We start from the raw sequence: 224,543 nt of genomic DNA on the forward strand, positions 1-224,543 counted from the left end.
CCCGCCTGCCCGACGTCGAGGGCGACAACCCCAAACGCCAGAAGTTCAAGCGCTGCCCGATCCATTGGCCGACAGGCGGGTTCTTCCACATCCGCTGCCCTCTCGTGGTTTGCGTGCAAACCACGAGAGGGGACATCGCTGAGATGCAGACCGCTGAAGGCAAGCTCTCGCTCTTCGTCGGCATCGACCGGACTGCCAAGTTCGCCGTCGCGCAACGCGTTGCAACGGCTGACAGACGCACCGTCTGGGAGTTCGTGCAACACATGCTCGAAGTCGTGCCCTATCAGGTTCATACCATTCTCCCCGATCGAGCCATTGGAAGCGCCACGGGTTCAAGCCCAATGGCGAGGGGCATCCCGTTCGCCGAGCAACCCCGGAACCGCAATACGATCTACTCCCGGCCAATGCGCTTCGACATGATCTGCGAGGCCAACGGGATTGAACACAGGCTGACGAAACCCAACCACCCATGGACGAACGGCCAAGTCGAGCGAATGCTTCTCGGTGTTTGACGGCAAACAGCTGTCAGCCAACCGAACCGCACGATCAAGGACGCGACGATCAAGCGCTTCCACTACGACAGCCACGACCAGTTGCGAATACATCTCGCCGACTTCCTGGCAGCCTACAACTTCGCCCGACAGCACAAGACGCTGAACGGCCTCAGGCCCTACGCATACATCTGCAAAATCTGGACATCAGAGCCAGATCGATTCATCCTAAACCCGATCCACCGGATGCCGGGACTGAACACTTAGGTATTCATTTGTGCGCTGCCTGCTCTGGGGTTTGCAGATCAGGCCCGCCGCAGGACCTGCACATGTGGCACAACGGGAGGGGCTTCGGTGGGCAGACGCGCGACCGATACCAGCGAAAGCTGACCCGCGCAGCCTTGGCTGAGGATCGACGTGCCAATATCCGATGTCACCGCATTCGGGTTGCCGTTCATGCAGGTGCGCCGCGACCCTGCAAGATCAATCGGCGCATACCAAGCCCCCGTCGCAAGCTGCACCACGCCTTGCCGGATCGCATCCGATACCTGCGCCGAAGCCAAAACCGCACCGCGTTCGTTCCAGATGTTCCAGATGCGGATCATATTGCCATCAGCAATCCCCAAGCGTGCCGCATCTTAGGGATTCATACGCGCAACCTCGCGGCAATGGCGCTTGCCGCCCATGCTGGCCGCGCCAAAATCAAGCTGTCCGCCGTCGCTGCGGGCGCAAGCGGGCCATCGGCACGCGGTCCCCGATGGTGCTGCCGTTGATGCCGAACCAGCGCTGGTCGCTCGACTTCGTGTCCGACCAACTCACCCCCTCTAGGCAGATTGCTGCACAATCGCCTGTCGGGCAATGGATGGCCACCGCTTCCGGATCATGACCGTGGCCGATGACTGCACGCGGGAATGCTTGGCCCTGATCGCCGACACCTCACGTCGGGGGCACGGGTGGCGCGTGAACTGGCCACGCTATTCGACGCCCGCGGCAAACCCACGACGGTGCTCAGCGATCGACGAAGATCAGAAAACGATCCGGGGGATCGTTTTCCTGAGGGGGGGGCCAGTTCACCTCGAACGCGATCCTGACTTTCGCCGATGACCGCAAGATCGACCGGCACTGCATCGCGCCCAGCCAGCCGACCCAGAACGCCATTATCGAGAGCTTCAACGGACGCCAGCGCGACGAGTTGTTGAACGAGACACTGTTCCCGTCCCTACACTATGCCCGGATCACGCTCGCTGCCTGACGCACGGATTACACCACCGAACGACCCCATTCCCGACTCGGCTGGCAGACGCCTGCCGCCTTCGCCCAGACCTTCACATCGCAACGGGGCCCGACGCAGCGCAACTCGCAAAGCTTCGCGCCAGCCCCCGTCGCTCAACCCGCCCAAAAGGGCAAAACGCAAACCCGGGGTTTCGCTCGCGCTGGATAAAAGTTGGGGGCAACGTCACGGTCGTCTCAACGTCGGGAGATGGCCGGGAATGCGGTGGCGCGTGGCGGGGTCAGCATAGCCTTGGCCTGCCGGGCGTTCAGTCTCGGCGAGACTTGCTATCGCTACAGCCCGAACCATTGCCGAGCAATGGGGCATCGGTGGCATCACACCCGCCCAGAAACTGAAAATGGCTGCGTAAGTTCTACGAATGCACCCCGTTAAAAATGGGGGGATTACCCAGTCACAGATTCACGTCGATTTCGTCTGCGCTGCGGGTAAAAATGGACGAGCCGCAGGGAGGACAGAAAAATCGCCCGGCATAGTCGTGTGTTTCGTAGAAGATTGGAACGCCCGGAGATGCACGGCGAAGGCAAGGCCCGCAGACCGCCTCGCCCGATAAACGTGATTTTTCCGCCTCATTTACAGCCTTTCCGAGCACAGGGACAGGATCGGCCCCGGTGACGTGCAGTTCGGCATTGCTTGCACCCTGCTTGCGTGCCATCCACGGCACATTCCCACGCAGCCGCGTCAGCTGGCCGAACGGACCGCCCATGGTTACCATTAAGCAAATCGCAAACGCCGTTGGGGTGTCCTCGGCAACCGTTTCCCGCGTGCTGAATTTTGACAGCACGCTGTCGGTCAGCCCGCAGACCCGCAAGGCCATTGTCGAGACGGCAGAGGCGCTGAACTACGCCACCCCGCGCAATCGCAAACCCGTGGAGCACAAGCTTGATCGGAAAATCGCGCTTGTGCATTTTCTGCGTCCGGAACAAGAACTGATCGACCCCTATTATGTGGCGATCCGCTTGGGCATCGAAAGCCGCTGCAATGATCTGAAGTTTGAAACCGTGCAGGTCTATCACACCGATTCCGTGCCCGACCCGACTTTGCTGAAAGCCGCCGCCGGGGTCATCGTCGTCGGGTTGCACAGTCAGGCCGAAATTGACTGGGTGCTGCGGCACAATTCCACAGTGGTTTTTGCCGATTTTTCGCCTGAGAGCGACGCTTATGACAGCATCCGCAGCGATCTTGATCTGGCAATGCGCAAGCTGTTGCAGGCGCTGGAGGATCAGGGCTATCGCAGGATGGCGTTTGTCGGCTGGGAAACCGCCAGCACCCGCAGCGCCACAGGCGTCGCGGACCGCAGGCTTCCGGCCTATGTGGAATGGATGCGCGCGCGCGGGCGCTATGAACCCGAGTTGTGCCAGATTGGCGATAACACCGAGCAAAGCGGCTATGATCTGACGCGACAACTGCTTGAAACCGGGCAGCGACCGGATGCGTTGATCACCGGTAACGACAATATGGCGGTTGGTGCTTACCGCGCCATTCATGAATTCAACCTGAAAATCCCCGCCGATATTGCGGTGGCCAGCTTTAACGACATTCCGGTCGCGCAATTTCTGAACCCTCCGTTGACCACCGTGCGCCTACCTGCCGAAGAGATTGGTCAAACTGCGGTGGAAATGCTGGTTGAACGGCTAGCCGGGCGCAGCACGCCGAAATGTGCGTTGCTGGCGTCGCGTCTGATCCTGCGCTCTAGCACACGGCAAAAGCCGCGATCAGTGCCTAAGTAAAATTTTACTAAAATAATTTGCGCGATGTTTCTGAACGCGCTACGCTTCATCCCACGAGACCAGAAAATGAGTCTCGATCATGGGAGGAAAACATGAATAAGATGCTCGCACGTGTGCGAAATACGGCTATTTTTGCCTCAGGCATCAGCTTGTTGGCCTTGAGTTCGGCCATGGCTACCGAGATTACGGTTTGGAGCTGGGATCCGAACTTTAACGGTGCCACGATGAAAGAGGCGGCTGCGCGCTACGCCGTCACCCACCCCGATGTGACGGTGAACCTCGTCGATTTCGCCAAGGCCGACCTTGAGCAGAAGCTGCAGGCGCAGCTGGCATCCGGCACAACCGACGGTCTGCCCGACATTGTTCTGGTGGAAGACTACGGCGCCCAGAAATACCTTTTGTCCTTTCCCGGCGCGTTCGAGCCTTTGAACGGTAAGATCGACTACAGCGGCTTCGCCCCCTACAAGGTTCAACTGGCCACTGTAGACGACAAAACATATTCGCTGCCTTTTGATTCTGGCGTGACGGGCCTGTTCTACCGCACCGACATTCTGGCCGAGGCAGGCTTTACGGCGGCCGATCTGCAAGACATCACCTGGGACCAGTTCATCGACATCGCCGAGGTCGTGAAAGAAAAGACCGGCCACCCGATGCTCGGCATCGACCTAAACGATGCCGGTGCGGTGCGTGTCCTGCTGCAATCGGCGGGCAAGTGGTACTTCACCCCGGATGGCCAGCCCGACATCGCAGGAAGTGCGACTTTCAAGGCGGCGCTTGAAACCTATGCCAAGCTGTTGCAGGCCAAAGAGATTTACAAACCCGTCTCTGGCTGGACCGAGTACACGGGCGGCTTTACCAGCGGTGAGGTGGCTTCGGTCTTTACTGGCGTCTGGATGACGGCCACGATCAAGGCGGCTGACATGTCGGGCAAATGGGGCGTGGCACCCTTGCCGAAATTGGCAGGCGTTGAAGGGGCTACCCATGCGTCGAACCTTGGCGGCTCCAGCTGGTATGTGCTGTCCTCGTCGGCGGAGAAAGATCAGGCCGTCGATTTGCTTGCCGAAGTTTGGGGCAAGGATGTCGATTTTTACCAGAAAATTCTGGTCGATCAGGGCGCTGTAGGTTCACTTCTGGCCGCGCGCGAGGGCGAGGCTTATAAGGCGACCGATGCCTATTTCGGCGGGCAGGCGGTGTGGCAAAGCTTCTCTGACTGGTTGGCCCAAATCCCACCGGTGAACTACGGTATCTTCACCAACGAGGCAGATGCAGCGGTAGCCGCCCAGCTTCCGACACTGGCCAACGGTGGCTCGGTGGATGATGCGATTGCCGCGATCGACGCGCAAGTGCGCGCGCAGATCCAGTAATCCAAACCCTGACCGGGGCCCGACTGCCCCGGTCTCCAACTTGCAGGTCCAAAGCTGCGCTGCTCTGATCGGCGGCGGTGCAGGCAGGCTGTAGGGCTCACGTCTGGCAGTCAGGGTGCGTGCTGGTGGCAAACGTCCGGGGGGGAAGATGGCAAAATCACGTATTGGCAGGGCTGAACAGCTGAATGGCTGGCTGTTTATTGCACCGGCACTGGTGCTGCTCGGCATCTTCATGATCTATCCGATCCTGTGGTCGCTGTGGATGAGCTTTCAGACCGGTCGCGGTATGAACTACAGCTTTGGCGGCTTTGCCAATATCATCCGGCTTACCGAAGACCCGGTCTTCATCCGGGCGCTGACCAATACCGGCATCTTTCTTGTGGTGCAGGTGCCGATCATGATCGTGCTGGCGCTGTTGTTCGCGGCGGCGTTGAACAACCCCAACCTGCGCTTTCGCGGCTTTTTCCGAACCGCGATCTTTCTGCCCTGCGTGACCTCACTGGTGGCCTATTCGATCCTATTCAAGTCGATGTTCGCCAGCGATGGGGTGATCAACGATCTTGCCATGGTGCTGAGGCTGATGGATGCGCCGATTTCCTGGCTGGGCGATCCGTTCTGGGCGCGGGTGGTGATCATTCTGGCGATCACCTGGCGTTGGACCGGCTACAACATGATCTTCTATCTTGCCGCCATGCAGAATATCGACAAGTCGATCTACGAGGCGGCCCGGATCGACGGGGTTCCGGCTTGGGCGCGGTTCGTCTACATCACCCTTCCGATGCTGAAGCCGGTGATCTTGTTCACCACGGTGATTTCCACCATCGGCACGCTGCAGCTGTTTGACGAGGTCAACAACATCACGCTGGGCGGGCCATCGGATTCGACGCTGACCCTGTCGCTCTATATCTACAACCTGACCTTCAAATTCATGCCCAGCTTTGGCTATGCCGCGACGGTGTCCTACGTGATCGTGCTGTTGGTGGCGGTGCTGTCCTACTTGCAATTTCTTGTCGCAAGGGACCGCAAAGCATGAGCCGCCTTGCCGCAAACCTTCGCGCCGCACTGGTCTATGGCCTGTTGTCACTGGCAGCTTTTCTGTCGATCTTTCCGTTCTTCTGGATGCTGGTCGGCACCACAAACACGGCGGCTGACATCATCAAGGGCAAGGTCAGTTTCGGCGGCGCGCTGTCTCAAAACATCAGCAATCTGTTTGCCCAAGTGGATATGCTGCAGGTGTTCTGGAACTCGGCTTTTCTGGCGGTGGTGGGCACGATCCTGACCTTGGCCGTCTCGTCTTTGGCGGGCTATGCCTTTGAAATGTTTCAGTCCAAAACACGCGAACGGCTGTTTTCGGTTCTGCTGCTGATCCTGTCGATTCCGTTTGCGGCGATCATGGTGCCGTTGTTCGTGATGATGGCAAAACTGAAGCTGATCAACACCTTCACCGCCATTCTGCTGCCCATCATCGCCTCTGTCTTCATCATCTTCTACTTCCGTCAGGCGACAAAAGCCTTCCCACGGGAGTTGCGCGATGCGGCAAAGATCGACGGACTGAAAGAGTGGCAGATCTTTATCTACATCTATCTGCCGGTGATGCGGTCGACCTATGCCGCTGCCATCATCATTGTGTTCCTCGCGAACTGGAACAACTATCTTTGGCCGCTGATCGTCTTGCAAACCAATGAAAACAAGACGTTGACGCTGGTTATCTCATCGCTGGCCTCGTCCTATTACCCCGATTACGGCGTGGTCATGGTGGCGACGGTTTTGGCGACCCTGCCCACTGTCATCGTTTTCTTCCTGCTTCAGCGGCGCTTTGTCGAAGGGCTGACAGGATCTATCAAATAAGGTTTCTATCCATGCGCGTCGGCACTGACTTCAACGACAACTGGCTTTTCGAGGGACGCGACATCGTGCGCCTGCCGCACAACGCGGTGGATCTGCCGTTTTCGTATTTTGACGAAACCGCCTATCAGCGCGGCTTCACCTATCAAAAGACCTTCACCGCTGATCCGGCATGGCAGGGGAAAGAGGTTTCGGTGCGGTTTGACGCCGCGATGGCCAATGCGACCGTGCTGCTGAACGGGGTCGAACTGATCACCCATGCCGATGGCTATACCCCGTTCGAGGCGCGGTTGACGGGTCTGCTTTCGCCGGGCGAAAATACCTTGACTGTGCGGATCGATGGCAGCGAAAACCCCGAGATACCTCCCTTTGGCGGTGTGATCGACTACCTCACTTATGCAGGGCTTTACCGCGAGGCTTGGCTGATCGTGAAAGCCCCGCTGTCGATCGGATTGCACAAGATTGAGACGCCGGATGTGTTGGCAGACGAGAAAACCGTAACGGTGGATGTGGACTTGGACAACCCGCAGGTATTGTCGGTGTCCGGCACTCTGACCGCCATCCTGCGGAATACTGCGGGCACAGCCTTGGCAACCGCAAGTGCAACTGTGAACGGCGCGCGTGTCCGGATGGAGATACGCGGGCTGACGGGCATAGACCTGTGGGATCTGCAAAACCCGGTGCTGTATCATCTGGACCTAGAGCTTGATACGCCGCAGGGCAGGGACGCCACCTCCAGCCGTTTCGGTTTCCGTGAGGTTAATTTCACCCCAGAAGGCTTTGCGCTGAACGGCAAGCCGCTGAAATTGCGCGGGTTGAACCGGCATCAGTCGTTTCCTTACGTCGGCTATGCGCTGGGGCGTGCGGCGCAGGAGAAGGATGCCGATATCCTGAAATTCGATCTGCGGCTGAATACGGTGCGCACCTCGCACTATCCGCAATCCACCTATTTTCTGGACCGCTGCGATGAGATCGGCCTGTTGGTGTTTGAGGAAATTCCAGGTTGGCAGCATATCGGTGGCGAAAAGTGGAAGGCGGAATCGGTGGAAAACGTCCGCCGCATGATCCGCCGCGATTGGAACCATCCGTCGATCTTCATCTGGGGCGTGCGCATCAATGAATCCCAGGATGACCATGATTTCTATACTGAAACCAACCGGGCGGCCGTGGCGCTTGACCAGACACGCCCCACCGGCGGCGTGCGCTATATCACCGACAGCGAGTTGTTGGAAACCGTCTACACCATGAACGACTTCATCCTCGGCAACGAGGAGCAAGGAGGTAACCGACCGCGCACGCCGCTGCGTCCGCAACAGGAAGTCACCGGGCTGGACCGGGTGGTGCCATATATGATCACCGAATTTGGCGGCCATATGTATCCGACCAAAAGCCATGATCAGGAACAGCGGCAGGCCGAACATGTATTGCGGCACCTAGAGGTTCTGAACGCGATGTACGGCGATCCACAGATTGCCGGAGCGATTGGCTGGTGCGCGTTTGACTATAACACCCACAAAGATTTCGGATCGGGCGACCGGATTTGCCACCACGGCGTGATGGACATGTTTCGTGAACCAAAATTTGCCGCCTCGGTCTATGCCAGTCAGGGCGACCCGGCAGAGGGTGTGGTGATGACTCCGGTCACCTTCTGGGCGCGGGGCGAGCGCAATATTGGTGGGGTGCTGCCGCTGATTATCCTGACCAACTGCGACGAGGTGGAATTGCGCTATGGCAACAATGCGCCGAAACGGGTGAAGCCCGCGCGCGACAGGTTTCCACACCTGCCCTATGCCCCGGTGATCGTGGATTCCACCAACTTTACCAAGGAAGAACTTGGTCTGTGGGGGATGAAATGGCAGGCGGTGACGATCACCGGCCTGATCGACGGCAAACCCGCAACTGAGACCCGCTTTGTCTGTGATGCGTTGCCGACACAGTTAGAAGTGGTAGCGGATCAAACCGTGATCGGGCGGCATGACGCGGTGCGGGTGATGATCCGCGTGCTGGATCAGGCTGGCCACAAGCTGCCGTTCTTCCCAGAACCGGTGACGATTGAAGTCACCGGCAATGGCCGCCGCCTTGGCCCGGCCACTGTGCCGCTGCGGGCGGGCTCCACCGGAGTTTGGGTGCAGGCCACGAGTGCGGGGCCGATTGAAGTGAAGGTTCACTGTGATCGTCTGGGTGTGGGCATAACACATCTTTCGGCCGAATAGGGGATATCGGATGAGCGGGTTGAAACTACGCGGGGTTCGGAAATCTTATGGCGCGGTCGAAGTGATCAAAGGCGTCGATCTGGATATCGCTCCGGGCGAATTCGTGGTGTTTGTCGGACCGTCAGGCTGTGGCAAATCCACGCTGCTGCGCATGATCGCGGGGCTGGAGGAGATCACAGCGGGGGACCTGTTCATCGGCGACACCCGGATGAACGAGGTCGATCCCTCGCGCCGGGGCATCGCCATGGTGTTCCAAAGCTATGCCCTCTACCCGCATATGACGGTGCGCGAAAACATGGGTTTTGCCCTGCGCTTTGCCAAGAAGCCGAAGGATGAAATCGCGCGGCTGGTGGACGAGGCCGCGCGGATTTTAGAACTGGAACCGCTGCTGGATCGCCGCCCGAAGGATCTGTCGGGTGGTCAGCGGCAGCGCGTGGCCATCGGCCGCGCCATCGTGCGTCACCCTGATGTGTTCCTGTTCGACGAACCACTGTCCAATCTCGACGCTGAACTGCGGGTGCATATGCGCATTGAGGTGGCGCGGCTGCACAAGGAACTCGCCACCACCATCATCTATGTCACCCATGATCAGGTCGAGGCGATGACCTTGGCGGACAAGATCGTGGTGATGCGCGCGGGCGTGGTAGAGCAGACAGGATCGCCGCTTGCTCTTTACGATGATCCCGACAACCTGTTTGTCGCGGGTTTTATCGGCAGCCCAAAGATGAACTTTCTGGCGGGCATCGTCACCGGCGACACTGTGCGCCTGCCGGAATTCGGCGACCAGATCATCCCTCTGGGCCGTCTTGCCAAACCGCCCGCACAGGGCGCCGACGTGACGGTCGGCATCCGACCCGAAAGCTTTAAGCGTGGCGGTGAGGCGGTGTTGGACCTGACCATCGAGATTGTTGAACATCTGGGCAATGAAAGCTTTGCCTATGCGCGACAGGCCGGTGGTCAATTGCTGACGCTGGCGAGTGACGACGGGCGGGCGTTGCAACCGGGCCAACGCATCGCGGCGCGGTTTGATGCGGGGCAGGTCATGCTGTTTGATAAGGCAGGCAAGCGGATGCGCTAGCCAAATCTGGCAATCAGGGCGAGACGCGCCCTTCGATATCGACACACTAAAGAGAGGGTTTTCGGATGAAAACGACAGGCTGGGGTATTATCGGCCCGGGCGCGATCGCGCAGAATTTTGCAGATGGTTTGGCCGAGGCGCCCTCGGGCCGCCTTGTGGCCATCGCCAGCCGCGATGAGGCGCGGCGCGCGGCCTTTGGGTCGCGCAACGGTGTGGATCCGGCGCATCGCCACGCGACTTATGCCGATCTGGTGGCCGATCCCGCCGTCGATGCGGTCTATATCTCCACCCCGCATCCGTTCCATGCCGAACATGCCTTGCTGGCCTTGCGGGCCGGCAAGCCTGTGCTGGTGGAAAAACCGGCGGGGCTGACGGCGGCGCAGGTTTCGGCGGTGACCGAGCTTGCGGCGCAATCCGGCCTCTTGTTCGCTGAAGCCTATATGTATCGCTGTCACCCGCAGATCGCGCGTCTGCTGGAAATCCTGCAAAGTGGCGAAATCGGCACGCTTCGCCACATTCGGACCCAGTTCGGCTTTGCCGCCGGGTTCAACCCGACCTCGCGGCTCTATGACCGCGCCCTTGGTGGTGGTGGCATCATGGATGTGGGCGGCTATCCGGTTTCACTGGCGCGGCTGGTGGCAGGGGCGGCGGTGGGCAAGGCTTTTGCCGATCCAATTGGCGTGAAAGGCAGCGGTCTCATCGGCCAAAGCGGTGTCGATGAGGTGGCTTATGGTCTGCTGAGCTTTGAAGGCGGTTTCACGGCAGAGGTGGCCTGCGCCATCGCCCGCCGGATGGACAATCGTGCGGTGATCGAAGGCGACAAGGGCCGGATTGAACTCGCCGACCCTTGGGTTCCGGGCCGCAATGCGGGGCCATCAGATACCACAATCACCGTGACGGTCGGCTCCCAGATGCGGATTGAGGAATTGCGCCACACGCAACATCTGTTCGCCTTTGAAGCAGAGATGATCAGTCGCGCCGTGGCCGAAGGTGCGAGCGCGGCACCCTTCCCAGCGCTGTCCCCCGCCGACAGCCTCGGCAATGCCGTGGTGCTGGATCGCTGGCGGGCCGAACTTGGCTATGTCAATCTGGCCGAAGACCCGAAGACCAACCGCGCCTTGCCACCGGTGCTGCCGCAGGGGCTGCCGCAAGTGCCGAAAGCCATCATCGAGGGTGTCGCTCTGCCGGTCAGCCGTCTGGTGATCGGATGTGACAACAAGGGCGATATCGGTGCAGGATCGGTGGTTTGGGATGCGTGGTTAGAGGCGGGGGGCAACGCCTTTGATACCGGATTTGTCTATGGCGGCGGTGCGCATGAAGTGGTGCTCGGCCAATGGATTGCCAATCGCGGTGTGGCCAAGGATGTGGTGGTGATCGTGAAGGGCGCGCATTCGCCCTATTGCACACCGCGCAGCATCGGCGCGCAGCTTGAGATTTCGCTGACCCGGCTGGGGCTTGACCATGCCCCGATCTACATTATGCACCGCGACAATCCGGCCGTTCCGGTGGGGGAGTTTGTCGCGGCGCTGAACGCGCTGCACGTTGCGGGTAAAATTGGCATCTTCGGCGGCTCGAACTGGTCGGTGGCGCGTCTGACCGAAGCGAATGCCTATGCGGCAGCGCACGGTTTGCAACCGATGCGGGTGTTGAACAACAACCTGTCACTGGCGGTGATGGAACGTCCGGTTTGGGCCGGTTGCATCAGCTCAAACAATGCCGAAACGCTGGACTATCTGCGGCAAACCGGCACGACGCATCTCAGTTGGTCGTCGCAGGCGCGGGGCTATTTCTTGCCTGAGCCGCTGCGGGCCCGATTGCCCGCCGACATTGGCCCCGAAGAATGTTTCGGCAGCCCCGCCAACGCCGAGCGCCGGCGTCGGTCTGAAGCCTTGGCGGCAAAATACGGCGTCAGCGCGCATAACATCGCAACGGCCTGGGTGCTGGCGCAGGATTTCCCGTCTTTTGCCTTGGTCGGCCCGCGCAGCCCGCTGGAAATCGCCACGACACTGCCCGCCTTTGGTCTGGAACTTGGCGCAGATGCGGTGGGCTGGCTAAATCTGGAAAGTGACGTCGCGCCGCTTTGAGTGCACGCCGATCGGTTTTGTCCGGTATATATGATCTTGGCGGGAGGGGCGCACGTCCAACCTGCCAAGATTTGACCCGGCCCTGGCAGCGTTCACCCTCAGGGTCTGCCACATCGAGGATTGGTGGCGCAGCATGCTGCTGTGAATCCGGTGCCAGCTGGATCAACTCGTGGCACTTACCTGTCTCGGAAGCACCCGGGCGGGGTATGAGGCTATACAGCTCACCGCTGATTAGAGCTTTTTGTCCAGCATCAGCGTGATTTCGCGACCCTCGCCTCGGATACAACCGACCGAGGCATCACAGGTTGCCGCGTAGTCTTTATCGAGCAGATTGCTCACACCAAAGGCGGCCGAATAGCCGTCTTTTCATAGCGGAGCACCACGTCGGCCAACAGATAGCTGTCAACCGAGCGGGTGTTCGCGGTATCGCCCCAAGATTGACCGACATGGCGCAGACCACCGCCAAGGCTCAGGCCCTCAGCGCGTCCGATAAAGGCGTAATCTGTCCAGACCGAGGCCCGATTGTACGGCGCCAGCGGCGTGCCGTTGCCAGCATCGCCATCGTTCGACTTGGTGATTTTGGGGTCGAGATGAGTATAGCCTGCCATCAGAGAAAGCAGTTCGGTCAGCCAAAACCAGAGGCCATGCCGATCAAAATTTGGCTAGTTAAGTATCTAATTCCCTAATATTTGGTAAACGACACCCCCATAAACCATTGATTTCATTAAATCGCAATTTTGGCCACGCGTGGGCACACCCTTATCCCAGCCAAGCATAAAAAAACCGCGCCGATCCTCTGGCGCGGTCAGGTGTCCCGGATAGGGCATCGGGGAGGGGTCAGGCCGTCTCGGCCAGCACGCAGCCAAATTTGGCACGCGGATAATCATAAGCGCCGATTTTTGAGGTCGCATAGCCGCCGCCCACCAGCCCTTCCGCCAGCTTCACCGCAGCACTCACCCCATCAATCACCGGCACCCCGGTGCGGCGTTGCAACCGCTCGCAAAGGTCCGACATGCCAGCACAGCCCAGCACGACAGCCTCGGCTCCGTCGACATCCCGCGCGGCTTCAATCTCGCGCACAAGTCGCGCCTCGGCGGTGATCGGATCGGATTCCAGCGCCAGAACCGGCATATCCACCGCCCGCACATTCCGGCAGCGATGCCCCGCCCCGTAGGCCTCGACCAGATCTTCGATGATCGGCACCGAGCGCGGCAGCGTCGTGACAATCGAGAACCGCGTCGCAATCGTGGTCGCCACCTGCACCGCCGCCTGACAGATCCCGATCACCGGCCCCTTCGCAATCTCGCGCGCCGCAGCAAGCCCCGGATCATCGAAACACGCGATCACATAGGCATCCACCCCCCGCGCCTCACCGTCACGGATCAGGTCCAGCATGGCAGGCACCGACAGCGCCTCATCGGCATGCCCTTCAATGCTGGCGGGGGTGCCTTTGGGGTTCACCGCCTCTATCTCGGTGCCGGGAAACGCACAGCGCCGGGCGCTTTCCCCGATTTGTTTGGTCATCGAGGCGGTGGAATTCGGGTTGATCACCAAGATCTTCATGGCTCAGGCTCTTACCTTCAGACGGTCTTGCACCGAGGCAAGGCCGGGAGATGGCATCACAAATTGCCGATCCGAGGTGATGTAATTGTCGCCATGCAATCGCGCGATCGGCTGGTAGCGGTCGGGGTCAACGTAACGGCCCTCGGCATCCAGACAGTCGCGCCGTACATGCATGTGTAGCACCTCGCCCAGCACGATCACCCGGCGGTCATAGTCGATCAACCGCTCCACCCGACATTCCATCGCGCAGGGACTTTCCTTCACCCGCCGCGCGGCCACCTGATCGCAGGGCGCCGAAGTCAACCCGGCCAGCGAAATCTCATCAATATCTGCAGCCACAGCAAGCCCACAGACCAACATGGCATCGGCAATCGCCATATCCACCATGTTGACTACGAATTCACCGCTGCGACGAATATTGCGTACGGTGTCTTTTTCCTGCCCATCGGCTTTGGTCTGAATGCCAAGGATAACAATCGCCGGATCATGCGAGAACACGTTGAAAAAGCTCATCGGCGCCGCGTTATCTTGCCCCGTCTCGGACAGGGTTGAGACAAGCGCAATCGGTCGGGGACCCACAAAATTGGTCAGCAGGCGATAGCGATCCTGTGCCGTGATCTGGGTGAAATCAAAATCCATCGGCGTTCCTGTCGGTAAGGCCTATCGGCGTTTAGGGGGGGGCGGACCCGGTGAGAATCCATCGGTATTATTTTCGGTTGCCGTTATCAACAATATTGTATACATTTTTGTAGTCAACATCAACCTGCCGTACAGATTGACTTTTTGAGGCAAGCAGCAAGAATACGCGTTGAACCAAGGAGCCTACATGTATCACAGCAAGGAAACCGTGATCGGCCCGACCGCCGAGATTTGCGAGCGTATCTGGCTGTCGATTGCAGAAAAGCGGCTTAGGCCCGGCGCGCGACTGAAAGAAGAGCAGTTGGCCGAGATTTTTGATGTCAGTCGGGCGCGGGTGCGACAGGCGCTTGCGGTGTTGGAAAGCGACGGTCTGGTGACCATCGTACCGAACCGGGGTGCCTTCGTCGCTGAGCCGGGAGTGGACGAGGCTCGCGACGTGTTTCATGTGCGCAAACAGATCGAAGCCCGCGTCATGGAGCGACTGGTTGACCGCATCACTGATGACCAAGTCCCGCAGCTGGAAGCGCATCTGGCGCAAGAGCGTGAAGCCGATCAACGTGGTGATACCTCGGCCACGATCCGGCTTTCGGGCGGGTTTCACCTGTTGCTGGCTGAACTCGCCGGGTCTAGCTTTTTATTTGGCATCCTGCGCGATCTGATTTCGCGCAGTTCGTTGATCACGGCAATCTATCGTTCGCAGCATTTGCACAACTGCGGCCCAGATGAACACGCCGCTTTGATTGAACGGATCCGTTCTCGCGACAAAACGGGCGCCACGCGGATCATGCTGGACCACCTTCAGCACGTTGAGGACGAGTTGGATCTGACCGAAGAAATACCGACCAGCCGCGATCTGAGGCATGCACTGGTCTGAGCAAAGCGTTTCTTTCGCGTAAGGCAAAGCTGCCGGTCCAAGCTGGTGGCTCCAACTGCTATCTAATGCCCAAAGCGGTAAGCGAGGTCGTCAGGATAGCCCCGCCGATCATTGCACGAAAAATGGCCAGCCTTTGCCTTTCGTCCGCGCCGTAACTCTTATCTCCGAGATCAAAATCTTCTGCGCAGCATGGCAAAGCGCTTTGTCTGGGTTGAGGAAATCAGCCCGCAGCATCCGGACAAACGCGATATCCTGCTGACACTCTGAGCGCGAGGCTCATTCACTTTCACTGCCAGAAGAGGGCGGTAGCCGCGAGTGAGATGGCCGAGAGGAAGATGATCGGGCATCGATCATATCGGCTGGCGACCCGGCGCCAGTCCTTCAGCCTACCGACCATGATCTCGATGCGGTTGCGGCGTTTGTAGCGGATCTTCGTCTTGCGGCTTTTCCGGCCGGGGATGCAGATCCGTATCCTATTGTTTCTTAGAGGTTTCCGATACCAATCTGCGTCATAGCCGCGGTTTGCCACAAACCATTCTGCCGATGGCATGCCGCGCAGCAGGGCCGCCGCTCCGATATGGTCGCTGACCTCGGCTGCTGTCTGAAGAACTTCAGCGGCCGCCTCTCTGGCATCGGCGATGGCATGGAGCTTGGTGTTCATGACACCTTTTGTGCGCCCGATGGCCCTTCCGCGCCCCGCTTTTTGACCTGTTCAGCCCCTTCGGTTGGGCCAGAGACTATCTCAAACTGGATTAAATCCTGGGAGCAGCGTCTGTGCCCGGTCGCTTGACAGGCCGGGCACAGAGACGCTTAAACATGCTTCGAGAGCCCGTTCATGTGGATATTCAGTCGGGCATAGAACAGCCGATCGCCGATGATGTGCAGATGGTTGGCGCCGGGGATGATTTCTGCCGCATTGGCGCGCGGCGACAGGCGACGCCAATCCACCAGATTTAGGCCTCGGCTTAGGCTGTCGCCCGCGCTGAACGAGGCAACCGGTACATTCAACGGCGCAAGGATGTGGCGGCGAAATACCAGCGCATTGTCGATCAGCACCCAGAACGTGTGCTCGCGACTTGCCACTTCGAGCTCGTCGGTTGGCAGCGGATCAGCCTCATTGCCGATAAAGCGCGGGAATCGCGCGTAGCATTCCGCAGCCATCGCGCCGATCAAGCGATGCCATTCGCTGCGCATCTGGCTGTATGACAGCCAATCGTCCAGCTCTGCCTGAAGACGGGCGCGCTCGCCGGGGGCAAAGCGCGGCACTGCACTTGGGGCGAAATCGCGGCCCAGATCGCAGACATCCACCTGCACGATCGGACGGATATCGACATCGTTTGCCAACTGCCGCGCGGCTTCCCATGCCAGCAGCCCGCCCCAAGACCACCCCAGCAAAGCACAAGCGCGGCCGCGCGAATATGGTCGACATATTCGGCGACCATATCCCGTACCGATACATTCATCGCTTTGGTTTCATTCAACGAATGGCACAAAAATCCGGTGGCGGGTTGATCCGCCCTCAAATATTCGGTCAGGCGCAGATATTCACGGGTCGATACCAACAGGCCGCGGAAGCAATACAGCCGCGACTTACTGCCACCAGCGCGCAAAGTGGTCGGGCTGTGTCCGGTGGCATTGCCGGCGCTGATCCTTGCGGCCAGTTCGCGCACGGTTGGGGCGTCGAACAAATCCGCCACAGTTAGCGCCACTTGCGGCCACAGCGTGCGTAGCCGCGCCAGAACCTTCGGCGCCGTCAAAGATCGCCCGCCCGTCGCGAAGAAATCATCGGTGACGCCAATCAGATCATGGCCGACCTCGGCGCGCCAGACCGCCAAAATCTCTGTTTCCGCCCGGCCCCCTGCGGATTCACCTTTCGCACGGCGCTGCACCCGGCCCGGCAAAGGCAGGGCGGCGCGGTCCAGCTTGGCGTTGGGGTTGGTCGGCATGCGGTCCGGCACCACCACCGCCGCGGGCTGCATATGCTTGGGCAGTTTTGATGCCAGCGAAGCCAACAGATCCTCGCCTGCCACTCTGGACGGTGCCACGACATAGCCGACCAACCGCTTGTCGCAATCTTCGTCGCGCAGCAGCACCAAAGCCTCACGGACGCCGGGTTCGGCCAGCAAAGCCGCCTCAATCTCGCCGGGTTCAATGCGGTAGCCGTTCAGTTTCACCTGAAGATCGCCCCGACCGCGGAATTCGATGGTGCCGTCCTCGCGCCAACGACCCAGATCGCCGGAACGATACAGCCGCGCGCCCGCAGGCCCACCCAGACGCGGACCGAACGGATCGGGGATAAAGCGATCTGCAGTGGTGCCGGGGCGGCCAACATAGCCGCGCGCCACACCTGATCCGCCGAGGACGGGTTGAAGCGCATCGCCGAGCTTTACAAGATTGAGGCAGAGATCAGGGGCTTGATCCCAGAGAACCGCCTCGCCATCCGCCAAGACCAGTCAGCGCCGAAGATCGTCGATTTTGAGACTTGGCTCACCCACCACCGCGCCCGCGTATCTGCCAAATCCCCCTTGGGCGAGGCGCTGAAATACATCGCAAAATATTGGGCTGGCCCTTGCAGGTTCTTGGTTGATGGCCGGATTGAGATGGACAGCAATGCTGTCGAGCGAACAATCCGGCCCATCACCCTGAACCAAAAGAACGCCCTCTTCGCCGGGCACGATGCCGGTGCCGAGAACTGGGCCACCATCGCGCCCTTGGTCGAGACCTGCAAACTCTGCCTGCAAACCGTGAGGGGGGCCCCTTCGCACCGTCAGCGACGGGACATGGTGCTCCTCGCCCATATACGCGATCAGCACCGGCTGAGCTTGGGCAGCTGCGGCAGACCTCGTATGACCGCGGAGCTGAACGAGCTGGGCTTTCGTGTCGGCCAGCGCCGCGTCGGGCGACTTATGCGCCAGAACGGCATCCAGGTCATCCGCAGCCGAACGTTCAAGCGCACCACCGACAGCGACAACGCCTTCAACATCGCGCCGAATTTTTTGCGACAAGACTTTGCGACGAGCGGACTCAACCAGAAATGGGCGGGGGACATCACTTAAATATGGACCCGTGAAGGCTGGGTCTATCTGGCGGTTATCCTGAACCTGTTTTCGCGCCGAGTGGTCGGCGGGGCTATCAGCAACCGTATGAAGCAGGACCTCGCTCTGGGCGCACTGAACAGGGCGATCGCGATCCGCAGACCGCCGCCAGGCTGCATTCACCACAGGGACCGCGGCTCGCAATACTGTGCCCACGACCACCAGAAGCTTCTGCGCAAGCACGCGCTGACGCCCTCGATGAGCGGGAAAGGCAATTGCTATGACAATTCTGCCGTCGAAAGCTTCTTCAAGTCGCTGAAGGCCGAACTGGTCTGGCGCCCCAACTGGCAAACCCGTCGCAAAGTCGAAGTCGCCATCTTCGAATACATCAACGGCTTCGACAACCCGCGCCGAAAACACTCTGCCCTGGGCTGGAAATCACCCGTGGCCTTCGAACAGGTCTTCGCCCATGAGATCAGACCAACCGATATCGTCCTGTTCCGGGAGGCGCTGCATTGGGTGAAATATTTTGAATTGTCATTGCCTGCTGACGGATCAGTGCCATTTTTGTCCTTTGATGATGACTGCTTCTATCGACAGTGGGCGCTGGATATCGGACAGGATGATGGCGCGATGATGGAAACGGTTTTCGAATGCTCCAGCGCTGCGGGAATTATGGCAGCCGTGAACGCAGGCCTTGGTGTTGCGCTGTTGAGCGATCGTTATCTACGCCCAGATATGGAGGTGGTCAGGGATCGCTTGCCCGTCCTCCTATGCTTGCCTATGTCATCCGCCGGGCGCGCAAATCAAGAAATCCGGCGCTGGATAGCCTGATCCGGGAGATTAGCGAAGAAATAAGCCGGAATGGCAGCCTGTCGCTGGTGGCCTGACAGATACCGCTGTTGTCAGAGGACAGCTACGGCCTCAAAGCGGCGTTGCTCAGATCGGCAGCGCAAGGGCAATTTCCTGCCCTTGGCGTTTGTTAATTCAGAGCCCCATAGGATTACGCCGACAGACGGCGCTCGCCTACCAGCGGCACGGCCAACGCGGCCATGGTTTCCGCGACGCGGTGGCAGGCGACGCGGCTGCCGTCACTATAGGCCTGCATCTCGGGGCGTTCCGCCGCACAGCGCGCGTCGGCTTGCGGACAGCGGGGGTGGAAGGTGCAGCCTGAGGGCGGTTTCATCGGGCTTGGTACCTCGCCCGATTGCACCTCACGGTCGCGCTTGGGATCGGTGACGTTGGGAATGGTTTCCAAGAGAAGCTGCGTGTAGGGGTGCTTAGGGTTGGCAAACAGCACTTCGGTGGCCGCCTGTTCGACGATGCGGCCCAGATACATCACCGCGATCTGGTCGGACATGTGGCGCACCACGCTCATGTCATGGCTGATGAACAGATAGGTCAGCCCCATTTCATCCTGCAAGCGCCGCATCAGGTTGAGGATTTGCGCTTGCACCGAGACATCGAGGGCCGAGGTCGGCTCGTCACAAACTAGAAACTCGGGCTCGGTCGCAAGGGCGCGGGCGATGGAGATGCGTTGGCGCTGACCGCCAGAAAACTCATGCGGGAATTTGCGGCCATCGCGGGGGGCAAGGCCGACGGTGGTCAGCAGTTCACCGACACGTTCGGTGATTTCCGCGTCGGTCTCGCGCAGCTTCAACTCGCGCAAAGGTTCGGCGATGATGTCGAACACCCGCCAGCGCGGGTTGAGGCTGGCATAGGGGTCTTGGAAAATCATCTGCGCCGCCAAGGGCTTGCCGTTCTTGCCATTGGCAAACTGCATCTGGCCATTGGTCGGGGTGTAAAGCCCCGTGACCAGTCGTGCGACGGTGGATTTGCCGCAGCCGCTTTCGCCGACAAGGCTGAGGCAGCCACCTGAGGGGACGCTAAAGCTGATGTCATCGACGGCGCGTAGGTAGGCTTTGGGTTTGCGTTCGATCACGCGGTTCAGCCACGGGGCCGAGACGTTGAAGAGGCGCGACAGATGCGTGACGGTCAGGGCGGGGATTGTCATGCGGCGCTCTCCTGTGCGGGTTGGTTCAGAAAACAAGCACTTTGGCCGGAGCCGCTGGGGTGCAGATGTGGGCGCTCGGTGCGGCAGCGCGGCATCACCTGCGGGCAGCGCGGGTTGAAGGCGCAGCCTTGGGGGATCGCGTCCAGACGCGGCATCGCGCCGTCGATCTGTTGCAGGCGCGGCACCCGTGCGCCGAGCGTCGGGATCGAGCCCATCAGGCCGCGTGTGTAGGGATGGCTGGGGCGGGCGATCACATCGGCGACGGGGCCGATTTCAACCAAGCGCCCGGCATACATCACGGCGACGCGGTCGGCGGTTTCGGCGATCACGCCCATGTCATGCGTCACCAGCATCACCGCCGTGCCGTTGTCTTTGCACAGGCGGCGCAGCAACGAGGTGATTTGGGCTTGGATCGACACGTCCAGCGCGGTGGTTGGTTCGTCAGCAATGATCAGTTTCGGGCGGGCGGCGAGGGCGAGGGCGATCACCACGCGCTGCCGCATCCCGCCGGAGAACTGGTGCGGGAAGTGGTCGACGCGGGTTTCGGGGCCGGGGATGCCGACCTCGGCCAGCAGGTCGATGGCGCGTTGGCGGGCTTCCGTGCGGTTCAGCGGCAGGTGCAGGCGGATGGTTTCGATCAGTTGTTTGCCGACCGAGAACAGCGGGTTCAGTGAAGTGAGCGGGTCTTGGAAGATCGCGCCGATCTCACGGCCGCGCACCTTTTCCATGTCGTGATCCGACAGCGTGTCGATGCGGCGGCCATTCAGCCAGACCTCACCGCCCGCGACATGGCCGGGGGGCTCCAGCAGGCCCAACACGGCCAATCCGGTCATGGATTTACCCGCGCCGGATTCGCCGACCACGCCAAGGATTTCACCGGGTTGGATGGTGAGGCTGATATCGGCAAGGGCTGTGACGGTGCCGTGGCGGCCAGGAAATTCCACCCGCAGGGCGCGGACATCAAGCATGGGGGTTTGGGTCATGGCTGTGCTTCCTGTCGGATCGGGTAGCTTGGCGGGAACAATTCAGAGACTGGACGGTGCTGCCAGCTGCGCTCGGGGTATTTTGCCAGCAGGCCGTCGAATTGCGCTTGGGCGCGGGTTTGGGCGGTGGCCATGTCGATGCCTGCGACGCGGCCTTCGCACATTGACAGGCGACCGTCGACAAAGGTGGCTTGGGTGACTTTGCCAGAGCCGCCTGCGATCAGCGTGGCGATCGGATCAATCGCCGGGGTCATTATGGCATCATCCAGTCGGAACACCGCAATATCGGCGCGGGCATTGGGTTTCAGGCAGCCAATATCGGTGCGGCCCAAGGCGCGGGCACCGCCCAACGTGGCGGCATCCCAGAAATCGGCGCTTTGCTGGTGCGGAGCAGTGGGGTCAGCGATGCGGGCGGTCATCAGGCCGGTGAGCAGGTTCAACAGCATGTCGGCGGGGGCGGTATCGGTGCCCATCGCGATGTTGATGCCGCGCCCGCGAAGGCCGCCGAAGGAGCGCAGGATGGAGCCGCTGCGTGCCGAAACCAGCGGGCAATGCACGACGCTGATGCCGTTTTCTGCGTAGTGGGCGAGGTCGGTTTCGGTTGCATTGGTGGCATGGGGGGCGAGGATACGGTCGTTGAGCAGGCCTTCGCGCGCCAACCAATCGGGGGCGGTGGTGCCGTGCAGGGCTTGGACGGTCTGCACCTCCATCGCGCCTTGCGCCATGTGCAGGCGGACGCGGCAATCCAGATCGCGGGCGGCGTCCATGGTGCGTTTCAGCAGGGACGCGGTGCAGGTCTCCACCCGGTCGGGCGCGAGCATGCCGTTGATCAGGCCGTTGAAGCGGCCCTGCTGGGCGGTGATGAAGGCGATGGCGTCGTCTAGGCCCGCCATGCCACGGGCCTCGTCGAACAGCGGGACGATCTGGCCGGGGGCGTCCAGCATCATGCCGCCGGCGCGATAGGCGGGGGAGAGGTAGACGCGCAGGCCCAACTCGCCTGCGGCCTCGGCGGCGGCGGTGAATTCGGCGGTGGTTTCTGCCCACTCGCGGTAGAATAGGGATGCGATTGGGGCGGCGGTGGTGATGCCGTTCAGCAGGAGCTGCGCGAAGGCGTAGCGTTTCTGGAAGGCTAGTTCCTCGGGGCTGTACATCTCATAGGGGCCGCGCTCGATGTAGCTGCGGGGCCAGACCCGGCCTTTGGCCCAGCCGGGGTTGTGGTCGATGGCGAGGATGGTGGTGTCGAGGTCCGAGAGCGCATCTAGGTCGATCAGGCCCGGCGAGACCAGCGCGCGACCAAGGGGGATGCGGCGGGCGGTTTCGCCTTCAAAGCGTTGGCCGACGTGCAGGATGCGGCCCGCTTCAAACACCACCTCGCCGTTGGGGATCAGGCAGTGGCCGCCGCCCGCGTGGCCCAGCACCCAATCGGCGGAGAGGGCGGTGCGGCCTGTTGGGTGGAGCCCGAGGGTCAGATCGCTAAGTGTCGTCATGGCATGGTGATCCCCGGCAGGGTCAGCGCGCCGTTGCGTGCCACCACGCGACCGCCCTTGACCACCAGCGGGCGGGTGGATTCTTCGACGGCGGCATGGGCGAGGGTTTCGCCTGCGACCAAGGTGAGATCGGCCAGCGCGCCGACCACGAGGCCGAGGGCTTCCACGCCCATCGCATCGGCCCCGCCGCGTGAGGCGGTATCGAGCAGCAGTTCCAACTCATCGTCGCGGCGCATGCGGTTTTTCATGCCGACGATGCGGGCGCGGTGCAGCATGTCAGGCTGGCCCCACGGCCCCCAAGTGTCACGGATACCGTCGCAACCCATGCCGACCTTGATGCCAAGCGCGCGCATGTCTTGCAGCGATGGCACTTCGGCAGAGGGGTGACCGGTGGTGAAGATGCGGATATCCTCACGCGCCACCTGCTCCATCAGCGGGTCAACGCGGTGCGGGTCGGGCATCCCCAGACAGAAGCAATGCGACACGCCGACCTTGCCCTGCATGCCATGCGCGCGGGTGCGGGTGATGATTTCTTCCAGCGTGAAAGCGCCGAGTTCGCCGTATTCGTGCAAGTGAATGTCGATGGGTTTGCCGTGCTTTTCGGCCAGCCGGAAAATAGCATCCAGCGAGGCTTTCGGGTCGCGGTCCATCGACGACGGATCAAGCCCGCCGACCACATCGGCCCCCATCGCCAAGGCTTCATCGAGCAAGTCATAGACACCGGGGCGGATCATCAGGCCGGATTGTGGGAAGGCGACGATTTGGATATCCACAGCACCCTGCAACGCTTCGCGGGTGCGCAGTTTGCCTTCCAGCAGGGTCAGCTTGTGGTCATGGTCGACATCGACATGGCTGCGGATATGGCCCGTGCCATTGGCGATCAGTTGCAGGGCGTGGCGCATCGACTGGCGATGCACGTCGAGGCCCAGCGGGATACGCTCGTTGCGCTCATTGTCGATCAGGTCTTGTAAATCGCCGCCCTTGCGCCCCGCATACCAGCCCATGCCCCAAGTGGTTTTGTCGAGATGGGTGTGGGCATCGACCAGCGCCGGGATGGCAATCGCGCCGTTACCATCTTCAACCGTGACACCATCGGCGACAAGGTTCGGCCCAACAGCTGCAATGCGGCCGTCGCGGATCAACATATCGGTCGCAGTCCCGGCCATCGGGCGAATATTGCGGATCAGAAGATCAGTCATCACTTACCTCAGTTTCGGGTTCAGAGCATCGCGCAGCCAGTCACCCAGCAGGTTGACCGACACGACAAGCAGGCAAAGTTGCAGCACGGGGAACAGCACGATCCACCACATGCCAGAGAACAGGAATTGGTTGCCAAGCCGGATCAGCGTGCCAAGGCTGGGCTGGCTGGGCGGCATACCGATGCCAAGGAAAGACAGCGTGGCTTCGGTCAGGATCGCCATGCCAAAGTTCAGCGTGGCGGCCACCAGAATGGGCGTCAGCGTGTTGGGCAGGATGTGGCTGAACATGATGCGGCGGGCGGGCACTTTCAGCAGTTGCGCCGCCTGCACATATTCCTTGCGCCGCTCCACCGCCGTTTGCGCGCGTACGGTGCGGGCATATTGCACCCATCCGCTAAGCACGATGGCAAGCACCAACACCCCCGCCGCACCCACATCGCGTAACGCCGGTGGCAGCAGTTCGCGCACGATGGCGCTGACAAGAATGGCGATCAGGATGGTGGGGATCGACAACAGGATGTCGCCCACCCGCATCAGCGCGTTTTCGACAAAGCCGCCGTAATAGCCCGCCGCCAAGCCCGAACCGATACCGATCAACAGCGCGAAAACCACCGAGGCGATGCCGATCAGGATAGAAATGCGCGAGCCATAAAGGATGGCAGACAGGATATCGCGGCCTTGGGTGTCGGTGCCGAGAAGGTAGGGCCATTGACCGCCCTCCAGCCAGATCGGCGGGATTTCGGCGTTCCACAGCTCCAGTTGCGCTGGGTCAAACGGGTTCTGCGGCGCATAAAGCGGGGCGGTGAAGGCGCTAATGATTAGCACCGCCAGCAGCACTGCGGCGAACACCGCGCTGCGTTGCCGGGTGAACGAGTACCACAAATCACTTTGGCGGGTGCGGGCAAACAGGCTGGGAGAGCTCGGGTTTACGGTCATGGATCAGGCCTTTGCATTGCGCAGGCGCGGGTCGATCAGCGCATAGGTGATATCCACCAGCGTGTTCAGCGCGACAAAGATGAAAGAGACGATGCAGAGATAGGCGGCCATCACCGGGATATCGACGAAGGTGACGGCTTGGATGAACAGCAGCCCCATTCCCGGCCATTGAAAAACGGTTTCGGTGATCAGCGCGAAGGCGATCAAAGATCCGATGTTCATTGCAGTCATAGTGACGACCGGCATCAGGCAGTTGCGCAGGGCGTGGCTGTAGTGCACCCGCCATGCAGGCACCCCACGGGCGCGGGCAAATTTGATGAAATCAGAGCGCAGTACTTCCAGCATTTCGGCGCGCACCAGACGCATCACGAGGGTGATCTGGTAGAACGACAAGGCGATGGAGGGCAGGATCAGGGCGGCGCGGCCCGAAGCGGTCAAGAGCCCCGTGGTCCACCAGCCGATGCTGACCACATCGCCACGGCCGAAGGCGGGCAGGATGTTGAACATCACCGAGAACACCAAGATCAGCATGATGCCGATGACAAAGCTGGGCAGCGACACGCCGATGATCGACAGAAACTGCAGCCCCTCGGAATACCATTTGCCGCGATGGATCGCGGTGATCACCCCCAGCGGCACACCGACCACCAGTGAGATGATCGTGGCCATCAGCACCAGTTCGATGGTGGCGGGGAAACGCTCGGCGATCAGGCTCATCACCTCTTGCTGGTTGCGGTAGGAGATGCCGAAATCGCCCTGCACCGCATTGGCGACGAAGTGCAGATATTGCATCGGCATGGATTGGTTGAGGCCGAGGCGCTCGCGCAACTCATCGCGCTCGGCTTGCGTTGTCTGTTCGTTGACCATCAGCTGCACCGGATCGCCGACAAAGCGGAAGATCATGAAGGCCATCAGGGCCACGACAAGCATGACAAAAGCCGCGTTCGCCAGCCGTTTTATCAGGAAAACAATCATAGGACTGGCTCCGTAAGGGGTGGGGCCCGGCGCATGATACGCCGGGCCAGCGATTTCGCTTATTCGGTCATCCGGGTCAGCCAGTGGCGACCTTTGTTGTCCGAAAGTTGCACCACGCTTTCCACCTTGTCCGAGGTCGCCCAAGCCATCGGCTGCTGGTGGAACGGCAGCATGATCGACTCGTCTTTCACGATCTTCAGCGCCTGCGATTCCAAGGCCAGCCGCTTGGTGCGGTCCAACTCGGTCGAGGCTGCGATGATCAGCTTATCGAGTTCAGGATAGGACCAGCCGCCCCAGTTGAACACCCCGGCCTTGTCGCTTTTGGTTTGGAAAACTTGCAACAGGATCGAATAGGCATCCAGCATTGGCTCGTTCGCCCAGCCAAAGCTGAACATATCGGCTTCACCGTTGGTCTGCTTGATCTGCTGCACGGCATTGGGGCCAATGCTGAGCGTCGGCTTCAGGCCAACGCGGGTCAGCATCGACACCATGGCGTTGCAGATTTCTTCCTCGTTCAGCCAGACATCGTTGGCGCAGACGATTTCAAACGCAAAGCCTTCGGCACCAAGTTCCTTGATCATCGCGGCGGCTTTGTCGGGATCGTAGGCGGTCGGCACGTCCAAGGCGGCATCATAGCCGGGGATCGCCGGGGCGACGACGGTGCCGGTCACACGGGATTTGCCGCGCATCACCTTGTCGCGGATCAGGTTGAGGTCGATGGCTAGCGCCACAGCCTCGCGCATTTCCTTGTGCTGGAAGAAGTTCGGCTGGCCGTTGGCCAGTTTGTCGTGGAAGTTAAAGCCAAACATGATGGTACGCAGCTCGTTGGCTTCCATCACCTTGACGCTCGGGGTGGCTTCAAGGCGCGGCAGATCCTGCACCGGGGCCTTTTCGGTGAAGTCAATCTCACCCGACAGCAAAGCTGCGACGCGGGTTGCGTCCGAGGCGATCGGGGTGAATTCGATGCGTTTCAGGTTGTGCTTCGGGGTGTCCCACCAGTTGTCGTTGACCACCAGCACGGTCTTGCTGTCGGGCACCCGGCTTTCGACGCTGAACGGGCCGGTGCCATTGGCGTGGAAGGTCGGATAGCCTTCGACCTTTTTCGCCACATCGGTCGGCAGTTCGGCGTTGTGATCCTTCAGCCAACCGGCGTCGAACATGTGGATGTTGGTCAGATCGTTCAGCAGCAACGGATAGGTGCCGACCAGTTCGATATCGACGGTGTAATCATCGACCTTGGTGGCGGATTTATAGGCGGGCAGGTTGCCCTTCAGCGGGCTGTCGGGGTGGCTGACGCGGGCGAGCGAGGACACCACATCATCGGCGGTGAAATCAGCGCCATCGTGGAATTTCACGCCGTGCCGCAGCTTGAAGCGCCAGATGTTGTTCGGCAGCACTTCCCATTCGGTCGCCAATGCTGGTTCGATCTGAAGATCGGCATTGTAGCGCACCAAGCCTTCATAGACGTGGTTCAGAAAGCTGATGGTGAAGGTGGAGCCGTAGGAATACGGGTCCAGCGAGTTGATGTCGCGGGCAGCGCCCCAACGCAGTGTCTGCGCCGATCCGGCGGTGGCAAAGCAGGCGATGGCGACGCCGGCCAGCAGGGTGGATTTGAAAAACATGGTCTGTCCCTGTTGAGGGCCCGTCTCGTCTCGGTCTTTCGCCGGGATTCGCGGGCAGATGATGAACGCTGCGGCGGGTGCAATCGTCCTGCTCGTACTGTCAGAATTGCGGACCATTTTGTCAATAATTTTGTCGACAATATTTTCGACATAGGAATTTTTGCCTAACTCCTTGGCAATTTGTACAAATATTGGGATAGATCAGAACGAGGCTACCCCAGATCATGCTCTGCTCTGCTCGGATGCTGTTTCGGATGCTGTTATCGAAAGATTCGACCAGATGGTCAGTTTGCGGCTTCATACGCAAGATAGCTCTGCGTTGGGCGATCACATTCATGCGGATGCGGTCCCGAGGTGCGATGTTGATTCTGGTTGAGATGGTTATCGGCGATGTTCTGGGAGCAGCCTATGGGCTACGGTGACAGGTGAGACAGTGAGCCCCGCAGTTGGCCAATGCTCAGCGGTGTCAGTGCTTACATGGATGTTGGCCAAACTGAGTTTCGGATCATCACTATTGATCAGACAGAAGAACCAACGACACTGGACCCAGACGTGTCAAAAGCAACGCGTATGAACCCAACAATCAGGAGGATCACATGATATTTTCTCTTTCCCGCCGTGCCAGTTTGGGCTGCGGCCTTGCCTTGGCCGCCAGCTTTCTGGTGGGCGCTATGGAGCCCGCGCGGGCGGATGCGCTGGACGATATCACCAAAGCAGGCGTCATCAAGGTCGGTATCTTCGAAGATTTCCCGCCCTTCGCCTCGCTCAATGCCAGCATGAAAATTGAGGGCTATGACACAGAAGTTGCTGACAAGCTTGCGGCAGCGCTGGGCGTCAAGGTCGAGTTGGTCGGTATCACCGGTCAGAACCGGATTCCGTTTCTGACCGAAGGCAAAGTCGATCTGCTGCTGAGCATCGGCTACAGTGACGAACGGGCGCAGGTGGTGGACTATACGGATGCCTACGCCCCCTATTATATCGCCGTCATGGGTCCGAAAGATGTCGATGTCAAAGACGCGGCTGGCCTTTCGGGCAAAACCATCGCGGTGAACCGCGGCACTCTGGAAGACACCGAAGTGACCAAGGTTGCCCCGGCAGATGCCGACATCCAGCGCTACAGCGACTATAGCGGCGTGATCTCGGCGTTCCTTTCGGGTCAAGCGCAGTTGATGGTGGTTGGCAATGATGTGGGCGCCACAATCCTTGCGCAGAACCCGGCGATTGAACCGGTTGAGAAGTTCCTGCTGCTGACCTCGCCGTCACAAATGGCGGTGAAGAAGGGCGAGACACGGTTGAATGCGGCGTTGAATACGGCGCTGGTGGCGATGAAAGCCGATGGCGAATTGAACGACTTGGCCGTGAAATGGCTAAAGCAACCGCTGGTCGAAGGTTTCTAAGTCAGCCATGGGTTACGAATTCGATTTTAGTGCGATTTCGGAAAACATCGGCCTGCTCCTGCATGGGGCGGGCCTGACTATTGGTTTGACGGCGATTGCGGCAACCGTTGGCATGGCGCTGAGCATCGGCGGGGCGGCTGCGGCCTTGTGGGGGCCTGGCTGGTTGCGCAGGATTGTCGGGGTCTATGTCGAACTGATCCGCAACACGCCGTTCATCGTGCAGCTTTTCTTTATCTTTTTCGGGTTGCCCAGCCTTGGCGTGAAGCTGACAGCCTTCGAGGCGGCAGCACTGGCGATGACCATCAACCTGACGGCTTATGGCATCGAGATTGTCAGGGCGGGGATTGAGGCGGTGCCACCGGGGCAGCGCGAAGCGGGCTTTGCGCTGGGCATCGCGCCGATCTCGACGTTTATCTATATCGTTCTGCCGCAAGCGATTGCCGTGGTTTATCCGGCTTTGGTCAGTCAGATTGTGATTACCATGTTGGAATCGGCGGTTGTTTCACAGGTCGCTGTCACCGATCTGACCCATGCGGCCGATCTGATCCAATCGCGCACCTATCGCGCGTTTGAGACCTACTTTGCGGTGACCCTGATCTATCTGGGCATGGCACTGCTGATGCGCTGGTTGTTCAACCGCGCCGGACGACAGCTTTTTGCGGGGAAACGCTGATGGTTACGCTGTCACTTGCCGATATTATCCCTTTCCTGCTGCTGGCCGCGCGCTGGACGCTGTTGCTGTCGGCCATCGCCTTTGTCGGAGGCGCTACCGGGGCGACGCTGCTGTTGCTCTGGCGTTATGGCGCGCCGAAGGTTGGGGGCGTTGCGACCTCGCTTTACATTCAGCTTTTTCAGGGCACGCCGTTGTTGCTGCAACTGTTTCTGGTGTTTTTTGGGCTGCCGCTGCTAGGGGTTGAAGTCTCACCTCTGGCTGCAGCGGGGATTGCGCTGACCTGCTATGCCAGCGCGTTTTTGGCCGAGATCTGGCGCGGCTGTGTCGATGCCATTCCGCGCGGGCAATGGGACGCCAGTGCCAGTCTGGGGATGAATTTCCTGACGCAGATGCGCTATGTGATCCTGCCGCAATCGCTGAAAATTGCGGTGCCGCCGACGGTCGGCTTTCTGGTGCAACTGTTGAAAAGCACCGCTTTGGCCTCAATCGTGGGCTTTAACGAATTGACGCGATCCGGCCAGATCGTTGCCAACGCGACGTTCCAGCCCTTCCTGATTTATGGTCTGGTGGCGCTGATCTATTTTGCCATGTGCTACCCGCTGACCGTCGGTTCCCGCGTTCTGGAACGACGGATGCGGATTTCCCGCTAATACTGGAGAGAAAAATGGCAGAGCTGCCAGACCCTTCCGCGCCGATGATCGAGATGCGCAACGTCAACAAATGGTATGGCGAGTTTCAGGTTCTTAAGGACATTTCCCTGACCGTGGCCAAGGGCGAGCGTGTGGTGATCTGCGGTCCTTCGGGGTCGGGGAAATCGACCGCGATCCGATGCATCAACCGGTTGGAGCAACATCAATCCGGGCAGATTTTCGTCGAAGGCGTTGAGCTTACCGACCAGATTAAGAACATCGAGCATGTGCGGCGTGAGGTTGGCATGGTGTTCCAGCAGTTCAACCTGTTTCCGCATCTTTCGGTGCTGGACAATCTGACCCTCGCCCCGCGCCGGGTGCGGCATCAATCGCGCAAAGAAACCGAAGCGCTGGCGATGGAATATCTCGCTCGGGTGCGGATTGCCGAACAGGCACACAAGTTTCCCAGCCAGCTTTCCGGCGGTCAGCAGCAACGCGTGGCGATCGCGCGCGCGCTTTGCATGGAGCCGCATATCTTGCTGTTTGATGAGCCGACATCGGCGCTGGACCCAGAAATGATCAAAGAAGTGTTGGATGTCATGGTGGAGCTGGCCGAAAGCCACATGACGATGATCTGCGTCACCCACGAGATGGGTTTTGCCAAGACGGTCGCCGACAAGGTGATCTTCATGGATCACGGTCAAATCGTCGAAGTTGCCCCGCCGGATGAATTTTTCTCACAGCCCAAGAATGAGCGAACAAAACTGTTTCTCAGTCAGGTTCTGAAGCACTGACCCAAGCCCGCTATCCGACGGCTCTCGGCCGTCCGACCATCCGCTTGGCGGCATGTTTTTGGGCTGGCTGTTGGCCATGCGCCAAACGAAGCTCTTTCAGAAACACCGACAGGACCGGTTTCTTTTCCTCAGTCTTGCGCGTTACCAGATAGACGGGATTCTGGTAGCCTAGGGTCGGTTCCAGAATTGGACGCATCTGATCCAGCGCCACCCAGTGCTGGGCGACATGCACCGGCAGGAAGCCAATATAGACGCCCGACAGGATGAACGCCGCGACGCTTTCCATCAAGTCAGCCACCGCCGTTGATGCCAGTTTGATCCCGGGTGGCAGCTTTTCTGGCGCAGCATAGGCACGGCGCACGAATTGCTGATCCTTCAGATCGGCTATCCCGATCTCATGATCTGGGGCAAACAGAGGATGGCCGTGGCCACAGTACAGCGCCTGCCGCTCTTCAAAGATATCTTCATACTCCAAATAGGGTGAATGTTGGCCGCAGGCCCCCAATCCCATATCGCAACTGCCCTCCAGCACCATACGCTCGATTTCAGAGGGCGAAGTGACACGAATGCTGCACTGAACCTCGGGGGCCTTGTGATGGAAGGCCGCGATGGCCTGATGCAGGCAACAGACGGGGTTGGTGATCAGGCTATCCAGCATTCCGATTGCAAGATTACCGGTCAGGCAGTTCCGCGCGGCGCCCGCGTCAGAGCGGAACTCGTCAAGCGCCATGAATAGGCGCTGGCTGGCCTGATAGATAAGCTGGCCGCGCTCGGTCAAACGGAAACCGGAGCGCCCCCGTTCACAAAGTCTGACGCCCAGCCGCTGCTCTAGCGAGGTCATGTGGGTACTGATCGTCGACTGGCTGATGTTCAGATCAATTTGCGCCGCCGAAAACCCGCCAGCTTCCACAACCTTGGCAAAGACCTTGAGAAGCCGAATATCGCCTTCGGTGAGATTGCTCAGCATTCAAGCCCCTTTCGGAGAAGCCATGGTCTGGATGCGCGGTTTGTGCTGTGCGTCAATGCCAGCGAAGCCGATCCGAGCCGCAGCGAAAACCGGACGCCCGTTACATTGATGTGCCGAAAACTACGCTTTGGCAATTCGATATTGTTCAGTCCTTTGGTGTTTGCAACCATCTTCGCAGACGGCCGTGCGGGTCAACCGATGCGGGCAATGTCGCAAACGTCCATGGGGAGACTGACATGACTTCGTTTACCAGACGGCAAGCACTGCAGACCGCCGCCGCCACTTTTGCGGCAAGTTCGATCGGCTTCATGAGCCGCGCCGCGAGTACCGCCGAGCTTACCGTCGTCGAATGGGGCGGTGGTGTGGTCGATGCGATGAAGCAGATCGCGGCCAAGCAAGATGCGGTGGCGATCAACTGGGTGCTGCATCAGGGTGGGTCCGGCGCGATCCTGCCCAAGATCAAGGCAACCTGGCCGACTGCCGAGTTTGATTATGTTGCGGGCTGGGAAGGCTCGTTCAACGGTATGCTCAAAGAAGACTGGCTGGTGCCGGTGACTGTGGAAATGGTGCCGAACTTGGCTGATATTCCTGAGAAGATCATCGTGAAAAATGCCAAGGGCGAATGGATGGCGGTGCCGCGTGCTGTGGGCGGTATCTATTTCGCCTATCGCTCGGACATATGCCCGATCGAGATCAAGAGCATCGACGATCTGTTCGACCCAAGCCTGAAGGGCAAGATCTGCTGGCCCGGCCCGACCCAGAGCATGATGCTGCAACTGGTGGCGCTGGCTCTGCACGCGGGCGGCGACGAGAACAATCTGGAGCCGGGTTGGGAACTGATGAAAAAACTGGCAGCCTCCGGCAACATTGGTCGGATCGCTGTGACGGACACCGATTTCACCACGTCGCTGACCAGCGGCGAAACCGTCGCAGGGTTCTATTCGGAACCGCAGCTGACCTCGGTGGCCGAGGCTTTCCCGGTGGCCCGCCTGACCAAAACCGAAGGTATGCCGGTGTTCCTGTATCAAAGCGGCTTTGCGGTGTTCCAGAACCGGCCCAACCTTGATGCCACGCTGGCCTTCATCAATTTCGCGATCAGCCCCGAGATGAGCGAACTTTATGCTCAGGTTGCCGGCGAGGCGCCGTTGAATGTGAAAGCCAAGACGCCTGACAACCTCAAGCATCTGTCGTTCACGCCCGAGGAATTCGACAAATTCGTCTATGTGCCGGATTTCAACGTCGTGCTGACGCAGCAAGACGCTTGGGCCAAGCGCTGGGAAGATGAAATCGCGCCGCTGCTCTAAGCGAACAGGCGTAGATCACTGATAAAGGGCAGGGGGACACAGAAGCATGTTTAACAATCGTTTACCAAACCCCCTGTTCCTGCCTGCTGCGACCATCTTTCTGATGCTTTTCACCTTACCGATGGCGGGTTTGTTCGTTGAAAGCCTGCGTACCTACGTTCCGGGCAGCATCGGTTCGGCTGCCGATGCACCGCTTACGCTTGCCAACTACGGCGAACTGGTCAAGACTTCCTTCGCCCGGTTCTTCTTTCAGACCCTGCGCATCAGCCTGTTCGCATCGCTGGCGGGGGTCTTCTTTTCCCTGCCGCTCGCCTATTGGATGGCCAGAAAGCTGCCTGCGGACTGGCGGGTGATTGCCGTCGGCTTTTTCGTGACCCTGATGTTTCTCAGCGTGTTGGTGCGAACCTACGCGCTGGAACTGACGTTCGGCGCGACCGGGCCGCTTGGGCCCGTCTTACAGTCGCTGGGGATTTCAACCAACAGCCGGGGGTACATCGAGATTCTCGTCGGGGTGGGCCTGCTGCATTACATCATCCCGATGTCGGTGCTGACCCTGCTTGGAACCTATCAGAACATCGACCCAAGGCTGACCGACGCCGCACAGGTGCTGGGTGCCCCGGCTTGGCAAGCGCATCTGTCGGTGACGCTACCGCTATGTATACGCGGTATTCTCGCGGCCTTCCTGTTCGGGTTCACCTTTTCGATCAGCGCTTTCGTCATCCCGATGATCTTGGGCAAGGGGCGCGTGCTGTTCATTTCCAACCTGGTCTACACCCGATTCAGCGAGATCGCCAACTACCCGAGTGGCGCGGCGATATCGGTCGTGCTGTTCGTGCTGGCGATGCTGATCGTTTATGCAATGACCCATATGGTCAACAAATGGTGGCAACAATGACTGGTCGCCGTGCTGATGACTTGATCCGGTTTACCTGCAAGGCGATGAATTGTCTGATCATTCTGTTCTTGTTGACGCCCATCGCTGTCACCACCTTGATGGCCTTTGACGCGCGGGATTACCTTGGCCCGTTGCCGCCCCCGGCTTTGTCGCTGCGGTGGTTCAGCGCCTTTTTCTCGGACAGCTACTTCCTGAATGGCTTGATCACCAGCGTCAAGCTGGCCTGCCTTTCGGTCACCATCTCGCTTTTCGCCGGGGTCGCCACCGCCTATGCCGTTGATCGGGCGCGTTTTCGCGGCAAGGAGGCATTGGTGTCGTTTTTCCTGTCGCCGCTTGTGGTGCCGCCAGTGGTGACTGGTTTTGCGTTGCTGCTGTTCTTGTCGAAGATCGGGGTGATTGACGGCTTCGCCCGGCTGTTGTGTGGCCATATCATCATCACGGTGCCCTATACGATCCGCGCCACGCTGGCCTCGATATCCGGCATCGACAAATCCTATACCGAGGCTGCGCTGATCCTCGGGGCCAACGAACGACATGCGTTTTGGGACATCACCCTCCCACTTGCCCGCACCGGGATTGTCAGTGGGGCGATCTTTGCCTTTGCGGTCTCGATGGATGATGTCGCCGTCTCGATCATGCTGACCGATGCCAAAACCTATACGCTGCCGATTGCTCTGATCAGCAGTATGCGGGCCAATTTCAACCTGTCGATCGCGGCGGCGTCGGTGATGCTGATGGCGATGACGATCCTCCTGATTGTTCTCCTTGAGAAACTTGTCGGCCTGAACCGTGCCATCGGTCAGGGCACTTTTCGTTGAAAGCACAGATCATGCAAACCTCAAATGAGGCCGTTCTCACATTCGACAATGTCGCCAAATCCTTCGGGGGCGTCCATGCCGTCGCTGGCCTTAGCTTCTCAGCCGTTGCGGGCGAAACTCTGGCAATTTTGGGACCAAGCGGTTGCGGCAAGACCACCACGCTGCGCCTGATTGCGGGCTTCGAGGAACCCGATATCGGGACCATTGCAATCGGCCGCGAGTCGATGATCGGCAAGCGCCCCTATGAGCGCAACGTTGGGCTGTTGTTCCAGCACTACGCGCTGTTTCCGCATATGAGCGTTCGAGAAAACGTCGCTTACGGTTTGAAGTACCGAAAATGGCCCAAGGCTGAAATTTCAAGCCGGGTGGATGAAATGCTGCGCCTTGTGCAGCTTGAGGATTTTGGAGGCCGCCGCCCGCAGCAGTTGAGTGGTGGCCAGCAGCAGCGCGTCGCTCTGGCCCGCGTGCTGGCCACGAAACCCAAACTGGTTCTGCTTGACGAGCCGCTGTCAGCCTTGGACGCAAAATTGCGCGAAGAGCTTGGGGCCGAGCTGAAGCGTATTCTGACCGAGGTGGGCTCTACCACCATCGTTGTGACCCATGATCAGGATGAAGCGATGAGCCTCGCAGATCGGATCATCGTGATGAATCGGGGCGGTATTGATCAGCAAGGCTCGCCCAGCGAGATTTATTCACGTCCGGCGACCCGCTTTGTTGCGACCTTTATCGGCCGCAGCAACTGGATTGGCGGCACGCTCAAGCTGAACCACAGCGGCGGTTTCGCCAATGTTGTCATGGAGTCTGGGACCGTGCTTACCACCGGCAACCCCGGCCTTGGCGACGAAGTGGCCGTTAAGGTCGGAATCCGGCCAGAGCGCATCGCCATTGTTGGCACGCAGGAAGATGACCGGATGTCAGGCGCCAATCAGTTTCCGGCAATGGTGGTTAATGCGATCAGCATGGGTGCCGAAAATCACTACCACGTTATTTGCAGCGCAGGGACGCTGATGGTGGTGGAGCCGGGTGGCCGCGGCATGTCGTTTTCTCGGGGTGACCGGGTCAAGATCGGTTTCCGGGCCGAGGATTGTGTGCTGTTCCCGAGCAGGGACGCGGCCTGACCCAACAACTTCAACAGAGCGCGGCACATCGACAAACCCAAGCGGGCTGCGCGGCGGGCCGATCCGGTGCGGACTCGGCTGCGGGTAAATAGAGGGCGGATTATGGCGACATGCGGCGAATATCTGGTCAAATTGCTGGAAGCTTACGGAGTCGAGCTGATCTTCGGCATCCCCGGCGTGCATACGGTTGAGCTGTATCGCGGACTGCCCGCCACCCGTATCCGCCATATCACCCCGCGCCACGAGCAGGGGGCCGGGTTCATGGCAGACGGCTATGCGCGGGTGTCCGGCAAGCCCGGTGTGTGCTTCATCATCACCGGTCCGGGGATGACCAACATCACCACGGCGATGGGCCAAGCCTATGCCGATTCCGTGCCGATGCTGGTGATTTCCAGCGTCAATGATCGGCGGCATCTGGGCATGGCGCAGGGGCGCTTGCATGAATTGCCGTCGCAAAGCGGTCTGGTGGCCGGAGTGGCCGCCTTCAGCCATACCGTGCTGGACCCGGTCCAACTGCCCGAGGTTCTGGCGCGCGCCTTCGCGGTGTTTTCTTCGGCGCGGCCACGCCCGGTGCATATCGAAATTCCGCTGGACGTTATCGTGGCCGAAGTCGATGAGAGCCAACCCATTGCTTGGGCTCTGCCGGAGCGCCCTGCCGCGCAAAGCGGCGCGATTGCAAAGGCGGCAGCCCTGCTGCGCGCCGCCCAAAGCCCGCTGATCATCGTCGGGGGCGGTGCGCAGGATGCCGCCATGGAAATACGCGCTCTTGCGGACCTGTTGGATGCGCCGGTGTTCATGACCATCAACGGCAAGGGCATCCTTCCACCGTCTGATCCGCGCGCGTTGGCGGGCAATCTTGGCATGGAGCCATTGCGCCGCGCACTGGCCGAGGCGGATGTGGTTCTGGCCATCGGCACCGAGTTCGGCGAGACCGAGATGTATCCCGAACCACATCCCGTTGAAATCGGCGGCAGGCTGATCCGCATCGACATTGATCCGCAGCAATTGGTGACACATTTTTCAGCCGATATTCCGATTGCGGCGGATGCGAAGCTTGCGGCGCAGGCACTGATTGCGGCGTTGGGAGTGAAACGCGAGGATCGCGCAGGTGCTGCGCGGGCAGCGGTGATCCGGGCTGCGGTGATGCTTGGTCTGTGGCCCGCCTGCAAAACTCATGGTCGGATCATGGATCTGGTCAGCCGCACCCTGCCGGATGTCATTGTTGCGGGCGATCAGACCGAGCCGGTCTATTGTGCCAATCAGTTCTATCAGGCCCCGCGCCCGCGATCCTATTTCAACTCTAGCACCGGCTACGGCACGCTGGGGTATGGGATGCCCGCCGCCTTCGGGGCCAAACTGGCGGCGCCTCTGCGTCCGGTTGTCTGCCTGATGGGCGACGGGGGTATTCAGTTTTCCATTCAGGAACTCGCCTCGGCGGTGGAGGCTGGTATCGCGGTGGCGATCGTGGTCTGGAACAATGCGGGTTACGGCGAGATCAAGGCTTTCATGGCAGATCGCGGCATCCCGCAGATCGGCGTCGATATTTTCACCCCGGACTTCATCGGCATCGCCACCGCGATGGGCTGTGCCGCAAGCCGCCCGGACGACAGTGTGGCCTTTGCAGAGGAACTGGCGCGGTCGGTTGGACGCGCTTTTCCGACCCTGATCGAAATCCGAGCCGGATCGCCCCTCGCGATCGAGTTGGGCGCATAGCCTAGCGGCAGGTTCGCCAGCATCGAGTTGGACGAGGCTTGATGCCCCGCCCACCTTCACAGCGCCATCACCCTTGTCGCGCAGGGGATTGGCGTTGTGACCGTCCAGCAGGCCAGCCACAACAGCCGCGCGCGCAAAACCTCCATGGCTTCGTGATCCTGTGCCATGGGTTTTCCCGTCTGATGTCCCAGCAGCGCCCGGTTTAGCCGCGAACGGCGCCTTCCAGTGCCGTCTTCAGATCGACAATCAGATCGTCGGGATACTCCAGCCCGACCGAGAGCCGGATCAGCCCTTCGGTGACGCCTGCGCGTTCCCGTGCCTCTGCCGTAACGCCAGAATGGGTGGTCGAGGCCGGGTGGCAGACCAGCGATTCCGTGCCGCCAAGGCTGACCGCCAGTTTGAACAGTTGCAACCCGTTGACCACACGGAAGGCCAAGGCGCGGTCATTGTCGACCACCAGTGCAAAGGTCGAACCGGGGCCGGTGCATTGCCGATCATAAACCGCGCGTTCTGCCGGGCTGATCGCATGGTTCGGGTGCAGCACCTTGCAGGGCAGAATGTCTTGCGCCGCCAGCCATGCCGCCACCTTGGAACCACTTTCCGCCGCCCGCTCCATCCGCAGGGTCAGAGTTTCCATCGACCGCGCCAGCATCCAGCTTGAGTGCGGGTCAAGCTGAAAGCCAAACGCGCTGCGGCTTTGGCGGATCGGCTTGATCAGATCGGCTCGGCCCGTCACGCCGCCCGCCACCAGGTCAGAATGGCCGCCGACATATTTCGTCAGCGAATAGACGCAAATGTCGGCCCCGAGCTCGATCGGGCGTTGAAATACTGGCCCCAGCATGGTGTTGTCGCAGACGATCAGCGGGTGCTGGCCCGAAACCTCGGCCCATTCATCAACCACGCGGCGCACCATGGCGATATCGGTCATCGCATTGGTCGGGTTGGCCGGGGTTTCCAGATAGACCATCTTCACCGGCCCATGCCGCGCCGCCTTTTCCAGCGCATAGAGCAGCATCGAATCCGACAGCCCGTCGGTGAAGGGGATAGGTTTGATGCCCCAGCCCGTCAGCACCTTGCCGATTAGGGTCTCGGTGCCGCCATACAGCGGGGTGAAATGCACGATGGCATCGCCGGGGCGGGTATGGGTCAGGAACACCGCCGAAATCGCAGCCATCCCGGAGGAGGTCAGCAGCGCGCGCTCGGCGCCATCAAACAGCGCCAATCGGTCTTCGACAATCTCGGTGTTGGGGTGGTTGAAGCGGCTGTAGACCAACCCGCCCGCGCCGTCGCCCTGCGGTGCCGGTTTGCGTCCCGCCACCACGTCAAAGAACTCCGCGCCTTCTTCGGCACTGGTGAAGGCAAAGGTCGAGGTCAGGAAAACCGGCGGCTTCACCGCGCCCTCGGACATTTTCGGGTCGTAGCCATAGGACATCATCTGCGTTGAGGGATGCAGGCGGTGACCGCCGATATGGGTGCGGCGGAAATCACTGTCGTTGGTCATGGAAGCCTCGCTTTGGTCTGCGGTTATGCAGGCAATATTACACTGTCATCCAGAGAGAAGTCCGGCTATTTTCGCCATAAATTGCGCAGGAAGTAGAGGTTTTACGCTATGGAATTGGATAGAATTGACCGAAAAATACTATCGGCTCTGGTCGAAGATGGCCGGGCCAGCGTTGAGGCGGTGGCCGAAAGGGTCGGGCTTTCGCCAACCCCGGTGCGTCGGCGCATCCGTACGCTGGAAGAGCAGGGCGTGATCCGCGCTTACCGGGCCGAGATTGACCCGGAAAAATGCGGGCTCGAAACCCAGCTTTACGTCTTCATCAAGCTGAAAAGCCATGACCGGGACACCATTGAGCGGTTTGAGGACTGCGTCCGCCGCCAGCCGGAGTTTCAGCAATGCGCGCTGATCACCGGCGCGCATGACTACCTTCTGACCATCCGCATCCCCAGCGTGAAGGAATACAACCGCTACATCCGCGAGATTCTGGCCGAATTCCCCGGCGTCTTCGGCATCGAGACCAGCGTTGTCCTCGGCTGTATCAAGGACAGCCCGACCCTGCCGCCGGAACGATAGCGAGATCCCGCGCCAGATTGAACGGTTTCGACAGCTTCAGCTGTGGCGTCGGCATAAAGATCGGCGTCGCGCTTTTCCCCATGCGCAGATCACAGCAGGCGGACTAGTTTGTCTGTGGTGCCGAAATCGCCTTTTGCCGACGAGAAATCGACTGAATCCAGCTTCGCAACTCGGTTCCGAATGGTTTTTCCAGTGCTGCGGGATCCCAAGCCAACGAATAGGGTTGCGGCAGTTTGAGACGGATGTCGAAAGGCACGACAAGCCGCCCCGAGGCGATATCCTCGGCTGCCATTGAAAGCTGCGCCAAGACAAAGCCCCGACTGTTGATCGCCGCATCAATCGCAGCACTGGACATCGAAAAGGCAACCTCCCCCAGTGCTTTGCGGCGCGACACGCCAACATGGAACGCCCAGTCGCTCCAGCCGGGGGCCGCACCCTGTGCGCGATCCCATTCGATCCCCAAAAGCGGCGCATCGAGTATGTCAGCGGGCACCTCCAGTTTGAGCCGGGTGAGGAGCGCTGGAGAACAGGCCGGGACGACCCAATCCGTAAACAGCTCGGTCCGATGATCAAAGCGGGTTATCAGATCGCCGTAGGACAGGCGGAAATCGACATCGTCAGTTCCAAAGCGAGGTTCAGTATCATCCCCGATCAAGCGCACCGTTGCTGTCGGATGCGCAGATTGCCAATCGAACAACTGCGCACCGATCCATTTCGAGGCCAGCGACGGCAGGCAGGAAATCGTCAGTGTAGCTTCTGAGCGCGTGCGCTCTATTTTTCTTTGCGCGTCGCGCAGCGCATCAAACGCGGCTTTGACGTCATCATGATAAAGCCTCCCGCGGGTCGTCAAGGCGATCAACTTACCCTTGCGTTCCATCAAGCGCAGCCCGACCTCTGCCTCGGCTTTGCGCAGCTGCTGGCTGACAGCACCGACCGTCACGCCCAGTTCAGCTGCAGCCGCCGTGGCACTGCCAAGACGGCCAAAGGCCTCAAAAGCCTGTAACGCGCGCATCGATGGAAGTTTCTGCAAAGCCGCTGCTCCACTCCGGGCATGGTTTAGTTTTTCTACAATAGAACGCAGAAGCAAGTGCTTTTTGAATCGGTAGATGCAGGTTAGCAATATGTCTACACATAAGTTCGGGAGCACATCATGTATCTACGCAACAGCTGGTATGTCGCAGCATGGGATCATGAGGTAGGCGACGGCCTTCTCCCGGTAAAAGTGCTGGGTGAGGCCATCGTTTTATACCGCAAGATGGACGGCGTTGTCGCGGCGCTTGAAGATGCCTGCCCGCACCGCAAACTGCCGCTGTCGATGGGTCGGATAAAGGGCGATACTGTTGAATGTGGCTATCACGGCCTGACGTTTGATTGCACAGGAACCTGCACGCGGGTTCCGGGGGTGGAGAAAATCCCGCATGTGGCGCGGGTTCAGTCTTATCCGATCGCGGAACGCTATGGCCTGCTCTGGGTTTGGATGGGGGATGTCGACAAAGCCGACCCGTCGTTGATTTTCGATGTAGATCATTGGGGCGACCCCGCTTGGGGTCTCAATCGCGGCGAGTCGATGGTGCTGGATTGCAATTATCTGCTGATGACCGACAACCTGCTGGACCCTTCGCATGTGGCTTGGGTTCACCAATCGTCCTTTGGCAATGCCGCCGCTGAAGAGGCTCCGCTGGAAACCACTGTCGGCAGCGATGGCGTGACGGTTTGGCGTTGGATGTTGGATGTGGAGCCTGCGCCGTTCTATGCGCCCTATTTGGCGTTCAAAGGCAAATGCGACCGCAAGCAGCATTACGAGGTGCGCTACCCTGCGGCGGCGATCATCAAGGCAATCTTCTGCCCTTCTGGCACGGGCGGCGAGGGCAAGCCGTTGCACGCTGATACCTTCCTGATGGACAGCTATAATTTCATGACCCCGGTCGATGAAAACCAGACCAAATACTACTGGTTTCAAATGCGCAATTTCGCGCCGGATGATGCCGAGATTTCGGCGCAGTTCGCCAAATCCGTGCGCGGCGCCTTCGATGAAGATCGGGCTGTGCTGACAGCGGTTCACCAAGGATTGGCCCATAAACGCACGCCAAACCTTGATCTGAAGATCGACCTCGGCCCGATGCGCTTCCGTCGCAGTCTGGCCAAATTGATTGAGGCAGAGCAGGCTCAGAAAGCCGCGGCTGAATGACGCCCGGTATCGACCAGTCTGCGCAAGGCAAAAGTGGTTTTCGCGACCTGAAAGTGGTTGCGAAAATCGTCGAAAGCAGCCTGATCACGTCGTTTCACCTGGAAGCGTCGGATGGATCGGCGTTGTCTGCTTTCCGTCCCGGTCAGTTTCTGGTGTTCAAGATCGCCTCTGTCGATGGCAAAGGCCATGTGCTGCGCAACTATAGCCTGTCCGGCTCGCCCGATGATCTGAGCCATTACCGCATCTCGGTGAAGCGTGAGTCGTCGGCGGGGCCAGGCTTGCCGGTCGGGTTAAGTTCAAATTATCTGCATGACTGCATCGGTGTTGGCGATGTGTTGGCCGTCGACGGCCCGCGCGGTGCATTCGTGCTGGATGAGGCGAGCGAGCGTCCGGTTGTTCTGCTCAGCGGCGGGGTCGGGCTGACACCGATGGTGGCGATGCTGCATGCTCTGGCGCATCGCTCGGCCCGTCGCACCCTGTTTCTACATGCTTGCGAAAACGGCGACGTGCATGGCCTTCGCGATGAGGTCAATGCGCTGATCGGGCGACGCCCCGGCCTGTCGGCGCATTATTGCTATCGTGCGCCAAGTGCCGAGGATCGTGCTGCGGGCCATTTCCATAGCGAAGGGTTCATCACCCGAGATGTGATGCAAAGCCTGATGTGTCTGGACGATTACGACTTTTACCTTTGCGGCCCGCCGCCGTTCATGCAGGCGATGTATCAAACCCTGCGTGGTCTTGGTGTGGCCCAGGACCGGATCGCCTATGAATTCTTCGGCCCTGCCACGGTGCTTGACGCCGAGACCAAACCAAAGCCGATCACCCCGACGATTCTGCCAGCCACCGATGGGGCGATCACCGTCGAGTTCCGCAAGTCGGGGATCATCGCCGAGTGGAATGCAGGGGCCCCGTCGCTTTTGTCTTTCGCCGAAGATCAAGGCATTCAGCCGGATTTCAGCTGCCGTGCGGGCATTTGCGGCACCTGCGCGTCGCGGATCGTTTCGGGTGAGGTGAGCTATTTCGAAGACCCGCTCGAAGATGTAGCGCCCGGTGAATTGCTGCTGTGCTGCGCGCGTCCGAAAACCGCTATCGTATTGGATCTGTGATGACCGCTTCGCTTGAAACCAAAGCAAACTCCGGCGCGGCATCTGCGGCGTTGCGGGTCAATCCGTATGTGGCAGCCCTACCGCCCTACAATGCTGGAATGTCGCTGGCACGCGCTCAGGCGCTGAGTGGGCATGACGATTTGGCGCGGCTTGCCAGCAACGAAAATCCCGATGGCTGCTCACCCGCTGTTTTGGCGGCTTTGGCCAGCGGTGGTTTTGAGCCTTGGCGCTACGCTGATCCGGCCTGCACCGCGCTGCGTGAAGCTTTGGCGGCGCGGCTTGGGGTCGATGCAAACGTGATCGTGGTGGGCAATGGCTCAGAGGAAATGATCGCCGCAATTTCGCGTGGCGTGCTGGTCGCTGGCGCGCAGGTGGTGACCGTGGTGCCAAGCTTTGGGCTGCACGAGATCGAACCCTTGGCGGCAGGCGCCTCTGTCCTGAAAGTGCCGATGACCGCGACGGCGGGTTTTGATTTGCCAGCGCTTGAGGCCGCAATAGCCGTCGGCCCGCGCGTGGTGTTCTTGTCTTCGCCTTGGAACCCGGTTGGGCCTGCGCTGAACAAGTCGGCCTTGCAGCGCCTGATCGCCACCGTGCGGCCCGGCACGTTGTTTGTGCTGGACGAGGCCTATTTCGAATATGCAGATGCAAGCCTGCCTGATGGTATTGAGGTGCTGCGCAACAGTGGCATCGCGTACGTCGTGTTGCGGACCTTTTCCAAAGCTTACGGTTTGGCCGGGCTGCGCGTCGGCTATGCCGTCTGTTCAGACCTCGAAATTGCGCGGGTGATCGCGTCGGCTAAGACCCCGTTCAACGTGAATGGGGCGGCGCAGCTCGCCGCCGTGGCAGCGCTGGAGGATGAGGCTTGGATGAAGGCCTCGGTCGCGCGCATCGTGACGGAGCGGGACCGCGTGGCCGCTGACTTGGCTGCAATGGGGCTTCATGCCGCCCCGTCACAGACCAACTTTCTGTTCTTTGACACCGGGCGCGACAGCGCCGAAGTGGCTGCCGCGCTGTTGCAAGACGGCATCATCGTAAAGCCATGGCGCGAAGCGGGTTATACGACTTGGTTGCGCGCCACGATTGGCAAGCCTGCGGACAATGATCGCCTGATTGCCTCGCTGCGTAAGCAGGTGGCCTGATGATGACGAAGCTGGCAGCAGCCCCAGACCGCTCAGCGTTGCGTCAAGCGTTGAGCGCGGCGGTTGGCGCTGCCCATGTGCGTGATGAAGCGGCACCAGACCACGGTGCTACGTTGTTTGTCCTGCCGGGATCAACCGCCGAGGTCGCCGCCGTCGTGGCCATCGCCCGGTCGCATGGGGTCAGCATTGTTGCGCAAGGCGGTCATACCGGTTTGGTGGGCGGTTGCCAGTCACATCCCGGTCAAATCGTGCTGTCACTGACCCGGATGGCGTTGATTGAAGCGGTATATCCGGACGAGCGTGTGGCCGTCGTACAGGCGGGCGTGGCGCTGGAAGTGTTGCAGACTGCAGCGCTGATGCATGGGCTGGAACCCGGCATTGACCTTGCCGCGCGCGGAACGGCTACGATTGGCGGTATGGTGTCGACCAATGCGGGTGGCATCATGGCGCATCGCTACGGGGTGATGCGGCATCGCGTGCTGGGGCTGGAGGCGGTTTTGCCCGATGGCACGATCTATTCCGACATGACACGCGTGGTGAAGAACACCGCAGGTTATGATCTGAAGCACCTGTTTATCGGCGCGGAAGGCACGCTTGGAATTGTCACGCGGGTGGTGATCAAGCTGGAGCCGCTGCCGAAGTCCACTGCCACGGTAATGCTGGGCCTGCCCTCGGTGGCTGCGACACTGGAGGCGATCAGCCTCGCGCTGCGCTGTGATGCGGGGCATTTGCGGGCTGCTGAAGGATTGTGGCAATCCTATATTCAACTGACTGCACGGGCACAGGGTTGGTCGGAACCAAGCTTTCCACTGGATCAGCCGATCTGTCTTTTGGTGATGCTGGGCGGCGGCGATCAAACTGATCTGAACGAGGGTATCGAGCAGATCTTTGGCGCGATCCTCGATCACTACCCAACCTCCACCGGCATCATCGCCGCGTCCAAACGGCAAGAGGCCGATTTGTGGCGGCTGCGCGAGGATACCGATCAGCTGTACCGCGCTCATGCGGCAGCCCCGTCTTATGATGTCTCGGTGCCGCTGTCCGAAATCGCGGCCTATGTTGACCATGTCACAAGGAGTCTGGCCCAGATTGACGGTGGCATCACACCCTATGTCTTTGGGCATCTGGCCGACGGCAATCTGCATATTGTGCTGAACCGCGCAGGTCCGCTGGAGGCCGCCGTATCCAGTGCTGTGGAGCATGTGCTTTACGACATCTTGCGCGACCTTGGCGGATCGTTTTCTGCCGAACACGGGGTAGGGGCCAAACGCATATCCGCCTTGGTTGCCACCACTGACCCAGCGAAGCTTTGCACGATGATGCGGGTCAAGCAGGCCCTAGACCCAGACCTGATCATGAATCCCGGCAAAGTTCTGCCGCTCCAGCCCTTAGCCCGCGAGAAATCCCAATGATGCAACCGCGCGATCTGACGCAATCCGCCGACACCAGCCTGCCGTTCGCGTTGGACTATGCCACGATGCGTCAGCGGTTTCTGACGGCCGCCCGTGCTGCGGGTGCGGCCCTTTCGGAACACGTCCATCCGCTGCATGGGCCTGATGGCAAAACGATTGCCACCGATGTCGCCCTGATCGGGTCTGTGGATGCTTCCAAGCTCATGGTGCTGATGTCCGGCACGCATGGTGTGGAAGGGGCTTACGGCTCGGCCTGCCAGACAGCATGGCTGGGGCAGAAGGCGAATTGGGCATTGCCGGATGATACCGCCGTTCTGATGATCCATCTGATCAACCCCTGGGGCACAGCTTGGTCGCGTCGGGTGAATGAAGACAACGTCGATCTGAACCGGAACTTCATTGATTGGACTGTAAAACCACCCGAAAACCCCGGCTATGCCGATCTGCATCCCGCCTTGGTCGTGGCGGCTTGGGATGGGCCCGAACGGATCATGGCGGATGAGGCCTTGGCCGAATGGATCAGAACCAAGGGTCAGACAGCGGTGTCTTCGATCATCGAGGCCGGGCAATACGCCTTTGCAGACGGGCTGTTCTATGGGGGCGATGCCCCGGTCTGGTCGAACCGCGTACTGGCCGCCGTATTGGCCGAGTTTGGTCAGAAAGCCGGGCAGGTCATTGTGTTTGATCTGCACACCGGAGCAGGGCCATATGGCTACCCGGCGCTGTTGTCGGTCAGCCCGGTCGATCATCTGGGGTTGGCTTGGGGCGCGCAGATTTTTGGCCCCGCGATGGTGCCAGTCATCACCGATGCAAGCGCTACGACCCAGACAGGTATCGCGGCCACGGCCACTGGCTATGTCTCGGATTTCGTGCGCAAGGCCATGCCGCAAGCGCGGGTGCTGCCCTTGGTGATGGAATGTGGCACGCTGAGCAGTACAGAGATGCAGCGCCGCGTCGTTGACGACAACTGGCTTCACCTTTACGGCAAGCCCGAGTCCGAGCGCGGCCAGCGCATCAAGACAGACTTGCTGCACGGCTTCATTCCGCAAGACGAGAGCTGGCAACAGATCTGCCTTGCCAGCAGTTTGCGCCATTTTGACAGGGCCTTGGCCGTGCTGAAAATGGTCGAAGCAAAACCGGGTGCTGCCGCCGTGCGGGCGATCCCAGTGGCGGTTGTCCCCAAGGGCACCCCGGCGGTCGAAGTGGTTGATCTGCATAAATCCTTTGGTGCGTTGGAGGTCTTAAAGGGCGTAAACTTGACCGCCTATCCGGGCGAGGTGGTGTCCATGATCGGCTCCTCCGGGTCGGGCAAAAGCACCATGCTGCGCTGCATCAACCTGCTGGAGCAACCAAACTCTGGTCGGGTGGTGATTGACGGTGAGTTGGTGCGGATGAAGGCCCATGCCAAAGGCGGCAAGACAGCCGCCGATCCGCGCCAGATCGAACATATCCGCGCCCGTGTTGGGATGGTGTTTCAGAATTTCAACCTTTGGCCGCATATGACGGTGTTGGAAAACATCGTCGAGGCACCGATCCATGTCCTGAAAGAGGCGCGCGCTGACGCCGTGGAGCATGCGCATGGCCTGCTGAAAAAGGTTGGGCTTTCCGAAAAGCACGCGCATTATCCCGGCCAACTTTCCGGCGGCCAGCAACAACGCGCCGCCATCGCGCGCACGCTGGCGATGCGCCCGAAAGTTATGCTGTTTGACGAACCGACCTCGGCACTGGACCCCGAACTGGTCGGCGAGGTGCTGCGCGTGATCCGCCAGCTCGCCGAAGAAGGCAACACAATGATCCTTGTAACGCATGAAATGCAGTTCGCCCGTGAGGTCAGCCACAAGGTGCTGTTCCTGCATCAAGGCCGCGTCGAGGAAGAAGGCCCCCCGGCCGATCTGTTCGGCCAACCGCGTTCCGAGCGTTTGCGCCAGTTTCTGGCCCGGACGTTCTGAGACTGACACTGTGATCGAGTTAGCCAGAACAGGGTGAAATCGGTGCGGTGAAGACCAAAAAGAAACCAAATTCAACAAGGAGACGGACATGAAATTGAAAGTTCTTTCGCTCATCGCTTTGCTCGCAGGGGCAGCGACGGGCGCACAGGCCGAAGGCCAGCTGAAGATCGGCACCGAAGGCGCCTATCCGCCGTGGAGCATGGCCGACGCCAACGGCGCGGTCACCGGCTTTGACGCTGACGTGGGCAACATGCTGTGCACCAAGCTGGCCATGGAATGTGTGTTTGTGGTTCAGGCCTTTGACGGCCTGATCCCGGCGCTGCAGGCCAAACAGTTCGACATCATCATCTCGGGCATGTCGATCACCGCCGACCGCAAGAAGGAAATCAACTTCTCGACCGGTTATGCTGAACTGGCCAACAAGGTTGTCGTTGCCAAAGATTCCGACCTTGCGGGCATCACAGAGATCCCGGCGCTGTTGGCAGCACTTGACGGTCACTCGGTTGGCGTGCAAGCGGGCACCACGCACGCCCATTTCATGGAAAAGTTGGCCCCGACCGCGACGCTGAAATCCTACGGCACCTTGGATGAAATGCAGATCGACCTTGCCAATGGTCGCGTCGATGCAGGCTTTGCGGATGCCTCTGCGCTGCAAAGCTTCCTTGACAAGCCCGAGGGTGCGGACTTCCAGTTCGTCCCGGTCAACATCACCAGCACCTATGACCCGACCTTGGGAGAGGGCATCGGTGTCGGCATCCGTCAGGATGACACCGAACTGAAAGCCAAGATCGACACCGCCCTTTGCGAGTTGATCGCGGATGGTTCGATCAAGGCCTCCAGTGAGAAATGGTTCAAAATGGATATCTCGCGCCCCTGCCAATAACGCCCGACTGGGAATTCAAGAATAGTCCGCGCCCGGCCTCGGTTGGGCGCGTGCTTCAGATAACAGGATGAAGCGATGGAATTTGGCTTATTGCAGGTATGGGAGGGCGGCTGGATCGGTGCGATCCTGCGCGGCGCCGCTGTCACCATCGCCGTCGGGGTGGCCAGCATGATCTTCGGGCTGATCATCGGCACGATCTGCGGCCTGATCAAATGGCGCGCGGTTTTCGGACTGTCGCAACTGGTTGATCTCTACACCTCGGTCATCCGCGGCGTGCCAGAGCTGTTGATCATCTACCTGCTGTTTTTCGGCTCGGTTGAATTTGTCACCAAGATCGCGACGGCCTTCGGCTTCGCGGAACTTGCCGATGCAGGCTATGCGTTCTTTATCACCGTGGCCGCGATCAGCGCCATTTCCGGGGCCTATTCGACCGAGGTTATCCGCGGGGCACTGGCGGCAATTCCAAAGGGCCATATCGAGGCCGCCGTCGCACTGGGCTTGCCCAGCCGTCGCATCTTCGCGCGCATCATCGCCCCACAGATGCTGCGCATCGCCTTTCCGGGGATCAACAACGTCTGGCAAACCACGATCAAGGACACGGCGCTGGTTTCCGTAGTCGGCCTGCAGGAATTGATGCGCACCGCCTTCATCGGCGCGGGATCAACGCGCAATCCGCTTATCTTTTACGCCATTGCGGCCATAGTTTACTTGATGATCACGCTGATCAGCCAGGTCGGTTTCAACAAAGTAGAAGCCGTCTTGTCACCTCGGAAAGCGAGCTGAGCCATGGAACTTATTCAGCTGGCCGTTCCGGTGCTGCTCAAGGGTCTTTGGATGACCCTGACGTTGACAGCCATTTCCGTCGCCATCGGATTTAATCTTGGCCTCGGTCTTGCGCTTATGCGCGGATCAGAAAATCCTTGGGTGTCAGGGTTTGCGCGTGGCTACAGTACCGCGTTTCGGGGCACGCCGCTTTTGGTGCAGATCTTCCTGATCTACTACGGGCTTGGGCAGATCAAATTCATCCACGACACGCCCGTCCTGTGGTGGATTGTCAGCGAGGGTTCGCGTTGCGCGGTACTGGCGCTTGCGCTGAACACCGCAGCCTATACGTCGGAAATCCTGCGCGGTGGGCTTGTGGCGGTGCCCGTCGGTCTGGTCGAAGCGGCCAAGGCCTGCGGCATGTCACGCATGGTGCGGTTTCGCCGTATCGAGTTTCCGCTGGCGATCCGTCAGGCCTTGCCCGCCTATGGCAATGAGCTGGTGTTGATGGTCAAGGGCACCAGCCTTGCCTCGACCATCACGGTTCTGGAAATCACCGGCTACGCCAAGCGCCTGATGAGTCAGACGTTTGCGATTTTCGAGGTTTTTGCCATCGCGGGGGTGCTCTACTTGATCCTGAATCTTGCTTTGATCGGCGCGATCCGATTGGTCGAGCGCCGATTGATGCGCCACACTCAGCCCGCAGCGCAAAGCCTCGCTGCAGATGCGGTGCAGGCAGTCTGACATGAAACTGCTAGAATAACCTAGCGGGCTTGGCTTGATGATGCCCGTTGGCCGAGAAATTCGGGGGAAAGGGAAAGACAGTTGAGTTGAGGCGCGGTCGAACCAAGCCGTTGCATGACCCCTGTGAAGTGCCGGGCAACAGACACTTATGACCGCGAAATATAGGGCCTTAGCTGTCAAATGTCGCTGGGTGCAATGATTGCATCGGCAATCTCAGTCACTGACGTCTTCGATTTCAGGGGTTTCTCCTGGATTCGCGCATAGGATTCCTGTTCCGAGATATTTCGTTCGCAAGACAGAATGGCAACGGCCTGCTCGATCCGCGGTCGGGCGCGCAAGGTCTCGTCGAGAGATTTGATCCGTTGTTTCAGTCGGCTTTCATGCCCGGCCATGCCCAAGGCAGTCGTGATCGCGGCAAGGACTCCAAAAATCCGCAGCGGCTTGGACAGAACACCGTGGACGTGTTGGCGTTCGATTTCCTCTAAAATATCTGGGGTTTCATAGGCGATGATCGCAACCCTTGCCGCATCGCCGCCTTCGGTCATCCATGTCGCCGGTTCGGCCTGCCCGGAACCGCTGAGGAGAATGATCGCGACATCATAGGGGTCGGAAAGCTGGGCCGGCGACGGCCACTGGCTTTCGGTCTGGCAGCCAATGCATCGAAGCTGGTCGACCAGCATTTTGCGGTCCTCGTCATCAGGATGGATGACAAGAATGCGGACCCGGTGCAGGCGACGCAGCAGAGAGTTTTGCGCGTTGGGAGGGCGGTCACTCATAAGGTCATCATTGCACTGACCAAACGATCATAGGTATTCAAATAGGGGTCGGCGCGAATCACGGTCGGTGACTGCCAGATAATGTCACATTGCCCGGCCCATTGGCTTTGCCGATCAGCGGTCGAATTGAGAAATGATTGGTCTCGGTGTCAATATACACATCTCCGCCCGGCGCTTTGAACGCGGCACCGGACAGAGCTCCGAGGATGGTGCCGGTATCTTCCGATGCAGCCAGTTCAAGGGCGTTGGGATAGAAATGCAGCAGAGAATAGGCGACTTCGCTGTAAACCCCCGGCCCGCCGGAGCCATGCATGCGGCGAAACTTGACAACAAAAGCCACGTTGGCAGGGGTGCGCAAGCGTTCCGAAATAGGGGGGCAACAGCCAAATGGCCAAGCCGCGCCTCGGGTCGCATTTGGGCAAGTTCAGATTCGGTTGCGGTCAATGAAGCGATAGGGGCGCGGATAGCGGACCCGGTCACCTCGGCATAGGCATCATTGAAAGCGACACTATTGCGGCCCACTATCGTTGAAAGAACGGCATCTGCCCCTTGTGACGTCACCAGCTTTGCGGCTTGCATGGGTGCACACGCGCCGTCCATCGAAGGACTGCCAGACACCCATCATCCAGGGTACCCGGACGGGAAGCATTGGCAAAACCAAGGCGTCCCAATCGCCAAGTCCAGCGGCCAAATGCGCGCCGCGGTCTGCCCTGATCTGCCGGGCTTGCAAAAGATCCTGCGCCTCAAGCTGGCTGTCTGCCTCCAGATGGGGGCGGGTGACTGGCGAGAAACTGGCACCGGTCAGGGCAGGCAACGGTCGATGATAGGCCGTCGCCTGCACAGTGCAGAATGGCGTTTGACCTGCCCCCCGGAAACGCCCTCATTTTAATGTAGAGTCTGCCCAATCCTGAAGGAGCAGACGAATGCGAAAGAGCCGTTTCACCGAGACCAGATTATTGCGATGATCAAAGAGCAGGAAGTCGGGCTGACTGTGGCAGAGGTCTGCCGCAAGCGCGGCATCAGCCCCGCGAGTTTTTACAAGCTGAAGGCCAAATATGGCGGGATGGACGTGTCTGATGGCCGACGCCTTAAGCAGCTTGAGGACGAGAACGCAAAGCTCAAGCGGCTTGTGGCGGACACGATGCTGGACGTTGTCGTGCTGAAAGACCTGCTGGGAAAGCGCTGACGACACCTGCCCAGCGGCGCGAAGCGGCGATCAAGGCGCTGCGGGACCACAAAATCTCGCAGCGTCGGGTCTGCGACCTGGTTGGTGTCGACCCCAAGGCCGTGCGGCGCGCCCGCCCGCCTGATCATGCGGATATCCGTTTGGAAATGAACAAGATCGCCGAGAAGCGGCGTCGGTTTGGCTATCCGTTGGCCGGTAGGCGATTGCCTGCAATCGCCGTAAGGCGGCGCATTGGTGTCATGCTGGAACGTGTGGGCATGGTGATGAACGAAAAGAAGCTTTACCGGATTTGCATCGTGCAGTTCTGCGCCGCGGTGTCGATCTGGCTTCCGTTACCAGCCCGGGCCATCCTGATCTTCCTCGGTGCCGGGGTACCGCGCCTGCGCAGGGCATTCATCAGTTGTATCCGCTTTGGCGCTCCCGGTGGGATCAGGAGTAATCACTGCGGGTTTGACCGCGAGGCAAAATGCAGCGACCATCGGATCTTGCACATCCAGTTCGGCAACATCGTCATTGCTGTCAAAAACGACCAGACTCCGGTCACCGATGAACACCGCGATGGCCGCTTCAGGCAGTCCTCGAGCCTTGCTTCCTTGATGAAACCGCGCGCAATCGCGGCGATGCGGATCAGGCGCTGTCCGAGCGGCGCAGGACGCGGCCCCCCAGCTGCTGGGCCATCTGTACCGTTATCCCGCTCTGGTGGCGGATTTCGCTTAGCATCATCGCCGCCGTGCGATCCTCTACTTCTTCTAGGCTGGAGATCTGGTCGATCAAGATCTGCAGCAGTCCCTGCGGGGTTTCCCCGACCGGCCCCTGCTGGCTCTCCGCTTCCACCACAGCCAAGAGCTTCTTGAGACCATGAGCAATCTCGTTCGTGTTTCGTGACAGGGACCGTTGACCTTTTGTTCGGCGGTGAACCCGCCCGGCTGAAGCCGCAGCAGACGCGCGAAGCGCTCAAAGGTTTCGGGCCAGCAGGAAAATGCGCGATTGATCGCTTGGATCAAAGGCCGCAATTCCGGCAACCTACCCTTTCGCATGGTTGACCGGATCTGTGTCGCAACGCCGTGCCGCGCGTCAAACAGGCGTGGTTCATTCATGTTGAATGCGACGCCCGCCGCTGTTGCTAGGCATCCGTCTCTGCCTTCGACCGTTGAAGGTTGATCGACCGCCCGGCAATACTGCCTACGCATTGGATCAGATCACCAAGGCATGCTTCGACCCGGCCAGGCTGTCGAATATCTCTTCGTTGAGGCCCTCGCCCCGCAAGCTGCCGTTGAAGCTCTCGACGTAGCCTTTTTGCTTGGGCTTGCGGGATCAATGTAACGCAACTCGACTTTGTTGTCGTTCGGCGGCATCACACCCGCGCAGAAACTAAAAATGGCCGCATCAATTCACGACAACGCCCCGTTAAAAATGGGGGGATTACCGTCCGGCATGCTCCATCCGTTTGCGCCTTGCCGGTTCAGCGGCTCGACGAAACTGCCGCGCCGGATCACGCAATCTGCGAGATATGCAAAGGCGGAAATCTCGACATCGTTTTCGACAGTAACGCCGGGGGCGAATACGACATTCGGCCCGATTGTTATGTCGCGTCCGAGTTGGGTGTCGAAGGAAAAGAACACGGTTTCCGGCGCGATCATCGTCACGCCATTCTCCATCGCCTTCGCTCTGGCGCGACGCTGAAACGCAGCCTCGGCTGCTGCAAGTTCGATGCGCGAATTCACGCCAAGCGCTTCATCCACCTCGCAGAGAACTATGCTACAGTCTTTGCCTTCCGAGCGTGCGTGGCCGGCAACATCGGTCAGAAAATACTCTTTTCGAAAGTTGTTATCTGAAAGTGCCGGAAGCCAACGCCTTGCATCTGCAGTGTCAAACGCCATCACGCCGGAATTGCACAAAGTAACGGCTGCCTCAGCCGCGCTGGCGTCGCCTGACTCGACAATACGTTCGAGGCCGCCATCTTCATTGCGTATCAAGCGGCCATAGCGGAACGGATGCGGCGTCTCAAAACCAAGCACAGCTACCCGCCCCGGAGCCGCGACAAGTTTTCTCAACGTCTCCGGGCGGGTCAGCGGCGTGTCGGCGTAAAGCACCATGATCCGCCCCTCGAACCCAACCAAAGCCGAAAGAGCACACAATGCGGCATTGCCCGTACCGCAAGCGCGCGGCTGAACCGCGATGCTCACTTCGGGATTAAGCCTGCGCGCAGCGGCGGCAACGTCTGTGCCATCGGCGCTAACCACAACCACACATCGCTGCGGTGCAAGTGCCTCGGCGGTGCGCAGGGCGTGACGCAGAAGCGAGGCGCCAGCGAGCTTGTGCAGCGGTTTTGGGCGGTTTGAATTCATACGCCCGCCCGTGCCTCCAGCAAGTATCACGATGGCAAGCGGAGGTAGGGGTTGTTCGAGCATCTTATCCTCCCACGAATTGGCGAAAGCGGCGCGGTGGCGGTCTTGGAAATGTGGCGGTCTTGGAAATCTCTCAAATGGCTTAGATTGCGTGCGGGCTGGCAGGCTGGTCAATGATGCCGATGGCAGAGGGGCGAGCAATCCGACGGCAGAAACCCGTAAAGACCGCCCGGTATCATCTCTCGTTATTGAAGGGCCAATGTGGCGGGTGGCTGAAGATCAGTGTCAGGTGCCATCCATGCAGTAAGCGGCGGCGCATCTGCTGTCCGTTTGACCTCAATCACGTCACCGGGTTCGATCTTGCTGTCAAAGCTCACAGGTTCAGGCGCTTCGGCATCGCTGTGAAAAACCGTGATCTGCGGAATCTCTGCCCCTTCGGCGAGGCTCACTGGTGCGACCCCCATTTCGCGCAGCCTTTCATCGGCAGCAATGAGCCGGGCGCGCTGCTGTGCCGCATCAAGTCTGGCTTTTTGCAATTCATCGAGCAGATCAAGGCGTCGCTGCTCTGCTGCCCGCTCGCTCTCGCGCGAGATGTCGTTGCGCTGCCGTTCGAGCTGCATGAGGCTGACTTGGGTTTGCAGACGGCGTGTGGACGAAAACAGCGCAGCACTGCGAAAGTCTTGCAGCCGCGCCGTTGTCAGAATGCCCTTTTTGATCGAGTTTGTCGCTTCGGTCAGAGCATCAGCGTCGGTCTGCTCGACTGCTTTTTCGACCTCGAACTCTTTGCGCATCACATCAGCCTGACTTTCGATCTGTTTCAGCTGGGCGCTGAGAAACCCGCTTTCATTCTGAAGGTTTTTGGTCCGCGTTTCGTAAATATCTGACTCAACGCGTAAAAAAATGTCAATCGCATCATCCCGCTCCGGTGCCGCGGGCCAAGCAGAGCGATCAAATTCCACATCTTCGCCAAGTTCTTTTTTCAAACGCCAGACACGCGCGCTGGCCGCAACGGCGGCATTCCAAGCCACCGTATAGTCAGAGCGCAGCGCCGACGGGTTGTATCCGGGTGTAATGGGAACCACCGAGATCACCCCGCCGGATGCGGCGATCACTTGCCGAACGGTCATTCCCGGTCGGAACGGACGCTCCCCCGGCTGGGTGACATCGCCACTGACAAAGACTGGCCGATACTCGACCACCGAAGCGGACACGTCATCATACTCCACCACCCGCGTCACTTGACTGCCATCGGGTAGAAATATCATGCGCAGGCGACTGGAGAGTGTGGCTCCGATCCGGTCGCGGATTTCTGAGATCGGTCGTCCTGCAGCCTTGATAACGCCGACCCCTGGGAAGCTCAGGCTGCCGTCGATCTGGATCGCTGCACGCGTGCCCATTTCAGGTATGCCAGTCACAGAAAACTCGATCACGTCGCCCGCCTGAAGGCGGTATTCTTGCGCGATTGCGGCGACACTGCAGGCTGCGATCGAGATCGCAACTACGGCGCACAGATGAGATACCCGCCGCAGGGCCGGACAGCGGCAGGCAGTATCATGTCGCATAATTGACCTCTTGGCGTACACGACCTTCTTGGAACTGGCTTCTCCACCACGCCACTGTGCGCTTCATCCCCTCGCTGAACTCGACTTGAGGTTTCCAGCCAGTTGCCCGGTTGAAGCGGGTGTAATCGGCGAGCAGTTCTTTTACTTCGGATTTGGACGGACGCAGCCGGCTGACCTCTTGCACAACCGGCTTGGTGCAGGAGGTCAGTTTCAGCACCAGATCGACGACATCCTTCACAGTTACCGCCGCCCCGGATCCCGCGTTATACGGTGTTCCGAACGAGATCGAGGCGGCGCTGCCCGCCGCGAGGAATGCCGCTGCAGTGTCCTGCACATAGGTAAAGTCGCGGATCGGCGTTAGATCCCCGACGCGGATCGAAGTTACCTCCGGATCTAGCGCCTGACGTAGGATCGTCGGGATCACTGCGCGCTCACTTTGGCGCGGGCCGAAGGTGTTGAACGGCCTTAGGATGACGACCGGAAGATCATGCGAGCGCGCAAATGCCTCGGCAAGCATATCGGCACCGATCTTGGTGGCAGAATAGGGCGACTGCCCTTGAAGCGGATGCGTCTCGGCGATGGGCACGGTGATTGCGGTGCCATAGACCTCACTGGTAGAGGTGTGTACGACACGGCGCACATCATACTCGCGGGCCGCCTCCAGCACGTTCAGAGTGCCCAAGATATTGGTATCCACATAGGACTGCGCTGCGACATATGAATGGGGGATCGCAATCAATGCGGCAAGATGGAATACCGTATCTTGCCGCGAGATCAGCCGCCGCACCAGCGCTGCGTCGCGCACATCGCCGCGGATGACATTCATCTGCTCGCGCGTAGCCTGCGGCAATCGGTCGATCCATCCCAGCGAGTCAAAAGAGTTATAGAGACAGAGCGCAGTCACATTCGCTTCTGCCTCAACCAACCGCTCGACCAGATGCGATCCAATGAAGCCATCTGCTCCGGTTACGAGCACATTGCGCCCCGAATAGTTGCATGCGTTGAGGTGCAGAAAGCTGGTCATCCTGGATCCTTTCATTCCCCGGCTATGATGATATCCATTTTCCGAGCGCCGTCGGATGGTTCGGATGCAGCGGGCATCAGCTCCAACTCTGGCACCTTGCCAAGCACTGCAAGGATGCCGCGTCCGATCCACAAGATATCGCTCCAGACCGTGCGCCGAGAGTAATAGGCCAGATCAAGCGCTGCCTTCGCCGGGAACAGGGTCTCGCGGTAAAACTGCACAGGGTCTTTACCGGCAGGATAAAGGCAGCATTCATTGCGAAATGCGACTTGGCTGGGGCCGAAGATACCGGGGCGATATTGCAACAACGGCAGCTCACGTGCGGTGAAAGCCTCGGCAAAAGCCATGCTTTCCGGCCTTGGCCCAACGATGGCCATATCTCCGCGGATGATATTGTACAGCTGCGGCAACTCATCCAGCTTCGTGCTTGCCAGAAAACCGCCTAACCGGGTCATGCGGTTGTCATGCTTCATGGTCAGCGGACTGCCTCCCGCCGAGGTGGGGTGAAACTTGCGGAATTTATACATCTGAAACCTGCGCCCGCCCCGTGCGATGCGGGTTTGCGCGAAGAAGATCGGAAAACCTGTGTCGATCACGATTGCAATCATGATCAGCAACAGCAGCGGGCTCAAGACGACCAGCCCCACAGACGCGAGGACAACATCAATCACACGCCCGACAGAAAGACTTTGGAATGTTGGAAATCGTGACATTTTGGATCATCCGTAATTGGGTGCAAATGCATTTTCGAGGGCGTTTTCAAGGGTATTCACGACGAGTTCGACATCTGAATCGTCCATTTTCGGGTGAAGCGGCAACGTCAGTTCGCGCCGATGAAATTCCTCGGTCAACGGTAGGTGCAGCCCCGGCGCGCGCTGGCGGTAATACGACAGCGTATGAACCGGTGGATAATGGATAGTCGTTTGAACGCCAGCCAGGTGCATTTCGGCGGCGGTCCGATCGCGATTAGCACCCACAGGCAACAAAATGGGCATGATGTGATGCGCTGAAAGACCGCTTTGAGGACGCGGCACGACGAACCCCTCGTAGCGGTTCTCCAACCGGGCCAGCAGCGCGCGATACTGCGCGACAAGCGCTGCGCGCCGGGTATTCATCGCTTCTAGGCGGGAGAGTTGCACTAGGCCGATCGCTCCGCGGATCTCATCCATGCGATAGTTGTATCCCAGCATGTCGACATCATAATGCGGCGTCCGCGCGACGAGGCGCTGCATCACGCTGCGCGTCATGCCATGTCCACGCATCTGGCGCACGCGCTCAAGCATTTCAGGATTGTGCATCAGTACCATGCCGCCTTCTGCCGTTGTCATGTTCTTGTTGCCGTAAAAGCTGAAAGCACTTCCGTCGCCATAAGAGCCGACGCCCGCAACGCCGACGGCATGTGCCGCATCCTCGATCAACAACAAACCATGCCGGGAGGCCAAGTCGCGCCACATCCGCCTTTCGGCCATATGCCCCGCATAATGCATGAGCATGATCGCTCGGGTGCGGGATGTGATCTTGGCCTCTGCCTGCGCAATCGACATCAGCGGATGCTGAAGCGCTTCGATATCGACGAGGACCGGCTCGGCCCCGACATATAGGATAGCATTGACGGTTGCCACAAAGGTCAGCGACGGGGCCAGAACCTCGTCGCCGGGGCCAATTCCGAGTGCTTTTAATACCAAATGTAGGCCAGCGGTACAGGAATCCACGGCAACGGCATCCGCCACGCCATGAAGCTCGGCGAACGCGCGTTCAAAAGTCCGCACGCGTTCGCCTAGTGTGATCCAGCCGGATTCGAGCACTGCCATCACTGCGGCACGCTCTTCCGGGCCAAGAACCGGCTCAGCAACAAGCAACATGAAATACCTCTCGATAACTGTTAGAACTTCAAAGTTTGCCGATATTTTCAGAAGCTAGCCTTGATCATGCCCACACAGGCAGCCTGATTACGCCACGAATTCCATCCGTTCATGCGCTGGAGCTTCTTCATCCCAACTCAGTGTCTGGGCGAGTTGAAAATCCTCGACCCGCCCGATATCGAGCCACAGCCCCGTATGCGCGTAAGTTTGCAGGCGTTCGCCACGGTTGAGCAGGCAAAAGGCGAGATCGTCAAAACCAAATGGGATGCAATTGGGAATGAACTTAAAGACTTCGGGCTCCATGCAATAAATTCCCATGCTCATTTGGTTGGTGAACGAGGGCTTTTCCTTAAAGCTGGTAACGCGGCCATCAGATGATTCGATCACGCCGAAATTCATCAGCGTCTCGCGTATCGCGGTTGCAACAGTCACAATGGCACCGCTGCGCTTGTGACAAGCCGCGAAGGCACCGATGTTTAGATCCGTTAAAATATCTCCGTTGATCACCATGAAGGTCGAGTCCAGTTCTGCCTTCAACATCGAGATCGGCCCGATCGTCCCAAGCGGTTCTTTCTCGTCAGTATAGGTGATCTTCATATCCCACTGGTGGCCATCGCCACAGAAGCTTTTGATCAGATGGCCGAGATAACCCGTGGTGATGTAAATTTCGCAAACGTCATTGCGGCGCAGCCATTTTATCAACATTTCCAAGACGGGTTTGGACTGAATCGGCATCAATGGTTTGGGCAGAACCATCGTATATGGACGTAGCCGAGTTCCCTTGCCGCCGCACTGGATAACAGCCTTCATCTTTTGCCTCCCCCCAGAGAAATTTAAATAAAATTCGTGTCATTCGTGTCATTAGAATCGATTGCCTGTCGTGGTAGCTGCATAGTTGTGTAACTAATCCGTGACATATCGTACCCAGAATGAGGCCCCGAGCGAGGTCAATAAGGGATGAGCGCAAAAGGGTTAACCGCGATGCCCCTTTGGTGCCAAGGCCCCGCGAAGCGAAAGCGCGTTTGCATAGACCAACGCCTAAAGGCGGGGCGCGTGCTGCTGATCTGGGTGAACGAGCAGATCACTTGCTCGCAGCGGATGGGTGGTAGCCGCAGATACACCAAGATGTTTTGAGGCTCGTCCATGCTGAACAAGCACCGCCGGCCGTTTTCCGACCAGCGGTGCCTGTGATCGCAGAGCGTAGGCGCGGCCGCTCCCCAACCTCGTGAGAGGCTCCAAACATGGGGGACGGCTTAGTCGGTTTGGCGGACCTACCAGCGATATTGGGGTCACCCGATTACTGAAATGATTTCAGTGCCTTAGACGATGAAGAAATCGAGGTTGGTCACTGCAAGGTTTGGATTGAGCGTTGCAAACTGCACACCTGTGCCAGAGCCATTGCCGTCGGCGTCGAAGAACACCTTGCCCGTGTCGGTCTCGTAGATGATACGGTCGGTGGAATCTGCCGCCAAGCCCGTCGTATTGGCGCGGAAGGCATCGGCAGCGAGCACACCTTCGATCAGTCCAGTAAAGATCGTATTGTCCAGTCGCATAGTATCGTCGACAACGTTGAAATCGGTGATCCGGTCAACATTGTCTGCATGCAGAGCGCTGTTGAATACGAACGAATCCGCGCCGGTCCCGCCCGTTAAGATGTCATTGCCAGCGCCGCCGTAGAGCCAGTCATTGCCCGCTACGCCGTTGAGGATATTGGCCAAAGCGTTGCCCGTCAGTCGATCGTTGCCGTTGCCCGAAGCGATATTTTCGATGTTGAGCAGGGTGTCGATGCCTTGGCCAGTGGCTTGCGCCCCGGTCAGCGACAGATTCACCACAAAATTGGCAATTCCACTGTAGATGGCAAAGTCACTGCCCGCTCCACCGTCGATCAGATCGTTGCCAGCGCCTCCGTACAAATTGTCATTGCCAGCGCCGCCGTAGAGCGAGTCGTTGCCAATTCCGGCGGTGAAGATATTTGCCAAAGTGTTGCCCGTAAGTCGATCATTGCCGCTGCCCGAAGTGATATTTTCGATGTTGAGAAGGGTGTCAATGCCTTGACCAGTGGCTTGCGCCCCGGTCAGCGACAGATTCACGATCACATTGGAAATTCCGCTGTAAGTGGCAAAGTCGCTGCCCGCCCCACCGTCGATCAGATCGTTGCCAGCGCCTCCGTTCAAATTGTCATTTTCAGTGCCGCCGTAGAGCGAGTCGTTACCGCCGTCACCCATAATAATGTCGTTGCCAGCGCCGCCAGCCACATTGTCATTACCGCCAAAACCATGAAGGCTGTCACTGCCGCTGCTGCCGTTCAAAGTGTCGTTGCCTGGGCCTGGGCCTGCGTCGGCATGGCGGCTGATCCATCCGTCACGGGCGTGCGCCCAATAGTCGCGCGCAGCTTGACCCTGCAGGACAGTCCAGCCACTCGGCGGCATTGGATAATCGCTTGGCAACGGAACGTCGGACAGGTTCAGAAAATAGTTGTTTTTCGACTCGATCGTGTGCGCCCACGCATACGCCATGCTACGATAGCTGTGATGATTGACGTCCTCGAGGGCAAACACGTTGTTCACAAAGCGCAGGTTGGGTGTGACCGCGCCATTGGTGGCAGAGTCGGTCTTGATGAAAGAGGAATGCGTCATTGCGCCTTCGTAGAGCGAAAGTTGCAGACGCATTAGCACGCCGTCGATTAGCACGGTCTCGTGATGACCATCGACAGGATTGGCATTGTCCGGATCAACGCTGATGCCACTGAAGGCCCCGTCAAAGAGGCTGTCGCGGATGGTGCCACTTTGCAGGCGGTCATTCTCGACCGCATCATCGCGAATGTTACTTGCCCAGACGCCTTCAATGACGAAATCGGGGCTGTTCCAAGAGACACGAACGGCATCCCAGGAGTTCGAAATGCGCCAGTCACGGATGATGGCGCCGGGCGCATCTTCGGTCCTGATGGCAGCAGAGTTACCCATGGCGTAAACTGTCGCCCAATCACTCGTTTGGTCGATGTTGCCTATGATTGTACCACCTTCGATAACCACATTGGGCGCGCTATATACTAACACTGGGTAAGCGTCGCTTTGGCCGTCACTGGAATTATTGTCCAATATCCAGGTCGCAGCGCTGGCGTCGATTACGGTTCCAGAAGCGAGTCCGGTAACCCTATATGATGAGTATCCGTAGTTCTGAGTTAGGGTAATCGTGCCCATTTGCCGGTTCCTACCTGGTTGCTTTGCTCAATTCGGACGCTCAAAGGCTGTATGTTTCTGACAAAGTCAATCAAGCTCACTGACCCAGTGGCGGCTTTTCGCTCTGTCGATTCGCCTGTATCGTGTGAAAACGGCAGCAAAATGGCGCCGCAGTGACAGGACCGTCCGTCGGTTCTGTCACGGCGTTCAATTGCTTAAAGACGGCACTGTGTTTGAATTGATCGCTGGAAAGTGTCGGTCGCTTTTCCGCCTAACTGGGAATCGCGGGCGGCGGTTTCGCGCTGCTCTCACAAAGATGTGCGAAAATACTTACTTGCTTTTCGAAAAAAATGCGAGATCAGGCCAAGAAATCAAGTTTTGCTTGGGCTCATCCAGTGAATATTTTAGGTGATTCGCATAGAAATAGCGTGCCGAGGCTTCGGCACGCGCACATTTAGTGTCTAAACCTGGTCTGAGCGGCGGCGGCTATTTGATCATCGGCCACCCACAACGTCAGACGATCAGCCAGCCCGAGTCTCCGAGATCGATCTCGATCAATCGACCATCCGCCACATGACTTAGGCCATAGTCGGCGACATAGAGATGCATTTCACCCGAGCCATCGCTGGCCGGGGCAATCTCGATATCTTTGACCGCGACACGGTAATCGTGATCCGCAGAGCGCAAATCCGTCAGTGCGGTTATGGTGTCGATCACGTTGCCATTGCGGTCGAGTTTCCAGATGAGGTCGCTGAAGCCGCCACCAACATAGAAGACGTTATTCGCGGAATCGAAGGCCAGCGCCTCGGGGTCTACGATCATCGTCGGCAGGACGAAGCTGCTGATCTGGGTAGTGCCATGATTGTCTACCTCAATGATCTTGCGGTCGATGCCGTTTACGATGAACAAATTTCCGGTGTTGGTATCAACGGCGATGTCCTCGGGATCGTTTCCGCCTAGGTTCTTCGTGGTGAACGACCATTTAATCACGGTTGGATTGTCGGCGCTCACCGCAATCACTTTATATTTGTCGTCATCCGTAATGTAGAGATTTCCTCTGGTCGCATCGTATGCGAGTCCGGTCGCCTCGGTCGTAAAAGGCATCGCGGTACTTGAGATCGCGCTGCCGTCGAGGCCGACTGAAAACAGATCTACGGGCCGAGAAAACGGCGCCTCGTCGACTTCAGAGTCGGACATGATCAGCGAATTTGAAAAGGGATTATAGGCGACGGCCGAGGGATCTATCATCCCCATGGCCACCAGATCGTGGACGGCAACAACGCTGGGGCCTTCATCGGTGATGCTGGTGTTCGCTATACCCAAGCCAATTGCCACAGCATTGCCGCCTCCAGCAAAACTTGCGGCATCAACCATGAGCGAAAAGCTTTCAACACCTTCGGCCATATTGTCGTTGAGCAGAGAAACCGGCACATAGGCCGTCGTTTGCCCGGCCTTGATCAACACACTGAACGATGACAAAGCCGTGAAATCCTGCCCGCCGATCGCCGTTCCATCCACCGTGCTGCATGTTATCATGACGTCTTGGCTCGCGGCTTGTGAAAGCGCGAGCTTGAAATAGACTGATCCGTCGTCTTCTGCCCGTGGGGAGGTCTCCATCGTAGCCACAGAAACAGACGCGGACTCGGGTGCGCCAAAGGCAATGAACTGATCTGCAGAAAGTGTCGTGCTCGTGACGATCTGGGCGAGCCTGACGGACTTGACCTTACCAGCCCCGTCGGCATCCCAAAACAATTCGGCCTTCACCGCATCGAACACGAACTGCCCATGCCCGATCGCCGTCGCTGCACTACCTGTTACGAAATAGCCCGCGTCCAGCACGCCGCCATTAAATCCAGCCCCTTCCGAGAGACCAAATTCACTGGCCACGATGCCAAGCTTGTCGCCGGCGGAATAGTCGTAAATCTTGTCATAGATGGCCCCCTCAGACTTCAGAACAAATGTGTCTGCGCCCAAGCCCCCGTAGTAGAAATCTCTACCAAATCCACCGATCAGGACGTCGTTGCCATCATAGCCATAAAGCGTGTCCACGCCATCGTCGCCGAACAGCACGTTACTGGCATCATTGCCCTTGATGTTGTTGTCGAGCGCATTGCCGGCGCCATCAATTGCAGCGGTTCCTGCAAGGATCAATTTCTCCAGAAATCCGCCAAGCTTATAGCTGATCGTGCTGCTCACCGTGTCGATGCCGCCGTCGTCCTGACCGGATGTTGTCATCTCGCTGACCACATCGCCCGCGTTATCGACGCGATAAGTATCGTCGCCTGCTCCGCCGAACATCACGTCCCGATCTATACCGCCATCCAGCACATCATTGCCAGCGCCGCCGTAAAGCGTGTCGTCGCCGCCTTTCCCATAGAGCCGATCATCGCCAATCAGCCCCCAGATCAGGTCCGATTTGGCCGTCCCGCCCAACTCCTCACTCAGATCCGTTCCTATGATCGGTTTTGTCCAGATTGGCTTGCCCACTCTCGAATCTCCTCAGTGCAAATTTTTGCAAAAAACGGCCCATCCAAGCGGTTAACACTGACGCTGACTCAGGCTTGTCGCTCATCCCAGTATAAGTGCTCCCCCGCAGAATCTTCCGACTATTATGAGTAGGCTTAAGAGCCTTCGGGGTAGCAATCGCCTGCAGTAACCGAGCGCAGCACCTGAACGCTCCTACCGGGTGTATGCGGTTGATGCAGAGACTGCCTCCTCTTCACGCGGGCGCCGACGCCATTGCGACAGGTTCGCTGTAGCCGCCACGCCGATGCGCGTGCAGATCCACCTGATTGACCACAACTGCAATCGGAATGCTTTGCGCCGTTGCCGAGGAGGCACGCAGCTGTTGCACCGCGGCAAGGGCCGTTCCCGCCTCGGTCACGCCCCAACGCACCGTGAAGATGACGCGATCCACCATCAACGCTAGAAGTCGAGTTTCGGTGGCTCCGCCCACTGGCGCACTGTCGATCAATATGCAGTCGTAATTCTGCCGCAGCTGTTTCAGCAGACCCGAAAAATCCTCGTTTAACAGCACCGTGAGTGGATCCAAATACAAGCGCGGCATGGTCAGATAATCGATGCCATCTTTCTTTGTCGTCCGGATCATGGCTTCCCATGTTGGCTCGTTCGCACGGGTTTCAGCGCCGGGCGTCTTGTCGCGTTTGTCCTTATCAACAAGCGCTGACATTGGGGCATGACGCAGATCGAAATCGATCACCAAAACCCGCTGCCCCAGCCGCTCTGCAAAAGCAGCCAAGCTGCGCACAAGCGTGGATTTGCCGTCTCCCAAAGCGCTGGAAGTCACAAGGATACTGCGCGCCGAACCTCGGGTTGCCGCAACATAGACCGAACGGATCGCCTCGGTATAGGGCGCATAGGGTTCGTTGCGCAGCAGTTGCGACATGTTTGCGCGCACGCGACTCGAGATGGCTGGCACCATGCCGATGCAAGGCGCGTCGAGGGTTTCTTCGACGTCACGTTCACTGCGTAAGCGCTGGTCGAGCCGCTCGAACAGAACCGCAAGAAAACCGCCGATAAGAAGCGACGCAATAAGCGCTGGCGCCACGAAAAGCAGCGGATTTGGCGAACTGGGAAGATCGGGCACATCGGCCATACTGACAACGCGCACGGAGAGGCGAACACTGCCCTGACCCTGGAGATCATCTTTCTGGCGCTGCAGATTCTCATATGCCTCGCCAGCCGCATTCGCCTCGCGTTCCAGTTCGCGCAGACGGATCCACGCGGGCGTCGTCTTGGCATTCGCCTCTTGCAGGGTGGTCAGTTGCTTCTCGATATCACTCAAGCGCGCTGCGACCGCATCACGGCCCAACGTCAGTTGTGTGATCTCAAGCTGCTGATCTTCGCTCAACGGCTGGGTAGCATCACTGTCCGTATTATCCAGCTGATCCGTCGCCGCGACGCGCGCAAAGCCAGTTGGGATCTCAGTGCCTCCCTCGGAGGCGCTGCGGTGTTGAGCTTTGAGGTTCTCGAGCTGCACGTCGCGCGCGGCCAGATCGGACTGCGCGATGATCAGTTGCCGGGTGAATTCTCCAATCTGTTTGTCGTTCGGATCAGAGCCAGCGGCATCGGCCAAGCCAAATTTGATTTTATGTTCGCGCAGAGCGCCCTCGGCCTGATCGATCCTTGCAAGCGCGTCAGGCATGCGATCGGATACCGAACGCAAAGCTTGCGCACGCGCCTCACGCTGAAAGTCAGACTCGTGATCAAGATAGAGTTTGACTGCGCGATTTGCCGCAAGTGCAGCCGTTTCAGGATCGGTACTGCGAAAGGTGACCGCAACCAGACGCGACTGGCGCTCCTTGTAGACGTTCAGGCCCTGATCGAGCGCGTTGTAATCCAGCACTGACGGTGCGGAAGTGGTTGGCATTTTGATGGTATCGCTTTGAGTAGGCTCCGCCAACGCAACCGTTCCGGTCGAGCCGGGATCAAGTTCAAAGCTCTTTGTCAAGCGGCGCAAATGGCCAGGCGAGTTCAGCATTTCGACCAGCGTGTCCACCGCAGCGTCTTCGGAGCGCTCGGGCCCGATCTGCGCCTCTGCCTGGTAGAGCAGCTGCGCCTTCGCCGTGTAATAGGGCGGAAGGGTTAGCCCGATCGCCGTGGCAGCGGCACCACCCAAAAGTACAATCGAAGCGATGAAACCGCGGCGCCGCCGCAGCAGCAACATGATCTGGCTAAAGTGCAGATCGTTAGAACGGCGATGGATCATAGTAAAATACCTTCACGAAAAGAGCCGCGTAGAGGACAGGTCGCGCTAACAAGAACCAACGTGCAATTGCCAAACCAACGGCCAGTAGAGTCACCGTATGACGCGGTGGCCAATCGACATCGGAAACATTGATCTAGGATTCCTCCGCGGCAAAGCTTCAACGTTAATTTCTATCTTTTACAGGGCCTTTACGCGCCATCTGACTCTCGCACCGTCTTTGGCGCGTATGTGGCAATATGACTTGGTTATCGCACGGCCTGAGACATGCGCGAAGCACCATACGGAGTAAGAACACTAACCCCAAAGAGGTGGTGGGCTATTAGTTTCCTAATAATTTTCGTTCATGGCGCTGTCATCCGCCTTGCTATGAAATAGCGCAACCGCCTTTGCACGCGCCGATTACTGGGTTGCGCGCCGCGCCGACAAACGGGGTGATAGGCTTTCGACCGATCGCGTCATACTGAGCAGGCAGAGCACGATTCCGAACCAGAAAATCGGTTGCCGCAAGACGTAGTGAAACATGCTGAACACTAAAAGCCCGGCAACAAGCCCCGCCAACGCCGGATGTCCCGCTCGCGCTACGGCGAACAAGGCTGTGAATGATATCCAGACAAAAGCGACCATCGCCACAATGCCACCCTGAGTGAGCAGATCGAGAAGGGTGTTGTGAACCTCGAATTTGTCAGGTGGAGGGCGTTTGAAGGACTTGCTGGTCAGATGCGGGCCGGGGCCGAAACCAACAAGCCCCGACTGGATACCCTTATCAATGGCCTCGGCCCATAGATGGAGCCGGGTGTCACCCTGCTCATTGTCAGCGTAGACCTCATTAGAGACGCGCTCGATGCTGCTGAGCGCCGCGGATGCGAACGGCACCGAAATGATGATAGCGAGTGGCAGCGCCAAAAGCCCAAGCGCAACCGCCGCTCCGCGCAGGGTAGGAGCCATCTCTGTATCTTGCAGCCAGGCCACGGATTTCAAGGTGATAAACAGCCCGCCCGACACGATAAGTCCGATAACGAAACTGTCGCTGCGAGACATCAGCCCAGCCACGAATGCGGGCACAATGGCACTTAAGGCTTGCAAGCTCTCGATTTTATTGGCGGCCTGATCTGCGAGATGCAGGCCCATAAGCGTGATGAAAAGCGCAAAAAAACCGAGCTGGTTGGGGTTTTCGGCCCATCCCCTCAGACGGTCCCAGTACCAAGGATCAACCCCCGGCATGGGTATTTTCCCCAAGCCGCCGCCGATTTGCAGGATCAGCGATATGCTGCCAATCACGACAATGCGCCAGCTGAGCTGACGTCTTTCCGCCGTGTCAGACAGCGTAAGCGCCATCATCGCGCTAAAGCTAAACACGAAGGCATATGCGATAGCATCGCGAAGCATGCCGTCATAGTCTTGAAAGGGTTCCACCACCAGACCCACGGTCATCCCTACGCACAAGCTAACCACCATGACAAACCAAAAGCACAAAACCCGAGTCAGCGCTGGGTTCAGGATCAGCGGACGCGACAACAGTTGGCGCAGACCGGCAAGGCACAACCAGACCAGCAGCACGATCTCTCCTGGCCCCAAGGGAAGCCCGCCGACGCGCAGTTGCGTCGCGGCTGAGATCACCAATCCGAGTGCCAGAAGTGTTGCGATCATGGCTGTCTCATTCGTCGGTGTCGGGCAGTGATCGCGCAGCCGAGTTGTAAGACCTTGCGGTGGCGACCGGTGCAAGTTCCCGTTCCCCGGTCGGGATCGGAACAATGGCACCCGGATGAGATCGATTTGCCAGCAACGCGTGATACAAAGCCGCATGGCGCTCGGCGCCGCCTGCGACCGAAAAATTTGCACGAACCCGTTCTGGCAGCCGGGCTGCCATTGCGGCGCTTTCGTCGCGGTGAACCAAAGCTGCCAGAATTTGCTCGGCCAGCTTTTCTGGCGAACGCGGCGGCACCACCCTGCCAGTCACCCCGTCCTCGATCACTTCCAGGCAACCGGGCATGCTGGTCGAGATGATTGGCAGTCCGGCCAAGGCGGCCTCAAGCAGAACCCGTGGAACCCCTTCCGAGTATTCTGTCGGAAAGGCAAAGACATCAGCCATCCGCAGCAGAGCGGGCACATCTGTCCGGGGGCCAATGGCGATCACCGTAGGCGCATACTCCGCAAGCTCGACCTCGGAAATCGCCAGTGGGCCTTCGCTGTCGCGCGGACCTACCAGCAGAAACCGCACGCCACGGCGCTGCCGACGCACCAGATCGGCGGCCTTCAACAGCGCGGGTATTCCCTTCTGACGCGTGATCCTTGAGACGGTAATGACCACCTCGGCATTCCCCAGCCCGAGTTCGGCGCGCAGGGCGGCAGGAGTCGCCGCGCCGTGCAACGCATGCTCGAAACCTTCGGGATCAATGCCGCCACCACCCGCCGGGATCAGCACTGCCTGCGCGCCGGCAATGCCATAGTGTTCGAAAAACGCACGGTCAGTTCGGTTTTGAAACACGGTGGCATTTGTGCGCCGCGCCGCAAACCCGTGCAATGCCCGATAGACAAGCCTCGCGCACATGGCGACAGGAGAACGCGACGAATAGACCCAACCCCGCCCGCAAATCGTGCGGATCACCGGCAAATCAGGGTTTTGCGCAGCAAGCGGCAACATCAGGCACGGCTTGGTGTCAAAGCCCTGCGCGATATCAGGTTGCAATCGCGCGAGGATATCGCCCAGACGGCGGATCGCGCGCCAGTCGCTGAGTGGAGAGATGAAGCGATCAAAGGGAAACTGCACGAATTCAATCCCTGCGCGCTCGTAGGCCGCCCCACCTCCGCTTGCAGCCATACTGACCCGAAAGCCCTGATCGCGCACCGCGCGAACGAAAGGCAGGCGCAGATCCGAGTCGACCCCGGCGATGAACAGGATATGGGCGGTCATGATGGCAATTCCTTTCGGCAAAACAGTACGACATGCAATGCGATCATCTCATCGACGCGAAATACCTCGCGTAAAGCGTTTGAAGGTCTGGATAATCGCTGCCATCTGCAGTGGAGAGGCTTGGGCAAGCTTGCTGCGCTTGCTCGCCCCACGAGTAAGTCATGTCGAAAGGACGCGTCTGCGGTGGCAACAGTTTGTCCCAGATCGCGAAAACCTCGATCATCTCCTCCTCGGTGGGCAGCCGATACCATTTCCTCTCTGCAGCCGAGCAGGCCTGACCAAAGGCCTGAAAAACTGGCACCAGCCGCTCAATGGGAATTCCTGCGGAACGCGCGCGCCCAACCCGCTCGGCGATCTTGTCCATTTCGCAGCGGGGCTTTTTCGTGTTGCAAGGATAGACCACGACGCCAATCAGATCGGCCGCATTGGCCAATTGCGCAAATTCTGCCGGAAATTTGAAACCACCGCTCACCGCAATAAAGCTGCGTCCGTCGGGATCGTTTTGGTGGATCAATGCGGTGCGCTCGGCAATTTGCTGCGGAGCCTCCGGGCAAACGGCTGGATGCGGCGTGTCCGCGATGAAATAAACACCGCTGAACTTGGGATTGCCATGCGCCGCGCGCACGATTGCCGCTGTCTCATCATCGCTGGTTTGCCAAGAACAGAGCGCGTTATTGTAGTTGCGCATCCATAAGATACCCCTAGTGCCATCTGGCAGCGCGTCGAGCGCCGCAACCGTTGAGACATCGGCGAGGTTGAAGCCGATCGCCACGGCTTGCAGAAAGTCTTTGCGGTGATTTACCGTGAAATGCAGCCGCACATTCTCGCCAATGGCGCGGCTCGCCGTTGCCTGCCACAACCACCCCGTCATACCGACGATGGTGATCAGCAGCAGCTTCCACACTTTGTGTGATGTCAGTACTTTGTGTGATGTCGGGGCAATTTTATCAGCACTGAATCGGCCCAGATCGGACCCTGACGCAGAATAGCGCATTGCAGTCTCCCTTTGAAATAGCGGGAAAATGCCGTTGTCAGGCAAGGAGGGAATTCGACAACCCGCGCCAAATCCCAAGCAGGCCCCAACATTGGGTTCGCCCTCATATTAATTTCGCCAAAGACAGGCCTAAGACACCCGGTTCCGAAAATTCGGACTGGTCAGGCAGTATCCCGCGGCCAACTGCGTCTCGACAGTGTTCATATGGGTAGAGGCTAACTCTTGAGAGGTAGAAACCCCCTTCTTGAGGGTATCACATGCAAACGATCTACTCTTAAGAGTTCTTTCACCGCCACGTCGCGGGGCGCTAGGCTGGTATAGCTAAAAGAGTTTTTTGGAATTTGGAAGTTGGAAGGTTGCTATGGATTTCGACCTATTTCCGTTTTGCCCGTTAGACAGGCAGAAAATTAAAAATCCTGGTCCTGACGTCGCTATGGTCTGCCTATACAATCTCGTAAGATGGCAACCCTCTAGGGCTGCTTGGTTTTCGCGGTGGGTGCCGTGACTCTCGGCGGCAGTTCTTTGGAACAGATCCGGGGCCAATCGACGCAAAATATCCAGATGCCGTGTGCGAACGGCAGTGCCTCCCAGAGGCAGGAGGCGGTTGACAGCTTAGGCGAACGGATCACCATTGAAATCTTTGGGCCGCCAGGAGCCGGGAAGACCACGCTCGCGCGTGCGGTGGCGGCGGATTTGGCGCTTCATGGTCTGGCAGTGCGGCTTGCGATCAGCGCGCGTCCAGAGGAATCCGGGGCGGGTCGCAGATCTGCACTGGCGTCGAGGCTCTCCAAACTGGGGGGTGCTGTGTCGCAAATCATTTGGAGCGATTCAGTGACGGAGGCTCTGCTGCAGTTGATGCCCCTGCTACACTGGTCGGCTTCACTGCGTCGCCGCCGCTACATCGCGGGGCTGGCGCGATTGGCCTCCGTGGATGGGCTATTGGTGCAGGACCAAGGCTATCTCTGCGCAATTGCAGGCTTGGCGCTCGACTCCAAGCGCTCTGATGATCGGGTGCTGGCGCGGGCGCTCGATGTGGTTCCGCTTCCCAATATTGCAGTGAGGCTGTGCGTTTCACCCGATATCTCTGGGATAAGGCTTGGTCAAAGACATGCAAAGCAAGGTTTTGCGGCGCGAGCGCTTGAGCGCCCGCCCGCGGACACCAAAGGTCTCGACGATATTTTTGCTGCGATTTATGCCAAGTTGCAGAAGCGGAACCTTTGCGTCCTTCAAGTCTCTGGCAGAGATCAAAACGACCTCGAGTCCGCTGTGGCATTGATTACCACTACTGCTCTGGCACTTGGCCAAGCGCGCCGACTCGCGCGATCACATGGGGCAATCCTCCCATGAAGGTTGATGTGATACAGAAGGCAGATGCCACTTTGCCACAGCACCATCCTGAATCGGCATTGGCCGGCGTTCGACTGCTGACAACCAGTTCCTACGCTTTCTTGGTTCTGGTGGCGGGAGCCGCGCTGAGTTTTGGTGTGCAACTGGGAACCGTGCGCCTGATCGGAGCCGAGAGCTTCGGGATCTTTGCCTATGTGATCGCTTGGGTAACTATGCTTGCCTATATTTCCACGCTTGGGCTTAGCACCTCGCTGCTGCGCTTGCTGCCGACCTATCGCGTGCAGGGTGACTGGGCGCGGGCGCACGGCGTGATGCGCTTCGCGTTTCGAGGCGGGACCTTGGCCGGGATTGCAGTGGCAGCACTCGGGATCGGAGCAGAGCGTTTTCTGCTTCACGCACAGGGCGAACTTGCACGTGCCTTGCTGATCGGAGCCATTGTAGTGCCGCTGATGACGCTCCGGCTGATTGGGGCTTCGGCACTGCGCGCATTTGGCGCAATCATCGTGTCGATGCTGCCAGAACGGATATTGCGCGACTCTGTCGGCTTCCTGATCCTCGCGGCGCTGGTGCTTGGCGGTCTTGCGCCGCCCGACGCAGTCACCGCAATGGCCTCGACCCTTGCGACGGCGTTCATCACTGTGCTGTTCATCCAGCGGTTCCTGATCGGTCGAAAGCCAAGGGAACTGGTTTCCGCCGCACCTTGCTATGCAATACGCGACTGGCTGCGCCCCGCCGTTTCACTCACGCTTATCATGTTGGCCGACACAATCATGTCGCGTGCTGGCATTCTGATCATCGGGTTGCGAAATGACACGCTAGGCGCCGGGATTTTTGCCGTCGCCTTCAACCTTGCCCAGTTGGTGGCCCTGCCTCGTATGGCGCTCTCTGCGCTTTTTGCGCCGACGGTTTCTGCGCTTTATGCCCGAGGAGACATGGTGGCACTGCAACGACTGATGGCGCGATCTGCGGCGCTGTCACTTGCCTCCACGCTCGTGGTCGCGCTGCCGTTGATCGCCGGAGCGCCAATTCTTCTGCCTTGGTTCGGGCCGCAATTCGTCACAGCCGGGCCGGTACTTATTGTTTTGGTCCTTGGGCAACTCGCGGCGGCGGCGGCCGGGCCACAGCAGCACCTTTTCACTATGACAGGTCACGAACGGCAGGGCGCTACTCTGATGGCAACAGCTGCCGCGGCCACAATCCTTGGCGCGGCCCTGCTTGTGATTCCATTCGGCATGATGGGTGTCGCTGTGGCAACGACTCTCAGCATGATCGGCTGGAATATCGGCATGGCAATTTTCCTGTCCCGCCGTTTTAAGCTGCGTCCTGGCCTCGCCTGCGGCGGAAATCTATCACTTAAAGCTGTGGCAGTGACATTTTCACGGTTGGGCAAAGCAGTCTTGAAAATGCGGGGGCAGTCATGAATGAAGCATTGCGCAATCAGAATATAGACGGTGCACAGAGCACTCAGACAGGACACGGTGGGTCAGAGCCTGGCCTGATCCGAAATCTGGCTGCGGCATTGAAGCAACGTCAGGTGTGCTACTGCCATTGGAAAAGCAATATCCGACTGGGCGACAGTCTCAGCGGTAAGGAAGATTTGGATCTGCTGGTGTTGCGCTCTGATGCCACGCAGTTCTTTGAGGCATTGATTGACTGCGGATTCAAGCTCGCCCGGTCACGGGATGGCGGTGGTCACCCCGGAGTTTTACATGCCTTTGCGCTGGATCCGAACAGTTTGCGGCTGGTACATGTCCATGCCTATTTCCAGATCGTGACCGGCGACAGTCTGGTGAAAAGCTACCATCTGCCGCTTGAAAAAACCCTACTCGCGAACCTGAGAGAGTTGATGGGTATTCCGGTGCCCGTCGCCGAGGCCGAATTGGTGGTGTTCTTGCTTCGTATTGCGCTCAAGCACACCAGTTTGGTTGAGTTCTACATGGTGAACCGGCATTATTCGGATGTTCCTCGCGAACTCGCTTGGCTGCGGGATCAAGCAGATGAAACCGTTGCCAAGCAGATTTGGGCAGAGTGCGTTCCAGCTGCGCGCGAGGGAGAGTTCGAGGCGGTGATCGCAGCCATCGCCAATTCTGCGCATAAAATTGCGCGCATTCGGATCGGCGTCGGGCTGGCGTGGCGGCTGCGAGAATGGCGACGCTTGGGCTATTTCGCAGGGTTTGCCTCGCGTTTTCGCCGCATCGGCATGTTGGTTGCATCCCGCCTGCGGAGACACAAGTCAGTGAGCCTTGTCTCGGGCGGCGCGCTTGTCGCCATGATCGGTCCAAAGGCGAGCGGCAAGTCAACGCTTGGAGCAGCCTTGGAAGATCGGCTTGGTAAACAACTTGATGTGCGCCGGGTCCATATCGGCAAACCGCCAGCAACTTTGCTTTCAGCGCCGTTCAGACTGCTGTTGCCGATGCTGCGCCGCCTGCTTCCGGGCGAGCGTTCGGGGCAATACCAGAAGCCGGAACGTCGTGTGGAATTGAATTTCTCATATGCCTATGTGGTGCGCATGCTGTTGCTGGCCTACGACCGCAGAACTCTGCTCTTTAAGTCGCGGCGTTTGGCGACGGCTGGCGCTGTCGTCATCACGGATCGTTATCCTCCCTCGGGGATTGGCGCTATTGACGGCAGGCAGTTTGGCGAGGCAGCCATCGCGGCTTGTGGATCGCGATGGAAGGCGGCGCTAATGCGGCTGGAAGCAAAGCTTTATGACGATCTTCCTAAACCGGATCTGGTGATTCGACTGGCTGCGCCGATCCAGACCACGCTGCTGCGCGATGCGTCCCGGTGTAAGCTTGACGGTCCAGATCCCGACAGTGTTCTGCGGCGACGGGACCTTGAGACGATGGCAGAGATTGCGGACATTCCAGTTCTGGTGATCAATACCGATGGGCCGCTGGAACAGTCAGTCGCAGAGGTTCTATATGCAGTATGGGGGGGACTTTGAAATAAACATCCTCCAATGCCCAGCATCAATATTGCCATCCATTCTTACCAGGTATCTTGTTTTATCGATGAAGCCCATGGATAACATTAATATGGCAGTGACAATATGAGTAATTTTGAGATTCGCAATGAATGCGTCAATTTCTAAAGTTACGATTCAAGAATTTTCTTGCGGGGGTAAGTAGTATTCGGGTTGGGGATCATCATATTTTACCAGAGAAATATACGGTTCGCTCATTGCAATGATCGCGAAATTCTGAATTATTCACTCTGGCGAGCGGTTCGACCGAGCGAACAATCAAGAACTGCACATATTTAAGAATAATTTATTCACCTAAGACAACTATTTTCGAACCTGTGCTTGCTGCATAGGAGGCCCTTTCATACTCGCATTAATATCAAGCGCGAACTAATGTCTTTCCATGCTTGACGCTCCGTCGAGTGGCGGAAATTTCAGAACTCCCTCAATCTTCTTACTTGCTAAATCATCAAAATAGGGTTTGGCTTCTATGCCTTGTGCCAAAAGTGCTGCATCTGTTCTGTTTCGTGATCCCGTTTTGCGTAAAATTGCCTTCACATGGACTTTGACCGTCGACTCTGAAATGCCAAGATCACGGGCAATGACTTTGTTTGCCAAGGCCGTCGAAAGTAAAGCTAGCACCCGCATCTCACTCGCCGATAGCGCCTCAAGCGCTGCAGTCTTAGGTCTTAATAGCGTAACAGAAGAGGTTTTGACGGGTGTCTCAAGCGGCAGGGGCGGAAAGACCCGCTCGCCGAGTATCAACAGCTCAATTGCTTTTGGAAATGCTGTGATGTGGATTGTTTCAAGTATAAAGCCATCAAATTCAGCCTTAATTGCATCCCGAATGCGCTCTGGATCAGGAGACTCGCCAATAAGCGCTATCCGCGTCCCGGGATAGGCCTGTCGAAGTTCCATCATGGTATGCTCCCGCGGTAATGCGTTTTTTGCCTGATTTATGAGAATGGCCTCGAGATCAAAAGCTGGTGGAGCGCAGTCGATGGCTTCATCAACCGTTCTCCACCGGTCGACGATGTGAAAGCCTCGCCCATTCAAGGCATGCCTAACGCCTTCACTGGAAAGCGAATTAGGATCCACAATAGATATTTGATATATTTTCCTCACAAAAATTCCTCCATGGCACTGAACACAATTTCAAATATTTCAGCAACAAGGAATAAATAACTAAGGCGAAATAACTTTATACATGAGAAATGAAACTCCTTGGGTGCCACTAAAGTATCAGTGGCAAAAGTGTAACATAAATTAGAGCAAACGTAAACTTGGATTCGTTGCCGTCTGTTCGACCCTCGCAGGTCCTACGTTCGGGTGACGTTGCCAGAGTTTTGCTGCGGAAATGGATCAAATTACAATTTTAGATTGTATTAAATCTGATATCACTAAATCTATACGGGTATCCCCCTCAAAAGGTAAGAGGCTGCAGAAGTAGAATTTTCTCGACAAGATGCTTGAGGAGCCTCAGAGGCTCTGTTGCACAAATCGCGACGGATTCCCTGCACGACTTCTAGGTGTTAGTCGTCATGGATGAGCAAACCCACACCTCTGGCATACCGCACGACGAACTGGCGCAGCTACAACGCAGCTCTCAAGCGGCGCGGATCGCTGCTGGTCTGGTTCGATCCTGAGACGGATTGGCTGGCTGTCCCGAGCGGCAAGCGCGGTTGCTCGGCCACCTTTACCGATGCCGCGATCCAAGCCTGTCTCACGTTAAAGGCGCTGTTTGGCCTACCGCTGCGGCAAGCACAGGGCTGATTGCAAGCCTGCTGGAACTGGCCGACCTGGATTGGCCAGTGCCGGATTTCGGCACGCTGTCCCGTCGCCAAAAGGGTCTGGATGTCGCCATTCCCTACCGGCCAAGCACAGGTGCGCTGCACCTCTTGATTGACAGCACCGGGATCAAGGCCGAAGGCGAAGCCGCGTGGTTCGCCAAGAAACATGGGCTCTCCAAGCCACGCCAATGGCGCAAGGTTCACCTAGGTGTTCAGTCCCGGCATCTGGTGGATCGGATCCAGGATGAATCGATCTGGCTCCGATGTCCAGATTTTGCAGATGTATTCGTAGGGCGTGAGACCATTCAGGGTCTTGAGCCTCCGCGCGAAGTTGTAGGCCGCCAGGAAGTCGGCGAGGTGTGTTCGCAGCTGATCGTGGGTTTCGTAGTGGAAGCGTTTCACCGTCGCGTCCTTGATCGTCCGGTTCATCCGGTCGACCTGGCCATTGGTCCACGGGTGGTTGGGCTTGGTCAGCCGATGCTCGATCCCGTTGGCTTCGCAGATCAAGTCGAAGCGCATAGGCCGGGAATAGATTGTGTTGCGGTTCCGGGGTTGCTCGGCGAACTGGATGCCATTGTCGGTCAATATGGTGTGGACCTTATACGGCACGGCTTCGAGCATGTGCTGCAGGAACTCCCAAGCCGTTTTTCTGTCAGCCGTTGCAACGAGTTGAGCGACAGCGAACTTGGCTGTCCGGTCGATGCCGACGAAGAGGTAGAGCTTGCCTTCAGCGGTCTGCACTTCGGCGATGTCGATGTGAAAGAACCCAATGGGGTAGCGCTTGAACTTCTGGCGCTTGGGCTTGTCGCCTTCGACATCCGGCAGGCGCGAGATTCCATGCCGCTGAAGGCACCTGTGTAGCGCTGACCGCGTCAGTTGCGGGATCGACGGCTGCAAAGCATAGAGACAATCGTCAAGTGGCAGGAGCGTGTGGCGCCGGAACGCGACGACCATCGCCTCCTCGGCCTCCGTCAGCACTGTGGACCGCGGTTCCATCGGCCCGGTCTTCATATCCTCAACAGTCGCCCGCTTCCGCCACTTCGCAACCGTCTTCGGATTGATACCGAGCTCCCGGCTCAACTGCGCGAGCGAAGCTTGCGATCGCTGTATTGCTGCTCTGACGGCGTGCGTGGTCGTGGCGCTCCCGTGACGAACTTGTCCCATAATGCTTCCTTCCATTCCTGAGAAAGGATCGCACCATCAAACCGTGGGATCAAACAAGATCCTTATAGGCCGGGAACCGCGCGGACTTCGTGTTCGGCCTTCAACAGTTGTGACAAGATCGGCACCCAATCGTCGGGCAAACGATCCCCCGGATCATTTGCTGACCCTGCTCATACATCAAAGGCTGGTGCGCTTTGCTCAATCAAATCGGTGACGGCTCGGGACATGCCATACATCTTCAGGCTGCGTGAGCCATAATGACGATGGCGGCACTTGCAGGATCATGACGCATGGCGGCCCCCGGCAATCTGGGCGCGCAGGCCGTCACAGCGTTCGACATTGGCCTTGGGTTCACGGCGCAGGATCAGCGCTGCGGCGTATCCAGTGGTGGCCCGCCAACCACTTTGCCATCCACCAGCCGGTGCACCAGATTCGTTCTGTCGCACGCAGGTGTCCTCGTGCTGAAGCACACGGATCTACAGGACCTTGGTGGTTCGCAGTTGGCGGACTACACGCCAATCTGTAGACATTTGTCGCTTTTGGAGCGACATATAGCGACTCCTAAACATTCCCACTTGCAACCTGATTTCGGTATTCTGGCCTTAATCTGGAATCTGCGCTCTGCGGTACGGCAGAGGCGAAACAGCAAGGGGACTAGGATGAAAGCATTACTCTTTGGTAGACTGAGCCGAATTGTCGCGACGACAGCAATCGCGCTCGTTCCACTGACAGCTCTGGCTGCCGACACTGATCCGACGATCAAGCTGACGGTCATCAATTCGTCTGAAACGGACGTTCCGACCTATATCCTTGGCCATGTCCTGCAAAAGGCGGGTTTCAAGGTTGAATTCGTGTCGGCCGACTACACGGCGGGACTGACTGGGCTTCAGCAAGGGGATCTGCACACCTTCATGTGTTGGGACACGACCTGGGACGCTTGCCAAGAGGCAGTCGCCACCGGCGATGTCATCAACGCAGGATCGTCCGGGATCGCCGTGCATGAAGGCTGGTGGTATCCGAGCTATCTCGAAGCCATGTGCCCCGGCCTGCCCGACTACAAGGCGCTGCTACAGGAAGGCTGCATCAAGGCGCTTGCAACGGCCGAGACCGAACCGAAGGCGCAGTTTGTCGCGGCCCCGGCGGATTGGATCACCTATGTCGATGAAACCATCGACGCGTTTGGCCTGCAAGTGCAGCCGATCACTTCGGGCAGCTCCGGCGCACTGATCGCCACTTTGAAAGGCGCCTATGACCGCAAGGAACCGATCATGGGGTGGGGGTATAGCCCGCATTGGTTCTTCGACAAAGCCGAGGGCAACTATGTGCAGTTCCCCGACTATGAGCCGGCCTGCTTCACCGACCCGGCTTGGGGGCCGCTGCCCGACAAGACCCATGACTGCAAGACGCCCTCTGGCTTCCTGTGGAAGCTGATGAACCGCGACATCTCGATCGAGGCCCCGGCGGCGGCGCGGATCTTCTACCTGTTCACCCTTGATGCAAAGACCGTTGCGGATGGGATGGAGAAGATCGACGTCAGCGGCGAAAGCTATGACAAGATGGCCGAGGATTGGGTCAATGCCAACGAAACCGTCTGGCGCGCCTGGCTGAAATAGCAGCTGCCATCTGAATTTGACAAACGGGGCGCCGAGATCCTTGTCCGGCGCTCCACCATTCACAAGAGCATCCGGCCACTTGAAACGTGCCGGACCCCAAGCAGCAGGACACTGACCCAGCCATGCCCGACACTTCTTCGATCATCCGTTGCCGCAACGTCTGGAAGCTCTATGGCCCCGGCACTGATGCAACGCGCGATCTGTCCGCAGCAGAGCTGAACGATACGTATCTGCAGACCCACCGGCTGGTGCCAGCAGTGCGCGATGTGACGCTCGACATCCAGAAGGGCGAAATCTTCGTGATCATGGGTCTGTCCGGCTCGGGCAAGTCGACACTGGTGCGCTGCATGACAGGACTGGTGGACACGACCAGAGGCGACATGCTCATCGGCGACGACAATCTGACCGGGATCGACGCCCGCAGGCTGATCGACATCCGGCGACGCAGGATCAGCATGGTTTTCCAGGATTTCGCGCTGTTGCCGCATTTGACCGTCCTTGACAATATCGCCTTTCCGCTCCGGGTTCAGGGTAAGGGCCGCGATGCCCGGCTGGCGCGGGCGCGTGAACTTGCCACACTCGTCGGGCTAGATGGCCGCGAAGACCGGTTCCCGCATGAGCTGTCCGGTGGCCAGCAGCAGCGGGTCGGCATCGCCCGCAGCCTGACAACTGACCCGGAAATCTGGTTTCTGGACGAACCCTTCTCGGCACTTGACCCCCTGATCAGGCACGAGATGCAGGATGAATTCCTGCGTCTGCAGGGCACGCTGCACAAGACAATCGTCTTCATCACCCACGATTTCGAGGAGGCAATCCGTATCGCCGACCGCATCGCGATCATGCACAATGGCCGCGTCGTTCAGATTGATACGCCCGAGGGGCTGATCCTGAACCCCGCAGATGCCTATGTCGCCGAGTTCACACGCAAAATTCCGCGCCATAGGGTCATGCGCGCGGGATCACTCGCCCAGCCGGTCACGCCGCTGGCAGAGGGGACACCAGTCAGCGCAACGGCTCTGCTGGCCGACATCGCGCCGCGAATCCTGTCATCCGACAGGCCGGTGCCGGTAGCAGACGATCAGGGCACCATCATCGGTGCAATCGACAGGCAACAGGTCATCGCGACGATCTTCGGCACCGGGGCGGTATAATGAGTTCCACAATTCTGCGCAGGCCACAGGTGCTGATTGCATCGGCCGTCCGGTCCCCCAAAAGCCTGATCGTCGTGCTTGGCGTGATCTTGGTCATCAGCCTGTTTCCTGCGCTGCGGGAAACCCTGCCCGACTGGGCAGTCCGCTTGCCGAAAGCATGGCTGCCCGATCTGGCCGGCCCGATCAACCGCTTCTTCGTTTGGCTGTCGCGCAAAGCCGAGATCGGGCCGCTCCGGGTGAAAGATATCAGCCGAGGGCTGGCCGCCGTGATTGAGATGCCGCTTTCCCTGGTGCAAGGGCTGCTGGTCACGGGGCTGGAACTGCCGCTGCCATTGCGAAAGGGTTTGCAGTTGAACGCCCTGCCATGGTGGGCGCTGACGGCGGCACTGACCATCTTCGGGCATTGGGTGGCCGGACGTCGCGCGGCGGCGCTGGTGCTGGCAAGCTGCCTTTATTTTCTAGGGCTCAACCTGTGGGACGAGGCGATGCTGACGCTGGCCTCGGTGGGCATCGCGGTTATTATTGGCACGATTTTGGGTGTGCTTCTGGGATCTGCCGCGCATCGCTGGCCGCAGCTTGATCTGGTGTTGAACCCGACCTACGACGTGATGCAAACCTTGCCGGTCTTTTCCTATCTGGTGCCGATCATTCTGTTTTTCGGCTTCGGTCCGGTGGCCGCCCTGATCGCTACGGTGATCTATGCCATGCCACCGATGGCCCGAAACACCACGCTGGCGCTGCGCCGCCTGCCGACGTCAGTAGGCGAGCTTGCCAGCATGTCGGGCTGTTCGCCGCGCCAACGCCTGCTTCTCGTCCTGCTGCCCGCTGCGCGCCAAGGCCTGCTGACCGGGTTCAATCAACTTGTCATGCTGTCGCTGTCTGCTGCCATCATCGCAGCGGTGATCGGCGCGGGCGGACTGGGCAACGTTGTCCTGCAAGGGCTGAAATCCATGCAGCTGGGCCGGGCTTTCGAGGCAGGTCTTGGCATCACGTTGATGGCCATCGTTCTGGACCGGCTGTCGCGCGCCTTTGCGCTGCGCCGACCGAGCCATGGCACGAAAATGACGGGGTGGCGTCGGCATCCGGAGTTGTTCTGTGGGCTTGGGATTCTGGCGTTGGGCTTCGTTGCGGCGCAGGTGGCACCGATGACGCGCGACTTTCCGGCCGTGTTGACCGGGTCCAGCGGCCGGATGCTGGATGATTTTTTCACTTGGGTAAACGTAAGTTTCGCAGGCCCGATCGGGGCGCTCAGAGACGGCTTCGTGCGCCATCTGTTTCGCCCCACCAAGGACGCGCTGTTGTCGCTGCCCTGGATGGCCGTTGTCCTTCTTGTCGCTCTGGCGGCGCATCAGGTGCGGGGTATCGGCCTTGCCCTTGCCACCACGGCGATGCTGTCTTTCATCGCCATCACCGGCTATTGGGATATGGCAATGACCTCGCTCTATCTGGTGACGATCTCGGTTGTGATCGCCGTGCTGATCGGCTTTCCCATCGGGGTGCTTGCTGCCCAGAATCCGCGGTTGGGGCAGGCCACAGCCCTTGTGACCGACACCCTTCAGACGCTGCCCTCGTTCGTTTACCTGATTCCGGTGGTCATGCTGTTTGGCCTTGGGGACTTTCCGGCCATGGTGGCAATCGTCGCCTTCGCACTGCCGCCCGCGATCCGCTATCCAATGGACGGCATCGCCCGGGTGCCGCAATCGCTGACCGAAGCGGCTGACATGGCGGGATGCACACGGTTCCAGCGGTTGATCCATGTGCAGATCCCCTGCGCTCTACCCGAAATCATGCTTGGCCTTTCCCAGACAATCCTGATGGCCTTCGGGATGCTGGTTATCACCGCGCTGGTCGGCACCCGCGGGTTGGAACAGGAAACCCTGATCGCGGTCAGCAAGGCCAAGGTCGGCGAGGGCTTGATCGCCGGGCTCGGCATCTCGTTCCTGTCGATCATCGCGGATCGGCTGATCACCCATGGTAGTGCGCGGCTCCGCCGTCGGCTTGGGCAAGTCTGAAGAGCCGGAAAAGCATAGAAATGGATCGCACCACGCCCCCGCCAAAACGCGCCCGGCTGTCTCATCTGTCTGGCTACCAGCTACGGGAGATGATCCGCAGGGGCGAAATCTCGATTCCCGAACTTGTGGCCGACGGCCTTACTGCCATCGACGAACGTGACGGTGATCTCAACGCCTTCAGCGTGATCTGTCCCGAGCGGGCGCTGGCCGAGGCCGAGGCCGCTCAGAAACAGGTGCAGTCGACTGGCGCGCTGCTGCCGTTGTTGGGCCTGCCGCTTGCCGTGAAGGATTACGAGCCGGTGGCCGGTCTGCCCTTCGCCTGCGGCTCGCGGGTGTTCTCGAACCGGATTGCCGTGCAGGATTCACTGCATGTTGCGCGCCTGCGCGCCGCTGGTGCCATCGTCATCGGCAAGACCAACACCCCGGAATTCACGTTGCTGGGCGAAACCCGAAACGGTCTGGGGCCAGACACCCGCAACCCCTGGGACAGAAACCGCACGCCGGGCGGATCGTCAGGCGGATCAGCCGCCGCCCTCGCGGCGGGCATGGTCGCCTTGGCCACGGGCAGCGACACCGCTGGTTCCATCACCGTGCCCGCCGCTTTCTGCGGCCTTGTCGGACTGAAGCCCAGTCATCGCCGCATCCCGATCTGGCCGGGGTCAGACGACTGGCAGCCTTTTTCCGATGTTGGCCCAATGGCCCGCTGCATAGCCGATCTTGCGCTGATGTTCGCGGCAACCGCCGGTCCTGATCCACACGACCCCCACGCAACACCGATAGCGCCGTCCGGGTCGAACCCCCACCACCTGCGGATCGCCTGGAACACGACCGTGGCCGAGCTGCCGATCGATCCGGCCTGTGCCGCTGCTGCAGAGGATCTGGCCGGAGTATTCGCTGAACTCGGTCACCAAGTGCGCCATGCCGCGCCGCTTTTGCCTGATCCCGGCCCAGTTCTGGATCTTCTCGGCGCAGTCGAGGAATATCGAGCCCGCGGTCATCTGCTCGGCAGCGCGGCGCATATGTTAATGCCTGAAACTCTGGCTATTCTTCAACAAGGTCGCGATGCCGATCCGCAGTCAATCGAGGCCGCCCGCAGCACCCGGCGCAGGATCGTCACCATCTTCCAAACATTCATGGCCGATTACGACCTTTTTATCCTGCCCGCCACCGCCTGCCCCGCCTTTCCGCTGCGTCAGCCGCCCCGCGTCATCGGCGCGCGTGGCGTCGCGCCCGATTGGCCAAGCTACGCCCCCTTCAACATGCTTGCCAATCTGATCGGCTGCCCGGTGGCGACATTGCCGGTGCGCCTGACCTCCTGCGGCCTGCCGGTCGGTGCCCTGGTCTTCGCGAAGTTCGGCCACGACGAACTGCTGCTGTCGGCACTAAAGCAGGCAGAGGACACGCTCGGACCCTTTACGCCGGGGCTCAAATCGTCTCGTTGACCCAGTCGCGGACAACGAACGCACCCTCGTCGGAGCGAACGTCATTGGAGATTGCCGCGCGAATGTCGCGCGGGATCACCGGACTGCCCAACTCATAAAGCCCGGCGCCGGACAGCGCGGCCCGCACGTCGATCTGTTCACCAAGCGCTTCCCAGATTACCCGGTAACAGGCCACATCGCGCTTGGTGCCAGAGCTAACCCCAAGCGTCAGACCCGACATCACAGACGATTGGTCGGCGCGCGAAGGCACCAGAATTGTCGTCCACATCATCTGCCCGATGATCGCCTCGCGCTCGTGGACGATAATGCGTTCGCCGGTGTGATACATCACTCCGGTGTGCTTGAGGATCCGACGCGAACGCCGCTTGACGGCCGAATAGTTCTCGATGGTCTTTACATATACCAACCCGGCACGCGTGAAGACGCTGACCAAGGAACGCAGCACCATATCAGGAAATTCGACGGGCCGCAGATAGCTGTAGTAGAATCCAAGCAAGCTTTCCAACTGGCGGGTTGATCGCGGGTTCACCTTGTTGAGGCCGACGACAAACACACCCAGAGGATCTTGCGCCGCGCCGCTGTTGCGGCGGATGGCGACGATTTCGCGGAACTGGACATGTTCGAGCAGGATCTCGGACTCGTCTACGCCGAAATGATCGCAGATCTTCTGCATCTTTCGGGGCGAGGGACGCGCATCGCCGCTCAGATAGCGGTGGAACTGTTGGCGATTGATCTGCAGACGCCGACACACTTCGGTGATCGAAATCGAGTAGTTGGTCAGCAACCTCAGATTCCGCTGGAAATTGGTCTGGTTCATCTCAGCTCCCGAAGAGTCCCTCTGTCCGTCGTCGAATTATTTGGAACAAGCGGCCTAATTTTGGAGCAGGAGGCTCGGGCTCATCAGGTTCAATCTATGCTGCTTGACGCTGATGGTTCAAGCGGCGGTTTTGGATGGTCTGCTGTTTGATGAGTTTTCTTTCGGCCAGGATGGTGGACCTGCAGCGGTTTCGTTCCGGTCAGGTGCTCATGTTAGGCGGCCCTCTGTTCGAAGGCCACGGGTGATTTCCAGCCCAGGGCAGAGTGTTTTCGGCGCGGGTTGTCGAAGCCGTTGATGTATTCGAAGATGGCGACTTCGACTTTGCGACGGGTTTGCCAGTTGCGGCGCCAGACCAGTTCGGCCTTCAGCGACTTGAAGAAGCTTTCGACGGCAGAATTGTCATAGCAATTGCCTTTCCCGCTCATCGAGGGCGTCAGCACCTGCTTGCGCAGAAGCTTCTGGTGGTCGTGGGCACAGTATTGCGAGCCGCGGTCCGTGTGGTGAATGCAGCCTGGCGGCGGTCTGCGGATCGCGATCGCCCTGTTCAGTGCGCGCAGAGCGAGGTCCTGCTTCATACGGTTGCTGGGGAAGGGTAATCCCCCCCGGAAGTAAGGGTCTGCATAAGTAGAATTTTCTCGGCAAGATGGATGAGGAGATTCTGAATGAAGACAAGCAGATACACTGAGCCGCAGATCCTCGCGATCCTGGGTCAGGCTGAAGGCGGCATGCCAGTGGCCGAGCTGTGCCGAGTGCACGGCATGATGCCATTGCCGGGTAACAGATCAAACCCCGCAAGCGGTTGAAGCGGGACAAACCGGATGCGCTGGCGGTGCCTGAGGCCCCGAACATAACCTCCCTCTGGCGCATGAAGACATGCGCTGCCGGGCAACGGGTCGATGGGCTTCATGGCGGAACGCCTGGCGGATGGCCGGGCGTTCCGGCTTCTGAACGTGCTGGATGACTTCAACCGCGAAGGGTTGGGGATCGAAGTCGATGTCTCATTGCCCGCCGAGCGCGTCATCCGAAGTTTGGATCGGATCCTGGAATGGCGGGGAAGGCCCAGCACCATAAGGGTCGACAACGGCCCAGAATACATCAGTGGCAAGCTTATGATATGGGCCGAGAAACGGGGCATCACCATTCAGCACATCCAACCCGGCCAGCCGCAACACAACGCCTCCATCGAGCGCTACTACCGCACCGTCCGGCATGAATGGCTCGACCAATACATCATCGAAACCATCGAGGAAGCCCAAGACCACGCCACCCAATGGCTCTGGACTTACAACAACGACCGCCCGAACATGGGCAACCGCCAGATAGACCCAGCCTTCACGGGTCCATATTTAAGTGATGTCCCCCGCCCATTTCTGGTTGGGTCCGCTCGTCGCAAAGTCTTGTCGCAAAAGATTCGGCGCGATGTTGAAGGCGTGGTCGCTGTCGGTGGTGCGCTTGAACTTTCGGCTGCGGATGACCTGGATGCCGTTCTGGCGCATAAGTCGCCCGACGCGGCGCTGGCCGACACGAAAGCCCAGCTCGTTCAGCTCCGCGGTCATACGAGGTCTGCCGCAGCTGCCCAAGCTCAGCCGGTGCTGATCGCGTATATCGGCGAGGAGCACCATGTCCCGTCGCTGACGGTGCGAAGGGGCCCCCTCTCACGGTTTGCAGGCAAACCGTGAGAGGGCAACGGGTGCTTCCACGCATGGAGCCCACGCTCGGTCACGCCCATCAGACGGCACAGATGGCCGCGCGTGAGACTGCCGCGATACTCGGCAATATACTGGAACCTCTCGGCTTTTAAGCCGCGAAGAACATCGCCGCTTTTTTTAGAACCTCCCTCTCCTCCCGGAGTATGCGGTTACCTTTGCGAAGCCGGTCGTTCTCGCGCAGAAGCTCAGCATCCTGTGCGGGCACCTTAGCCTCTTCGGCAATAGCCCGAATCCACTTGCCGAGCGTCGAAAGCCCGATCCCCAAATCAGATGCAACCTGACGCATGCTCAGACCGCTGGTCTGCGCGATCCGAACCGCATCTCGTTTGAACTCGTCGCTGTGTCGTGCTGCCATATCCAGTCTCCTTCATGGCGATCATCGCTCTCAGAAGACCGGAACGAAACCGGTGCAGGTCCAGGGCGATGCCCGGTCGATTGAGCTGCGCTTGGTGCAATCGTCGAACCCGTCCATCGACACGTCAATCCGCGCCGGTATCGCGCCTTTAACCAAATTAAAGTCCCGCTGAACCTTCGGGTCCATGGATTGCCTCGGCCACGGCGTCCTGGCCTTTGTTCATGCCGGCATTGTCATTCGTGAAACCGCCAAAGGCATCGAAGACGAATTTGTGGTTCGGGGTGGCGGTCGGCGACGGGAAGCACAGGAAATCCACGCCGGGCTTCATGCCTTTGGCCAGAAACTCACCCTTGGCCCAATCCCCCATGATCTGCATGCCCGCTTGACCCATTGGCACAAGGTTGGTCGCCGCAGCCCAATCGCACCCGGTATAGCCATCGTCATGCAAGCCGCGAATCTGGCCCAGAAGATCAAAGACCTTGATCCTCTCGGGGCTGGAAAGCGCGGTCCCATCCAGATCAATCGTGGCTTTTTTTGTAGAAATCCTGGCCGTTTACATCGGCGACCATGCTTTCCCAGATCTCTTCGATCTGCCAGCTTTCGTCGCTCATCGCGATCGGGATGACCCCGGCGGCTTTCCGCCTCTGGGCATTGGCGATCAACTCCTCCCAACTGGTGGGTTCAGTGATCCCGTTCTTGTCGAAGATGGCCTTGTTGGCCCGAACTATTTCAGCGATCCCTATGATCTGGATGCCCTCACCGATGCTGGGTTTTTCGCGATGGAGGCGATGGATCAGCCCGAGATGCGGCGCTACATCGCCCAGCGCCAAATCCCCGGCCCAGCGATCACCCGCGACGGTTTCCGGCGCTTTTGCCAGACCGAGGTCCATGCAGCTTTGCATCCGGTGGGCACCTGCCGGGCTGACAGCGACGCGATGGCCGTGGTGGATCCGCAGTTGCGGCTGCATAGCATAACTGGCTTACGGGTCGCGGATGCTTTGATGATGCCGCAGCTGATTTCCGGCAATCCGAACGCGGTTTGCATCATGATCGGGGAAAAATCAGCTGATCTGATCAAGGCGGCGCAAGCCTGACACCCCGCTGTGCGGGGCCAAACGCCCGCAGCGTTGTTTCCAGCATCACTGGCAAACGCCTAATAGAAGGGGATAGGTGAGAGGCTGACAACGACCCAAGCGGGGCTCGTTACGGCTGCTTCCTTCCGGACCTGACCGGGTTGGCGAGGCGCTTACCCGCGCCAACCTCTCAATCGTCGATATAGGGCGGTGCAATCGGATTCGCAAGGCTTCGTGACGGGGTCACTAATGGGGCGTGATTTCGGGCAAAAGCGCAGACGGCTATGCCTTACCGCCCGCAAGCCCTTTCAGAAACCCAATGGCGGATTTCAGCATCCCGTCCAGCCACAGCCGCCCGGCATCCACCGCCGCGACATAGGCTTGCAACGCCCCCGCCGCCGCCGGGAATTGCTGCGCCAGTTTTGGTGCCATCACATAGGCGGTCAGCAGCGCCACGCCCAGAACCAGCATCAGCACGAAGCCCGAGCGGAAGCTGGATTTCTGCGCACCATCTTCGCCCAAAGTCTCGGCAATCGCCGACTGGCCCGAACGTTTTTCGCTGCTGGCGCGCAGGGTGGAGTTGATTTCCTCAATCTCGGGCAGCATTTCGCGCCGGGTTTGCGGTTTGACCACCGCCTCGGGCTCGCCCTTCATCCGCGCCAAGCGGCGCGCCACACCCCCCGCCGCCGGAGCCTCCAGCCCCAGTTCGGTCTGAGTTTCTACGACCGGAGTTTCCACCTTACGGGCTTCAACCTCACGCTCGGCTTCCTCGCGCAATACCGCCAGCACGCTTTCATCAATGCTGCGCAGGGCGGGTTCGGGCACGGGTGGCGCAGCCCCGCTCACCGGCGCGGCTGCGGTCAACGGCGGATCAAGCTCTGGAGCATCCACATCGGGCTGCTCCTGCGCGGCCACACCGACTGCAGCCGAACGCGCAGGGCTATCAATCGCCCCGACAATCGGCGGGGGCGCATCAAACAACGCCTCCTCTGCCGCCAATTCAGCCTCCACCTCGGGGGACAGCTGAAACCAGGCATGGCCACAGTTGGAACATTGTACATCGCGCCCCCCATCGGGGATCGCCGCTGCATCAACCTCATATTCCGCATCGCAATTCGGGCAAACTAGACGCATTGTTGGGGTCCGGGGTCATTTCTGAGAGGCAGGCTCGTAACTTGTAGCAATGAAGGAAACATTCTGGAAGCCTTTGTGGCAAAACTTGGGCCGAAGCGATTGAATCCGTTGCCACCTTGGGCAATGGTGCAACGCAATGCGCCCCAAACAGGATGAAACCCGGTGATTGCCTTCGACAATGTGGCCTATAGCTACGGCGGGGGCGAATTGCTGTCCGAGATTTCGCTGCGCTTGGCCCCCGGTTCGTTCCATTTTCTGACCGGGCCTTCGGGGGCGGGAAAATCCACCTTCCTGAAACTCTGCTACGGTGAACTTTTGCCCAGCGCCGGACGGATCACTCTGTTTGACCGCGAAGTGCGCAGCCTCAGCCGCGACGATATCGCCCTGACTCGCCGCCGCATTGGCATGGTGCAGCAGGATTGCCAGTTTCTCGACCATCTGCCCTTGGCCGCCAATGTCGCCTTGCCGCTGACGGTGGCGGGCAAAGCTTCTGTCCCGCAGGATCTCAGCGATCTGCTGGGCTGGGTCGGCTTAGGCCAGTTGGCCGATGCGCTGCCGCCGTCTTTATCCGGGGGTGAGCGGCAACGCGCCGCCCTCGCCCGCGCCATCATCATCGGCCCCGATGTGGTGCTGGCGGATGAGCCCACCGGAAACCTCGATTGGGAGATGTCGCTGCGCCTGCTGACCTTGCTGGTCGAGCTGAACCGGATGGGCAAAACCGTGCTGATCGCCACCCATGATCTGAACCTGATCCGGCAGGCGAAAAGCCAGATCGCCGCCCGCGTGCTGCGGATATCCAAGCGCCGGATACAACTGGCCGGGGCTGATTTATGAGCCTGCTGTCGCGGCTCACCCCTGACCGTAAGGCCGACAGGCAGGCCGACCGCGTGGTGCCACCCTCGGGCCACTCCGCATGGCTGACCTCGTTCACCGCAGGGGCGATGGCATTTCTGGCGGTGTTCGCACTGGCCTTGTCGCTGGCAGCGGGGCGTTTGGCAGATCGCTGGTCGGATGCGCTGGAACGCACCGCCACAGTGCGGCTCTCCGCGCCCGAAGACCAAATGGATCTGCAAACCAAAGCCGTGCTGGCCGTCCTATCAACCACCCCCGGCATTGCCTCGTCTCGCGCCATGACCGACGCCGAACAGCGCGCGCTGTTAGAGCCGTGGTTTGGCCCCGACCTGCCTGTGGATGCCCTGCCGCTGCCCCGGCTGATCGAAGTCACCGAAAGCGGCGCGGGTTATGACGGCGAAGGCCTGCGGCAACGCCTCGCCGCCGAAGCCCCCGGCGCGGTGCTCGATGATCACACCCGCTGGCGCAGGCCCTTGGCCGTCGCCGCAGGCCGCCTGCGCCTGCTCGGCCTGCTCTCCATCGGGCTGATCGGCACCGCCACCGCCGCCATGATCACCCTCGCCGCCAGTGCAGCCCTCGCCGCCAATGCGCAAGTCGTCCGCGTCTTGCGGCAGGTGGGCGCGCGTGACGCCTATATCGCCCGCGCCTTCGTGCGCCGCTTCACCCTGCGCGCGATTTCGGGGGCAGCGGTGGGCACGCTTGTGGGCATGATCGGCGTGGCCCTGCTGCCCTCCACCGATACCGCTGGCGGCTTTCTGACCGGCCTCGGATTTCAGGGCCTAGGCTGGCTCTACCCGCTCACCCTGCCCCCCCTCGTCGCCGTGGTCGCCTTCGCAGCCACCCGTGCCGCCGCGTTCCGCAAACTCCGGGAGCTGACCTGATGCCGAAACCCATTCAATGGCTGCTCTCGCTGGTCTTCATCCTGCAAATGTATCTCGCCATGCTGGTGCTGGGCATCGTCTACCTGCCCTACGCTCTGCTGAACCGGGACGGAGCCGTCGCCGCCTGCCACGCCTTTTGTGCATGGGTCCGCTTCAGCCTGCGGGTGATCTGCGGCCTACGCACCGAAATCCGCGGTGAGGTGCCGCAAACCGAAGTGCTGATCGCCCCGAAACACCAAAGCTTCCTCGACATCATCCTGATCTACGGTGCCCTGCCCCGCGCCAAATTCATCATGAAGGCCGAGCTGCGCTTCGCCCCGATCCTCGGCTGGTACGCCCTGCGCATTGGCTGCGTCCCGGTCAACCGCGGGAAAAGGGGGGCTGCGATCACCCAGATGATGGCGGATGTGAAATCCGGCCTCGCGCGCCCCGGTCAGTTGATCATCTACCCGCAAGGCACCCGCGTCGCCCCCGGCGAAACCCTGCCCTACAAGATCGGCACCGCCGCGCTTTACAGCCAGCTCGGCCAGCCCTGCGTACCCGTTGGCACCAATGTCGGGCTGTTCTGGCCGAAACGCGGCATCCTGCGCCATCGCGGGACGGGCGTGGTCGACTTCCTGCCCGCCATCCCGCCCGGCCTCAGCAACGCCGAGTTCATGACCCAACTGGAGGCGCAGGTCGAAGCCTGCTCCAACGCATTGTTGGTGGAAGCTGGATACAAATGAGCACTTCCCTCGCCACCATCGAACACATGCTCGACACCATCCCGCTGACGCTGACGGTGAAGAAGATGTTCGGCGAATACGCCCTGTATCTGGATGGCATCGTGGTGGCCTTCGTCTGCGATGAGACCTTGTTCATCAAACCCACCCCCGGTGCCAATGCGATCCTGCCCGACGCCGAGCGCGGCCCCGCCTATCCCGGCAGCAAAGACTATATTATCGGCTCCGAAGCGCTGGACGACCCCGATCTTTGCGCCCGCGCCCTGCGCGCTGTCGCCGCCGACGCGCCGCCACCCAAACCGAAGAAACCGAAGGCCGCGAAGAAACCCAAGACCAGCTAAACCTGGGCTCTTAGCTCATCCTCTGCGCTCAAATATCCCCGCCGGAGGCTTCCGAACGAAGCCCCACAAACCACGGTTCACCCATGACGCCCCCCACTTGGATCACCACTCTAGACGACCTGCACGCCCATTACGGCACCCCCGGCAAACCGGCCCTTGCCAAAGTCACAGCACATCTGACCCCCGCCTATGCCGCCTTCATCGCCGCCTCACGGTTCTGCATCCTGTCCACGGTTGGCCCCGAAGGCACCGATGGCAGCCCGCGCGGCGATAAGAACCCGGTGGTGATCCCGCTCGATTCAGAAACTCTCCTGATGCCCGACTGGAAGGGCAACGAACGCATCGACTCCTTACGCAACATCATCCGCGATGGCCGTCTATCATTGATCTTCCTTGTCGCAGGCTCCACCACCGCCATCCGCGTCAACGGCACCGCCAAAATCACCGCCGACCCCGATCTGCGCGCCCGCTTTGATCGAGAGGGCACCCAGCCGCGCAGCGTGATCGTGATCCGCATAGCCGAGGTCTATTCGCAATGCGCCCGCGCCCTGCAACGCTCGGCCCTGTGGACCGCTCCCCATGCCGAAAACCTGCCCACCCCCGGCCAAATGCTGCAAGACGCGACCGCAGGCGCGATCAACGGGGCCGATTATGACGCCGAGCGCGCCACCCGCGCACACCTCGGCTGGTGGTGATCAGCGCCGCGCCAAAGTGCCAAACACCCAATCCCACAAAGGTGAGGTGACGCCGAAATTATGCGCAACATCATGATGATGCACGGCATGGAGCCGGATCAACCTCCGCAGCCATGCCCGCCCGCCGCTGCCCAGATGATGCACCACATAATGCACGCTAATATAGCCGAGATAGCCGAACAGCACGCCCGCCATCACCGCGGCCGCCCACTCGGGCCGCAAAGCCCACGTCAGCGGCCAATAGACCAGCCCATAGAACACCAAGAGCGTCACCAGCATCGGCGTGCCTTGCAACTCACGCGGGGCCGCGTGATGCGCCAGATGGATCTGCTGCAACAGCGGTGCGTGGTGGAAGGCAAAGCGGTGGATCAGATATTCTGCCAAACTCCAGCCCAGTATCCCCAGCGCTATCAATCCTCCCGAAGCAAATCCGCCACCCGGCCCAAACGCCAATACAACACACAGCAGGATCAACGGCGGATAGACCAGAAAATCGAGGAAAAACATCCAAGCCGGCATTTCCGCGCTGAACATTTGCAAAATCCGCGTTTTGGCTTTGCGCACGCTTTGCCAAAACGGATGGGTCTGCATCGCGTTAGGGTCCATATCTGTCGCCTGCCTTTATGCCGATGGCTCTGCGGGACGCATCGGCTGTCATGACTCCGTTACTCTCGCAGAGATTGCATAAAATATCCAGCCCGGCCCTGTGGATCGGAGGCGAGGATCGCAGCAGCCCAAAAGCCTGAACTAAAAAAGGACTAAAAAAGGCCCGTATCTTCATCCGCGATAGCGTCGTCAATAAAGCCGCCCGGATCAGCCATAAAAGCTTGATACAACTTGAAATGCCGCGTCTGCCGATAGTCGACCGCTGCAAGACCGCCTTTGCTGATTTCCAAAACCTGCGCATTGGGCAGCGCCATCAGCAGCGGCGAATGAGTTGCCATGATCACCTGCGCGCGACCCAGCGACTGAATACGGCTGAGAAGACGCAAAAGCTGTAACTGGCGCTTGGGCGACAGCGCAGATTCCGGCTCGTCGAGAAAATAGATGCCCTGTCGCGACAGCCGTTCCTCAAAAAAACGCAAGAACCCCTCGACATGGCTTTCCGACAGATAATCCGGTGGCGGGCCACCGCCATCCCGCGCCGCTTCGTCCAGATAGCGCGCCACGCTGAAGAAAGATTCCGCCTTGAAAAACCAGCCATTCGTGACTTTCGGCAACCATGCCGCCCGCATTACCTCGCCCAGCGCGCTGCCACTGGTATCAATCGCACGCGCGTGGTCGACTGGACGATAGCCCTTGCCACCCCCGGCCTCGTCATAACCGCTGAGGCCCGCAATCGTCTCGATGAGTGTGGATTTTCCAGTGCCGTTTTCACCGGTGATGATGGTAACGGCGGCAGTGAAATTCAGTTCAAACTCCGGGTCGGCCAACCAAGGCAGGTTGAAGGGATAATCCTTGCGCCCCGCGATCCGCTCCGGCAACAGGCTGATCCGCTTCAAGAACGGCGGTGGCAGACTGGTTCCTGTGCGTTTGCGGCTCATCGTGATACCTTGGCGGCCCTGTCACCGCATCATGCGGCAAAAGTTAAGGCCGCGTAAACACGCGGCCATAACCCATTGATTCTTTAGAAATGCAGCATGTGTCCACGCGTGGACACCCCCGCTTAGGCGGCCAACCCCTTGCTGCCCATATCCAGGAATTTCTGGCGACGATCCCTGATCAAAGCCTCGGGTTTCTTGCCCGACAGCTCTTTCAGCATGGTTTCAATCGCCTTGCCGACCGCTTCAATCGTGTCTTTCCGCCCGCGCTGAGCCCCGCCCAGCGGTTCCTTCACGATCCGATCAATCACGCCCAATTTCTGCAGATCCTGCGCCGTCAGTCGCAACGCCTCCGCCGCCTCCCGCATCTTTTCGGCATCTTTCCACAGGATCGACGCGCAGCCTTCCGGCGAGATCACCGAATACACCGAATGCTCCAGCATCGCGATCCGGTTGGCGGTCGCAAACGCCACCGCCCCGCCAGAGCCACCTTCCCCGATGATCACCGAGATCAACGGCACGCCAATCTCCAGACATTTCGCAGTCGAGCGCGCAATCGCCTCGGCCTGCCCGCGTTCCTCGGCACCCTTGCCCGGATAAGCACCGGGGGTGTCGATCAGCGTGATCACCGGCAGATGAAACCGATGCGCCATATCCATCAACCGCACGGCTTTACGATAGCCCTCAGGCCGCGCCATGCCGAAATTGCGTTCAATGCGGGATTTGGTGTCGTTGCCCTTTTCATGCCCGATCACCATCACCGGGGTGTCGTTGAAACGCGCGAGGCCGCCCATCACCGCGTGATCGTCCGAGAATCCCCGATCCCCGGCTAGGGGGGTATATTCCTGAAACAATGTCTCAATGTAATCTTTGGAATGAGGTCGTTCCGGGTGGCGCGCCACCTGACATTTCCGCCACGGCGTCAGATCCTTGTACATATCCTTCAGCAACTGATCCGCCTTGCGGTCCAACTGCTCGGCCTCTTTGGTGACATCCATCCCGGTATTGCTGCGCGCCATCGCGCGCAGTTCCTCGGCCTTGCCTTCAATTTCGGCCAAAGGCTTCTCGAATTCGAGGTAGTTCATCGAGCACTCCATCGCAGGCCAGATCATCGGCCCAAATCATCGGCAAGGCCCCCTATATGGCCGCGTGACGCGGAAAATGCAACCGACCACAACTATCGCCGGACAGAGTGCCCTTTCGCGTTGTCGAGAGCAAAGCACGACGCTACCACTTAAGCACAAGGCTGGTTTGGCAGGTATGTGAGGAATTGTGCAGGTATTTCTGGCAAACGACACCTCGCGCAGCGCACATGCGGGCTGCAAAGCGGTCATGCGATCACTGCACGCCGCGATCGCCGCCGTGCCGGGGTTAAAGATTTGCGGCACCCACAGCGTCGGCACTCGCGAGATCGACGAGAGCGCCTTCTATGCCGCAGATGCCGTGCTGATCAACGGCGAAGGCACCATCCATCATTCCGGCCAACATGCGACCTATCTGCTGGCGCTGATTGCCGAGGCGAAGGACGCGGGCAAGAAAGTGCTGCTCGTCAACGCGCTGTTCCAGCAATACGAATGCCAATCCGATGATATTCTGGCCGATCTGGCCTTGCTCACAGTGCGCGAGCCGCGCAGCGCTGGCTTTGCCCGCCGCTATGGTGGCACGCCCCGCGTATTGCTCGATAGCGCCGCCGATCCGGCCTTTACCGAAGGCGGCACGGCCACGCCGCTGACGCATGGTTGGGTGATCGGCGGCTACATCGACAGCGGGTTGCTGAAAGACCCGTTCAAGCGCATCGTGGGCCACCATTTGAACATCCACAAAAGCCCGTTTGAGGATATCATCGCCACGCTGCGGACTGCCGAGTTGTATTTCACCGGGCAACATCACGGAGTTTACGCAGCAGCGATTGCGGGGTGCCCGTTTATCGTCACGCCCTCCAACAGCCATAAGATCGAGTCGTTTGTGGAATGGACCGGCCTGCCAATCCCGATCTGCATGCAGCAAAAAGAAATCCTGCCCGCCGCCGCCTTCGCTCTGCGCAATCCCTCGATCTATGGCGAGTTGCAGGATTTTATGAAAAGCCAGTCGGTTCTGACCAGCGCGATGCTGGTCGAGGCTTTGGGCTGACAGCTGCGGTGACCGCAGTTCGGCAAGATTTGTGATATTGCGCCATGCTAGCCCTTTTTTAGAAGGAGCATGTCCAAGATGACCAACGGCTATGAAACCCGCCTGATCCGCGAGTTGGATTTCATCCATGACGACCCCGCTGGGGATTTGAGCTTGGATGCACTGGCAGATGTTGCGGCACTGTCTCGGTTTCACTTTCACCGGGTGTTTCATGCGGTGATAGGGGAAACGGTCGCGGCGGCGGTACGGCGGATGCGGGTGTACCGCGCGAGCGTTGCACTGGTGCAGACCACCGCGCCCTTGGCCAAGATCGCCCACGCGGTTGGTTATCCCAACCTTGCCTCCTTCACCCGCAGCTTTGCCGAACTTTATGGTGTGCCCCCGGCCGCCTTCCGCGCCAAGGGCGAGCTGCGCCCCCTGCCCCCCTTGTTCAGAACTGGAGTACCGCCGATGTATGCCGTTGAAATCCGACAAGACCCCGCCCGCAGGCTGGCCGCGATGCCGCATAAGGGCGCTTATACCGAGATTGGTCGTGCCTTTGAAAAAGGCGGTGCGGTGCTGGCTGCGCGCAAGCTGATGGGTGCCTGTGGCGGCATGGTCGGGGTCTATTATGATGACCCTGCCGCGGTAGCTGTGGCGGACCTGCGCAGCCATGCCGGGTTTGAGATTGGCTCTGGCCCGATTGATCCGCCGCTGGAGTTGGTGAACCTGCCCGCCGGACGCAACGCCGTGCTGCGGTTTAAGGGTTCTTATTCTGGCCTGCCCGCCGCCTATGAACAGCTATACCGCAACTGGTTGCCGGGATCGGGCGAAACCCCAGCCGACAGCCCGGTGTTCGAGGTTTATCTGAACACGCCGATGGATACGGCACCCGAGGAATTGCTGACCGAGATTTGCCTGCCGCTGGCTTGAAGGCGGCGTAAACCCAAGGCCCAAAAACAGCACAGCCCCGTGGGTTACCACGGGGCGTGCATCCTCCCGAGGATGCGGCATCGGGCCTCCTCTCCCTTTGCCGCGCGGGTATCTCTGGGGCATACTGTCGCATGCCGCAGCGTCACAGTGCCGTCACAGAACGCACGAGTCAACAGGATCTTTTCGGCGCTGAAACATTAAGCAGCGGCGATCATTTCCGCCTGTTTCACGATCACTTCCGCCTGTTTAATCGAGGCAATATCGACCAGACGGCCCTTAAAGACCGTGGCACCCTCGCCCCGCGCCTTGGCATCTGCCATCGCGGTGAGAATCTCCCGCGCCTCAGCCACAGCGGCTTCAGACGGCGTGAAGACCTCGTTCGACAAAGCGATCTGTTTGGGGTGAATCGCCCATTTGCCAACCATGCCCAAAGTGGCCGAGCGGCGGGCTTGGGCGCGAAAACCCTCATCATCGCTGAAATCGCCGAACGGCCCATCGACGGGCAAAATGCCATGGGTGCGACAGGCGGCAACGATGGCCACTTGCGCCCAATGCCACGGGTCGGACCAATGCTTCACACCCTCGCGCAGCATGTAGTAGTTTTCCTGCGTGCCACCGATGCCTGTTGTCTGCATCCCCATCGAGGCCGCGAAATCCGCAGCCCCCAAAGACATCGCCTGCAAGCGCGGGCTTGAGGCCGCGATTTCCTCAACATGCGCGATGCCAGCGGCGGATTCGATGATCACCTCGAAAGAGATCGGCTTGGCACGGCCCTTGGCGCGTTCAATCGCGGTGACGAGGGCATCGACGGCATAGACATCTGCGGCACAACCCACTTTGGGAATCATGATCTGATCTAAGCGCGGGCCGCATTGCTCCAGCAGATCAACCACATCGCGATACCAGAACGGAGTATCGAGGCCGTTGATCCGCACCGACAGGGTTTTCTTGCCCCAATCGAGCGTATTGACCGCCTCGATGATGTTGGCGCGGGCTTGGTCTTTGTCGGAAGGTGCCACCGAATCTTCCAGATCAAGGTTGATCACATCCGCCGCCGAGGCGGCCATCTTGGCGAACAGCGCGGGGCGCGAGCCGGGGCCGAACAACTGGCAGCGATTGGGGCGTGCCGGGGGGCTGGGTTGCAGACGGAAGGACATTTTTGCCTCGCAAGGATATTTCACAGTATTTGCAACATTTGGTATATTGTTGCGTCATTGACGGCAAGTTGAATTTGCAGTTGCAGCAATTTGGCAAGCAGTCGCGCAGAAATTATTGATCTTTCTGCGATAAATCATAGATTTTGGCCATAAATCCGAAGATTATTCCGATAAATCAGAGAATTCATTATACTAATCCCTACACCAAAGCCTTTGCGTGCAGTTCCTTGCAAAGGCTCGCCGCACAGCAGCGGCACAATGGAGCGACCTTGACCTCCCCGCGCTTCTGTCTCACACCCATGCGCGCAGAATGGGCCGCCCTGCGCGGATTTGAGGATAACACGATGACCAGAACCGTCTACCTGAACGGCGAATACCTGCCGGAAGCCGAAGCGAAAGTCTCGATCTTTGACCGCGGCTTTCTGATGGCCGATGGCGTCTATGAGGTCACCTCGGTGCTGGGCGGCAAGCTGATCGACTTTGGCGGCCATTGTGTGCGGCTGGCGCGAAGCCTGTCGGAATTGGAGATGCAGAACCCGCACTCGGATGCCGAATGGCTGGCGATCCACCGCGAATTGGTGACACAGAACGGCATCAGCGAAGGCATGGTCTATCTGCAGGTGACGCGCGGCAATCCGGGGGACCGGGATTTCGCCTATCCGCCGGAGGATGTGACGCCGACCGTGGTACTGTTTACCCAAGCCAAGCCGGGGCTGGCCGACAATCCGGTGGCGAAGGTCGGGTTCAAAGTGATCTCTATCCCCGATATTCGCTGGGGGCGACGCGATATTAAAACGGTGCAGTTGCTCTATCCTTCGATGGGCAAGATGGCGGCGAAGAAGGCCGGGGTGGATGACAGCTGGTTTGTTGAGGATGGCGTGGTGACCGAGGGCACCTCAAACAACGCCTATATCGTCAAAGGCAACAAGATCATCACCCGTCAGCTTTCCAGCGATATTCTGCACGGCATCACCCGCGCGGCGGTGCTGCGCTTTGCGGTAGAGGCGCAGATGGAGGTTGAGGAGCGGGCGTTCTCCATCTCTGAGGCCCAAGACGCGGATGAGGCGTTCATCACCTCGGCCTCGGCCTTTGTGATGCCAGTGGTTGAGGTTGACGGAGCGGCAGTCGGCACGGGAAAGCCAGGCCATATCGTGGCGCGGCTGCGCGAGATTTACTTGGATGAGATGCGCAAGGCGGCGGTCTGAAACGGCGGCTCGGGCTTGCATATAGCAAAGCCCGAGCCGTCATTGCTAAAACTGAAACACGGACACCTGCGAGATCGCGAAATTGTTCGCGTTCAGCAGATGGGCCAGTTCGATGGTTTGATCAGGATCGGCATTACTTTCCAGTCCGACCGTAACAGTGCCAGTGTCGGCGTCCGTCTGTGAAAACAGTGTCCACTGCGACAGATCGGCGACGCGCTGATCGACATCCAGCTCCAGACGGTCATCGTTGCCATCATAATCGCTGACGGTGATCGCTTCTGCGTCGTCGCGCTCATGCACAGTGACCATCAGATCATTGCCCGCCCCGCCCGTTAGCGTGTCGCCATCATCGCCGATCAACAAATCATCCCCTGCCCCACCCGCGACGTGATCCGAAGCCTGCTCGGCGGTTACCCAGCCATCCAGCTGATTGTCGGTGGCCGAAACAATATCATTGCCGTCGCCACCATCCAACGTGTTTTGGCCAGAGTAATCCCAGATTTCATCATTGCCTGCGTCGCCATGCACAACATCATCGCCAAGCTGGCCGTGTTCAAACGCGTAATCGGAAACCGCGCCATCCACCCAACTGACATCATTGCCCGAGCCGAGCGAAATCTGATCATTGCCTTCCTCGCCCAGCATAAGGTCACTGCCGCGACCGCCGAACAGGCTGTCATCACCGCTGAGCCCAAGCACAACATCGTTACCCGCGCCGCCATAAAGCTGGTCATCCCCCGCGCTGCCATCGACAAAATCATCGCCGTCGCTGCCGCTTATGGTGTCATCGCCTGCGTTCCCTATCAAAGAGTCATCGCCGCCAAGGCCGCTGATCTGATCGTCGCGTGCAGTGCCAAGAAGGGTGTCGCTGCCATCGCCACCCGTCAGCGTCTCGCCAGTATGATCAGGTTCGTCAGGTTTGTCGTCATCGTGGCTAGACCCGGAAAAAGCGAAACCAAGTATCGGCAAGGCGAGTAACAGCAAAAATTCCATCTTTGGCACCCGGTAAAATCATTCTGAATTGGATTAGAAGAGCGAAAGCAGCTGCGCGTCAACTTTCGCAACAATTTTGCCTTAAATTTTCCACAATTTTAGCCTGATCTCGCGATTGTTTCCAAAAGAGCGCTAACCAGCCAGCCCCGCCAGCACTTCGCTTAGAATCGGCGCAAGCCGCAGCGCCCAAGCTTGCTGTTCGGCCTCGGTCGCGATCAGATCATTGCGCAACTCTATCAAGGTGTTATGCCGCCCGGGTTGCAGCGCGTGCATGTCAATCGCATCGCCGGGAAGATGGCCTGCGTAGGGCTCGTTGTCACCGATGCAGAGGTCGGTCTCGGCCAGCAAGCGGGCAATCAGTGGCTTGGAAAACCGCTCGTCCAGATGGCTATACAGCACACCCACATGCCAAGGCCGTGGCGGGCGACCTTTCAGGCAAGGCGTGAAGGAATGAATTGCAAGGATCACCGTATTGGGCTGGCGGGCCGCCAACCGCGCATAGGCTGCGTGGTAGGGACGGTAGAGCGTATTCAGCCGCCGCTCGGTTTCCACGGCATCGACGTGACGGTTGGCGGGGATGATGGTGCCGTCATAGAGCTTCATCACCAAGGTCGGGTCATCCTCGCCCCGGTTGGGATCAATCACCAGACGCGAGAAGTCTGAGCAGATCACCGGGCTGTCGAGTGCCACGCCCAAAGCCCGCGCCAAACCCGCCGCCCCGACATCATAAGCAATGTGGCGCGCCATATCGGCATCGTTGATCCCCAAAGTGCCGCCCAAATCATCAGGCACCCGGTTGGTTGCGTGATCACACGTCACTAGCCAGCGCCCCGGCCTGTTTTCGCCCGAAATCGAAAAAGCCATGCTGTTCCCGTCACAATTCCTCGACTTCTGCTGTTTATGCTACCGCGACCAAAACCGCCAGTTGCTCCGCGCGTCAGTTTGTTCCATAAGACGCGCGGCCCACCACGAAAAATAGATGCGACGAAAAGGAAAAAGGCATGAGACGCCTTCGGAACGTAAAGATCGTGGCCACTCTGGGCCCAGCCTCCAGCGACTATAAAATGATCCGTGCGCTGTTTGAGGCCGGGGCCGATGTGTTCCGCCTGAACATGAGCCACGGCACCCATGCCGAGCAGGCCGCGCGCCATACCATCATCCGTCAGGTCGAAGCCGACACCGGGCGTCCGATCGCGATTTTGGCAGACCTTCAGGGGCCGAAGCTGCGGGTCGGCGTGTTCGCCAATCCGGCGGGCGAAACCTTGGTTGAGGGCGCTGCTTTCCGCATGGATCTCAGCAGCACGCCGGGCGACGCAGCCCGGGTGCAACTGCCGCACCCCGAGATTTTTGCAGCACTTGAGCCGGGTGCTTCGCTGCTGGTCAATGACGGTAAGATCCGTGTGCGGGTCAAGGACTGCGGCAAGGATTACGCGAATTGCGTGGTTGAAGTCGGTGGCGTGATTTCCAACCGCAAGGGCGTCAACGTGCCCGACGTGGTGCTGCCACTGGCAGCTTTGTCCGCCAAAGACCGCGAAGATCTGGAATTTGCCTGCGAACTCGGCGTCGATTGGCTGGCGTTGTCCTTCGTGCAGCGCCCCGAGGACGTGATTGAGGCGCGGGTTTTGGCGCGCGGTCGTGCCGCGATCCTGTCGAAGATCGAAAAACCTGCGGCGGTGAAAGCCTATGACGCGATTCTGGCTGTCTCAGATGGCATCATGGTAGCGCGTGGCGATCTGGGCGTTGAATTGCCCGTCACTTCGGTGCCGCCAATCCAGAAACGCCTTGTGCGGGGTGCGCGAGCTGCGGCCAAGCCGGTGATCGTGGCGACGCAAATGCTCGAATCAATGATCGAAGCGCCTGTGCCGACCCGCGCTGAAGTCTCGGATGTGGCGACTGCGATCTATGAAGGTGCCGATGCGGTCATGCTGTCGGCCGAATCGGCTGCAGGTAAATATCCGATCGAAGCCGTCACCACGATGAACAACGTCGCGATGTCTGTCGAAAAAGACCCGACCTATCGTCAGGTGATTGAGGCCTCGCGGCAAGTGCGGCGCGAAACCATCGCCGATGGCATCGTGGCGGCGGCGCGTGAAATCGCCGAAGCCACCAATATCAAGGCGATTGCCTGTTTCTCGCAGACCGGCACCACCGCTTCGTTGGTGGCGCGCGAACGCCCTCAAGTGCCGATTCTAGCGCTGACACCGCTGATGTCGACCGCTCGCCGGATGTCACTGACCTGGGGCTTGCACTGTGCCATCACCCCGCCGCAAGATCGCTTCAAAGGCGCTGTGCTGGCGGCCGTGAAGGTCGCGCGTGAGGATGGCTTTGCGTCAAGCGAGGATATGATCGTCGTCACCGCAGGTGTGCCGTTCAACGTCAAGGGCACCACCAACATCCTGCGCGTGGCGCCCTGCGACGAAAGGTTGATTTCTTTCAGTGAGCCGGAGTAATCTTTGACGCAGCCACGGTTGGCGCGTTTGTCAAAGGTGTATCGGGATGAGCAACGATCAGATACTTGTCATCGGCATTATCGTCTGCGCTCTGGCTATTCCCTCGCTGCTGGCGGCTTTTTCTGAAAGCCGCCCGCCGCGCGCGGGGGCCATAATGATTTTGATCGGCGGCGTGCTGTTGACCTATGCGCTGACGCAGAAGGCGGGCGGCTATCGGTTTGAGCAGATCCCACACATCTTCGTGCAGGTCATTGCGGATGTGATCAAGTAATCCACCGCGATTGCCCCTTGCACCCAGCACCCAGCCCGCCTATAGCACCCTCTCGAATACCCCGCGAGACCGGCCTACGTGGCATGCCGAGTCCCGCCTGAAACCACGGAGATGGAAATGCCCAAGATGAAGACCAAGTCGGCGGCGAAGAAGCGTTTCAGCTTCACGGCCTCCGGTCGGGTGAAAGCTGGCGTCGCCGGCAAACGCCACGGCATGATCAAACGCACGACGAAATTCATTCGTGACGCGTCCGGCACTATGTTGCTGAGCCCGTCCGACGCGAAAATCGTCAAGAAATACATGCCCTACGACCGGTAAGGAGAACAGCCGATGTCCCGCGTTAAATCCGGCGTAGTTACGCACGCCCGCCACCGCAAGGTGATCAAGAAAGCGGCTGGCTACTACGCCGCCCGTTCCACGAACTTCCGCACCGCGACGCAAGCTGTTGACAAGGCTCAACAGTACGCGACGCGCGACCGTAAAACCCGCAAGCGCAACTTCCGCGCTTTGTGGATCCAGCGGATCAACGCCGCTGTGCGTCTGTTCGATATCGAGTTCACCTACTCGCGTTTTATCAACGGTCTGGCGAAAGCTGGCATCGAGGTGGACCGTAAGGTTCTGGCCGATCTCGCCGTGCACGAGCCCGAGGCGTTCAACGCCATCGCGGCACAAGCCAAGGCAGCTTTGGTCTGAGACCAATGCGATGATTTCAGGAAAAGCCCTGCCCTTTGCGGCGGGGCTTTTTCTTTTGGCGGATCGCTCTGATAGGCTGTTGAACCCTCCGGGGGAGTAATTCAAAAAGAGCAAATCCAAGCTGCGGCTTGCAAATCTACGCCTTGCCCGCTAGCACGAAGCCGCAGGAATACCGGAGATTGCTATGGACGGGCTAGACACGCTGAAGGCCAAATACCTGACCGCCGTTGCCAATGTGGCCGACGAGGCGGGGCTGGAAGATTTGCGCGTCGCCGCCCTTGGTAAGAAGGGTGAGATTTCGGCGCTGATGTCGGGTCTGGGCAAGATGGAGCCTGATCAGCGCAAGGCTGCCGGTGCCATGCTAAACGTGCTGAAGGACGAGATTGACGCTGCTTTGCGTGCCAAGAAAGCGGCTTTGGGTGATGCCGCGCTGAATGAGCGCCTGCGTTCGGAATGGCTGGATGTAACGATGCCGGGGCGTCCGCGCCGGGTTGGCACCATCCATCCGGTATCTCAGGTGATGGAAGAACTGACCGCGATCTTCGCCGACATGGGCTTTGCCGTGGCTGAAGGTCCGCAAGTGGAGAGCGATTGGTATAACTTCGACGCGCTGAACATCCCGCCGGAACACCCGGCGCGGCAGGAACATGACACATTCTTTATGAACCGCGCCGAGGGCGACACTCGCCCGCCGCATGTGCTGCGCACCCATACCAGCCCGGTGCAAATCCGCGCGATGGCCGCCCAAGGTGCGCCGATCCGGGTGATCGCACCCGGTCGCGTTTACCGCATGGATATGGACCAGACCCACACGCCGATGTTCCATCAGGTTGAGGGCCTCGCCATCGACCGCAACATCAGCATGGCCAATCTAAAATGGGTGCTGGAAGAATTCTGCCGCGCCTTCTTCGAGGTGCCCTCGGTCGAGTTGCGGTTCCGCGCCAGCCACTTCCCCTTCACCGAACCCTCAGCCGAGGTCGATATCCGCTGCTCGTGGGAGGGCGGTCAGTTGAAGATCGGTCAGGGCGACAAATGGATGGAGATCCTTGGCTCGGGCATGGTGCATCCGAAAGTGTTGTCTGCGGCTGGGGTGAACCCCGACGAATGGCAGGGTTTTGCCTTTGGCATGGGCATCGACCGGATTGCGATGCTGAAATACGGCATCCCGGATCTGCGCGCGTTCTTTGAGAGCGATCTGCGCTGGCTGCGCCACTACGGCTTTGCGGCTTTGGACATGCCCGATCTGGCGGGCGGGCTGAGCGCTTAAATCCTACTGCGCGGGCGCGATCAGAGCCCGCGTCAGTGCCGTGAATTCGTGCGCGATCGTCATATACAAAAGCGCAGTCAGCCCGAGCAGTAAGCAGAGCTTCCCAACGTTCAGCCGTTTGCGGTCCTTTGGGATTTCAAACATCGGGTCCATCATCCGGGCGGTATAGCTGATCATTGCCCACAGAATAAGGCAATCTCCCCGTTGATCTGGCGACAAGCCGTTTCCACGGGAGAAACCTGCCCTGCCCGCTTCCCCTTTCCGCCTCAATGCGTTAATCCCGCAAGCGACAATTCCCGAAGGGCCGCGCCATGAAATTCACCCTGTCTTGGTTGAAAGATCACCTCGAAACCTCGTCCAGCTTGGACGATATCCTCTACGCCCTCACCGATCTGGGGCTTGAGGTTGAGGAGGTGGTCAAGCCGCTGGCCAAACTCGCGCCCTTCACCATCGCAAAAGTGCTGCACGCCGAAAAGCATCCCGATGCCGACAAGCTGCAAGTCTGCCGTGTTATGACGGATGAGGGCGAAAAGCAGATTGTCTGCGGCGCGCCCAACGCCCGCGTCGGCATCACTGTGGTTTTGTGCAAACCCGGCGACTATGTACCCGGCATCGACGTGACGCTGGGTATCGGCAAAATTCGTGGCCTCGAATCGCATGGCATGATGGCATCCGAGCGTGAGTTGGAGCTTTCTGATGAGCATAACGGCATTATTGAGCTGCCCTCGGGCGAGGTTGGCGAGAAATTCACCGATTGGCTGGCGATAAACCGCCCCGGTCTGGCAGATCCGATGATCCACGTCAAAGTCACCCCCAACCGCCCCGATGCTCTGGGCGTGCGCGGCATTGCCCGCGATCTCGCGGCGCGGGGTTTGGGCACGTTGAAGGCTCTGACAATTCCGGTGATCAAAGGAGGCTTTGCTTCCCCAGTGCAGGTGGAAATCTCCGCCGATCTCAAAGCCAAAGGCTGCCCACATTTCGCAGGTCGCACCATTCGCGGCGTCACCAACGGCCCTTCCCCGGATTGGCTGGCCAACCGCCTGAAAGCCATCGGCCTGCGCCCGATTTCGGCTTTGGTCGATATCACCAACTACTTCACCTTCGGGCTGAACCGCCCGCTGCATGTGTTTGACGCGGCCAAAGTCCACGGCAAGCTGCGCGTGCATGCCGCCCAAGGTGGTGAGCAATTCGCAGCGCTCGACGGTAAAACCTACACCTTGCGCGCAGGCCAGATGTCAATTTCCGACGATCAGGGCGTAGAGAGCCTCGCCGGGATCATGGGCGGTGAAGTCTCAGGCTGCACTCCGGAAACCCGTGATGTGTTCCTCGAATCCGCATGGTGGGATCCGATCACCGTCGCCGCCACCGGCCGCGCACTGAAGATCAACTCGGATGCGCGGTATCGGTTTGAGCGTGGCGTGGACCCGGCTTTCACCCTGCCGGGGCTGGATTTGGCCACCCAAATGATCCTCGATCTCTGCGGTGGCGAAGCCAGCGACATCGCCCTAGACGGTGCTCCGATTGACGCAGCCCGCGCCTATAAACTGAACCCCGCGCGGGTTATCAGCCTTGTCGGCATGGATATCCCTGAGGCTGAGCAGCGCAAGACCTTGGAATCGCTTGGCTTCACCCTGAACGGTGATATGGCTACTCCGCCGTCTTGGCGCCCGGATGTGCTGGGGGAGGCTGATCTGATCGAGGAGGTCGCCCGCGTCGCCTCGCTGTCGAAACTGCAAGGCACCCCCCTTCCCCGTGCCATTCCCGGCGTGCCGCGCCCGATCCTGACGCCGCTACAGGTCCGCGAGCGCACCGCGCGCCGCACCATCGCGGCCTTGGGCTACAACGAATGCGTCACCTACAGCTTCATCGACCAAGCCTCTGCTGCGCTGTTCGGTGGCGGCGCGGATGCCGTCCGCGTCGATAACCCGATCTCGTCGGAAATGTCGCATCTGCGCCCCGATCTGCTGCCGGGCCTGCTGCGCGCAGCCAGCCGCAACCAAGCCCGCGGCTTTGCCGATATGGCGCTGTTTGAGGTCGGCCCCGCCTTTCAAGGCGGCGAACCCGGCGAGCAGCATCTGCAAGCCACGGGTCTGCTGATCGGCCAATCCGGCCCGCGTGATCCCTACGGCAGCCGCCGTGCCGTTGATGTGTTCGACGCGAAAGCCGATGCCGAGGCGGCGCTGGCCGCCATCGGCGCCCCGGCGCGTGTGCAGATCAGCCGGAAGGTCGCAGCGTGGTGGCATCCCGGCCGCTCTGGCGTGATCGGTCTGGGGCCGAATATGATGGCAAGTTTTGGCGAGGTTCACCCGAAGGTGCTGGCCGAGATGGGTGTCAAAGGCCCCGCCGTGGCCTTCACCATTCTGCTCGCCAATGTGCCAATGCCCAAGGTGAAAACGCCGACGAAACCGGCGCTGGCTCTGTCTGATCTACAAGCGGTAGATCGTGATTTCGCCTTCGTCGTCGATAAGAGGATTGAGGCCTTGACGGCCGTAAACGCCGCTATTGGGGCCGACAAAACTCTGATCGAGTCCGTGCGGGTGTTCGACCAGTTCACCGGCGAAAAAGCCGAGGCGCAAATGGGCGTTGGCAAAAAGTCCATCGCTTTTACGGTGCGCTTGCAGCCCAACGACAAAACCTTGACCGAAGTCGATATCGAAGCGGTTTCCGCCAAGATCATCGAAAAAGTCAGCAAGGCCACAGGCGGCAGCCTGCGCGGCTAAAGCGATGAGCGCGGGGCGTTATCCGCCACGCCTCAGCACCTAGGACTCATAGATAAAGCACCGATTCAATACGATGTTTTTCGTATAATCGGTGCATTAACCTTGCACCTAGGGCTTCCTGCGCCAAGTACCAAACCAAGCGCCAATCCGGCCAAAGAACCCGCCTGCCCTTGCCTTGGCAGCCCCAGCTTGCGCCTCAACACCGTCCCAAGTCTCGCCGACTTCAGCCACCGCAGGCTCCACCATCCGCTCCCAAAACTGCAACCACATCCGGCGCAACATGAACACCCCGAACGCCAAAGCCAGCAGTACGATGATGTTCACGTAGGGGATAATCCGCACGTCCGGTCCGACCACTTCCTTTACTGCAACCGCGTTCGGGTAGATCGACAGCCACGCCAAACGCCAACCGTAATGCGTCACAGACACCCATTTCGGCGCGGTTTGCAGCGATTTCAGATTGCCTGCCTCGGCTTGCAGGTTGGAACTATCGTATTTGAAATAGGGCGGCCAGATCCAGCCGGTATCCTCGTTGCGGTAAACTATTACATGTCCATCTGGGAAAGCAGCCTCAACAAAGCGGATATCTCGCGTCACCGTGTTTTCGCCGGTGCCCACATCAGGCGAGGCATAGGCCCAAGAATTTTCCGAACCTACCGTGGTCAGACGATTGTAAGTATTTGTAATTCTGACAATATCATGCTGCGGCAGCGTGTAATGCAGAAAGCCGCCCACCACGAGTACAACCAGAATTCGGAAGCTCCACTTCACATAGGTCCACATTCTGGTCTCTCCTTACTGATAGTTGACGAAATACACGGTCGCGCTGACCACCATCGCAGGGATGATGTAAACCAACCACAACAGCCGATGCCGCAGACCCTTTTGATACGCCTGCATCCCTGCCTCGATATAGGCATCGCGGTCGCCCTCTATACCCCCGGCGTCGAATTTCTTTTCCAGTTTTTCGCGCCGAACCGAGCGGGAATAGATCGAAACCAGTACGTAAACCACGGATAACAGGGCGAATCCCAGAATCGCCGCCCGCAAGATGCCGATCATGTCCGCCCCCCCAAACCTGCGCCCCTCGTAACAGCACCCCAAGGCCCAACCGCCGCGCCGAGATCGCGCGCAGGCTTCGGCTCGGGCCGATGCCGATTGTCCATCGACGGCTCGGGCCCAAACAACGCCTCGCGCGCACCCTGCGCATCGACCTTATACTCGCGTTCCAGAAAATCCGCGACATATTGGCGCTTGCGATCCGACCATGTGGCATATTGCGCGTAGAACAATTCCTTATGCACAATGAACATTTGACGCACATCCATTGGCGCCAGTTCCGACAGCAGCATATTAACCAAGTCTCGCTCCACCCCAGCCGAAGCCCGCAGGGTGTAGAAGTAGGCTTTGTGTTCCGAAGTGATTCGCGGCCAATCCCCCGCGCCTTCCACCCAGCGCAGAAGCTGCGCCAAACCCAAGAATTCCTCGGGCAAAGCATCGCCCAAGCGGTAGGCAATCTTGCGCAAATCCGTTCGCCGCGCGTCGCCAATTTCAAGATCCAACGCCTCGGCGGCATCGACCAAAACGAAGTCCATCTTCTGTCGCAGCACCGCCGCGGCATCCATGCCGCGCGCCTGCACGATGGGCTCCACCAGTCCGTTGCGCTCCAACCACTCGGCAATCGCATTGCGCTGGGTCAGATCCATCAGTGGAGAAATCGGCATATTTCCAATGGTTTGGCGCGGCTCTGTACTGACCACTCCGGGGAATTTCACGTCGCGAAACACATAGAGCCCGCCGAAATGGCTGGTCCAGAAACTGGGCTGCTGGAAGGTCATCGCAGGCAGATTGATCGGCACCCGCGTCACATCACCGGTCTTTTTCGCCAGTTCAATCATCTCGGCCATCAGCAGATCATCGCGCCACCCGTCGGGTTCTTGGCGGAAACGGTCGATCAGTTTGGCGAGTTTGCTGGCATCGGCGACATGGCCGCCGATGGTGTCGGCCTCTACGGTGATCTGTCGAATTTCCAGCAGTTTCGCGGGGTTCGCGATTTCATAGACTGAGTTTTGCAACTCCCCAGCCACCGCATCCCGCGCGGTGAGGGCGAAAAGCTGTGACTCATTGGCGTCGATGAACTGCTGCAAAATCCCGCGCGCGGTCGAGAATTTCATGTTTAGCAGGGGTGCGGATTTTTGACTGGTGGTCAGCAGGATGAATTGGCGATTACAGCCGTTGGGATTCAGATAGAGATCATCCCCCAATTCATCACCGATTTCCGGAGAATAGCCCGAGATGTCGATATGGAAATCCGTTAGCATTGATTGTTTGCCGATCAGATGCTTGAGGGCGCGATTATAGCGCTCAACCAGTTGCGGCGAGGAAACCTCAATCAGATTGCCGAACATCAGGCCTTTTTCGATGAGGCGTTTCATTTACGCCTTCCCCTCCAGATATCGCCGCTTGGCCTCTTCTTGCCGTTTGAAATCGCGCACCATGCCTTCGATTGCGACTTCATCCGATTTATCGGCATAGCGGAACTCGCTGTCAGCGTAGCGGTTGATTTCTTGGATCACCATTTCAACAGTAATGGGCGTCGTCAGTCCCTTAATCATCACCAGTTTTTCGTCGTATGGCTTGAACAGGAACAGATCTGGGTTCTCCATCCATTCATCCGGCAGTTCAAAATCCATCGCGCGCACTTTGACAGCATCGGTGATGTTCTTGATCGCGCGGCCGGTAAAGCGATCATCTGCTTGCTGAATTGCTTTTAGGTAGGTGCCGAGTTTCGTCAGCGTATCCAAGGAACCCAGATCGCCCTGAACCTTATCCCAGACCTTCAGCAGGCCATCTTCATGCGGCTTGGAATAGCCTTCAAAACTGGCCGTGACAGCGCGTTTGATCTCTTGGGCGGCGAACAGATCATGGCTTCCTACTGGAATACGGTGGTTCTTGCCCAATAGCAGCGAGAGAATGTCGATATAATCTTCGCGGCTTTGCGGTCCATCGACCAGAAAGCGCGCGCCCGCGCGTTGGCGCAAGGCATCATCGACGTTCTCCGGGTAATTGGAGAACATCCCGAAGGTACAATTCCCGCGCACCACAGTATTAGCCCCGGCGAAAGCGCCCATGAATACCGCCGTTACTTCCTGTTGACCTGCCGAGGATTGGCGGTCGCCGCGTTTTCCAGCGACCTGATCAATGTCGTCGATGGTGCCGAAGGCAATCACGCCGGGGTCTAACACGTTATCAATAAACGCTTTCGCATTTTGACCGGATTTCCCCTGATACGAGTCGATTTGGTCGATTGAGAAGTTTTGATAGCGGAATGGATAGCCTGCGGACTTGCAATAATCATTCAGAAATCCGGCCATCATTTGGATCAGCGTGGTTTTCCCCGTGCCGGGTTTACCATCGCCCATGAAGGTAAAAATGAATCCGCCCAGCTCGGCAAAAGGATTGAGTTTGCGTTCAAAGTCATAGGCCATCAACATTTTAGCCAGACGCAGGCTTTGATATTTAGCGATGTGATTGCCGACCACTTCCGAGGGTTTCTTGAATTGCATCGTCAAAGCGCCGCCTTTGGCGGCGCGCGCGGGTTTGAACCCGGCAATCGACAACGCATCCGCCTCAACGCGCCAAGCGCCGCTGGTAAACGCCTGCAAACGGGGTGCCGCTTCGGCGCGCAGGGCGACGCGCTGCATCAGTGCCTCGCAAAACGCGCCAATCACTGCGATCAGACGGGGTTCATCACTGGCGAGAAGGGCTACGTCCTGATCCAACTCCCACAACGCGCCTTGCAGGGCCAAGGGGGCGTTGTCGGTCAAGATTTCCTCGACTGCGCCAACCTCCACTGTCGTCGAACCCATTGATGAAGCGAGCAAAAATGCCGTAGCGTTGGCAAAGGTGTACAGTGTCGCCAGCGCCTCAGCGGCCAGAAATTCGGTGAACTCGACGCGCTTACCTTCAGGCAGACGGCCCTCAAGATTGGCCTTTTTCAACTCGGCCAGCCCGGATTGCGCCGAAAAAGTTTCCGCCATCGCCAGCGCAACAGCAAGACCCCGCCGCAAGCCATGCAGGGCTGCAGCTTGCACCGGGGAGACCAGACCATCGCCCAAGCTTTCGACGCGTTCCAGCAGACGGACGCCACCGGGGCGGGCGGTGCTGCGCGTCACCATACCGGGGGTGGTGGAGCGGAACATGGGGCGCGTGCCGATGCCGGGCGAGCGTTCGGTTTTCGCCTCAGCCATCGCCTTGGCCAAACGCGGAGCATGATCGAATCCAGTCAACAGGGCCAGCGCCGCATCATATTGTGCACGGATGGTTTCTTCCCGCAGTTCCATCATATCGCGCGCGCCGGTCATCTTATCTCCAATCTCTATTTATTCAAACACTTAAGCATGGCTTCATCGCGCAGGCATGATGCGGTCGCCCGCGCCCACCACAAACTTCCGCACCTCGCGAAAGCCCGGTGGGTTCAGATCGGCGAGAACCTGATACGGCCGCTCGGGCAAGATCACCATGCGTTCGATCCGCGTCGCCCCGCTGTCGCTGGCGATCCGGTCCAGCTTGTAAACCTGCCGCTCGGCGCTGGAGAACCAGCCGTCCTTGACCTCTTCCTCTCGGTCGGAAATCAGATCTTCCACCGTCCAGACCAGCGCCCAATCGTCACCATCCGGTGCGTTGGCGTCGGCCAGCACCTGCGCAATCGGGCCGGATTGCAGGGTGAAATCATGGCTGTGCATCGGGCCAAGCGTGATGCGGCGCAGGCGTTTGGGGTGCAAGCCCGCGAAATCCTTATCGAAGCCTTGCGCGATGGTAAGCAGCTTCAACCCCAGCGCCGATTGCGCCATCAAATGCGCCTGCGCCATCGGCCAGCGGCGATCATCATTCGGCAGGGGCTTTTTGCCGCTGTCTTCGACATCCATCAGGTAAACCACGGGCAGATTGGCTTGCGTGTCATAGACCGCCCAGTGCAGCAGGAAATGCTTACGCTCGGCGCCATCGCGGTGAACGTCTTCGATCCATTGGCAATCGGGGTCGTTGCGCGGCCAGAAGATGCCGCCAGTGGCGAGGGATTCGTAGTAAAGCCGCTGGCTTAGCGCGAATTGCAACTGGATCGGCACGGTCAGGTCGCGCACAATCTGGCGCACCATGCGGTCTTTCAGCTCGGTTTCCGAGGCCATGCCGCCGAGGTGTTTTTGCACCTGTGCGGCATCCAGCGCCATCATCATCAACTCTTGCGCCACCGGAAAGCCCGAGTCGTGGCGATCAAAGGTCAGCCGCGGCGAGCCGTCCGCCCTTCCGGTCATCAGGTATTTGTAATTCAGCGCCTTGAAGGTGCCGGTCAACGCCGACAAATACCGCCCCAAAATCCGCGCCTCGGTGCGGGTCAGACGCCCCTCGGCCTCGACCTCACCCGCGACCCGGATCAGATGGCGGGTAATCCGCTCAAACTTCGCAAAATACCGCCGCGCGGTGAGCGTGTCGTAGAGTTCCTGGTGGTCAGTCGTCAGCTGATCTTTGACCGTTTCGGCCACAGCTTATTCCCCATACGCATTCTTGTCGTGCTTCTCGACGATCTTGGCAAACCGTCGCGCAAAGCGTTCATCGGCCTTGGCTTTCTGCTCCAAAACCTCGCGCGCGAAGATCATGTGACCCTCGTGAGCCTCAAGCATATCAGCCATTTTTTGATTGGTCGCAGCGCCAATCGCGGCCATCGCCACCTGCGCCTCTTGGTCGGTTTTCACACCGATTTCGTTGATTCGGTGGGCGACATCCTGCTGCTGCGCGGTCTTCAAGCTGGCCGACAAAGCGTCATACAAAACCACCCGCTGCTTGGTGTCCGTTTGCAACTTATTGATCAAAACCAATTGTGTGGCAGCCTGATTGGTCAAACTATCGACCCAAGTTTTACCTTTTTCGATATAACGCTCCAGTGTCTGACTTTTCGCCAGTTGCACCTGTTCGTCCTGCACCAGCGCATTGTAACGCCCGTTCAGTCCCGCCAATTCAGTCTCCAGCGTGGTGCGCGCACCCGCGTCCTGCTCAACCGAGATCTTGTTTTCCAGTTCGATGATCTTCGGGTCCATGCCGCCAACTTCGGCGCGCACGGCTTCCAGCGCCATCACCGTCGTTTCACGTTCCGTCAGCGTGGCGCCAAGGTTGGCCCCGACCGTCGTTTTTTGGCCGTTCAGCATATCGAGCTGGCCCTGCAACAACCGCACGATGATGTCAGATTTGCCAATCAAATCCTGCAACTTGCTGTCAATCGAGGCCGTGCGCATCCGCTCTTGCCGCATCGACTCCGATTTGGCGTTGGAAAACATGCCGATGAAACTTTCCATCCCGGTCTTCGAGCGCATCTCGTCGAAGTCTTTCGAAAACCCCGCCGTCACATCATCAAGCCCCATGATCAGTTCGGCGATATTGGCGTTCATCAGGTCGGTGTGTTTATGCACATCCTCCAGCGAGGCGTTTTCGATATCAATCGAGGTGCCGGCATCCAGTTTGCCGCGCGCGTCTTCGATCCGCCCGGTGATCGCGGAAATTTTCGCCTGCGCCGCCGCAACCTGTGCCTGGCTTTCCTTGATTTGCGTGTCGAAATCGGCCATCGAACCCTCCGTTATGAATGTCGTGCCATGATATAGGCATGTTAAGTCAAGTTACATCACTTCGGTCGGGAAAATTCGCAGAGCTTAGCGTCTTACGGCGCGGCACTCTGCCCCGATGTCCGATCACGCCATCCTTGCCGCAGTCGCCGCCTGTCGCCAAGAGCTTATTGGCCTGACGCAGGATCTGAGCCGTATTCCAACGCTTAATCCGCCGGGGCAGCATTATCGCTGGATCTGCGACTATCTCGCGGCGCGGTTAGAGGCCGCGGGGTTTACACTGCACTTCATCCGCGCTGTGGGCGCGCCGGGGGATAACGACACCTTTCCGCGCTGGAACCTGATCGCGCGGATCGACTCTGGGCTGCCGGGTGATTGTGTGCATTTCAACAGCCATCACGATGTGGTCGAGGTCGGCCACGGCTGGACCCGCGATCCGTTTGGTGGGGAACTCGACGGCGATCGGATTTATGGCCGGGGCGCTTGCGATATGAAGGGCGGCCTCGCGGCATAGGTGATCGCGGTCGAGGCGTTTCTCGCCGGTGGCGCGGATTGGCGCGGCAGTATTGAGATTTCAGCGACGGCGGATGAGGAATCCGGTGGCTATGGCGGAGTAGCCTACCTCGCCCAACATCGCCATTTTGCGCATGTGGATCATGTGATCATCCCTGAGCCCTTGCACAAAGACCGTATCTGTCTGGGCCATCGTGGCGTGTGGTGGGCCGAGATTGAAACCCATGGCCGCATCGCGCATGGCTCGATGCCGTTTCTGGGTGACAGCGCCATTCGGCATATGAGCGCGGTGTTAGAGGAGATTGAGCAACGGCTTTACCCGCTACTGGCACGCAAAACAACCGCGATGCCGGTGGTGCCAGAGGGTGCGAAACAGTCCACACTGAACATCAATTCGATCCACGGCGGGGTGGCTGATCTGGCGCCCGGAGACAGCTCTTTGCCCACACCTTGCGTGGCCGATCACTGCCGGATCATCATCGACCGGCGTTATCTGATCGAGGAAGATCTGGTCGATGTGAAGCAGGAAATCACCGATGCGCTGGCGCGCGTAAAGGCCCAGCGTCCGACGTTTTCCTATGAGATCAAGGAGTTGTTCGAGGTGCAGCCCACGATGACAAACCGCGATGCGCCGATTGTCACCTCGACTGCCGCTGCGATTGAACGGGTGTTGGCGCAGGCGGCGGATTATGTCGTCTCCCCCGGCACCTATGACCAAAAGCACATCGACCGCATTGGGCGGCTGAAGAACTGCATCGCCTATGGGCCGGGGCTGCTGCATCTGGCGCATCAACCCGATGAATGGATCGGCGTGCAGGATATGGAGGACAGCGCAAAGGTGATGTCGTTGGTTCTGCTCGACTTTCTGGCGACTTAACTCGACATTACCCCGACCACCCCGGCGCTTGCCGCTAAACCGGAATGTTGTCGATCAGCCGCACCCCGTCCAGCCAAGCGGCAGCCAACATCCGGCGGGGCCGCTGCATGTCATCCGAGGGCATCAACGTCTCGGCATCGCGCAATTCGATATATTCCACCCGCTCAAACCCCGCATGCCGCAGCGTTTCTGCCGCCTCGCGGATCGCCATCCGGTCAGACTGCCCGGCGCGAATATCCTCTGCTGCTGCAGAGATTGCGGCATAAAGCACCCCCGCAATCGCGCGGCCCTCGGGCGTCAGGCGGCTGTTGCGGGAAGACATGGCAAGCCCGTCCGCCTCACGAATGGTCTCGCAGCCGACAATGGTGATCGGCACATTCAAATCGCGCACCAACTGCAGCACGACCTGCAATTGTTGCCAATCTTTTTGGCCAAAATAACCCCTGTCGGCCATGGTCATGCCGAAAAGTTTTGTGACCACGGTCGCCACGCCGTCAAAATGCCCCGGACGCATCCGGCCCTCCAAAGGTTCGGACACGCCGCCGACCGAAACGGTCGAGGTGAAGCCGTCAGGGTAAACCTCTGCCGGTTCCGGCGCAAAGATCACATCAACACCCACCGTTTGCAGCAAAGCCGCATCGGCTGCCTCTGTCCGAGGATATTTCTTCAGATCATCCGGGTTGTTGAATTGCTTGGGGTTGACGAAAATCGTCACGATCACCCGCTGACATTCCGCCTTCGCCGCGCGGGCCAAAGACAAATGCCCGTCATGCAAGGCCCCCATCGTCGGCACAACGCCCACGACCTCGCCCGCAGCTTTCCACCCGCGCACCAAGATGCGCAGATCTGCGACAGTCCGAATGATCTGCATCAAGGCTGCTTGCCTTTCACTACATCGGCAAAGGAATGTTCCTCGGCCGGAAATGTCCGCGCCCGCACCTCTGCCGCATACTCTGCAATCGCGTCGGAGGCCAAACCGCCTAGATCCGCATAGCGCTTGACGAATTTCGGACGAAATTCGGTGAAAAAGCCAAGCATATCATCAACCACCAGTACCTGCCCATCGCAGGCTACCCCTGCCCCAATGCCAATCGTCGGGATGCTCAACCGCTGCGTGATCCGTGCCGCCAGCCCCACTGGGATCTTTTCTAACACCACCGAAAACGCGCCCGCAGCCTCAATCGCCAGCGCATCTTCCATCACACCGTCAGCTTCACCCTCACGGCCGACCACCTTGTAGCCGCCCAGAGTGTTCACCGATTGTGGCGTCAGGCCAATATGCGCCTGCACCGAAATCCCGCGCTTGGTCAGAAACGCGATGGTTTCCGCCATATGCACGCCGCCCTCCAGCTTGACACAAGGGGCACCCGTCTCGGCCATCAGACGCGCGGCATTGCGGTAAGCCTGTTGCGGGCTTTCCTCGTAACTGCCGAATGGCATATCGATCACGGCCATGGCTTTTTGCAGACCGCGCACGACGGAGCGGCCATGCAGGATCATCATTTCCATCGTCACGCCAATCGTGCTGGGCATCCCATGCAGCACCATGCCGACAGAATCGCCAACCAGCGCCATATCGCAATGCGCATCGACCAATCGCGCCACCGGAGTGGTATAGGCGGTCAGCACCACCAAGGGAGCCTGACCCTTACGGGCACGAATATCGGGCGGCAGCACCGGACGAACGGGGGAGGTTGCACTCATCTGATCGGCTCCGCGATAACTTTGTGCCAATCATATGGGCACAAGCCAAAGCGGACAGCAAGATTATTACGCTGCATTGCAGCGGCAATCTGGCTTGACGCCGCCATGATCTGCGGGCGCTATGCGGGTTAAGCAAACCCGGAGGCGCTAATGTCGAACATTGAACGCGTGACCCGTGACAGTATCCAACCCGAAATCACCCGCCCGGACCCGTCGCGGATCGTGGCGGGCGATCCTGTCCACACCACTTGGAACATCGAAGATCGCGATGGGCTTTATTGTGGGCTCTGGCAATCCACTCCCGGCACATGGCGGATCAGCTATGTTGAATGGGAATATGTCTATATTCATTCCGGCCATTCGGTGCTGACCGAAGCGGGCGGCCCCACGACCGTGTTGAAAGCCGGGGACAGCTATATCATCCGCCCCGGATTTTCCGGCACTTGGGAAGTGATAGAGACCACCCTGAAAGACTATGTGATCAAAGCCTAAAGCAAAACGGCCCCGCAGTTTTGCGGGGCCGTTTGATACGCATGCTTGGCGATCAACCGTTGCTCGTCGTCCCGTCAGCCGACGCCAGTTCCGGCAACGGTGGGCAATCTGCCTCGTCAATGCCTTTGCGCTTACAAACAGACAGCCGCTTTTTCTCTGCCTTAGCCGCGTTCTTCGCATCAAGCTCGGCTTGCTTTGTGGCAGCGGCAGCCTTGGCGGCCTCTTGCTCAACCAACATCTGCTCATCTTGCGGCTTGCGCGCGATGTTCTCGGGCGTTTCCGGCACAGCACGGCCCCAAGCGTCATCCATATAAGGGCCCTCGATGGCGAGGCTTTCTTCCAGCGAGCGCACCTTCACCCGCGTGCCCAAGTCGATGCGGTCGTACAGATCCATCGCGTCTTGGTTGAACAGGCGAATACAGCCCGCCGAAGTGGCATGACCGATGGTCTCATTCTGGATGGTGCCGTGAATGCGGAACATCGAGTCGCGACCGCCGCGATAGAGATACATCGCCCGCGCGCCCAACGGGTTTTCGAGCCCGCCTGCGCGACCGCCGGCATATTCGGCGTAAAGGTCAGGCCGGGTGCGGATCATATTCGCGGTCGGCTGCCAAGACGGCCATTTTGCCTTGCGCCCGATCACGCCCGAACCACGGAACGACAGACCTTCACGCCCGACCGCAATAGCATAACGCAACGCCCGCCCGTTTTCTTGCACCAGAAACAGTTTGCGCGCGAAAGTGTCGATCACAATCGTGCCTGGCGCATCATCGGCGGTATACTCCACCTCGGCACGGGCGCGATCTGCCGACAACAGCTCGGCATCGACGGGCTGAATATAGAAACCTTCGTCCTCAACCCCTTCATACCCGGGCACCACCGTAGGCGTCACGGACTTCGGTGTCGGAGTGCCGCAAGCGGCAAGCAGGCTAAGCGACAATACGCCAATAAGGCGAAAAATGGGGCTGTTCACGGGGCAGAGACTCGGCTGTGAGGAAAATTATCTTTGCACCTAGAGCCTGCGGTTTGGCTTCCGTCAAGCCCCGTGAATTGATTGAAAATGCAAAAGGCGCGGAATCTGCCGATGCAGGGTGATTCTTTCTACCCCACGGCTGATACTTGGCCTTGGGTAGGTTATTTGGCCAGTGGAAATGCCGTAAATATTCGGGAACGCTTTTTCCCCCAATGCGTTACCTTGAAAGGATCGCTGCGCGTTGCGGCGCAAAATTGAGGGAAAGAAACCATGGGAATTGAAAGTCTTCTGATTGCTCTGCTGATCGGTGCGATTGCGGGTTGGCTTGCGGGGCAGATCGTCTCTGGCTTTGGTTATGGTCTGCTGGGCAACATCGTGATCGGCATCGTTGGTGCCTTCATCGCCGGTGCAATCCTGCCGCGCATAGGCTTTGGTCTGGGGGGCGGGATTCTGGCCGCGATCGTCCACGCGACCATCGGTGCGGTGATTTTGCTCTTCGTGATCAAACTGGTGAAACGCGCCTGAGCTAGGGCAGTTGAGCCAGCATTGAACAAAAAGGGCCGGGGAAATCCCGGCCCTTTTTGCTTTATCCCACCACGTTGAACGCAGGGCCATAAGGATATTTGGTAATATCCTCATTGCCATCTTCGGTGATGAATAAAATATCATGCTCGCGGTAGCCGCCAGCGCCGGGTTGGCCATCCGGGACCGTCAACATTGGCTCCATGCTGATCACCATACCCGGCTCCAGCACCGTGTCGATATCCTCACGCAGTTCCAGCCCAGCCTCACGGCCATAGTAATGGCTGAGCACGCCGAAGGAATGGCCGTAGCCGAAGGTGCGGTATTGCAGCACCTGATGTTCCTCAAAGAAGGTGTTCAGCTTCGCCGTCACTTCCGCGCAGGACGCACCAGGTTTCAGCAGGCTGATGCCATATTCATGGGCAGCCACGTTGATCTCCCACATCCGCAGACTGGCGGGGTCGACCTCTTGCACGAACATCGTCCGTTCCAGCGCCGTGTAATATCCCGAGATCATCGGAAAGGTGTTCAGGCTGAGAATATCGCCGCGCTTCAACTTGCGGCTGGTCACCGGATTGTGTGCGCCATCGGTATTGATGCCAGACTGGAACCACACCCAAGTGTCGCGATACTCTGCATCAGGAAAGCGCTTGGCGATCTCCAACTCCATGGCGTCTCGCCCCGCCATGGCGATGTCGAGTTCCCGCGCCCCCTCGCGCACAGCCTCGCGAATGGCAAACCCGCCAACATCGGCCACACCCGCGCCATGCCGGATCAAATCCAACTCGGCCTGCGATTTCATCATCCGCTGTTCCATCGTGCCACGCGCAATATCAACACCGCGCTTGGGCTTGAGGAAATGGTTCAGCTTTTCCGATTGCAGCAGTGTCAGATGATCGGCCTCGCAGCCAATCACCCGGCCCTCGCCCGTCACCGACAGAATCGCGCGCCAGTAATTGTCGCGCTGCCAATCGGTATAGGTGATGTTATCGCCATGGCCGCGCCGCCACGGTTGGCCCGCATCAATGCCAGCAGAGATGGTGACGCTTTGACTCGCCGTCACCACCAAGCCGTAGGGCCGCCCAAACGAGCAATACAAAAACCCCGAATAATAGGCGATATTGTGCATCGAGGTGAACACGCAAGCCTCCACCCCATGCACCTCCATCAGATCGCGCAAGCCAGCCAGCCGCGCGTCATATTCTTCGGCGGCAAAGGGCAAAATCCGGTCGCCTTGGTGGAAACGATATTGTTCTGGACGTGTCGTCATCATCAGACCTTATGCTTGGGGTCTGGGCATGCGCCCCGAAACCCCAAAGGGTCCCGGCGTGCAGGACGAAAGCAGGTTGCTCTGCAAGCTTTTGGGAAGACCCCTGTGGTAACGCCATCGCCACGGCTCGATAGCAGGATAAGTCCCGCAAGTCCGCTTGGCAAGCCTGCGGAATTCACGCGAATTCCGGCACGATTTCCGATTCGGAAATCGCCTTCACGTCAGACCGCCTTACCTGCGAAATCTTCCGGCCCATGTCTCTCTGGCACCTGCTCTGCCTCATCGCCCCAGTTTTTGTTGACGATCCGCCCCCGCTTCACCGCAGGCCGCGCTTCAATCACATCCGCCCAGCGCTTTAGGTTTTTGTAAATCCCAACATCCAGAAACTCCGCCGAATTGGCATAACTGCGCCCCAAAACCATGCTGCCATACCACGGCCAAATCGCCATATCGGCAATCGAGTAATCTTCACCGGCGATAAAGGGCACTTCGGTCAAGCGCCGATCCAACACATCCAACTGCCGCTTTGTTTCCATCGCGTATCGGTTGATCGGATATTCAAGCTTCTCCGGCGCATACGCGAAGAAATGGCCAAAACCGCCGCCGACAAAAGGTGCCGATCCCATCTGCCAGAACAGCCAGTTCATCACCTCGGTCCGCGCAGCGCCACTGGCAGGCAGGAAAGCGCCAAACTTATCGGCCAGATGCACCAGCATCGAGCCCGATTCAAACAACCGCAGCGGTTCGGGCCCGGTCAGATCCAGCAGCGCCGGGATTTTCGAATTCGGGTTCACCCCAACAAAGCCCGAGCCAAACTGATCGCCTCTGCCGATATTGATCAGCCAAGCGTCATATTCAGCGGCATGGCCAGCCGCCAAAAGCTCCTCGAACATGATCGAGACCTTTTGACCGTTCGGTGTTGCCAGCGAATAAAGCTGAAAGCCGTGCTTGCCGCGCGGCAGCTCTTTATCATGCGTCGCCCCGGCGATGGGGCGGTTGATATTGGCGAACTGGCCACCATTGGCGGCATCCCAAGTCCAAACTTTCGGCGGAACATATGGCATGGTCGACATCGACAAATCCTTTTGGGGCGGCCTGCCCCGGACGCCAAGAGGTAAGCACAAATCCGCCCTGCGACAAGCGCGCGCGCTTGCACAAAAAACCACAGCCCCCATCTCAAAGACGCACAACACAGGAGAATGGCATGCAGTGCCCTGTCGACAATGAGACTTTGGTGATGGCCGATCGCAACGGTGTCGAGATTGATTATTGTCCGAAATGCCGGGGCGTCTGGCTGGATCGGGGCGAATTGGACAAGATCATCGAGCGTGCCGCCACCGCCCCTGCCCCGCGTGAGGCAGCCCCGGTCTATCAACCCGAGCCGGGCTATCGGACCGAAACCAGTCGCCAAGCGCCCCTGCGTGATGAACCGCGCCGCAGGCATGATGACGACGAAGATCGCTATCACGGCAAGAAAAAGCGCCGTGAAAGCTTTTTGGGCGATCTGTTTGATTTCTAACCGCAGGCCACCCGGCCGCACGTCGTCATTCTGCTGCCCTCTGGCTTGACCGGGGCAGCAGTTTACCTGTCGTCGATGCATCGCTAGCCCACCCGTTCTAGGGCGGCAGAGGCGCGGAATGACGAATAGGGCCAAGCTTCCGGCACATCGACCAAACCGTGCCGCACCGGGTCCATCTGGCAACTGCGCATATGCAGCGCCATATCGGCGGCATCGCCAATGCGGTGCTGCCAGAAACCGCGCTGCCAGACGCTTTGGTCGGTGCGGCTGGTGCGGGATTTGCGGGCCCCGTGCGGCAGACTGGTCGAAAAGCGCGCTTTTATCAGACGCCAGCGACCCACCACATCATCCTCTCCAGCGGGCAAAGTCCAGATCGTGTGCAGGTGATCTGGCATCACCACCCAAGCCGCAATCCGAAACGGCCGCTTCGCCCGTGTCAGCCGCACCGCTTGGCGCAGGCGTTCAATTTCCAGCACCAAGAGATCATCGCCGGGTCGGTTCAAGGCGACAGTGAAGTAGTGGCTATGTGGGGCGGGTGGGCCGATGTGATATGTCATCCCAGCAGCCTGCCACGCCGCCGGTTAACATAGCGTTACCGCCAAACCGTCCAACCCGAGATTAAACCGCCCCCGCTAAACCGAGCGTGTGATCCCGCCATCCACGCGCAAATTCTGCCCGGTGATATAGCCCGCCGCATCCGAAGCCAGAAAGCTGACGGTCCCGGCAATTTCCTCCACCCGACCATAGCGCCCCATCGGAATCCGCGCGCGGAATTCCTCTTTCTCGGGCAAGCTGTTGATGAACCCCGGCAAAACGTTGTTGATGCGAATGGCCTGCGGCGCATATTTATCGGCGTAAAGCTTTGTAAATGTCGCCAAACCCGCCCGCGCCACGCCGCTTGTCGGGAACGCCGGATCCGGCTCGAACGTCGCAAAAGTGGTGATGTTGATGATCGCCCCCCCTCTGCCTTGCGCCTCAAAGATCGGCGTCACCGCGCGAATCGGGCGCACCGCGGACAGGAAGTAGATATCAATACCCTGATGCCAACCCTCATCGGTGATATCCAACAAAGCCGCGCGCGGCCCGTGGCCTGCCGAGTTCACCAGCACGTCGATCCGGCCAAACTTCGCCATCGCCGCGTCCACCACGCGCTGCACATCGTCATTGCTCTGGTTCGACCCGGTGACCCCAACGCCGCCCAATTCCGCGCCCAAAGCCTCGCCCTTGCCGGACGAAGACAGGATCGCCACGGCAAAGCCATCCGCTGCCAACCGCCGTGCCGCAGCCGCCCCCATGCCCGAACCGCCCGCCGTGATCACCGCAACTTTTTGCATTTCTGCCTCCATCTGTGCTTTGCTGGAAGCTGACACGCACAACCGCCAAACACCACCCGGATTTCACATGCACGTTGGCCCAAAGAACCTGATCACTGATATTGCGGGCCTGCGGGTCGGGACGGCCCATGATGCCAAGCTGCGCTCTGGCTGCACGGTGCTGACGGCGGATCGCCCTTTCACCGCCGCCGTTCACATCATGGGCGGCGCGCCCGGCACGCGGGAGACTGATCTTCTGGCACCCGACAAACTGGTGCAACAGGTGGATGCGCTTGTGCTTTCTGGGGGTTCGGCCTTTGGCTTGGATGCCTGTTCAGGTGTCGCGGATGCGTTGCGCGCGCAGGGGCGTGGCTTTGCGGTGGGCGATCAGCGCGTGCCAATTGTGCCGGGGGCGATCCTGTTTGATCTGCTGAATGGCGGTGACAAGACATGGGCGCGCAATCCCTACTACGATCTGGGTCAACAGGCCTATCTGACCGCAACCGAGGATTTCACTGTTGGCACGGCAGGCGCAGGGTTTGGTGCCGCGACCGGATACTGGAAGGGCGGGCTCGGCTCTGCCTCGCTAGTCTTGCCCTCAGGTCTGATCGTGGGCGCGCTGGTGGCGGTGAACGCTTTGGGCTCGGTGACGGTGAATGATGGCCCACATTTCTGGGCCGCTGCATGGGAGCGCAACCGCGAGTTCGGCGGGCTTGGCCCCTACCCGCAGCTCGCGACCCCCGATGCCCCGCTTCCGCGCAAACGGATGGGAGAGGCCACAACCATCGCCATCGTCGCGACCGACGCCAGCCTGACCCAAGCGCAGGCGCAACGCATGGCCACCGCCGCCCATGACGGCATGGCCCGCGCCATTGTGCCCTCACACACACCACTCGATGGCGATCTGATCTTTGCCGCCGCGACCGGAGAAAGACCGCTGGCAGACCCGCCGACCGACACGTTCCAACTCGGCCATGCGGCGGCAATCTGCCTTGCCCGCGCCATCGCCCGCGCGATTTATGAAGCGTCGCCGATGTCGGGGGATTTGCAACCCTGCTACCGCCCGCGCCACGGCGGCTAGACTACCACCGCTTCAGCGCCGCCTCATCCTCGTCCCGCGCGGCGACCCATTCGGCACCATCCGCAGACAGCTCTTTCTTCCAGAATGGCGCGCGGGATTTCAGGTAATCCATCAGAAACTCCGCCGCAGCAAAGGCATTCGCCCGATGCCGCGCGGCGGTGGCGACCATCATAATCGGCTCACCTCCCGCCAGTCGCCCATAGCGATGCACCACCAAAGCATCGACCAAAGACCAGCGCGCTTTGGCTTCATGCATCATGCCCGCAATCGCCTTTTCGGTCATGCCGGGATAATGCTCAATCTCCATCGCGGCCAACGCGCCGCCATTGTCGCGCACCAAACCGGTGAAGGTGACAACCGCCCCGGCCCCGGCCACCTTTGCTGCAAAGGCGTTGGACAACGCACCCAGATCAAACGGTTCGGCCTGCACAGACACCTGCATCTCAGCCACCCGTCATGGGGGGGAAGAACGCGAGTTCGCGCACGCCGGATAGCGACGCTTCAAAGCCGGACAATTCCTGATCTACCGCCACCCGCAGGCTCGCCAGATCGCCAAACGCCCATTCATAGCGTTCTTCACGGGCTTTCAACTCGGTGATCAACTCCATCACCGTCGCCGCCTGCGTCTCGATCCGCTCACGCGGAACGCCGATCCGCTCCCGCACCCAAGCGAAATACAGCACGTCGATCATTTATCTTCTCGCAGAAATGGCAGCGCTTTGCGGAAGTAATCCAACCCCGTCATCGCCGTCAGCAGCGCCGCAATCCACATCAACACCAGCCCGGCATCGCCCGCCACGCTTGCGCAATCACGCTTGCCGCAAGCCCGGATCGGATCGGCCAGCCCCTGCATCACGGCATCGGTATATTGCTCGGGCGTCATGCCATGCATCGCGACACCGTTGAGATATTCCAACCCCGTGCCCAGAAATAGCACCGCAATCGCCACCATCTGCGCCGTGGTCTTCCACTTTGCCAACTTTGTCACTTTCAGCAGCCCCGCCTTGGCCCCCAGAAACTCGCGCAGACCCGAGACAAAAACTTCGCGGAACAAAATCGCCGTCGCAGGCAGGATCAGCCAAGGGTTCATCCCGGAATACCCGGTCAGCACCAGTATCGCGATGACCACCATCGCCTTGTCGGCAATCGGGTCCAACATGGTGCCGAACTTGCTTTCCTGCTTCCACAACCGCGCCAGATAGCCGTCAAACCAATCGGTGATCGCAGCGCCCACAAACAAAGTCAGCGCGAACCAATCCGCCCAAGGCCGTTGGAAATACAGAAACATCAGCGGCACGCCGGGGGCGGCCAACAGACGCAGCACAGTCAGAGTGTTTGGGATCGACCATTTCATGCGCCAAGTCGTAGCCAAATCGAGGGCCGGGGGGAAGCGGCATTTCCGGCAGGATATGGGCGCAAAAGCGCCTATCCGCCGAAAAATATGACAAATATGTCAGTTGGGCATAGGTCAGGCGGGCACCGGAGCCCAGATCACATCATCAATCCGCGCTGCCCCCGTCGCCAACATTACCACCCGGTCAAACCCCATCGCGATACCGCTTGCGGCGGGCATGATCGCCAAAGCCGCCAGAAAATCCTCGTCCAGCGGATAACGCTCGCCATACACCCGCGCCTTCTCGTCCATCTCAAGACCAAAACGGCGGCGCTGCTCCTCGGGGTTGGTCAATTCGCCAAACCCATTGGCCAATTCCACCCCGCAAGCGTAAACCTCAAACCGCTCCGCCACCCGCGCATCGCTTGGATGCTTGCGCGCCAAAGCCGCCTCGGCACTTGGGTACTCGTCCAGAATGGTGATCCGCCCCATCCCCAGATGCGGCTCGACCAACTCCCCCAACACGCGACTTAGCATATCCGACCAAGTGTCATCCGCAGCCACCCGCAACCCGACGCGCGCCAATTCTGCCGCCAACACCGCCGCCACAGGCTCGCCATCCGCCCCAATCGAGGCCAGCAAATCCACCCCGGCATAGCGCATAAACGCCTCGGACACCGACAGCCGCTCGGGTTCTACAAAAGGATCGCAAACCCGGTCCCGAAACCGCAACACCCCGCCGCCGATATCTGCCGCCAGCCGACAAAAGGCCACAACATCCGCCATCAGCACCTCATACCCTTCATCCACCCGATACCATTCCAGCATGGTGAACTCGGGTGAATGCAAAGCCCCCCGCTCGCGGTTGCGATACACATGCGCGAAAGCCGCGATGCGCTGCTCACCCGCCGCCAACAATTTCTTCATCGCAAACTCAGGCGAGGTGTGCAGATACATCGCCTGCCCCACCCCATCATTGCCGATCGCCTGCGTCATAAACCCATGCAGATGCGCCTCATTTCCTGGCGAAAGGGCCAACGCCGAGGGATCCACCTCGACAAACTCCCGCTCCGCCAACCACAGTCGCAGCGCCGCCTGTATCCGGTTCCTCGCCAGCAAAATCCCGCGCCTGTCCGCATGCCTCATCGGATGCCACCACGCCATTTCGCTATTTTCGCCTGCCATCTGGAGATTTCCGATCAAACGCGCTAAAGCCACCGCAACGCTTTCGCCCTTTACCCGTTGGGCCACTTAACAACAAGGAACCACCCCGTGAAAGTCATCGCCTCCTCTTTGCGCAAAGGCAATGTCGTCGAGATGGACGGCAAACTTTACGCCGTGCTCAAAGCCGAAAACTTCCACCCCGGCAAAGGCACCCCTACCACCTCCGTCGACATGCGTCGCATCTCGGATGGCGTGAAAGTGGCTGAACGCTGGCGCACCACCGAGATGGTGGAAAAAGCCAACGTCGATGACCGCGAATATGACTTCCTGTATGAAGACAGCGAAGGCTTCCACTTCATGGAGCCGACCACCTACGAGCAATTCGCAGTCCACCCCGATGTGGTGGGCGACGACAAAGCCTTCCTGACAGACGGCCTGAAAGTGTATCTGAAAACCTACGACGGCGTTGCCATTGCACTGGAATTGCCGCAGCGCGTCAACGTTGAGATCGCCGAGACAGAGCCGGTGGTCAAAGGCCAAACCGCCTCGTCGTCGTATAAACCCGCCACCTGCACCAATGGCGTGCGCGTGATGGTGCCGCCACATATCGGACCGGGGGCGCGCATCGTGATCAACACCGAAGATTACTCCTACTACGGCCGCGTGCAGGACTAAGCCTCAAACCGCAGTAAAAGCCCGCCCGCACCCCGCGTGGCGGGCTTTCTCATGCCCAAACCCCCAACAATTAGACTAAAATTATCATCCTCTGTGCTCAAATATCCTTGGGGGTCCGGGGGCTAGTCCCCGGCGCTAGTCCCCCAAAACCACCCCGTCAAACCCGGCGCAAATCATCCTCCATATACGCCTGCAATATCTGATCAAAACTGTCCTCCGCCCGAAATCCCAAGGCCTTCGCCCGCGTCGCAGCAAACCGTCTCGGCCACGTCTGCACAATCGCCCAAACTGCAGGGTCCGGCACATCGCGGATCATCCCCGCCACATCCGCCCCCGCCGCTCGTGTCAAAGCCTCAATCTGCTCCCCCACCGTCACAGCCACCCCCGGCAGCGTCAGATTCAGCCGGGGCCCCACCACGCTCAAATCCAACTCCGCCGCATGCAGGAAAAACCCCACCGCCGCGCGCGGACTGGCCATGGTGTGCAGCCAATCCCGTGCCACCGGCAGATCGGCGGGTAAGCCGTTCAACGGCTCGCGGATAATACCCGAGAAGAAACTCGACGCCGCACGATTGGCCTTACCGGGCCGCACGCAGATCGTCGGCAGCCGCAGCCCGATGCCCTCAAAGAAACCCCGCCGCGAGTAATCCGACAGCAAAGCCTCGCCGATCAGCTTTTGCACACCATAAGAAGAATGCGGCGTCGGTGCGAAATCATCCGGTATTTCCTCGGGGAACGGCCCGCCAAAAACCGCCGTTGTCGAGGCATAAACCAGCCGAGGCGCATAGTCCGCCGCTCGGATCGCCTCAAACAACGCTCGCGTGCCATCGACATTCACCCGATAGCCCAGATCGAAATTCGCCTCTGCCTCGCCAGACACCACCCCGGCCAGATGGAAAATCACCTCTGGCCTGTGCGAAATCAGCGCCTCAGCCACCCCAGCCACCGACAAATCCCCCACCAGCGCGATATGCGGAGCCTCAGCCGCAGCCGCCACAATGTCATGCAAGATCAACTGGCTGATCGCCTTGCCCTGCACGGTCCCGCGCGCATGCAAAGCCGCCGTCAGCTTGCGGCCAATCATCCCCGCCGCCCCCGTGATCAAAACCCGCATCCAACCCTCCCGTTTGCGCACACCAAAGCATGACCTGCCCCGGCCTCAAAGCCCGATCGTAAAATGCCCCCCGTCAGCCCCGCAAGATCGCTTGCCCGATGCCGCAACCCGGCTATTCTGCCCCTATGTTGCAGATATTTCGATCAACCCTTTGCAAGATTGTGCAAGCTGGCCTGCTGGCCGCCCTGCCGCTCCCGGCCCACGCTGAATTGCGCGCGGTTTTGGTTGGGGTCAGCGATTATCTGACCTTAGATGCAGACCTGAAAGGCCCAGTTAACGATGTCCGCCTGATGGCCGAGGTGCTGATCGCGCGTGGCATCCCGGCACCCGAAATCGCGGTGCTCACCTCTGACCCCACCGACCTGCCCGCAGGCGTCACCACCGCGCCGACCACCAAAGCCGCCATCCTGACCGCCCTCACCAATGTCTCAACCCGCGCCCAACCCGGCGATACCGTGGTGTTCTATTTCTCTGGCCACGGCGCACAGGCCCCCGACCAAAGCGGCGATGAGGGCGGCGGCTATGATGAGATTTTCCTGCCCGCCGATGCCGCCGGCTGGAAGGGCGATGTCGGCACAGTTGAAAACGCCCTAACAGATGACGAATTGCAGGCTTGGGCGCAGCCTTTGCTGTCGCGCGGCATCAAACTGATCGGCCTGATCGACGCCTGCCATGCCGACACCGGATTTCGCAGCCTGCCGAACAGTGCAGCCGTGGCCCGAGGCCTTAGCCCCGCTGATCTCAATATCCCCGACAACGCCGCCTCCGCCCCCAGCGTCCCCGCGCCGCCCCTCAGTGGCGATTTCGCCTTCCTCTACTCCTCACAATCCGACCAACGCTCGTTTGAATACCCCGTCGGAGACAGCGACCTCTGGCAAGGGGCCTTCACCCGCCAACTCGCCGAAGTCCTGCGCAGCAGCCCAAAAGCCCCGTGGGCGCAGATTCTGGCCGCCGCAGCCGCCACAATGCAACAAGGCACAAGCGCACAAATGCCCGATGGCGAAGGCCCGATGCTGAATGAAAACCTGTTCGGCACCCCTGCCCCGCAACGCTTTCTCGTCCAAAACGGCACTCTCAAAGCAGGCCTGCTGCAAGGCTTGAACCCCGGCGACGAACTCTCGCTCTATACCGCCCCCGCAGGCGGCACGGCGCTGATGCACGTGACCCTGACCAAAGTAATGGCCCGCAGCAGCACCCTGCCCCAAGGCGCACCGGCCGCCGCTTGGGCCGAACTGGACCAACCCGCAACCCCGCCCCCCTTGCGCCTCGCCGCCGCCCAGCTTGCCAACCCGAACGAAGCCTTTGACTACACCCCATGGATCGCCGCCCTAGCCCCCTACGCAACCCAAACCACCCCCGACCTTACCCCAATCCTGACCGATGGCGACATCGCCCTCGCAGGCCCCGACGGTCAGCTTGACCCCAAAGGCCCCGGCTCCACCCCCCACATCACCCTGCAAGATGGTGACACCCCCGCCCTCGCCGTTGCGCGCACCTTGGCGCAGGCCGCGCACAATGTCCGCCTGCGTCGCTTGCTCGCCTCGGTAGCAGGGCGCGGCCTCACAGCAGAGGCCCCGCTCAAACTGGACTGGCAACGCAAGCCTGCGCCCGGTTGCGCCACGCCAGGCCCTGCCGAGCCCTTCGATCCGGCCAAAGCCGTGCAGCCCTGCGATCAGCTTTGGCTGGGCTTCCAGAACCAATTCGGTCGTGATCTCGATATCTCGATCCTCTATTTCAACACCGATTTCAGCATCACGCCGCTTTGGCCCGCCGAAGGCCTCTCCAACCGCCTTGCCGCCGGAGAAAGCGGCAAAGCGGGGTTCCAGATCGACGCAAACTCACCCCCTGTCGATGAAGACATCCTCGTGCTCGCAGTTCCCGTTGAACCGGGTGCTGCGCGGGTTGATCTGACCACCCTCGCCGACCCTGCAGCGACGCGCGGCGGCGGGGATTGGCTCTCCAACCGCCTTAACCCCGACCCCACCGCCACCCGCAGCTTTTCCGCCAAACCCGCGCCATTGCTGATGATTCGCCAAGCTATGCGGATCCGCCCCGCGCCACAGGGAGATGAATGATGAAAACATCCATGCTGGCTTTGCTAGCCCTCACGACCCCCGCGCTGGCCGAGGTCAAACCTGCTTTCAAACAATCCTCACCCTCGGCCTTCGCTTGGGCAAAAGGCGGCGCCAAGGCGGCGCATGAAGCCAAAGCCGCGACAGGGGGCAAGGTTCTGGGCGGCAAGGTCTCGGCAGACGGGGCGTGGCCGTGGCAGGTGGCGCTGCTGGTCGGCGGAGCTCCCGTCGGGCCAGACGCGCAGTTTTGCGGTGGCAGCTTGATCATGGAGGAATGGGTGCTGACGGCAGCCCATTGCGTGCATATGCAGGACGCGCAGGGCAACTGGAGCGATCTCGACCCAAAGGATATCTCGGTGATGCTGGGCAGCAATATCATCGCGGCGGGCAAGGGTGAGGTGATCGCGGTGAAAGGGGTGTTTCGGCATCCCGATTATGTCGGCACCGGGTTTGACTTTGACATCGCGCTGCTGAAACTCGCCCGGGCGCCACGCTTGCCGCATCAGGTTATTCAGGTGCCCGACGCCGCGTTTGGTGATGAATTGGATCAGCCGGGTGTGGTGACTGTGGTGACGGGCTGGGGCTTGGTGGAGGGCGGCGGTCACCCGGAAGCGCTACATGAGACCGAGATTCAGATGCTGGACCGGGGCCTTTGCAATCAATCCTTGATGGCCGCGCGGACGGAGGCGGCGGCGGAGGGGTTTGGCTTTGCGGCGGGGATTCTCAGTTTGCGCGATGAGGATGCCTATCAGATCTGGGATGAACTGGTTGGAAAAGCCCCGCCGCCGATGAGTGAGAATATGCTGTGCTCGGGCACGTTCGAGGGCGGCAAGACGGCCTGTTCGGGCGACAGTGGCGGGCCTTTGGTGGTGCCGCTGGAGGATGGAACGTATATTCAGGCCGGGATTGTGAGTTGGGGGCTGACCGCGAAAACGGGCGAGGGCTGCGAGGAGAAGGCGCTGTTTTCGGCCTATACGAAGACTGCGAAATTTGTGCCTTGGCTGGATCAGGTGATCAGCGAAAATCCGTGAAAATGGGGCGGTCCCGAGTTGGGACCGTAAGAAAATCCATTTATTTTCCGATTGTTACGATGATCAGATAAGGAATTGTTAACGCTTTGCGCTGTCTAAAAACGGCGTTGCAGATCACACCGAAAGGTCATCCAGCGTGACGCCCAAGGCCTCTGCCAGTTTGCGCAGGGTGGCGATGGAGCCTTGTTTGCGCCCGGTTTCAATCTCGGCCACCGTCACGCGGTTGATGCCCGCACGCAGGGCAAGCCCGGCTTGGGTCAGGCCGCGCAGGTCGCGGTAGACCCGCAGAGGGCTGTCACCATTCAGCAGGCGGTTGGCGTAGGCGGCGGAGATCAATTCTTCTTCGCCAGAAGCCAGAGCGGCCTTGGCGCGGTCATAGGCTTGCAGATCGGCCAAATCCTCGGCTGCCGCGCGCAGGCGGTCATATTCGGCGCGGGGGATGGATACCATTTCCGTCGTGCCGTCTGTTGACTTTGGCAACGTCACGGGCCGCGACGATTTCCAGAACTGCCAAAACATGGCTTAAACCTCTATAATCACGTAGAGCAGTCAGCGTGACTTTGAATTAATAGCAATTTGTGACTTGTCGAGCTTTGTGTAGCTTAAAGCTACATCAGGTTGCTACCCCATCAGTTTCGGCCACAACATTTCCACCGTCAGGCCGTTTTCCACTTCTGGCAAGGTCAGCTTCGCACCGTGCCTTGCGGCGATAGCGCGGACCAAGGCGAGGCCTAACCCGTGGCCTTTGATGCCGCGAACTTGGTCGCGAGGGGCGCGGGTGAAGCGCTCGAAGGCGGCGTCGCGCAGGTCGGGTGGCAAGCCGGGGCCTGTATCGGACAGGGTCAGGCGGTGATGCTCGGGGGTTTGGCAGAGGGTAAGGGTGAGAGTGTCGCCTGCGCTGCAATATTTGATGGCGTTGTCGATCAGGTTGGCGAGCATTTGGGCGATCAGGTTGCGGTCGCCGAGAATATGTAGGTCTGGGGTGGTTTGCAGGGTGCAGAGCAGGCCTTTGTCCTCAGCAAGAGGCTCGTACAGATCCCAGACTTCGGCGGCAACGGCGGAGAGATCAACCGGCAGCAGGCCGCCGCCGCTGCCTTGGTCTGCCTCGGCGCGGGAGATGTCCAGCAGCGAGTCGAAGACGCGGATGGCGTTGCGCATCTCGGCTTTCAGATCGGCGGCGAGGGTGGGTTGGCCTTCGATCAGGGCGAGTTTTTGCATCATGCGATTGAGCGGGGTGCGCAGCTCGTGCGCGATGGTGTCAGACAAGCGGTGCGTGGCGCGGTTGAGGTTTTCGATGCGGTCCAGCATGGCGTGGACATGGGTTTCCAACAGGCCAAATTCATCGAGACTGCGCGGACCGGGGAGGCGGGCGGTGAGATCGCCGCTTGCCACCTGATCGGCGACGTTGTTGAGGCGGGTGATGCGGGTCATCACCGATTTGGCCGCTAAGGTGCCGATGAGCGCGCCTGCGGCGATCAGGACCAGACTGAGCGCGGCCATGCCTTTGCGCAAACTGGCGAGGGTAGATTCGACGGGCGCGAGCGAGCGGGCGACCAGCAGCGGGAAGCCTCCGGGCAAGGTGCGGGCAACGCCGAGCCATTCGGTGCCTTGGTGGGTGAAGCGTTGGGCTTGCGTGCTGGAAAAATTGGTGCCTTGCGGTTGGATTTCAGCGGGCCAGTCGGCCTCAGCCCCCGCAAGGCGGATGTGATTGCGGTCTTGCAGCAGCAGCAGTTCACTGCCGGTGTTGGCGCGGTCGGTGATGGCTTGGCGCAGCGCGATGATGCGGCGTTGTTGGTAAAGTGCAGAATAGCCTGCAAGATCGGCGCTAAGCGCGGCTTTTGTGGCGTCGGTCAGTCGGGATTCTACAAGACGGTATTGCAGGGCCATCGCCAGCAGCGACAGCAGGCTGATGGCGAGAGCCATGGTGGCGGCGAGTTTCAGGGTGGAGCGGGCGATCATGGCGGTGGCAGTGGCGCGAAGATATAGCCTTCGCCGCGGGCAGTCTGGATGGCTTGCGATCCGGTTTCCTCAAGCTTGCGGCGCAGGCGGCCGACATGGACATCGACGACATTGGTGCCGGGGTCGAAATGCAGGTGCCAGACGTTCTCCAGCAGTTGCATCCGGGTGACGATCTGGCCAGCATTCTGGGCGAAATAGGTGATCAGTTCAAATTCTTTAGGTGAAACAGCGACATGGGCGCGGTTGATGTGGACGGTGCGGGCTTTCATGCGGATTTCCAGCGCGCCGAACACCAGCAGATCATTGTCCTGTCCCTGCATGGTGGCGCGGCGTAGCAGGGCGCGCAGGCGGGCGCGGAGTTCTTCGGGCTCGAAGGGTTTAGGGAGATAATCGTCGGCACCCTTCTCTAGCCCCTCAACCCGGTTGGCGGCGCGACCCAAAGCGGAAAGCACGAGGATCATGGCTCGCGCGCCGTGGCTGCGCATTTTGGCGATGGCTTCGACGCCGTCGCCACCGGGCAGCATCCGGTCCAGCACGATGACGCGGAAGTCTTGGGCGGAGAGGGCGATGCCTTCGGGCAGAGTGGGGACGATGGTGGCGGTGCAGCCGAGGGCGCGCACTTCGCAGGCGATGGCTGCGGCAGTCTCAGGGTCATCCTCGATGATCAGGATACTGTCAGTTTGAGCGGGCATTGCGGTTCCTTCGCTTTGGCAGATGTCAGAACACCACCACGTCGCGGTCAAGCACATTCGCTCCGCCGACCGGGTGAAGTGTCTTGCCCGTGGCCCAAGGGTCGATGAAGACGTGGCGGGTGCCGGTGGGGCTTTGGATGAGCAGGAGGACGGGATGGGTGAAGCTTTGGGCGCGTTGGGTGGCGGCGGGCTTGCCGTCGATTTGCAGAATGATTTCGGTGGGGGTTAGCCCTGCATTGAGGGCGGGGGAGTTCGGTGTGATGGCGGTGATTTGGGTGTCGCTGAGGGTGAGCCCAAGGTCTTGCAAGGTATATGCGGCGCGACGTTTGGGGGCTTTGAGCTCGCGCAGGGTGAGGGGCGAGGCTTCTGCGGTCAACTCGGCCATCAGGATCAGCACGGTTCCGGCGCGCAAGACGGTGAGGTCGAGGCGGTTTTGGCTTTGGGCGGATTCAACGGCGAAGGCGAGGTCGCCGGGGGTGGTGAGGGCGGCGGAGTTGACGGCGAGGATGACATCGCCGGGGACGAGGCCTGCTTGTTCGGCAAGGCTGGCGGGGGCGACGGCATCGACCAGCAAGCCCGTGGCGGCGATGTTCAGCGCCTCGGCCAGTTGGCGGCTGACCGGGCGGGCGGTGAGGCCGAGTTTTGGGATCGGCGGTAGGGACTCTGTGATCAGGCCTTGCACGATGCGAGTGAGGTCGGCGCTGGGGATGGCGTAGGCAATGCCGATGAACATCCGGCTGCCATCGGCGATTTGGGCGTTCATGCCGACCAGTGCGCCGGTGCTGTCGATCAGCGGGCCGCCGGAGGAGCCGGGGTTGAGGGCGGCGTCGTGCTGGATCATGCGGATCGGGGTGGCGGGATCGGTTTGACGATCGAGGGCCGAGATACGGCCTGAGGTGACGGTGAATTCCACGTCAAGCGGGGCGCCGAGGGCCCAGACTTCGGCACCGAGTTGCGGTTGGGTGGCTGAGGGGATCAGGCCGGCCTGCCCCGGCTTTACCGCAATCACCGCCACGTCGCGGCTGCGGTCAGTGGCGATGACTTGGCCGATTTGTTCGTGACCTGCGGCATCGGTGAGGCGGACTTCGCTGGCATTACCTACAACATGGGCGTTGCTGACGGCGACCGCGCCATCGCCCCAAAGGAAGGCCGAGCCGAGGAAGCGGTCTTCGGCATCAGCGCTATGGACGGTGAACACTTTGGCCATCGCGGTTACCAGCATGGGGGCGTCGGCGGCTTGGGTCGGGGTGGTGAGCAGGAGGACGGCGAAGATAGCGCGGCGCAGGGTGGGGAGGGAAACGGGCATGGATATCCTCGGGTTAAGTCTTGGCGGTGAGCGTAGCGCGAGTGGGTTTGCGTTGCCCGTGACAAAGGCTGTCATTGGGCGACGGGCGATGTAAGGGGGCCAAGCCCCCTCGCCTTTGCGGGCTCACCTCCGGGATGTTTGAGCGCATAGGATGACCTTTAGTGCAGGAGCGAGGTGGCTGGGGGCGGGCTGTCACACTTGCGGCGCAGCAAAGAAGCGATTGGCAGGGCCTTTTGGGCAGCCTGAAATGTCTCAAGACGGCTAGGCGCAAAAGGCTGTCAGCAATGCTGAGGGTGCGCGCCCGGAACCGGGTGAGGGCATCCCGCGAAGATGTGACCAGGGATGCGACATTTTCCGCAAAGCGCGTGGCTTGGTTCCGGGCTATGCTGTCGCAAATCAAGGAGTCTTGCCATGCTGATCCGTCCCACCCGCCGCCAATTTTTAGCCTCTGCCGCAGCCCTGCCCTTGGCGGGTTTGGCGCGGCCTGCACGGGCTGAGGTGGCGGAAATGAGCATCAGCACGCGGCAGATTGAGGTTTTGGGGCGGGCCGCGACGGTTTACGGCATCAACGGCTATGACGGCCAGTTGGGGTTTTATGGCCGCGCCGGGGATCGGTTTCAGTTGGGCATCCAGAACGACACCGATATCGGCATCGTCACACATTGGCATGGGCAGGTGATGGCGGCGGAGGGGCAGGATCGCTCCTATACCGGCGGCGGAGAGCTCGCCCCCGGTGCGGTCGATCAGATGGATTTTGCGCTGACCCCCGGCACGCATTGGATGCATTCGCACCAGTTGAGTGAACAGCTGCTGATGGCCGCACCGATGATCTGCCGCGAGGCGGATGCTGAGGATATTCAAGAGCATGTCATCATGCTGCATGATTTCAGCTTTAAAACTCCCGAAGATATTTTGGCGGCTTTGGGTGGCTCGGACATGCACGCGGGTGGGGCTTCGGGTGGCATGGATATGGCGGGGATGGATCATTCTGGCGGCGATATGGCGGGGATGGCGATGAGCGGCGGCATGATGGTCCATGCCAATGACGTGGCCTATGATGCTTATCTGGCGAATGATCGCACCTTGGCTGACCCCGAAGTGGTGCAGGTCGAGGCAGGCACGAAGCTGCGGTTGCGGATTATCAATGGCGGTACGGCGACGGCGTTTTGGATTGATCCCGGCGTGCTGGCCTCAACGGCGATTGCGGTGGATGGCAGTGCTTGTCAGCCGCTGGCGGCCAAGGCCTATCCGATGGCGCAGGGACAAAGGCTGGATCTGCTGGTGACGATCCCTCCGGAAGGTGGCGCGTTTCCGATCTTTGCGCAGGTTGAGGCCGCAAAGATGCGCACCGGGATTGTGCTGGCAACGGCGGGGGCGCAGCTGTCACGGCTGAGCGATATGGCCGCGGCAGACAGCCCGCATCTGGACACCAGCTTTGATGCCGGTTTGCGGTCGGTGAACGCGCTGCCAGAGCGTGCGGGCCAGATGGCGCATCTGATGCTGGGCGAGGAGCCGGGTTATCGCTTTACCATCAACGGCAAAGTTCACGGCGAGGATGTGCCGATTGCAGCCAAGGTCGGCGAACGGCTGGAGTTGATGTTCATGAACACCGGCATGATGATGCATCCGATGCATTTGCACGGGCATCATTTTCAGGTGGTCGATGTCGGGGCGGGGCGGTTTAGTGGGCCACGGCGCGATGTGGTGACGGTGCCGCCGGGCGGTATGGTGACGGTGGTCGTTGATCTGGATAAGCGGGGCAGTTGGTTCCTGCATTGCCATCACCTGTACCATATGGCGACCGGGATGATGACGGAAGTGCGGGTCAGCTAGGCCCTATCTTTAAGCGCGAGACTTTGAGCGCGTGACAAATGTCGTCACCGCGATTTGGCAACTTTACAGGACCAGCGCCGCGCCGCATCTTTGGCGTAAGATTTTAACCCGAGGCTTTGACATGCTGCGCCTGTCGCTTTTGCTCGTCCTGCTGGCTTTGCCTGCAGGGGCGGCTCCGTTGTCGGGGGTGAAAACCGCTGAACTGTCGGCGCGACTTTATGCGGCGGGGGTGGCGGAAGGCGATCCTGTGTTGCTGATCGCAGCAGCAAAGCTGCGCAAATCGGTGGCGTTTCGGGGCCCAGACGGCGAGGCTCCGTTGCGATGGGAGGCGATGCTGGCTGCAGCCGAGGATTTGGCTGTGGGCGATGCGGCGCTGCTGGGGCTGATCAGCGATGTTCGGGCCGAGGGGGTGAAAGGCGTCGCCTCGGGGCCGATGTATAGCATTGGCACATTGGCCAGCGGTGGGGTAGATCGCTTCCCCAGCGTCGGCTTTGCAGCGGGCGATTATGCCGAGATTTATGTCGAAGCGAAGGGTGAGGCCGATCTGAACCTGCGGGTGTTTGACAGCAGGGGCCAGTTGGTCTGCGCCGATACCGACCCCAGCCCGATCGCCTACTGCGGCTGGACGGCGGCGAGTGGCGGGGAATTTGTGATGCAGGTCGAAAATGTTGGGCCTCTGGACACGGGCTATGCCCTGATGACGAATTAACACCATGACATTGCAAGAGAAACTGCGCGCGGGAATTATGGGGATCGGCTTGGCGCTGATGGCTGCGCCCGGCTTCGCGCGCGAGAATTACGCACTGCTAATCGGGGCGGCGGAGTATAAGAACCTTGATCCTAAATACTGGCTGAAGGGGCCCGCCAATGATGTGCGGCTGGTGCAGACCTATCTCACCATGCAAAGCCCGGTGAAATTCACGCCGCAGGATGTGATTGTGCTGGCCGATGGGGTGGAGGGCGCGCAGGCTCCGACACTGGCCGCGATCCGGGTGGCGGTGGCGGATCTGACGGCGCGGGTGCGGCCGGGGGATTTCGTCTATCTGCATTTCTCGGGCCATGGCTCGCAATCGCCGGCGCTGAACCCGGAAACCGAGTTGGATGGGCTGGATGAGACCTTCATGCCCTCGGACATCGGGCCTTGGGATGATGCGGTTGGGCATGTGCAGAACGCGCTTGTTGATGATGAGATCGGCGCAATGATCGACGGGTTGCGCGCCAAAGGGGCGGATGTTTGGGCGGTGTTTGACAGCTGCCACTCTGGCACGGTGACGCGGGGGGTGGAGGAAGATGATGTGCGGTTGCGGGAATTGCCGCCTGAAGCGTTGGGGATTCCGACGGAGTTGATGGAGATTGCAACGCGGGCTTTGCCTGCGGCTGAAGCGCCGTTTGATGAGACATCAAAACCCGGCATGGGCAGCTTCGTGGGGTTTTTTGCGGCGCAAACCAACGAGGTGACTCCCGAGAAGAACCTGCCAAAAGGCAAACCGGGGCGGGTGCCGCAAGGGGTGTTCACTTATACTCTGTTCGAGGTGTTGGCGCAGAATCCCGGTGCCAGCTATGGTCAGATTGGGCAAGAGGTGCTGCGATCTTATGCCACCAAGCGGTTGGCCGCGACGACTCCGCTGTTTGAGGGCGATCTGGACCGGGTGGCGTTTTCGGGGGGGGCGCAGGCGCGGGTTTCGCAATGGACGGGGGCGGTTGAAGGGGCGGAGTTTTCCATTCCGGCGGGGTCTTTGCATGGGCTGGCCGTGGGCGCGGTTCTGGCGGTGATGGGATCGGCGACCGATGAAGATGCGGCGGCTTTGGGGTTTGTGACGCTGACTTCGGTCGAGACGTTTTCGGCCAAGGGCAAGGCTTTGGCGGGGAATAAGCCCTTGCCTGCGGAGCTGCCTAAAGGCTTTCTGCTGCGAAAAATCGGCAGCGATGTGGACTTTACCCTGACGGTGTCTTTACCAAAAGTCGAGAAATCTCCAGTGGTTACTGCGCTTGATGCGGCGATGGAAGCGTTGAAGGCGGCGTCTGGCCCTCGCTTGGTTTATGTCGCAGCCGGAGAGGAAGCCGATCTGCGGCTCGCGGTGATCAAGAACAGCCCGCGCCCGGATGCGATCTGGGTGCTGCCTGCCACCGGGTTGGTGGCGGATTTTGCGACCACGCCTTCGGTGTCGACCGCAGATAAGGATGCGGCAGAGTTGGGAGAGGTCTTGGCCGAGACGCTGACCACAATGGCCCGCGCGATCAATCTGCAAAAGCTGGGCGCTGCGGTGGGGTCAGGCAGTCTGAATGTTGATGTCGAACTGCTGACCGGCAAGGATAAAAACAGCCTGAAGACGGCAAAGGCAGCAGAGGTACCGCGCTTGGTGCCAAACGATCAGGTGCATATTCTGGCGCGCAACAATATGGATCAGCCTATTGATATTAATGTTCTTTATATCGCTGCGGACTACGCGATCAGCCATTGGTTTTCGGGTCGCTTACAGCCGGGCGATGTGCTGAAGAAAGGGCTGTTCAAGATCGGCGCGGATGTTTTGGGCGATGAGCGGATGATCGTGGTGATGACCCCTGCCCTGCCACAATCGCCCGTGGAGGACCTGAGTTTCCTCGCGCAAGACGCGCTGGATACCACCCGCAGTCTTGGCGGCTCGACTTTGTCGGCGGCATTGTCCGAGGCTGGGTTCGGGCAGACCACCCGGAGCGCGACGGCGTTGGAGGATGACACGGCAGGCCCCGCACCGGGGATGATCGAGTTGGAACTGCGCACCGGGTTGGCGGAGTAGGGTCTGCGCCTTGCTCTTTTTGAAATACTCCCGCCAGAGGCTCCTTGCTTGAGTGTCGGAAGCCTCCGGCGGGGATATTTAGGCCAAGATGAAATGCTAGGCGCGGCAGAGTTTCCCCTGCCGCGCATGTTCATAACATACTGATTTTACATAATTTCAGACATTTTCACCACGCGGCCTTCGGCCACGGATTTCAGCGCGGCATCGGCCAAGGCTAAGGCGATCAGGCCATCTTCGCCCGAAGGCTCGGCTTTGCCCTTGCCACCCAAAGCCGCGATGAACTGGGCGATTTCGGCGGCATAGGCTTCTGTGTAGCGGGTCATGAAGAAATCGTGCAGCGGCGGGCGGGTGTAGCCTGCGGCGGTGGCAACCTCAATCGACACCGGGCGCTGGTTTTCCGCCGATACGGCACCCAAGGAGCCGTGGACTTCGATGCGCTGATCATAGCCATAGGTGGCGCGGCGCGAGTTGGAGATCATTGCTTGGCGACCGGATTTGGTTTTCAGCATCACCTGAACGCTATCAAAATCGCCCGCTTTGCCGATGGCCGGATCGACCAGAACGGCGGCGGTGGCGACAACTTCGGTGATTTCCTCGCCCAACAAGAAGCGGGCCATGTCGAAATCGTGGATCGTCATATCGCGGAAGATGCCACCCGAGCGTTTGATGTAATCGACCGGGGGCGCACCCGGATCGCGCGAGATGATCACCACCATCTCGGGCGTGCCGATGGTGCCCTTGTCTATCTCGGCGCGGACGGCTTTGAAATGCGGGTCAAAGCGGCGGTTGAAGCCGACCATCAGCGTGCCTTTGTTGGCGCGCACCACTTCAAGGCAGGCTTTGACGCGGGCGAGTGACAAATCAATCGGCTTTTCGCAAAACACCGCTTTGCCGGCTTTGACGAATTGCTCGATCAGGTCGGCGTGGGTGTCGGTCGGGGTACAGATTACGACGGCGTCGATGTCTTTCGCGGCCAGAATCGCATCAATCGAGCGGACTTCGCAGCCATATTGATCGGCAATCGCCTGCGCGGCGGCCGGGAAGGCATCGGCCACGGCAACAAGCTGCGCATTGGCGTCGCCTGTGACGGCTTTGGCATGGACTTTGCCGATGCGGCCCGCGCCCAAAAGCCCGAATTTTACTGTCATGTCGTCCTCCTAAAGCAGCAGCCCCGGCTGGGTTTGCGTTTGCGGAACTGATATTCTATTTGCAGCCAAGATCAATCTGATTTTGCCGAGAATACGGCATTTCGCCTGGATTCTCGGCAAAAATCGGCAGGAATTGGCGCGTCAGAGGCGCGCAGTTTTGGAATATATATTCCACAACGCTACTCCTGCGACCGCAACACCTGCGCGGGGCGGCTGGCGAGCGGGCGCAGCACGAAGATCAGGCTGGCGAGCAACGTGGCCGCGATTCCCCCAATAACGATGGTCAGCGCCGAGGCGGGTTCGAACGCATAAGGGCTGTCCATCACAAAGCGCATCACCGCCCAGCCTGCGATGCCACCCGCGATGATGGCGACCATGCCAGCCGCGGCCCCCATCAGGGCGGCGCGCAAGGCGAAGCTAAGGAGGATGCGGGCCCGCGATGCGCCGAGCACTTTCAGCACGGCGGCCTCGTAGACCCGCGCCCGTTCGCCCGAGGCGGCAGCCCCGATCAGAACGACGAAGCCGGTCAGCAGGGTTGCCATGGCGGCGATGGTGGTGGCTTGAGCGATGGCAGTAAGGGCTTCGGTGACGCGCCCGATGGCGGCTTTCACAGAGATCGCGGTGATGTTGGGATAGGCGGTGGCAATCTCGCGCAGAATTTTCGCTTCGGCCCCCGGATCGGCGTAAACGGTGGCGATTTCGGTGTGTGGCGCGCCTGCGACAGCGGCGGGGTCGAGGGTCAGCACAAAGCCCATTCCGGCGTTGGAGAAATCGACGACGCGCAGGCTGGTGATGCTGGCCGTGATGTCGCGGCCAAGGATGTTGATGGTCAGTTTGTCGCCGAGTTTCAGGCCGAGTTCCTCGGCTTCTTCGGAGGCGAAAGAGATTTGCGGTGGGCCTTGGTAGTCTTGGGGCCACCAAGTGCCTGCGGTGAGCTTGGTGTTCGCGGGTTGCGCTGCAGCATAGGTCACACCCCGGTCGCCCGACAGCACCCAGTGTTCGCCTGCCACTTTGCGCGCGTCTTGGCCGTTGATCTGGGTGATGATGCCGCGCAGCATCGGGGCGGACTCCACTTTGGTCACGGCGGGATTGGCGGCGAGTTTGGCACGGAATCCGTCAACTTGGTCGGGCTGGATGTCGACGAAGAAGAACGAGGGCGCGCGGGTGGGCAGGTCGCGGGAAATCGCAGCGCGCAGGTTGGAGTCGATTTGGCCAACGGCGGCGAGGACCGTAAGGCCTAGGCCTAGGGCGAGGACGACTTGCGTGGTTTCGGCCCTTGGGGCGCCGATCGAGGCGAGGGCGAGGCGTATCGTGACCGATCTACTTAGGCGCGCGAGGCGGCGGGCAAGGCGGGTCAGGCCCCAAGCGGCGCAGGCGAGCACGATCAGCGCCCCGATCACGCCGCCCGCCGTGCCGAGGGCGAGGTTTGCGGTGCCAGACAGCCAAACCGCGCCGACGACGAGGAGCGCGGCGAGTGCCAGCATTGCAAGCGCATAGCGCGCCCGCGGCCAGCCGCCTGCGAGGCCGCCGCGATAGAGCGCTGCCGCACGGACCTGTTCGCTGCGGGCCAGTGGCCAGAGCGCGAATAGGAAGGCCGAGGTGATGCCGTAGAAGGCGGCCTCGATGATCGGGCGGGGGTAGAGGGCGATTTGGGCGGGGAATGGCAGGGCGGACTGGATCGGTTTGGCGAGGGCGAGAGGGGCGGCTACGCCAAGGATCAGGCCGAGCGTGACGCCGAAGGCGACGAGGACGGCGATCTGGATCAGATAGGTTTGGAAGATCAGGCCGCCGGTTGCGCCTAAGGTGCGCAGGGTGGCGATGGTGGCGATTTTCGCCTCTAGGTAGGATCGCACGGCGGCTGCGACACCGACTCCGCCGACGGCGAGACCCGCGAGGCCGACGAGGATCAGGAAGGCACCGATACGGTCGACAAAGCGGGCGACACCGGGGGCGGCTTTGCGGCTATCGCTCCAGCGCAGGCCGGAATCGCGGAAATTGGCTTCGGCTTTGGTCTGTAATGCGGTGAGGTCTGCGTTGGGGGGGAGCAGCAGGCGGTAGGAGGAATCGAACAATGTGCCGGGTTCTAGCAGGCCCGAAGCTGCCAAATCTTTGGTTTTTACGATAGTGCGGGGGGCGAGGGCGAAACCGCCTGTGGCAGAGTCAGGCTCACGCAGGATGCGGCCTTGCAGGGTGAAGTCTTGCGTTCCGAGTTTGAAATGCTCGCCTAAGCGCAGGCCGATCTGGTCGGCGAGAACACCGTCCATCACGGCACCGGACGTGCCGGTGGTTGACAGGGCGGTGGCCAGATCGCCGGATTCAAGCTGCACCGAGCCGAGCAGAGGATAGTTGTCATCCACCGCCTTCACTTGGGTTAGCACATGGGCGTCGCCCGCCACCACCATCGAGCGGAAATCGACAATCTCCGAGGTTTTCGTCGCAATTTGGTCCAGAAACGCACGTTCCTCGGCGGTGGCAAAGCGATAGGTGAATTCGACCTGCGCATCGCCGCCGAGCAGGACAGCGCCCTGATCCTGCAAACCCGCCCCGATGGCAGAGCGGACCATGCCAACGCCCGCGATTGCGGCCACGCCCAAGGCAAGGCAGGCGAGGAACACCCAAAAGCCGCGCAGACCGCCGCGCAGTTCAGCCCGTGCGATGCGCCACGCCAAACTCACGCGATCTCTCCCGCAGTGAGACTGCAGGATGCGTGTTGACATGCACCGCTGCTCACGCTGCTGCCCCATCTATGCGGCCATCAACCAAGCGCACGACGCGACTGCAGCGGGCGGCGAGTTCCGGGGCATGGGTGACGAGCACCAAGGTCGCGCCATGACGGTCGCGCAGGCCGAAGATCAACTCCATGATCGCGGCACCATTGACTGAGTCGAGATTGCCCGTCGGCTCATCCGCCAGCAAGATCGCCGGGCGTGGGGCGGCGGCGCGCGCCAAAGCCACGCGTTGCTGTTCGCCGCCGGAAAGCTGGGCGGGGTAGTGCTGCATCCGCGCGCCAAGTCCTACGGCGTCAAGTTCGTCTTTCGCGCGGGGGAAGGCGTCTTTGACGCCTGCAATCTCCATCGGCAAAGCGACGTTTTCCAAGGCGGTCATGGTGGGAATCAAATGGAAGGATTGAAACACTACGCCCATCCGGCCCCGGCGAAACTTGGCCAAACCGTCTTCATCAAGGCCGGTGATGTCCCGACCCAATGCTTCCACCCGGCCCTTGGACACACGCTCCAGTCCGCCCATCAGCATCAGTAACGAAGATTTGCCCGAACCGGACGGCCCAACCAATCCTAAGCTCTCGCCACGCGCTACGCTCAGGGTTATGCCCTTGAGGATATCGACGCGGCCCGCATTGCCGGCCAAGGTCAGCCACGCATCTTGCAACGCCAGAACGGTTTCAGTCATGCTTCACTTCCTGCTGCCCCGTTTGACATATGCGCCGCTGCGGGCGTTTCGCAATGTCACAGCGGCGATTTTTCTGCTGATTTCACCTGCCTATGCGGAAACCACCGTGCTGGCGCTGGGGGATAGCCTGACGGCGGGCTTCGGTCTGCCCAGCGATCAGGGCTTTGTGCCACAATTGCAGGCATGGCTGGCGGCCAAAGGTTCTGATGTGAAGATCATCAACGCCGGGGTGTCCGGGGACACCACGGCGGGCGGGCTGTCGCGCACCGATTGGTCGCTGACGCCGGACATTGATGCCGTGATCGTCAATCTGGGTGGCAATGACATGCTGCGCGGGATTGATCCTGCGGAAAGTCGCGCCAATCTGGATGCGATTTTGGCCAAGGTAAAGGCGCGGGGGCTGCCGGTTTTGCTGGTGAGTTTACGCGCGCCGGGGAATTATGGGGCGGATTTCAAGGCCAGTTTTGACGCGATGTATCCCGAACTGGCGGCAAAATTTGGTGCGCTTCTGGCGGATAACTATTTCTTCCCGGTGATCAACCAGCAAACCCGACTGCTCGACCCGGAGTATATGCAGGCGGATGGCATTCATCCCAATGCCAAGGGGGTGGCGAAGATTTTGGATGCGTTGGGGCCGAAGGTGCAAGAGTTGCTGGCGCGGGTGGCAAGTTAACCGCTCCGCAAGCCTTACGGCTTTCTCCGCTGTGATTGGCGGAGATGCAAGCGCAGAAAGCCGGCACGCGTGATGAGCGCCCTTGCGCCCGCCTTCGCTTCGGGCACACTGCGCCGAAATTGTCGGAGCTTTGCATGACCCTTCTGACCGATCTTTCCACAGCGCTTGGGGCGGCCCATGTCATCACGGGTGTGGATCTGGAGCGCTATCGTTCCGATTGGACGACGCATTATACCTCTGATCCGGTGGCGGCGGTGCGCCCCGGATCGACCGCCGAAGTGGTGCAGGTGATGCAGATCGCGGCGCGTCATGGCGTGGCGGTGGTGCCGGTATCCGGGCGCACCGGGCTGGTCGGTGGGGCGATGACAGATGGCGGGCTGATGCTGTCGGTGGAAAGATTGAACCGTATCCGTGAAATCAAAGCCGGCGCACGGATTGCGGTGGTCGAGGCCGGGGTGGTGCTGGACCGTCTGCATGATGCCGCCGAGGCTGAGGGTTTGTATTTTCCGCTGTGGTTTGGCGCGCGCGGATCGGCGATGATCGGCGGCGTGCTTTCGACCAATGCGGGCGGCTCGAACGTGCTGCGCTATGGTTCGACGCGGGCGCTGTGCTTGGGGTTGGAGGTGGTGTTGCCGGATGGCCGGGTGCTGAACCTGATGAGCCAGTTGCACAAGGATAACTCCGGCTATGATCTGAAACACCTGTTCATCGGGGCGGAGGGCACGTTGGGCGTGATTACCGCTGCCGTGATGAAATTGGTGCCACGGCCGCGTGCCTATGCCACAGCGACGCTGTCGGCGCGGTCTTTGCCGGATGCTTTGGCGCTGCTGAACCGCTTGCAAGTGGTCTCGGGCGGCTTGGTGGAAGCCTTTGAATATATGCCGGAAACCTATATGCGCAGGCTGGCTGAGGCACGGCCAGATATTCGCCAGCCGTTCTCACCCCGGCAAGAGGTGAACATTCTGGTGGAACTCGGCAGCACCCGTCCCGCCGATGCTTTGGTCGGGCCGGATGGGGTTTTGCCGCTGGCGGCGATGCTGGAAACCACGCTTGCAGAAATGCTGGGTGAGGGGATGATTTTGGATGCCGAGATTGCAGCCTCTGCGGCGCAGCGACGCGCGATGTGGCAAAGGCGGGAGTTGGCGGCTGAGATCACTGTGGCAAGGCAGCCTGCGATTGACACCGATATCTGCCTGCCAGTCGATGCGGTGGCTGTGTTTTTTGAACGTATTCATGCGCGGTTACCCGCGCTTGATTCGGGGGCAGAGACGCTTTCGGTGGCGCATCTGGGCGATGGTAATATCCATTTCACGGTGTTCGGCAGCAACGACAGTGCGGCGCTGTATAATGCGGTGGTCGAGGCGGTGGAGGACGAGGTGCAGGCTTTGGGCGGCAGTTTCTCAGCCGAGCATGGGGTGGGGCTGTCCAAACTGGCCTCGATGCGGCGGCGGAAAGACCCTGTGGCGCTGGAGGTTATGCGCAGCGTGAAGGCGGCGTTGGACCCGGAGGGACGGATGAATCCGGGCAAGGTTATTCCTGCGGTTTGACCTGAAACAGAGGGCCACCTCGGGCCCCATCGAAGGGCCGCTCGGAGGCGCCGCCGGGGGATAGGTTTGAGGTGGGGCGCTGCGGAAAGGGTGGAGCCTTCGGCGAGAGTATTTCGGAAAGAGCAACGTGGTAGAGGTTGCGCATTTCGTGAGGTGGATGGTTTGGATTTCCCGCTGAGCAATCCGTGGCAACGCCGTCGCGTGGCCCCTCGATGGGGCCCAAGACGGCACCCGGGTTTGGTTTCATGCCGCGTGATCTGGACTTCCCCGCTCTGCCCCATTAGCGGTAGCACGATGTGTTCGGAAAGCCTTCCTTGTCCGCCCCTGCTCTGATCTTTCGCCAACCCGCGCTGCGCCTGATATTTCTGGCGCTGCTGTTGTTGGGGGCGCATAACGCCTCGGTTTACCCCTACCAATCGCTGATCGCGATTGAACGGATTGGCCTGAGCAAGCCCGCGTTTGCGCTGGTTCTGGTGTTGGCCTCGATCACTGCCGTCACCGCTTCGGTGCTGTTTGGTATTCTGGGGGATCAGCGCGGCCATCGGCGGCGGATTGCTTTGGTCGCGACCGTGGCGAGTTTGCTCGGCCTTCTGCTGATGCTTTGCTTTCCGGGGAAGCTCAGCCTGATCCTGTGTCATGGCATTTTGCTGCCCATTGCCTCCAGCCTTTATGGCCAGCTGTTTGCGCTCGCCCGCCTTGCCACCCCCGGCAGTCACAGCCGCGATACGGTGCAAGCGGCGTTGCGTTCGGCAATGTCGATCAGTTTTCTGGCGATGTTGGTGTTCTGGACCTTTGGCTTTGCCGCCCAGATCGATGTGATGGCAATTTACCTTAGCGCGGGCTTAGCGAGTTTTGGGCTGGTGGTGCTGGTCTATTTCAACTGGCCAAAGGATGGCACGACGGAATGGGCGGATCAGCGTTCGGGCCTGAACTTTGCACAGGCGTTTAAGGAAATCGCGCATCCGACAATACTTTTGCGCCTATTGCTGTTGGGGGCGATCAGTGCCACGGGCATCCTGTATATGGTGCTGATTTCGCTAGTGTTTGAGGCCTCACCCATCCGCGATGCTTCGGATGTGGCGCTGTATGTTGGACTTGTCGCTGGCTGGGAGGTGCCCTGCCTGTTGCTGTTGTCACGAGTCGCCGGGAGGCTCCGCCGCGCGACCTTGCTGGCGGTGGGAGGTGCGGTTTACACGCTGCATTTGCTGGCCCTGCCTATGCTGTGCGACTCTGCTTGGATCTGGGTTATGCCGCTGGTGGCTGGCATTGGCGGCACGGCGATCATCAGCCTGCCTATCAGCTATTATCAGGATTTGATGCATAGCCGACCCGGCACGGCAGGCGCGATGCTGGCGCTGCAAAAGCTGGTGTCGGATGTGCTGGGGGCTGCGGCTTTTGCCATTGGCACCAGCCTTGGCGGCTATGAGACCGTCGCCGTCATTGGCAGCGCGATGGCGCTGATCGGCGGCGCGGGGCTGCTTTGGGTCGATCGTCATCACAACCTGCCCGCGCGGCAGAGCTCACTGCCCCGCTCGACCCGTCTCTAACCATCATAGCGTGTCGCCCCCCGGCGATGCGCGTCAATCGGCTGGGTCAGGATCGCTGCATGATGCGCGCGTTGATCACAATGCGCGCGCGGGCAGATCCGGCAGTTGATGCCGATCTGGGTGATCGTTGCATGCGCCATGTTGAAGGTTTCGGCATAGGCAATCTCGGGCGCGTATTGCACCGCACAGCCCATTGCCACGGCGAGGCGGTTGTCTTGGCTGTGACGCTCCCATGTCGGGCGATCCACCGTGCGCGAGAACACGAAGAACTGGCTGCGATCCGGCATTTCAACAAACTGCGGCATGATCCGCCCCGGCGTGCGAAAGCTGGTATGCACATCCAGTCGCGGGCAAGCGCCGCCATATTCAGCCAGATGAAAATCAGTGGCGTTAAAGCGTTTTGAGACGTTGCCGCCCTTGTCAATGCGCAGGAAAAAGAACGGCACCCCCATCGCGCCTTCGCGTTGCAGGGTGGTGGCGCGGTGGCAGGCTTGCTCAAAGCTGACACCGAAGCGGGTGGCGATATGGTCGAAATCGTATTTCGCCGCGCGGGCTTCTTGCAGGAAACTGGTGTAGGGCATCAGCACAGCGGCGGCGAAGTAATTCGCCAGCTCCACCCGCAGCCGGGCGGTGCCGCGCGGGTCGGTGATGCCGGATTTATGAACCAAAGTGTCGATCAACGGGCGCTGCTCCAGCAGGCCCAGCATATGCACCAGTTGGAAGATGCGGTTGGGGTGATCAAGGGCTTCGGAGAGCAGGATCTCTCGCCGCGTCTCGTCATATTGCCGGAGTGCGCCGGGCAGGTCTTCGACACGGACCAGCCGCACCGTCACCCGCAGCTTTTGGGCAAGGCGCTGTTTCAGGGCTGCGTAGACCTCGTCGCGCGGCACTGCGGCACTGCCCCAGAACGCTTCCGCCGCCGTTTCCAATGCAGCAAAGTGGTTGCGGTTGCGGCGAAACACGTCATGCACCGCCGCCTCGGGGGAGGCTGTGGTCTGCGCCGTGTCATTTTGTGACAGCGTCATCAACTGATCGCCGACCGATTGATAGGCGCGATAGAGTGTCAGGAACGCCTGAACCACTGCGGGGGCATGGACAATTGCCGCGCGGATTTGAGCGATTTCTGGTCGGATTTCTGTAAACAACGGATCGCCCGTCACCGCGCGCAGGTCAGCCAACTGGCTGGTGCTGTCTTCTTCCGCGATATCGCGCCAGTCAACGCCATAGACATCGAACAGCCGTAGCAAGATCGCAACAGACACCGATCTTTCGTTATTTTCCAGCAGGTTGACATAGGACGCCGAGATGCCCAAAGCCCGCGCCATCGCGGCTTGGGTTTCCGACCGTTCCAGCCGTAAACGCCTTAAATGGGGGCCAATGAAGGTTTTCTGCATACAGTCGCACACAATCTATGATTTGTCAGCTTTACAATATTACAGAATTGTAAGTTTGTAAACTTTCGCATTCACAGCACAACCAATTTTCACTTTGCACAATTTTGCAGCGGTGCAATCACTGCTGTAACAACCGTGGAGGACACATGCGTACTGGCATCAATCACCTATTCATTCCCGGCCCGACCAACGTGCCGGAAGTCGTGCGGCAAGCCATGAACGTGGCGATGCAGGATCAGCGCGCGCATGATTTTGGCGCCGGCAATCTGGAGCTGTTCCGCGATCTGAAAAAGGTCTTCCGCACCACCTCGGGTGAGGTGATGATGTTTTCGGGCTCTGGCACCGGGGCTTGGGAAGCGGCGATCACCAACACGCTTTCGCCGGGCGATAAGGTGGTGATGGCGCGGCACGGCCAGTTCTCGACCCTATGGGTGGACATGGCGCAGCGGCTGGGGCTGGATGTCGAGGTGGTCGACCTGCCGTGGGGCGCTGGTGCGCCGATCAGCGAATTTGCCCGGCGTTTGGGGGCGGATAAGCGCGGTGAGATCAAGGCGGTTTTCCTGACCCACAATGAAACCGCCACGGGCGTCACATCTTCTGTCGCTGCCCTGCGGCGGGCTTTGGATGAGGCGATGCATGATGCGTTGCTGTTCGTTGATGGCGTGTCGTCGATTGGCTGTCTGGAGTTTCGGATGGACGATTGGGGCGTCGATCTGGCGGTCACCGGCAGCCAGAAGGGCTTTATGATGCCTGCCGGTTTGGGGATTTTGGGGGTCAGCCAGAAGGCTTTGATGGCTTCAAAAACCGCGACCGGACGGCGCTGCTATTTCGATTTTGCCGATCAGTTGAAGCACAATTCCGGGGGATATTTCCCCTACACCCCGCCGACGCAACTGCTGCATGGCTTGCGCAAATCCTTGGATCGTATGCTGGAGGAAGGCCTTGAAAACATCCATGCCCGCCATCACCGACTTGGCGCAGGTGTGCGCGCCGCAGTCAGCGCTTGGGGTCTGCAAACCTGCGCCGAGCATCCCTCGCTGGCCTCTGATACCGTCACCGCGATCCGCACCCCCGAGGGTGTCGATGCCCGCGAAGTGATCCGCATTGGCTACGACCGCTACAACGCCTCGTTCGGATCGGGCCTTGGGCCGCTGGCAGGCAAAGCGTTCCGCATTGGTCATATCGGCGATCTGAATGAGGGGTCGTGTCTGACCGCCATCGCGATTGCTGAGCTCGCTTTGGTCGAGGCGGGGGTCAGTTTGACCTTTGGCTCGGGCGTCGCGGCGGCACAGGCCGTCTATGCCAAAGCCGCACAATCCCTTCACCTTGCAGCAGAATAACCCGGAGAAAACCCATGAGCCACACACTTCACCCGCTTCGCAAACCCCGGCTGCAACGTTCGGAACTGGCGGTTCCGGCCTCCAACCCGACGATGATCGACAAGGCCGCCGAAGGCCCCGCTGATTACGTTTTCCTGGATCTGGAGGATGCGATTGCGCCTTCGGAAAAGGATCAGGCGCGCAAAAACGCCATTCAGGCGCTGAATGACATCGACTGGGCCGCCAAGGGCAAGACGGTTTCGGTGCGGATCAACGGGCTGGATACGCATTACATGTACCGTGATGTGGTCGATGTGATGGAGCAGGCCGGGAGCCGGGTGCATACCCTGCTGGTGCCGAAAGTTGGCGTCACCGGCGATCTCTATATGGTCGAGGCGATGGTCAATCAGATCGAGCAGGCCAAGGGGTTGACCAACCGTGTGGGGCTGGAGGCGCTGATTGAAACCGCCCTCGGGATGGCGAATGTCGAGGCCATCGCACAGTTTGGTGGGCGGCTGGAGGCGTTGCACTTTGGCGTCGCGGATTTTGCGGCCTCGATGCGGGCGCGCACCACCAACATCGGCGGTTTGAACCCGCATTATCCGGGCGATCAGTGGCACGCCTCGATCAGTCGGATGGTGGTGGCTTGCCGGGCTTACGGGTTGCGCGCGATTGATGGACCGTTTGGCGATTTCAGCGATCCTGAGGGCTACAAGGATGGCGCACGCCGGGCGGCGGCTTTGGGCTGCGAGGGCAAATGGGCGATCCATCCGACGCAGGTGGCTTTGGCGAACGAGGTGTTCTCGCCCCCGGATACTGAAGTTACCCGCGCGCGCCGGATCATTGAGGAGCTGAAAAAGGCGGCCTCGATGGGCAAGGGGGCTGCGCAACTGGATGGCCGGATGATCGACGCAGCTTCGGAAAAAATGGCGATGAACGTGCTGGTACTCGCCGACGCCATTGCTGCACGCTGAAAGGGGGAACAGATGGACATTCACGAATATCAGGCCAAGGAAATCCTTGCCCGCTTCGGCGTGCCGGTGCCGCGCGGCGGGCTGGCCTATAGCCCGGAACAGGCGGGGTATCGGGCTCGGGAACTCGGTGGCTCGGCTTGGGTCGTCAAGGCGCAGATCCATTCCGGTGGCCGTGGGGCTGCGGGCGGTGTCAAGCTGTGCCGCTCGGCGGACGAGGTACAGGCTTTTGCCGGGACTTTGTTCGGCAAGCAGTTGGTGACCAAGCAGACCGATGCCAAGGGCAAGGGGGTTTACCGGGTTTGGGTCGAGGCCGCGTCCGAGATTGCGCAAGAGCTTTACCTCGGCTTCGTGCTCGATCGGCAATCCGAACGCATCATGATTGTGGCCTCGGCGCATGGCGGCATTGAGATTGAAGATCTGGCGGAGAGCGATCCGAACTCGCTTCGCCGGATGACGATTGACCCGGCGGTGGGGCTGTCCGAATTCCAAGCCCGCGAACTCGCATTCCAGCTTGGCCTAAAGGGCGGACAGATTGCGCAGATGGTTGCGACCCTGCGCGCCTGCTACCGCGCCTACCGCGATTTGGATGCCGTGATGGTCGAGATCAACCCGCTGGTGATCACCGGCACCGGTGATCTGGTGGCGCTGGATGCGAAAATGTCGTTTGACACCAATGCCTTGTTCCGCCGCCCCGAGATTGCCGAGTTGCGCGATCGTTCTCAAGAAGACCCGCGCGAAAGCACGGCGGGCGATCATGGGCTGTCTTATGTCGGGCTTGACGGCGATATCGGCTGCATCATCAATGGTGCGGGCCTCGCGATGGCGACGATGGATATGATCAAGCTGGCGGGCGGCGAGCCTGCCAACTTCCTCGACATCGGCGGCGGCGCCAGCCCCGAACGTGTGGTGCGGGCGTTCCGCACCGTGCTGGCGGACGGCAATGTCTCGGTGATCTTGGTGAACATTTTCGCGGGCATCAACCGCTGCGATTGGGTGGCCGAAGGCGTGGTGCAAGCCTACCGCGAGGTTGGACTGACCATCCCAGTCGTGGTGCGTCTTGCGGGCACCAATGTCGATGAAGGCCGCGCGATCATTGCAGCCTCGGGCCTGCCGCTGATCTCTGCCGACACGCTGGCCGAGGCTGCGGCGGCTGCCGTCGCTGCCTCGACTTCCCGCCCCCGCCAAGCTGCATAGGAGGACCCCATGGCCATTCTCATTACGGAAAAAACCCGCGTCATCGTGCAAGGCATGTCGGGCCGCATCGGCAGCTTTCACGCCGCCGACATGATCAAATACGGCACCAATGTTGTCGGCGGCGTCACTCCCGGCCGGGGCGGCGAGGTCCATCTTGGCCTGCCGTTGTTCAACACCGTGCGTGAGGCGGTGGAGGCGACCGGGGCCGAAGCCTCGCTGGTGTTCGTACCGCCACCCTTCGCCGCCGATGCGATTATGGAGGCCGCCGACGCTGGTATCCGCACTGCAGTTTGCGTGACCGACGGCATCCCCAGCCAAGACATGATGAAGCTGAAGCGGTTTTTGCGCCGCTATCCAGCGGAGCGTAAATTGCGGCTGATCGGACCGAATTGCGCGGGCGTGATCTCTCCCGGTCGTGGCTTTATGGGCATCATGCCACCGCATATCTATCTGCCGGGGCGTATTGGCATCATCGGGCGGTCTGGCACTTTGGGCTATGAGGCGGCGAGCCAGTTGAAAGACCTTGGCTTGGGAGTTTCCACCAGCGTCGGCATCGGCGGCGATCCTATCAACGGATCGAGCTTCCGTGATATTCTGGCGCTCTTTGAAGCGGACCCAGAGACGGATGCGGTGATGATGATCGGGGAAATCGGGGGGCCGCAAGAGGCGGAAGCCGCGATCTATGCGCGCGATCATATGAAAAAGCCCGTGGTCGCCTATATCGCCGGGCTGTCAGCCCCCAAAGGCCGCAAGATGGGCCATGCGGGGGCCATCGTCAGCGCCTTTGGCGAAAGCGCACAGGAAAAGGTGGTCTTGCTGGAGGCCGCAGGCATCACGGTTGCGCCAAACCCGTCGAGCATGGGCGAAACCATGGCCCGATTGCTGGCCTCGCGCGCGATGGGGGCGGTGGCCTAAAGCCACACGGCTAAATCCGCGCCGTCCACAGCCGATAACGGCCCTGCCCAGTGACTTCGCGGATCAGGTTGCGCTGGGTGAGACTCTGCAAGTTGCGCTGTACGGCGGCGCGACTTGCCGCGGTTTCCGCCTCGGCCATCGGGGCGGAGACCATCGGCCAGCGCGCCAGCAAAGCCACCAGTAAACTGGGCGTGCGGCCCGACAAATCGGCCACCGCCTGCGTGGCATGGCTTTGCCACGCCTGCACCCGGTCCAAATGCAAAAGCGCCGCCAGCACCGCTTGGTGCGCGCCGCTGATCCATCCGGTCAAGCGCCGCTCGGCTGAGCCTGAGACAGTCAGCGCGGTCAATCCCACCAAGGCCAACGGTAAAAATCCGGTCGTCGCTGCAAGTCTTGCGCCCAGCACTGCCGCTTCAACATCACGACCGGGGCCGTCAGAGGCGGCACGCCAAAGGTGGAACAGCAAAGCGCCTTGGGTGACGCGGTGCAGACCCTCCGCGCCGTTAAGGCTGGCAGCAACTTCAAAAACCCGGTCGGGTGGCGGCTGCGTCAGACCCAAATGTGCGGCGATGCGCCCAGCCCAATCGCGGCTTGCAACCTGCGGGGCTTGCAACCGCCGCACCGCCCAAGCCGCGCGGGCCAGCGCCTGCGCGCCATCGTCGACGGCGCCTTGGCGCAGGCTGAGCCACAGCGCCAGCCGATCCGCGCTGATCCGCTCGCCCAGCCACCAACCCAAGCCTGCCGCCTCTTGCAACGCCAAGCGATGCAACGCGCCTTGCCCTGAACTGTGCAATCTTTCCTGCAAGCGACCGAAATCAAAGCACAAGGCCGCAAGATCGCCTGAAAGATTGGCCTCGGTTGTCCGCCAATCTTGAATGTTGAACAGCGGTGCGTGATCAGCGCGCGGGCCGGGTTGCGCGGCGTTATCCGCAGCGTCTTCGGGAAGAAACCACAGATCATCCTCGGCCGGCGTATCGGCATCGTAGGGGCCGGGCCTGTCCGGCAGCGATGCGGAATCCGCTGGGCGGGCCGATGTCATGGCAAGATTTCCTCAAACGGGCATGGCACAAGTTTGCCCGCAGCCTTGCGCAAAGGCCATAGCCATTTCGAGGGATCAGACCTGCGCCAAAGCCAGCCCGGTTTGATCAAACACATGCAGCTTGTCACGGTCGATGCTCAGCCCCACGGTGGCCCGGTTTCGAGGCTTTCCGAGCCATCCGCCTCGACAATGACCTGCCCGAAGGCAGACTCGATATAGGCGTAAGAGGTATTGCCGAGATATTCCACCAGCAGGGCTTTGCCCGCAATATCGCCCGTGCCTGCTGCAACCAAGTGCAGATGCTCGGGGCGGATGCCAAGTTCTACCGGCTGCGCCGCTGTCATCCGCAGCGGGAGGTCAATCCGCGTGCTGTCGCCCAGAGCCACCGTGGCCCCCTGCCCCGAAGGCGTGGCGCGCGCGGGCAGAAAGTTCATCCCCAGCGAGCCAATGAAGCTGGCGACAAAGCGGTTGGCGGGCTGGTTGTACAACTGCCAAGGCGAGCCGACCTGCTGGATCTTGCCCTTTTCCAGCACCACGATCTGATCGGCCAAGGTCATCGCCTCGACCTGATCATGGGTGACATAGATCATCGTGGTTTTCAGATCCTTGTGCAGTTTGGTGAGTTCCAGCCGCATCTGCACCCGCAGCATGGCGTCTAGGTTTGAGAGTGGCTCGTCAAACAAGAACACTTCCGGGTTGCGCGCCAAGGCCCGGCCAATGGCGACGCGCTGGCGCTGCCCGCCGGATAGTTGCGCCGGGCGACGGGCCATCAGCGATTCCAGTTGCAGCATCTTCGCCACCCCGGCCGCGCGTTCTTTTTGGGCGGCTTTTGGCATCCCGGCCAGCGACAGCGAGAAGCAGACGTTTTCCTCGACCGTCAGATGCGGGTAAAGCGCGTAGGACTGGAACACCATCGCCACTTTGCGCCGCGCCGGTTCCTCGTTGGTGATGTCAACACCACCAATCAGCGCGCGACCTTCCGAGATCTGCTCCAGCCCCGCGATCATCCGCAACAAGGCGGATTTGCCGCACCCCGACGGCCCCAACAATGCGGTGAACGAGCCATCCGGCACCGTCAGGTTCAGATTGTCGATCACCCGAAGGCCGCCGAACACCTTGCTGATATTTTGCAACTCGACCGAAGCCATCAGGCGCGCTCCCCTTGCATCGCACTCATCCCTGGATCCCCACCGTCAGCATGATCGCTTGCGTCACCCGGCGTTGAAAGATCAGGTACACCAAAGCCACCGGCAGGCCCGCCAACACCGCAGAGGCCAGATCGCGGGCGTATTTTACCCCAAACGCATCGGTGACTTGGGTGATCCCGACGGTGACGTTCATCTTGTCTTGCGTGGTCACCGCAAGGAAGGGCCAGAGAAACTGGTTCCACGCGCCGATGAAGGTGATGATCGCCAGTGCCGTGGTGATACCCCAGTTCATCGGCAGATAAAGCCGGAACAGTAGTTGCATCTGCGTGGCACCATCCATCACCGCCGCTTCGCGGAACTCTTTGGGAACGCTGTCGAAAAACTGTTTGTAGATCATCACAGTGACCGGGGCCAAAAGCTGTGGCAAGATCACCCCGGCCCAAGTGTTGAGCAGCTTGATTTGGCTCATCAGCACGAAGTGGTTCACGATCAGCGCTGGGATTGGCACCATGAAACTGGCGAGGATCAGCCACCACAAAAGCTTTCGCCCCGGAAACTCCAACAGCGAAATCGCATAGCCCGCCGCGGCACTCATCAGCACCACCGCGAAGGTCACCGAGCCCGCCGTCACAAGTGAATTCAGATACCATTGGCCGATCTGGGTGTTGAACAACACATAGGTATAGGCGTCAAAGGTCAGCCGATCCGGCCACAGATCAATGCCGGGGCGGACGATGTCTTGCTCGGGCTTCAGCGTGGTGACCAGCACCCAATAGATCGGGAAGGCCCAAAAGATCGCCACCAGCACGTTCAACGCCGTCAAGGCTCCGGCAGCGTGGTTGATGCGGCGGGCGGAGGGGTTGCTGATCGCCGTCATTTCTCGCCCCGCGCCCGCAAAAGTTGATATTGCAGCACCGACAGCACCACGATCAGCAGGAACAGGATCAGCGCAATCGTCGCACCATAGCCGCCCTGATTTTTCTGGAAAGCCGAGCCGTAGATCAGTTGCACCAGCACCATGGTGCGATCTGACTGCCCGCCTTGGGTGAACAGATAGACCTAATCGAAAATCTTCAACTGCATGATCAACTGAATGGTAGCCACCAGCACGGTGATCGGCCAGATCAGCGGCCAAGTGATGCGGCGAAACATCTGCCAGCGCGTCGCGCCATCCAAGCGGGCCGCCTCATAACTCTCGGACGAGATATTACGCAGCCCGGCGATGAACAGCAGGATGTTAAAGCCGATCAGCCACCACACCGTGATCCACGCTACCGTTGGCATGAACAAGGAAACCGTGCGAAAGATCGCCACATTGCCGCCAACGATCATCGCAATCGGGTATTGCGCGATGCCAAACTGGCTGTCGAGCATCCAGTTCCATGTGCGATAGACCACCGAAACCGGCAGGATATAGGGGATGAAAAAGCAGGCCAGCAGCACGCTTTGCAGCCAGCCTTTCAGCCGATTGACTCCCATCGCCACGAACAATCCGAGCAGCGTCGAAGGGATCACCGTCAGCGCCACGAAATAGAAGGTGTTGGTGACGGCATTGAAGAACAGCTTGTCCTTGAATAGGCGGGAGTAATTCTTCAGACCCACCCACTCACCTTCTCCGATCAGCGTGGCCTTGGTGAAGGTCATCGCCACCATTTTCAGCGTCGGATAGACGAACAGCACCGCGTAAACGATCACAAACGGCACCAACAGCACAAAGGCCGTCATCACTTCCGAGCCACGATATTTCGACATGGGCAACCCCTGAATGAAGGCCGAAAAACTCTGCTGGCGCGGAAGGTTACGCCAGCAGAGCCCGAGGGTCAGTGGGTTATTCGGCCTGACCGTTCAGATCATCGCGCATGGCTTCCATGGCTTCTTGCGCGGTCACCTCGCCGTTCACCGCAGGCATCAGGAAGTTGCCGGCCGCGTCGTAAACTGGTGACGCCACACCGGCCAGAACCGAGGACAGATCAAAGATCGCGGTATCGGCCAGTTTGGCAGAGGTGGCATTTGGCTGAATGTTACGGAACTCGTCTTTATCCCGCGCCTGAGTATAGGCGGGCAGATGGCCAGCCGCCACCCAGAAGGTCGAGTTCTTGTTCATCCATGCAATCACCTCCAGCACCGCCTTTTTCTTCTCGGGCGTCATCTCTTTGCCGACGTTGTTCGGGATGGCAAAGGCATGGCTGTCGGCTCAAGTCGCGGGGTGATCAAAGAATGTCGGCAGTTGGATCGCGCTCCATTCAAACAGCTCACCCTTGGCTTTCAGGTCGGTCATCGTCGGGACTTCCCAGACATCATTGATGTGCATCGCCGCTTTGCCACCAGTGAACAGCGCGATCGAGGCGGGATACTTGATCGAGGCTGGGGCATAGCCGTCTTTCACCCTGTTCTGAATCACTTCGGTGGCTTTCACCGCTTTGTCGAGGTTATCGCCGGTCAGAAAGCCCTCATCCGTCAGGAACTTGCCGTCCTGATGACCAAACAGCGAATAGAAAATCCGCCACAGCGAGTCGCCCGCGCCATCGTGGATCGAGATGCCATATTCCGCGCCGCCCTCTTGCAGCTTTTTCAGCGCGGCGGTGAAGTTGTCGATGCCGTCAAGGCCCGTCGGCAGACCATCCGCACCGATCAACCCGGCTTTCGCCAGCATGTCCCAGTTATAATATAGCACAGCGGCATGCATATCGAAGGGCACGGCGTAAAGCTTGCCATCGACCTGTGCGGCTTGGAGGTTTGCGGCGGCGCAGTCTTCGGCCTTCAGCCCGACCGAAGCCAGATCTTCGGGGGTTATCTCGGACTGCGTGCCAGTTGAGACGCCCAAGGGCAGCCGCGACAGATGATAGATCATCACGTCCTGACCTTCACCGACGGCAGCCGCAGTTTGCACCTTGGTGTAAAACGGCACGCCCGATTCCAGCGTTGTCGCTTGAATTTCGATGCTGTCGGCATGTTCCGCGTTGAACTTTTCGATCAGTGTCTTCATCCGCGCGCCGTCACCGCCGCTGAGGAAATCCCACCAGACCACGGTTTCCTTCGCCATCGCCGTCTGCGCCAACATCATGACAGACACGGCAACGGCACTCAAAAGCTTCTTCATCGCGTTATTCCTCCCTGCGTAGCGGGGCATATCGCCGCTGCGCCTTTTGCTGTTGTCGCACCCCGCTGGCGCCTGCGGGGCAAACTGTCACGGAAAAATGGTTTGGGCCGCGCTCCTCCTCGAACGCAAGCCCGACTCCTCGCTCAACCCAAGAGTAGGGATGCGGGCGCGGATATGTAAAACATAATTTCAGATATACATCTATTAGTAGGATATCTATATCGTATCGGGCGCGGTTTGCGCTGCCAACCGGATCAGCGCATCCAGCAGATATTGCGCCACCGGACCAACCCCCGGCGCATCGTTGGGGAGACGGAAGGTTGTCGCGACCAAACCACCGCGTCCGATCCGGCGCTCTGCAATCAGCGCGGCGGGTTTATGTGCCCAGCGAACTACGATGCCCGCATACAAAGGGCCGCCATATTCCCAAGCGCGAAAGCCCGTCAGCACATGATGCGGGATCACCCGATCCAGCGACAGATCAACCAGCGGCTCGCCAGACATGTCAGCAAACACCCCATCGCGCCGGATCCACGAAAAGCCCGCAATCCAATCGCCCCGCCACATTGAACCGTGCCGTGCGTGTAGCAGCATGTTCGGCAACTGTCCTTCTATGCTGCTCGGCAGGCCAGGAACCTCATCGACAGGCGGGATGAACAGTTGCTCGCGATGGGGCGGGTCAAGGCGTATTTTCCCTTTAATTTCAGTATTTTCATCCTAAATCAATAGATAGCGCACCGGCCTGCATCAGGGTGATATCGGTCGCGTCCAGCGCCAGCACCACCGTCACATCTGCCGACTCTGCATCCACCACCACACAGCCCAGCGCCGCACAATGCGCTGCAAAAGCTGCGTCAGTGGTCGCGATCTTAGGCAGGCTTTGCGTGGTTGGGGTATCGTAAACCGCTATCTCAATCTGGTTGCGCGCAGGCTCTACCCCAGCGGTTTCCGGCACAAACTCCACCAGCAGCATCCGATTGGCCCCGCTGCAATCTGCAAGCCGGTCTGCCCCAGCTCCACCACCTGATGCGCCTCCCCCGAGACGGCAATCTCGCCGATCGGCGCCTCGGCCCGCCACCGCAGCATTTACTGCCTTCCCGCCCATCGCCAGTGCCAACCCGAACTGGAACGCCTCCCCCAACCGGCCCGCGTAATGCGTGACCCTTGGCACGATCACCAAATAAGCGTTAATTTGTGCAAATTGATCGTGAAACACTCTGGGGTTGCGGTTCATATCCAGAAGTCCGTTAGACTCCCAATGGACATCGGTAAATTCGGTGATCACATAGCCGATGATCTGCGGCCAAGACCGCATCACCTCGATCTGATATTTCAGATTGGCGAATTGATACCACTGCGCGGCTTGAACAAACCGGCTGAAATCGCCGAACACTATCGCAAGCCGCAGGGTGTTAAAACGGTTCTCGATGCCATGCGGATAGGCCGTGCCTTCACCCCAAGCGCCGCCGGTTTCCATCCACCACGGCTCGGCTCCATTGATCTGCACCTGCGCAGGATTGGCCAGTCCCCAGACGCCAAACTCCGACACCACCAGCGGCCCGGACCCGCTGCGCTGGCGATCACCAAACGGCGTGTAGGTCCAATCCGCACCCGCCGCGAACTCAGCGGTCAGCGCGTCCCATTCGCTGCGCCGTTCTGGCACCGAGCGGTAATAGTGGAAATCATTGATGTCAGATTTCATATGGAAATTGCCGTGGCAGGGTGAGATATCGGCCACCAGCCGCGACGGATCGCGCTGCTTTAACCAATCATATTCCGCCGCCAGCCAAGCCCGATGCGCCGGATCTTCGCAAAGCCGGGCGCCCCAATCTTCGTTGATCAGCGTCCAGATCACGATGCAGGGCGCATTGCCATCGCGCCTCAAAATCCTCTCCATCGTCTCGCGCATCCGACGCGCCGAGGCGGTGGTGAATTGACCAACATTTGGCATTTCTGTCCAGATCAGCATCCCCAGCCGATCCGCCACTTCATAATAGCGCGGGTCTGGCACCTTGATGTGACAGCGCAGCATATTCAGGCCCCGCGCCTTGGCCTTATGAAGTTGGTCCTCCAGAAACCCCATCGAGGGCGGGGTGCAGATGCCCTCGAGATAGTAATCCTGATCCAAGGCCGCGCGCATGTAATAGGATTCACCGTTGAGGAAAAACGGCCCTGCCCGCGTTTCAAAGCTGCGAAAGCCGAAGCGGTGCAGCGTGGTATCGCCCGCTAATCTGACCCGCAGATGTTAAAGATTTGGCTGATCCGGCGAGCACAGCGCTGGGTTTGTCACCAGAAGTTGCGTCTGGGATTCCCCAGCCGCAAGCCTGCCCTCGCCTACCACCCGGCCCGCGCCATCCAGCACCTCAAGCCCCGCCGCAGCCAGCCTCGACACTTCCAACACGACCGCACCACGACCCAAAACACCCGCCGAAATCGCGCAATGCTGCAGATGCACGGGCGCACGCAGCTCCAGCCTGACCTGCTGCCAGATGCCGCCAATCGGGCCATACCAGCTTTGCTTGCCATGCGGGATTTCGGCAAAAGCAGGGGCGATCTCGGCATCGCCTGGCAGCAAAACCCGCACTTCTATCTAATTGTTATCGTGTAGTATTTCATCCGTCAGCACGAATTCAAACGGCAGATACCCGCCTCGTGCGATCCCAACAGATGTCCGTTTAACCAAACCTCGGCCAGATAGCTGACGGCCCCAAAGCACAGTACCGCCACACGCCCCGTCAGATCAAATCCGGCAAATTCGCGCCGATAGACCGCACACCCCGACGCCTGCCGCAGATCGGCGAATTGCGCTTTCCACGGCCCCGGAACTATCGCTTCTCGCGAAGCGCCACCCTCATGCGAGAACTGCCAAACTCCATCCAAGCTGATCTGTTCACGCTGTGTCACGGTTACTTCCCTAGCTTGATTATATTTTAGTAATAATATTATCGCCGTATCCCACAAGCCGAGTCGTCACAACCATCCGGGACAGCTACGGACCATAGCGATAACCAAACGCGCCACGATGACGGATTTGCCCAAAGGGCCGGGGGTCTCGCAGGCCACGGTTTCGCTGGTTTTGGGCGGGGTGAAGAACGCCCGTATCTCGGAGGACACCCGCGAAAAGGTCCGCGCCATTGCTGAGGAGATGGGTTATTTGCGCAAACCCGGCCTTGCCCGCTCCAGCGATGTGAGGGGGATTGGCCTGCTGATTGACGAGGTGATGGCCACCCTGTTTGCCACGCAATTCATCGAAGGCGCGCGGTTGGAAGCCGCCCGTCAAGGCGCGCTGGTGGCGGTCTATTGCACCGGGGGATGCGCAGACCGAGGCTGCGGCGCTGGAGGTTTTGGCGGGCAGCGCCCTGATCGGCGTGCTTTACACCTCGCTGATGACGCGCACGGTGCAGCCGCCTGTGGCGCTCGCCATCGTGCCGACAATCCTGCTGAACTGCCATGTCGCTGGGGCCAGCTACGTCTCGGTTGTGCCCGCCGACGTCACCGGAGCTTATGCGCGACCGAGGCGCTGATCCATGCCGGGCACAGCCGTATGGCGCATATCACGGACGAAGGCTGGGCGAAGCCGCGCGCTGGCCTCGCACGACATCGCCTTCGCGCCGGAGCTGCTGACAGGCCCGGTCTGGACCGTTGCCTCAGGCCGCGAAGTGACATTTCAACTGCTGGATTTGCCGAAGCCGCCCACCGCGATTTTCTGCTTCAATGATCGCATTGCTTTGGGCTGCCACGAGGCTTTGGCTGAACGCGGCCTGCGCGTGCCCGAGGATGTCTCGGTAATCGGCTTTGACAATGACTATATCGCCGCCACCCTGCGCCCGCCGCTGACCACGATGATCCTGCCACACGAGGAAATGGCCCGTTGGGCGGTGGCCGAACTGCTGGATCGCGCCGCTTTGGGCCGTCCGCTGTCGCCTGCCCGCATCAAAATTGACTGCGATCTGATCCTGCGCGGCTCGGTGGCTCGGCCAAAAGTTTGATCAAACCAAAAAAGCTGATACACATGGTCAATCCCGCGAAAGGCCACCGGTATGAGCCGCAATTTTCTGATCGTCGACCCGGTTGAGGGTATCGAAACTCTGAAGGCGCTGGCTTCTGCGGTGCGCGTCAGCATCCTGAAACTGCTGCATGATGAGGGGCCGCAGAACGTCAATGCCATCGCCGCAGCGCTGTCGATGCCGCAATCCTCGGTCTCGGCAAATGTGCAGGTGCTGGAAGATGCAGGCCTGATCCGCACCGAAACTCTGCGTGCCAAGAAGGGCAATCAGAAGCTGTGTCACACGCTGTTTGACGAAGTTCTGGTGATGTTCAAGAAAGATCCCGCCAGCGATGGTGCCGATACGATTGAAGTCGCAATGCCACTGGGCCTGTACACCAGTTGCGAAGTGTCAGCGCCCTGTGGGTTGTGTTCCGGCGATGGTATCATCGGCCTCTTGGATGTGCCCGATACATTCCTTGATCCGGGCCGGATGAGTGCGGGGTTGATTTGGTTCACCCGTGGCTATGTCGAATACCAATTTCCAAACAATATCAAGCTGATGAATGGGCAGTTGGATGCGGTGGAATTCTCGATGGAGCTGTCCTCCGAGGTGCCCGGCACCGCCGCCGACTGGCCTAGCGATATCACCTTTTCGATCAATCAGACCGACATTGGCACTTGGACCTCGCCCGGCGATTACGGCGATCAGCGCGGGGTTTACACGCCAAATTGGTGGAAGCTGAAAGGCAGCCAATACGGCAGGTTGAAATCGGTACGTGTCACGGCGGATGCCAGCTATATCGACGGGCGGAAGATGTCGCCGCTGTCACTGAAAGACCTCGATCTTGGCGCGCACCGCTCAATCCGGTTGCGCATCGCAGTGAAAGACGATGCGCGCCATCCCGGTGGGTTGAACATCTTCGGGCGCGGTTTTGGTAATTACGACCAAGACATCGTGATGCGGTTGATCATACATCGCTAGGCTTAAGGGTGCTTGACGATAGACCTGACCTCCTGATGTATATCCATTACTTCGATATTAATGCCTCCCCTGCGAGGGCCCGTCGGGGAGGACGATTCTATGAAAGCCAGCGTTACCGCGCATAAAGACTTCACCATCGCCCAGATCGACAACCGGATTTAGTCGGCCTTCCTCGAATATCTTGGCCGCACGATCTACACGGGTATCTACGAGCCCGACGGCCGATGCCAATAGCATGCGCGGCGATGTGGCGGAGCCGATGCGCGATCTGAACATTCCCTTCGTGCGCAATCCCGGCGGCAATTTCGTTTCGGCCTATAACTACTGGGAAGATGGCATCGGCCCGAAGGATCTGCGCCCGGTGCGGCTGAATCTGGCTTGGCACACCTCGGACGCCAATCAGGTGGGCGTGCACGAAGTTCAGGATTGGTACGACACCGTCGGCACCCAGATGATGCTGGCGATCAACCTCGGCTCACGGGACCTCGATGATGCGCGTAACTTTGTCGAATATGTCAACGGTCCGACCGGCAGCCATTGGGGCGATCTGCGCGCCAAGAATGGCCGGGAGGAACCGTTCAACTACCGTCTATGGTGCCTTGGCAATGAGATGGACGGCCCTTGGCAGATCGGCCACGAGACTGCCGATGAATATGGCCGTCTGGCCAATGAGGTCGCCAAAACCCTGCGTGCTTTCGACAAAGGGCTGGAGTTGATCGTTTGTGGGTCCTCCAACGCCGACATGAAGACTTATCCCGAATGGGAACGCATCGTGTGAGATGCACACCTACGAGTGGGTGGGTTACATCAGCCTGCATATGTATTTCGCCAATCGCGCCAAGAATACCGGCAACTATCTGGCGTCGAACGAAAAAATCGACCGCTACATCAGCACGATTGAATCGACGATCAAGATGGTGAAGGCCAACAAGCGCTCCAAGTATGATGTCTATATCAGCTTTGACGAATGGAACGTCTGGTATCATTCCAACGAGCAGGACAAGGCGATTTTGTAGGGTAATGCGGGTTGGCCGCACGCGCCGCGCTTGCTGGAGGACATCTATAATTTTGAGGATGTGCTGCAAGTCGGCTGCATCCTGAACACCTTCATCCGCAAAGCCAACGTGGTGAAGATCGCCTGCATTGCACAACTGGTGAACCTGATTGCGCCGATCATGACCGATCCGATGGGCAAGGCGTGGCGGCAAACCATCTACTATCCCTATTATTTCGCCTCAATCTTCGGGCGCGGCACGGCGCTGAACTTGGCGGTCAGCAGCCCAGGCTATGATGCTGAAGCCGCCAAGAACGTGCCCTATCTCGACGTCTCGGGTGTGCATGATACTGAGACAGGCGTGCTGACCTTCTTCGTCGTCAACCGCCATCCGACCGAGGCGCTGGACATGGCGGTTTCACTGCACGGTTTCGCGGGTGCGGCGCAGGTGGTCGACCATCAGGTGATGACCCATGCTGACATGGGCGCGGTCAACACCTCTGCCAATCCGATGGCGGTTGTGCCGCAAAAGGCCAGCGGTGCCAGAATTGACGGAGACACCCTGAGCGCCACACCGCCGCCGCTGTCCTATCAGATGCTGCGGGTCAAATTGCGCTGAAACTGCAAAAATCCTGCCCTTATGGCGGTCTCTTTGTCTGAATCTTATCTGAAAATGTCATCCTTCGCGCGAAAACATCCCACGAGGTTTGCCATTGGTTCAAGAGACCAATGGCATGGGGGTGTGAAACCCCATGCGCCGCCTCAGCCAAAGAACCCCTTGCCCGCCTGCGCCAGCAGGTCAGCCGCCAAACCTGTGCCCAAAGCCGCCGCATCGGCCTGTGGCCCACGCACCTCGCCCTTGATCACCCGACTGCCATCCGGGCGTAAAATCTCGCCGCGCAGCCAAAGCTGATCGCCGTCCAGCACCGCAAGTCCGGCAATCGGCGTCTCACAAGAACCATCCAGCCGCGCCAGAAACGCCCGTTCGGCGGCCAGTTGCACCCCTGTCGGGGCATGGTGGATCGCGGCCAGCATCGCCTCGGCGCGCGCATCATCGACCCGACGCTCCACCCCAATCGCGCCTTGCGCCACGGCCGGCAGCATATCCGCCACCTCAATCGGTCGCGCCACCTGCGCCATGCCCAACCGCACCAGCCCGGCCATCGCCAAAAACGTCGCCTGCGCCACGCCGTCCTCCAGCTTGCGCATCCGCGTCTGCACATTGCCGCGAAACTCGACCAGTTGCAGATCGGGCCGCCGATGCGCCAGTTGTGCCCGCCTGCGCAAGGATGACGAGCCGACCACCGCCCCTTGGGCCAAATCCGCCACGCCCTGCGCCACATGCGATACAAAGCCATCCCGCACATCCGCGCGCGGCAGATAGCAATCCAGCAGCAAGCCTTCCGGCTGCAACACCGGCATGTCCTTCATCGAATGCACGGCAATGTCGATTTCACCCACATCCAGTGCTTCCTCGATCTCGCGGGTGAACAGCCCCTTGCCGCCGATCTCTTTCAGCGCGCGGTCCTGCACCAAGTCGCCGGTGACCTTGATCACCACCACCTCAAACGCCTCGATGGGCAGATCAAACGCCGCCATCAGCGATCGGCGCACCTCATGCGCCTGCCACAGGGCCAGTGGAGAGCCACGGGTACCGATTTTGAAAGTGCGTGCGGGGGTGGGCATTGCATATGTCATGCGCCAGACTTACCCGCGACACTTGCGCCTTTCAACCGATTGCCGCATGGGCGCGCTTGACACGCCGTCGCAGGTAAGGGACGCAAGCGCGCAACTGGAGGCAACCCATGTCAAAACTGATCCTGCGCGCCCTGAGCGGCGAAACCCTGTCCACCCCGCCAATCTGGATGATGCGGCAAGCGGGCCGCTATCTGCCGGAATACCGCGCGACGCGGGCGCAGGCCGGGGATTTCCTGTCTTTGTGCTATAATTCGGACTTGGCCGCCGAAGTGACGCTGCAACCGATCCGCCGCTATGGCTTTGATGCCGCGATCCTGTTTGCCGACATTCTGCTGTTGCCGCAGGCCTTGGGGGCCGATCTGTGGTTCGAGACTGGCGAGGGCCCGCGCCTGTCAACCATCACCACGATGGCCGAGGTGCAGGCGCTGCGCTCAAAAGACAGCATCCACGAAACCCTTGCACCGATCTACGAAACCGTCCGTATTCTCGCGCATGAATTGCCGCAGCAGACCACCCTGATCGGCTTTGCAGGCGCGCCTTGGACGGTTGCGACCTATATGATCGCAGGTCGTGGCACCAAGGATCAAGGCCCAGCCCATGCCCTGAAAGCCACCGACCGCGCCGCCTTCGCCGCCCTGATCGACGTGATCACCGAAGCCACCATCGACTATCTCTCGATGCAGGTTCAGGCCGGTGCCGAAGTGGTCAAGTTGTTCGACAGCTGGGCCGGATCGCTGAAAGGCCAAGATTTCACCGATTTCGCCGTCAAACCCACCGCCCGCATCATCTCGGCGTTGAAGGCCAAGCACCCCGGTCTGCCGATCATCGCCTTCCCGCGCGAAGCGAGCGCGGGCTATATCGGTTTCGCCAAAGCCACCGGAGCCGACTGTGTCGCCATCGACAATTCGGTCAGCCCGGAATGGGCGGCGGAGAACGTGCAATCGACGGGCTGCGTGCAGGGCAACCTCTCACCCACCCATATGGTGACCGGCGGGCAAGACTTGATCGACGCCACCCGGCGCGTCAAAGCCGCCTTCCAAGGCGGCCCGCATATCTTCAACCTCGGCCACGGCATCACGCCGGATGCCGATCCAGAGAATGTCGCGCTGATGGTGGAAACCGTGCGGCAGCGGTGAAAATTCGCCGCGTTTCCACCCGGCCCGCTTCTTGAGGGGCGCTTGTCGGCACGTTGGGCTAAACATCGCGACTTGAATCTTGGAGTCCCATATTGCCCCTTCTGCCCGTCCTGCGCCTCGCCGCGCTCTGCGCATTTATGCCCGCCGCCGCTTTTAGTGCCGATCTGATCAGCTTCTGGGACAGCCCGCAGAAAGGTGCCAATGGCTTCAACGCCAAGCCGCAGGATGATGCCTATTTTAAAGCCTTGGCCGATACCGGGGCAACATGGGTACGGCTGACCTTCAGCAAATGGCAGGGCACAGGCCGCGACTTCCTGATCGGCGATGCTGACCATTACTCTGGTCTCGTGCCCGAAGATCTGGCGGTTTGCGGGCCACTCTGGACGCCGCTCAAGCTGCCGGGCTGAAAGTGGTGATCGTGCCGCTCAGCCTGCCCGATGCGCGTTGGGTCCAGCAGAACGGTGGCAAATTTGATGATCGGCTGTGGTCTGATCCGGCCTTCGCCGATCAAGCGGTGCAGTTCTGGGGCGATCTGGCCGCCGCGCTAAAGGATCATCCTGCCATCGCGGGCTATAACCTGCTGAATGAACCCGCGCCGGAAAAGACCACGGGCCTTGCTGAAAACGGCGCGATGCCGGATTTGCTGGCGTGGCAAGCCGCCCAAGCCGGAACCCCGCGTGACCTGCCCAAGCTTTACACCCGCATGATCACCGCGGTCCGCGCCGTTGATCCGGTGCCCCCGGTGATGGTGGACGGCGGCTCTTACGCCAATCCGCGCGCGCTGGCGGCATGGCCGGAAAAACTCGACGATGATCGCGTGCTCTACGCGTTCCACATGTATGAACCCTACGCCGCCACCAGCGCGCCCAACATGAAGCGCGATGTGCCGCTGCGCTATCCGGGTGTGACAACCGATTATGCCGGGGGCGAACAGGTCTGGAATCGGGCTGCCGTCGTCGCCCATATCGACCACGCCTTCGATTGGGCCGCAGCGCAAGGCCTGCCCCCCACCCGCATCGTCGCCGCCGAACTCGGCTGTATGCGGCTGTGGCCGGATTGCGCGACCTATCTGACCGACGTGATAGATGCTGTCGAGGCGCGCGGCGGCCACTGGGCGTTCTATTCCTTCCGCGAGGATGAATGGGAGGGCATGGACTATGAATTGCCCAACTCCGTGACTCCTGGCCGCTTCTATTACCTGTCGGAAGAAGGCAAAGCCGACAAGCTGCCAAGGGACGGCGCGCTGATTGGGATATTGCGGCAGCGGATGGGCGGTTCAGAGTAGCAGTCAAATACCCGCCCCGCTGCCATGCGGCCCAACCGATCACATTTTAGGTCATAGATATTGACTTACCCTCCGCCCAGCGCAAATGTCGCCACCAAACCGTTTGGGAGGACTGTCGTGGAGTGGAATAGTGTTCTGGCGACGCGCAATGCGCGGATGAAAGCCTCGGAAATTCGTGAGCTTTTGAAGCTGCTGGATCAGCCCGACATCATTTCCTTCGCGGGCGGTATTCCCGACCCTGCCTTGTTCCCCACCGAAGCTTTTCGCGATGCCTTCTCGGCGGCTTTGACCGGCCCCAAGGCGGGGGCTGCCCTGCAATATTCGGTATCAGAGGGCTATAAGCCGCTGCGCGATTGGATCGTGGCCGAGATGGGCAAGATCGGTGTGCCCTGCACGGCGGATAACATTCTGATCACCTCAGGCTCACAGCAAGCGCTTGATTATCTGGCGAAACTGATGATCTCACCGAATGACACCGTGCTGGTCGGCTGGCCGACCTATCTGGGTGCTCTGGGCGCGTTCAACGCCTACGAGCCGACCTACGACCGCCTTGACCCCAACTCCAACCGCCCCGCCGCCGATTTCACGGCAAAGGCCGAAGCCGCGGGGGGCCGGGTGAAATTCGCTTATCTTTCGGTCGATTTTGCCAATCCCACAGGTGAAACCATCGCCCGCTCTGCCCGTGAGGCGGTGATTGATCTTGCTGATGAAATGAACATCGCCGTGGTTGAGGACGCCGCCTATCAAACGCTGCGCTATGACGGCGAGGCGATTCCGCCGATTCTGGCGCTGGAAATCGCCCGCAAGGGTAGCATTGAAAACTGCCGCACGTTGTACTGTGGCAGCTTTTCCAAATCGCTCGCCCCCGGCCTGCGGGTGGGCTGGGTTTGCGGCGCATCCGAGGTGATCAGTCGCCTTGTACTGATGAAACAAGCCGCCGATCTACATTCAGCCACAACTAACCAGATCGTCACCCACCATGTCGCCAGCACCCAATTCGACCCCCATGTCGCCAAGCTGCGGCAAACCTACAAAGCCCGCCGCGATCACCTGCTCAAGGCGCTGACCCGTGAGATGCCCGACGGCGTCAGCTGGACCAAACCCGAGGGCGGCATGTTCATCTGGCTGACCTTACCGGAACGGATGGACGGCGCAGATCTGCTCGCGCAATCGTTGCAAACTGAGCGGGTGGCTTTCGTCCCCGGTCGCGCCTTCTTCGCCGATGGCAGCAATGGCAACACCCTGCGCCTGTCGTTTTCCTGCGCCGATGAGGCCGCGATTGACGAGGGCATGAAGCGTTTGGGCCGCCTGATCGCCAGCCAGCCATGAACGGTTTCGGGGCATGAGCAGCCTTTGGGTGCTGGCAGCGCTGCTTGGCTCCATCGGCCAAGTTGCGCGCAACGCCATGCAGTCGAGCCTCACCCGGCAGATCGGCACTGTTGGGGCGACGCAAGTGCGCTTCCTGTTCGGCCTGCCGTTTGCGGTGCTGTTTCTTGCGCTGGTCACGCTTGCGACAGGCGAAGCCATTCCGATCCCTAACCTGCCCAGCCTCGGCTTCACCGTCGCGGGCGCTTTGGCGCAGATCGCCGCCACTGGCCTGATGCTGGTGGTGATGAAGTCGCAAAGCTTCGCCGTCACCACCGCTTGGCTGAAAACCGAGCCTGTCATCGTGGCGCTTGCCGCAGCGCTGATCCTGCGCGATCCGATCAGCCTGCCGGTTCTGGCCGCCATCGTGATCGCCAGCGCCGGGGTAATGCTGATGTCGATCAAACCCGGCACCCGTGTCTGGCAGTTGGGTCGGCCCGCCCTTACCGGTCTTCTGGCGGGCGGGTTGTTTGGCGCATCAGCCATCGGCTTTCGGGGTGGCATCACCCATCTCGACCAAGGCGGCTTTCTGATCCGCGCCACCTCGACCCTCGCGCTGAGCCTGCTGATCCAAACCGCCACCCTGCTGATCTGGATGGCACTGTTCAACCGCGCCGCGTTGCGGGCCTCTTTCGCGGTCTGGAGGTCATCGCTGTTTGCAGGCTTCCTTGGCGCTTTCGCCTCGCAGTTCTGGTTCATTGGCTTCGCGCTGACCTCCGCCGCCAATGTCCGCACCTTGGCGCTGGTCGAGGTGATCTTCGCCACCGCCGTCTCGCGCTATGCGTTCAATCAGCCCGTCACCCGCCGCCAGATCATCGGCATGACGGTGATTGTGCTGGGCGTCGGCCTGTTGCTGCGGCTGCAAGCCTAGGTCCACTTGGCAATCGGCGGCAGGCTCATCAGCACCGCATTGGCATCATGGCCGGATTCCAGACCGAATTTCGTGCCGCGATCATAGACCAGATTATACTCGGCATAGAGCCCGCGATGGATCAGTTGCGCCTCACGGTCAGCGTCCGACCAAGGGGTGGAAAGGCGGCGTTCGGTGAGCGGGACAAAGGCAGGCAGGAAGGCACGGCCCACATCCTGCGTCAAAGCAAAATCCTCTGCCCAATCGCCGGTGTTCAGATCATCGTAGAAAATCCCGCCGACACCGCGCGCGCGGCCCCGGTGCGGGATGAAGAAATACTCATCCGCCCAAGCCTTGAATTTCGCATAGTAATCAGGGTGATGCACATCACAAGCCGCCCGCATTGCGCTATGGAAATGCGCGGTATCCTCGGGGTATTCCAGACAGGGGTTCAAATCCGCGCCGCCGCCAAACCACCAAGCATGCGGCGTCCAGAACATCCGCGTGTTCATATGCACCGCCGGACAATGCGGGTTGACCATATGCGCCACCAGAGAAATCCCGCTGGCCCAAAACCGGGGGTCTTTGTCCATGCCCGGCACCCCACGCGCCGCCATCGCCTTTTGCGCCCGCTCACCCAAAGCGCCATGCACTTCCGAGACGTTGACCCCCACCTTCTCAAACACCGCACCGCCGCGCAGCACCGACATGAGGCCGCCGCCGCCATCCGCGCGGGTGGTCGGTGTCACTTCAAAGCGCGCAGCCTTGCCGTAGCTCGCCTCAAGCCCTTCAAAAGTCAAAATAATCTGATTGCGCAAGGTGCGAAACCAAGCCGAGGCTTGCGCCTTTTCTATGCTGAAATCCTCGGCCATGCCTCGCCCTTTTCGCTTATAATCCGGGGCCAGCGCCCGTGTTATGGCATATCAAGCGCGTGGCCCTATAGTAAAGCCAGCATCCCATTTTGTGAGTCGCCCATGAAACGCATCGTCCTGCCTGCCCTGCTGATCCTCGCCGCCTGTGGCACTCCACAAGAAAACTGCATCAGCGGGGCCACCCGCGACATGCGTGTGGTGGATCGCCTGATTGCCGAGACCGAAGGCAATATTCAGCGCGGCTATGCCTATGAAACCGTTACCCTTTCGCGCACGGTTTGGCGGCAATGCGGATATCGCGGCAAACCCGGGAAACCGGATATGGGTCCGCAAATGTGCCTTGATGATGTAGATTACACCGAGCAACGCCCCAAAGCCATCGACCTGAACGCCGAATCCGCCAAACTCGCCAGCCTAAAAGCCAAACGCGCGGTGCAAGCCAAGGCCGCTAGCCCGTCGATCAAGGCATGTAAGGCGCAATACCCGGAGTAAATTGCTACAATTTGACTAAAATTGTCATCCTCTGTGCTCAAATATCCCACGGGGTCTGGGGTGTGAAACCCCAGCGCGTAGCCCAAGAGCCTAACCAAGAAACTTACCGCGTGCGGATCGGATACGACGCCCGCGTTACCCGAAACGCCTTGTCGCCGCCGATTTCCTCGACCTGCTTGAACAAGGTGACCAGCAACTTGTCGTAAGGCAGATGCCGATTGGCAACCATCCACAGGCTGCCTGAGGGGCTTAGGCCGCGCCGCGCGGCTTTGATAAACGCCATGCCCAGCCCCGCATCCGCCTCGCGCGCGGTGTGGAAGGGCGGGTTCATCACCACGCTGTCCCACAGCCGCACAGGCTTGAAGGTGGTCGCATCGGCCCAGTGAAACTTTGCGCGGGGGTCGGGGATGTTGACCCGAGCGCAGACCAAGGCCTCGGCCTCTGCCTCGACCAGATCGAGTTCCTTGACACCTTCCCGCGCCAAGATCGCCCGTGACAGATAGCCCCAGCCCGCCCCCAGATCGGCGACACGCGCCCCGAGTTTGGCAGGCAGCGCGGCTGCCAACAGGGCTGAGCCGCGATCCGGCCCATCAGACGAGAACACCGCGGGCAGGGTTTGGAAGCCGCCTTCAACCTGCATGGGGTTCGCCGCCCATTCAGCCAATGCCGGGCCGGGTTTCACCACCGCCAGCTTACCATGAGCTTTCGACAACGCCTCGCCGACCTCAAGGCCCAAGGCCTTGCAATCTTTCAGCAACGTTTCAACCCCGTCGGTCTTTTGGCCATCGACGACGATAATATCCGCACCCAAAGCCTCGGCCATCAAAGCCCGTGCTTCGGCTTTCGCGCGTGGCACGCAGACGATGGCAATGCTGCCCGAACCCTCGGTCCGGTAGCCTTGCGCTGCAAAATAATCGTGGTCGGGTTTAAAGCCGGTTTTCACCACCACGCGGTCCTGCGGCAAAGCCGACAGATCATCCCCCGCGCGAGGCCGCAACACCACAATATCGCCCACAGCAGGCAACACCAAAGCGCCGCTTTGCAGCGCCAATTCCAACCGGGCCGAGCGCATGAAAGCCGCCTGTTCTTTGCTAAAAGTTTATTCTTTTTCCATCGTGCATTGCAACGGATGCTGGTGCCGGCGGGCGAAATCCATCACCTGCGCCACTTTGGTCTCCGCGATCTCATAGGAAAACACGCCGACCACCGCCAGACCCTTTTTGTGAACCGCCAGCATGATCTCAAAACTTTGCGCGTGGTTCAGGCCGAAAAACCGTTCCAGAATATGCACAACAAATTCCATCGGCGTGTAATCATCGTTCAAAAGCATAACCTTATACAGCGGAGGTCGCTGCGTCTTGGTCTTGGTTTTGGTCAGAATCGAGGTATCATTGCCGGGGCCATGCGGCGCGTCGGACATCGTGGGTTCAGTCAGGCCTGCAATGGGGTTCACGCGGATAGGCTCCGTTTGGCAGATTCGGAATTTCGGTTGCACTATCGTAATATAGCGCATTTCTGCCTTGCGAAAAGACCCTCAGCTTGGATGATGGCGCGACAGGGGGACAATATGCTGACAACGATAGGTTTTGATGCCGATGACACGCTGTGGCAGAACGAAAGTTTCTTCCGCCTGACGCAAGATCGCTTCACGCAACTGCTGGCGGATTACTGCGACGCGGATCATTTGCACATGCAGCTTTTGGCAGCCGAGCGGCGCAATCTCGGGCATTATGGCTTTGGCGTCAAAGGCTTCACTCTGTCGATGATTGAAACTGCGATTGAAGTCACCGAAGGCCGGGTGCCATCCTTGGTGATTGCCGAGATCATGGCGGCGGGACGCGAGATGTTGGCGCATCCGATCGAACTTTTGCCCCATGCGCGGGCGGCGGTTAAAACCTTGGCGGCCAGCCACCGAGTCGTTTTGATCACCAAGGGCGATCTGCTGGATCAAGAGCGCAAGCTGGCGCAATCGGGCTTGGGCGATCTGTTTCACGGCGTCGAAATCGTCTCGGACAAGACCGCCAAATCCTATTCGGCGATTTTCGCCCGTCATGGCACCGGGGCGGATCAGGCAATGATGATCGGCAACTCGTTGAAATCAGACGTGCTTCCGGCATTGGCTGCGGGAGCCTACGGCGTGCATATCCCACATGGGCTGACCTGGGCGCTGGAACACGCCGATGCGCCGCAGGGGATGGACAGATTCTTCAGCCTGCCAAGCCTTGCCGAACTGCCCGATCTTGTGGCCAGCCTGCCAAATCACCACCATCCCTAGGGTGCAAGCGGCAATTTCGGCACATAAACCACAGTTTATATTCCCCAGAACCCCTTTTAGAATAAGGGGTTTTCCTGAATCACCTGCTGTGCTAGCTTTTTAGCAAGCAGAACAAAGCCCCCGTTTAATGAGGGGTAAATGAGGCAGACCAAATGGGCAAATCGGCACTATGCCAGCTTGGGCAGTATCTCCGTCGTTTTATGGTTTTGGCAACGCTCAGCGTTGTCGCGGCCTGCTCCGGCCCGCAAGAGTCCAAAGCCGCGCCCTATGCCGCTTATGTGATGGACGCGCGCACGGGTGAGACGCTGTATTCCGAAAATGCCGACACCCGACTGCATCCGGCCTCGCTGACCAAAATGATGACGCTCTACATCACGTTTTCCGAGATTGAGGCGGGCAATGTCTCGCTGGATACCATGATCACCGTGTCCAAAAACGCCGCCGCACAGCCGCCCTCGCGTTTGGGACTGAAGGCCGGGCAGAAGATCCAACTGCGCTACCTGATCCGCGCCGCAGCCGTGAAATCGGCCAATGACGCGGCTGCCGCGATTGGCGATTATTTTGAGGGCACGCCGGAAAAATGGGGTGCGCGGATGACCCGCACCGCGAAACAGCTGGGGATGAAGAACTCCACCTTCAAGAATGCCAATGGCTTGACGGCGAAGGGGCATCTGTCCACCGCGCATGACATGTCGATCATGGGGCGGCATCTGTTCTACGATTATCCACAATATTACAACATCTTCTCGCGCCGCAGCACCGATGCGGGCATGGCAACGGTGGCCAACACCAACCGCAAATTCCTTGATCAATACAAGGGCGCGGATGGCATCAAGACGGGTTACACCGGGCCCGCGGGCTTCAACCTGACCGCCTCGGCGGAACGGGATGGCGTGCGGATCATTGCCACCGTGTTCGGCGGCACCTCGACCCCAATGCGCAACGCCAAGATGACAGAATTGCTTGATCTGGGCTTCCGCAAGGCCCAAAAAGGCAGCGGTTCGCAACAGCCGATTGCGCCGACCTACAGCGCCGATCAGGAATTGGTGGCGCAGGCGGATACGGGTGCCGAGTCTGGAACCGAAATGGAAGAAGAAGGCGGCGGTGGTCCGGCCAAGACGATCAGGCTGGTGATGGCAGTGTCCAGCTCACCCCGCCCCAATGCGCGTCCGGTGCATGACCCTGTTGCTGTCGCCGCTGTCGAACAAGCAGGCAACGCGATGGCCGATGACATCGCGGGTGCCTTGGCCGAAGCCACCGCAGAACCTGCACCAGACTCGCTTGAAGCCCAAGCTGTCGAACTCGCCGCTGTTGAGGCCCCGGCAGAGCTGTCGATCAAAGCCACAGCAGCCAATCCACAATCGGTGCAACTGGTTTCGGCCCCGGCCAAACCGAAGCACAAAGCCCCGATTTATGATGAGGCCCTTGTGGTGGCCCAAGCCGAAGAACCTGCCGCAGAGGAGGTGGTGACCAATGTCTCCACCTCGGGCGGCAAGGGTTACGGCATCAATATTGGCCGTTTCAACAGCTATGGCGAGGCGGATCGCATTTTGATGAAAACCCTGCTGTCGGAAAACGCCACGCTAGGCGATGCCTTGCGCAAAGTGGTGCAGAAAAGCGGTGGCTTTGACGCCAACTTCCTCGGCCTCAGTCAGAAAGAGGCCGATCTGGCCTGTCGCCGTCTGCAAGCGCGTGGCGTGACCTGCTTCACGATGGGGTCCTAATTGGATTTCGTGCTGCCGCCCGCCGCCGTGCCTTCGGTGGCGGTGGCAGGCAGTTCCGCACGCTTTGCGGTGCGGCGGATCTTCTGCGTCGGTCGCAACTATGCCGAACATGCCCGCGAGATGGGCCATGACCCCAGTGCCGAGCCGCCGTTTTTCTTCACCAAACCCGGTGATGCGGTGGTTGATTCGGGTGCCGCACTCCCCTACCCCACCGCCACCGCCGATCTGCATCATGAAGCGGAGCTGGTGGTCGCCTTAGGCGCAACTGGCAGCTTTGTGACCGAGGATCAGGCTTTGGCACTGATCTGGGGTTACGCTGCGGGCAACGATCTGACTCGCCGCGATCTGCAAGCCGAAGCGAAAGCTGCGCGCAGGCCATGGGATATGGCGAAGGGGTTTGACAACTCGGCGGTGGTCGGGGCTTTGCGGCCCGCGGATCAAGGCGCGCCTGCGGGCCGTATCCGTTGTCTGGTCGATGGCCGTATCACCCAAGACGCCGATCTGGCCGAGATGATCTGGCCCGTGGCGGGTATCATCGCGCATCTGTCGCGGCTGGTGGCCCTACAACCCGGCGATCTGATCTTCACCGGCACCCCTGCCGGAGTGGGCCCCATCGTGCCCGGACAGACCTGCGATGTGCAGATTGACGGACTGGAGCCTGCAAGCGTCACCCTGCTATAACCCGCTAAAACTTATCTAAAATTGTCATCCTCTGTGCCTAAATATTCCACGGGGGTTCGGGGGTGTGAAACCCCCGGCGCGGCTGATGCAAGCAGACAACGCTCTATCACCCACGCGGGGCCGCAGCCCTGCGCAAACGATCATTGATCGCGCGACCAAGGCCATGTTCGGGAATCGGCGCAATCGCGATGGTTTGACCGGGTAGCGCCAGCCGATCTGCCTCGCGCAGCAGATGAAACAGGTTCGCCGCAGCCTCGATCAGATCACCGCTGACCGACAAGTTCAGATCCGCCTGCCCCGCGCCAAACCCCAACCGCACCTCGCCCGGCAAAGCGCTTTCCGCATTCAACCGCACCGCAGCCCCCGGCGCGTAATGCGAGGCCAACTGACCCGGTGCATTGGGTTTTTGCGCATTGCCGCCCGTGGCAAGCGGCCCCAGCATCGCTTCCAAAGCCTCGGTCGCGATACCACCAGGACGCAAAAGCGCGGGTTCTCCGACCAGCCCGAGGATGGTGGATTCCACCCCAACCGCACAAACGCCGCCATCCAGCACCGCGTCAATCCGGCCCGACAGCCCTTCCAAAACATGCGAGGCCCGTGTGGGCGAAACCCGGCCCGACGGGTTCGCCGAGGGTGCGGCCAAAGGTCCGCCAAACGCGCGCAGCAAGACTTGCGCCACCGGATGCGCGGGCACCCGGATGGCGACGCTATCAAGCTCTGCCGTCACCAGCGGCGACAGGCCTGCGTCAGCCCGCAGCGGCAAAACCAGCGTCAGTGGGCCGGGCCAGAACGCGGCGGCCACGGCTTCGGCGCGGGCATCAAAGATTGCAAACGCCGAAGCTGCCGCCAGATCGGGCACATGCACGATCAAAGGGTTGAACCTTGGCCGTCCCTTGGCATCGAAAATCCGGGCCACCGCCAGATCCGAGCGCGCATCGCCGCCCAGCCCGTAAACTGTCTCGGTCGGGAAGGAGACAAGCCCCTGCGCGCTCAGGATCTGAGCAGCACGGGTCAGGCCCTCGGGCGTGGCGGTAAGGGTTTCTGTTTCGTTCATCTTTTGTGACGTAGCGTAGGACTTGATGCCCAGAGTGGCAGGAATAACCATAGCAAGAGTGTCCCTTTACGCCCGATCCTTGCCCTTGCCAAGCCGCCTGCCCCATACTGCCTGCCCCGGAGTTCGCCATGCCCTACCGCGCCCCGCTGTCTGAATTTACCTTTCTGCTGGATGTGGTCGGATTTGCCGAGGTTTCCGCGACGGAGCGCTTTGCGGAGGCAAGCGCCGACACCGTCGCCGCAATCTTGGCCGAGGCCGGCAAGCTGTGCGAAACCACCCTCGCACCGCTGAACCGCGCGGGCGACAAAAACCCGGCAAGGTTGGAAAATGGCGTCGTACGCACCTCTCCGGGCTTTGCCGAAGGCTACCGCGCGATTGCCACGGGCGGTTGGATCGGCATGGGGGCCAGCCCGGAATATGGTGGCATGGGGCTGCCGATCTCGGTTGCCACCTGCGTCAATGATATGATGGGCTCGGCTTGTCTTGCGTTGCAGTTGAACCCGCTGATGACCCAAGGCCAGATTGAGGCGCTGGAACATCACGCCTCGGATGCCTTGAAAACCCTCTATATCCCTAAGCTCGTGTCGGGGGAATGGTGCGGCACGATGAACCTGACTGAACCGCAGGCGGGATCAGACGTGGGCGCAGTGCGAACGAAAGCGGAAGATCGCGGCGATGGCACTTATGCAATCACCGGCCAGAAGGTTTATATTACTTGGGGCGATAACGATTTCTCCGGCAACGTCTGCCATCTAGTGCTGGCGCGGCTGCCGGATGGGCCAGAGGGCACCAAGGGCATCAGCCTGTTCATGGTGCCAAAGCTGATCCCGGATGCAGATGGCAACCCCGGCAAACGCAACGATCTGAAGGTGGTCAGTCTGGAACATAAGCTGGGCCTACACGGCTCGCCCACCGCTTTGATGCAGTATGATGCTGCGCAGGGCTGGCTGGTGGGAGAACCCCACAAAGGCATGGCCGCAATGTTCACCATGATGAACAACGCGCGGTTGGGCGTGGGAATGCAGGGGGTCGCCGTGGCCGAAGCGGCGTTTCAGCAGGCTTTGGCTTATGCAATGGAACGCAAGCAGGGCAAGACGCCGCTGGGGACCGGTGCGATCATCGACCATGCAGATGTGCGTCGGATGCTGGCGCAGATGAAGGCCGAGGTGTTCAGTGCCCGCGCGATTGGCCTCGCCTGTGCGGTGGCGATTGATATGGCACGCGCCACGGGCTCGGTTGAATGGCAGGCGCGGGCGGCTTTACTCACCCCTATCGCCAAAGCTTACGGCACCGACATTGGCTGCGAGGTGGCGCATCTCGGCGTGCAAGTGCATGGCGGCATGGGGTTCATTGAGGAAACCGGCGCGGCACAGTTCTCCCGCGATGTCCGGGTGACGGCGATTTACGAAGGCACCAACGGGATACAGGCGATGGATCTGGTGGGGCGCAAGATGATGGACAATGGCGAGGCTGCCTATCGGCTGTTTGACGAGGTGCAGGTGGTGGCGGAAAGCGCGCGTGTGGCGCATCCCGATCTGGCAGGCGCGGTTTGGACGGCCACCGAAGCCTTGCGTGAAGCAACCGAAGCGCTTAATCTGATGTCACCGAATGATCGCTTTGCGGGCGCGGTGCCCTATCTGCGCGCCTTTGCGCGGGTGTTGGGCAGCCATTTCCACTTGAAAGGCGCGCTGGCCGATCCGGCACGGCTGAGCTTGGCGCAGTTTGCCATCAAACGGCTGCTGCCGGACTATGCGCCGTTGTTGGCGCAGGTGCGGGAAGGTGCGGCGGGGCTATATGCGCTGACGCCAGAGGCTTTGAGCGCGTGAGCAACGCTATTCATCACCCGTGGGATGCTCCGCCAGCCGAGGGCGAAGCGGTTGAAATTGCTCCAGATATCCTATGGATGCGCCTGCCGCTACCGATGGCACTGGATCACGTCAATGTCTACGCTTTGGATGATGGTGACGGCTGGACCTTGGTGGATACCGGCATGTCCAGCCGCAAGACCAAGACGATTTGGGACAGGCTGATCACGGGGCCGCTGGCGGGCAAGCCGGTGCGGCGGCTGATTGTGACTCATCACCACCCCGACCATATCGGGCTTGCAGGGTGGTTTCAGGCGCAGGGGGTGGAATTGATCGCCACGCGCACGGCTTGGCTATATGCGCGGATGTTGGTGTTGGACGAACAACCAAAAGCCACACCCGAGGCGCTGCTGTTCTACCAGCGCGCCGGGCTCAATGCCGCTATGCGTGCGCAAAAGGCCGAGGAGCGCCCGTTCAACTTCGCCGATGTGGTCGAGGCGATGCCGCAAGGCTTCACCCGCATTGCCGAGGGCGACATTCTGACCGCAGGCGGGCGGCGCTGGCTGGTGCGTCTGGGTCAGGGCCATGCGCCCGACCACGCGACTTTGTGGAGCCTAGATGACCATCTGATCTTGGCCGGCGATCAGCTCCTGCCCGGTATCTCGGCCAATATCGGCGTCTACCCGACAGAACCCGACGCGGACCCGCTAGGCGAATGGCTCGACAGCACGCGCGGCTTTGCGCCCCATGCGCGGTTGGATCATCTTGTGCTGCCGGGGCACAAACTGCCCTTCACCGGCCTGCCGTTCCGGCTGATCCAGATGGCCGAAAACCACGAAAGCGCGCTCACCCGGTTGCTTTCCCACTTGGCCACCCCGCACACCGCCGCCCAGTGTTTCGTGCCACTGTTCAAGCGCGAGATCACCGGAAGCCAACACGGCCTCGCCCTTGTCGAGACGGTGGCGCATCTGAACTACCTCTTGAAGCGCGGCCATGTTTCGCGTTCTCTGGATGCTGAAGGGGCTTGGCATTGGCAGGCCCACTAAGGAGCCGGAATGCCGAAAGAACTTGATCCAGCCGCCGAAGCCGCTCTGAACGCCGCTGTAGCCAAAGCCGCAGGCCTGCCGCGCTGTCATGCAATCCACGCCGATCCCGCGGCGCCTTTGACCGCCGAGCAACTGCCCCTGCCCGCTGCCTTGCAACGCCGCCCCTTGGCCGAGAAAAGCCCCGCTGAATGGGCCTATGAGCGGATCATCCTGTATATCCGCAACTTTGAAAGCCATCTTGACGCTCAGCAAGAGATCGCCATGGGCTTCACCGGATCACAAGCCGGCGTGCTGAAGATCGAGGGGCTTGGATTCTTTGAGCCCGATCTGCTGACCTTCTATGGCCGCGATGAAGAGGGCATGAAAACCCAACTGATCCAGCATGTCAGCCAGCTTTCCGTCATGCTGCGCGCCGTGCCGAAATCGGCACCAGAATCCCCGCCGACCCGTATCGGCTTTCGCCTTGCCACGGGCTGGATGGGCGGCGAGTCTGGCGATGCCTCGGCCTAAAGCGCGACATTTTCTGTGCACCGCAAACCGCTACGCCCCGTGACAGCCGGAACTGAATCAGCTATTGGCAAGGCAACAACTCTGAAAGGACGCTCAAATGGCCGAACACAAACCGGGCAGCATGGATATTCGCGTGCAGGAAAAGACCTTTGACGGCTTTGTCCGCATGGCGACGTGGGGCGCGATCATCTCGGTCGGCATCCTGATCTTCATGGCACTCGCCAACGCCTGATCCTTTAACGCCGGAACTGTAATATGAATTTCAAGGCCTTTGCCGTTCTGGCGCTTTTTGCGCTGTCTGCCTGTGCGGGCGACAACAAATGGGCGACAGATGCCCAGATGGCGGCCCCCTCGGCGCATTATGTGGCAGAACCGCCACGCTCCATCACCCTGTTCACCGTGCAAAGCACCCGCAACGGCTCGGGCGCGCATTCTGGCCTGTTGATCAACGCCTCGGAACAGGTGATGTTTGACCCCGCAGGCACCTGGTATCACCCCTATCTGCCCGAGCGTGGCGACGTGCATTACGGCGTCACCCCCAAGATGGTCAGCTTCTACATCGACTATCACGCGCGTGAGACCTTCAACGTCATCGAGCAAACCGTGGTCGTCACCCCTGAAATCGCCGAACGGGTCAAGCAGCGCGCGGAGGCCTATGGCTCGGTGCCCAGCGCGCAATGTGCCCATTCGGTCTCGTCGATCCTGCACGGTGTTCCGGGATTTGAGGCGATCAGCGGCACTTGGTATCCGAACAAGCTGATGAAAGAATTCGGCCAACTGCCGGGGGCTACGCGCAAGGTGATCACCGATGATGATGCCGATAACAACCATGGTGTGCTGATGGTGCAGGCCGAACACGCCGTCACGCAGTAAGCTGCAAACCCACGAAGACTCAAAGCCGCGCTGACCTCAGCGCGGCTTTTGTCATTGCTGTTACAGCAGAAACGGCAGCCCCAGCAGGGTGACCACACCGGCCAAGGCGGCGATGATCATCTGCCGCGTAGCCAGCCCCACAACCATCGTCACTACAGCGGCCAGCAGACGCGCCGCATCCGGTTCACCCCCCGTAGCAGGCGGCCACAGCACAGCAGGGGCCACCAGCGCAGGCAGCACCGCCACCGCCGTATAGCGCAAACTGCGCTGCAACCAGCCCGGCAAGACGCGATTGCCGAGCAGTCCGAGGAATGAGAATCGGATGGCATAGGTCGCAAGCCCCAGCACCACCACGACAATCCAGAATTGGACTCTGTCAATATTCGGATCAATCATGTTGCGGCCTTCTCGCGCCAGTATTCAAACCCCGCCCCCGCCGCCATGCCGATGGTGGACCCCACCAGCAACCCAGTGCCATAGGGCAAAAATGTCAAAACCAGCGTCAACACCACCGAAAGCCCCGCCGCCAGCGCATGCGGCCAAGAGCGGATCATCGGTGCTGTCATCGCCAGAAACGCAATCGGCACCGCGAAATCCAGCGCATATTCCGGCGGAATCGCTCGCCCCGCCAAAGCCCCGGCCACGGTTGATCCCATCCACAGCGGCAGAACCGGCGTCACCGCACCAAAAAAATACGCAGTCTTTTCCGGCAGTGTCATGCTGGGCCGCTTGTCATATTCCGCGACCGACAAAGCAAAACTCTGATCGACCAGCAGATAGGCCATCACCGCCCGCACCCCCAACGGGGCCGCCCCCACATGCGGCGCAAGCGTCACCGAATACATCAGCATCCGCAGATTGACCGCCAAGGATGTCGCCAAAATCACCAGCAGTGGCGCTTGATCCTGCAACAGATGCAGCGCTGCAAATTGCGACGCCCCGGCGAACACACTCACCGAAAACGCCACGATTTCATAGAGTTGCAACCCGGCCTCAGAGGCCAGCAGGCCAAACAGCATCGCAAACGGCACGATCACCACGGCAAAGGGCAGCGCTGCGCGCACACCGCGCAGATAGCTTTCACGAGAGGCAGACATAGAACCTCGGCAGCTTGGGGCGGCTTTACGCCGGATGCAGAACGGCTTAGGCCTTTGCACAAGCAATTTGAAGGGGCCAAGGTGCGGATTTTTGGATGCGTTCTGGCGGGCGGGATCGGTCGTCGCATGGGAGCCGACAAGGCGTTGCTGCGCTTGGCGGGCCAAACCCTGCTGGGCCATGCCATCGCGCGGTTGGAGCCGCAGGTGGAACGCTTGGCGATCTCTGCCAATGGCGATCCCGCCCGACTGGCAGCTTATGGCCTGCCGATTCTGCCCGATGAAACCCCGCTCGGGCCTTTGTCTGGCGTGCTGGCCGCCCTGCGATGGGCCGCCCCGTTGGGAGCAACAGCGGTGGTGACACTGGCCGTAGACACTCCCTTCGCCCCCGGCGATCTGGTGCCGCAGCTCTGCTTGGCCGCCGAAACCGCGCCCGAAGCCCTAGCCATAGCGTCCTGCGCCAAAGATCACCCCACCTGTGGGTTATGGCCTGTCAGCCTTGCCGACCCCCTCGCCGCCTTCCTCGCCTCAGGCGCAAAACCCCGTGTACTGGCCTTCACCGATGCCCACCACGCCGCCCGCGCACATTTCCCCGATGAAGCCGCCTTCCAAAACCTCAACACCCCCGAAGACCTCGCGGCAGCCGAGGCCCTGATCAAGGCCGCATCATGAGGGTCTATGGCGTCATAGGCTGGAAAAACTCCGGCAAAACCAGCCTGATGGAGCGTTTGGTGGCCGAAATCACCCGGCGCGGCTTCACGGTGTCCACCGTCAAGCACGTCCATCACGATGTCGATCTCGACCAACCCGGCAAAGACAGCCACCGCCACCGCGCAGCAGGCGCGTCCGAGGTGGTTTTGGCCTCCGCCCACCGCTTTGCGCTGATGCGCGAACATCGCGGGCCGGAGCCTGATCTGGCGGAAGTGCTGTCGCGCATGGCCCCCGTCGATCTGATCTTGGTCGAAGGCTACAAGCGCGACGCCCATGCCAAGATCGAGGTGTTCCGGCAGGAAACAGGCCATGATCTGATCCAACCCAATGATCCCTTGGTGCGGGCCGTTGCGACCGATATGGCGCTTGCCGCCCTGCCCGTATCGGTACTCGACCTGAACAACACCCTGCAAATCGCCGATTTCATTCTCGCCGAGGTCGGCCTTGCAACGCTTTGACCGGGTGATCGTGGCGGACTGGTCGGCATCCTCGACACTGTCCCCCGCCCGTCCTTCTGCCGACGCGATCTGGCTTGGCAGCATCGACGCCACAGGCGCGCAAAGCACCTACCACCGCAGCCGTGGCAGCGCCGAAGCAGCACTGTCGCTGGCTATCGAAAACGCACTCGTTAACGGCCAGTCCCTGCTGATCGGCTGCGATTTCCCGATGGGCTACCCCAAAGGCTTCGCCGCCCGCCTGACCGGAACCGCCAGTGCCCGCGCCGTCTGGGCATGGCTGGCCGAGCATATCGAAGACGCGCCCAACAACGGCAACAACCGCTTCCAGATCGCTGCCCAGATCAACCGCCAGTTTGCAACTGCCACCTCAAAAGGCCCGTTCTGGGGCCGCCCCGCCAGCCTGAACCTCCCCGATCTCCCCCCCACAAAATCCATCAATTACAACGTCCTGACTCTCCCCGAGCGCCGCGAAGTCGAAACCCTAGTCCCCCGCGCCCAACCCGTCTGGAAACTCTACACCACCGGCGCCGCAGGCAGCCAAGGCCTGATCGGCCAACCGATGATCCACCGCCTCTCGCAGCGCCACGGCACCGCTGTCTGGCCCTTCGACAACCCCGCCCAGATCACCCTGGCCGAGGTTTACCCCTCACTCATCGCCGCCGCCGTCACCGCCGATCCTGCCTCCGTGAAAGATGAGGCCCAAGTCCGCCTGCTCGCCGAAGCCCTGTTCAGCCTCTCCCAGCAAAACCTCCTCGCTCCCCTGCTCGACACCTCGCCCTGCGCAGAAGAAGGCTGGATCCTCGGCGCGGGCCACACCGCTGCCCTGCTTGGTGCGCTGTCATGAAAATCACCTACCAACTCGGCCTGCCCGAAGCCCTGCGCGCCGAAGCTGTGGAGCTGTACTGGCAGGCCTTCGGCGGCAAACTCGGTCGTGTGATGGGCCCCATCCCGAAAGCCCACCGCTTCCTCACCCGCGTGCTGCGCGCCCATCATGCCATTGTGGCTTTGGATGACACCGGCCACCTGCTGGGAATGGCTGGCTTCAAGACCCCAGCCGGCAGCTTCGCGGGCGGCGAGGTCGCCGATATCCGCGCGATCTATGGCATCCTTGGCACGGCTTGGCGGCTGCCGCTGCTGTGGATGCTCAGCGATGCGGCCGAGCAGGATTACTTTCTCCTCGACGGAATTTGTGTCGCCGCATCGGCTCGCAGTTTGGGCATCGGAAGCGCGCTGATGGCCGCGATCGAAGATCAGGCGCGGGCGCGCGGCTATGGATCTGTGCGACTGGAGGTGATCGACAGCAATGGGCGGGCGAGGGAGCTCTATCAGCGGCTGGGGTATCGCGTCGAGAAGACCCAGCAGCTGGGTTTGCTGCGCTATGCGTTCGGATTTCGCGCCGCGATCACGATGGTAAAATCGGTCTAAGGCCTGGATGTCCACGCGTGGATACGAGATGGCCCTATATAAAATCAATGCCTTACAGATGCGCGTTCAGAATTTGTTAATCTTTCATCCGCACCGCACCGTTCTGCACCAGACCAACCAGGCCATTGCTCTTTTGGAAATACTTCCGCCGGAGGCATCCGAAATCTCAGCCAAACCCACACGTCCAATCATCCCCGGCAGCGCCGCCGAGCGGGGCCTCGATGGCCCCCGAGGCGGCCATGGGTTCTAGGTCAGTCAAACGTCCCCGTCACCCGACCAAACAGCATGAAGGCCCGCGCGGTGCGGGTGTCGGCGAGGTCGGACAGATCCTGATCGCTCGCCACTTTCTCGAATTCTGAAAACACCCGGTCAAAGGTGCGCAAAAAGTGGTGGGCGGCGTCGCGGAACACCGGGTCTTCGCGCATCCGGCCTGCAGTCAGCGCCAGCGACGAGCGGTCGCGGATGCCACCCAAGGCGGCGATGCCACGGCCGCGCTCGCCATTGGCAAATTTGCGCCACAACTCGGGCCGCGCGCGTTCGGGTTTCAGGTCATCCATGAAGATGCCCTCCTGACTGAGCAGGGTCAGCACGTCTTGCGCGGCGCGGATCAGTTTGGCGACGTTGCGGTCTTCCAGCGCCAGACGCAAAGCCCGAAAGCCTTCTTTGTCGTCCGGGCTTTCGGGAAATTGCACGGCGCGGGTGAAATCTTGCACCGACAAAGGCGCACGCAGCGACTCTGACGGGGTTCCCAAAGCCAACCCCGGCTGTTCCGCCTCGGGCTGCGGCTGCGGCGCCACCAGTGCGGCTTTGCGGTCTGCCGAGGGCACGGTCAGCCCGCTGTCGCGGCGCGAGTTAAAGCTGGCGAGGGCGGTTTCGGTATGTTTGGCGGTGGCGGCAATCTCGTCCAGTTTACGTTCAACAGAAGGCCGCATCCCGCCCTGCTGGCCCGAAAGATAGGCCGCGCGCATCGCCTCAACCGTCGCCTGCAACCGCGCCGATTCTGCGCGCAAGGACCGTACCGAGCGCAAAGTTGTCACCGCCGCCCAGATCAGCGCCAGTGGCAAGAACACCGCCAGCAGGGTCAACACATAGCCGAGCACGCCGGATTCCACCGGGCCGGTCAGGAAATAGCCGCCGACCGCCAGCACCCACAGCAGGCTCATCACGGCGGCCACCCATTCGGTCGGGCTCACCGACGGATCGGCGATGCCGCGCGCGCGCGACCCCAAGCTGCGGGGCGTTTCTTCTGGTTCGGCCATGTGCTTTCCCCTGTGGCAGGGTCAGATATAACGGATGGAGAGGATTTCGTAGCCGCGCGTGCCGCCGGGGGTTTTCACCTCGACCGAGTCGCCTTCGTCCTTACCGATCAACGCACGGGCCAAGGGCGAGCGGATGTTCAAGAGGTTGCGCTCGATGTCCGCCTCGGATTCGCCGACGATCTGATAGGTTTTTTCCTCGTTGGAGTCTTCATCCACCAAGACCACCGTTGCGCCAAATTTGATTGCACCGGTCAGCTTGGCGACCTCAATCACCTCTGCCAATGAGATCAGCGCTTCGAGTTCCTTCACCCGGCCTTCGATGAAGCTCTGCTTCTCACGGGCGGCGTGATATTCGGCGTTCTCGGACAGATCGCCATGCTCGCGCGCCTCGGCAATCGCGCGGATCACGGCGGGGCGTTCTACCGATTTCAACTGCTTCAATTCTTCGTCCAGAGCGGTGAATCCGCGCCGGGTCATTGGGATTTTTTCCATTGGTCTCTTCACGTAAATAACAAGGTCACAGCCCATATGAGCCATGACCTTGCGCCACTCTTGGCCATACCTGAACCGACAGAGGCTCTGATTGCAAGGGGGAAAGCCTGCAATCGGCGGGGGGCCGTCGCCGGGGGTGAAAAATCTGTCGCAGCGGGGAAAGAATGTTGCGCGGGTTCTGCGATTTAGGCTTGGGATGTTGCGTGATGGTTGACCCTGACCGTGGGTTCGGGCAATGACGCAGCAGCATTTTGCCAAGTCGGAGAAAGAGATGTCGCAAGGTATCGCGCGCGAGCAGATGGATTATGATGTGGTCATCGTGGGCGCGGGGCCTGCGGGGCTGTCAGCGGCGATCCGGCTGAAGCAGTTGGACAGCAATCTGACGGTTGTGGTGCTGGAAAAGGGCTCGGAAGTTGGCGCGCATATTCTTTCGGGCGCGGTGCTGGACCCGGTCGGCCTGAACAAGCTGATCCCGGATTGGAAGGCCAAGGGCGCGCCTTTGAACACGGCTGTGGTCGAGGATAATTTCTATATTCTGGGGCCAGCCGGGCAGGCGCGGATTCCGAACTGGCCGATGCCGCCGTTGATGAACAACCACGGCAATTACATCGTCTCGATGGCGAATGTTTGCCGCTGGATGGCCGAGCAGGCTGAGGGACTGGGGGTCGAGATTTTCCCCGGCATGGCGTGTTCGGAGTTGGTTTACGGTGACAACGGCGAAGTGCGCGGCGTGGTCGCGGGCGAGTTCGGCAAGAATGCCGATGGCACGCCCGGGCCTTCGTATGAGCCGGGCATGGTTTTGGCTGGGAAATATGTGTTCCTGTCCGAAGGCGTGCGCGGGTCTTTGGCGAAGGAAGTCATTGCTAAGTATGATCTTTCGAAGGGTCATGAGCCGCAGAAGTTCGGCCTTGGCATGAAGGAAATCTGGCAGATTGATCCGGCCAAGCACAAGCTGGGCACGGTCACGCATACGATGGGTTGGCCGCTGGGCAGCAATGCGGGCGGCGGGTCGTTCATCTATCACCTTGAGAACAATCAGGTTTATGTCGGCTTTGTGGTGCATCTGAACTACAAGAACCCGCATCTGTATCCGTATATGGAATTCCAGCGCTTCAAGCATCATCCGATGGTCGCAGAGTTGCTAAAAGGCGGCAAACGTGTCGCTTACGGCGCGCGGGCGATTTCCGAGGGTGGCTGGCAGTCGATCCCGAAGATGGTGGCTCCGGGTGTGGCGCTGCTGGGCTGCTCGGCGGGATTGGTCAATGTGCCGCGCATCAAGGGCAACCACAATGCGATGCTGTCGGGGATTGACGCGGCAGAGGCGGCGTTTGTGGCGATTTCGGCGGGGCGTTCGGGCGATGAGTTGACCGAATATGAGACGCTGGTGCGCGGTGGCCCGATTGCCGCCGATCTGAAAAAGGTGCGCAACGTCAAGCCGTTGTGGTCGAAGTATGGGCTGGTGGCCTCGCTGTTCTTGGGCGGCGCGGATATGTGGGCGAATACCTTTGGACTGACCATTCTGGGCACCTTGAAGCATGGTAAGAACGATGCGGAATCGACGGGGTTGGCGAAGGATTACGCGCCGATTGACTACCCCAAGCCCGATGGCGTGCTGTCGTTTGACCGTTTGACCAACGTGGCATTCTCGGCCACCAACCACGACGAAAACCAGCCCGCGCATTTGAAGCTGAAGGATGCCTCGATCCCGATTCTGGTCAACCTGCCGCTGTATAACGAACCCGCGCAGCGCTATTGCCCGGCGGGGGTGTATGAGGTGATCGCTGAGGCGGGCAAAGAGCCGCGCTTTCAGATCAACTTCCAGAACTGTGTGCATTGCAAAACCTGCGACATCAAAGACCCGTCGCAGAACATCGTCTGGACCACGCCGATGGGCGGCGGCGGGCCGAACTATCCGAATATGTAACGGGCCGAATATGTAGTCCCTCAAACATGTGATCTGACATTCCCAATCAGATCAGCGAAGATGCGCGGGCTGGGGGTGATAAGCCTCCGGCCCGCATTGCTTCTCGGCCCGCGCGGCTCTAGCTTTGTGGCAACGCTTACAGGAGCCGCCCCGGATGCCTTTCCACAAGCCCAAACGCACGCAACTGCTGCTGGCCTCTGCTCTGACATTTCTGCCGTTTGCCGCACTGGCCGAAACCGCGAAGGTGAAGCCCGATGCGACGCAAACCACGGTCAGTGAAGGCCCGGTCAGCGAGGCTGGGGCTTATCTCGCCGCTGGGGTTGCGGCGTCGGAAGCCGATTATACGGCGGCGGTGGAGTGGTATGGCCGAGCTTTAACGGGCGATGCCAGCAATCCGGCGCTGCTGGAAGGCGCCGTGATGGCGCATATCGGTGTGGGCGATATGGAGGGGGCCGCCAAACTCGCACGCGCTTTGCAGAAGGCCGGGGCGAAAAGCCAGACATCCACGGTGGTTTTGATCGCTGACGATGCCAAGCGGCAGGATTATGAAGCCATTCTGCAAGAGCAGGCTGCGGGTGGATCTGCGGGTGCTGTGCTGGATGATCTGGTGAAGGCTTGGGCCAAGCTCGGCTTGGGGCGGATGTCGGAAGCCAGCGAAGGCTATGACAAGCTTGCGAAAACCAAAGGGCTTGAGGCGTTTGGGCTTTACCATAAAGCGCTCGCGCTGGCTTCGGCGGGCGACTATGAGGGCGCGGAAAACATCCTATCTGGCAAGGCTGCGGGAAGCTTTCCGCTGACCCGGCGTGGGCTGATTGCAACGGTGGAAATCCTCAGCCAGCTGGAGCGGAACCCCGAAGCGGTGGCAATGATTGACCGCAATTTCCAGCCCGGTAATGACCTTGAAATTGACGATCTGCGGCGGCGTCTGGCTGCGGGCGAGCCGTTGCCCTTCACCATCGCGCGCAATGCCAGCGAGGGCATCGGCGAAGTGTTCTACAGTATGGCCAATGCGGTGAAGGGCGAGGCGGATGCAAGCTTCACCCTGCTGCACGCCCGCGCCGCCGCCTATCTGCGACCCGACAACACCGAGGCCGAACTGCTGGTGGCAGGCTTGTTGGACCAACAGGGTCAGCACACGCTGGCGACGGCAGCTTATGCTTTGGTGCCGCCCACCGATCTGAACTTTCATGCAGCCGAAATTGGCCGCGCCAATGCGACCTTTGCTGCGGGTCATCCCGAAGCGGCACTGGAAATCCTGCAAGGTTTGGCGCGGGCGCATGGTGATATTCTGGCGGTGCAGGTGGCTTTGGCCGATGGGATGCGGCGCGAGAAACGCTATGATGAGGCCTTTAAGGCCTATGATGCCGCGATCAAAATGGTGCCGAACCCGACGCCGGGTCATTGGGTATTGTTCTACAGCCGGGGCGTGGTTTCGGATGCCTTGCGCAACTATGACGCCGCCGAGGCCGATTTTCGCCGCGCAATGGCGCTCAGCCCCGATGAGCCCGAACTGCTGAACTACCTCGGCTATAGTCTTGTCGATCAGGGCCGCAAGCTGGATGAGGCTTTAGGCATGATCAAGAAAGCCGTGCTGATGCGGCCCGACAATGGCGCGATTCTCGACAGCCTCGGCTGGGCCTATTACCGCTTGGGGCGCTATCAGGATGCGCTGCTGCCGATGGAGCAGGCCTCGTTGCGGATGGCAGTGGATGCGACGGTGACAGACCATTTGGGCGATGTGTATTGGGCAGTGGGGCGCAAGCGCGAGGCGGAATATCAGTGGCATCGCGCGCTGTCGTATGGCCCGGATGACAAGCTGGCGGCGCGGTTGCGCCTGAAGCTGGAGAAAGGACTGGATGCGGTGCTGGCCGCCGAAGGGGCTGCGCCGTTGAAATCCGTCGAGGCCGCCGCTGCAACGCCGTGAGCTGGAATTGCGGGAATTTGCCGCCGCCAAGATCAATCTGGCGCTGCATGTCACCGGGCAGCGCGCGGATGGCTATCATCTGCTGGACAGCGTCGTGGTGTTTGCCGGGGTTGGCGATTGGGTCACGGTTGCGCCAGCGGATCGGTTAAGCCTGACGGTGACCGGGCCGCAGGGCGCGGGGCTGTCTGGCGACGATAATCTTGTGTTGCGGGCGGCGCGATGTTTGGGCGTGTCAGCGGCGATGGCGTTAGAGAAGCATTTGCCCGTGGCCTCGGGCATCGGCGGCGGCTCTGCGGATGCTGCGGCGACGTTGCGGGCTTTGTGTGCGCTGCGGGGCATGACTTTGCCGGATGCGGCGGCGGTGCTGGCTTTGGGGGCAGATGTGCCGGTGTGTTTGGCCGGGCGTCCGGTGCGGATGCAAGGCGTGGGCGATGTGTTGACACCCCTGCCCGCTTTACCTGACTGCTATGTGGTGTTGGTCAATCCCGGCGTGGCGGTGGCCACGCCAGCGGTTTTCAAGGCTTTGCCGCGCAAGGATAATCCGGCGATGTCTGATATCCCCGTCTGCGGATCGGCGCTGGAATTGGCGGCCTGGCTGCGCGATCAGCGCAATGATCTGGAGGCTCCGGCGATTGGCCTGGCTCCGGTGATTGGAACCGTGAAAGCGGCGCTAGAGGCGCGACCCGGCTGTTTGCTGGCGCGGATGTCGGGATCGGGGGCGACCTGCTTTGGCCTGTTCGCCAGCGAGGAATTGGCTAGGGCCGCCGCCGGGGCGCTGCGGGAAGACGCCCCGGCGTGGTGGGTGGCCGCCGCCCCGGTTCTTCGTTAAAATCGGGGCGGCGTTAGAATCTGCTCTCAGTTGATGCGTTCAACCACATAGGCGGCGAGGTCTGACAGCATCGCGCGCAAGGGGTGGTCGGGCAGCGCGCTGAGCGCGGTCTGCGCGCGCGCCGCCCAAGCCAACGCATCGTTTCGGGCGGCATCCATCGCGCCATGTTTCGCCATCAGGGACAGCGCGTGTTCCAGATCGCCGTCGCTCTGCTGGCCCTTCTCAATCACCCGCACCCAGAAGGCGCGTTCTTCGGCATTGGCGCGGGCGACCGCTTTGATTACCGGCAGGGTCAGCTTACGTTCGCGGAAATCATCGCCAGTGTTCTTGCCGATTGCGGCAGCCGAGCCGCCGTAATCGAGCAGATCATCGACGATCTGAAACGCGATGCCTAAAGCGTCGCCGTAGTCAAACAGAGCCTTGACCTGCGCCGGGGTGCCGCCAGCGATTTCCGCGCCGGATTCGGTGGCGGCAGAGAACAAAGCGGCGGTTTTGCCGCGCACGACTTGAAGATAGATGTCTTCGGTGGTGGCAAGGTCTTGGGCGGCGGTCAGTTGCAGCACTTCGCCTTCGGCAATGGTGGCAGAGGCGTTGGCAAGAATATCCAGCACCCGCAGATTGCCGGGTTCCACCATCAACTGGAACGCGCGGGCGAACAGGTAATCGCCGACCAACACCGAAGATTTGTTATCCCACAGCAGGTTCGCGGTGGGCCGACCGCGACGGCGCGCGCTTTCATCGACCACATCATCATGCAGCAGGGTGGCGGTATGGATGAACTCCACCGTTGCCGCCAGATGCACATGAAACGGCCCCGCGTAACCCAGCAGCCGGGCTGCGGCCAAGACCAGCATCGGACGCAGGCGTTTACCACCCGCCTCGATCAGATGCGCCGTCACTTCCGGGATGCGCGGCGCGTGTTCGGACGCCATCCGCGCCCGGATCATCAGGTTCACCGCCGCCATATCCTCGACCAAAGCATCGGCCAGCCGATCATGCGGTTTTTGTGCAGCCTCAGTCACGCTCATTCTTACCCCTTCAGGTATCGACACGGGGGTATCTCCCCGCGTAAACCCAATCCCATGAAGCTTTTACTGCGCACAACCGACCCCACCGTGATCGCCTTTGCTCAAGTGCTCCTTGAGGGCGAGGGTATAGACAGCTTTGTGATGGACGTCCACATGAGCACGCTGGAAGGCGGCATCGGATTGTTTCCGCGCCGGATGATGGTGGCGGATCGGGATTTGTTTATCGCGCGGGCGATTTTGGCGGATAATGCCGTCCCGGACGGGCTGTAGATGGATGATCTGACGCAAGACGCCTTTCTCTGCGGCAAATTGCAGCTTTGGCAGCCAAGGCAGGGCTATCGCGCGGCGACCGATCCGGTATTGCTGGCGGCGGCCTGCCCTGCCCTGCCCGGTCAATCGGTGCTGGATCTGGGCTGTGGCGTTGGGGCTGCGGCGTTCTGTCTCGCGCGGCGGGTGCCCGATTTGCGGCTGGCGGGGCTGGAAGTGCAGCCCGATTACGCCGCTTTGGCACGGCGCAATGCCGAGGAGAATGGTATCGCGTTGCAGGTCGAGGTCGGCGATCTGGCAGATATGCCGAAAGCCCTGCGGGTGGATTTTGACCATGTGATTGCCAACCCACCCTACTATCCAAAGGGCGGCACCCCTAGCCCGAACGCGGGACGTGCGACGGCGTTGCAGATCGACACGCCCTTGGGCGATTGGGTGCAGGCGGCCAGCCGCCGTTTGGCTCCAGGCGGCTGGCTGACGCTGATTTGTGGGGCCGATGGCCTGCCAGAGGTTTTGGCGGCAATGGCGGGCAAACTGGGCTCAGCCTCGGTGCTGCCACTGACCCCGCGGGAGGGCAAGCCCGCGCTGCGCATCCTACTTCGGGCGCGCAAGACCGGACGGGCGGCGTTTCGGTTGTTGGCCCCCTTCGTCATTCATCACGGCACCTCACATGATGGCGACCGCGAGAGCTACACGCCCCGCGCCAGCGCAATCTTGCGCGGCGGCGAATCTCTTTCGGATGAATTCCGCTAGTGCGACAATATTACCGCTTAGGTTGTGTGAAGATTTGGTGACACGACTCATATTCTGTGATGCAATCGAGAGGTTGAACCAGCATCAGGAGGACTTGCATGACCGTCGCTTCCCATATCGCTGAACTGAAAAAGAAGCACGAAACCCTTTCATCCAAGGTCGAACAGGCGCAGCGCGCGCCCGCCGTGGATGACCTGCACATCGCCGATCTGAAAAAGCAAAAGCTGAAACTGAAAGAGGAAATTGGTCGGCTGAGCGCTTAACCCTTTTTGGCGCTGGCCGCAGGGCCTTTTGTAGAACTCGCTTTTGCCGCCAGCGCCGCCCCTGCTGTGATCAAAACCGCCGCTAACAGAATAGCACTTGACGGTTGAGTGATCCCCGCAGCCACCAAAGCCAGCGTAGACAGCAATGGTGCTGCATAAGAGGCGACCCCCAGCAGTTGGATGTCGCCTTTTTTCATGCCGATGTCCCAAGTGAAGAATGCCGCCCCGACCGGGCCTATGCCAAGGGCTGCGACACTGGCCCAGCCCAGCGCGCCTTGCGGCCAAACTGTTGTTTCTAATGCCATATGCGCGAAGGTAGACAGCAAAGCGGTAGCGAGGCAGAACACGGTGACGGACTCGGTTGGCACGGTGCCCAAACGCCGCGACAGCACGGAATAAACCGCCCAAGTCACTGCACAGAGGAAGGCCAGTGTGAGTCCGAGCGCCGAGCCTTGCGCCTCGTCGCCGCGCGCCAGCACGATCAGTGCCGCCCCGGCGAAAGCGACCAACGCGCCAAGGATGTGCAGTGGCCCCAACCGCTCACCGGGCAGCAGGCCGGACAGCAGCACGATGAACAGCGGCCAAAGGTAGGCGATCAGCCCAGTTTCGGCGGTGGGGGAAATGCGGAAGGCGGTAAAATACAGCAAGTGGTAGCCGAACAGCCCCAGCGTGCCAAAGGCATAGACCTTCCACGACACGGTTTTCAGCACGCCAAGCCCAGCGCCCGTTATGGTCCAGATCAAGCCAATCGCCCCACCAATGCCAAAGCACAACGCATTGAGCAGCAACGGCGGCACCGGAGCCGAGCCGATGGTGAACAGCGCCAGCAGCGCCCACATGGCGATGGCGGTGAGGCCGATCAGTGTGGCTTTGGTTTTGGTCATGCCTGCCCCTTTTGCTTGGGCATTACCTGCCGAATAAGCCAACTTCGAGCAAGCAAAAAGGCCCAACCATACGGCTGGGCCTTTCCGGTAGGGTGCGCTTCAGCACACCATTGATTAAACCACGAATTGCCCGCCGTTTGCCGAAATCGTCGAGCCGGTGATGAAACCTGCATCATCCGAGGCCAAAAACACCACGATCCGCGCGATTTCCTCGGGTTCACCCAAGCGGCCCACTGGAATTTGCGGAATGATCCGCTCTTTCAGCACCTTTTCATCAATCGCCTTCACCATATCGGTGCCGATATAGCCGGGGCAGATCGCGTTCACGGTAATGCCCGCGCGTGCGCCTTCCGCCGCCAAGGCCTTGGTAAAGCCGAGATCGCCGGATTTCGCCGCCGAGTAGTTCACCTGCCCCGCCTGCCCCTTTTGCCCGTTGATCGACGAAATGCTGATCACCCGGCCAAACTTACGATCCCGCATCCCGGTCCACAGCGGATGCGTCATGTTGAACAGCCCCGTCAGGTTGGTGTCGATGACTTCTTTCCACTGGCCGGGGGTCATCTTGTGGAACATCGCATCGCGGGTGATGCCCGCATTGTTGACCAGCACGTCGACCGGGCCCAGATCTGCCTCGACCTTCGCGATGCCCGCCACGCAAGCGTCATACTCCGCGACCGACCATTTATAGGTGGGAATCCCGGTTTCCTTAGTGAACGCCGCCGCCGCTTCGTCGTTGCCCGCGTAATTCGCCGCAACTGTATAGCCCGCCGCCTTCAACGCCACCGCAATCGCCGCACCAATGCCGCGCGAACCACCTGTGACCAATGCTACCTTTGCCATGTTTTCCTCCTCCAAGGCTATGCGTTTGAAATCATGTTACCGATATGAAGAAACGGGCGCAATATTATTGCGCCCGTTTGCTGATTTTTATTCCAATATATCGCCCACTTAGGCGCGTTCGATGCACATCGCCACGCCCATTCCACCGCCGATGCACAGGGTCGCAAGGCCCTTTTTCGCGCCCGAACGGCCCATCTCATGGATCAGCGTGTTCAAAATCCGCGCGCCCGAGGCCCCGATCGGGTGGCCAATCGCAATCGCGCCGCCGTTGACGTTGACCTTGCTGGTGTCCCAGCCCATGTCTTTGTTCACAGCACAAGCTTGGGCGGCGAACGCCTCATTCGCCTCAATCAGATCCAGATCGGCGGCCTTCCAACCGGCTTTCTCCAGCGCTTTGCGGCTGGCGAAAATCGGGCCGACGCCCATGATCGACGGGTCCAAACCAGCGGTCGCATAGGACGCAATCCGCGCGAGGGGTTTCAGCCCGCGCTTGTTGGCATCGGCTTCCGACATCAGCAGCACGGCTGCCGCACCATCATTCAGACCCGAGGCATTCGCCGCCGTCACCGAACCGTCCTTGGTGAAAGCCGGGCGCAGTTTTTGCATTGATTCGAGGGTCGCGCCGTGGCGGATATATTCGTCCTGATCGACCACCACATCGCCCTTGCGGGTCTTGATGGTGAAGGCAATGATCTCGTCCTTGAACTTGCCAGCTTTCTGCGCGGCTTCGGCCTTGTTCTGCGACGCCAAAGCAAATTCGTCCTGCATTTCGCGGCTGATCTGCCACTGGTTGGCGACGTTTTCCGCCGTCATGCCCATGTGATAGCCGTTGAACGCATCCCACAGCCCGTCACGGATCATGCTGTCGATGAAATTCATATCGCCCATTTTTTGCCCGGCGCGCAGATGCGCCACATGCGGGCTCAGCGACATGCTTTCCTGACCACCGGCGACAATGATATTCGCATCGCCGAGTTGCACATGCATCGCACCCAAAGCCACCGCGCGCAGGCCCGAGCCGCAAACTTGGTTCAGCGACCAAGCCGAAGCCTCTTTCGCCAAACCAGCACGGATATGCGCTTGGCGGGCCGGGTTTTGGCCTTGGCCTGCGGTCAGCACTTGGCCCAGAATGGTTTCGGCCACTTCGGCCTTGTCGATACCGGCGCGGGCCACAACGGCCTCAATCACCGCAGCGCCCAGCTCGTGTGCCGGGGTGGCCGCGAAGGCTCCGTTAAAGCTGCCAACGGCGGTGCGTGCCGCCGAAACGATTACCACATTGGTCATAACTTGCGCCCTCTCCCAGAAAATATCCGGCAAAGCCCTGCTTCGCCGACCTGAACAATGCCCTAGGTTGACAGGCGCTGAAAAGCAAGTTTTCTGCATAGCCAGATTGACGCAGGGTCAATCCAGCCGGTTTCAGGCCGTTTTCCGCGCGGCATTGCGATCAAATGCGGGTTTCAGCGTAGCGGCACCGAACAAATAGCCCTGCATACAATCCACCCCCATGCTTTGCAGCATCTGCGCCTCGGCTGTGGTTTCCACCGATTGCGCGACGGTAAACATCTGAAAGTGCTTGCCAATCGACAAAAGCGCCGCCGTCAGCACTTGGTTGTCGGCGTCCTGATGGATGTTGCGTATGAACTGGCCATCCAGTTTCAAGATATCAAAGTAGAAATCCTTGAAATAGCGGATCGCCATATTGCCCGAACCGAAATTGTCCAATGCAAAGGCCACCCCCGCGCCTTTCAGATCATCCATGAAGGCCACCACCAGCTCGGGCACCTGCATCGCCGAGCTTTCAGTGATTTCGAGAATCAGCCGCTCTCCAATCGTGGGGCCGACGGAAAGCCCCCGCCGCAGCAGTTGTATCCAGCGCGCATAGCCAATCGAGCGTGCCGACATGTTGATCGACAGCCGCAGAGCGGGCACCCGCGCCAGTGCCGCCAAACCAATTTGCAGCGCGGCACAGTCGATTTCACGGCCGATTTCATGGCTTTCGACCGCGTCCATAAAGTCTTTCGCCGGAATCACCCGTCCGGTGGGGTCAAGTACCCGGATCAGCCCTTCCTGAAACGCCACGCGGGCAGCGTCCCGGGCCAGCACCACGGGTTGATAGGCCAAGCGCAAGCGTTTGCTATCAATGGCTTGCCGCACCATCGCCAGGGTTTCCCGATCCCCCGCCGAGATCGCCACGCCCAAAGGGCTTGCCACGCCCGCCTGTGCATCCAGCCGGAGCTTTGGTTTTGGCATGATCATCGCAATGCTCCCTCACAGCAGACCGTTGGCACAGCGGACAGCAGGCCCCACCAATGGACAGAATGGCGACACAACGGTAAAAGCCGCCTTAAGTATTCGGATTTTAGGCCAATTTTAATGATTATGAGGGCGAGATGAGTGATGAGACCCAACGCTGCGGCTGGTGTGGCAGCGATCCCCTATATGTCGCCTACCATGATGACGAATGGGGCCGCCCCGAGCGTGATCCGCGCGCGCTGTTTGAATGTCTGATCCTTGAGGGCTTTCAGGCGGGCCTGTCTTGGATCACCATTCTGCGGCGGCGTGAGACGTTTCGCGCGGCGTTTGCTGGGTTTGATCCTGCGGTGCTGGCGACTTGGGGTGAGGCGGACACCCTGCGTTTGTTGGCTGATCCGGGCATCATCCGGCATCGCGGCAAGATCGAGGCCACCTTTGCGGGTGCGCGCGCATATCTCGCGATTGAGGCGCGCGAGGGGTTTGCGAACTTCATATGGAAGCATGTCGGCGGCCATCCGGTGGATCGGCAACTTGGCAGTCTGACCCAAGCCGTCGCGCAAACGGCGGCTTCGGTGGCGCTGTCAAAAGCCCTGAAGGCCGAGGGCTTCAAGTTTGTCGGCCCGACCATCAGCTATGCCTTCATGCAGGCGGTTGGCATGGTGAACGACCATCTGGTGACCTGTCCTTGGCACGGCAAAATGACGGCTTGAGGCTGATACACTGCCGTCACAGAATCGACTCAACCCTCAACCATAGTCAGCCTTGGGGCTATTTTCCCCGTCTGTCCCACCCTTAGGCTGGCATTTTGCAGCCAAGCCCTCGGACCAGTCCCCCGGTCCGAGGGCTTTTTTCATGGCGGAAACGGCGAAAGCCTGCGCATCAGCCCAATAACGCGGGCAGGCTTCCGCTTGGACAGACGCGCACCCTTCCCGCAGACTGTGCCACATGATTAAGCTTGCGGCAAAACAGCAGGAGATCAGCATGGCCTTTGGCAAATCCATCCGCACCTTTTGGGACGGGCGCTGGCATGACGGCGATATGGCGGTGATGAAGGCGGCGGATCATGGCATCTGGCAGGGCACCTCGGTGTTCGACGGCGCGCGCTATTTCGACGGCATGTGCCCGGATCTGGATCTACACTGCGCGCGGGTGAATAGGTCAGCCGAGGCCCTGATGATCACGCCGACCTGCGCGCCAGAGGATATGGCGGCGATCATCCGCGAAGGCTTGCAAAGCTTTGGGCCGGGGCAAGCGGTGTATATCCGGCCAATGTATTGGGCGCTGCATGGCTCGGAACTCGGGATCGTGCCGCTGGCGGGGGCGACGGGGTTTGCGATCTCGTTGGAAGAAGTCGCGATGCCGGACCGGGATTTTGCCACCACGGTGACGCGGACACGGTTCCGCCGCCCGGTGTTGGAGGATGCGGTTTGCAATGCCAAGGCGGGGTGTCTTTATCCGAATAATGCCCGGATGCTGGTTGAGGCGCAAGCCAAGGGCTTTGGCAACGCACTGATCGCAGACGCTTTGGGCAATTTGGCGGAAAGTGCTACGGCGAATGTGTTTTTGGTGAAGGATGGCGTGGTGTTTACGCCTATTCCAAACGGCACGTTTCTGGCCGGGATCACCCGGGCGCGGCATATTTCCAACCTGCGCGCCGATGGGGTGGAGGTGCGCGAGACCGTGCTGACATTTGAGGATGCCCACGGCGCGGATGAGATTTTTCTGTCGGGAAATTTTGCCAAGGTGACGGCGGTGAAGGCGTTTGACGACACCGAATATAAAGACCGCCCGATGACGGCGCGGGCCCGCAAGCTGTATTGGGATTGGGCGGCAACCCAGCGCTAGGCCCCGCTTGCCTTCCCTTGGCCTCGGTTGCATGATCGCGGCGTCATGGGGAGACGAATATGCGGAAGTTTCTTGTCGTGCTGGATGACAGCCGGGAATGTCTGAACGCGATGCGATTTGCGGCGCTTAGGGCGGCGCATACGGGCGGGGGGGTGCAGGTTTTGTCGATCATCCCGCCCGAGGAGTTCCAGCATTGGATGGGGGTCGCTGACCTGATGCGGGCAGAGGCGCGCGAGCGGATCGAGGCGCATTTCGAGGTGTTCGCGCAATGGATGCGCGACAAGCAGGGGGTGAACCCTGAACTGATCATCCGCGAGGGCGATCCGGTCGCGGAGATTCTGGCGCAGGTTAAAGAGGATCCGGCTGTGGGGATTCTGGTGCTGGGCGCGGGCACCGAGAAATCCGGGCCGGGGCCGTTGGTGACGGCGATGACGCGGTCTTCGGGCAGCTTGCCGATCCCGATCACAATCGTTCCGGGGGATATGAGCAAGGAACGGTTGGAGAGCATTACTTAGGGTGGTCCCAACTCGGGACCATTGATTTTATTGGGGTATTTTGAATGGTGTGGGGTATGGTTAATGGCGGTTAACCATATTGACCAAATCCTCGCCCAACTTTGACCGTATATTTGGGCGACTTTGATGTCAGTTTGAAGATCAAGGGGTGAGGAATTTGCAGTTGCGTGTCATTGTGTTGCTTTGCCTTTTGATGCTGACTTTTGGCCTGCGCAATGCTGACGCGCAGGTGTTAAATCAGACAGAATTCGATGCCCGCCTGCTCAGCTTTCAGGAAAAGCGCATCGTGCAAGCGGCGCTGGCGTTTTCTGGGGATTACAACGGGTTGTTAGATGGGGCTTGGGGTAAGGCGAGTCAAAGATCGCTAGAACGTTACACATTGCGGCATCTGAACACAGTCAAACCTGCTTTCGCCGATTTGCATGACCTGTTGCAGGCGTTTGAGGTAGAGCGCCGAGTTAATGGTTGGCGGATCGTTTACACAGAAAGCTCTGGCATATCTTCCGCCTTTCCTGACAGGTTGTTGTCGCCCGATGCTGCGCATGAATCCGCATATACCAGTGCGTGGATTTCTGCGGACGGACGCTTTAGCCTTGTGCTTGCCTATGGCGCGCTGAATGAAGCCCTGACCTATCACGACTACGCCTATAGCCATGCGCGTGCAGGAACCCAGCCCTATCAAAGCATTAAACCGGGGCGCATTGTCACCTCTAGCGATTTGTCGAACGGAATCTTCGACTATGTGCGGTCAGACGACATCGGCGCGATCTACATGACATTTTCGATTTTGGCGGGCGCAGAACACGCCGGACGGGTGGCGCTGATGAGCGGAAGTATCCAGCGCGGGCGCAGCACTGATTTGACATTGCCATCAGATGGCGTGCTGGCGGCTGTGTTGCGCCCTGCTCCCACGCCCAGCATCGCGAAGGCACCGTCTATAGCAGAGCAGCCTTTTGCCGCAGCATCGTCACCCAGCCCGGCCCTAAGTGAAGCCGAGCCAAATGAGTCAGCGCCAGCCGGAACACCCACGGGCTCTGGCACCGGGTTTTACATCAACAACACTGATCTGGTGACGGCGGCGCATGTGGTTGCGGGCTGCGCAGCGCTAAAACTGGCAGATGGCAGTGTCTTGCAGGTGTTGGCAGAGGATGACGCGTTGGACCTTGCGGCGCTGACCAGCACGCGGCGGTCGGCGGTTTGGCTTGGCGTCGGCGCAAGTGTTACGCCAAAGCTGGGCGAGACGGTGATGGCGCTGGGCTATCCGTATCTGGGCAATCTTGGCCAAGGCCTGACCGCAACCAATGGCAATATCAGCGCGCTGCAAGGCATTGATGGCAGCAAAGACCGCATTATGATTTCGGCCCCGGTGCAGCCGGGCAATTCGGGTGGGCCATTGATAAATTCCGCAGGTGGCGTGGTCGGCGTGGTAGTGTCGCGCGTCAATGATATGAAAATCTTGGAGTCAACCGGAACGCTGCCGCAGAATATGAACTTCGCGGTGTCGGTACAGCCGTTGAACGGGTTTCTTAGCGGCGCCGGAGTGATGTTTCCGCGCAGCAATACCCAGCCGATTGATCTTGGCGCAGGCATCCCCGATCAGATCACGGCGGCGGTGGTGCCGATTTATTGCTATCAGTAGCGGCGGGCGGCTTGGCGGGTGAGGCTATCTGTCTCAGCCTGTGTATCCTGCAATGGAGGTATGGTGTTTTCAAAGCGAGGTTCCCTCCATGCAGCTTCCCGCCCATGCGCAACTGATCGGCCCTCGGGCAACGTTGGTTTATCTGGATAGCCAGAACGTCACCCTGCCCGCGCCGATCACGGCGCTTGAGGCTTGGCGGTTGGCGATGGCGAAGCCTCTGCCGGGGATGCGGTTGGCATTCTGGCTGCGGGATGCGATCTCGGCGCGGTTTGGGGTCGCGCGGATTGGCGGGTTTTCCGGGGCTGTGGTGGGTGCGCCCCAGGTGGGCGACCATCTCGATTTCTTTCTGATCGAGCATATCGATGATCAGGTGTTGTCGCTGACCGCGCGGGATCGGCATTTGGATGTGATGACTTGTGTGACGGTGGAGGGGACGCAACTGGCGATCACCGCTTCGGTGGTCACGCATAACTGGTTTGGGCGGCTATATATGATTCCTGTCGCCCCTGCACATCGGTTGATCGTTTGGGCGATGTTGCGGCGGTTGCGGCAAGCGTGACAGCTCTGCGCTGACTGCATTTCGCAGTTGCAGCATTGTGCCCTTTGCAGTTGCAGCATTTTGCCCTATATTCGATGCGGGAGGACAAAAGGAGCACGCTATGAGCCGCAATCTGTCTGTCCCCGCTTTTGCATCCAGTTTGGTCATCCAGCCGATCGCCGCTATCCGCGCCGCACAGGAGGCTGATGCTTATTTCAAAGCCACTCCGCTGCCCCGCCCGACAGCCGCACCAAGCCTCAGCCCGCTTGAGGCAATGTATGCGTATTATTCGGATTGAGCCTGCTTATTCGGGATAGGCCTGCGCGCGACACCCGGTCGCAGCACGGAGCCCGCCGGGTTTGATTCATGTCAACGTCCGGCGGGGCTTCGGGGCAGAAAGTGATGCCGCACCCTAATTTGCGGAAATGAACATGAAAATCACCCTTCTCGCCGTTCTTGCCACCGCTGCCTTGGCAGCCCCTGCTGCGGCGCAATCTGCGGGCGATATGACGCTTGGCCTTGGTGTCGCGCTTGTCTCGCCGAAAAGCGATAACGGCGCTCTGGCAGGTGCGGCGGCTACCGTGAACGACAGCGCCCAGCCCTCGATCACCTTCGAGTATTTCCTGCGCGACAATCTGGGGATTGAGGTTCTGGGCGCACTGCCCTTCAAGCACTCGATCTACCTGAACGGCGGTTTTGCGGGCGAGACCAAGCAACAGCCGCCGACGATCTCGCTGAACTACCACATCCCGACCGGCAGCAAGTTCACGCCGTTTGTCGGGCTTGGGGTGAATTACACCAAGTTCTTTGACACCAGCTCGCCCTTGGGGGATCTGAAGATCGACGACAGCTTTGGCGTGGCGGCGCATCTGGGCGCGGATTATGCGCTGAGCGACAAGGCGGCGCTGCGGTTTGATCTGCGCTATGCCAAGATCGAAAGCGACGTGAGCTTGAATGGCGCGGGGATCGGCAAGGTGGAGATTGATCCGCTGGTGACGGGGATTTCCTATATCATCAAGTTCTGATTGAGCTCTGGGGTGCAAAACGCCTGATTTGCGCCCCAATTCCAGCAAAGTTCGGTGGCCCTTTGCGACAGTAGTTGTGTCGGGGGTGATATGTCGAAGCTGGTAAGATGGACTGCGGCGGGCCTCGCCGTTTTGGCTCTTTGCTGGTGGGCCTATTATCCGCAGGCGAAAGCGGCTCCCTTGTTGGCATACGGCGGTGGCACGTCCATCCTGAATATCACCCCGCTGCCCGAGGATCTGAGGCCAAGCCAAGAGGCTGTCAGAGTCAGCTATCAATCTTTTCTCAACCAACGCTTTTTTGCCGCCTTCGCGATTGGCTCCGAAGGCCGCTATGGCTGGGTTGGCGGTCGTCACAGTCGCGAAATCGCGCATTTCGGGGCACTTGAGCGCTGTGGGACGGGGTGTGTGATCTTTCTGGAAAACCTGCCCAATCACTACCAACCCGATCTGGCTGGACGCAGCGTTGCGCAAAAAGTGGTGGACAAGTTGGATTTGACGCCAGAAGCCGCTGTCCAACCGCGATATTATGCCTTGGCCGCGAATGGCGCCTGGGCGATAGAAGGACAGCAGGACGAAGGCCGTTTAGCGACGTGGAGTGTGGTGCAACGCTGTAATAATTTTGCGTATCCCGATCGGCTGATCCCTGTTCTGGTCAACGGTTGTGCTTTGTTTTATGGCTCGATTTCGGTCGCTCCTGAGAAAAGCAGCACTGACTGAACGGGATATCTAGAATCATTCCAATCCTTGACTTTCCCGGATGAAGCGCGCATATCCGAGTGGAATAGTCGGAGAAAAGATCATGTTCATCCAGACCGAATCCACCCCGAACCCGGCGACGCTGAAGTTCCTGCCGGGGCAAGCTGTGCTGGAGATGGGCACCGCTGATTTCCCGAGCCTTGAGGCTGGGCAAAAGTCGCCGCTGGCGAAGCGGATTTTTGCGACCGGGCAAGTCACCGGCGTGTTCTTTGGCACCGATTTCATCACCGTGACCAAAGCCGAAGCCGCCGATTGGCAGCATATCAAGCCCGCGATTTTGGGCGCGATCATGGAGCATTTCCAATCCGGTGCGGCGGTGATGGAAGGCGAAAGCCAAGCGGCACATGCCAGCCATGACGGGCCAGATGGCGATATCGTCAAGCAAATCAAAGAGTTGCTGGACACCCGCGTACGGCCCGCGGTGGCACAGGATGGCGGCGACATCACCTTCCACGGTTTTGATCGCGGCGTGGTCTATCTGCATATGAAGGGCGCTTGCGCGGGCTGCCCGTCTTCGACCCTGACGCTGAAGATGGGGATCGAGAACCTGCTGCGGCATTACATCCCGGAAGTGCTTGAGGTGCGTCCGGTTGCGGCCTGATCTGATTTTGGCATTCGACACATCGGCGGCGCATTGCGCCGCCGCTTTGTTATTGGGCAGCCAAAATGATGGGCGGGTCTGGTTGAAAACCGAGGCGATGGAGAAGGGGCAGGCTGAACGGCTGATGCCTTTGATCTCGGACTTACTGGCTGAGGCTGGGGTGGTTTTGGCCGATGTTACCGCGATTGGCGTTGGCACCGGGCCGGGGAACTTTACCGGCGTGCGGATTGCGGTGGCGGCGGCACGGGGGCTGGCTTTGGGCTTGGGCGTGCCAGCGATTGGGGTGACTCGGTTGGAGGCTTTGGCTTACGCCCTGCCGCGCCCGGTGACGGTGATCGAGGATGCGCGGCGCGGTGAGGCCTATGTGCAGCGGTTTGAGATTGACGGGCCGGGGGTGGCGCGGATTGTGGCGGCTGAGGCTTTGGGCGCGGTTGAGGGGGCGGTGGCGGGCCAAGATGGTTTACACAGCCTGCCGATTGCCGAGGCGATTGCGCGGATTGCTTTGGGTCGGTTGGGGACAGTGCAGCCCCGGCCCGCCCCGTTCTATCTGCGCGGCGCAGATGCGGCACCGCCCTCTGATCCGCCTCCGGTTATTCTTGATCTGGCAGCATCGTGACGCCAGATCAGATGACCTTTGACGAGATGGCGGCAATCCATGCGGCGTGTTTCACCACGCCAAAGCCTTGGTCGGCGGCAGAGATTGCCCGCACTTTGGACAGTGCCTTCGTGTTTGTGCTGACGGAACCAAGCGGCTTTCTGATTGGCCGGGTGGTGGCGGGAGAGGCCGAATTGATCACGCTTGCGGTAGACCCCAGCGCGCGCAAGCGGGGCACGGGGGGGCGCTTGGTGGATGGGTTTTTGGCCGAGGCCAAGGTGCGCGGGGCCGAATCAGTTTTCCTTGAAGTCGCGGCCAATAACCTGCCCGCGCAGAGCCTTTACGCCCGCAAAGGCTTTGAGCCGAAAGGCAAACGTCGCGGTTATTACCAAACCCCTACGGGTGCGCGGCTGGATGCATTGGTGCTGGCGCGGGCGATTTAGCGACCCGTTGCCGCCAAATTACTGACCAAATGGTATATTTTTCACCGTCGTCATGCGGTGGCGCTATCTGCTCACGCAAGCGTGCCACAGATTCCTGTTGACCCTCTCGCAAAGCGCTGTCCTAAATCCACCACGACCCGCCGGGACGATGGCCACACTGGCTGCGCCGAGATGGGAAAACAAAAACGCTAACAACACGTAAACCGGGAGAAAATTATGACCCTGATGAAACACCTGCTGGGTGCAGCAGCGACTTTGGCGCTGACGGGCGGTGCTGCGCTGGCTGAACCTGCGATCATCTTCGATCTGGGCGGCAAGTTTGACAAATCGTTCAACGAGGCGGCGTTCAACGGCGCTGAGAAATGGGCGAAAGAAACCGGCGGCACCTATAAAGAGCTGGAAATGCAGTCGGAAGCCCAGCGCGAGCAGGCTCTGCGGTCTTTGGCCGAAGATGGCGCGAACCCGATCATTATGACCGGCTTTGCCTTTGGCGACGTGCTGAACACCGTGGCCCCGGATTTCCCCGATACCAAGTTTGGCATCATCGACATGGTGGTGGACCAGCCGAACGTGAAATCGGTGGTGTTTACCGAGGATCAGGGTTCGTATCTGGTCGGCATGATGGCCGGTCTGGCGTCGAAAACCAACACCGTCGGCTTCATCGGCGGCATGGATATTCCGCTGATCCGCCGCTTTGGCTGCGGTTATGCGCAGGGCGTCAAGGCGGTGAAGCCGGATGCGACGGTTATTCTGAACATGACCGGGACGACTCCGGCGGCGTGGAATGACCCAGTGAAGGGCGCGGAGTTGGCGAAGGCGCAGATCTCGCAAAAGGCTGACGTGATCTATGCGGCGGCGGGCGGCACCGGCGTTGGGGTTCTGCAAACGGCGGCGGACGAGAAGATCTTGTCGATCGGCGTCGACAGCAACCAGAACTACATGCATCCGGGGCAAGTGCTGACCTCGATGATGAAGCGGGTCGATAACGCGGTCTATGAAGCGTTCAAAGAGGGCGAAAACCTGAAGCCCGGCATCAACGTGATGGACCTGAAAGCAGGCGGCGTCGACTACGCGATGGACGAGAACAACAAGGATCTGGTCACACCAGAGATGAAAGCGGCTGTCGATGCAGCGGCGGAAAAGATCAAATCGGGCGAGTTGGTGGTGCATGATTACATGTCCGACAACACCTGCCCGGCTGGGTCGTTCTGATGGGGGCTACGGCCAATGGGGGGCGGCAGGAAACTGCCGCCCCCTCCCCTTATGCCATTGAGTTGAAAGGCATATCCAAGGCCTTTGGCCCGGTGCAGGCGAACAAGGATATCAACATAGCGGTGCCACGAGGCACCATTCACGGTATCATTGGTGAGAATGGCGCGGGTAAATCGACGCTGATGTCGATCCTGTATGGGTTTTACCGCGCCGATGCCGGTGAGATTTATATCAACGGCAAGCTGACCCCGATCCCCGACAGCCAGAGCGCCATTCGCGCCGGTATCGGTATGGTGTTCCAGCATTTCAAGCTGGTGCAGAATTTCACGGTGCTGGAGAATGTGATCCTTGGGGCCGAGGATGGTCCGATGTTGAACACGTCTCTGGCGAAGGCGCGCAAGGTTCTTGGGGAATTGTCGCGCGAATATGAGATGGATGTGGACCCGGATGCTTTGATCGAAGACCTGTCGGTCGGACATCAGCAGCGGGTGGAGATTTTGAAGGCTTTGTATCGGCAGGCCGATATTCTGATTCTGGATGAGCCGACCGGAGTGTTGACCCCGGATGAGGCTGACCATTTGTTCCGTATTCTGAACGGGTTGAAGGAACAGGGCAAGACGATCATTCTGATCACCCACAAGCTGCGCGAGATCATGGAGGCGACGGATAACGTCTCGGTGATGCGGCGTGGGACGATGGTGGGGACGGTGAAGACTGCCGAGAGCAGCCCAGAGTCGCTGGCGGAGTTGATGGTGGGGCGGAAGGTTCTGCTGGAGGTCGAGAAGGTTAAGGCCACGCCGGGGGCGGTGGTGCTGACTGTCGAAAACCTGCGGGTGAAGGATGATGACGGGGTCGAACGGCTGAAAGGCGTCAGCTTTGAGATCCGCGCGGGTGAGATTTTGGGTATCGCGGGGGTGGCGGGCAATGGCCAGTCGGAACTGCTGGAGGCTTTGGGTGGCATTGCGCGGGCAACCGGGCGGATCACGCTGAAAGGGGTAGATTTGCCGCTGGTGGGGTTGGCCGCCAATGGGCAGACACGGCGCGAGGCGGGGATTGCGCATGTGCCGGAGGATCGCCAGCATCTTGGGCTGATCATGGATTTCTCGGCTTGGGAAAACGTGGCGTTTGGCTATCACAACGACCCGAAGTATCAGAAGAACGCGCTGTTCATGGATAATGATGCGTTGCGGGCGGATACCGAGGCGAAGATGGCGCGCTATGATGTGCGCCCGCCGATTGCGACCTTGGCTGCGAAGAATTTCTCGGGCGGCAATCAGCAAAAGATCGTGGTGGCGCGCGAGATGGAGCAGAACCCAGACCTTCTGCTGATCGGTCAACCCACGCGCGGGGTGGATATCGGCGCGATTGAGTTCATCCATAAGCAGATCATTGCGTTGCGCGATGCGGGCAAGGCTATTCTGCTGGTCTCGGTGGAACTGGATGAAATCATGAGCCTTTCCGACCGGATCGCCGTGATGTTTGACGGTCATATCATGGGCACGGCGGACCCAGAGACCACGAATGAGCGGGCGTTGGGGTTGTTGATGGCGGGCGTCGCTGGAGACCCGAAATGAGACTGCGTTTGAGCCTTGTGGTTTTGGCCCTGTCAGCCGCCGCTCCGGTCAGTGCGGAGGTCATCTTATCCTGTACCTTCCCCACGATTCCTTCTGTTGTGATGCGTTTTCCCGAGGGCTTGGAGAGCGGAAAACAGATGATCGTCGGGGAACGTCCTGCAGTGCCGCTGACCGAGGGTCAAGGGGCGGGCCGTCTCATCTCGGCGGAGGTCGACGGATATAAATTCAGGTTTGCGCCACAGAATTCGGTGATGGATGTTGAGAAAGATGACGCCCTTCTGATTTCCGAGGCGGGAGTCTGCGTGACCATCGGCGGCCCAGTGAATGAAGCATCGTTGAAGATCGAGAAGCCCCCTACATCTGAGGCAGCAATAGCCCCCTCCGAACCCGTACAAACCGCGGAAGATCGCGGCAACTGGCGTGTCAGCGAAGATAAATCCGCCTTTGATGATAGCCGGACTGTCGTGCTTTCGCTGAGTTCTGATCAGCCGATTGCGGGCCGCTTTGCTGCTGCCAGCCCTGCCGAGATTTATCTGCGCTGCCAAGAGAACAGCACATCACTTTATCTGGTGCTGAACGATCAATTTTTGTCGGATATTCAAGGCTTTGGATCGGTTGACTACCGGATCGACGAGCAAAAGGCGTCTGTCGCACGCATGACGGCTTCAACCGACAATCAAGCGCTTGGCCTTTGGGATGGGGGGAAGTCCATCCCGCTGATCAAGAAACTGATGATGGGCAAATCTGTGGTGTTTCGCGCGACACCCTTCAACGAAAGCCCGATAGAGTTTTCTTTCACGCTTGCAGGGCTGGAAAACGCAGTAAGACCATTGAAAGAGGCCTGTGTATGGTAAGCGGCACACGGGTAGCAGTAAGGGTCGGGATTGATTGCAGCAGGGATGGCCCAAAATGAGAAAACTACCGCAATGGGCCGATGTGGTGTTGGTGCCGCTGATCTCGCTTTTGCTGGCGGCATTGGTCGCGGCGCTTGTGCTTTTGGCGATTGGGCAAAGCCCGACGGCTGCGCTGGGGATCATGGTGGAGGGCGCGTTTGGCTCGGCCAATGGCTGGGGCTATACGCTGTATTACACCACCAGCTTCATCTTTACCGGGCTGTCGGTGATCGTGGCGTTTCATGCCGGGTTGTTCAACATCGGCGGTGAGGGGCAGGCGCAGCTGGGCGGGCTGGGCGTGGCGCTGGTGTGTCTGGCACTGCCTTGGCCGCATTGGACCCTTGCGCTGCTAGCAGCGACCTTGGCGGCGGCGGTTTTTGGCGCGGCTTGGGCGGCGATCCCGGCGTATTTGCAGGCGAAACGTGGTTCTCATATCGTGATTACCACGATCATGTTCAATTATATCGCAAGCGCTTTGATCGTCTACATGCTGGTTGATGTGCTGCGGCCTGCGGGGCAGATGGACCCTGCCTCGGCGCGGTTCCCTGTGGGCGCGAAGCTGCCTGCGCTGAGCGACATGCCGTTTTTGCGCGAGTTTTTCGCGCGGCTGAACCCCGATGGCACGCCAAGGCTGACCAAGGCCGGGGTGGCGATGTATTCCAACGTGCCTGCGAATGTGACGCTGTTCATTGCGCTGGCGGCCTGCGTGGTGGTGTGGTTGCTGCTGTGGCGCACGCGGCTGGGCTATCAGATTAGGGCGTTTGGCAAATCGGAAGCGGCGTCGAAATACGCCGGGATCAATCCGGTGAAGATCACCATGATTGCGATGCTGATTTCGGGCGGTTTGGCCGGGATGATGGCGATCAACAACGTGATGGGGTCGGCGGAGCGGTTGTTGCAGAACTCGGCAGAGGGCGCGGGCTTTATTGGCATCGCGGTGGCTTTGATGGGGCGCAACCATCCGCTGGGGGTGTTGCTCGCGGCGCTGCTGTTCGGGTTTTTGTATCAGGGCGGGGCGGCTTTGGGGCTGAATACCACGATTCCGATTGAGATGCGGATCGTGGTGCAGGGGCTGGTGATCCTGTTCACCGGGGCGCTGGATCAGATGGTGCGGATGCTGCTGGTTTGGCTGTTCAGCTTTGGGCGAAAGGCGGCGGTCTGATGGACTATGAAACGCTGATGCAGATTTTAGGCTCCACGGTGCGGTTGGGCACGCCGTTGCTGTTGGCTTGTTTGGCGGGGTTGTTTTCCGAGCGCGCCGGAATTTTCGACATCGGGCTGGAAGGCAAGATGTTGGCGGCGGCGATGGCGGCGGGATCGGTCGCGGCGATGTCGGGCTCGGCTTGGGTGGGGCTGTTGGCCGGGATTGGGGCGTCGCTGATTTTCGCGATGCTGCATGGGGTGGCCTCGATTACGTTTCGCGGCAATCAGTTGATCTCGGGCGTGGCGCTGAATTTCCTGTCGTCGGGGATCACGGTGCTGGTGGCGCAGGCGTTGTTTGGTCAGGGAGGGCGGACGCCACCTTTGGCGGGCGATGCGCGGTTCAACCCGATCACTTTGCCCTTCGCGGAAAGCCTGAAGGATGTGCCGCTGATTGGGCCGCTGTATTATGAGGTGATCTCGGGCCATTCGATCCTGGTCTATGCGGCGATGGCTTTCGTGCCGCTTTCTTGGTGGGTGCTGTACCGGACGCGGTTTGGTCTGCGGCTGCGCGCGGTGGGCGAAAACCCGGCGGCGGTGGATACGGCGGGGGTTTCGGTGGTGGGTCTGCGCTATGCGGCGCTGGCGATCACCGGGGTTTTATGTGGCATTGCCGGGGCTTACATGGCCACCGCTCTGCAAGCGGGCTTTGGCCGGGAGATGACGGCGGGGCGCGGCTATATTGCGCTGGCGGCACTGATCTTCGCGAAATGGCGGCCTTGGCAGGCACTGGGCGCGACGATGCTGTTTGGGTTTTTCCAAGCTTTGGCGCTGCGGCCCGATGTGGTCGAACGGGTGGCGCAGTTCAAAGTCCCGGTCTCGATGCTGGATGCTTTGCCCTATATCCTGACCGTGCTGGTGCTGGCGGGCTTTGTCGGCAAAGCCATCCCGCCGCGTGCGGGCGGCGAGCCCTATGTGAAAGAGCGCTGAGGGGGTCCGGGGGATGTGAAATCCCCCGGCGTTTAGCAAAGAGGACAGCCGATGACCGATCAAACTGCGGCGCTTGTCGCCCAAATCCAAGCCCATGCGGGCAGCGCCCCGGTCAAGCTGGGCCTGATCCTCGGCTCGGGTCTGGGGCATCTGGCGCAGGCGGTGCAGGGCGTGGCGATCCCTTACGGCGATCTGCCGGGGTTCCCGCATGTTGGGGTGTCGGGTCACAATCCCCATCTGGTGATCGGCGATCTCGAAGGCGTGCGCGTCGCGGTGTTTGGCGCGCGCGAGCATTATTATGAGAACGGCAATGCGGCGGCGATGCGGTTGCCGTTGACGGTGCTGAAAGCTTTGGGGGCTGAGGCACTGATCGCCACCAATGCGGCGGGGTCTTTGCGCCCGGATATCCGGCCCGGCGATCTGATGCTGCTGAATGACCATATCAACTTCTCGGGACTGAACCCGCTGATCGGCGAGAAGACCGATGCGCGGTTTGTGCCAATGACCACCGCCCATGACCCCGATCTGCGCGCAGCCCTCAAAGCCAGCGCCAAGGCGGTCGGTGTGGCGCTGCCGGAGGGGGTTTATGCATGGTACTCCGGCCCCTCGTTTGAAACCCCTGCCGAAATTCGGGCGATCAAGATCCTTGGCGGCGATGCCGTGGGCATGTCCACCGTACCTGAAGTGATCCTTGCGCGCTTTCTTGGCCTGAAGGTGGCGGCGATTTCCAGCATCACCAATATGGCGGCAGGCATGTCGGATGAGCAGATCAGCCACGAACATACCAAGGCGATGGCGCCGTTGGGTGCGGCGAAACTGGAACAGGTGCTGCGTCATTTTCTGCGCACGCAACTGTGACGGCCACAAGGGTTTGACAACCCCGGCAAACCCGCGCAAGGCTTGAGGAAATTCTTCTCTTTCCGGGCCTTGCGCCAATGCAAATCTACCTCCCCATCGCCGAGGTTTCGATCAACGCCTTCCTGTTGTTGGGATTGGGCGGCATGGTCGGGTTTTTGTCGGGGATGTTTGGCGTCGGCGGCGGCTTTCTGATCACACCGCTGCTGTTGTTCGTCGGCGTGCCGCCCGGCGTGGCGGTGGCGACCGGGGCGAACCAAGTGGTGGCCTCGTCTATTTCCGGCGTGCTGGTGCAAATGAAGCGCAAGGGCGTCGATTTTCGCATGGGATTGGTGCTGCTGGCGGGCGGTTTTGCGGGCTCATTCATCGGGGTGCAGGTGTTTGCCTGGATGACGGCTTTGGGGCAGATCGACCTGTTCGTGCAGTTGAGCTATGTGCTGTTTCTCGGCCTGATCGGCTCGATGATGTTCGCCGAAAGCACGCGGGCGCTGATCCGGGCGCATCGGGCGGGGGCTGCCGCGCCAATCCGGCGGGCGCATGTCCACACTTGGGTGCATAAGCTGCCGTTGCAGATGAAATTCCGCGCCTCGGGGCTATATATCTCGGTGCTGCCACCGGCGGCGATTGGCGCTGCGGTAGGGTTTCTCTCGGCGATCATGGGGGTCGGCGGCGGCTTCATTCTGGTGCCAGCGATGATTTACCTTTTGGGGATGCCGACGCGGGTGGTGGTCGGCACCTCGCTGTTCCAGATCATCTTTGTCACCGGCTTCACCACGATCATGCATGCGATCAACAGCCAGACCGTCGATATGATGCTGGCGTTTCTGTTGATAATGGGCGGGGTGATCGGCGCGCAGATCGGCGCACGGCTGTCGACCCGGCTGAAAGCGGAACAGTTGCGCATCATGCTGGCGGTGCTGGTGCTGACGGTCAGCTTCAAAATCGCGCTGGATCTGCTGCTGCAACCGGCCGAGTTGTTCACGGTGACGCCGGGGCTGTTGCCATGATCCGCGCGTTGATCCTGCTGCTGGCCCTCACAACTGCCGTGGCCAGCCCTGCCCTCGCCAATGAGGCTTTGGTCAGCGGCCTCAGCCAAAACCGGGTGCAGATCACCGCGAATTTCGATGGCTCGGAAATCTTGATCTATGGCGCGGTGAAGCGCGACTCGCCCGCCCCAAAAGGCCCGCCGCTTGAGGTGATCGTGACGGTCGAAGGCCCCAGCACCGCCCTGATCATCCGCCGCAAGGAACGCGTCGCCGGGATCTGGCTGAACCGCTCCTCGGTCAATGTCGATGCAGCGCCGAGCTTTTACGCGGTGGCGACCACCGACAAGCTCGATAAAATCCTGTCGGGCACCGAGGATCTGCGCCACCATATCACCATTCCGCAAGTGATCCGCGCGGTGGGCATCAGCGATGAGGCCGAGAACGCCCCGGATTTTGTCGCCGCTTTAGAGCGGATAAGGCTGGATGATAGCCGCTACCGCATCGCCGAACGCTCGGTGCAACTGGCGGATGAGACGCTGTTTCGCACCGATGTGGCGCTGCCTGCCAACCTGACCGAAGGCAATTACAAGGTGCGCCTGTTCATCCTGCGCGGCGGCGTGGTGCTGGATACCCAAGAACGCCTGATCGCGGTGCGCAAGGCCGGGTTGGAGCGTTTCCTCTACAACCTCGCGCATCAGCAACCGCTGCTCTACGGCGTGCTCTCACTGGTGATGGCGGCGGTGGCGGGCTGGGGCGCATCCGCCGCGTTCCGGTTCGTGCGCTGAGACCCCGCAAACGCGCTTCAGCTTGCTCTTTTGGAAATACTCCCCCCGGAGGGTCCAACCTCTCCAGCAAGACACCGCATCCGATCGTCCCCCGGCAGCGCCGCCGCGTGGTGGCTCAATGCCACCCAAGGCGGCACCCCGGTTCCGCTCAGCGCAGCGCGGCAGGCAAGGCCCGCCACAGGGTCAGCGCGCGCAGCAGGTTCAGCAGCATCAGTGCCGCCCACAGCCCATGATTGCCCGCAAGCGGGATCAGCACCACCAGCCCAACCGCGTACAGCGCCACCGCGATCAGCATCGCGCGCAGCATCGCCCCGGTCAGCAGTGCACCGATAAACACGCCGTCGAAGATCCAGCTTGCCACGCCCAAAACGGGGGCGGCCACCAACCACGGCAGGTAGTGCCGCGCTTCGGCCTGCACATCCTGCGCCGTGGTCATCACCCCGATGATCTGGCCGCCGAACACCGCAAACAGCAGCGCCATCAGGGTCGCCCCGGCAAAGCCCCATTGCATCGCTATCGCCTTGGCGCGGCGTGCCTGCGGCCAAGCCTGCGCGCCGACCGCTTGGCCCACCAGCGCCTCGGCAGCGAAGGCAAAGCCGTCGAGCGCATAGGCGGTCAGTTCCAGAAACTGCATCAGCACGTGATTGGCGGCCAGCGTCACATCGCCAAAACGCGCGCCTAAGAACACAAAGCTGGTGAACGACAGTTGCAGCAATACCGAGCGGCCCATGATGTCGCGGCTCGCATGGAACATCGCGCGCAAGGGTGCTGCGTGAAACACCCTGCCCCAAGCGTCACGCAGCACCGTGCCGAAACCATCCCGCGCCAACCACAAAGCCAGCGCCAACCCGGCCCATTCGGCAATCAGCGTGGCTGTCGCCACACCGCCGACGCCCCAATGCAGCCCCAGCACAAACCACAGGTTCAGCGCCACGTTCAGCCCGTTCTGCAGCAGTTGCAGCACCAGCACCGCCCGCGTGCGCTCCAGCGCGATCAGCCAGCCGGACAGCGCGTAGAGCATGATCGTCGCGGGCGCGCCCCAGATGCGGATGCCAAGATAGATGCGGGCGTAGCCTTCGACCGCCTGAGACGCCGGGGCGGCTTGGAACGCCGCCCAGAACAGCGGCGCTTGCAGAAGGATCAGCGCCAACCCCGCCGCGCCCCCAATCAGCAAAGCCCGCAGCAGCACGGCGCTGCGTTCGGCCAGATCGCCCGCGCCCTGCGCTTGGGCCGCAAGGCCCGAGGTCGACATCCGCAGAAAGCCGAAAATCCAGTAGAGCGTGGTCAGGATCACCGCACCCAAACCCACCGCCCCCAACGGGGCCGCCTGCCCGATCTGGCCGATCACCGCCACATCGACCGCGCCCAACAGCGGCACGGTGGCATTGGCAATCACGATGGGAAAGGCGATGCGCAGCAGGCGTTTGTGGCTGATCTCGGCGCGGGTTGCGATCACGCGCCGCCGTCCTGTGTGTCTTCCGGCATCAGGCAATGCACCGAGCCCAGTGCGAAGGGTCGGGCGTGGTTGTCTTGCCAAGCCTCGACCTGCACAGAGGCAAAGCGGCGGCCGGAGCGGTTCACCGTGGCCCGTGCATAGCAATCCCGCGGCAGGCCTGCGCGCAGGTAATCAACTGTGAAATCAATGGTCTTTGGCAAGGGCGGCAGTTGACCTGCCGCCACGCGCGCGGGGTCGATGCGGCCCGCTTCCAGATCATCCCACAGACAGCTCCATGCCAGACCGATCAGCGCGGTGACTTCCAGAAACGAGGCCGTCACCCCGCCATGCAGCGCGGGCAGGCTGGGATTGCCGATCAGCATCTCGGAATAGGGCAGCCAAGCGGTCAGCTCATCGCCGCGACGATCAAAGCGGATGCCGAGGAATTCGATATAGGGCACGGCCCCGACCAGCGCCGCCAAAGCCGTATCGCGGCGGGATTTGATCACCTGTACGGGTTCGGGCCGCTTCATGCTGCTGGCCCCTTCGGTCGCTCTAGGGTGAAAGCGCCTGTCCCCATCGCCACCGGGCGCGCGGTATCCTCATCGCAGGCGGTCACGCGCACGAAGGCGACAGACCGCGTGACATGGTGACATTCCGCCCGCGCGGTGATGCTTTGGCCGGGGGTGGCGGGGCGCATATAGTCGATGCGCAGATCGAGGGTGGCGGTGGAGGTTGGGGCGGCGGGATGGCTCATCACCGAAGCCCCTGAGGCAGTGTCCATCAGCGCCGAAATCGCCCCGCCATGCAAAACACCCGTGGCGGGATCACCGACCAACCGCGCATCCCATGGCATGGTGATGGTGGCGCTGCCCGCCCCGAGTTCGGTCAACTCCATCGCCAGCGCGCGGGAAAACGGCAAGGCTTGGATGAATTGGCGGGCGATGGTGAGGATATCAGTCATGCCGCCATAATCTCGCGCTGCGCGGCAAGTGCAAGGGGCTGCTCACAATTCTTGCGCCTTGCGGTTGCGGCGACTAGTCTGAGGCTGGGAGGCCCTTATGACTGAGACTCGCCTAAGCTTCAAAGAAATGTGCGCGAAGTTCGAGGTCACGCCCCGCACTTTGCGCTATTATGAGTATATCGAGCTGCTCGCACCGGAAAAGGATGGCCGCGCGCGGTTTTATGGCGCGCGCGAGGTGGCACGGCTGACGCTGATCCTGCGCGGGCGGCGGTTTGGCTTTTCGCTTGAGGAAATCCGGCAGTGGTTGCTGATTTATCGGCAGAAGGGCACGCAGACTCAGTTGGAGCAATGGCTTGGCATGGCGGACCGGCAACTCGCCGATCTGACCCGGCAACAGGCCGAGTTGGAAACCAGCATCAGCGATCTGCGGGCGTTGCGCGACACCGCTGCGGCGGAAATCCGCAAATTGACCGAGATTTGACATCACGTCACACGAAACTCTGACGTGACGTTACATTTACGTTAACGTCAAGCACTCTACTATGATGGGTGAAACATCCCCATCTACCCGGCAGTGTTTGCCGAGGAAGTGCCATGAGCTTGAGTGAAACCGAAACCCTGTCGATCCGCCAGATGTGCGACGCCTATCAGGTGACCGCCCGCACCTTGCGGTTTTATGAGGCGAAAGAACTGCTGTCGCCGATCCGGGCGGGCAGCCGTCGACTTTATACCAAACAGGATCGCGCAAGGTTGCAGCTGATCCTGCGCGGCAAGCGCTTTGGCTTCAGTTTGGAAGATATCCGTCAGCTGCTTGATATGTATAACAGAAATGGCAGCAATCAGGCGCAACTGGCCCGCAGCTTTGATCTGGGCCAAGACCGTCTGGCGCAGATGAAAGCCCAGCGCGACGAGTTGAGCATCGCCATCACTGAGTTGGAAGTGGAATTGCAGGGCGCAGGGGCGGCTTTGGCCAGCTTGCGCGCGGCTGCCGAATAGAGCCGACCCCAGAAAGCCTGCCGACTAAAGCCGACCATGAATGCCGAATTGAGGAGTAAGGCCGATGACCACCTACACAGCCCCGCTGAAAGACATGCAGTTTTTGTTGCATGATGTGCTCGGGGTCTCTGGCCGCGATATTCCGGGGTATGGCGATCTTGATGCTGGGTTTACTGGTGCGGTGCTGGAGGAGGCGGGCAAGCTGGCTTCTGATGTTCTGGCCCCGCTGAATGCGGTGGGCGACCGGGAAGGCTGCGTGTTGGAAAACGGCGTGGTGCGCACGCCGACGGGGTTCAAAGCGGCGTTCGATGCGGTGAAGGCGGGCGGCTGGACGGCGCTGGATTGTGACCCGGACTATGGTGGTCAGGGCTTGCCTTATGTGATGGCGACGGCAGTGGGCGAGATGTTTGTCTCGGCCAATATGGCGTTCAACATGTATCAGGGCCTGACGCATGGCGCCTATTCGGCGATCCATGTGCATGGCACGGCAGAGCAGAAGGCCACCTATCTGCCGAAGATCGTCTCGTGCGACTGGACCGGCACGATGAACCTGACCGAGCCGCATTGCGGCACCGATCTGGGGCTGATGCGGACCAAGGCGGAACCGCAAGCGGATGGCAGCTATAAGATCAGCGGCACGAAGATTTTCATCTCGGCGGGCGAGCATGATCTGGCCGAGAATATCATTCATCTGGTGCTGGCGAAGGCTCCGGGGGGCGGCGAGGGGACGAAGGGGATTTCGCTGTTCATTGTGCCGAAGTTTCTGGTCAATGCGGATGGGTCTTTGGGCGCGCGCAATGGGGTTTCGGTCGGTAAGGTCGAAGAAAAGATGGGGATTCACGGCAATGCGACTTGCGTGATGAACTATGATGGCGCGGTGGGCTACCTGTTGGGCGATCTGCACAAGGGGATGCGCGCAATGTTCACCATGATGAACGAGGCGCGTCTTGGGGTTGGCCTGCAAGGTTATGCGGTGGCAGAGGCCGCCTATCAGAACGCTTTGGGCTATGCCAAGGACCGCTTGCAGGGCCGAGATGTGACCGGGGCGCAGAATCCGAAAGGCCCGGCTGATCCGCTGATCGTGCATCCCGATATTCGCCGCAGCCTGATGGACCAGAAAAGTTTTGTCGAAGGCGCGCGGGCGTTTACCTACTGGGCGGCCTCGATGATCGACCAGTCGGTGCGTTCGGGCGATGCGGATGCCGAGGGGCTGGTCTCGCTGCTGATCCCAGTGCTGAAAGGGTTCCAGACCGATCGTGGGTTCGAGATGGCGGTGCAAGCGCAGCAGATTTGGGGCGGACATGGTTATATTGAGGACAATGGTGTGAGCCAGTTTGTTCGCGACGCCCGTATTGCGCAGATTTATGAAGGCGCGAATGGCGTGCAGGCGCTGGATTTGGTGGGCCGCAAATTGGCGACTGATGGCGGCAAGCATGTGATGGCGTTTTTCGCTTTGATCAAAGGCTTCATCAAGGAAAATGAAGGCGACGCGCGGATGGCAGTGTATCTTGATCCGCTGAAAGCGGCGTCGAAAGATGTGCAGGCGGCGGCGATGTTTTTCATGAACAACGCGATGAAAAACCCAAATGCGGCGCTGGCGGGGTCTTATGATTTCATGACGATGATGGGGCATACTTGTCTGGGGCTGATGTGGGCCAAGATGGCAAAAGCCGCCTTTGCCGGTCTGGATGCGGGCGGCGATGCCGATTTCCTGAATACGAAACTGGCGACCGGGCGCTATTATATGCAGCGGCAACTGCCTGCGACTGCGCTGCATCTGGCGCGGATTGAATCCGGCGCTGATCCGGTGATGGCGCTGGCGGCTGAGGCGTTCTAAGCTTGCGCATAGGTCAACGGAGATAGCCCATGCCCAAACGCTTCCGCCTCACCCGCCGCTTTCCCGTTGCGATGACCGAGGACGGTTATCGCCGCCTGAAGGCTTTCGCCAAAGAGGCGGGGCTGGATGAGGGCGAGGCTTTGTCGTTTCTGTTTGAGAATTACTCATCGGTGATCAACCACGACAACCTGACGCATCGGCTGCGGCTGTTCAATTCTGAGGTGGACGCGCGCAAGACCTGATCGCTTTCACATTGGCTTAAATATCCCACGGGGGTGTGGGGGCGTGAAACCCCCACTCCGCCCTTTCCGGAGAGAGACCACGATGACCGCAAAACTTTACTGCTTTGGCGAATCCGGCAACGCCTACAAGGTGGCGCTCGCGTTGACCTTCGCCGATATGGAATGGGAGCCGGTGTTTGTTGATTTCTTCAACGGTGCCACCCGCACCCCGGAATTCCGCGCGATCAATGAGATGGGCGAAGTGCCGGTGCTGGTCGATGGCGAAACCACGCTGACGCAATCGGGGGTGATCCTGGATTATATCAGCAGCAAAACCGGCAAGCTGGGCGGCAAGTCTGCGGCAGAGCGGCGCGAGGTGTTGCGCTGGCTGTTTTGGGACAATCACAAGCTGTCGACGCAGATCGGCACCGCACGGTTTTTGGCGAATTTTGTGCCGGAAGAAAAGCGTCCTGCCGGGGTGATCCCGTTCCTGCACAGCCGTTTGAAGACATCTTACACCGTGCTGAACGGCCATCTTGAGGCGCGCAAATGGGTGGCGGGTGAGGCGATGACCATCGCTGACCTCTCACTCTGCGGCTATCTTTACTACCCCGAACCCTTCGGTTTTGACCGTGCGGATTGGCCCCATATCGACGCTTGGCTGAACCGCGTTGCGGCGGTGCCGGGCTGGAAACATCCCTATGATCTGATGCCCGGCAAACCGTCTGACCGGGTATAAGGAGGCAACATGACCGACGCTTTTATCTATGACGCCGTGCGTTCCCCGCGGGGCAAGGGTCGCCCGGATGGGGCTTTGCACGAGCTGACCTCGGTGGCGCTTTCGGCGAAGATTCTGGATGCGCTCCGCGAGCGTAATGGGCTGGAAGGCCACGTGGTCGAGGATGTGATCTGGGGCAATGTCACCCAAGTCGGCGAACAGGGTGGCTGTTTGGCACGCTCGGCGGTGCTGGCCTCGGGGTTGGATCAGTCGATCCCCGGGTTGGCGATCAACCGGTTTTGCGCCTCTGGCATGGAGGCGGTGAATTTGGCCGCCAACCAAGTGAAGGCGGGCGCAGGGGCGGCTTATATCGCGGGCGGTGTCGAGATGATGGGCCGGGTTCCGATGGGCTCGGATGGGGCGGCGATTGCGGTGGACCCGTCTTTGGCGATGAAGACCTATTTCGTGCCACAGGGGATTTCGGCAGATATTATCGCCACCGAATACGGCTTTACGCGCGAGATGGCGGATGCTTTGGCGGTGGAATCGCAGAACCGCGCGGCGATGGCTTGGGCAGAGGATCGGTTTGGCCGCTCGGTGATTGCGATCAAGGATCAGAATGGTTTGACCATTCTGGAGCGCGACGAATACATGCGGCCCGGTACCGATATGGCGACCCTCGGCGCGTTGAAACCGGCGTTCAAGGATATGGGCGAGACGATGCCCGGCTTTGATAAAATCGCGCTGATGAAATATCCGCATCTGGAGCGGATCAACCATATTCACCACGCCGGAAACTCCAGCGGGATCGTCGATGGGGCTGCGGCGCTGTTGATTGGTAATGCCGAGTTTGGTGCAGCACATGGGCTGAAGCCTCGGGCGCGGATCAGGGCGACAGCGAAGATCGGCACTGATCCCACGATCATGCTGACCGGGCCGGTGCCGGTGACCGAGAAGATCCTGCGCGATGCCGGGATGGCGATTGGCGACATTGATCTGTTTGAGGTCAACGAGGCGTTTGCTGCGGTGGTTCTGCGGTTCCAGCAGGCGTTTGATGTGGACCCGGCTTTGGTCAACGTCAATGGCGGCTCGATTGCTTTGGGGCATCCCTTGGGCGCGACGGGCGCGATCATCATCGGCACTTTGCTGGATGAATTGGAGCGTCGCGGCAAGACTGTTGGTTTGGCCACGCTGTGCATCGCCTCGGGTATGGGGGCTGCGACCATTATTGAGCGGCTCTGATCATGCCGGGGCAGGTCTTTGCCGCTTTGGGGGAAACGCTGACGCAGGCTTTGGTTGGCGGCGATTTCGCGGCCTACGCCAGCGTGATGTCGTTGCCCCTGCGGGTCATTCCGCGTGGCGATCCTGCCTATGTGTTGCACACCGAAGCCGAGTTGCGCGCGGATTTTCAACTGTACCACGACAACCTCAAAGGCCGGGGGGTGACCGATATCTTCCGGCAGGTTGTCAACATCACTGTGGTGGATCAGACGCATCTGAGGGTGCGCTGCAAGACCCACATAATGGTGCGCGCGCAGCGCATCGTTGACCCGTTCGAGACCCGGTTTCTGTTGGTCGAACAGCCAGATGGCTGGTTGATTTCGGAAATTGAAAGTGCGCGGGGGCATATTCGCTTCAGCCTTGGGCTGTCGGAAATCAAAGGCGGGGCGTTTACGCCGAAACTGGATGATGCAGGGGGAGACGATGGCGAAACTTGATCTGAGCAAAGTGCCGGTGAAAACCAGTTCGAT

The 224,543-nt window shown here is 60.1% G+C and carries 224 protein-coding genes, 1 other RNA gene and 16 pseudogenes (1 of these 241 running past the window's edge); 135 read left to right on the forward strand and 106 right to left on the reverse strand.

Going from position 1 to position 224,543, the window contains the following annotated elements; translation table 11 throughout:
- A pseudogene (locus AKV04_RS23430) lies at positions 1–751 on the forward strand (integrase core domain-containing protein); the annotation flags it as partial.
- Between the two features lie 45 nt (positions 752–796).
- Here AKV04_RS23430 and AKV04_RS23435 read toward each other — a convergent pair.
- Entirely contained in the window at positions 797–1,117 is a 321-nt protein-coding gene (locus AKV04_RS23435) for a molybdopterin dinucleotide binding domain-containing protein (protein WP_268871820.1), read from the reverse strand.
- An 83-nt stretch (positions 1,118–1,200) separates the two neighbouring features.
- On the opposite strand from AKV04_RS23435, the pseudogene AKV04_RS27375 reads away from it, so the two are divergent.
- Both AKV04_RS27375 and AKV04_RS26385 read left to right on the forward strand, forming a co-directional pair.
- Positions 1,201–1,932, forward strand: a pseudogene (locus tag AKV04_RS27375) (integrase core domain-containing protein); the annotation flags it as partial.
- Between the two features lie 15 nt (positions 1,933–1,947).
- Positions 1,948–2,064: pseudogene (locus AKV04_RS26385) on the forward strand (IS3 family transposase); the annotation flags it as partial.
- Positions 2,065–2,173: 109 nt separating this feature from the next.
- Here AKV04_RS26385 and AKV04_RS27380 read toward each other — a convergent pair.
- Positions 2,174–2,485, reverse strand: coding sequence for a hypothetical protein (locus tag AKV04_RS27380; RefSeq protein ID WP_235815747.1), 312 nt, complete (start codon positions 2,483–2,485; stop codon positions 2,174–2,176).
- On the opposite strand from AKV04_RS27380, the gene AKV04_RS23440 reads away from it, so the two are divergent.
- From AKV04_RS23440 to AKV04_RS23470, 7 genes are all read left to right on the forward strand, one after another.
- The gene (locus AKV04_RS23440; RefSeq protein ID WP_054008835.1) at positions 2,484–3,509 is read left to right on the forward strand and encodes a LacI family DNA-binding transcriptional regulator; all 1,026 of its coding nucleotides are present in this window, start codon (positions 2,484–2,486) and stop codon (positions 3,507–3,509) included. The two genes, AKV04_RS27380 and AKV04_RS23440, sit on opposite strands and share 2 nt — an antisense overlap.
- A 92-nt stretch (positions 3,510–3,601) precedes the next feature.
- Complete coding sequence (locus AKV04_RS23445) at positions 3,602–4,873, forward strand: ABC transporter substrate-binding protein (protein WP_054008836.1); 1,272 nt, start codon at positions 3,602–3,604, stop codon at positions 4,871–4,873.
- Between the two features lie 148 nt (positions 4,874–5,021).
- Positions 5,022–5,906 carry a carbohydrate ABC transporter permease gene (locus tag AKV04_RS23450; RefSeq protein ID WP_054008837.1) on the forward strand — a complete coding sequence of 295 codons (885 nt, stop codon included), beginning with the start codon at positions 5,022–5,024 and terminating at the stop codon, positions 5,904–5,906.
- The gene (locus AKV04_RS23455; RefSeq protein WP_054008838.1) at positions 5,903–6,721 is read left to right on the forward strand and encodes a carbohydrate ABC transporter permease; all 819 of its coding nucleotides are present in this window, start codon (positions 5,903–5,905) and stop codon (positions 6,719–6,721) included. The genes AKV04_RS23450 and AKV04_RS23455 overlap by 4 nt, the downstream gene beginning before the upstream one ends.
- Before the next feature lie 11 nt (positions 6,722–6,732).
- Positions 6,733–8,931, forward strand: coding sequence for a glycoside hydrolase family 2 protein (locus tag AKV04_RS23460; protein WP_054008839.1), 2,199 nt, complete (start codon positions 6,733–6,735; stop codon positions 8,929–8,931).
- Between the two features lie 10 nt (positions 8,932–8,941).
- Entirely contained in the window at positions 8,942–10,009 is a 1,068-nt protein-coding gene (locus tag AKV04_RS23465; RefSeq protein WP_054008840.1) for an ABC transporter ATP-binding protein, read from the forward strand.
- 65 nt (positions 10,010–10,074) lie between these two features.
- Complete coding sequence (locus tag AKV04_RS23470; RefSeq protein WP_054008841.1) at positions 10,075–12,093, forward strand: aldo/keto reductase; 2,019 nt, start codon at positions 10,075–10,077, stop codon at positions 12,091–12,093.
- Between the two features lie 335 nt (positions 12,094–12,428).
- Here AKV04_RS23470 and AKV04_RS23475 read toward each other — a convergent pair whose 3' ends face one another.
- The 3 genes from AKV04_RS23475 to AKV04_RS23485 form a co-directional block, all read right to left on the reverse strand.
- Positions 12,429–12,722, reverse strand: a complete 294-nt coding sequence (locus tag AKV04_RS23475) for a TonB-dependent receptor domain-containing protein (protein ID WP_328287171.1) — start codon at positions 12,720–12,722, stop codon at positions 12,429–12,431.
- Positions 12,723–12,930: 208 nt separating this feature from the next.
- Entirely contained in the window at positions 12,931–13,656 is a 726-nt protein-coding gene (locus AKV04_RS23480) for an aspartate/glutamate racemase family protein (RefSeq protein ID WP_054008843.1), read from the reverse strand.
- A 3-nt stretch (positions 13,657–13,659) separates the two neighbouring features.
- Positions 13,660–14,295 (reverse strand): flavin reductase family protein, encoded by a 636-nt coding sequence (locus tag AKV04_RS23485; RefSeq protein WP_054008844.1) that lies wholly within the window; start codon positions 14,293–14,295, stop codon positions 13,660–13,662.
- 187 nt (positions 14,296–14,482) lie between these two features.
- On the opposite strand from AKV04_RS23485, the gene AKV04_RS23490 reads away from it, so the two are divergent.
- Positions 14,483–15,169, forward strand: coding sequence for a GntR family transcriptional regulator (locus AKV04_RS23490; protein ID WP_054008845.1), 687 nt, complete (start codon positions 14,483–14,485; stop codon positions 15,167–15,169).
- Positions 15,170–15,455: 286 nt separating this feature from the next.
- On the opposite strand, the pseudogene AKV04_RS23495 reads toward AKV04_RS23490, so the two are convergent.
- The 3 genes and pseudogenes from AKV04_RS23495 to AKV04_RS23505 form a co-directional block, all read right to left on the reverse strand.
- A pseudogene (locus tag AKV04_RS23495) lies at positions 15,456–15,875 on the reverse strand (IS5 family transposase); the annotation flags it as partial.
- A 104-nt stretch (positions 15,876–15,979) separates the two neighbouring features.
- Positions 15,980–16,330, reverse strand: coding sequence for a hypothetical protein (locus AKV04_RS26735; RefSeq protein ID WP_202905688.1), 351 nt, complete (start codon positions 16,328–16,330; stop codon positions 15,980–15,982).
- Positions 16,331–16,338: 8 nt separating this feature from the next.
- Positions 16,339–17,514: an AMP-binding enzyme gene (locus AKV04_RS23505; protein ID WP_054008848.1), complete on the reverse strand. Its 1,176-nt coding sequence runs from the start codon at positions 17,512–17,514 to the stop codon at positions 16,339–16,341.
- 9 nt (positions 17,515–17,523) lie between these two features.
- Here AKV04_RS23505 and AKV04_RS26540 point away from each other — a divergent pair.
- The 3 genes and pseudogenes from AKV04_RS26540 to AKV04_RS27385 form a co-directional block, all read left to right on the forward strand.
- Positions 17,524–17,901, forward strand: a pseudogene (locus tag AKV04_RS26540) (IS66 family transposase); the annotation flags it as partial.
- Between the two features lie 21 nt (positions 17,902–17,922).
- Positions 17,923–18,672: pseudogene (locus AKV04_RS26740) on the forward strand (IS3 family transposase); the annotation flags it as partial.
- A gap of 90 nt (positions 18,673–18,762) precedes the next feature.
- Positions 18,763–19,038 carry a LysR substrate-binding domain-containing protein gene (locus AKV04_RS27385; protein WP_235815762.1) on the forward strand — a complete coding sequence of 92 codons (276 nt, stop codon included), beginning with the start codon at positions 18,763–18,765 and terminating at the stop codon, positions 19,036–19,038.
- A 169-nt stretch (positions 19,039–19,207) separates the two neighbouring features.
- Here the strand turns inward: AKV04_RS27385 and AKV04_RS23515 are convergent, their stop codons facing one another.
- The 7 genes from AKV04_RS23515 to AKV04_RS23545 are packed head-to-tail and all read right to left on the reverse strand — an operon-like array spanning position 19,208 to position 27,420.
- Positions 19,208–20,218: an ABC transporter ATP-binding protein gene (locus AKV04_RS23515; protein WP_054008849.1), complete on the reverse strand. Its 1,011-nt coding sequence runs from the start codon at positions 20,216–20,218 to the stop codon at positions 19,208–19,210.
- Positions 20,215–21,201, reverse strand: a complete 987-nt coding sequence (locus tag AKV04_RS23520) for an ABC transporter ATP-binding protein (RefSeq protein ID WP_054008850.1) — start codon at positions 21,199–21,201, stop codon at positions 20,215–20,217. Before AKV04_RS23520 ends, AKV04_RS23515 begins: the two co-directional genes overlap by 4 nt.
- The gene (locus AKV04_RS23525) at positions 21,198–22,688 is read right to left on the reverse strand and encodes an amidohydrolase family protein (protein ID WP_054008851.1); all 1,491 of its coding nucleotides are present in this window, start codon (positions 22,686–22,688) and stop codon (positions 21,198–21,200) included. The genes AKV04_RS23520 and AKV04_RS23525 overlap by 4 nt, the downstream gene beginning before the upstream one ends.
- Complete coding sequence (locus AKV04_RS23530) at positions 22,685–23,887, reverse strand: amidohydrolase family protein (protein ID WP_054008852.1); 1,203 nt, start codon at positions 23,885–23,887, stop codon at positions 22,685–22,687. Before AKV04_RS23530 ends, AKV04_RS23525 begins: the two co-directional genes overlap by 4 nt.
- Positions 23,888–23,890: 3 nt before the next feature.
- Entirely contained in the window at positions 23,891–24,823 is a 933-nt protein-coding gene (locus tag AKV04_RS23535; RefSeq protein ID WP_054008853.1) for an ABC transporter permease, read from the reverse strand.
- Positions 24,824–24,826: 3 nt separating this feature from the next.
- Positions 24,827–25,798: an ABC transporter permease gene (locus AKV04_RS23540; protein ID WP_054008854.1), complete on the reverse strand. Its 972-nt coding sequence runs from the start codon at positions 25,796–25,798 to the stop codon at positions 24,827–24,829.
- Positions 25,799–25,857: 59 nt separating this feature from the next.
- Positions 25,858–27,420 carry an ABC transporter substrate-binding protein gene (locus tag AKV04_RS23545; protein ID WP_054008855.1) on the reverse strand — a complete coding sequence of 521 codons (1,563 nt, stop codon included), beginning with the start codon at positions 27,418–27,420 and terminating at the stop codon, positions 25,858–25,860.
- Positions 27,421–28,016: 596 nt separating this feature from the next.
- On the opposite strand from AKV04_RS23545, the gene AKV04_RS23555 reads away from it, so the two are divergent.
- The 4 genes from AKV04_RS23555 to AKV04_RS23570 are packed head-to-tail and all read left to right on the forward strand — an operon-like array spanning position 28,017 to position 30,913.
- Positions 28,017–28,817: a transporter substrate-binding domain-containing protein gene (locus AKV04_RS23555; RefSeq protein ID WP_054008857.1), complete on the forward strand. Its 801-nt coding sequence runs from the start codon at positions 28,017–28,019 to the stop codon at positions 28,815–28,817.
- Positions 28,818–28,824: 7 nt separating this feature from the next.
- The gene (locus AKV04_RS23560; protein ID WP_054008858.1) at positions 28,825–29,490 is read left to right on the forward strand and encodes an amino acid ABC transporter permease; all 666 of its coding nucleotides are present in this window, start codon (positions 28,825–28,827) and stop codon (positions 29,488–29,490) included.
- Positions 29,490–30,140, forward strand: coding sequence for an amino acid ABC transporter permease (locus tag AKV04_RS23565; RefSeq protein ID WP_054008859.1), 651 nt, complete (start codon positions 29,490–29,492; stop codon positions 30,138–30,140). The genes AKV04_RS23560 and AKV04_RS23565 overlap by 1 nt, the downstream gene beginning before the upstream one ends.
- Positions 30,141–30,154: 14 nt before the next feature.
- On the forward strand, positions 30,155–30,913 hold the full coding sequence (locus AKV04_RS23570; RefSeq protein ID WP_054008860.1) for an amino acid ABC transporter ATP-binding protein: 759 nt from the start codon (positions 30,155–30,157) through the stop codon (positions 30,911–30,913).
- Positions 30,914–30,923: 10 nt separating this feature from the next.
- Here AKV04_RS23570 and AKV04_RS23575 read toward each other — a convergent pair whose 3' ends face one another.
- Positions 30,924–31,880 carry a LysR family transcriptional regulator gene (locus tag AKV04_RS23575; RefSeq protein ID WP_054008861.1) on the reverse strand — a complete coding sequence of 319 codons (957 nt, stop codon included), beginning with the start codon at positions 31,878–31,880 and terminating at the stop codon, positions 30,924–30,926.
- 236 nt (positions 31,881–32,116) lie between these two features.
- On the opposite strand from AKV04_RS23575, the gene AKV04_RS23580 reads away from it, so the two are divergent.
- From AKV04_RS23580 to AKV04_RS23600, 5 genes are all read left to right on the forward strand, one after another.
- Complete coding sequence (locus tag AKV04_RS23580; RefSeq protein ID WP_054008862.1) at positions 32,117–33,184, forward strand: ABC transporter substrate-binding protein; 1,068 nt, start codon at positions 32,117–32,119, stop codon at positions 33,182–33,184.
- A 46-nt stretch (positions 33,185–33,230) separates the two neighbouring features.
- Positions 33,231–34,079, forward strand: coding sequence for an ABC transporter permease (locus AKV04_RS23585; protein WP_054008863.1), 849 nt, complete (start codon positions 33,231–33,233; stop codon positions 34,077–34,079).
- Positions 34,076–34,897: an ABC transporter permease gene (locus AKV04_RS23590; RefSeq protein WP_054008864.1), complete on the forward strand. Its 822-nt coding sequence runs from the start codon at positions 34,076–34,078 to the stop codon at positions 34,895–34,897. The genes AKV04_RS23585 and AKV04_RS23590 overlap by 4 nt, the downstream gene beginning before the upstream one ends.
- An 11-nt stretch (positions 34,898–34,908) precedes the next feature.
- Positions 34,909–36,015 (forward strand): ABC transporter ATP-binding protein, encoded by a 1,107-nt coding sequence (locus tag AKV04_RS23595; RefSeq protein ID WP_054008865.1) that lies wholly within the window; start codon positions 34,909–34,911, stop codon positions 36,013–36,015.
- Between the two features lie 102 nt (positions 36,016–36,117).
- Positions 36,118–37,728 (forward strand): 5-guanidino-2-oxopentanoate decarboxylase, encoded by a 1,611-nt coding sequence (locus AKV04_RS23600; RefSeq protein ID WP_054008866.1) that lies wholly within the window; start codon positions 36,118–36,120, stop codon positions 37,726–37,728.
- A gap of 202 nt (positions 37,729–37,930) precedes the next feature.
- On the opposite strand, the gene AKV04_RS23605 is transcribed toward AKV04_RS23600, so the two are convergent.
- Complete coding sequence (locus AKV04_RS23605) at positions 37,931–39,229, reverse strand: cystathionine gamma-synthase family protein (protein ID WP_054008867.1); 1,299 nt, start codon at positions 39,227–39,229, stop codon at positions 37,931–37,933.
- 108 nt (positions 39,230–39,337) lie between these two features.
- On the opposite strand from AKV04_RS23605, the gene AKV04_RS23610 reads away from it, so the two are divergent.
- A complete protein-coding gene (locus AKV04_RS23610; RefSeq protein ID WP_054008868.1) occupies positions 39,338–39,802 on the forward strand; it encodes an Lrp/AsnC family transcriptional regulator in 465 nt (154 codons plus the stop codon).
- Between the two features lie 103 nt (positions 39,803–39,905).
- On the opposite strand, the gene AKV04_RS23615 is transcribed toward AKV04_RS23610, so the two are convergent.
- On the reverse strand, positions 39,906–40,832 hold the full coding sequence (locus AKV04_RS23615; RefSeq protein ID WP_202905682.1) for a LysR family transcriptional regulator: 927 nt from the start codon (positions 40,830–40,832) through the stop codon (positions 39,906–39,908).
- A gap of 120 nt (positions 40,833–40,952) precedes the next feature.
- Here AKV04_RS23615 and AKV04_RS23620 point away from each other — a divergent pair, with 120 nt between their 5' ends.
- The 9 genes and pseudogenes from AKV04_RS23620 (at position 40,953) to AKV04_RS23655 (ending at position 49,985) form a co-directional block, all read left to right on the forward strand.
- Positions 40,953–41,990: an aromatic ring-hydroxylating dioxygenase subunit alpha gene (locus tag AKV04_RS23620; RefSeq protein WP_054008870.1), complete on the forward strand. Its 1,038-nt coding sequence runs from the start codon at positions 40,953–40,955 to the stop codon at positions 41,988–41,990.
- Positions 41,987–43,096, forward strand: a complete 1,110-nt coding sequence (locus AKV04_RS23625; protein WP_054008871.1) for a 2Fe-2S iron-sulfur cluster-binding protein — start codon at positions 41,987–41,989, stop codon at positions 43,094–43,096. The genes AKV04_RS23620 and AKV04_RS23625 overlap by 4 nt, the downstream gene beginning before the upstream one ends.
- The gene (gene hisC / locus AKV04_RS23630; protein WP_054008872.1) at positions 43,096–44,235 is read left to right on the forward strand and encodes a histidinol-phosphate transaminase; all 1,140 of its coding nucleotides are present in this window, start codon (positions 43,096–43,098) and stop codon (positions 44,233–44,235) included. The genes AKV04_RS23625 and hisC overlap by 1 nt, the downstream gene beginning before the upstream one ends.
- On the forward strand, positions 44,235–45,647 hold the full coding sequence (locus AKV04_RS23635; RefSeq protein WP_202905683.1) for an FAD-binding oxidoreductase: 1,413 nt from the start codon (positions 44,235–44,237) through the stop codon (positions 45,645–45,647). Before hisC ends, AKV04_RS23635 begins: the two co-directional genes overlap by 1 nt.
- Positions 45,647–46,711, forward strand: a pseudogene (locus tag AKV04_RS27390) (DUF2817 domain-containing protein); the annotation flags it as partial. The gene AKV04_RS23635 and the pseudogene AKV04_RS27390, both read left to right, overlap by 1 nt.
- A gap of 57 nt (positions 46,712–46,768) precedes the next feature.
- Entirely contained in the window at positions 46,769–47,596 is an 828-nt protein-coding gene (locus AKV04_RS27395) for an ABC transporter ATP-binding protein (protein ID WP_054009029.1), read from the forward strand.
- An 88-nt stretch (positions 47,597–47,684) separates the two neighbouring features.
- Positions 47,685–48,479: a transporter substrate-binding domain-containing protein gene (locus tag AKV04_RS23645; protein WP_054008873.1), complete on the forward strand. Its 795-nt coding sequence runs from the start codon at positions 47,685–47,687 to the stop codon at positions 48,477–48,479.
- Positions 48,480–48,554: 75 nt separating this feature from the next.
- Positions 48,555–49,262, forward strand: coding sequence for an ABC transporter permease (locus AKV04_RS23650; RefSeq protein WP_054008874.1), 708 nt, complete (start codon positions 48,555–48,557; stop codon positions 49,260–49,262).
- Positions 49,263–49,265: 3 nt separating this feature from the next.
- Entirely contained in the window at positions 49,266–49,985 is a 720-nt protein-coding gene (locus AKV04_RS23655) for an ABC transporter permease (RefSeq protein WP_054008875.1), read from the forward strand.
- Positions 49,986–50,161: 176 nt separating this feature from the next.
- Here the strand turns inward: AKV04_RS23655 and AKV04_RS23660 are convergent, their stop codons facing one another.
- The 3 genes and pseudogenes from AKV04_RS23660 to AKV04_RS27950 form a co-directional block, all read right to left on the reverse strand.
- Positions 50,162–50,761 (reverse strand): ANTAR domain-containing response regulator, encoded by a 600-nt coding sequence (locus tag AKV04_RS23660; protein WP_328287167.1) that lies wholly within the window; start codon positions 50,759–50,761, stop codon positions 50,162–50,164.
- A gap of 58 nt (positions 50,762–50,819) precedes the next feature.
- Positions 50,820–51,119 (reverse strand): transporter substrate-binding protein, encoded by a 300-nt coding sequence (locus AKV04_RS27645; protein ID WP_162232936.1) that lies wholly within the window; start codon positions 51,117–51,119, stop codon positions 50,820–50,822.
- A 17-nt stretch (positions 51,120–51,136) separates the two neighbouring features.
- A pseudogene (locus tag AKV04_RS27950) lies at positions 51,137–51,361 on the reverse strand (transporter substrate-binding protein); the annotation flags it as partial.
- Positions 51,362–51,684: 323 nt separating this feature from the next.
- Between AKV04_RS27950 and AKV04_RS25855 the strand changes: the two are divergent.
- Positions 51,685–52,237, forward strand: a pseudogene (locus tag AKV04_RS25855) (transposase); the annotation flags it as partial.
- A 42-nt stretch (positions 52,238–52,279) separates the two neighbouring features.
- Here AKV04_RS25855 and AKV04_RS26555 read toward each other — a convergent pair.
- From AKV04_RS26555 to AKV04_RS23745, 15 genes and pseudogenes are all read right to left on the reverse strand, one after another.
- Complete coding sequence (locus tag AKV04_RS26555) at positions 52,280–52,501, reverse strand: hypothetical protein (RefSeq protein WP_054008878.1); 222 nt, start codon at positions 52,499–52,501, stop codon at positions 52,280–52,282.
- A 73-nt stretch (positions 52,502–52,574) separates the two neighbouring features.
- Positions 52,575–52,784 (reverse strand): hypothetical protein, encoded by a 210-nt coding sequence (locus AKV04_RS26560; RefSeq protein ID WP_054008879.1) that lies wholly within the window; start codon positions 52,782–52,784, stop codon positions 52,575–52,577.
- Positions 52,785–53,144: 360 nt separating this feature from the next.
- A pseudogene (locus tag AKV04_RS26405) lies at positions 53,145–53,293 on the reverse strand (integrase core domain-containing protein); the annotation flags it as partial.
- 45 nt (positions 53,294–53,338) lie between these two features.
- Positions 53,339–54,358, reverse strand: a complete 1,020-nt coding sequence (locus tag AKV04_RS23690; protein ID WP_082351822.1) for an NTP transferase domain-containing protein — start codon at positions 54,356–54,358, stop codon at positions 53,339–53,341.
- A gap of 182 nt (positions 54,359–54,540) precedes the next feature.
- The gene (locus AKV04_RS23695) at positions 54,541–55,857 is read right to left on the reverse strand and encodes a polysaccharide biosynthesis/export family protein (protein ID WP_054008881.1); all 1,317 of its coding nucleotides are present in this window, start codon (positions 55,855–55,857) and stop codon (positions 54,541–54,543) included.
- Positions 55,847–56,881, reverse strand: a complete 1,035-nt coding sequence (locus tag AKV04_RS23700; protein WP_054008882.1) for an SDR family NAD(P)-dependent oxidoreductase — start codon at positions 56,879–56,881, stop codon at positions 55,847–55,849. Before AKV04_RS23700 ends, AKV04_RS23695 begins: the two co-directional genes overlap by 11 nt.
- 11 nt (positions 56,882–56,892) lie before the next feature.
- Positions 56,893–57,594 (reverse strand): sugar transferase, encoded by a 702-nt coding sequence (locus AKV04_RS23705; protein WP_082351823.1) that lies wholly within the window; start codon positions 57,592–57,594, stop codon positions 56,893–56,895.
- A gap of 6 nt (positions 57,595–57,600) precedes the next feature.
- Complete coding sequence (locus AKV04_RS23710) at positions 57,601–58,743, reverse strand: DegT/DnrJ/EryC1/StrS family aminotransferase (RefSeq protein ID WP_054008883.1); 1,143 nt, start codon at positions 58,741–58,743, stop codon at positions 57,601–57,603.
- An 87-nt stretch (positions 58,744–58,830) separates the two neighbouring features.
- Positions 58,831–59,553: a nucleotidyltransferase family protein gene (locus AKV04_RS23715; protein WP_054008884.1), complete on the reverse strand. Its 723-nt coding sequence runs from the start codon at positions 59,551–59,553 to the stop codon at positions 58,831–58,833.
- Positions 59,554–60,062: 509 nt separating this feature from the next.
- Positions 60,063–61,943, reverse strand: a complete 1,881-nt coding sequence (locus AKV04_RS23720; protein WP_082351824.1) for a calcium-binding protein — start codon at positions 61,941–61,943, stop codon at positions 60,063–60,065.
- A 492-nt stretch (positions 61,944–62,435) separates the two neighbouring features.
- The gene (locus tag AKV04_RS23725) at positions 62,436–64,409 is read right to left on the reverse strand and encodes a Calx-beta domain-containing protein (protein ID WP_054008886.1); all 1,974 of its coding nucleotides are present in this window, start codon (positions 64,407–64,409) and stop codon (positions 62,436–62,438) included.
- A gap of 232 nt (positions 64,410–64,641) precedes the next feature.
- Positions 64,642–66,651, reverse strand: coding sequence for a GumC family protein (locus tag AKV04_RS23730; protein WP_054008887.1), 2,010 nt, complete (start codon positions 66,649–66,651; stop codon positions 64,642–64,644).
- A 399-nt stretch (positions 66,652–67,050) separates the two neighbouring features.
- On the reverse strand, positions 67,051–68,208 hold the full coding sequence (locus tag AKV04_RS23735) for an O-antigen ligase family protein (RefSeq protein ID WP_162232937.1): 1,158 nt from the start codon (positions 68,206–68,208) through the stop codon (positions 67,051–67,053).
- A 97-nt stretch (positions 68,209–68,305) separates the two neighbouring features.
- A complete protein-coding gene (locus AKV04_RS23740) occupies positions 68,306–69,562 on the reverse strand; it encodes a glycosyltransferase (protein ID WP_054008889.1) in 1,257 nt (418 codons plus the stop codon).
- Between the two features lie 43 nt (positions 69,563–69,605).
- Complete coding sequence (locus AKV04_RS23745; protein ID WP_054008890.1) at positions 69,606–70,556, reverse strand: hypothetical protein; 951 nt, start codon at positions 70,554–70,556, stop codon at positions 69,606–69,608.
- 501 nt (positions 70,557–71,057) lie between these two features.
- Between AKV04_RS23745 and AKV04_RS23750 the strand changes: the two genes are divergently transcribed.
- From AKV04_RS23750 to AKV04_RS23760, 3 genes are read left to right on the forward strand one after another with little or no spacing between them, the layout of a single operon-like run.
- Entirely contained in the window at positions 71,058–71,903 is an 846-nt protein-coding gene (locus AKV04_RS23750; protein ID WP_162232938.1) for an AAA family ATPase, read from the forward strand.
- Entirely contained in the window at positions 71,900–73,324 is a 1,425-nt protein-coding gene (locus tag AKV04_RS23755) for an MATE family efflux transporter (RefSeq protein WP_054008892.1), read from the forward strand. Before AKV04_RS23750 ends, AKV04_RS23755 begins: the two co-directional genes overlap by 4 nt.
- Entirely contained in the window at positions 73,321–74,850 is a 1,530-nt protein-coding gene (locus AKV04_RS23760; protein ID WP_054008893.1) for a nucleoside/nucleotide kinase family protein, read from the forward strand. Before AKV04_RS23755 ends, AKV04_RS23760 begins: the two co-directional genes overlap by 4 nt.
- Before the next feature lie 408 nt (positions 74,851–75,258).
- Here the strand turns inward: AKV04_RS23760 and AKV04_RS23765 are convergent, their stop codons facing one another.
- The gene (locus AKV04_RS23765; RefSeq protein WP_054008894.1) at positions 75,259–75,789 is read right to left on the reverse strand and encodes a LuxR C-terminal-related transcriptional regulator; all 531 of its coding nucleotides are present in this window, start codon (positions 75,787–75,789) and stop codon (positions 75,259–75,261) included.
- Positions 75,790–76,413: 624 nt separating this feature from the next.
- Between AKV04_RS23765 and AKV04_RS25865 the strand changes: the two are divergent.
- Positions 76,414–76,886, forward strand: a pseudogene (locus AKV04_RS25865) (IS5 family transposase); the annotation flags it as partial.
- On the opposite strand, the gene AKV04_RS23775 reads toward AKV04_RS25865, so the two are convergent.
- Together AKV04_RS23775 and AKV04_RS26565 are read right to left on the reverse strand one after the other, a co-directional pair.
- Entirely contained in the window at positions 76,863–77,822 is a 960-nt protein-coding gene (locus AKV04_RS23775; RefSeq protein ID WP_054009031.1) for an IS481 family transposase, read from the reverse strand. The pseudogene AKV04_RS25865 and the gene AKV04_RS23775 overlap by 24 nt on opposite strands.
- A 281-nt stretch (positions 77,823–78,103) precedes the next feature.
- Positions 78,104–78,268: a hypothetical protein gene (locus AKV04_RS26565; protein ID WP_162232934.1), complete on the reverse strand. Its 165-nt coding sequence runs from the start codon at positions 78,266–78,268 to the stop codon at positions 78,104–78,106.
- 213 nt (positions 78,269–78,481) lie between these two features.
- Between AKV04_RS26565 and AKV04_RS23785 the strand changes: the two genes are divergently transcribed.
- The 4 genes from AKV04_RS23785 to AKV04_RS23800 all read left to right on the forward strand — a co-directional run bounded on the left by AKV04_RS23785 (position 78,482) and on the right by AKV04_RS23800 (position 84,040).
- Complete coding sequence (locus AKV04_RS23785; RefSeq protein WP_054008897.1) at positions 78,482–79,435, forward strand: glycine betaine ABC transporter substrate-binding protein; 954 nt, start codon at positions 78,482–78,484, stop codon at positions 79,433–79,435.
- An 86-nt stretch (positions 79,436–79,521) separates the two neighbouring features.
- On the forward strand, positions 79,522–80,586 hold the full coding sequence (locus AKV04_RS23790; protein WP_328287168.1) for an ATP-binding cassette domain-containing protein: 1,065 nt from the start codon (positions 79,522–79,524) through the stop codon (positions 80,584–80,586).
- Positions 80,586–82,598: an ABC transporter permease gene (locus tag AKV04_RS23795; protein WP_054008899.1), complete on the forward strand. Its 2,013-nt coding sequence runs from the start codon at positions 80,586–80,588 to the stop codon at positions 82,596–82,598. The genes AKV04_RS23790 and AKV04_RS23795 overlap by 1 nt, the downstream gene beginning before the upstream one ends.
- A 20-nt stretch (positions 82,599–82,618) precedes the next feature.
- Positions 82,619–84,040 carry an amidase gene (locus AKV04_RS23800; protein ID WP_054008900.1) on the forward strand — a complete coding sequence of 474 codons (1,422 nt, stop codon included), beginning with the start codon at positions 82,619–82,621 and terminating at the stop codon, positions 84,038–84,040.
- Here AKV04_RS23800 and AKV04_RS23805 read toward each other — a convergent pair.
- Both AKV04_RS23805 and AKV04_RS23810 read right to left on the reverse strand, forming a co-directional pair.
- Positions 84,024–84,857 (reverse strand): helix-turn-helix domain-containing protein, encoded by an 834-nt coding sequence (locus AKV04_RS23805; protein ID WP_054008901.1) that lies wholly within the window; start codon positions 84,855–84,857, stop codon positions 84,024–84,026. The genes AKV04_RS23800 and AKV04_RS23805 overlap by 17 nt on opposite strands.
- A 212-nt stretch (positions 84,858–85,069) precedes the next feature.
- Positions 85,070–85,441 (reverse strand): annotated as a pseudogene (locus AKV04_RS23810) (IS3 family transposase); the annotation flags it as partial.
- A 78-nt stretch (positions 85,442–85,519) separates the two neighbouring features.
- On the opposite strand from AKV04_RS23810, the gene AKV04_RS27405 reads away from it, so the two are divergent.
- Together AKV04_RS27405 and AKV04_RS27410 are read left to right on the forward strand one after the other, a co-directional pair.
- Positions 85,520–85,660 (forward strand): transposase, encoded by a 141-nt coding sequence (locus AKV04_RS27405; RefSeq protein WP_407638492.1) that lies wholly within the window; start codon positions 85,520–85,522, stop codon positions 85,658–85,660.
- Positions 85,636–86,188 (forward strand): annotated as a pseudogene (locus tag AKV04_RS27410) (integrase core domain-containing protein); the annotation flags it as partial. The gene AKV04_RS27405 and the pseudogene AKV04_RS27410, both read left to right, overlap by 25 nt.
- A gap of 18 nt (positions 86,189–86,206) precedes the next feature.
- On the opposite strand, the pseudogene AKV04_RS26415 reads toward AKV04_RS27410, so the two are convergent.
- Both AKV04_RS26415 and AKV04_RS26570 read right to left on the reverse strand, forming a co-directional pair.
- Positions 86,207–86,921: pseudogene (locus AKV04_RS26415) on the reverse strand (IS3 family transposase); the annotation flags it as partial.
- Between the two features lie 157 nt (positions 86,922–87,078).
- Complete coding sequence (locus tag AKV04_RS26570) at positions 87,079–87,369, reverse strand: hypothetical protein (protein WP_054008903.1); 291 nt, start codon at positions 87,367–87,369, stop codon at positions 87,079–87,081.
- 76 nt (positions 87,370–87,445) lie between these two features.
- Here AKV04_RS26570 and AKV04_RS26575 point away from each other — a divergent pair, with 76 nt between their 5' ends.
- Complete coding sequence (locus AKV04_RS26575; RefSeq protein WP_054008904.1) at positions 87,446–88,015, forward strand: GMC oxidoreductase; 570 nt, start codon at positions 87,446–87,448, stop codon at positions 88,013–88,015.
- A gap of 74 nt (positions 88,016–88,089) precedes the next feature.
- On the opposite strand, the gene ffs is transcribed toward AKV04_RS26575, so the two are convergent.
- Together ffs and AKV04_RS23835 are read right to left on the reverse strand one after the other, a co-directional pair.
- Positions 88,090–88,187: signal recognition particle sRNA small type (gene ffs / locus AKV04_RS25880), an RNA gene on the reverse strand.
- 89 nt (positions 88,188–88,276) lie between these two features.
- Positions 88,277–89,128: a zinc-ribbon domain-containing protein gene (locus tag AKV04_RS23835; RefSeq protein ID WP_054008905.1), complete on the reverse strand. Its 852-nt coding sequence runs from the start codon at positions 89,126–89,128 to the stop codon at positions 88,277–88,279.
- A 162-nt stretch (positions 89,129–89,290) separates the two neighbouring features.
- Here AKV04_RS23835 and AKV04_RS23840 point away from each other — a divergent pair, with 162 nt between their 5' ends.
- The 5 genes from AKV04_RS23840 (at position 89,291) to AKV04_RS23860 (ending at position 92,619) form a co-directional block, all read left to right on the forward strand.
- Positions 89,291–89,962, forward strand: coding sequence for a cell division ATP-binding protein FtsE (locus AKV04_RS23840; protein ID WP_054008906.1), 672 nt, complete (start codon positions 89,291–89,293; stop codon positions 89,960–89,962).
- A complete protein-coding gene (locus AKV04_RS23845) occupies positions 89,959–90,861 on the forward strand; it encodes a cell division protein FtsX (protein WP_054008907.1) in 903 nt (300 codons plus the stop codon). Before AKV04_RS23840 ends, AKV04_RS23845 begins: the two co-directional genes overlap by 4 nt.
- The gene (locus AKV04_RS23850; RefSeq protein ID WP_054008908.1) at positions 90,861–91,586 is read left to right on the forward strand and encodes a lysophospholipid acyltransferase family protein; all 726 of its coding nucleotides are present in this window, start codon (positions 90,861–90,863) and stop codon (positions 91,584–91,586) included. Before AKV04_RS23845 ends, AKV04_RS23850 begins: the two co-directional genes overlap by 1 nt.
- Entirely contained in the window at positions 91,583–91,924 is a 342-nt protein-coding gene (locus tag AKV04_RS23855) for a TfoX/Sxy family protein (RefSeq protein ID WP_054008909.1), read from the forward strand. The genes AKV04_RS23850 and AKV04_RS23855 overlap by 4 nt, the downstream gene beginning before the upstream one ends.
- Before the next feature lie 83 nt (positions 91,925–92,007).
- The gene (locus AKV04_RS23860) at positions 92,008–92,619 is read left to right on the forward strand and encodes an MSMEG_1061 family FMN-dependent PPOX-type flavoprotein (RefSeq protein ID WP_054008910.1); all 612 of its coding nucleotides are present in this window, start codon (positions 92,008–92,010) and stop codon (positions 92,617–92,619) included.
- Here AKV04_RS23860 and AKV04_RS23865 read toward each other — a convergent pair whose 3' ends face one another.
- From AKV04_RS23865 to AKV04_RS23875, 3 genes are all read right to left on the reverse strand, one after another.
- Positions 92,620–93,225, reverse strand: a complete 606-nt coding sequence (locus AKV04_RS23865) for a sterol desaturase family protein (protein ID WP_054008911.1) — start codon at positions 93,223–93,225, stop codon at positions 92,620–92,622.
- Positions 93,226–93,377: 152 nt separating this feature from the next.
- The gene (locus tag AKV04_RS23870) at positions 93,378–94,163 is read right to left on the reverse strand and encodes an AAA family ATPase (RefSeq protein ID WP_054008912.1); all 786 of its coding nucleotides are present in this window, start codon (positions 94,161–94,163) and stop codon (positions 93,378–93,380) included.
- A 122-nt stretch (positions 94,164–94,285) separates the two neighbouring features.
- On the reverse strand, positions 94,286–95,245 hold the full coding sequence (locus AKV04_RS23875) for an acetyl-CoA carboxylase carboxyltransferase subunit alpha (protein WP_054009032.1): 960 nt from the start codon (positions 95,243–95,245) through the stop codon (positions 94,286–94,288).
- A 247-nt stretch (positions 95,246–95,492) separates the two neighbouring features.
- Between AKV04_RS23875 and AKV04_RS23880 the strand changes: the two genes are divergently transcribed.
- Together AKV04_RS23880 and AKV04_RS23885 are read left to right on the forward strand one after the other, a co-directional pair.
- Positions 95,493–96,290, forward strand: a complete 798-nt coding sequence (locus AKV04_RS23880; protein WP_162232939.1) for a polysaccharide pyruvyl transferase family protein — start codon at positions 95,493–95,495, stop codon at positions 96,288–96,290.
- 69 nt (positions 96,291–96,359) lie between these two features.
- Positions 96,360–97,202 carry an AraC family transcriptional regulator gene (locus AKV04_RS23885; protein WP_328287169.1) on the forward strand — a complete coding sequence of 281 codons (843 nt, stop codon included), beginning with the start codon at positions 96,360–96,362 and terminating at the stop codon, positions 97,200–97,202.
- Positions 97,203–97,399: 197 nt separating this feature from the next.
- Here AKV04_RS23885 and AKV04_RS23890 read toward each other — a convergent pair whose 3' ends face one another.
- On the reverse strand, positions 97,400–98,359 hold the full coding sequence (locus AKV04_RS23890; protein ID WP_054008914.1) for an L-malyl-CoA/beta-methylmalyl-CoA lyase: 960 nt from the start codon (positions 98,357–98,359) through the stop codon (positions 97,400–97,402).
- 344 nt (positions 98,360–98,703) lie between these two features.
- Between AKV04_RS23890 and AKV04_RS23895 the strand changes: the two genes are divergently transcribed.
- Entirely contained in the window at positions 98,704–99,564 is an 861-nt protein-coding gene (locus AKV04_RS23895) for a D-amino-acid transaminase (protein WP_054009034.1), read from the forward strand.
- 45 nt (positions 99,565–99,609) lie between these two features.
- Here AKV04_RS23895 and AKV04_RS23900 read toward each other — a convergent pair whose 3' ends face one another.
- Together AKV04_RS23900 and AKV04_RS23905 are read right to left on the reverse strand one after the other, a co-directional pair.
- Positions 99,610–100,557 (reverse strand): calcium-binding protein, encoded by a 948-nt coding sequence (locus AKV04_RS23900; RefSeq protein ID WP_054008915.1) that lies wholly within the window; start codon positions 100,555–100,557, stop codon positions 99,610–99,612.
- A 132-nt stretch (positions 100,558–100,689) separates the two neighbouring features.
- Positions 100,690–101,421 (reverse strand): N-formylglutamate amidohydrolase, encoded by a 732-nt coding sequence (locus AKV04_RS23905; protein ID WP_054008916.1) that lies wholly within the window; start codon positions 101,419–101,421, stop codon positions 100,690–100,692.
- 137 nt (positions 101,422–101,558) lie between these two features.
- Between AKV04_RS23905 and pyk the strand changes: the two genes are divergently transcribed.
- The 5 genes from pyk to pheS all read left to right on the forward strand — a co-directional run bounded on the left by pyk (position 101,559) and on the right by pheS (position 105,238).
- The gene (pyk, locus tag AKV04_RS23910; protein WP_054008917.1) at positions 101,559–103,007 is read left to right on the forward strand and encodes a pyruvate kinase; all 1,449 of its coding nucleotides are present in this window, start codon (positions 101,559–101,561) and stop codon (positions 103,005–103,007) included.
- 46 nt (positions 103,008–103,053) lie between these two features.
- Positions 103,054–103,278 (forward strand): hypothetical protein, encoded by a 225-nt coding sequence (locus tag AKV04_RS23915; RefSeq protein WP_054008918.1) that lies wholly within the window; start codon positions 103,054–103,056, stop codon positions 103,276–103,278.
- Between the two features lie 117 nt (positions 103,279–103,395).
- Positions 103,396–103,596, forward strand: a complete 201-nt coding sequence (rpmI, locus tag AKV04_RS23920; protein ID WP_054009035.1) for a 50S ribosomal protein L35 — start codon at positions 103,396–103,398, stop codon at positions 103,594–103,596.
- A gap of 12 nt (positions 103,597–103,608) precedes the next feature.
- Positions 103,609–103,971 (forward strand): 50S ribosomal protein L20, encoded by a 363-nt coding sequence (gene rplT / locus AKV04_RS23925; protein WP_054008919.1) that lies wholly within the window; start codon positions 103,609–103,611, stop codon positions 103,969–103,971.
- A 184-nt stretch (positions 103,972–104,155) separates the two neighbouring features.
- Positions 104,156–105,238, forward strand: coding sequence for a phenylalanine--tRNA ligase subunit alpha (pheS, locus tag AKV04_RS23930; RefSeq protein ID WP_054008920.1), 1,083 nt, complete (start codon positions 104,156–104,158; stop codon positions 105,236–105,238).
- A 3-nt stretch (positions 105,239–105,241) separates the two neighbouring features.
- On the opposite strand, the gene AKV04_RS26425 is transcribed toward pheS, so the two are convergent.
- Positions 105,242–105,457 carry a hypothetical protein gene (locus tag AKV04_RS26425; RefSeq protein WP_162232940.1) on the reverse strand — a complete coding sequence of 72 codons (216 nt, stop codon included), beginning with the start codon at positions 105,455–105,457 and terminating at the stop codon, positions 105,242–105,244.
- A 92-nt stretch (positions 105,458–105,549) separates the two neighbouring features.
- Between AKV04_RS26425 and pheT the strand changes: the two genes are divergently transcribed.
- Positions 105,550–107,958 carry a phenylalanine--tRNA ligase subunit beta gene (gene pheT, locus AKV04_RS23935; protein ID WP_054008921.1) on the forward strand — a complete coding sequence of 803 codons (2,409 nt, stop codon included), beginning with the start codon at positions 105,550–105,552 and terminating at the stop codon, positions 107,956–107,958.
- Between the two features lie 108 nt (positions 107,959–108,066).
- Here the strand turns inward: pheT and AKV04_RS23940 are convergent, their stop codons facing one another.
- Genes AKV04_RS23940 through AKV04_RS23965 form a run of 6 tightly spaced genes read right to left on the reverse strand, consistent with a single transcriptional unit; the run spans position 108,067 to position 114,572 of the window.
- A complete protein-coding gene (locus AKV04_RS23940; RefSeq protein WP_156317811.1) occupies positions 108,067–108,741 on the reverse strand; it encodes a DUF1523 family protein in 675 nt (224 codons plus the stop codon).
- A 12-nt stretch (positions 108,742–108,753) separates the two neighbouring features.
- Positions 108,754–109,020 carry a hypothetical protein gene (locus AKV04_RS23945; RefSeq protein WP_054008922.1) on the reverse strand — a complete coding sequence of 89 codons (267 nt, stop codon included), beginning with the start codon at positions 109,018–109,020 and terminating at the stop codon, positions 108,754–108,756.
- Positions 109,017–110,393: a DUF6638 family protein gene (locus tag AKV04_RS23950; protein WP_054008923.1), complete on the reverse strand. Its 1,377-nt coding sequence runs from the start codon at positions 110,391–110,393 to the stop codon at positions 109,017–109,019. Before AKV04_RS23950 ends, AKV04_RS23945 begins: the two co-directional genes overlap by 4 nt.
- Positions 110,394–112,322: an AAA family ATPase gene (locus tag AKV04_RS23955; RefSeq protein ID WP_054008924.1), complete on the reverse strand. Its 1,929-nt coding sequence runs from the start codon at positions 112,320–112,322 to the stop codon at positions 110,394–110,396.
- A 42-nt stretch (positions 112,323–112,364) separates the two neighbouring features.
- Positions 112,365–113,498, reverse strand: coding sequence for a hypothetical protein (locus AKV04_RS23960; RefSeq protein ID WP_235815750.1), 1,134 nt, complete (start codon positions 113,496–113,498; stop codon positions 112,365–112,367).
- Between the two features lie 3 nt (positions 113,499–113,501).
- Positions 113,502–114,572, reverse strand: coding sequence for a hypothetical protein (locus AKV04_RS23965; protein WP_054008925.1), 1,071 nt, complete (start codon positions 114,570–114,572; stop codon positions 113,502–113,504).
- Between the two features lie 115 nt (positions 114,573–114,687).
- On the opposite strand from AKV04_RS23965, the pseudogene AKV04_RS23970 reads away from it, so the two are divergent.
- Positions 114,688–115,959: pseudogene (locus AKV04_RS23970) on the forward strand (acetylornithine deacetylase/succinyl-diaminopimelate desuccinylase family protein).
- A 34-nt stretch (positions 115,960–115,993) separates the two neighbouring features.
- Here AKV04_RS23970 and panC read toward each other — a convergent pair.
- Positions 115,994–116,833 (reverse strand): pantoate--beta-alanine ligase, encoded by an 840-nt coding sequence (panC, locus tag AKV04_RS23975; RefSeq protein WP_156317813.1) that lies wholly within the window; start codon positions 116,831–116,833, stop codon positions 115,994–115,996.
- Positions 116,830–117,663 (reverse strand): 3-methyl-2-oxobutanoate hydroxymethyltransferase, encoded by an 834-nt coding sequence (gene panB, locus AKV04_RS23980; protein WP_054008927.1) that lies wholly within the window; start codon positions 117,661–117,663, stop codon positions 116,830–116,832. The genes panC and panB overlap by 4 nt, the downstream gene beginning before the upstream one ends.
- Positions 117,664–117,813: 150 nt before the next feature.
- On the opposite strand from panB, the gene AKV04_RS23985 reads away from it, so the two are divergent.
- On the forward strand, positions 117,814–118,155 hold the full coding sequence (locus AKV04_RS23985; RefSeq protein ID WP_054008928.1) for a cupin domain-containing protein: 342 nt from the start codon (positions 117,814–117,816) through the stop codon (positions 118,153–118,155).
- Positions 118,156–118,207: 52 nt separating this feature from the next.
- On the opposite strand, the gene AKV04_RS23990 is transcribed toward AKV04_RS23985, so the two are convergent.
- Positions 118,208–119,128 carry a L,D-transpeptidase gene (locus AKV04_RS23990; RefSeq protein WP_082351828.1) on the reverse strand — a complete coding sequence of 307 codons (921 nt, stop codon included), beginning with the start codon at positions 119,126–119,128 and terminating at the stop codon, positions 118,208–118,210.
- Between the two features lie 270 nt (positions 119,129–119,398).
- Here AKV04_RS23990 and AKV04_RS23995 point away from each other — a divergent pair, with 270 nt between their 5' ends.
- Positions 119,399–119,653 carry a GlsB/YeaQ/YmgE family stress response membrane protein gene (locus tag AKV04_RS23995; RefSeq protein WP_054008929.1) on the forward strand — a complete coding sequence of 85 codons (255 nt, stop codon included), beginning with the start codon at positions 119,399–119,401 and terminating at the stop codon, positions 119,651–119,653.
- A 61-nt stretch (positions 119,654–119,714) separates the two neighbouring features.
- Here the strand turns inward: AKV04_RS23995 and AKV04_RS24000 are convergent, their stop codons facing one another.
- Both AKV04_RS24000 and yghU read right to left on the reverse strand, forming a co-directional pair.
- Positions 119,715–120,920: a M24 family metallopeptidase gene (locus tag AKV04_RS24000; RefSeq protein ID WP_054009038.1), complete on the reverse strand. Its 1,206-nt coding sequence runs from the start codon at positions 120,918–120,920 to the stop codon at positions 119,715–119,717.
- Between the two features lie 221 nt (positions 120,921–121,141).
- Positions 121,142–121,993: a glutathione-dependent disulfide-bond oxidoreductase gene (yghU, locus tag AKV04_RS24005; protein WP_054008930.1), complete on the reverse strand. Its 852-nt coding sequence runs from the start codon at positions 121,991–121,993 to the stop codon at positions 121,142–121,144.
- 131 nt (positions 121,994–122,124) lie between these two features.
- Here yghU and AKV04_RS24010 point away from each other — a divergent pair, with 131 nt between their 5' ends.
- Positions 122,125–122,439 carry a TFIIB-type zinc ribbon-containing protein gene (locus AKV04_RS24010; RefSeq protein WP_054008931.1) on the forward strand — a complete coding sequence of 105 codons (315 nt, stop codon included), beginning with the start codon at positions 122,125–122,127 and terminating at the stop codon, positions 122,437–122,439.
- A gap of 83 nt (positions 122,440–122,522) precedes the next feature.
- Here AKV04_RS24010 and AKV04_RS24015 read toward each other — a convergent pair whose 3' ends face one another.
- Together AKV04_RS24015 and AKV04_RS24020 are read right to left on the reverse strand one after the other, a co-directional pair.
- Positions 122,523–122,996: an REP-associated tyrosine transposase gene (locus AKV04_RS24015; protein WP_054008932.1), complete on the reverse strand. Its 474-nt coding sequence runs from the start codon at positions 122,994–122,996 to the stop codon at positions 122,523–122,525.
- Positions 122,997–123,071: 75 nt separating this feature from the next.
- Positions 123,072–123,773 carry an SDR family oxidoreductase gene (locus AKV04_RS24020; protein ID WP_202905684.1) on the reverse strand — a complete coding sequence of 234 codons (702 nt, stop codon included), beginning with the start codon at positions 123,771–123,773 and terminating at the stop codon, positions 123,072–123,074.
- A gap of 67 nt (positions 123,774–123,840) precedes the next feature.
- On the opposite strand from AKV04_RS24020, the gene AKV04_RS24025 reads away from it, so the two are divergent.
- On the forward strand, positions 123,841–124,833 hold the full coding sequence (locus AKV04_RS24025; protein WP_054008934.1) for a P1 family peptidase: 993 nt from the start codon (positions 123,841–123,843) through the stop codon (positions 124,831–124,833).
- Between the two features lies 1 nt (position 124,834).
- On the opposite strand, the gene AKV04_RS24030 is transcribed toward AKV04_RS24025, so the two are convergent.
- From AKV04_RS24030 to epmA, 4 genes are all read right to left on the reverse strand, one after another.
- Positions 124,835–125,275 (reverse strand): molybdenum cofactor biosynthesis protein MoaE, encoded by a 441-nt coding sequence (locus AKV04_RS24030; RefSeq protein ID WP_054008935.1) that lies wholly within the window; start codon positions 125,273–125,275, stop codon positions 124,835–124,837.
- A 1-nt stretch (position 125,276) separates the two neighbouring features.
- Positions 125,277–125,525 carry a molybdopterin converting factor subunit 1 gene (gene moaD / locus AKV04_RS24035; RefSeq protein ID WP_054008936.1) on the reverse strand — a complete coding sequence of 83 codons (249 nt, stop codon included), beginning with the start codon at positions 125,523–125,525 and terminating at the stop codon, positions 125,277–125,279.
- Positions 125,522–126,187, reverse strand: a complete 666-nt coding sequence (gene pgsA, locus AKV04_RS24040) for a CDP-diacylglycerol--glycerol-3-phosphate 3-phosphatidyltransferase (protein WP_054008937.1) — start codon at positions 126,185–126,187, stop codon at positions 125,522–125,524. The genes moaD and pgsA overlap by 4 nt, the downstream gene beginning before the upstream one ends.
- A 114-nt stretch (positions 126,188–126,301) precedes the next feature.
- Positions 126,302–127,351 (reverse strand): EF-P lysine aminoacylase EpmA, encoded by a 1,050-nt coding sequence (gene epmA, locus AKV04_RS24045; protein ID WP_054008938.1) that lies wholly within the window; start codon positions 127,349–127,351, stop codon positions 126,302–126,304.
- An 87-nt stretch (positions 127,352–127,438) separates the two neighbouring features.
- Here epmA and efp point away from each other — a divergent pair, with 87 nt between their 5' ends.
- A complete protein-coding gene (gene efp, locus AKV04_RS24050; protein ID WP_054008939.1) occupies positions 127,439–128,005 on the forward strand; it encodes an elongation factor P in 567 nt (188 codons plus the stop codon).
- A gap of 157 nt (positions 128,006–128,162) precedes the next feature.
- Here the strand turns inward: efp and denD are convergent, their stop codons facing one another.
- Complete coding sequence (denD, locus tag AKV04_RS24055) at positions 128,163–129,119, reverse strand: D-erythronate dehydrogenase (protein ID WP_054008940.1); 957 nt, start codon at positions 129,117–129,119, stop codon at positions 128,163–128,165.
- A 98-nt stretch (positions 129,120–129,217) separates the two neighbouring features.
- On the opposite strand from denD, the gene AKV04_RS24060 reads away from it, so the two are divergent.
- Positions 129,218–131,194, forward strand: a complete 1,977-nt coding sequence (locus AKV04_RS24060) for a caspase family protein (RefSeq protein WP_054008941.1) — start codon at positions 129,218–129,220, stop codon at positions 131,192–131,194.
- Positions 131,191–132,222, forward strand: a complete 1,032-nt coding sequence (locus tag AKV04_RS24065) for a S1 family serine peptidase (RefSeq protein WP_082351829.1) — start codon at positions 131,191–131,193, stop codon at positions 132,220–132,222. Before AKV04_RS24060 ends, AKV04_RS24065 begins: the two co-directional genes overlap by 4 nt.
- 114 nt (positions 132,223–132,336) lie before the next feature.
- On the opposite strand, the gene AKV04_RS24070 is transcribed toward AKV04_RS24065, so the two are convergent.
- The 4 genes from AKV04_RS24070 to AKV04_RS24085 all read right to left on the reverse strand — a co-directional run bounded on the left by AKV04_RS24070 (position 132,337) and on the right by AKV04_RS24085 (position 136,179).
- Complete coding sequence (locus AKV04_RS24070; RefSeq protein WP_082351830.1) at positions 132,337–132,741, reverse strand: helix-turn-helix transcriptional regulator; 405 nt, start codon at positions 132,739–132,741, stop codon at positions 132,337–132,339.
- 102 nt (positions 132,742–132,843) lie between these two features.
- Positions 132,844–134,181: a sensor histidine kinase gene (locus AKV04_RS24075; RefSeq protein ID WP_054008944.1), complete on the reverse strand. Its 1,338-nt coding sequence runs from the start codon at positions 134,179–134,181 to the stop codon at positions 132,844–132,846.
- Positions 134,178–134,873, reverse strand: coding sequence for a response regulator transcription factor (locus AKV04_RS24080; protein WP_054008945.1), 696 nt, complete (start codon positions 134,871–134,873; stop codon positions 134,178–134,180). The genes AKV04_RS24075 and AKV04_RS24080 overlap by 4 nt, the downstream gene beginning before the upstream one ends.
- Positions 134,874–134,898: 25 nt before the next feature.
- Entirely contained in the window at positions 134,899–136,179 is a 1,281-nt protein-coding gene (locus tag AKV04_RS24085; RefSeq protein ID WP_054008946.1) for a trypsin-like peptidase domain-containing protein, read from the reverse strand.
- 411 nt (positions 136,180–136,590) lie between these two features.
- Here AKV04_RS24085 and AKV04_RS24090 point away from each other — a divergent pair, with 411 nt between their 5' ends.
- The 3 genes from AKV04_RS24090 (at position 136,591) to AKV04_RS24100 (ending at position 140,789) form a co-directional block, all read left to right on the forward strand.
- Positions 136,591–138,012: a multicopper oxidase family protein gene (locus tag AKV04_RS24090; RefSeq protein WP_162232941.1), complete on the forward strand. Its 1,422-nt coding sequence runs from the start codon at positions 136,591–136,593 to the stop codon at positions 138,010–138,012.
- Positions 138,013–138,133: 121 nt separating this feature from the next.
- Positions 138,134–138,721, forward strand: a complete 588-nt coding sequence (locus tag AKV04_RS24095) for a hypothetical protein (protein ID WP_156317815.1) — start codon at positions 138,134–138,136, stop codon at positions 138,719–138,721.
- Between the two features lie 4 nt (positions 138,722–138,725).
- Entirely contained in the window at positions 138,726–140,789 is a 2,064-nt protein-coding gene (locus tag AKV04_RS24100; RefSeq protein WP_082351833.1) for a caspase family protein, read from the forward strand.
- Positions 140,790–140,935: 146 nt separating this feature from the next.
- Here the strand turns inward: AKV04_RS24100 and iolG are convergent, their stop codons facing one another.
- From iolG to AKV04_RS24115, 3 genes are all read right to left on the reverse strand, one after another.
- Positions 140,936–141,937: an inositol 2-dehydrogenase gene (gene iolG, locus AKV04_RS24105; protein WP_054008949.1), complete on the reverse strand. Its 1,002-nt coding sequence runs from the start codon at positions 141,935–141,937 to the stop codon at positions 140,936–140,938.
- A 179-nt stretch (positions 141,938–142,116) separates the two neighbouring features.
- The gene (locus AKV04_RS24110) at positions 142,117–144,612 is read right to left on the reverse strand and encodes an ABC transporter permease (protein ID WP_156317817.1); all 2,496 of its coding nucleotides are present in this window, start codon (positions 144,610–144,612) and stop codon (positions 142,117–142,119) included.
- A 52-nt stretch (positions 144,613–144,664) separates the two neighbouring features.
- Positions 144,665–145,345, reverse strand: a complete 681-nt coding sequence (locus AKV04_RS24115) for an ABC transporter ATP-binding protein (protein ID WP_054008950.1) — start codon at positions 145,343–145,345, stop codon at positions 144,665–144,667.
- Between AKV04_RS24115 and AKV04_RS24120 the strand changes: the two genes are divergently transcribed.
- From AKV04_RS24120 to AKV04_RS24130, 3 genes are all read left to right on the forward strand, one after another.
- Positions 145,344–146,018: an arylesterase gene (locus AKV04_RS24120; RefSeq protein ID WP_054008951.1), complete on the forward strand. Its 675-nt coding sequence runs from the start codon at positions 145,344–145,346 to the stop codon at positions 146,016–146,018. The genes AKV04_RS24115 and AKV04_RS24120 overlap by 2 nt on opposite strands.
- 134 nt (positions 146,019–146,152) lie before the next feature.
- Positions 146,153–147,565: an FAD-binding oxidoreductase gene (locus AKV04_RS24125; protein WP_054009041.1), complete on the forward strand. Its 1,413-nt coding sequence runs from the start codon at positions 146,153–146,155 to the stop codon at positions 147,563–147,565.
- 314 nt (positions 147,566–147,879) lie between these two features.
- Complete coding sequence (locus AKV04_RS24130; protein ID WP_054008952.1) at positions 147,880–149,112, forward strand: MFS transporter; 1,233 nt, start codon at positions 147,880–147,882, stop codon at positions 149,110–149,112.
- Here the strand turns inward: AKV04_RS24130 and AKV04_RS24135 are convergent.
- The gene (locus AKV04_RS24135; protein WP_054008953.1) at positions 149,109–150,506 is read right to left on the reverse strand and encodes a helix-turn-helix domain-containing protein; all 1,398 of its coding nucleotides are present in this window, start codon (positions 150,504–150,506) and stop codon (positions 149,109–149,111) included. The genes AKV04_RS24130 and AKV04_RS24135 overlap by 4 nt on opposite strands.
- 146 nt (positions 150,507–150,652) lie before the next feature.
- On the opposite strand from AKV04_RS24135, the gene AKV04_RS24140 reads away from it, so the two are divergent.
- The 4 genes from AKV04_RS24140 to sucD are packed head-to-tail and all read left to right on the forward strand — an operon-like array spanning position 150,653 to position 154,908.
- Entirely contained in the window at positions 150,653–151,846 is a 1,194-nt protein-coding gene (locus tag AKV04_RS24140) for an aminotransferase class V-fold PLP-dependent enzyme (RefSeq protein WP_054008954.1), read from the forward strand.
- Positions 151,847–151,860: 14 nt separating this feature from the next.
- Entirely contained in the window at positions 151,861–152,799 is a 939-nt protein-coding gene (locus tag AKV04_RS24145) for an HpcH/HpaI aldolase/citrate lyase family protein (protein ID WP_054008955.1), read from the forward strand.
- A gap of 12 nt (positions 152,800–152,811) precedes the next feature.
- Positions 152,812–153,993, forward strand: a complete 1,182-nt coding sequence (locus tag AKV04_RS24150) for a malate--CoA ligase subunit beta (RefSeq protein WP_054008956.1) — start codon at positions 152,812–152,814, stop codon at positions 153,991–153,993.
- Positions 153,994–154,002: 9 nt separating this feature from the next.
- Positions 154,003–154,908 (forward strand): succinate--CoA ligase subunit alpha, encoded by a 906-nt coding sequence (gene sucD, locus AKV04_RS24155; protein ID WP_054008957.1) that lies wholly within the window; start codon positions 154,003–154,005, stop codon positions 154,906–154,908.
- A 10-nt stretch (positions 154,909–154,918) separates the two neighbouring features.
- On the opposite strand, the gene AKV04_RS24160 is transcribed toward sucD, so the two are convergent.
- The 11 genes from AKV04_RS24160 to AKV04_RS24200 all read right to left on the reverse strand — a co-directional run bounded on the left by AKV04_RS24160 (position 154,919) and on the right by AKV04_RS24200 (position 163,099).
- Positions 154,919–155,947: a helix-turn-helix domain-containing protein gene (locus AKV04_RS24160; protein WP_054008958.1), complete on the reverse strand. Its 1,029-nt coding sequence runs from the start codon at positions 155,945–155,947 to the stop codon at positions 154,919–154,921.
- A 137-nt stretch (positions 155,948–156,084) separates the two neighbouring features.
- A complete protein-coding gene (locus AKV04_RS24165; RefSeq protein ID WP_156317818.1) occupies positions 156,085–157,095 on the reverse strand; it encodes an ABC transporter ATP-binding protein in 1,011 nt (336 codons plus the stop codon).
- Between the two features lie 25 nt (positions 157,096–157,120).
- Positions 157,121–157,972, reverse strand: a complete 852-nt coding sequence (locus AKV04_RS24170; protein ID WP_054008959.1) for a carbohydrate ABC transporter permease — start codon at positions 157,970–157,972, stop codon at positions 157,121–157,123.
- Positions 157,969–158,115: a hypothetical protein gene (locus tag AKV04_RS27415; protein WP_235815751.1), complete on the reverse strand. Its 147-nt coding sequence runs from the start codon at positions 158,113–158,115 to the stop codon at positions 157,969–157,971. The genes AKV04_RS24170 and AKV04_RS27415 overlap by 4 nt, the downstream gene beginning before the upstream one ends.
- 39 nt (positions 158,116–158,154) lie before the next feature.
- Positions 158,155–158,847 carry a carbohydrate ABC transporter permease gene (locus tag AKV04_RS24175; protein ID WP_235815752.1) on the reverse strand — a complete coding sequence of 231 codons (693 nt, stop codon included), beginning with the start codon at positions 158,845–158,847 and terminating at the stop codon, positions 158,155–158,157.
- A 76-nt stretch (positions 158,848–158,923) separates the two neighbouring features.
- The gene (locus AKV04_RS27420; RefSeq protein ID WP_235815753.1) at positions 158,924–159,244 is read right to left on the reverse strand and encodes a type 2 periplasmic-binding domain-containing protein; all 321 of its coding nucleotides are present in this window, start codon (positions 159,242–159,244) and stop codon (positions 158,924–158,926) included.
- 45 nt (positions 159,245–159,289) lie between these two features.
- Positions 159,290–160,195, reverse strand: coding sequence for an extracellular solute-binding protein (locus AKV04_RS24180; RefSeq protein WP_235815754.1), 906 nt, complete (start codon positions 160,193–160,195; stop codon positions 159,290–159,292).
- 216 nt (positions 160,196–160,411) lie between these two features.
- Positions 160,412–160,789: a hypothetical protein gene (locus AKV04_RS24185; protein ID WP_156317820.1), complete on the reverse strand. Its 378-nt coding sequence runs from the start codon at positions 160,787–160,789 to the stop codon at positions 160,412–160,414.
- A gap of 118 nt (positions 160,790–160,907) precedes the next feature.
- Entirely contained in the window at positions 160,908–162,335 is a 1,428-nt protein-coding gene (locus AKV04_RS24190; RefSeq protein ID WP_054008961.1) for a glycoside hydrolase family 2 TIM barrel-domain containing protein, read from the reverse strand.
- 105 nt (positions 162,336–162,440) lie between these two features.
- Positions 162,441–162,779 carry a hypothetical protein gene (locus AKV04_RS24195; RefSeq protein WP_054008962.1) on the reverse strand — a complete coding sequence of 113 codons (339 nt, stop codon included), beginning with the start codon at positions 162,777–162,779 and terminating at the stop codon, positions 162,441–162,443.
- Between the two features lie 35 nt (positions 162,780–162,814).
- Complete coding sequence (locus AKV04_RS24200) at positions 162,815–163,099, reverse strand: hypothetical protein (protein WP_054008963.1); 285 nt, start codon at positions 163,097–163,099, stop codon at positions 162,815–162,817.
- A gap of 118 nt (positions 163,100–163,217) precedes the next feature.
- Here AKV04_RS24200 and AKV04_RS27955 point away from each other — a divergent pair.
- From AKV04_RS27955 to AKV04_RS27435, 7 genes and pseudogenes are all read left to right on the forward strand, one after another.
- Positions 163,218–163,340, forward strand: a pseudogene (locus tag AKV04_RS27955) (LacI family DNA-binding transcriptional regulator); the annotation flags it as partial.
- A gap of 88 nt (positions 163,341–163,428) precedes the next feature.
- Positions 163,429–163,719 (forward strand): type 1 periplasmic-binding domain-containing protein, encoded by a 291-nt coding sequence (locus AKV04_RS26745; protein WP_082351835.1) that lies wholly within the window; start codon positions 163,429–163,431, stop codon positions 163,717–163,719.
- Between the two features lie 3 nt (positions 163,720–163,722).
- Positions 163,723–164,184 (forward strand): substrate-binding domain-containing protein, encoded by a 462-nt coding sequence (locus tag AKV04_RS25895; RefSeq protein WP_082351836.1) that lies wholly within the window; start codon positions 163,723–163,725, stop codon positions 164,182–164,184.
- Between the two features lie 51 nt (positions 164,185–164,235).
- Entirely contained in the window at positions 164,236–165,165 is a 930-nt protein-coding gene (locus AKV04_RS24210; protein ID WP_054008964.1) for an ArsR/SmtB family transcription factor, read from the forward strand.
- Between the two features lie 259 nt (positions 165,166–165,424).
- Positions 165,425–165,943, forward strand: coding sequence for a hypothetical protein (locus tag AKV04_RS27425; protein WP_235815755.1), 519 nt, complete (start codon positions 165,425–165,427; stop codon positions 165,941–165,943).
- 1 nt (position 165,944) lies between these two features.
- Positions 165,945–166,181 carry a hypothetical protein gene (locus AKV04_RS27430; protein ID WP_235815756.1) on the forward strand — a complete coding sequence of 79 codons (237 nt, stop codon included), beginning with the start codon at positions 165,945–165,947 and terminating at the stop codon, positions 166,179–166,181.
- 30 nt (positions 166,182–166,211) lie between these two features.
- Positions 166,212–166,778 carry an alpha-L-arabinofuranosidase C-terminal domain-containing protein gene (locus AKV04_RS27435; RefSeq protein ID WP_235815757.1) on the forward strand — a complete coding sequence of 189 codons (567 nt, stop codon included), beginning with the start codon at positions 166,212–166,214 and terminating at the stop codon, positions 166,776–166,778.
- A 143-nt stretch (positions 166,779–166,921) separates the two neighbouring features.
- Here AKV04_RS27435 and hemC read toward each other — a convergent pair whose 3' ends face one another.
- Positions 166,922–167,857 carry a hydroxymethylbilane synthase gene (hemC, locus tag AKV04_RS24220; RefSeq protein ID WP_054008965.1) on the reverse strand — a complete coding sequence of 312 codons (936 nt, stop codon included), beginning with the start codon at positions 167,855–167,857 and terminating at the stop codon, positions 166,922–166,924.
- 107 nt (positions 167,858–167,964) lie between these two features.
- Between hemC and hemE the strand changes: the two genes are divergently transcribed.
- From hemE to AKV04_RS24240, 5 genes are all read left to right on the forward strand, one after another.
- Complete coding sequence (gene hemE, locus AKV04_RS24225) at positions 167,965–168,993, forward strand: uroporphyrinogen decarboxylase (RefSeq protein WP_054008966.1); 1,029 nt, start codon at positions 167,965–167,967, stop codon at positions 168,991–168,993.
- A 92-nt stretch (positions 168,994–169,085) separates the two neighbouring features.
- The gene (locus tag AKV04_RS26750) at positions 169,086–169,400 is read left to right on the forward strand and encodes a hypothetical protein (protein WP_202905685.1); all 315 of its coding nucleotides are present in this window, start codon (positions 169,086–169,088) and stop codon (positions 169,398–169,400) included.
- Positions 169,361–170,278, forward strand: coding sequence for a glycoside hydrolase family 5 protein (locus tag AKV04_RS24230; protein ID WP_202905686.1), 918 nt, complete (start codon positions 169,361–169,363; stop codon positions 170,276–170,278). Before AKV04_RS26750 ends, AKV04_RS24230 begins: the two co-directional genes overlap by 40 nt.
- Positions 170,279–170,395: 117 nt before the next feature.
- Positions 170,396–171,607, forward strand: a complete 1,212-nt coding sequence (locus AKV04_RS24235; protein ID WP_235815758.1) for an aminotransferase-like domain-containing protein — start codon at positions 170,396–170,398, stop codon at positions 171,605–171,607.
- 13 nt (positions 171,608–171,620) lie between these two features.
- On the forward strand, positions 171,621–172,514 hold the full coding sequence (locus AKV04_RS24240) for a DMT family transporter (protein WP_054008968.1): 894 nt from the start codon (positions 171,621–171,623) through the stop codon (positions 172,512–172,514).
- Here the strand turns inward: AKV04_RS24240 and hemF are convergent.
- Positions 172,511–173,365, reverse strand: a complete 855-nt coding sequence (hemF, locus tag AKV04_RS24245; RefSeq protein ID WP_054008969.1) for an oxygen-dependent coproporphyrinogen oxidase — start codon at positions 173,363–173,365, stop codon at positions 172,511–172,513. The two genes, AKV04_RS24240 and hemF, sit on opposite strands and share 4 nt — an antisense overlap.
- A gap of 102 nt (positions 173,366–173,467) precedes the next feature.
- Here hemF and AKV04_RS24250 point away from each other — a divergent pair, with 102 nt between their 5' ends.
- Positions 173,468–173,857: a hypothetical protein gene (locus tag AKV04_RS24250; RefSeq protein ID WP_054008970.1), complete on the forward strand. Its 390-nt coding sequence runs from the start codon at positions 173,468–173,470 to the stop codon at positions 173,855–173,857.
- Between the two features lie 103 nt (positions 173,858–173,960).
- Here the strand turns inward: AKV04_RS24250 and AKV04_RS24255 are convergent, their stop codons facing one another.
- On the reverse strand, positions 173,961–174,929 hold the full coding sequence (locus AKV04_RS24255) for a class I SAM-dependent methyltransferase (RefSeq protein WP_054008971.1): 969 nt from the start codon (positions 174,927–174,929) through the stop codon (positions 173,961–173,963).
- A gap of 27 nt (positions 174,930–174,956) precedes the next feature.
- Entirely contained in the window at positions 174,957–175,277 is a 321-nt protein-coding gene (gene clpS / locus AKV04_RS24260; RefSeq protein ID WP_054009042.1) for an ATP-dependent Clp protease adapter ClpS, read from the reverse strand.
- A 147-nt stretch (positions 175,278–175,424) separates the two neighbouring features.
- Between clpS and AKV04_RS24265 the strand changes: the two genes are divergently transcribed.
- The 3 genes from AKV04_RS24265 to AKV04_RS24275 all read left to right on the forward strand — a co-directional run bounded on the left by AKV04_RS24265 (position 175,425) and on the right by AKV04_RS24275 (position 178,537).
- Entirely contained in the window at positions 175,425–176,132 is a 708-nt protein-coding gene (locus tag AKV04_RS24265; RefSeq protein ID WP_235815759.1) for an HAD family hydrolase, read from the forward strand.
- Positions 176,133–176,284: 152 nt separating this feature from the next.
- Positions 176,285–177,856, forward strand: a complete 1,572-nt coding sequence (locus tag AKV04_RS24270) for a serine hydrolase (protein ID WP_235815760.1) — start codon at positions 176,285–176,287, stop codon at positions 177,854–177,856.
- Positions 177,857–178,537: a fumarylacetoacetate hydrolase family protein gene (locus AKV04_RS24275; RefSeq protein WP_054008973.1), complete on the forward strand. Its 681-nt coding sequence runs from the start codon at positions 177,857–177,859 to the stop codon at positions 178,535–178,537.
- A 106-nt stretch (positions 178,538–178,643) separates the two neighbouring features.
- Here the strand turns inward: AKV04_RS24275 and AKV04_RS24280 are convergent, their stop codons facing one another.
- A complete protein-coding gene (locus tag AKV04_RS24280; RefSeq protein WP_054008974.1) occupies positions 178,644–179,591 on the reverse strand; it encodes an L-threonylcarbamoyladenylate synthase in 948 nt (315 codons plus the stop codon).
- 128 nt (positions 179,592–179,719) lie between these two features.
- On the opposite strand from AKV04_RS24280, the gene AKV04_RS24285 reads away from it, so the two are divergent.
- The 5 genes from AKV04_RS24285 to AKV04_RS24305 all read left to right on the forward strand — a co-directional run bounded on the left by AKV04_RS24285 (position 179,720) and on the right by AKV04_RS24305 (position 183,825).
- On the forward strand, positions 179,720–181,417 hold the full coding sequence (locus AKV04_RS24285) for an acyl-CoA dehydrogenase (RefSeq protein WP_054008975.1): 1,698 nt from the start codon (positions 179,720–179,722) through the stop codon (positions 181,415–181,417).
- On the forward strand, positions 181,414–182,442 hold the full coding sequence (locus AKV04_RS24290) for an MBL fold metallo-hydrolase (RefSeq protein ID WP_054008976.1): 1,029 nt from the start codon (positions 181,414–181,416) through the stop codon (positions 182,440–182,442). The genes AKV04_RS24285 and AKV04_RS24290 overlap by 4 nt, the downstream gene beginning before the upstream one ends.
- Before the next feature lie 9 nt (positions 182,443–182,451).
- Positions 182,452–182,952, forward strand: coding sequence for a DUF6173 family protein (locus AKV04_RS24295; RefSeq protein WP_054008977.1), 501 nt, complete (start codon positions 182,452–182,454; stop codon positions 182,950–182,952).
- Positions 182,953–183,049: 97 nt separating this feature from the next.
- On the forward strand, positions 183,050–183,184 hold the full coding sequence (locus AKV04_RS24300) for an aa3-type cytochrome c oxidase subunit IV (protein ID WP_054008978.1): 135 nt from the start codon (positions 183,050–183,052) through the stop codon (positions 183,182–183,184).
- 23 nt (positions 183,185–183,207) lie between these two features.
- Entirely contained in the window at positions 183,208–183,825 is a 618-nt protein-coding gene (locus tag AKV04_RS24305) for a hypothetical protein (protein ID WP_054008979.1), read from the forward strand.
- Between the two features lie 60 nt (positions 183,826–183,885).
- Here the strand turns inward: AKV04_RS24305 and AKV04_RS24310 are convergent, their stop codons facing one another.
- Both AKV04_RS24310 and AKV04_RS24315 read right to left on the reverse strand, forming a co-directional pair.
- Positions 183,886–184,221: an AzlD domain-containing protein gene (locus AKV04_RS24310; protein ID WP_054008980.1), complete on the reverse strand. Its 336-nt coding sequence runs from the start codon at positions 184,219–184,221 to the stop codon at positions 183,886–183,888.
- Positions 184,218–184,922 carry an AzlC family ABC transporter permease gene (locus tag AKV04_RS24315; protein WP_054008981.1) on the reverse strand — a complete coding sequence of 235 codons (705 nt, stop codon included), beginning with the start codon at positions 184,920–184,922 and terminating at the stop codon, positions 184,218–184,220. The genes AKV04_RS24310 and AKV04_RS24315 overlap by 4 nt, the downstream gene beginning before the upstream one ends.
- 81 nt (positions 184,923–185,003) lie before the next feature.
- Between AKV04_RS24315 and mobA the strand changes: the two genes are divergently transcribed.
- From mobA to AKV04_RS24335, 4 genes are read left to right on the forward strand one after another with little or no spacing between them, the layout of a single operon-like run.
- Positions 185,004–185,591, forward strand: a complete 588-nt coding sequence (gene mobA, locus AKV04_RS24320; RefSeq protein ID WP_054009044.1) for a molybdenum cofactor guanylyltransferase MobA — start codon at positions 185,004–185,006, stop codon at positions 185,589–185,591.
- Entirely contained in the window at positions 185,588–186,088 is a 501-nt protein-coding gene (mobB, locus tag AKV04_RS24325) for a molybdopterin-guanine dinucleotide biosynthesis protein B (protein ID WP_054008982.1), read from the forward strand. Before mobA ends, mobB begins: the two co-directional genes overlap by 4 nt.
- A complete protein-coding gene (locus AKV04_RS24330) occupies positions 186,075–186,932 on the forward strand; it encodes a hypothetical protein (RefSeq protein ID WP_054008983.1) in 858 nt (285 codons plus the stop codon). The genes mobB and AKV04_RS24330 overlap by 14 nt, the downstream gene beginning before the upstream one ends.
- Positions 186,929–187,513, forward strand: coding sequence for a GNAT family N-acetyltransferase (locus tag AKV04_RS24335; RefSeq protein WP_054008984.1), 585 nt, complete (start codon positions 186,929–186,931; stop codon positions 187,511–187,513). Before AKV04_RS24330 ends, AKV04_RS24335 begins: the two co-directional genes overlap by 4 nt.
- A gap of 251 nt (positions 187,514–187,764) precedes the next feature.
- On the opposite strand, the gene AKV04_RS24345 is transcribed toward AKV04_RS24335, so the two are convergent.
- Together AKV04_RS24345 and greA are read right to left on the reverse strand one after the other, a co-directional pair.
- Positions 187,765–188,772 carry a hypothetical protein gene (locus AKV04_RS24345; protein ID WP_054008986.1) on the reverse strand — a complete coding sequence of 336 codons (1,008 nt, stop codon included), beginning with the start codon at positions 188,770–188,772 and terminating at the stop codon, positions 187,765–187,767.
- 21 nt (positions 188,773–188,793) lie between these two features.
- Positions 188,794–189,264 carry a transcription elongation factor GreA gene (gene greA / locus AKV04_RS24350; RefSeq protein WP_054008987.1) on the reverse strand — a complete coding sequence of 157 codons (471 nt, stop codon included), beginning with the start codon at positions 189,262–189,264 and terminating at the stop codon, positions 188,794–188,796.
- A 271-nt stretch (positions 189,265–189,535) separates the two neighbouring features.
- Here greA and AKV04_RS24355 point away from each other — a divergent pair, with 271 nt between their 5' ends.
- The 3 genes from AKV04_RS24355 to AKV04_RS24365 all read left to right on the forward strand — a co-directional run bounded on the left by AKV04_RS24355 (position 189,536) and on the right by AKV04_RS24365 (position 193,941).
- Positions 189,536–191,188, forward strand: coding sequence for an electron transfer flavoprotein-ubiquinone oxidoreductase (locus AKV04_RS24355; protein ID WP_054009045.1), 1,653 nt, complete (start codon positions 189,536–189,538; stop codon positions 191,186–191,188).
- Between the two features lie 154 nt (positions 191,189–191,342).
- The gene (locus tag AKV04_RS24360; RefSeq protein WP_156317824.1) at positions 191,343–193,112 is read left to right on the forward strand and encodes a tetratricopeptide repeat protein; all 1,770 of its coding nucleotides are present in this window, start codon (positions 191,343–191,345) and stop codon (positions 193,110–193,112) included.
- 1 nt (position 193,113) lies between these two features.
- Positions 193,114–193,941 (forward strand): 4-(cytidine 5'-diphospho)-2-C-methyl-D-erythritol kinase, encoded by an 828-nt coding sequence (locus AKV04_RS24365; protein WP_054008988.1) that lies wholly within the window; start codon positions 193,114–193,116, stop codon positions 193,939–193,941.
- A gap of 26 nt (positions 193,942–193,967) precedes the next feature.
- Here AKV04_RS24365 and AKV04_RS24370 read toward each other — a convergent pair whose 3' ends face one another.
- Entirely contained in the window at positions 193,968–194,969 is a 1,002-nt protein-coding gene (locus AKV04_RS24370) for a polyprenyl synthetase family protein (RefSeq protein WP_054008989.1), read from the reverse strand.
- A gap of 54 nt (positions 194,970–195,023) precedes the next feature.
- Here AKV04_RS24370 and AKV04_RS24375 point away from each other — a divergent pair, with 54 nt between their 5' ends.
- The 3 genes from AKV04_RS24375 (at position 195,024) to AKV04_RS25900 (ending at position 196,252) form a co-directional block, all read left to right on the forward strand.
- On the forward strand, positions 195,024–195,239 hold the full coding sequence (locus tag AKV04_RS24375; RefSeq protein ID WP_054008990.1) for a putative signal transducing protein: 216 nt from the start codon (positions 195,024–195,026) through the stop codon (positions 195,237–195,239).
- Positions 195,240–195,989, forward strand: a complete 750-nt coding sequence (locus AKV04_RS24380) for a tRNA1(Val) (adenine(37)-N6)-methyltransferase (protein WP_054008991.1) — start codon at positions 195,240–195,242, stop codon at positions 195,987–195,989.
- A 98-nt stretch (positions 195,990–196,087) separates the two neighbouring features.
- Entirely contained in the window at positions 196,088–196,252 is a 165-nt protein-coding gene (locus AKV04_RS25900; protein ID WP_082351838.1) for a YdcH family protein, read from the forward strand.
- Here AKV04_RS25900 and yddG read toward each other — a convergent pair.
- From yddG to AKV04_RS24400, 4 genes are all read right to left on the reverse strand, one after another.
- A complete protein-coding gene (gene yddG / locus AKV04_RS24385) occupies positions 196,249–197,136 on the reverse strand; it encodes an aromatic amino acid exporter YddG (RefSeq protein WP_054009047.1) in 888 nt (295 codons plus the stop codon). The two genes, AKV04_RS25900 and yddG, sit on opposite strands and share 4 nt — an antisense overlap.
- Before the next feature lie 114 nt (positions 197,137–197,250).
- Positions 197,251–197,976: an acetoacetyl-CoA reductase gene (gene phbB / locus AKV04_RS24390; protein ID WP_054008992.1), complete on the reverse strand. Its 726-nt coding sequence runs from the start codon at positions 197,974–197,976 to the stop codon at positions 197,251–197,253.
- A 108-nt stretch (positions 197,977–198,084) separates the two neighbouring features.
- Positions 198,085–199,260 (reverse strand): acetyl-CoA C-acetyltransferase, encoded by a 1,176-nt coding sequence (locus AKV04_RS24395; RefSeq protein ID WP_054008993.1) that lies wholly within the window; start codon positions 199,258–199,260, stop codon positions 198,085–198,087.
- A 132-nt stretch (positions 199,261–199,392) separates the two neighbouring features.
- Entirely contained in the window at positions 199,393–200,232 is an 840-nt protein-coding gene (locus AKV04_RS24400; protein WP_156317826.1) for an EAL domain-containing protein, read from the reverse strand.
- 134 nt (positions 200,233–200,366) lie between these two features.
- On the opposite strand from AKV04_RS24400, the gene AKV04_RS24405 reads away from it, so the two are divergent.
- The 19 genes from AKV04_RS24405 (at position 200,367) to AKV04_RS24495 (ending at position 216,621) form a co-directional block, all read left to right on the forward strand.
- On the forward strand, positions 200,367–200,939 hold the full coding sequence (locus tag AKV04_RS24405) for a DNA-3-methyladenine glycosylase I (protein ID WP_054008994.1): 573 nt from the start codon (positions 200,367–200,369) through the stop codon (positions 200,937–200,939).
- A gap of 271 nt (positions 200,940–201,210) precedes the next feature.
- A complete protein-coding gene (locus tag AKV04_RS24415; RefSeq protein WP_054008996.1) occupies positions 201,211–202,074 on the forward strand; it encodes a branched-chain amino acid aminotransferase in 864 nt (287 codons plus the stop codon).
- Between the two features lie 59 nt (positions 202,075–202,133).
- On the forward strand, positions 202,134–202,589 hold the full coding sequence (locus AKV04_RS24420) for a universal stress protein (protein ID WP_054008997.1): 456 nt from the start codon (positions 202,134–202,136) through the stop codon (positions 202,587–202,589).
- Positions 202,590–202,752: 163 nt separating this feature from the next.
- Positions 202,753–204,228 (forward strand): S1 family peptidase, encoded by a 1,476-nt coding sequence (locus AKV04_RS24425; protein ID WP_156317828.1) that lies wholly within the window; start codon positions 202,753–202,755, stop codon positions 204,226–204,228.
- Positions 204,229–204,316: 88 nt separating this feature from the next.
- Entirely contained in the window at positions 204,317–204,787 is a 471-nt protein-coding gene (locus tag AKV04_RS24430; RefSeq protein ID WP_054008999.1) for a DUF2867 domain-containing protein, read from the forward strand.
- 100 nt (positions 204,788–204,887) lie between these two features.
- Complete coding sequence (locus tag AKV04_RS26435) at positions 204,888–205,064, forward strand: hypothetical protein (RefSeq protein ID WP_156317829.1); 177 nt, start codon at positions 204,888–204,890, stop codon at positions 205,062–205,064.
- Between the two features lie 127 nt (positions 205,065–205,191).
- On the forward strand, positions 205,192–205,791 hold the full coding sequence (locus AKV04_RS24435; protein WP_054009000.1) for an OmpW/AlkL family protein: 600 nt from the start codon (positions 205,192–205,194) through the stop codon (positions 205,789–205,791).
- A 90-nt stretch (positions 205,792–205,881) separates the two neighbouring features.
- Positions 205,882–206,508 (forward strand): hypothetical protein, encoded by a 627-nt coding sequence (locus tag AKV04_RS24440; protein ID WP_054009001.1) that lies wholly within the window; start codon positions 205,882–205,884, stop codon positions 206,506–206,508.
- 82 nt (positions 206,509–206,590) lie between these two features.
- A complete protein-coding gene (locus tag AKV04_RS24445; protein WP_054009002.1) occupies positions 206,591–207,148 on the forward strand; it encodes a NifU family protein in 558 nt (185 codons plus the stop codon).
- Positions 207,138–207,764: a tRNA (adenosine(37)-N6)-threonylcarbamoyltransferase complex dimerization subunit type 1 TsaB gene (gene tsaB, locus AKV04_RS24450; RefSeq protein ID WP_082351839.1), complete on the forward strand. Its 627-nt coding sequence runs from the start codon at positions 207,138–207,140 to the stop codon at positions 207,762–207,764. Before AKV04_RS24445 ends, tsaB begins: the two co-directional genes overlap by 11 nt.
- On the forward strand, positions 207,761–208,186 hold the full coding sequence (locus AKV04_RS24455; protein WP_328287170.1) for a GNAT family N-acetyltransferase: 426 nt from the start codon (positions 207,761–207,763) through the stop codon (positions 208,184–208,186). The genes tsaB and AKV04_RS24455 overlap by 4 nt, the downstream gene beginning before the upstream one ends.
- Positions 208,187–208,402: 216 nt before the next feature.
- Entirely contained in the window at positions 208,403–209,398 is a 996-nt protein-coding gene (locus tag AKV04_RS24460) for a BMP family lipoprotein (protein WP_054009004.1), read from the forward strand.
- The gene (locus AKV04_RS24465; RefSeq protein WP_054009005.1) at positions 209,398–210,972 is read left to right on the forward strand and encodes an ABC transporter ATP-binding protein; all 1,575 of its coding nucleotides are present in this window, start codon (positions 209,398–209,400) and stop codon (positions 210,970–210,972) included. Before AKV04_RS24460 ends, AKV04_RS24465 begins: the two co-directional genes overlap by 1 nt.
- 17 nt (positions 210,973–210,989) lie before the next feature.
- The gene (locus tag AKV04_RS24470; RefSeq protein ID WP_235815763.1) at positions 210,990–211,826 is read left to right on the forward strand and encodes a type VI secretion system-associated protein TagO; all 837 of its coding nucleotides are present in this window, start codon (positions 210,990–210,992) and stop codon (positions 211,824–211,826) included.
- A 55-nt stretch (positions 211,827–211,881) separates the two neighbouring features.
- On the forward strand, positions 211,882–213,027 hold the full coding sequence (locus tag AKV04_RS24475; RefSeq protein WP_054009007.1) for an ABC transporter permease: 1,146 nt from the start codon (positions 211,882–211,884) through the stop codon (positions 213,025–213,027).
- Positions 213,027–213,995: an ABC transporter permease gene (locus tag AKV04_RS24480; protein WP_054009008.1), complete on the forward strand. Its 969-nt coding sequence runs from the start codon at positions 213,027–213,029 to the stop codon at positions 213,993–213,995. Before AKV04_RS24475 ends, AKV04_RS24480 begins: the two co-directional genes overlap by 1 nt.
- A 51-nt stretch (positions 213,996–214,046) precedes the next feature.
- A complete protein-coding gene (locus AKV04_RS24485; protein ID WP_054009009.1) occupies positions 214,047–214,853 on the forward strand; it encodes a purine-nucleoside phosphorylase in 807 nt (268 codons plus the stop codon).
- Positions 214,854–214,930: 77 nt separating this feature from the next.
- Positions 214,931–215,857 carry a sulfite exporter TauE/SafE family protein gene (locus tag AKV04_RS24490; protein WP_054009010.1) on the forward strand — a complete coding sequence of 309 codons (927 nt, stop codon included), beginning with the start codon at positions 214,931–214,933 and terminating at the stop codon, positions 215,855–215,857.
- On the forward strand, positions 215,854–216,621 hold the full coding sequence (locus tag AKV04_RS24495; protein ID WP_054009011.1) for a TIGR02186 family protein: 768 nt from the start codon (positions 215,854–215,856) through the stop codon (positions 216,619–216,621). The genes AKV04_RS24490 and AKV04_RS24495 overlap by 4 nt, the downstream gene beginning before the upstream one ends.
- 148 nt (positions 216,622–216,769) lie before the next feature.
- Here the strand turns inward: AKV04_RS24495 and AKV04_RS24500 are convergent, their stop codons facing one another.
- Genes AKV04_RS24500 through AKV04_RS24510 form a run of 3 tightly spaced genes read right to left on the reverse strand, consistent with a single transcriptional unit; the run spans position 216,770 to position 219,020 of the window.
- Positions 216,770–218,077, reverse strand: coding sequence for an MATE family efflux transporter (locus AKV04_RS24500; protein WP_054009012.1), 1,308 nt, complete (start codon positions 218,075–218,077; stop codon positions 216,770–216,772).
- Positions 218,074–218,589, reverse strand: coding sequence for a PaaI family thioesterase (locus tag AKV04_RS24505; RefSeq protein ID WP_054009013.1), 516 nt, complete (start codon positions 218,587–218,589; stop codon positions 218,074–218,076). Before AKV04_RS24505 ends, AKV04_RS24500 begins: the two co-directional genes overlap by 4 nt.
- Positions 218,586–219,020, reverse strand: a complete 435-nt coding sequence (locus tag AKV04_RS24510) for a PaaI family thioesterase (protein WP_054009014.1) — start codon at positions 219,018–219,020, stop codon at positions 218,586–218,588. The genes AKV04_RS24505 and AKV04_RS24510 overlap by 4 nt, the downstream gene beginning before the upstream one ends.
- Positions 219,021–219,117: 97 nt before the next feature.
- Here AKV04_RS24510 and AKV04_RS24515 point away from each other — a divergent pair, with 97 nt between their 5' ends.
- The 8 genes from AKV04_RS24515 to AKV04_RS24550 all read left to right on the forward strand — a co-directional run.
- Entirely contained in the window at positions 219,118–219,501 is a 384-nt protein-coding gene (locus AKV04_RS24515) for a MerR family transcriptional regulator (protein ID WP_054009015.1), read from the forward strand.
- 113 nt (positions 219,502–219,614) lie between these two features.
- Positions 219,615–220,016, forward strand: a complete 402-nt coding sequence (locus tag AKV04_RS24520; protein ID WP_082351841.1) for a MerR family transcriptional regulator — start codon at positions 219,615–219,617, stop codon at positions 220,014–220,016.
- A gap of 64 nt (positions 220,017–220,080) precedes the next feature.
- On the forward strand, positions 220,081–221,853 hold the full coding sequence (locus tag AKV04_RS24525) for an acyl-CoA dehydrogenase C-terminal domain-containing protein (protein ID WP_054009016.1): 1,773 nt from the start codon (positions 220,081–220,083) through the stop codon (positions 221,851–221,853).
- Positions 221,854–221,882: 29 nt separating this feature from the next.
- A complete protein-coding gene (locus AKV04_RS24530; protein WP_054009017.1) occupies positions 221,883–222,095 on the forward strand; it encodes a hypothetical protein in 213 nt (70 codons plus the stop codon).
- An 82-nt stretch (positions 222,096–222,177) separates the two neighbouring features.
- Positions 222,178–222,813 (forward strand): glutathione S-transferase family protein, encoded by a 636-nt coding sequence (locus AKV04_RS24535; protein ID WP_054009018.1) that lies wholly within the window; start codon positions 222,178–222,180, stop codon positions 222,811–222,813.
- Between the two features lie 9 nt (positions 222,814–222,822).
- Positions 222,823–224,034, forward strand: coding sequence for an acetyl-CoA C-acetyltransferase (locus tag AKV04_RS24540; protein WP_054009019.1), 1,212 nt, complete (start codon positions 222,823–222,825; stop codon positions 224,032–224,034).
- Positions 224,035–224,036: 2 nt separating this feature from the next.
- The gene (locus tag AKV04_RS24545) at positions 224,037–224,510 is read left to right on the forward strand and encodes a hypothetical protein (protein WP_054009020.1); all 474 of its coding nucleotides are present in this window, start codon (positions 224,037–224,039) and stop codon (positions 224,508–224,510) included.
- On the forward strand, positions 224,497–224,543 hold the start of the coding sequence (locus tag AKV04_RS24550; RefSeq protein WP_054009051.1) for a cupin domain-containing protein. Its footprint extends 424 nt past the window's final position; 47 of the gene's 471 nt are visible here — the first part of the coding sequence; its start codon is at positions 224,497–224,499; its stop codon lies off the right edge, out of view. The genes AKV04_RS24545 and AKV04_RS24550 overlap by 14 nt, the downstream gene beginning before the upstream one ends.

Origin of the sequence: Cypionkella psychrotolerans (genome assembly GCF_001294535.1) — a bacterium.
GTDB classification, from domain to species: Bacteria; Pseudomonadota; Alphaproteobacteria; order Rhodobacterales; family Rhodobacteraceae; genus Cypionkella; species Cypionkella psychrotolerans.

What these genes read in the sequence shown, in the direction of transcription:
- AKV04_RS27430 (WP_235815756.1), top strand. Translation starts at nt 165,945, where the DNA reads ATGCACACCTACGAGTGGGTGGGTTACATCAGCCTGCATATGTATTTC.
- AKV04_RS24085 (WP_054008946.1), bottom strand. Translation starts at nt 136,179, where the DNA reads ATGCCCGTTTCCCTCCCCACCCTGCGCCGCGCTATCTTCGCCGTCCTC.
- AKV04_RS23950 (WP_054008923.1), bottom strand. Translation starts at nt 110,393, where the DNA reads ATGAAACGCCTCATCGAAAAAGGCCTGATGTTCGGCAATCTGATTGAG.
- AKV04_RS24510 (WP_054009014.1), bottom strand. Translation starts at nt 219,020, where the DNA reads ATGACTGATATCCTCACCATCGCCCGCCAATTCATCCAAGCCTTGCCG.
- AKV04_RS23555 (WP_054008857.1), top strand. Translation starts at nt 28,017, where the DNA reads ATGATATTTTCTCTTTCCCGCCGTGCCAGTTTGGGCTGCGGCCTTGCC.
- AKV04_RS23885 (WP_328287169.1), top strand. Translation starts at nt 96,360, where the DNA reads ATGTCCAAGATGACCAACGGCTATGAAACCCGCCTGATCCGCGAGTTG.
- AKV04_RS23535 (WP_054008853.1), bottom strand. Translation starts at nt 24,823, where the DNA reads ATGACCGTAAACCCGAGCTCTCCCAGCCTGTTTGCCCGCACCCGCCAA.
- panB (WP_054008927.1), bottom strand. Translation starts at nt 117,663, where the DNA reads ATGAGTGCAACCTCCCCCGTTCGTCCGGTGCTGCCGCCCGATATTCGT.
- AKV04_RS23560 (WP_054008858.1), top strand. Translation starts at nt 28,825, where the DNA reads ATGGGTTACGAATTCGATTTTAGTGCGATTTCGGAAAACATCGGCCTG.
- AKV04_RS23600 (WP_054008866.1), top strand. Translation starts at nt 36,118, where the DNA reads ATGGCGACATGCGGCGAATATCTGGTCAAATTGCTGGAAGCTTACGGA.
- AKV04_RS23605 (WP_054008867.1), bottom strand. Translation starts at nt 39,229, where the DNA reads ATGACCAACGACAGTGATTTCCGCCGCACCCATATCGGCGGTCACCGC.
- AKV04_RS24065 (WP_082351829.1), top strand. Translation starts at nt 131,191, where the DNA reads ATGATGAAAACATCCATGCTGGCTTTGCTAGCCCTCACGACCCCCGCG.
- epmA (WP_054008938.1), bottom strand. Translation starts at nt 127,351, where the DNA reads ATGGCAGGCGAAAATAGCGAAATGGCGTGGTGGCATCCGATGAGGCAT.
- AKV04_RS27420 (WP_235815753.1), bottom strand. Translation starts at nt 159,244, where the DNA reads ATGACGCCCGAGAAGAAAAAGGCGGTGCTGGAGGTGATTGCATGGATG.
- AKV04_RS23580 (WP_054008862.1), top strand. Translation starts at nt 32,117, where the DNA reads ATGACTTCGTTTACCAGACGGCAAGCACTGCAGACCGCCGCCGCCACT.
- AKV04_RS23530 (WP_054008852.1), bottom strand. Translation starts at nt 23,887, where the DNA reads ATGACTGATCTTCTGATCCGCAATATTCGCCCGATGGCCGGGACTGCG.
- AKV04_RS24480 (WP_054009008.1), top strand. Translation starts at nt 213,027, where the DNA reads ATGGACTATGAAACGCTGATGCAGATTTTAGGCTCCACGGTGCGGTTG.
- AKV04_RS24140 (WP_054008954.1), top strand. Translation starts at nt 150,653, where the DNA reads ATGCGTACTGGCATCAATCACCTATTCATTCCCGGCCCGACCAACGTG.
- AKV04_RS23465 (WP_054008840.1), top strand. Translation starts at nt 8,942, where the DNA reads ATGAGCGGGTTGAAACTACGCGGGGTTCGGAAATCTTATGGCGCGGTC.
- AKV04_RS24015 (WP_054008932.1), bottom strand. Translation starts at nt 122,996, where the DNA reads ATGACATATCACATCGGCCCACCCGCCCCACATAGCCACTACTTCACT.
- AKV04_RS23545 (WP_054008855.1), bottom strand. Translation starts at nt 27,420, where the DNA reads ATGTTTTTCAAATCCACCCTGCTGGCCGGCGTCGCCATCGCCTGCTTT.
- AKV04_RS24120 (WP_054008951.1), top strand. Translation starts at nt 145,344, where the DNA reads ATGCTTCACTTCCTGCTGCCCCGTTTGACATATGCGCCGCTGCGGGCG.
- hemC (WP_054008965.1), bottom strand. Translation starts at nt 167,857, where the DNA reads ATGACATATGCAATGCCCACCCCCGCACGCACTTTCAAAATCGGTACC.
- AKV04_RS23865 (WP_054008911.1), bottom strand. Translation starts at nt 93,225, where the DNA reads ATGGACCCTAACGCGATGCAGACCCATCCGTTTTGGCAAAGCGTGCGC.
- AKV04_RS24080 (WP_054008945.1), bottom strand. Translation starts at nt 134,873, where the DNA reads ATGCCCGCTCAAACTGACAGTATCCTGATCATCGAGGATGACCCTGAG.
- AKV04_RS24070 (WP_082351830.1), bottom strand. Translation starts at nt 132,741, where the DNA reads ATGTTTTGGCAGTTCTGGAAATCGTCGCGGCCCGTGACGTTGCCAAAG.
- AKV04_RS27380 (WP_235815747.1), bottom strand. Translation starts at nt 2,485, where the DNA reads ATGGGCGGTCCGTTCGGCCAGCTGACGCGGCTGCGTGGGAATGTGCCG.
- AKV04_RS23540 (WP_054008854.1), bottom strand. Translation starts at nt 25,798, where the DNA reads ATGATTGTTTTCCTGATAAAACGGCTGGCGAACGCGGCTTTTGTCATG.
- AKV04_RS24545 (WP_054009020.1), top strand. Translation starts at nt 224,037, where the DNA reads ATGCCGGGGCAGGTCTTTGCCGCTTTGGGGGAAACGCTGACGCAGGCT.
- AKV04_RS24075 (WP_054008944.1), bottom strand. Translation starts at nt 134,181, where the DNA reads ATGATCGCCCGCTCCACCCTGAAACTCGCCGCCACCATGGCTCTCGCC.
- AKV04_RS24160 (WP_054008958.1), bottom strand. Translation starts at nt 155,947, where the DNA reads ATGACATCGGCCCGCCCAGCGGATTCCGCATCGCTGCCGGACAGGCCC.
- rplT (WP_054008919.1), top strand. Translation starts at nt 103,609, where the DNA reads ATGTCCCGCGTTAAATCCGGCGTAGTTACGCACGCCCGCCACCGCAAG.
- AKV04_RS24285 (WP_054008975.1), top strand. Translation starts at nt 179,720, where the DNA reads ATGCCCTACCGCGCCCCGCTGTCTGAATTTACCTTTCTGCTGGATGTG.
- AKV04_RS24060 (WP_054008941.1), top strand. Translation starts at nt 129,218, where the DNA reads ATGCCGCAACCCGGCTATTCTGCCCCTATGTTGCAGATATTTCGATCA.
- AKV04_RS23890 (WP_054008914.1), bottom strand. Translation starts at nt 98,359, where the DNA reads ATGTCCTTCCGTCTGCAACCCAGCCCCCCGGCACGCCCCAATCGCTGC.
- AKV04_RS24000 (WP_054009038.1), bottom strand. Translation starts at nt 120,920, where the DNA reads ATGACGACACGTCCAGAACAATATCGTTTCCACCAAGGCGACCGGATT.
- AKV04_RS24125 (WP_054009041.1), top strand. Translation starts at nt 146,153, where the DNA reads ATGACCCTTCTGACCGATCTTTCCACAGCGCTTGGGGCGGCCCATGTC.
- AKV04_RS24250 (WP_054008970.1), top strand. Translation starts at nt 173,468, where the DNA reads ATGAAACGCATCGTCCTGCCTGCCCTGCTGATCCTCGCCGCCTGTGGC.
- AKV04_RS24165 (WP_156317818.1), bottom strand. Translation starts at nt 157,095, where the DNA reads ATGGCTTCGGTCGAGTTGCAAAATATCAGCAAGGTGTTCGGCGGCCTT.
- AKV04_RS23855 (WP_054008909.1), top strand. Translation starts at nt 91,583, where the DNA reads ATGAGCACTTCCCTCGCCACCATCGAACACATGCTCGACACCATCCCG.
- AKV04_RS24490 (WP_054009010.1), top strand. Translation starts at nt 214,931, where the DNA reads ATGCAAATCTACCTCCCCATCGCCGAGGTTTCGATCAACGCCTTCCTG.
- AKV04_RS23660 (WP_328287167.1), bottom strand. Translation starts at nt 50,761, where the DNA reads ATGAGTGACCGCCCTCCCAACGCGCAAAACTCTCTGCTGCGTCGCCTG.
- AKV04_RS23850 (WP_054008908.1), top strand. Translation starts at nt 90,861, where the DNA reads ATGCCGAAACCCATTCAATGGCTGCTCTCGCTGGTCTTCATCCTGCAA.
- mobB (WP_054008982.1), top strand. Translation starts at nt 185,588, where the DNA reads ATGAGGGTCTATGGCGTCATAGGCTGGAAAAACTCCGGCAAAACCAGC.
- yghU (WP_054008930.1), bottom strand. Translation starts at nt 121,993, where the DNA reads ATGTCGACCATGCCATATGTTCCGCCGAAAGTTTGGACTTGGGATGCC.
- AKV04_RS23520 (WP_054008850.1), bottom strand. Translation starts at nt 21,201, where the DNA reads ATGACCCAAACCCCCATGCTTGATGTCCGCGCCCTGCGGGTGGAATTT.
- AKV04_RS23745 (WP_054008890.1), bottom strand. Translation starts at nt 70,556, where the DNA reads ATGCGCTATTCTGCGTCAGGGTCCGATCTGGGCCGATTCAGTGCTGAT.
- AKV04_RS24095 (WP_156317815.1), top strand. Translation starts at nt 138,134, where the DNA reads ATGCTGCGCCTGTCGCTTTTGCTCGTCCTGCTGGCTTTGCCTGCAGGG.
- AKV04_RS24150 (WP_054008956.1), top strand. Translation starts at nt 152,812, where the DNA reads ATGGACATTCACGAATATCAGGCCAAGGAAATCCTTGCCCGCTTCGGC.
- AKV04_RS24100 (WP_082351833.1), top strand. Translation starts at nt 138,726, where the DNA reads ATGACATTGCAAGAGAAACTGCGCGCGGGAATTATGGGGATCGGCTTG.
- AKV04_RS23835 (WP_054008905.1), bottom strand. Translation starts at nt 89,128, where the DNA reads ATGCGTCTAGTTTGCCCGAATTGCGATGCGGAATATGAGGTTGATGCA.
- AKV04_RS24345 (WP_054008986.1), bottom strand. Translation starts at nt 188,772, where the DNA reads ATGGCCGAACCAGAAGAAACGCCCCGCAGCTTGGGGTCGCGCGCGCGC.
- AKV04_RS23705 (WP_082351823.1), bottom strand. Translation starts at nt 57,594, where the DNA reads ATGTCACGATTTCCAACATTCCAAAGTCTTTCTGTCGGGCGTGTGATT.
- AKV04_RS24280 (WP_054008974.1), bottom strand. Translation starts at nt 179,591, where the DNA reads ATGAACGAAACAGAAACCCTTACCGCCACGCCCGAGGGCCTGACCCGT.
- AKV04_RS24525 (WP_054009016.1), top strand. Translation starts at nt 220,081, where the DNA reads ATGACCACCTACACAGCCCCGCTGAAAGACATGCAGTTTTTGTTGCAT.
- AKV04_RS23860 (WP_054008910.1), top strand. Translation starts at nt 92,008, where the DNA reads ATGACGCCCCCCACTTGGATCACCACTCTAGACGACCTGCACGCCCAT.
- AKV04_RS24485 (WP_054009009.1), top strand. Translation starts at nt 214,047, where the DNA reads ATGACCGATCAAACTGCGGCGCTTGTCGCCCAAATCCAAGCCCATGCG.
- AKV04_RS24030 (WP_054008935.1), bottom strand. Translation starts at nt 125,275, where the DNA reads ATGCAGGTGTCTGTGCAGGCCGAACCGTTTGATCTGGGTGCGTTGTCC.
- AKV04_RS23690 (WP_082351822.1), bottom strand. Translation starts at nt 54,358, where the DNA reads ATGCTCGAACAACCCCTACCTCCGCTTGCCATCGTGATACTTGCTGGA.
- AKV04_RS24135 (WP_054008953.1), bottom strand. Translation starts at nt 150,506, where the DNA reads ATGCAGAAAACCTTCATTGGCCCCCATTTAAGGCGTTTACGGCTGGAA.
- phbB (WP_054008992.1), bottom strand. Translation starts at nt 197,976, where the DNA reads ATGGCAAAGGTAGCATTGGTCACAGGTGGTTCGCGCGGCATTGGTGCG.
- AKV04_RS24360 (WP_156317824.1), top strand. Translation starts at nt 191,343, where the DNA reads ATGCCTTTCCACAAGCCCAAACGCACGCAACTGCTGCTGGCCTCTGCT.
- AKV04_RS24495 (WP_054009011.1), top strand. Translation starts at nt 215,854, where the DNA reads ATGATCCGCGCGTTGATCCTGCTGCTGGCCCTCACAACTGCCGTGGCC.
- AKV04_RS23610 (WP_054008868.1), top strand. Translation starts at nt 39,338, where the DNA reads ATGGAATTGGATAGAATTGACCGAAAAATACTATCGGCTCTGGTCGAA.
- AKV04_RS24420 (WP_054008997.1), top strand. Translation starts at nt 202,134, where the DNA reads ATGCGGAAGTTTCTTGTCGTGCTGGATGACAGCCGGGAATGTCTGAAC.
- AKV04_RS23455 (WP_054008838.1), top strand. Translation starts at nt 5,903, where the DNA reads ATGAGCCGCCTTGCCGCAAACCTTCGCGCCGCACTGGTCTATGGCCTG.
- AKV04_RS23740 (WP_054008889.1), bottom strand. Translation starts at nt 69,562, where the DNA reads ATGACCGCCCATATCCTGTTCATCGCCGGGGTCGACTCGGATCTGCGC.
- AKV04_RS23565 (WP_054008859.1), top strand. Translation starts at nt 29,490, where the DNA reads ATGGTTACGCTGTCACTTGCCGATATTATCCCTTTCCTGCTGCTGGCC.
- AKV04_RS23490 (WP_054008845.1), top strand. Translation starts at nt 14,483, where the DNA reads ATGTATCACAGCAAGGAAACCGTGATCGGCCCGACCGCCGAGATTTGC.
- AKV04_RS23695 (WP_054008881.1), bottom strand. Translation starts at nt 55,857, where the DNA reads ATGCGACATGATACTGCCTGCCGCTGTCCGGCCCTGCGGCGGGTATCT.
- AKV04_RS24515 (WP_054009015.1), top strand. Translation starts at nt 219,118, where the DNA reads ATGACTGAGACTCGCCTAAGCTTCAAAGAAATGTGCGCGAAGTTCGAG.
- yddG (WP_054009047.1), bottom strand. Translation starts at nt 197,136, where the DNA reads ATGACCAAAACCAAAGCCACACTGATCGGCCTCACCGCCATCGCCATG.
- AKV04_RS24145 (WP_054008955.1), top strand. Translation starts at nt 151,861, where the DNA reads ATGAGCCACACACTTCACCCGCTTCGCAAACCCCGGCTGCAACGTTCG.
- AKV04_RS23445 (WP_054008836.1), top strand. Translation starts at nt 3,602, where the DNA reads ATGAATAAGATGCTCGCACGTGTGCGAAATACGGCTATTTTTGCCTCA.
- AKV04_RS23585 (WP_054008863.1), top strand. Translation starts at nt 33,231, where the DNA reads ATGTTTAACAATCGTTTACCAAACCCCCTGTTCCTGCCTGCTGCGACC.
- AKV04_RS24380 (WP_054008991.1), top strand. Translation starts at nt 195,240, where the DNA reads ATGGATGATCTGACGCAAGACGCCTTTCTCTGCGGCAAATTGCAGCTT.
- denD (WP_054008940.1), bottom strand. Translation starts at nt 129,119, where the DNA reads ATGCGGGTTTTGATCACGGGGGCGGCGGGGATGATTGGCCGCAAGCTG.
- AKV04_RS24265 (WP_235815759.1), top strand. Translation starts at nt 175,425, where the DNA reads ATGCTGACAACGATAGGTTTTGATGCCGATGACACGCTGTGGCAGAAC.
- AKV04_RS24430 (WP_054008999.1), top strand. Translation starts at nt 204,317, where the DNA reads ATGCAGCTTCCCGCCCATGCGCAACTGATCGGCCCTCGGGCAACGTTG.
- AKV04_RS24295 (WP_054008977.1), top strand. Translation starts at nt 182,452, where the DNA reads ATGCCGAAAGAACTTGATCCAGCCGCCGAAGCCGCTCTGAACGCCGCT.
- AKV04_RS23905 (WP_054008916.1), bottom strand. Translation starts at nt 101,421, where the DNA reads ATGGCTTTTTCGATTTCGGGCGAAAACAGGCCGGGGCGCTGGCTAGTG.
- AKV04_RS24335 (WP_054008984.1), top strand. Translation starts at nt 186,929, where the DNA reads ATGAAAATCACCTACCAACTCGGCCTGCCCGAAGCCCTGCGCGCCGAA.
- AKV04_RS24010 (WP_054008931.1), top strand. Translation starts at nt 122,125, where the DNA reads ATGCAGTGCCCTGTCGACAATGAGACTTTGGTGATGGCCGATCGCAAC.
- AKV04_RS23965 (WP_054008925.1), bottom strand. Translation starts at nt 114,572, where the DNA reads ATGGCCGATTTCGACACGCAAATCAAGGAAAGCCAGGCACAGGTTGCG.
- AKV04_RS24255 (WP_054008971.1), bottom strand. Translation starts at nt 174,929, where the DNA reads ATGCGCTCGGCCCGGTTGGAATTGGCGCTGCAAAGCGGCGCTTTGGTG.
- AKV04_RS23720 (WP_082351824.1), bottom strand. Translation starts at nt 61,943, where the DNA reads ATGGGCACGATTACCCTAACTCAGAACTACGGATACTCATCATATAGG.
- pyk (WP_054008917.1), top strand. Translation starts at nt 101,559, where the DNA reads ATGAGACGCCTTCGGAACGTAAAGATCGTGGCCACTCTGGGCCCAGCC.
- AKV04_RS23710 (WP_054008883.1), bottom strand. Translation starts at nt 58,743, where the DNA reads ATGTTGCTTGTTGCTGAGCCGGTTCTTGGCCCGGAAGAGCGTGCCGCA.
- AKV04_RS24530 (WP_054009017.1), top strand. Translation starts at nt 221,883, where the DNA reads ATGCCCAAACGCTTCCGCCTCACCCGCCGCTTTCCCGTTGCGATGACC.
- AKV04_RS24475 (WP_054009007.1), top strand. Translation starts at nt 211,882, where the DNA reads ATGAGAAAACTACCGCAATGGGCCGATGTGGTGTTGGTGCCGCTGATC.
- AKV04_RS23625 (WP_054008871.1), top strand. Translation starts at nt 41,987, where the DNA reads ATGACGCCCGGTATCGACCAGTCTGCGCAAGGCAAAAGTGGTTTTCGC.
- AKV04_RS24460 (WP_054009004.1), top strand. Translation starts at nt 208,403, where the DNA reads ATGACCCTGATGAAACACCTGCTGGGTGCAGCAGCGACTTTGGCGCTG.
- AKV04_RS23875 (WP_054009032.1), bottom strand. Translation starts at nt 95,245, where the DNA reads ATGAACTACCTCGAATTCGAGAAGCCTTTGGCCGAAATTGAAGGCAAG.
- AKV04_RS24020 (WP_202905684.1), bottom strand. Translation starts at nt 123,773, where the DNA reads ATGCAAAAAGTTGCGGTGATCACGGCGGGCGGTTCGGGCATGGGGGCG.
- AKV04_RS23900 (WP_054008915.1), bottom strand. Translation starts at nt 100,557, where the DNA reads ATGGAATTTTTGCTGTTACTCGCCTTGCCGATACTTGGTTTCGCTTTT.
- AKV04_RS23460 (WP_054008839.1), top strand. Translation starts at nt 6,733, where the DNA reads ATGCGCGTCGGCACTGACTTCAACGACAACTGGCTTTTCGAGGGACGC.
- AKV04_RS24180 (WP_235815754.1), bottom strand. Translation starts at nt 160,195, where the DNA reads ATGAAGAAGCTTTTGAGTGCCGTTGCCGTGTCTGTCATGATGTTGGCG.
- AKV04_RS24300 (WP_054008978.1), top strand. Translation starts at nt 183,050, where the DNA reads ATGGCCGAACACAAACCGGGCAGCATGGATATTCGCGTGCAGGAAAAG.
- AKV04_RS23575 (WP_054008861.1), bottom strand. Translation starts at nt 31,880, where the DNA reads ATGCTGAGCAATCTCACCGAAGGCGATATTCGGCTTCTCAAGGTCTTT.
- AKV04_RS27395 (WP_054009029.1), top strand. Translation starts at nt 46,769, where the DNA reads ATGGTCGAAGCAAAACCGGGTGCTGCCGCCGTGCGGGCGATCCCAGTG.
- AKV04_RS24415 (WP_054008996.1), top strand. Translation starts at nt 201,211, where the DNA reads ATGGCCTTTGGCAAATCCATCCGCACCTTTTGGGACGGGCGCTGGCAT.
- AKV04_RS24305 (WP_054008979.1), top strand. Translation starts at nt 183,208, where the DNA reads ATGAATTTCAAGGCCTTTGCCGTTCTGGCGCTTTTTGCGCTGTCTGCC.
- AKV04_RS25900 (WP_082351838.1), top strand. Translation starts at nt 196,088, where the DNA reads ATGACCGTCGCTTCCCATATCGCTGAACTGAAAAAGAAGCACGAAACC.
- pgsA (WP_054008937.1), bottom strand. Translation starts at nt 126,187, where the DNA reads ATGAAATGGTCGATCCCAAACACTCTGACTGTGCTGCGTCTGTTGGCC.
- AKV04_RS26435 (WP_156317829.1), top strand. Translation starts at nt 204,888, where the DNA reads ATGAGCCGCAATCTGTCTGTCCCCGCTTTTGCATCCAGTTTGGTCATC.
- AKV04_RS24400 (WP_156317826.1), bottom strand. Translation starts at nt 200,232, where the DNA reads ATGATCATGCCAAAACCAAAGCTCCGGCTGGATGCACAGGCGGGCGTG.
- AKV04_RS23775 (WP_054009031.1), bottom strand. Translation starts at nt 77,822, where the DNA reads ATGGGACAAGTTCGTCACGGGAGCGCCACGACCACGCACGCCGTCAGA.
- AKV04_RS24370 (WP_054008989.1), bottom strand. Translation starts at nt 194,969, where the DNA reads ATGAGCGTGACTGAGGCTGCACAAAAACCGCATGATCGGCTGGCCGAT.
- AKV04_RS23870 (WP_054008912.1), bottom strand. Translation starts at nt 94,163, where the DNA reads ATGAGCCGCAAACGCACAGGAACCAGTCTGCCACCGCCGTTCTTGAAG.
- AKV04_RS23480 (WP_054008843.1), bottom strand. Translation starts at nt 13,656, where the DNA reads ATGAAGATCTTGGTGATCAACCCGAATTCCACCGCCTCGATGACCAAA.
- AKV04_RS24375 (WP_054008990.1), top strand. Translation starts at nt 195,024, where the DNA reads ATGAAGCTTTTACTGCGCACAACCGACCCCACCGTGATCGCCTTTGCT.
- rpmI (WP_054009035.1), top strand. Translation starts at nt 103,396, where the DNA reads ATGCCCAAGATGAAGACCAAGTCGGCGGCGAAGAAGCGTTTCAGCTTC.
- AKV04_RS24445 (WP_054009002.1), top strand. Translation starts at nt 206,591, where the DNA reads ATGTTCATCCAGACCGAATCCACCCCGAACCCGGCGACGCTGAAGTTC.
- clpS (WP_054009042.1), bottom strand. Translation starts at nt 175,277, where the DNA reads ATGTCCGACGCGCCGCATGGCCCCGGCAATGATACCTCGATTCTGACC.
- AKV04_RS24185 (WP_156317820.1), bottom strand. Translation starts at nt 160,789, where the DNA reads ATGCTGCTACACGCACGGCACGGTTCAATGTGGCGGGGCGATTGGATT.
- AKV04_RS23595 (WP_054008865.1), top strand. Translation starts at nt 34,909, where the DNA reads ATGCAAACCTCAAATGAGGCCGTTCTCACATTCGACAATGTCGCCAAA.
- AKV04_RS24505 (WP_054009013.1), bottom strand. Translation starts at nt 218,589, where the DNA reads ATGAAGCGGCCCGAACCCGTACAGGTGATCAAATCCCGCCGCGATACG.
- AKV04_RS23760 (WP_054008893.1), top strand. Translation starts at nt 73,321, where the DNA reads ATGAATGAAGCATTGCGCAATCAGAATATAGACGGTGCACAGAGCACT.
- AKV04_RS24395 (WP_054008993.1), bottom strand. Translation starts at nt 199,260, where the DNA reads ATGACCAATGTGGTAATCGTTTCGGCGGCACGCACCGCCGTTGGCAGC.
- hemF (WP_054008969.1), bottom strand. Translation starts at nt 173,365, where the DNA reads ATGGCCGAGGATTTCAGCATAGAAAAGGCGCAAGCCTCGGCTTGGTTT.
- AKV04_RS23515 (WP_054008849.1), bottom strand. Translation starts at nt 20,218, where the DNA reads ATGACAATCCCCGCCCTGACCGTCACGCATCTGTCGCGCCTCTTCAAC.
- AKV04_RS24355 (WP_054009045.1), top strand. Translation starts at nt 189,536, where the DNA reads ATGTCGCAAGGTATCGCGCGCGAGCAGATGGATTATGATGTGGTCATC.
- AKV04_RS24175 (WP_235815752.1), bottom strand. Translation starts at nt 158,847, where the DNA reads ATGTCGAAATATCGTGGCTCGGAAGTGATGACGGCCTTTGTGCTGTTG.
- AKV04_RS23765 (WP_054008894.1), bottom strand. Translation starts at nt 75,789, where the DNA reads ATGATGGAACTTCGACAGGCCTATCCCGGGACGCGGATAGCGCTTATT.
- AKV04_RS23485 (WP_054008844.1), bottom strand. Translation starts at nt 14,295, where the DNA reads ATGGATTTTGATTTCACCCAGATCACGGCACAGGATCGCTATCGCCTG.
- AKV04_RS23440 (WP_054008835.1), top strand. Translation starts at nt 2,484, where the DNA reads ATGGTTACCATTAAGCAAATCGCAAACGCCGTTGGGGTGTCCTCGGCA.
- AKV04_RS23700 (WP_054008882.1), bottom strand. Translation starts at nt 56,881, where the DNA reads ATGACCAGCTTTCTGCACCTCAACGCATGCAACTATTCGGGGCGCAAT.
- AKV04_RS23450 (WP_054008837.1), top strand. Translation starts at nt 5,022, where the DNA reads ATGGCAAAATCACGTATTGGCAGGGCTGAACAGCTGAATGGCTGGCTG.
- AKV04_RS27425 (WP_235815755.1), top strand. Translation starts at nt 165,425, where the DNA reads ATGCGCGATCTGAACATTCCCTTCGTGCGCAATCCCGGCGGCAATTTC.
- AKV04_RS24190 (WP_054008961.1), bottom strand. Translation starts at nt 162,335, where the DNA reads ATGCGCGCGGCCTTGGATCAGGATTACTATCTCGAGGGCATCTGCACC.
- AKV04_RS27415 (WP_235815751.1), bottom strand. Translation starts at nt 158,115, where the DNA reads ATGGTGCTGGTGCAACTGATCTACGGCTCGGCTTTCCAGAAAAATCAG.
- AKV04_RS23945 (WP_054008922.1), bottom strand. Translation starts at nt 109,020, where the DNA reads ATGATCGGCATCTTGCGGGCGGCGATTCTGGGATTCGCCCTGTTATCC.
- AKV04_RS27405 (WP_407638492.1), top strand. Translation starts at nt 85,520, where the DNA reads ATGAAGACAAGCAGATACACTGAGCCGCAGATCCTCGCGATCCTGGGT.
- pheT (WP_054008921.1), top strand. Translation starts at nt 105,550, where the DNA reads ATGAAATTCACCCTGTCTTGGTTGAAAGATCACCTCGAAACCTCGTCC.
- AKV04_RS24310 (WP_054008980.1), bottom strand. Translation starts at nt 184,221, where the DNA reads ATGATTGATCCGAATATTGACAGAGTCCAATTCTGGATTGTCGTGGTG.
- AKV04_RS23755 (WP_054008892.1), top strand. Translation starts at nt 71,900, where the DNA reads ATGAAGGTTGATGTGATACAGAAGGCAGATGCCACTTTGCCACAGCAC.
- AKV04_RS23800 (WP_054008900.1), top strand. Translation starts at nt 82,619, where the DNA reads ATGGATCGCACCACGCCCCCGCCAAAACGCGCCCGGCTGTCTCATCTG.
- AKV04_RS24520 (WP_082351841.1), top strand. Translation starts at nt 219,615, where the DNA reads ATGAGCTTGAGTGAAACCGAAACCCTGTCGATCCGCCAGATGTGCGAC.
- AKV04_RS23985 (WP_054008928.1), top strand. Translation starts at nt 117,814, where the DNA reads ATGTCGAACATTGAACGCGTGACCCGTGACAGTATCCAACCCGAAATC.
- AKV04_RS23730 (WP_054008887.1), bottom strand. Translation starts at nt 66,651, where the DNA reads ATGATCCATCGCCGTTCTAACGATCTGCACTTTAGCCAGATCATGTTG.
- AKV04_RS23525 (WP_054008851.1), bottom strand. Translation starts at nt 22,688, where the DNA reads ATGACGACACTTAGCGATCTGACCCTCGGGCTCCACCCAACAGGCCGC.
- hisC (WP_054008872.1), top strand. Translation starts at nt 43,096, where the DNA reads ATGACCGCTTCGCTTGAAACCAAAGCAAACTCCGGCGCGGCATCTGCG.
- AKV04_RS26735 (WP_202905688.1), bottom strand. Translation starts at nt 16,330, where the DNA reads ATGGCTGCGGAATGCTACGCGCGATTCCCGCGCTTTATCGGCAATGAG.
- moaD (WP_054008936.1), bottom strand. Translation starts at nt 125,525, where the DNA reads ATGATCGACGTGCTGTATTTCGCTTGGGTGCGGGAGCGGATCGGCGTT.
- AKV04_RS23955 (WP_054008924.1), bottom strand. Translation starts at nt 112,322, where the DNA reads ATGACCGGCGCGCGCGATATGATGGAACTGCGGGAAGAAACCATCCGT.
- AKV04_RS25895 (WP_082351836.1), top strand. Translation starts at nt 163,723, where the DNA reads ATGCCGGGCACAGCCGTATGGCGCATATCACGGACGAAGGCTGGGCGA.
- AKV04_RS23915 (WP_054008918.1), top strand. Translation starts at nt 103,054, where the DNA reads ATGAGCAACGATCAGATACTTGTCATCGGCATTATCGTCTGCGCTCTG.
- AKV04_RS24115 (WP_054008950.1), bottom strand. Translation starts at nt 145,345, where the DNA reads ATGACTGAAACCGTTCTGGCGTTGCAAGATGCGTGGCTGACCTTGGCC.
- AKV04_RS23995 (WP_054008929.1), top strand. Translation starts at nt 119,399, where the DNA reads ATGGGAATTGAAAGTCTTCTGATTGCTCTGCTGATCGGTGCGATTGCG.
- greA (WP_054008987.1), bottom strand. Translation starts at nt 189,264, where the DNA reads ATGGAAAAAATCCCAATGACCCGGCGCGGATTCACCGCTCTGGACGAA.
- AKV04_RS23620 (WP_054008870.1), top strand. Translation starts at nt 40,953, where the DNA reads ATGTATCTACGCAACAGCTGGTATGTCGCAGCATGGGATCATGAGGTA.
- AKV04_RS23590 (WP_054008864.1), top strand. Translation starts at nt 34,076, where the DNA reads ATGACTGGTCGCCGTGCTGATGACTTGATCCGGTTTACCTGCAAGGCG.
- AKV04_RS23895 (WP_054009034.1), top strand. Translation starts at nt 98,704, where the DNA reads ATGACCAGAACCGTCTACCTGAACGGCGAATACCTGCCGGAAGCCGAA.
- AKV04_RS23785 (WP_054008897.1), top strand. Translation starts at nt 78,482, where the DNA reads ATGAAAGCATTACTCTTTGGTAGACTGAGCCGAATTGTCGCGACGACA.
- AKV04_RS23795 (WP_054008899.1), top strand. Translation starts at nt 80,586, where the DNA reads ATGAGTTCCACAATTCTGCGCAGGCCACAGGTGCTGATTGCATCGGCC.
- AKV04_RS23655 (WP_054008875.1), top strand. Translation starts at nt 49,266, where the DNA reads ATGGAACTTATTCAGCTGGCCGTTCCGGTGCTGCTCAAGGGTCTTTGG.
- AKV04_RS24465 (WP_054009005.1), top strand. Translation starts at nt 209,398, where the DNA reads ATGGGGGCTACGGCCAATGGGGGGCGGCAGGAAACTGCCGCCCCCTCC.
- sucD (WP_054008957.1), top strand. Translation starts at nt 154,003, where the DNA reads ATGGCCATTCTCATTACGGAAAAAACCCGCGTCATCGTGCAAGGCATG.
- AKV04_RS23880 (WP_162232939.1), top strand. Translation starts at nt 95,493, where the DNA reads ATGCGATCACTGCACGCCGCGATCGCCGCCGTGCCGGGGTTAAAGATT.
- AKV04_RS23940 (WP_156317811.1), bottom strand. Translation starts at nt 108,741, where the DNA reads ATGTGGACCTATGTGAAGTGGAGCTTCCGAATTCTGGTTGTACTCGTG.
- AKV04_RS24025 (WP_054008934.1), top strand. Translation starts at nt 123,841, where the DNA reads ATGCACGTTGGCCCAAAGAACCTGATCACTGATATTGCGGGCCTGCGG.
- AKV04_RS23570 (WP_054008860.1), top strand. Translation starts at nt 30,155, where the DNA reads ATGGCAGAGCTGCCAGACCCTTCCGCGCCGATGATCGAGATGCGCAAC.
- AKV04_RS23645 (WP_054008873.1), top strand. Translation starts at nt 47,685, where the DNA reads ATGAAATTGAAAGTTCTTTCGCTCATCGCTTTGCTCGCAGGGGCAGCG.
- AKV04_RS23650 (WP_054008874.1), top strand. Translation starts at nt 48,555, where the DNA reads ATGGAATTTGGCTTATTGCAGGTATGGGAGGGCGGCTGGATCGGTGCG.
- AKV04_RS24405 (WP_054008994.1), top strand. Translation starts at nt 200,367, where the DNA reads ATGAGTGATGAGACCCAACGCTGCGGCTGGTGTGGCAGCGATCCCCTA.
- AKV04_RS23845 (WP_054008907.1), top strand. Translation starts at nt 89,959, where the DNA reads ATGAGCCTGCTGTCGCGGCTCACCCCTGACCGTAAGGCCGACAGGCAG.
- AKV04_RS23715 (WP_054008884.1), bottom strand. Translation starts at nt 59,553, where the DNA reads ATGAAGGCTGTTATCCAGTGCGGCGGCAAGGGAACTCGGCTACGTCCA.
- AKV04_RS23635 (WP_202905683.1), top strand. Translation starts at nt 44,235, where the DNA reads ATGATGACGAAGCTGGCAGCAGCCCCAGACCGCTCAGCGTTGCGTCAA.
- AKV04_RS23805 (WP_054008901.1), bottom strand. Translation starts at nt 84,857, where the DNA reads ATGAACCAGACCAATTTCCAGCGGAATCTGAGGTTGCTGACCAACTAC.
- AKV04_RS24270 (WP_235815760.1), top strand. Translation starts at nt 176,285, where the DNA reads ATGGGCAAATCGGCACTATGCCAGCTTGGGCAGTATCTCCGTCGTTTT.
- AKV04_RS24210 (WP_054008964.1), top strand. Translation starts at nt 164,236, where the DNA reads ATGAGCCGCAATTTTCTGATCGTCGACCCGGTTGAGGGTATCGAAACT.
- AKV04_RS24315 (WP_054008981.1), bottom strand. Translation starts at nt 184,922, where the DNA reads ATGTCTGCCTCTCGTGAAAGCTATCTGCGCGGTGTGCGCGCAGCGCTG.
- AKV04_RS24535 (WP_054009018.1), top strand. Translation starts at nt 222,178, where the DNA reads ATGACCGCAAAACTTTACTGCTTTGGCGAATCCGGCAACGCCTACAAG.
- pheS (WP_054008920.1), top strand. Translation starts at nt 104,156, where the DNA reads ATGGACGGGCTAGACACGCTGAAGGCCAAATACCTGACCGCCGTTGCC.
- AKV04_RS23470 (WP_054008841.1), top strand. Translation starts at nt 10,075, where the DNA reads ATGAAAACGACAGGCTGGGGTATTATCGGCCCGGGCGCGATCGCGCAG.
- AKV04_RS24435 (WP_054009000.1), top strand. Translation starts at nt 205,192, where the DNA reads ATGAACATGAAAATCACCCTTCTCGCCGTTCTTGCCACCGCTGCCTTG.
- AKV04_RS24240 (WP_054008968.1), top strand. Translation starts at nt 171,621, where the DNA reads ATGAGCAGCCTTTGGGTGCTGGCAGCGCTGCTTGGCTCCATCGGCCAA.
- AKV04_RS24540 (WP_054009019.1), top strand. Translation starts at nt 222,823, where the DNA reads ATGACCGACGCTTTTATCTATGACGCCGTGCGTTCCCCGCGGGGCAAG.
- AKV04_RS24170 (WP_054008959.1), bottom strand. Translation starts at nt 157,972, where the DNA reads ATGACGGCGATCAGCAACCCCTCCGCCCGCCGCATCAACCACGCTGCC.
- iolG (WP_054008949.1), bottom strand. Translation starts at nt 141,937, where the DNA reads ATGACAGTAAAATTCGGGCTTTTGGGCGCGGGCCGCATCGGCAAAGTC.
- AKV04_RS24440 (WP_054009001.1), top strand. Translation starts at nt 205,882, where the DNA reads ATGTCGAAGCTGGTAAGATGGACTGCGGCGGGCCTCGCCGTTTTGGCT.
- hemE (WP_054008966.1), top strand. Translation starts at nt 167,965, where the DNA reads ATGTCAAAACTGATCCTGCGCGCCCTGAGCGGCGAAACCCTGTCCACC.
- AKV04_RS24090 (WP_162232941.1), top strand. Translation starts at nt 136,591, where the DNA reads ATGCTGATCCGTCCCACCCGCCGCCAATTTTTAGCCTCTGCCGCAGCC.